General features: G+C 39.4%; 307 protein-coding genes and 1 pseudogene. 1 reads left to right on the top strand and 307 read right to left on the bottom strand.

Annotation, left to right across the window (positions count from 1 at the left end; all coding sequences use genetic code 11):
• Positions 1–19: 19 nt before the first annotated feature.
• The 231 genes and pseudogenes from ACYFX0_RS19595 to ACYFX0_RS18445 form a co-directional block, all read right to left on the bottom strand.
• Entirely contained in the window at positions 20–406 is a 387-nt protein-coding gene (locus ACYFX0_RS19595; protein WP_460271569.1) for a hypothetical protein, read from the bottom strand.
• Positions 403–591: a hypothetical protein gene (locus ACYFX0_RS19590; RefSeq protein WP_460271567.1), complete on the bottom strand. Its 189-nt coding sequence runs from the start codon at positions 589–591 to the stop codon at positions 403–405. The genes ACYFX0_RS19595 and ACYFX0_RS19590 overlap by 4 nt, the downstream gene beginning before the upstream one ends.
• Before the next feature lie 78 nt (positions 592–669).
• Entirely contained in the window at positions 670–1,269 is a 600-nt protein-coding gene (locus tag ACYFX0_RS19585; RefSeq protein ID WP_460271565.1) for a hypothetical protein, read from the bottom strand.
• A gap of 15 nt (positions 1,270–1,284) precedes the next feature.
• Complete coding sequence (locus ACYFX0_RS19580) at positions 1,285–1,989, bottom strand: hypothetical protein (RefSeq protein WP_460271563.1); 705 nt, start codon at positions 1,987–1,989, stop codon at positions 1,285–1,287.
• Between the two features lie 48 nt (positions 1,990–2,037).
• Positions 2,038–2,739 (bottom strand): hypothetical protein, encoded by a 702-nt coding sequence (locus ACYFX0_RS19575; RefSeq protein WP_460271562.1) that lies wholly within the window; start codon positions 2,737–2,739, stop codon positions 2,038–2,040.
• 58 nt (positions 2,740–2,797) lie between these two features.
• Entirely contained in the window at positions 2,798–3,478 is a 681-nt protein-coding gene (locus tag ACYFX0_RS19570; RefSeq protein WP_460271560.1) for a hypothetical protein, read from the bottom strand.
• A gap of 179 nt (positions 3,479–3,657) precedes the next feature.
• On the bottom strand, positions 3,658–3,897 hold the full coding sequence (locus ACYFX0_RS19565) for a hypothetical protein (protein ID WP_460271558.1): 240 nt from the start codon (positions 3,895–3,897) through the stop codon (positions 3,658–3,660).
• 60 nt (positions 3,898–3,957) lie between these two features.
• Positions 3,958–4,143 (bottom strand): hypothetical protein, encoded by a 186-nt coding sequence (locus ACYFX0_RS19560; RefSeq protein ID WP_460271556.1) that lies wholly within the window; start codon positions 4,141–4,143, stop codon positions 3,958–3,960.
• A 23-nt stretch (positions 4,144–4,166) separates the two neighbouring features.
• The gene (locus tag ACYFX0_RS19555; RefSeq protein WP_460271554.1) at positions 4,167–4,655 is read right to left on the bottom strand and encodes a hypothetical protein; all 489 of its coding nucleotides are present in this window, start codon (positions 4,653–4,655) and stop codon (positions 4,167–4,169) included.
• A gap of 67 nt (positions 4,656–4,722) precedes the next feature.
• Entirely contained in the window at positions 4,723–5,208 is a 486-nt protein-coding gene (locus tag ACYFX0_RS19550) for a hypothetical protein (RefSeq protein WP_460271552.1), read from the bottom strand.
• 129 nt (positions 5,209–5,337) lie between these two features.
• Positions 5,338–5,936, bottom strand: a pseudogene (gene fic, locus ACYFX0_RS19545) (protein adenylyltransferase Fic).
• Between the two features lie 87 nt (positions 5,937–6,023).
• Positions 6,024–6,767 (bottom strand): hypothetical protein, encoded by a 744-nt coding sequence (locus tag ACYFX0_RS19540; RefSeq protein ID WP_460271550.1) that lies wholly within the window; start codon positions 6,765–6,767, stop codon positions 6,024–6,026.
• Positions 6,768–6,785: 18 nt separating this feature from the next.
• A complete protein-coding gene (locus tag ACYFX0_RS19535) occupies positions 6,786–7,001 on the bottom strand; it encodes a hypothetical protein (RefSeq protein WP_460271548.1) in 216 nt (71 codons plus the stop codon).
• 250 nt (positions 7,002–7,251) lie between these two features.
• Entirely contained in the window at positions 7,252–7,740 is a 489-nt protein-coding gene (gene ssb / locus ACYFX0_RS19530; RefSeq protein ID WP_460271546.1) for a single-stranded DNA-binding protein, read from the bottom strand.
• A gap of 18 nt (positions 7,741–7,758) precedes the next feature.
• Positions 7,759–8,358 (bottom strand): hypothetical protein, encoded by a 600-nt coding sequence (locus tag ACYFX0_RS19525; RefSeq protein WP_460271544.1) that lies wholly within the window; start codon positions 8,356–8,358, stop codon positions 7,759–7,761.
• 28 nt (positions 8,359–8,386) lie between these two features.
• Entirely contained in the window at positions 8,387–8,908 is a 522-nt protein-coding gene (locus tag ACYFX0_RS19520; protein WP_460271542.1) for a hypothetical protein, read from the bottom strand.
• A 15-nt stretch (positions 8,909–8,923) separates the two neighbouring features.
• A complete protein-coding gene (locus ACYFX0_RS19515) occupies positions 8,924–9,076 on the bottom strand; it encodes a hypothetical protein (protein ID WP_460271540.1) in 153 nt (50 codons plus the stop codon).
• A 498-nt stretch (positions 9,077–9,574) separates the two neighbouring features.
• Positions 9,575–10,204, bottom strand: coding sequence for a hypothetical protein (locus ACYFX0_RS19510; protein ID WP_460271538.1), 630 nt, complete (start codon positions 10,202–10,204; stop codon positions 9,575–9,577).
• A 351-nt stretch (positions 10,205–10,555) separates the two neighbouring features.
• Complete coding sequence (locus tag ACYFX0_RS19505) at positions 10,556–14,032, bottom strand: DNA polymerase (protein ID WP_460271537.1); 3,477 nt, start codon at positions 14,030–14,032, stop codon at positions 10,556–10,558.
• A 112-nt stretch (positions 14,033–14,144) separates the two neighbouring features.
• Complete coding sequence (locus ACYFX0_RS19500) at positions 14,145–14,672, bottom strand: HD-GYP domain-containing protein (protein ID WP_460271535.1); 528 nt, start codon at positions 14,670–14,672, stop codon at positions 14,145–14,147.
• 78 nt (positions 14,673–14,750) lie between these two features.
• Entirely contained in the window at positions 14,751–15,350 is a 600-nt protein-coding gene (locus ACYFX0_RS19495) for a hypothetical protein (RefSeq protein WP_460271534.1), read from the bottom strand.
• A 102-nt stretch (positions 15,351–15,452) separates the two neighbouring features.
• Positions 15,453–15,935, bottom strand: a complete 483-nt coding sequence (locus tag ACYFX0_RS19490; RefSeq protein ID WP_460271532.1) for a hypothetical protein — start codon at positions 15,933–15,935, stop codon at positions 15,453–15,455.
• 120 nt (positions 15,936–16,055) lie between these two features.
• Complete coding sequence (locus tag ACYFX0_RS19485; protein WP_460271530.1) at positions 16,056–16,439, bottom strand: hypothetical protein; 384 nt, start codon at positions 16,437–16,439, stop codon at positions 16,056–16,058.
• A 224-nt stretch (positions 16,440–16,663) separates the two neighbouring features.
• Positions 16,664–16,900 (bottom strand): hypothetical protein, encoded by a 237-nt coding sequence (locus tag ACYFX0_RS19480; protein ID WP_460271529.1) that lies wholly within the window; start codon positions 16,898–16,900, stop codon positions 16,664–16,666.
• 38 nt (positions 16,901–16,938) lie between these two features.
• Entirely contained in the window at positions 16,939–17,124 is a 186-nt protein-coding gene (locus tag ACYFX0_RS19475) for a hypothetical protein (protein ID WP_221660455.1), read from the bottom strand.
• A gap of 225 nt (positions 17,125–17,349) precedes the next feature.
• Positions 17,350–17,511, bottom strand: coding sequence for a hypothetical protein (locus tag ACYFX0_RS19470; protein WP_221660453.1), 162 nt, complete (start codon positions 17,509–17,511; stop codon positions 17,350–17,352).
• A gap of 25 nt (positions 17,512–17,536) precedes the next feature.
• Positions 17,537–17,749, bottom strand: coding sequence for a hypothetical protein (locus ACYFX0_RS19465; RefSeq protein WP_460271526.1), 213 nt, complete (start codon positions 17,747–17,749; stop codon positions 17,537–17,539).
• 60 nt (positions 17,750–17,809) lie between these two features.
• Positions 17,810–18,415: a hypothetical protein gene (locus ACYFX0_RS19460; protein ID WP_460271525.1), complete on the bottom strand. Its 606-nt coding sequence runs from the start codon at positions 18,413–18,415 to the stop codon at positions 17,810–17,812.
• Between the two features lie 105 nt (positions 18,416–18,520).
• Complete coding sequence (locus ACYFX0_RS19455; RefSeq protein ID WP_460271523.1) at positions 18,521–18,835, bottom strand: hypothetical protein; 315 nt, start codon at positions 18,833–18,835, stop codon at positions 18,521–18,523.
• 19 nt (positions 18,836–18,854) lie between these two features.
• Entirely contained in the window at positions 18,855–19,013 is a 159-nt protein-coding gene (locus ACYFX0_RS19450) for a hypothetical protein (protein WP_460271522.1), read from the bottom strand.
• A gap of 96 nt (positions 19,014–19,109) precedes the next feature.
• Positions 19,110–19,688: an IDEAL domain-containing protein gene (locus ACYFX0_RS19445; protein ID WP_460271521.1), complete on the bottom strand. Its 579-nt coding sequence runs from the start codon at positions 19,686–19,688 to the stop codon at positions 19,110–19,112.
• Between the two features lie 292 nt (positions 19,689–19,980).
• Complete coding sequence (locus ACYFX0_RS19440) at positions 19,981–20,313, bottom strand: hypothetical protein (protein WP_460271519.1); 333 nt, start codon at positions 20,311–20,313, stop codon at positions 19,981–19,983.
• Between the two features lie 17 nt (positions 20,314–20,330).
• Positions 20,331–20,717 (bottom strand): HEPN domain-containing protein, encoded by a 387-nt coding sequence (locus tag ACYFX0_RS19435; RefSeq protein WP_221660447.1) that lies wholly within the window; start codon positions 20,715–20,717, stop codon positions 20,331–20,333.
• Entirely contained in the window at positions 20,704–21,036 is a 333-nt protein-coding gene (locus ACYFX0_RS19430; RefSeq protein WP_460271517.1) for a nucleotidyltransferase domain-containing protein, read from the bottom strand. Before ACYFX0_RS19430 ends, ACYFX0_RS19435 begins: the two co-directional genes overlap by 14 nt.
• Before the next feature lie 104 nt (positions 21,037–21,140).
• Positions 21,141–21,584, bottom strand: a complete 444-nt coding sequence (locus tag ACYFX0_RS19425) for a hypothetical protein (RefSeq protein ID WP_460271515.1) — start codon at positions 21,582–21,584, stop codon at positions 21,141–21,143.
• A gap of 105 nt (positions 21,585–21,689) precedes the next feature.
• On the bottom strand, positions 21,690–22,490 hold the full coding sequence (locus ACYFX0_RS19420; RefSeq protein WP_460271513.1) for a hypothetical protein: 801 nt from the start codon (positions 22,488–22,490) through the stop codon (positions 21,690–21,692).
• Between the two features lie 53 nt (positions 22,491–22,543).
• Positions 22,544–23,338, bottom strand: coding sequence for a YwqG family protein (locus tag ACYFX0_RS19415; protein WP_460271511.1), 795 nt, complete (start codon positions 23,336–23,338; stop codon positions 22,544–22,546).
• A 208-nt stretch (positions 23,339–23,546) separates the two neighbouring features.
• Positions 23,547–25,151 (bottom strand): S-layer homology domain-containing protein, encoded by a 1,605-nt coding sequence (locus ACYFX0_RS19410; protein ID WP_460271509.1) that lies wholly within the window; start codon positions 25,149–25,151, stop codon positions 23,547–23,549.
• Positions 25,152–25,368: 217 nt separating this feature from the next.
• The gene (locus tag ACYFX0_RS19405; RefSeq protein ID WP_460271508.1) at positions 25,369–26,091 is read right to left on the bottom strand and encodes a VWA domain-containing protein; all 723 of its coding nucleotides are present in this window, start codon (positions 26,089–26,091) and stop codon (positions 25,369–25,371) included.
• Positions 26,092–26,155: 64 nt separating this feature from the next.
• Positions 26,156–26,416, bottom strand: coding sequence for a hypothetical protein (locus ACYFX0_RS19400; protein WP_416493662.1), 261 nt, complete (start codon positions 26,414–26,416; stop codon positions 26,156–26,158).
• 15 nt (positions 26,417–26,431) lie between these two features.
• Positions 26,432–26,605, bottom strand: coding sequence for a hypothetical protein (locus ACYFX0_RS19395; RefSeq protein ID WP_460271506.1), 174 nt, complete (start codon positions 26,603–26,605; stop codon positions 26,432–26,434).
• Positions 26,606–26,756: 151 nt separating this feature from the next.
• Positions 26,757–27,077 carry a hypothetical protein gene (locus ACYFX0_RS19390; protein WP_460271505.1) on the bottom strand — a complete coding sequence of 107 codons (321 nt, stop codon included), beginning with the start codon at positions 27,075–27,077 and terminating at the stop codon, positions 26,757–26,759.
• Between the two features lie 24 nt (positions 27,078–27,101).
• Positions 27,102–27,329, bottom strand: a complete 228-nt coding sequence (locus tag ACYFX0_RS19385) for a hypothetical protein (protein ID WP_460271504.1) — start codon at positions 27,327–27,329, stop codon at positions 27,102–27,104.
• Between the two features lie 23 nt (positions 27,330–27,352).
• Complete coding sequence (locus ACYFX0_RS19380; RefSeq protein ID WP_260459665.1) at positions 27,353–27,523, bottom strand: acetyltransferase; 171 nt, start codon at positions 27,521–27,523, stop codon at positions 27,353–27,355.
• 35 nt (positions 27,524–27,558) lie between these two features.
• Positions 27,559–27,726: a hypothetical protein gene (locus ACYFX0_RS19375; protein ID WP_221660436.1), complete on the bottom strand. Its 168-nt coding sequence runs from the start codon at positions 27,724–27,726 to the stop codon at positions 27,559–27,561.
• A 238-nt stretch (positions 27,727–27,964) separates the two neighbouring features.
• Entirely contained in the window at positions 27,965–28,294 is a 330-nt protein-coding gene (locus ACYFX0_RS19370) for a hypothetical protein (protein WP_460271501.1), read from the bottom strand.
• Between the two features lie 38 nt (positions 28,295–28,332).
• Positions 28,333–28,926, bottom strand: coding sequence for a hypothetical protein (locus ACYFX0_RS19365; RefSeq protein WP_460271499.1), 594 nt, complete (start codon positions 28,924–28,926; stop codon positions 28,333–28,335).
• A 15-nt stretch (positions 28,927–28,941) separates the two neighbouring features.
• Positions 28,942–29,244, bottom strand: a complete 303-nt coding sequence (locus ACYFX0_RS19360; protein ID WP_460271497.1) for a hypothetical protein — start codon at positions 29,242–29,244, stop codon at positions 28,942–28,944.
• 11 nt (positions 29,245–29,255) lie between these two features.
• Positions 29,256–29,558 (bottom strand): hypothetical protein, encoded by a 303-nt coding sequence (locus ACYFX0_RS19355; RefSeq protein ID WP_460271496.1) that lies wholly within the window; start codon positions 29,556–29,558, stop codon positions 29,256–29,258.
• 11 nt (positions 29,559–29,569) lie between these two features.
• Positions 29,570–30,259 carry a glycosyltransferase family protein gene (locus tag ACYFX0_RS19350; protein WP_460271494.1) on the bottom strand — a complete coding sequence of 230 codons (690 nt, stop codon included), beginning with the start codon at positions 30,257–30,259 and terminating at the stop codon, positions 29,570–29,572.
• Between the two features lie 355 nt (positions 30,260–30,614).
• Positions 30,615–31,640 (bottom strand): hypothetical protein, encoded by a 1,026-nt coding sequence (locus ACYFX0_RS19345; RefSeq protein ID WP_460271492.1) that lies wholly within the window; start codon positions 31,638–31,640, stop codon positions 30,615–30,617.
• 102 nt (positions 31,641–31,742) lie between these two features.
• Positions 31,743–32,480, bottom strand: coding sequence for a hypothetical protein (locus ACYFX0_RS19340; RefSeq protein ID WP_460271490.1), 738 nt, complete (start codon positions 32,478–32,480; stop codon positions 31,743–31,745).
• Entirely contained in the window at positions 32,474–33,223 is a 750-nt protein-coding gene (locus tag ACYFX0_RS19335; RefSeq protein ID WP_460271488.1) for a hypothetical protein, read from the bottom strand. Before ACYFX0_RS19335 ends, ACYFX0_RS19340 begins: the two co-directional genes overlap by 7 nt.
• A gap of 13 nt (positions 33,224–33,236) precedes the next feature.
• Positions 33,237–33,524, bottom strand: a complete 288-nt coding sequence (locus ACYFX0_RS19330; protein ID WP_460271486.1) for a hypothetical protein — start codon at positions 33,522–33,524, stop codon at positions 33,237–33,239.
• A gap of 112 nt (positions 33,525–33,636) precedes the next feature.
• Positions 33,637–34,068: a hypothetical protein gene (locus tag ACYFX0_RS19325; protein ID WP_460271484.1), complete on the bottom strand. Its 432-nt coding sequence runs from the start codon at positions 34,066–34,068 to the stop codon at positions 33,637–33,639.
• A gap of 121 nt (positions 34,069–34,189) precedes the next feature.
• Complete coding sequence (locus tag ACYFX0_RS19320; protein ID WP_460271482.1) at positions 34,190–34,567, bottom strand: hypothetical protein; 378 nt, start codon at positions 34,565–34,567, stop codon at positions 34,190–34,192.
• Positions 34,568–34,578: 11 nt separating this feature from the next.
• Positions 34,579–35,055 carry a hypothetical protein gene (locus ACYFX0_RS19315; protein ID WP_460271480.1) on the bottom strand — a complete coding sequence of 159 codons (477 nt, stop codon included), beginning with the start codon at positions 35,053–35,055 and terminating at the stop codon, positions 34,579–34,581.
• Positions 35,056–35,071: 16 nt separating this feature from the next.
• The gene (locus ACYFX0_RS19310) at positions 35,072–35,374 is read right to left on the bottom strand and encodes a hypothetical protein (RefSeq protein WP_460271478.1); all 303 of its coding nucleotides are present in this window, start codon (positions 35,372–35,374) and stop codon (positions 35,072–35,074) included.
• Positions 35,375–35,390: 16 nt separating this feature from the next.
• Entirely contained in the window at positions 35,391–35,861 is a 471-nt protein-coding gene (locus tag ACYFX0_RS19305) for a hypothetical protein (protein ID WP_460271476.1), read from the bottom strand.
• Between the two features lie 19 nt (positions 35,862–35,880).
• Positions 35,881–36,636 (bottom strand): hypothetical protein, encoded by a 756-nt coding sequence (locus tag ACYFX0_RS19300; protein ID WP_460271474.1) that lies wholly within the window; start codon positions 36,634–36,636, stop codon positions 35,881–35,883.
• Positions 36,637–36,648: 12 nt separating this feature from the next.
• Positions 36,649–37,056 (bottom strand): hypothetical protein, encoded by a 408-nt coding sequence (locus tag ACYFX0_RS19295; protein WP_460271472.1) that lies wholly within the window; start codon positions 37,054–37,056, stop codon positions 36,649–36,651.
• A gap of 10 nt (positions 37,057–37,066) precedes the next feature.
• Complete coding sequence (locus ACYFX0_RS19290; protein ID WP_460271470.1) at positions 37,067–37,438, bottom strand: hypothetical protein; 372 nt, start codon at positions 37,436–37,438, stop codon at positions 37,067–37,069.
• A gap of 22 nt (positions 37,439–37,460) precedes the next feature.
• Entirely contained in the window at positions 37,461–37,856 is a 396-nt protein-coding gene (locus tag ACYFX0_RS19285; protein WP_460271468.1) for a hypothetical protein, read from the bottom strand.
• 36 nt (positions 37,857–37,892) lie between these two features.
• Positions 37,893–38,303 (bottom strand): YopX family protein, encoded by a 411-nt coding sequence (locus ACYFX0_RS19280; RefSeq protein WP_460271466.1) that lies wholly within the window; start codon positions 38,301–38,303, stop codon positions 37,893–37,895.
• A 254-nt stretch (positions 38,304–38,557) separates the two neighbouring features.
• A complete protein-coding gene (locus tag ACYFX0_RS19275; protein ID WP_460271464.1) occupies positions 38,558–39,196 on the bottom strand; it encodes a hypothetical protein in 639 nt (212 codons plus the stop codon).
• Between the two features lies 1 nt (position 39,197).
• Complete coding sequence (locus ACYFX0_RS19270; protein ID WP_460271462.1) at positions 39,198–40,328, bottom strand: hypothetical protein; 1,131 nt, start codon at positions 40,326–40,328, stop codon at positions 39,198–39,200.
• 148 nt (positions 40,329–40,476) lie between these two features.
• Positions 40,477–40,917, bottom strand: a complete 441-nt coding sequence (locus tag ACYFX0_RS19265) for a hypothetical protein (RefSeq protein ID WP_460271460.1) — start codon at positions 40,915–40,917, stop codon at positions 40,477–40,479.
• A 90-nt stretch (positions 40,918–41,007) separates the two neighbouring features.
• On the bottom strand, positions 41,008–41,697 hold the full coding sequence (locus ACYFX0_RS19260) for a hypothetical protein (protein ID WP_460271458.1): 690 nt from the start codon (positions 41,695–41,697) through the stop codon (positions 41,008–41,010).
• Positions 41,698–41,774: 77 nt separating this feature from the next.
• A complete protein-coding gene (locus ACYFX0_RS19255) occupies positions 41,775–42,899 on the bottom strand; it encodes a hypothetical protein (RefSeq protein ID WP_460271457.1) in 1,125 nt (374 codons plus the stop codon).
• A gap of 112 nt (positions 42,900–43,011) precedes the next feature.
• A complete protein-coding gene (locus tag ACYFX0_RS19250) occupies positions 43,012–43,857 on the bottom strand; it encodes a hypothetical protein (protein WP_460271455.1) in 846 nt (281 codons plus the stop codon).
• 18 nt (positions 43,858–43,875) lie between these two features.
• Positions 43,876–44,100: a hypothetical protein gene (locus tag ACYFX0_RS19245; protein WP_460271453.1), complete on the bottom strand. Its 225-nt coding sequence runs from the start codon at positions 44,098–44,100 to the stop codon at positions 43,876–43,878.
• A gap of 85 nt (positions 44,101–44,185) precedes the next feature.
• The gene (locus ACYFX0_RS19240; protein ID WP_460271451.1) at positions 44,186–45,214 is read right to left on the bottom strand and encodes a helix-turn-helix domain-containing protein; all 1,029 of its coding nucleotides are present in this window, start codon (positions 45,212–45,214) and stop codon (positions 44,186–44,188) included.
• Between the two features lie 98 nt (positions 45,215–45,312).
• Positions 45,313–45,879, bottom strand: a complete 567-nt coding sequence (locus ACYFX0_RS19235) for a hypothetical protein (RefSeq protein ID WP_460271449.1) — start codon at positions 45,877–45,879, stop codon at positions 45,313–45,315.
• Positions 45,880–45,897: 18 nt separating this feature from the next.
• Complete coding sequence (locus ACYFX0_RS19230; RefSeq protein ID WP_460271448.1) at positions 45,898–46,179, bottom strand: hypothetical protein; 282 nt, start codon at positions 46,177–46,179, stop codon at positions 45,898–45,900.
• A 100-nt stretch (positions 46,180–46,279) separates the two neighbouring features.
• Positions 46,280–46,936, bottom strand: a complete 657-nt coding sequence (locus ACYFX0_RS19225) for a hypothetical protein (RefSeq protein ID WP_460271446.1) — start codon at positions 46,934–46,936, stop codon at positions 46,280–46,282.
• Positions 46,937–47,021: 85 nt separating this feature from the next.
• Positions 47,022–48,044 carry an endonuclease gene (locus tag ACYFX0_RS19220; RefSeq protein ID WP_460271444.1) on the bottom strand — a complete coding sequence of 341 codons (1,023 nt, stop codon included), beginning with the start codon at positions 48,042–48,044 and terminating at the stop codon, positions 47,022–47,024.
• Between the two features lie 82 nt (positions 48,045–48,126).
• A complete protein-coding gene (locus ACYFX0_RS19215) occupies positions 48,127–48,621 on the bottom strand; it encodes a macro domain-containing protein (RefSeq protein ID WP_460271442.1) in 495 nt (164 codons plus the stop codon).
• 76 nt (positions 48,622–48,697) lie between these two features.
• Positions 48,698–49,000: a hypothetical protein gene (locus ACYFX0_RS19210; protein WP_460271440.1), complete on the bottom strand. Its 303-nt coding sequence runs from the start codon at positions 48,998–49,000 to the stop codon at positions 48,698–48,700.
• Between the two features lie 24 nt (positions 49,001–49,024).
• A complete protein-coding gene (locus tag ACYFX0_RS19205) occupies positions 49,025–49,564 on the bottom strand; it encodes a hypothetical protein (protein ID WP_460271438.1) in 540 nt (179 codons plus the stop codon).
• A complete protein-coding gene (locus ACYFX0_RS19200; RefSeq protein ID WP_460271436.1) occupies positions 49,561–50,043 on the bottom strand; it encodes a DUF4429 domain-containing protein in 483 nt (160 codons plus the stop codon). Before ACYFX0_RS19200 ends, ACYFX0_RS19205 begins: the two co-directional genes overlap by 4 nt.
• 25 nt (positions 50,044–50,068) lie before the next feature.
• Positions 50,069–50,665, bottom strand: coding sequence for a hypothetical protein (locus ACYFX0_RS19195; protein WP_460271434.1), 597 nt, complete (start codon positions 50,663–50,665; stop codon positions 50,069–50,071).
• Between the two features lie 360 nt (positions 50,666–51,025).
• The gene (locus ACYFX0_RS19190; protein WP_221660394.1) at positions 51,026–51,277 is read right to left on the bottom strand and encodes a hypothetical protein; all 252 of its coding nucleotides are present in this window, start codon (positions 51,275–51,277) and stop codon (positions 51,026–51,028) included.
• Between the two features lie 3 nt (positions 51,278–51,280).
• The gene (locus ACYFX0_RS19185; protein ID WP_460271432.1) at positions 51,281–52,129 is read right to left on the bottom strand and encodes a hypothetical protein; all 849 of its coding nucleotides are present in this window, start codon (positions 52,127–52,129) and stop codon (positions 51,281–51,283) included.
• Between the two features lie 19 nt (positions 52,130–52,148).
• Positions 52,149–53,159: a hypothetical protein gene (locus ACYFX0_RS19180; protein ID WP_460271430.1), complete on the bottom strand. Its 1,011-nt coding sequence runs from the start codon at positions 53,157–53,159 to the stop codon at positions 52,149–52,151.
• A 167-nt stretch (positions 53,160–53,326) separates the two neighbouring features.
• Positions 53,327–55,651: an HNH endonuclease gene (locus ACYFX0_RS19175; protein ID WP_460271428.1), complete on the bottom strand. Its 2,325-nt coding sequence runs from the start codon at positions 55,649–55,651 to the stop codon at positions 53,327–53,329.
• A 94-nt stretch (positions 55,652–55,745) separates the two neighbouring features.
• Entirely contained in the window at positions 55,746–56,675 is a 930-nt protein-coding gene (locus ACYFX0_RS19170) for a hypothetical protein (protein ID WP_460271426.1), read from the bottom strand.
• Entirely contained in the window at positions 56,665–57,276 is a 612-nt protein-coding gene (locus ACYFX0_RS19165) for a CHC2 zinc finger domain-containing protein (protein WP_460271424.1), read from the bottom strand. Before ACYFX0_RS19165 ends, ACYFX0_RS19170 begins: the two co-directional genes overlap by 11 nt.
• 60 nt (positions 57,277–57,336) lie before the next feature.
• The gene (locus ACYFX0_RS19160) at positions 57,337–57,666 is read right to left on the bottom strand and encodes a hypothetical protein (protein WP_221660388.1); all 330 of its coding nucleotides are present in this window, start codon (positions 57,664–57,666) and stop codon (positions 57,337–57,339) included.
• 85 nt (positions 57,667–57,751) lie between these two features.
• The gene (locus tag ACYFX0_RS19155; RefSeq protein WP_460271422.1) at positions 57,752–58,183 is read right to left on the bottom strand and encodes a hypothetical protein; all 432 of its coding nucleotides are present in this window, start codon (positions 58,181–58,183) and stop codon (positions 57,752–57,754) included.
• A gap of 29 nt (positions 58,184–58,212) precedes the next feature.
• Positions 58,213–58,455: a hypothetical protein gene (locus tag ACYFX0_RS19150; RefSeq protein WP_460271420.1), complete on the bottom strand. Its 243-nt coding sequence runs from the start codon at positions 58,453–58,455 to the stop codon at positions 58,213–58,215.
• Positions 58,456–58,490: 35 nt separating this feature from the next.
• Positions 58,491–59,978 (bottom strand): DnaB-like helicase C-terminal domain-containing protein, encoded by a 1,488-nt coding sequence (locus ACYFX0_RS19145; protein ID WP_460271418.1) that lies wholly within the window; start codon positions 59,976–59,978, stop codon positions 58,491–58,493.
• 13 nt (positions 59,979–59,991) lie between these two features.
• Positions 59,992–60,765, bottom strand: a complete 774-nt coding sequence (locus ACYFX0_RS19140) for a DnaJ-like cysteine-rich domain-containing protein (protein ID WP_221660384.1) — start codon at positions 60,763–60,765, stop codon at positions 59,992–59,994.
• Between the two features lie 100 nt (positions 60,766–60,865).
• On the bottom strand, positions 60,866–61,489 hold the full coding sequence (locus ACYFX0_RS19135) for a hypothetical protein (RefSeq protein WP_460271416.1): 624 nt from the start codon (positions 61,487–61,489) through the stop codon (positions 60,866–60,868).
• A 48-nt stretch (positions 61,490–61,537) separates the two neighbouring features.
• Positions 61,538–62,443 carry a hypothetical protein gene (locus tag ACYFX0_RS19130; RefSeq protein WP_460271414.1) on the bottom strand — a complete coding sequence of 302 codons (906 nt, stop codon included), beginning with the start codon at positions 62,441–62,443 and terminating at the stop codon, positions 61,538–61,540.
• A gap of 128 nt (positions 62,444–62,571) precedes the next feature.
• On the bottom strand, positions 62,572–62,772 hold the full coding sequence (locus tag ACYFX0_RS19125; RefSeq protein WP_460271412.1) for a hypothetical protein: 201 nt from the start codon (positions 62,770–62,772) through the stop codon (positions 62,572–62,574).
• A 45-nt stretch (positions 62,773–62,817) separates the two neighbouring features.
• Positions 62,818–63,009 carry a hypothetical protein gene (locus tag ACYFX0_RS19120; protein ID WP_460271410.1) on the bottom strand — a complete coding sequence of 64 codons (192 nt, stop codon included), beginning with the start codon at positions 63,007–63,009 and terminating at the stop codon, positions 62,818–62,820.
• 97 nt (positions 63,010–63,106) lie between these two features.
• Complete coding sequence (locus ACYFX0_RS19115) at positions 63,107–63,301, bottom strand: hypothetical protein (protein WP_460271408.1); 195 nt, start codon at positions 63,299–63,301, stop codon at positions 63,107–63,109.
• Between the two features lie 98 nt (positions 63,302–63,399).
• Positions 63,400–63,798 carry a SprT family zinc-dependent metalloprotease gene (locus tag ACYFX0_RS19110; RefSeq protein ID WP_460271406.1) on the bottom strand — a complete coding sequence of 133 codons (399 nt, stop codon included), beginning with the start codon at positions 63,796–63,798 and terminating at the stop codon, positions 63,400–63,402.
• A 26-nt stretch (positions 63,799–63,824) separates the two neighbouring features.
• Complete coding sequence (locus ACYFX0_RS19105) at positions 63,825–63,998, bottom strand: hypothetical protein (RefSeq protein WP_460271405.1); 174 nt, start codon at positions 63,996–63,998, stop codon at positions 63,825–63,827.
• Between the two features lie 25 nt (positions 63,999–64,023).
• Positions 64,024–64,371 carry a DUF1523 family protein gene (locus tag ACYFX0_RS19100; RefSeq protein WP_460271403.1) on the bottom strand — a complete coding sequence of 116 codons (348 nt, stop codon included), beginning with the start codon at positions 64,369–64,371 and terminating at the stop codon, positions 64,024–64,026.
• 21 nt (positions 64,372–64,392) lie between these two features.
• A complete protein-coding gene (locus ACYFX0_RS19095) occupies positions 64,393–64,587 on the bottom strand; it encodes a hypothetical protein (protein ID WP_460271401.1) in 195 nt (64 codons plus the stop codon).
• Between the two features lie 276 nt (positions 64,588–64,863).
• Positions 64,864–65,112: a hypothetical protein gene (locus ACYFX0_RS19090; protein ID WP_460271399.1), complete on the bottom strand. Its 249-nt coding sequence runs from the start codon at positions 65,110–65,112 to the stop codon at positions 64,864–64,866.
• A complete protein-coding gene (locus ACYFX0_RS19085) occupies positions 65,112–65,315 on the bottom strand; it encodes a hypothetical protein (protein ID WP_460271397.1) in 204 nt (67 codons plus the stop codon). Before ACYFX0_RS19085 ends, ACYFX0_RS19090 begins: the two co-directional genes overlap by 1 nt.
• 338 nt (positions 65,316–65,653) lie before the next feature.
• Positions 65,654–65,800 carry a hypothetical protein gene (locus ACYFX0_RS19080; RefSeq protein WP_460271395.1) on the bottom strand — a complete coding sequence of 49 codons (147 nt, stop codon included), beginning with the start codon at positions 65,798–65,800 and terminating at the stop codon, positions 65,654–65,656.
• A 10-nt stretch (positions 65,801–65,810) separates the two neighbouring features.
• The gene (locus ACYFX0_RS19075) at positions 65,811–66,398 is read right to left on the bottom strand and encodes a hypothetical protein (RefSeq protein WP_460271393.1); all 588 of its coding nucleotides are present in this window, start codon (positions 66,396–66,398) and stop codon (positions 65,811–65,813) included.
• Positions 66,388–66,597, bottom strand: a complete 210-nt coding sequence (locus ACYFX0_RS19070; RefSeq protein WP_460271391.1) for a hypothetical protein — start codon at positions 66,595–66,597, stop codon at positions 66,388–66,390. Before ACYFX0_RS19070 ends, ACYFX0_RS19075 begins: the two co-directional genes overlap by 11 nt.
• A gap of 52 nt (positions 66,598–66,649) precedes the next feature.
• On the bottom strand, positions 66,650–66,826 hold the full coding sequence (locus tag ACYFX0_RS19065; protein ID WP_221660369.1) for a hypothetical protein: 177 nt from the start codon (positions 66,824–66,826) through the stop codon (positions 66,650–66,652).
• A 35-nt stretch (positions 66,827–66,861) separates the two neighbouring features.
• A complete protein-coding gene (locus ACYFX0_RS19060) occupies positions 66,862–67,227 on the bottom strand; it encodes a hypothetical protein (RefSeq protein WP_460271389.1) in 366 nt (121 codons plus the stop codon).
• 26 nt (positions 67,228–67,253) lie between these two features.
• Positions 67,254–67,394, bottom strand: coding sequence for a hypothetical protein (locus tag ACYFX0_RS19055; RefSeq protein ID WP_221660367.1), 141 nt, complete (start codon positions 67,392–67,394; stop codon positions 67,254–67,256).
• 189 nt (positions 67,395–67,583) lie between these two features.
• Positions 67,584–67,883, bottom strand: coding sequence for a hypothetical protein (locus ACYFX0_RS19050; protein WP_460271386.1), 300 nt, complete (start codon positions 67,881–67,883; stop codon positions 67,584–67,586).
• Between the two features lie 46 nt (positions 67,884–67,929).
• Positions 67,930–68,112 (bottom strand): hypothetical protein, encoded by a 183-nt coding sequence (locus ACYFX0_RS19045; protein WP_460271384.1) that lies wholly within the window; start codon positions 68,110–68,112, stop codon positions 67,930–67,932.
• Between the two features lie 358 nt (positions 68,113–68,470).
• Entirely contained in the window at positions 68,471–68,782 is a 312-nt protein-coding gene (locus tag ACYFX0_RS19040; RefSeq protein ID WP_460271382.1) for a hypothetical protein, read from the bottom strand.
• A 101-nt stretch (positions 68,783–68,883) separates the two neighbouring features.
• The gene (locus ACYFX0_RS19035) at positions 68,884–69,198 is read right to left on the bottom strand and encodes a hypothetical protein (protein WP_460271380.1); all 315 of its coding nucleotides are present in this window, start codon (positions 69,196–69,198) and stop codon (positions 68,884–68,886) included.
• 12 nt (positions 69,199–69,210) lie between these two features.
• A complete protein-coding gene (locus ACYFX0_RS19030) occupies positions 69,211–69,624 on the bottom strand; it encodes a hypothetical protein (protein ID WP_460271379.1) in 414 nt (137 codons plus the stop codon).
• Between the two features lie 110 nt (positions 69,625–69,734).
• Entirely contained in the window at positions 69,735–70,568 is an 834-nt protein-coding gene (locus tag ACYFX0_RS19025; protein WP_460271377.1) for a hypothetical protein, read from the bottom strand.
• Positions 70,569–70,712: 144 nt separating this feature from the next.
• Positions 70,713–71,591, bottom strand: a complete 879-nt coding sequence (locus ACYFX0_RS19020; protein WP_460271376.1) for a P-loop NTPase family protein — start codon at positions 71,589–71,591, stop codon at positions 70,713–70,715.
• Between the two features lie 32 nt (positions 71,592–71,623).
• The gene (locus tag ACYFX0_RS19015; RefSeq protein ID WP_460271374.1) at positions 71,624–72,208 is read right to left on the bottom strand and encodes a P-loop NTPase family protein; all 585 of its coding nucleotides are present in this window, start codon (positions 72,206–72,208) and stop codon (positions 71,624–71,626) included.
• A 92-nt stretch (positions 72,209–72,300) separates the two neighbouring features.
• Positions 72,301–73,098 carry a hypothetical protein gene (locus ACYFX0_RS19010; RefSeq protein ID WP_460271372.1) on the bottom strand — a complete coding sequence of 266 codons (798 nt, stop codon included), beginning with the start codon at positions 73,096–73,098 and terminating at the stop codon, positions 72,301–72,303.
• Positions 73,099–73,210: 112 nt separating this feature from the next.
• A complete protein-coding gene (locus ACYFX0_RS19005) occupies positions 73,211–74,647 on the bottom strand; it encodes a hypothetical protein (protein ID WP_460271370.1) in 1,437 nt (478 codons plus the stop codon).
• Between the two features lie 91 nt (positions 74,648–74,738).
• Positions 74,739–75,290: an ATP-binding cassette domain-containing protein gene (locus tag ACYFX0_RS19000; RefSeq protein ID WP_460271368.1), complete on the bottom strand. Its 552-nt coding sequence runs from the start codon at positions 75,288–75,290 to the stop codon at positions 74,739–74,741.
• 96 nt (positions 75,291–75,386) lie between these two features.
• The gene (locus ACYFX0_RS18995) at positions 75,387–76,622 is read right to left on the bottom strand and encodes a P-loop NTPase family protein (RefSeq protein WP_460271366.1); all 1,236 of its coding nucleotides are present in this window, start codon (positions 76,620–76,622) and stop codon (positions 75,387–75,389) included.
• Between the two features lie 88 nt (positions 76,623–76,710).
• Complete coding sequence (locus ACYFX0_RS18990; RefSeq protein WP_460271364.1) at positions 76,711–77,922, bottom strand: hypothetical protein; 1,212 nt, start codon at positions 77,920–77,922, stop codon at positions 76,711–76,713.
• A gap of 22 nt (positions 77,923–77,944) precedes the next feature.
• Positions 77,945–78,520: a hypothetical protein gene (locus ACYFX0_RS18985; protein WP_460271362.1), complete on the bottom strand. Its 576-nt coding sequence runs from the start codon at positions 78,518–78,520 to the stop codon at positions 77,945–77,947.
• An 82-nt stretch (positions 78,521–78,602) separates the two neighbouring features.
• On the bottom strand, positions 78,603–79,178 hold the full coding sequence (locus ACYFX0_RS18980; protein WP_460271360.1) for a hypothetical protein: 576 nt from the start codon (positions 79,176–79,178) through the stop codon (positions 78,603–78,605).
• 112 nt (positions 79,179–79,290) lie between these two features.
• The gene (locus ACYFX0_RS18975; RefSeq protein ID WP_460271358.1) at positions 79,291–80,460 is read right to left on the bottom strand and encodes a hypothetical protein; all 1,170 of its coding nucleotides are present in this window, start codon (positions 80,458–80,460) and stop codon (positions 79,291–79,293) included.
• The gene (locus ACYFX0_RS18970) at positions 80,447–81,082 is read right to left on the bottom strand and encodes a hypothetical protein (protein WP_460271356.1); all 636 of its coding nucleotides are present in this window, start codon (positions 81,080–81,082) and stop codon (positions 80,447–80,449) included. The genes ACYFX0_RS18975 and ACYFX0_RS18970 overlap by 14 nt, the downstream gene beginning before the upstream one ends.
• 283 nt (positions 81,083–81,365) lie before the next feature.
• Positions 81,366–81,800: a hypothetical protein gene (locus tag ACYFX0_RS18965; RefSeq protein WP_460271354.1), complete on the bottom strand. Its 435-nt coding sequence runs from the start codon at positions 81,798–81,800 to the stop codon at positions 81,366–81,368.
• A 177-nt stretch (positions 81,801–81,977) separates the two neighbouring features.
• A complete protein-coding gene (locus ACYFX0_RS18960) occupies positions 81,978–82,346 on the bottom strand; it encodes a hypothetical protein (protein ID WP_460271352.1) in 369 nt (122 codons plus the stop codon).
• Positions 82,347–82,474: 128 nt separating this feature from the next.
• Positions 82,475–82,651: a hypothetical protein gene (locus ACYFX0_RS18955; RefSeq protein ID WP_460271350.1), complete on the bottom strand. Its 177-nt coding sequence runs from the start codon at positions 82,649–82,651 to the stop codon at positions 82,475–82,477.
• A 134-nt stretch (positions 82,652–82,785) separates the two neighbouring features.
• Positions 82,786–83,514, bottom strand: a complete 729-nt coding sequence (locus ACYFX0_RS18950) for a MerR family transcriptional regulator (protein ID WP_460271348.1) — start codon at positions 83,512–83,514, stop codon at positions 82,786–82,788.
• The gene (locus tag ACYFX0_RS18945; RefSeq protein WP_460271347.1) at positions 83,514–84,308 is read right to left on the bottom strand and encodes a MerR family transcriptional regulator; all 795 of its coding nucleotides are present in this window, start codon (positions 84,306–84,308) and stop codon (positions 83,514–83,516) included. The genes ACYFX0_RS18950 and ACYFX0_RS18945 overlap by 1 nt, the downstream gene beginning before the upstream one ends.
• Positions 84,301–84,852 (bottom strand): helix-turn-helix domain-containing protein, encoded by a 552-nt coding sequence (locus ACYFX0_RS18940; RefSeq protein ID WP_440028083.1) that lies wholly within the window; start codon positions 84,850–84,852, stop codon positions 84,301–84,303. Before ACYFX0_RS18940 ends, ACYFX0_RS18945 begins: the two co-directional genes overlap by 8 nt.
• A 6-nt stretch (positions 84,853–84,858) precedes the next feature.
• The gene (locus ACYFX0_RS18935; protein ID WP_460271345.1) at positions 84,859–86,115 is read right to left on the bottom strand and encodes a MerR family transcriptional regulator; all 1,257 of its coding nucleotides are present in this window, start codon (positions 86,113–86,115) and stop codon (positions 84,859–84,861) included.
• 191 nt (positions 86,116–86,306) lie between these two features.
• Positions 86,307–87,122 carry a hypothetical protein gene (locus ACYFX0_RS18930; RefSeq protein ID WP_460271343.1) on the bottom strand — a complete coding sequence of 272 codons (816 nt, stop codon included), beginning with the start codon at positions 87,120–87,122 and terminating at the stop codon, positions 86,307–86,309.
• 56 nt (positions 87,123–87,178) lie between these two features.
• The gene (locus tag ACYFX0_RS18925) at positions 87,179–87,703 is read right to left on the bottom strand and encodes a hypothetical protein (protein ID WP_460271342.1); all 525 of its coding nucleotides are present in this window, start codon (positions 87,701–87,703) and stop codon (positions 87,179–87,181) included.
• Between the two features lie 63 nt (positions 87,704–87,766).
• On the bottom strand, positions 87,767–89,491 hold the full coding sequence (locus ACYFX0_RS18920) for an SNF2-related protein (protein WP_221660337.1): 1,725 nt from the start codon (positions 89,489–89,491) through the stop codon (positions 87,767–87,769).
• Between the two features lie 882 nt (positions 89,492–90,373).
• Positions 90,374–94,273 (bottom strand): FtsK/SpoIIIE domain-containing protein, encoded by a 3,900-nt coding sequence (locus ACYFX0_RS18915; protein ID WP_460271340.1) that lies wholly within the window; start codon positions 94,271–94,273, stop codon positions 90,374–90,376.
• Positions 94,274–94,290: 17 nt separating this feature from the next.
• Positions 94,291–94,485: a hypothetical protein gene (locus ACYFX0_RS18910; protein ID WP_221660334.1), complete on the bottom strand. Its 195-nt coding sequence runs from the start codon at positions 94,483–94,485 to the stop codon at positions 94,291–94,293.
• Between the two features lie 113 nt (positions 94,486–94,598).
• On the bottom strand, positions 94,599–94,994 hold the full coding sequence (locus ACYFX0_RS18905) for a hypothetical protein (protein ID WP_460271338.1): 396 nt from the start codon (positions 94,992–94,994) through the stop codon (positions 94,599–94,601).
• Between the two features lie 19 nt (positions 94,995–95,013).
• Positions 95,014–96,222 carry an Alp7A family actin-like protein gene (locus ACYFX0_RS18900; RefSeq protein WP_460271336.1) on the bottom strand — a complete coding sequence of 403 codons (1,209 nt, stop codon included), beginning with the start codon at positions 96,220–96,222 and terminating at the stop codon, positions 95,014–95,016.
• 306 nt (positions 96,223–96,528) lie between these two features.
• Positions 96,529–98,796 (bottom strand): helicase HerA domain-containing protein, encoded by a 2,268-nt coding sequence (locus ACYFX0_RS18895; RefSeq protein WP_460271334.1) that lies wholly within the window; start codon positions 98,794–98,796, stop codon positions 96,529–96,531.
• 1,051 nt (positions 98,797–99,847) lie between these two features.
• A complete protein-coding gene (locus ACYFX0_RS18890) occupies positions 99,848–100,420 on the bottom strand; it encodes a hypothetical protein (protein WP_460271332.1) in 573 nt (190 codons plus the stop codon).
• A gap of 560 nt (positions 100,421–100,980) precedes the next feature.
• Positions 100,981–101,343: a hypothetical protein gene (locus tag ACYFX0_RS18885; RefSeq protein WP_460271331.1), complete on the bottom strand. Its 363-nt coding sequence runs from the start codon at positions 101,341–101,343 to the stop codon at positions 100,981–100,983.
• 301 nt (positions 101,344–101,644) lie between these two features.
• The gene (locus tag ACYFX0_RS18880) at positions 101,645–102,220 is read right to left on the bottom strand and encodes a hypothetical protein (RefSeq protein WP_460271330.1); all 576 of its coding nucleotides are present in this window, start codon (positions 102,218–102,220) and stop codon (positions 101,645–101,647) included.
• A gap of 18 nt (positions 102,221–102,238) precedes the next feature.
• Positions 102,239–102,814, bottom strand: a complete 576-nt coding sequence (locus ACYFX0_RS18875; protein ID WP_460271328.1) for a hypothetical protein — start codon at positions 102,812–102,814, stop codon at positions 102,239–102,241.
• Between the two features lie 104 nt (positions 102,815–102,918).
• Complete coding sequence (locus tag ACYFX0_RS18870; protein ID WP_460271326.1) at positions 102,919–103,398, bottom strand: hypothetical protein; 480 nt, start codon at positions 103,396–103,398, stop codon at positions 102,919–102,921.
• Between the two features lie 46 nt (positions 103,399–103,444).
• Positions 103,445–103,615, bottom strand: a complete 171-nt coding sequence (locus ACYFX0_RS18865; RefSeq protein ID WP_460271325.1) for a hypothetical protein — start codon at positions 103,613–103,615, stop codon at positions 103,445–103,447.
• A 12-nt stretch (positions 103,616–103,627) separates the two neighbouring features.
• Positions 103,628–103,864, bottom strand: coding sequence for a hypothetical protein (locus tag ACYFX0_RS18860; RefSeq protein WP_460271323.1), 237 nt, complete (start codon positions 103,862–103,864; stop codon positions 103,628–103,630).
• A gap of 112 nt (positions 103,865–103,976) precedes the next feature.
• Positions 103,977–105,581 (bottom strand): hypothetical protein, encoded by a 1,605-nt coding sequence (locus ACYFX0_RS18855; RefSeq protein WP_460271321.1) that lies wholly within the window; start codon positions 105,579–105,581, stop codon positions 103,977–103,979.
• 12 nt (positions 105,582–105,593) lie between these two features.
• Positions 105,594–107,414, bottom strand: coding sequence for a hypothetical protein (locus tag ACYFX0_RS18850; protein WP_460271320.1), 1,821 nt, complete (start codon positions 107,412–107,414; stop codon positions 105,594–105,596).
• Between the two features lie 40 nt (positions 107,415–107,454).
• Complete coding sequence (locus tag ACYFX0_RS18845) at positions 107,455–108,222, bottom strand: hypothetical protein (protein WP_460271319.1); 768 nt, start codon at positions 108,220–108,222, stop codon at positions 107,455–107,457.
• A gap of 54 nt (positions 108,223–108,276) precedes the next feature.
• Positions 108,277–108,654, bottom strand: a complete 378-nt coding sequence (locus ACYFX0_RS18840; protein ID WP_460271317.1) for a hypothetical protein — start codon at positions 108,652–108,654, stop codon at positions 108,277–108,279.
• Between the two features lie 43 nt (positions 108,655–108,697).
• A complete protein-coding gene (locus ACYFX0_RS18835; RefSeq protein ID WP_460271315.1) occupies positions 108,698–110,107 on the bottom strand; it encodes a hypothetical protein in 1,410 nt (469 codons plus the stop codon).
• Positions 110,108–110,203: 96 nt separating this feature from the next.
• Positions 110,204–116,422, bottom strand: coding sequence for a hypothetical protein (locus ACYFX0_RS18830; protein ID WP_460271314.1), 6,219 nt, complete (start codon positions 116,420–116,422; stop codon positions 110,204–110,206).
• 191 nt (positions 116,423–116,613) lie between these two features.
• Positions 116,614–117,717 (bottom strand): glucosaminidase domain-containing protein, encoded by a 1,104-nt coding sequence (locus tag ACYFX0_RS18825; RefSeq protein WP_460271313.1) that lies wholly within the window; start codon positions 117,715–117,717, stop codon positions 116,614–116,616.
• A gap of 115 nt (positions 117,718–117,832) precedes the next feature.
• Positions 117,833–118,633 carry a hypothetical protein gene (locus tag ACYFX0_RS18820; RefSeq protein WP_221660317.1) on the bottom strand — a complete coding sequence of 267 codons (801 nt, stop codon included), beginning with the start codon at positions 118,631–118,633 and terminating at the stop codon, positions 117,833–117,835.
• An 87-nt stretch (positions 118,634–118,720) separates the two neighbouring features.
• Complete coding sequence (locus ACYFX0_RS18815) at positions 118,721–119,815, bottom strand: NlpC/P60 family protein (RefSeq protein ID WP_440028037.1); 1,095 nt, start codon at positions 119,813–119,815, stop codon at positions 118,721–118,723.
• Positions 119,816–119,832: 17 nt separating this feature from the next.
• Entirely contained in the window at positions 119,833–120,444 is a 612-nt protein-coding gene (locus ACYFX0_RS18810) for a hypothetical protein (protein ID WP_460271311.1), read from the bottom strand.
• 395 nt (positions 120,445–120,839) lie between these two features.
• A complete protein-coding gene (locus ACYFX0_RS18805) occupies positions 120,840–121,214 on the bottom strand; it encodes a hypothetical protein (RefSeq protein WP_221660314.1) in 375 nt (124 codons plus the stop codon).
• A 15-nt stretch (positions 121,215–121,229) separates the two neighbouring features.
• Positions 121,230–122,189: a hypothetical protein gene (locus ACYFX0_RS18800; RefSeq protein WP_460271309.1), complete on the bottom strand. Its 960-nt coding sequence runs from the start codon at positions 122,187–122,189 to the stop codon at positions 121,230–121,232.
• 4 nt (positions 122,190–122,193) lie between these two features.
• Positions 122,194–123,327 carry a hypothetical protein gene (locus ACYFX0_RS18795; protein ID WP_460271308.1) on the bottom strand — a complete coding sequence of 378 codons (1,134 nt, stop codon included), beginning with the start codon at positions 123,325–123,327 and terminating at the stop codon, positions 122,194–122,196.
• A gap of 181 nt (positions 123,328–123,508) precedes the next feature.
• Entirely contained in the window at positions 123,509–124,093 is a 585-nt protein-coding gene (locus tag ACYFX0_RS18790) for an HU family DNA-binding protein (protein ID WP_221660311.1), read from the bottom strand.
• Positions 124,094–124,108: 15 nt separating this feature from the next.
• Positions 124,109–125,362 carry a DNA polymerase III subunit gene (locus ACYFX0_RS18785; protein WP_460271306.1) on the bottom strand — a complete coding sequence of 418 codons (1,254 nt, stop codon included), beginning with the start codon at positions 125,360–125,362 and terminating at the stop codon, positions 124,109–124,111.
• Positions 125,363–125,433: 71 nt separating this feature from the next.
• On the bottom strand, positions 125,434–126,351 hold the full coding sequence (locus ACYFX0_RS18780) for a hypothetical protein (protein ID WP_460271304.1): 918 nt from the start codon (positions 126,349–126,351) through the stop codon (positions 125,434–125,436).
• Positions 126,352–126,369: 18 nt separating this feature from the next.
• Entirely contained in the window at positions 126,370–127,113 is a 744-nt protein-coding gene (locus ACYFX0_RS18775) for a hypothetical protein (RefSeq protein WP_460271302.1), read from the bottom strand.
• A 14-nt stretch (positions 127,114–127,127) separates the two neighbouring features.
• Complete coding sequence (locus ACYFX0_RS18770; protein ID WP_460271301.1) at positions 127,128–128,096, bottom strand: hypothetical protein; 969 nt, start codon at positions 128,094–128,096, stop codon at positions 127,128–127,130.
• Positions 128,097–128,136: 40 nt separating this feature from the next.
• Positions 128,137–128,457 (bottom strand): hypothetical protein, encoded by a 321-nt coding sequence (locus ACYFX0_RS18765; RefSeq protein WP_460271299.1) that lies wholly within the window; start codon positions 128,455–128,457, stop codon positions 128,137–128,139.
• 18 nt (positions 128,458–128,475) lie between these two features.
• Complete coding sequence (locus ACYFX0_RS18760; RefSeq protein ID WP_460271298.1) at positions 128,476–128,883, bottom strand: hypothetical protein; 408 nt, start codon at positions 128,881–128,883, stop codon at positions 128,476–128,478.
• A gap of 181 nt (positions 128,884–129,064) precedes the next feature.
• Positions 129,065–129,928 carry an AIM24 family protein gene (locus ACYFX0_RS18755; RefSeq protein WP_440028021.1) on the bottom strand — a complete coding sequence of 288 codons (864 nt, stop codon included), beginning with the start codon at positions 129,926–129,928 and terminating at the stop codon, positions 129,065–129,067.
• Between the two features lie 17 nt (positions 129,929–129,945).
• A complete protein-coding gene (locus ACYFX0_RS18750) occupies positions 129,946–130,398 on the bottom strand; it encodes a hypothetical protein (protein WP_460271296.1) in 453 nt (150 codons plus the stop codon).
• Between the two features lie 119 nt (positions 130,399–130,517).
• The gene (locus tag ACYFX0_RS18745) at positions 130,518–131,471 is read right to left on the bottom strand and encodes a diadenylate cyclase (protein WP_460271295.1); all 954 of its coding nucleotides are present in this window, start codon (positions 131,469–131,471) and stop codon (positions 130,518–130,520) included.
• 18 nt (positions 131,472–131,489) lie between these two features.
• Positions 131,490–132,053: a hypothetical protein gene (locus ACYFX0_RS18740; protein WP_460271293.1), complete on the bottom strand. Its 564-nt coding sequence runs from the start codon at positions 132,051–132,053 to the stop codon at positions 131,490–131,492.
• Positions 132,054–132,259: 206 nt separating this feature from the next.
• Complete coding sequence (locus ACYFX0_RS18735) at positions 132,260–133,024, bottom strand: hypothetical protein (RefSeq protein ID WP_460271291.1); 765 nt, start codon at positions 133,022–133,024, stop codon at positions 132,260–132,262.
• 95 nt (positions 133,025–133,119) lie between these two features.
• The gene (locus ACYFX0_RS18730) at positions 133,120–133,494 is read right to left on the bottom strand and encodes a hypothetical protein (protein WP_460271289.1); all 375 of its coding nucleotides are present in this window, start codon (positions 133,492–133,494) and stop codon (positions 133,120–133,122) included.
• 132 nt (positions 133,495–133,626) lie between these two features.
• The gene (locus tag ACYFX0_RS18725; RefSeq protein WP_460271287.1) at positions 133,627–133,818 is read right to left on the bottom strand and encodes a hypothetical protein; all 192 of its coding nucleotides are present in this window, start codon (positions 133,816–133,818) and stop codon (positions 133,627–133,629) included.
• 12 nt (positions 133,819–133,830) lie between these two features.
• Complete coding sequence (locus ACYFX0_RS18720) at positions 133,831–133,962, bottom strand: hypothetical protein (protein ID WP_460271285.1); 132 nt, start codon at positions 133,960–133,962, stop codon at positions 133,831–133,833.
• 4 nt (positions 133,963–133,966) lie between these two features.
• The gene (locus tag ACYFX0_RS18715) at positions 133,967–134,116 is read right to left on the bottom strand and encodes a hypothetical protein (RefSeq protein WP_460271283.1); all 150 of its coding nucleotides are present in this window, start codon (positions 134,114–134,116) and stop codon (positions 133,967–133,969) included.
• A gap of 14 nt (positions 134,117–134,130) precedes the next feature.
• Complete coding sequence (locus tag ACYFX0_RS18710) at positions 134,131–134,979, bottom strand: hypothetical protein (RefSeq protein WP_460271281.1); 849 nt, start codon at positions 134,977–134,979, stop codon at positions 134,131–134,133.
• 23 nt (positions 134,980–135,002) lie between these two features.
• Positions 135,003–135,851, bottom strand: coding sequence for a hypothetical protein (locus ACYFX0_RS18705; protein WP_460271279.1), 849 nt, complete (start codon positions 135,849–135,851; stop codon positions 135,003–135,005).
• Between the two features lie 54 nt (positions 135,852–135,905).
• Entirely contained in the window at positions 135,906–136,370 is a 465-nt protein-coding gene (locus tag ACYFX0_RS18700; protein ID WP_460271277.1) for a hypothetical protein, read from the bottom strand.
• A gap of 78 nt (positions 136,371–136,448) precedes the next feature.
• On the bottom strand, positions 136,449–136,679 hold the full coding sequence (locus ACYFX0_RS18695; protein WP_460271275.1) for a hypothetical protein: 231 nt from the start codon (positions 136,677–136,679) through the stop codon (positions 136,449–136,451).
• Between the two features lie 123 nt (positions 136,680–136,802).
• Positions 136,803–137,069, bottom strand: coding sequence for a hypothetical protein (locus ACYFX0_RS18690; RefSeq protein WP_460271273.1), 267 nt, complete (start codon positions 137,067–137,069; stop codon positions 136,803–136,805).
• A 28-nt stretch (positions 137,070–137,097) separates the two neighbouring features.
• Complete coding sequence (locus ACYFX0_RS18685) at positions 137,098–137,754, bottom strand: restriction endonuclease (RefSeq protein WP_460271271.1); 657 nt, start codon at positions 137,752–137,754, stop codon at positions 137,098–137,100.
• A gap of 141 nt (positions 137,755–137,895) precedes the next feature.
• A complete protein-coding gene (locus ACYFX0_RS18680) occupies positions 137,896–139,068 on the bottom strand; it encodes a hypothetical protein (RefSeq protein ID WP_460271270.1) in 1,173 nt (390 codons plus the stop codon).
• Between the two features lie 103 nt (positions 139,069–139,171).
• Complete coding sequence (locus ACYFX0_RS18675) at positions 139,172–140,029, bottom strand: hypothetical protein (RefSeq protein ID WP_460271268.1); 858 nt, start codon at positions 140,027–140,029, stop codon at positions 139,172–139,174.
• Positions 140,030–140,136: 107 nt separating this feature from the next.
• On the bottom strand, positions 140,137–140,997 hold the full coding sequence (locus ACYFX0_RS18670; protein WP_460271267.1) for a hypothetical protein: 861 nt from the start codon (positions 140,995–140,997) through the stop codon (positions 140,137–140,139).
• Between the two features lie 124 nt (positions 140,998–141,121).
• Entirely contained in the window at positions 141,122–141,469 is a 348-nt protein-coding gene (locus ACYFX0_RS18665; RefSeq protein WP_460271265.1) for a hypothetical protein, read from the bottom strand.
• Between the two features lie 65 nt (positions 141,470–141,534).
• Positions 141,535–142,104, bottom strand: coding sequence for a dCTP deaminase/dUTPase family protein (locus ACYFX0_RS18660; RefSeq protein WP_460271264.1), 570 nt, complete (start codon positions 142,102–142,104; stop codon positions 141,535–141,537).
• On the bottom strand, positions 142,079–142,732 hold the full coding sequence (locus ACYFX0_RS18655; protein ID WP_460271262.1) for a hypothetical protein: 654 nt from the start codon (positions 142,730–142,732) through the stop codon (positions 142,079–142,081). Before ACYFX0_RS18655 ends, ACYFX0_RS18660 begins: the two co-directional genes overlap by 26 nt.
• 11 nt (positions 142,733–142,743) lie before the next feature.
• Positions 142,744–144,057, bottom strand: coding sequence for a GspE/PulE family protein (locus ACYFX0_RS18650; protein ID WP_221660284.1), 1,314 nt, complete (start codon positions 144,055–144,057; stop codon positions 142,744–142,746).
• Between the two features lie 91 nt (positions 144,058–144,148).
• Complete coding sequence (locus tag ACYFX0_RS18645) at positions 144,149–145,300, bottom strand: hypothetical protein (protein ID WP_460271260.1); 1,152 nt, start codon at positions 145,298–145,300, stop codon at positions 144,149–144,151.
• A 96-nt stretch (positions 145,301–145,396) separates the two neighbouring features.
• Positions 145,397–146,080: a hypothetical protein gene (locus ACYFX0_RS18640; protein ID WP_460271259.1), complete on the bottom strand. Its 684-nt coding sequence runs from the start codon at positions 146,078–146,080 to the stop codon at positions 145,397–145,399.
• A 16-nt stretch (positions 146,081–146,096) separates the two neighbouring features.
• Positions 146,097–146,771 (bottom strand): hypothetical protein, encoded by a 675-nt coding sequence (locus ACYFX0_RS18635; protein ID WP_460271258.1) that lies wholly within the window; start codon positions 146,769–146,771, stop codon positions 146,097–146,099.
• 12 nt (positions 146,772–146,783) lie between these two features.
• A complete protein-coding gene (locus tag ACYFX0_RS18630) occupies positions 146,784–148,976 on the bottom strand; it encodes a DNA gyrase/topoisomerase IV subunit A (RefSeq protein WP_460271257.1) in 2,193 nt (730 codons plus the stop codon).
• 114 nt (positions 148,977–149,090) lie between these two features.
• On the bottom strand, positions 149,091–149,717 hold the full coding sequence (locus tag ACYFX0_RS18625) for a hypothetical protein (RefSeq protein ID WP_260459664.1): 627 nt from the start codon (positions 149,715–149,717) through the stop codon (positions 149,091–149,093).
• A gap of 141 nt (positions 149,718–149,858) precedes the next feature.
• Complete coding sequence (locus ACYFX0_RS18620; RefSeq protein ID WP_460271256.1) at positions 149,859–150,128, bottom strand: hypothetical protein; 270 nt, start codon at positions 150,126–150,128, stop codon at positions 149,859–149,861.
• A 34-nt stretch (positions 150,129–150,162) separates the two neighbouring features.
• The gene (locus tag ACYFX0_RS18615) at positions 150,163–150,510 is read right to left on the bottom strand and encodes a hypothetical protein (RefSeq protein ID WP_460271255.1); all 348 of its coding nucleotides are present in this window, start codon (positions 150,508–150,510) and stop codon (positions 150,163–150,165) included.
• A gap of 27 nt (positions 150,511–150,537) precedes the next feature.
• On the bottom strand, positions 150,538–150,771 hold the full coding sequence (locus tag ACYFX0_RS18610; RefSeq protein ID WP_460271254.1) for a hypothetical protein: 234 nt from the start codon (positions 150,769–150,771) through the stop codon (positions 150,538–150,540).
• A 42-nt stretch (positions 150,772–150,813) separates the two neighbouring features.
• Complete coding sequence (locus ACYFX0_RS18605; protein WP_460271253.1) at positions 150,814–150,996, bottom strand: hypothetical protein; 183 nt, start codon at positions 150,994–150,996, stop codon at positions 150,814–150,816.
• Between the two features lie 128 nt (positions 150,997–151,124).
• Positions 151,125–151,304 carry a hypothetical protein gene (locus ACYFX0_RS18600; protein ID WP_460271252.1) on the bottom strand — a complete coding sequence of 60 codons (180 nt, stop codon included), beginning with the start codon at positions 151,302–151,304 and terminating at the stop codon, positions 151,125–151,127.
• 34 nt (positions 151,305–151,338) lie between these two features.
• Positions 151,339–151,749: a hypothetical protein gene (locus ACYFX0_RS18595; protein WP_460271251.1), complete on the bottom strand. Its 411-nt coding sequence runs from the start codon at positions 151,747–151,749 to the stop codon at positions 151,339–151,341.
• Positions 151,750–151,763: 14 nt separating this feature from the next.
• Positions 151,764–152,015: a hypothetical protein gene (locus ACYFX0_RS18590; RefSeq protein WP_460271250.1), complete on the bottom strand. Its 252-nt coding sequence runs from the start codon at positions 152,013–152,015 to the stop codon at positions 151,764–151,766.
• Positions 152,016–152,138: 123 nt separating this feature from the next.
• Positions 152,139–153,143 carry a DUF1002 domain-containing protein gene (locus tag ACYFX0_RS18585; RefSeq protein WP_460271249.1) on the bottom strand — a complete coding sequence of 335 codons (1,005 nt, stop codon included), beginning with the start codon at positions 153,141–153,143 and terminating at the stop codon, positions 152,139–152,141.
• 155 nt (positions 153,144–153,298) lie between these two features.
• A complete protein-coding gene (locus ACYFX0_RS18580) occupies positions 153,299–153,460 on the bottom strand; it encodes a hypothetical protein (RefSeq protein WP_460271248.1) in 162 nt (53 codons plus the stop codon).
• A gap of 14 nt (positions 153,461–153,474) precedes the next feature.
• On the bottom strand, positions 153,475–154,011 hold the full coding sequence (locus ACYFX0_RS18575; RefSeq protein WP_460271246.1) for a hypothetical protein: 537 nt from the start codon (positions 154,009–154,011) through the stop codon (positions 153,475–153,477).
• Positions 154,012–154,161: 150 nt separating this feature from the next.
• Positions 154,162–154,467 (bottom strand): hypothetical protein, encoded by a 306-nt coding sequence (locus tag ACYFX0_RS18570; protein WP_460271244.1) that lies wholly within the window; start codon positions 154,465–154,467, stop codon positions 154,162–154,164.
• A 22-nt stretch (positions 154,468–154,489) separates the two neighbouring features.
• A complete protein-coding gene (locus ACYFX0_RS18565) occupies positions 154,490–154,747 on the bottom strand; it encodes a hypothetical protein (protein WP_460271243.1) in 258 nt (85 codons plus the stop codon).
• Positions 154,748–154,763: 16 nt separating this feature from the next.
• Positions 154,764–155,150, bottom strand: coding sequence for a hypothetical protein (locus ACYFX0_RS18560; protein WP_460271242.1), 387 nt, complete (start codon positions 155,148–155,150; stop codon positions 154,764–154,766).
• Positions 155,151–155,165: 15 nt separating this feature from the next.
• On the bottom strand, positions 155,166–155,474 hold the full coding sequence (locus ACYFX0_RS18555; RefSeq protein WP_460271240.1) for a hypothetical protein: 309 nt from the start codon (positions 155,472–155,474) through the stop codon (positions 155,166–155,168).
• Between the two features lie 14 nt (positions 155,475–155,488).
• Positions 155,489–155,737, bottom strand: coding sequence for a hypothetical protein (locus ACYFX0_RS18550; RefSeq protein WP_460271239.1), 249 nt, complete (start codon positions 155,735–155,737; stop codon positions 155,489–155,491).
• Between the two features lie 114 nt (positions 155,738–155,851).
• Positions 155,852–156,478 carry a class A sortase gene (locus ACYFX0_RS18545; RefSeq protein WP_460271238.1) on the bottom strand — a complete coding sequence of 209 codons (627 nt, stop codon included), beginning with the start codon at positions 156,476–156,478 and terminating at the stop codon, positions 155,852–155,854.
• Positions 156,469–156,813 carry a hypothetical protein gene (locus ACYFX0_RS18540; RefSeq protein WP_460271237.1) on the bottom strand — a complete coding sequence of 115 codons (345 nt, stop codon included), beginning with the start codon at positions 156,811–156,813 and terminating at the stop codon, positions 156,469–156,471. The genes ACYFX0_RS18545 and ACYFX0_RS18540 overlap by 10 nt, the downstream gene beginning before the upstream one ends.
• Before the next feature lie 13 nt (positions 156,814–156,826).
• A complete protein-coding gene (locus ACYFX0_RS18535) occupies positions 156,827–157,015 on the bottom strand; it encodes a hypothetical protein (RefSeq protein ID WP_460271235.1) in 189 nt (62 codons plus the stop codon).
• A 22-nt stretch (positions 157,016–157,037) separates the two neighbouring features.
• The gene (locus tag ACYFX0_RS18530; protein ID WP_460271234.1) at positions 157,038–157,322 is read right to left on the bottom strand and encodes a hypothetical protein; all 285 of its coding nucleotides are present in this window, start codon (positions 157,320–157,322) and stop codon (positions 157,038–157,040) included.
• 77 nt (positions 157,323–157,399) lie between these two features.
• A complete protein-coding gene (locus tag ACYFX0_RS18525) occupies positions 157,400–157,678 on the bottom strand; it encodes a hypothetical protein (RefSeq protein ID WP_460271232.1) in 279 nt (92 codons plus the stop codon).
• A gap of 3 nt (positions 157,679–157,681) precedes the next feature.
• A complete protein-coding gene (locus ACYFX0_RS18520) occupies positions 157,682–158,323 on the bottom strand; it encodes a hypothetical protein (RefSeq protein ID WP_460271231.1) in 642 nt (213 codons plus the stop codon).
• A 95-nt stretch (positions 158,324–158,418) separates the two neighbouring features.
• Complete coding sequence (locus tag ACYFX0_RS18515) at positions 158,419–158,835, bottom strand: hypothetical protein (protein WP_221660260.1); 417 nt, start codon at positions 158,833–158,835, stop codon at positions 158,419–158,421.
• A gap of 112 nt (positions 158,836–158,947) precedes the next feature.
• A complete protein-coding gene (locus ACYFX0_RS18510; protein ID WP_460271229.1) occupies positions 158,948–159,412 on the bottom strand; it encodes a hypothetical protein in 465 nt (154 codons plus the stop codon).
• A 17-nt stretch (positions 159,413–159,429) separates the two neighbouring features.
• A complete protein-coding gene (locus tag ACYFX0_RS18505) occupies positions 159,430–159,756 on the bottom strand; it encodes a hypothetical protein (RefSeq protein ID WP_440027937.1) in 327 nt (108 codons plus the stop codon).
• A 15-nt stretch (positions 159,757–159,771) separates the two neighbouring features.
• On the bottom strand, positions 159,772–160,008 hold the full coding sequence (locus ACYFX0_RS18500) for a hypothetical protein (RefSeq protein ID WP_460271227.1): 237 nt from the start codon (positions 160,006–160,008) through the stop codon (positions 159,772–159,774).
• A 115-nt stretch (positions 160,009–160,123) separates the two neighbouring features.
• Positions 160,124–160,294: a hypothetical protein gene (locus ACYFX0_RS18495; RefSeq protein WP_460271226.1), complete on the bottom strand. Its 171-nt coding sequence runs from the start codon at positions 160,292–160,294 to the stop codon at positions 160,124–160,126.
• Between the two features lie 67 nt (positions 160,295–160,361).
• A complete protein-coding gene (locus ACYFX0_RS18490) occupies positions 160,362–160,568 on the bottom strand; it encodes a hypothetical protein (protein ID WP_460271224.1) in 207 nt (68 codons plus the stop codon).
• A 250-nt stretch (positions 160,569–160,818) separates the two neighbouring features.
• Complete coding sequence (locus ACYFX0_RS18485) at positions 160,819–161,499, bottom strand: hypothetical protein (RefSeq protein WP_460271223.1); 681 nt, start codon at positions 161,497–161,499, stop codon at positions 160,819–160,821.
• 45 nt (positions 161,500–161,544) lie between these two features.
• The gene (locus ACYFX0_RS18480) at positions 161,545–162,336 is read right to left on the bottom strand and encodes a hypothetical protein (protein WP_460271221.1); all 792 of its coding nucleotides are present in this window, start codon (positions 162,334–162,336) and stop codon (positions 161,545–161,547) included.
• A 58-nt stretch (positions 162,337–162,394) separates the two neighbouring features.
• The gene (locus tag ACYFX0_RS18475; protein ID WP_460271219.1) at positions 162,395–163,477 is read right to left on the bottom strand and encodes a ThiF family adenylyltransferase; all 1,083 of its coding nucleotides are present in this window, start codon (positions 163,475–163,477) and stop codon (positions 162,395–162,397) included.
• Positions 163,478–163,558: 81 nt separating this feature from the next.
• Positions 163,559–164,716 (bottom strand): hypothetical protein, encoded by a 1,158-nt coding sequence (locus ACYFX0_RS18470; RefSeq protein WP_460271217.1) that lies wholly within the window; start codon positions 164,714–164,716, stop codon positions 163,559–163,561.
• A gap of 4 nt (positions 164,717–164,720) precedes the next feature.
• Positions 164,721–165,425, bottom strand: a complete 705-nt coding sequence (locus ACYFX0_RS18465) for a hypothetical protein (protein ID WP_460271216.1) — start codon at positions 165,423–165,425, stop codon at positions 164,721–164,723.
• A gap of 12 nt (positions 165,426–165,437) precedes the next feature.
• Entirely contained in the window at positions 165,438–165,632 is a 195-nt protein-coding gene (locus ACYFX0_RS18460) for a hypothetical protein (RefSeq protein WP_221660249.1), read from the bottom strand.
• Between the two features lie 137 nt (positions 165,633–165,769).
• Positions 165,770–165,928, bottom strand: coding sequence for a hypothetical protein (locus ACYFX0_RS18455; RefSeq protein ID WP_193635737.1), 159 nt, complete (start codon positions 165,926–165,928; stop codon positions 165,770–165,772).
• A gap of 321 nt (positions 165,929–166,249) precedes the next feature.
• The gene (locus ACYFX0_RS18450) at positions 166,250–166,579 is read right to left on the bottom strand and encodes a type II toxin-antitoxin system PemK/MazF family toxin (RefSeq protein WP_460271213.1); all 330 of its coding nucleotides are present in this window, start codon (positions 166,577–166,579) and stop codon (positions 166,250–166,252) included.
• Entirely contained in the window at positions 166,579–166,911 is a 333-nt protein-coding gene (locus tag ACYFX0_RS18445) for an AbrB/MazE/SpoVT family DNA-binding domain-containing protein (RefSeq protein WP_460271212.1), read from the bottom strand. The genes ACYFX0_RS18450 and ACYFX0_RS18445 overlap by 1 nt, the downstream gene beginning before the upstream one ends.
• Before the next feature lie 408 nt (positions 166,912–167,319).
• On the opposite strand from ACYFX0_RS18445, the gene ACYFX0_RS18440 reads away from it, so the two are divergent.
• Complete coding sequence (locus tag ACYFX0_RS18440; protein WP_460271211.1) at positions 167,320–167,556, top strand: hypothetical protein; 237 nt, start codon at positions 167,320–167,322, stop codon at positions 167,554–167,556.
• Positions 167,557–167,584: 28 nt separating this feature from the next.
• Here the strand turns inward: ACYFX0_RS18440 and ACYFX0_RS18435 are convergent, their stop codons facing one another.
• The 76 genes from ACYFX0_RS18435 to ACYFX0_RS18060 form a co-directional block, all read right to left on the bottom strand.
• Positions 167,585–168,079, bottom strand: a complete 495-nt coding sequence (locus ACYFX0_RS18435) for a hypothetical protein (RefSeq protein WP_460271210.1) — start codon at positions 168,077–168,079, stop codon at positions 167,585–167,587.
• A gap of 25 nt (positions 168,080–168,104) precedes the next feature.
• On the bottom strand, positions 168,105–168,596 hold the full coding sequence (locus ACYFX0_RS18430; RefSeq protein WP_460271209.1) for a hypothetical protein: 492 nt from the start codon (positions 168,594–168,596) through the stop codon (positions 168,105–168,107).
• Positions 168,597–168,658: 62 nt separating this feature from the next.
• Complete coding sequence (locus tag ACYFX0_RS18425) at positions 168,659–169,174, bottom strand: hypothetical protein (RefSeq protein ID WP_460271207.1); 516 nt, start codon at positions 169,172–169,174, stop codon at positions 168,659–168,661.
• A gap of 97 nt (positions 169,175–169,271) precedes the next feature.
• The gene (locus tag ACYFX0_RS18420; protein WP_460271205.1) at positions 169,272–169,835 is read right to left on the bottom strand and encodes a hypothetical protein; all 564 of its coding nucleotides are present in this window, start codon (positions 169,833–169,835) and stop codon (positions 169,272–169,274) included.
• 125 nt (positions 169,836–169,960) lie between these two features.
• Positions 169,961–170,089, bottom strand: a complete 129-nt coding sequence (locus ACYFX0_RS18415; RefSeq protein ID WP_260459660.1) for a hypothetical protein — start codon at positions 170,087–170,089, stop codon at positions 169,961–169,963.
• 12 nt (positions 170,090–170,101) lie between these two features.
• The gene (locus ACYFX0_RS18410; RefSeq protein WP_221660243.1) at positions 170,102–170,974 is read right to left on the bottom strand and encodes a type II secretion system F family protein; all 873 of its coding nucleotides are present in this window, start codon (positions 170,972–170,974) and stop codon (positions 170,102–170,104) included.
• 11 nt (positions 170,975–170,985) lie between these two features.
• A complete protein-coding gene (locus tag ACYFX0_RS18405) occupies positions 170,986–172,287 on the bottom strand; it encodes a CpaF/VirB11 family protein (RefSeq protein WP_460271202.1) in 1,302 nt (433 codons plus the stop codon).
• 19 nt (positions 172,288–172,306) lie between these two features.
• Positions 172,307–173,047: a hypothetical protein gene (locus tag ACYFX0_RS18400; protein WP_221660241.1), complete on the bottom strand. Its 741-nt coding sequence runs from the start codon at positions 173,045–173,047 to the stop codon at positions 172,307–172,309.
• Positions 173,048–173,058: 11 nt separating this feature from the next.
• The gene (locus ACYFX0_RS18395; RefSeq protein WP_460271201.1) at positions 173,059–173,409 is read right to left on the bottom strand and encodes a hypothetical protein; all 351 of its coding nucleotides are present in this window, start codon (positions 173,407–173,409) and stop codon (positions 173,059–173,061) included.
• Complete coding sequence (locus ACYFX0_RS18390; protein ID WP_193635727.1) at positions 173,406–173,771, bottom strand: hypothetical protein; 366 nt, start codon at positions 173,769–173,771, stop codon at positions 173,406–173,408. Before ACYFX0_RS18390 ends, ACYFX0_RS18395 begins: the two co-directional genes overlap by 4 nt.
• A gap of 92 nt (positions 173,772–173,863) precedes the next feature.
• Positions 173,864–174,478 carry a thioredoxin family protein gene (locus ACYFX0_RS18385; protein ID WP_460271199.1) on the bottom strand — a complete coding sequence of 205 codons (615 nt, stop codon included), beginning with the start codon at positions 174,476–174,478 and terminating at the stop codon, positions 173,864–173,866.
• A gap of 150 nt (positions 174,479–174,628) precedes the next feature.
• The gene (locus ACYFX0_RS18380) at positions 174,629–174,901 is read right to left on the bottom strand and encodes an HU family DNA-binding protein (protein WP_193635725.1); all 273 of its coding nucleotides are present in this window, start codon (positions 174,899–174,901) and stop codon (positions 174,629–174,631) included.
• 73 nt (positions 174,902–174,974) lie between these two features.
• The gene (locus ACYFX0_RS18375) at positions 174,975–175,178 is read right to left on the bottom strand and encodes a hypothetical protein (protein ID WP_193635724.1); all 204 of its coding nucleotides are present in this window, start codon (positions 175,176–175,178) and stop codon (positions 174,975–174,977) included.
• A gap of 354 nt (positions 175,179–175,532) precedes the next feature.
• The gene (locus ACYFX0_RS18370; RefSeq protein WP_460271197.1) at positions 175,533–176,771 is read right to left on the bottom strand and encodes a hypothetical protein; all 1,239 of its coding nucleotides are present in this window, start codon (positions 176,769–176,771) and stop codon (positions 175,533–175,535) included.
• Between the two features lie 86 nt (positions 176,772–176,857).
• Positions 176,858–177,106: a hypothetical protein gene (locus tag ACYFX0_RS18365; protein ID WP_460271196.1), complete on the bottom strand. Its 249-nt coding sequence runs from the start codon at positions 177,104–177,106 to the stop codon at positions 176,858–176,860.
• Positions 177,107–177,523: 417 nt separating this feature from the next.
• The gene (locus ACYFX0_RS18360; protein ID WP_460271195.1) at positions 177,524–180,628 is read right to left on the bottom strand and encodes an LPD29 domain-containing protein; all 3,105 of its coding nucleotides are present in this window, start codon (positions 180,626–180,628) and stop codon (positions 177,524–177,526) included.
• A 205-nt stretch (positions 180,629–180,833) separates the two neighbouring features.
• Complete coding sequence (locus ACYFX0_RS18355; protein ID WP_460271193.1) at positions 180,834–181,250, bottom strand: hypothetical protein; 417 nt, start codon at positions 181,248–181,250, stop codon at positions 180,834–180,836.
• A gap of 45 nt (positions 181,251–181,295) precedes the next feature.
• On the bottom strand, positions 181,296–181,517 hold the full coding sequence (locus tag ACYFX0_RS18350; protein WP_460271191.1) for a DUF4314 domain-containing protein: 222 nt from the start codon (positions 181,515–181,517) through the stop codon (positions 181,296–181,298).
• A 244-nt stretch (positions 181,518–181,761) separates the two neighbouring features.
• On the bottom strand, positions 181,762–183,699 hold the full coding sequence (gene parE, locus ACYFX0_RS18345) for a DNA topoisomerase IV subunit B (RefSeq protein ID WP_460271908.1): 1,938 nt from the start codon (positions 183,697–183,699) through the stop codon (positions 181,762–181,764).
• A 107-nt stretch (positions 183,700–183,806) separates the two neighbouring features.
• On the bottom strand, positions 183,807–184,157 hold the full coding sequence (locus ACYFX0_RS18340) for a hypothetical protein (protein ID WP_460271189.1): 351 nt from the start codon (positions 184,155–184,157) through the stop codon (positions 183,807–183,809).
• Positions 184,158–184,512: 355 nt separating this feature from the next.
• Positions 184,513–184,956 carry a hypothetical protein gene (locus tag ACYFX0_RS18335; RefSeq protein ID WP_460271188.1) on the bottom strand — a complete coding sequence of 148 codons (444 nt, stop codon included), beginning with the start codon at positions 184,954–184,956 and terminating at the stop codon, positions 184,513–184,515.
• Positions 184,957–185,075: 119 nt separating this feature from the next.
• Complete coding sequence (locus tag ACYFX0_RS18330) at positions 185,076–185,534, bottom strand: hypothetical protein (protein ID WP_460271186.1); 459 nt, start codon at positions 185,532–185,534, stop codon at positions 185,076–185,078.
• Positions 185,535–185,546: 12 nt separating this feature from the next.
• Entirely contained in the window at positions 185,547–186,014 is a 468-nt protein-coding gene (locus ACYFX0_RS18325; protein WP_460271185.1) for a hypothetical protein, read from the bottom strand.
• 88 nt (positions 186,015–186,102) lie between these two features.
• Positions 186,103–186,531: a hypothetical protein gene (locus ACYFX0_RS18320; protein WP_460271183.1), complete on the bottom strand. Its 429-nt coding sequence runs from the start codon at positions 186,529–186,531 to the stop codon at positions 186,103–186,105.
• Between the two features lie 77 nt (positions 186,532–186,608).
• Complete coding sequence (locus ACYFX0_RS18315; protein ID WP_460271182.1) at positions 186,609–186,980, bottom strand: hypothetical protein; 372 nt, start codon at positions 186,978–186,980, stop codon at positions 186,609–186,611.
• 215 nt (positions 186,981–187,195) lie between these two features.
• Positions 187,196–187,678, bottom strand: a complete 483-nt coding sequence (locus tag ACYFX0_RS18310) for a hypothetical protein (RefSeq protein ID WP_460271180.1) — start codon at positions 187,676–187,678, stop codon at positions 187,196–187,198.
• Positions 187,679–187,787: 109 nt separating this feature from the next.
• Entirely contained in the window at positions 187,788–188,408 is a 621-nt protein-coding gene (locus ACYFX0_RS18305) for a hypothetical protein (RefSeq protein WP_460271179.1), read from the bottom strand.
• An 84-nt stretch (positions 188,409–188,492) separates the two neighbouring features.
• The gene (locus ACYFX0_RS18300) at positions 188,493–189,008 is read right to left on the bottom strand and encodes a hypothetical protein (RefSeq protein WP_460271177.1); all 516 of its coding nucleotides are present in this window, start codon (positions 189,006–189,008) and stop codon (positions 188,493–188,495) included.
• An 11-nt stretch (positions 189,009–189,019) separates the two neighbouring features.
• Positions 189,020–189,244, bottom strand: coding sequence for a hypothetical protein (locus tag ACYFX0_RS18295; RefSeq protein ID WP_460271175.1), 225 nt, complete (start codon positions 189,242–189,244; stop codon positions 189,020–189,022).
• 266 nt (positions 189,245–189,510) lie between these two features.
• Positions 189,511–189,942: a hypothetical protein gene (locus tag ACYFX0_RS18290; protein WP_460271173.1), complete on the bottom strand. Its 432-nt coding sequence runs from the start codon at positions 189,940–189,942 to the stop codon at positions 189,511–189,513.
• 280 nt (positions 189,943–190,222) lie between these two features.
• Positions 190,223–190,870: a hypothetical protein gene (locus ACYFX0_RS18285; protein ID WP_460271172.1), complete on the bottom strand. Its 648-nt coding sequence runs from the start codon at positions 190,868–190,870 to the stop codon at positions 190,223–190,225.
• Positions 190,871–190,990: 120 nt separating this feature from the next.
• The gene (locus ACYFX0_RS18280) at positions 190,991–191,575 is read right to left on the bottom strand and encodes a hypothetical protein (protein WP_460271170.1); all 585 of its coding nucleotides are present in this window, start codon (positions 191,573–191,575) and stop codon (positions 190,991–190,993) included.
• Between the two features lie 12 nt (positions 191,576–191,587).
• Entirely contained in the window at positions 191,588–192,745 is a 1,158-nt protein-coding gene (locus tag ACYFX0_RS18275; RefSeq protein WP_460271168.1) for a M23 family metallopeptidase, read from the bottom strand.
• A gap of 8 nt (positions 192,746–192,753) precedes the next feature.
• Complete coding sequence (locus tag ACYFX0_RS18270) at positions 192,754–193,173, bottom strand: hypothetical protein (RefSeq protein WP_460271166.1); 420 nt, start codon at positions 193,171–193,173, stop codon at positions 192,754–192,756.
• A gap of 12 nt (positions 193,174–193,185) precedes the next feature.
• Positions 193,186–193,746: a hypothetical protein gene (locus ACYFX0_RS18265; protein WP_460271164.1), complete on the bottom strand. Its 561-nt coding sequence runs from the start codon at positions 193,744–193,746 to the stop codon at positions 193,186–193,188.
• A 130-nt stretch (positions 193,747–193,876) separates the two neighbouring features.
• Positions 193,877–194,092 carry a hypothetical protein gene (locus ACYFX0_RS18260; RefSeq protein WP_221660185.1) on the bottom strand — a complete coding sequence of 72 codons (216 nt, stop codon included), beginning with the start codon at positions 194,090–194,092 and terminating at the stop codon, positions 193,877–193,879.
• Positions 194,093–194,108: 16 nt separating this feature from the next.
• Positions 194,109–194,456: a DUF2187 family protein gene (locus ACYFX0_RS18255; RefSeq protein ID WP_460271162.1), complete on the bottom strand. Its 348-nt coding sequence runs from the start codon at positions 194,454–194,456 to the stop codon at positions 194,109–194,111.
• A gap of 11 nt (positions 194,457–194,467) precedes the next feature.
• On the bottom strand, positions 194,468–195,250 hold the full coding sequence (locus ACYFX0_RS18250; RefSeq protein ID WP_460271160.1) for a hypothetical protein: 783 nt from the start codon (positions 195,248–195,250) through the stop codon (positions 194,468–194,470).
• 142 nt (positions 195,251–195,392) lie between these two features.
• Entirely contained in the window at positions 195,393–196,283 is an 891-nt protein-coding gene (locus ACYFX0_RS18245) for a hypothetical protein (RefSeq protein ID WP_460271158.1), read from the bottom strand.
• A gap of 115 nt (positions 196,284–196,398) precedes the next feature.
• Positions 196,399–196,800, bottom strand: coding sequence for a hypothetical protein (locus ACYFX0_RS18240; protein ID WP_460271156.1), 402 nt, complete (start codon positions 196,798–196,800; stop codon positions 196,399–196,401).
• A gap of 11 nt (positions 196,801–196,811) precedes the next feature.
• Positions 196,812–197,330: a hypothetical protein gene (locus ACYFX0_RS18235; protein ID WP_221660164.1), complete on the bottom strand. Its 519-nt coding sequence runs from the start codon at positions 197,328–197,330 to the stop codon at positions 196,812–196,814.
• Positions 197,331–197,354: 24 nt separating this feature from the next.
• Complete coding sequence (locus tag ACYFX0_RS18230; protein WP_460271154.1) at positions 197,355–198,827, bottom strand: DHH family phosphoesterase; 1,473 nt, start codon at positions 198,825–198,827, stop codon at positions 197,355–197,357.
• Positions 198,828–198,848: 21 nt separating this feature from the next.
• Positions 198,849–199,313, bottom strand: coding sequence for a hypothetical protein (locus ACYFX0_RS18225; protein ID WP_460271153.1), 465 nt, complete (start codon positions 199,311–199,313; stop codon positions 198,849–198,851).
• A complete protein-coding gene (locus ACYFX0_RS18220; protein WP_460271151.1) occupies positions 199,306–199,566 on the bottom strand; it encodes a hypothetical protein in 261 nt (86 codons plus the stop codon). Before ACYFX0_RS18220 ends, ACYFX0_RS18225 begins: the two co-directional genes overlap by 8 nt.
• A gap of 93 nt (positions 199,567–199,659) precedes the next feature.
• Complete coding sequence (locus ACYFX0_RS18215; protein ID WP_460271149.1) at positions 199,660–200,151, bottom strand: hypothetical protein; 492 nt, start codon at positions 200,149–200,151, stop codon at positions 199,660–199,662.
• Positions 200,152–200,632: 481 nt separating this feature from the next.
• Positions 200,633–202,528, bottom strand: coding sequence for an ATP-dependent helicase (locus ACYFX0_RS18210; protein WP_221660140.1), 1,896 nt, complete (start codon positions 202,526–202,528; stop codon positions 200,633–200,635).
• Positions 202,529–203,014: 486 nt separating this feature from the next.
• Positions 203,015–204,193, bottom strand: coding sequence for a hypothetical protein (locus ACYFX0_RS18205; RefSeq protein WP_460271147.1), 1,179 nt, complete (start codon positions 204,191–204,193; stop codon positions 203,015–203,017).
• A gap of 12 nt (positions 204,194–204,205) precedes the next feature.
• On the bottom strand, positions 204,206–204,682 hold the full coding sequence (locus ACYFX0_RS18200; protein ID WP_221660134.1) for a hypothetical protein: 477 nt from the start codon (positions 204,680–204,682) through the stop codon (positions 204,206–204,208).
• Positions 204,683–204,746: 64 nt separating this feature from the next.
• Positions 204,747–205,370, bottom strand: a complete 624-nt coding sequence (locus tag ACYFX0_RS18195; RefSeq protein ID WP_221660128.1) for a hypothetical protein — start codon at positions 205,368–205,370, stop codon at positions 204,747–204,749.
• A complete protein-coding gene (locus ACYFX0_RS18190; protein ID WP_440027866.1) occupies positions 205,360–206,109 on the bottom strand; it encodes a hypothetical protein in 750 nt (249 codons plus the stop codon). Before ACYFX0_RS18190 ends, ACYFX0_RS18195 begins: the two co-directional genes overlap by 11 nt.
• A gap of 257 nt (positions 206,110–206,366) precedes the next feature.
• Positions 206,367–207,023: a P-loop NTPase family protein gene (locus ACYFX0_RS18185; protein ID WP_221660117.1), complete on the bottom strand. Its 657-nt coding sequence runs from the start codon at positions 207,021–207,023 to the stop codon at positions 206,367–206,369.
• A gap of 13 nt (positions 207,024–207,036) precedes the next feature.
• Positions 207,037–208,143 (bottom strand): hypothetical protein, encoded by a 1,107-nt coding sequence (locus ACYFX0_RS18180; protein ID WP_460271144.1) that lies wholly within the window; start codon positions 208,141–208,143, stop codon positions 207,037–207,039.
• Positions 208,144–208,175: 32 nt separating this feature from the next.
• Complete coding sequence (locus ACYFX0_RS18175) at positions 208,176–208,565, bottom strand: hypothetical protein (RefSeq protein ID WP_460271142.1); 390 nt, start codon at positions 208,563–208,565, stop codon at positions 208,176–208,178.
• Between the two features lie 93 nt (positions 208,566–208,658).
• A complete protein-coding gene (locus ACYFX0_RS18170; RefSeq protein WP_460271141.1) occupies positions 208,659–209,381 on the bottom strand; it encodes a DNA-methyltransferase in 723 nt (240 codons plus the stop codon).
• Positions 209,374–209,985 (bottom strand): hypothetical protein, encoded by a 612-nt coding sequence (locus ACYFX0_RS18165; protein WP_460271139.1) that lies wholly within the window; start codon positions 209,983–209,985, stop codon positions 209,374–209,376. The genes ACYFX0_RS18170 and ACYFX0_RS18165 overlap by 8 nt, the downstream gene beginning before the upstream one ends.
• A 9-nt stretch (positions 209,986–209,994) precedes the next feature.
• Complete coding sequence (locus tag ACYFX0_RS18160) at positions 209,995–210,369, bottom strand: hypothetical protein (protein ID WP_221660099.1); 375 nt, start codon at positions 210,367–210,369, stop codon at positions 209,995–209,997.
• A gap of 97 nt (positions 210,370–210,466) precedes the next feature.
• Complete coding sequence (locus ACYFX0_RS18155) at positions 210,467–211,525, bottom strand: metallophosphoesterase (RefSeq protein ID WP_221660095.1); 1,059 nt, start codon at positions 211,523–211,525, stop codon at positions 210,467–210,469.
• A gap of 12 nt (positions 211,526–211,537) precedes the next feature.
• A complete protein-coding gene (locus tag ACYFX0_RS18150; RefSeq protein ID WP_460271137.1) occupies positions 211,538–212,815 on the bottom strand; it encodes an AAA family ATPase in 1,278 nt (425 codons plus the stop codon).
• A 257-nt stretch (positions 212,816–213,072) separates the two neighbouring features.
• A complete protein-coding gene (locus ACYFX0_RS18145) occupies positions 213,073–213,831 on the bottom strand; it encodes a hypothetical protein (RefSeq protein ID WP_460271135.1) in 759 nt (252 codons plus the stop codon).
• 1 nt (position 213,832) lies between these two features.
• Complete coding sequence (locus tag ACYFX0_RS18140; protein WP_460271133.1) at positions 213,833–214,501, bottom strand: hypothetical protein; 669 nt, start codon at positions 214,499–214,501, stop codon at positions 213,833–213,835.
• Positions 214,501–215,448 (bottom strand): hypothetical protein, encoded by a 948-nt coding sequence (locus tag ACYFX0_RS18135; RefSeq protein WP_460271132.1) that lies wholly within the window; start codon positions 215,446–215,448, stop codon positions 214,501–214,503. The genes ACYFX0_RS18140 and ACYFX0_RS18135 overlap by 1 nt, the downstream gene beginning before the upstream one ends.
• A gap of 161 nt (positions 215,449–215,609) precedes the next feature.
• A complete protein-coding gene (locus ACYFX0_RS18130) occupies positions 215,610–216,929 on the bottom strand; it encodes a hypothetical protein (protein ID WP_460271131.1) in 1,320 nt (439 codons plus the stop codon).
• A 298-nt stretch (positions 216,930–217,227) separates the two neighbouring features.
• Positions 217,228–218,664, bottom strand: a complete 1,437-nt coding sequence (locus ACYFX0_RS18125; RefSeq protein ID WP_460271129.1) for an HD domain-containing protein — start codon at positions 218,662–218,664, stop codon at positions 217,228–217,230.
• A 137-nt stretch (positions 218,665–218,801) separates the two neighbouring features.
• Positions 218,802–219,239, bottom strand: a complete 438-nt coding sequence (locus ACYFX0_RS18120) for a hypothetical protein (protein ID WP_460271127.1) — start codon at positions 219,237–219,239, stop codon at positions 218,802–218,804.
• Between the two features lie 131 nt (positions 219,240–219,370).
• Positions 219,371–220,090 (bottom strand): hypothetical protein, encoded by a 720-nt coding sequence (locus tag ACYFX0_RS18115; RefSeq protein ID WP_460271126.1) that lies wholly within the window; start codon positions 220,088–220,090, stop codon positions 219,371–219,373.
• A gap of 33 nt (positions 220,091–220,123) precedes the next feature.
• Positions 220,124–220,333, bottom strand: a complete 210-nt coding sequence (locus ACYFX0_RS18110; protein WP_460271124.1) for a hypothetical protein — start codon at positions 220,331–220,333, stop codon at positions 220,124–220,126.
• A 128-nt stretch (positions 220,334–220,461) separates the two neighbouring features.
• Complete coding sequence (locus ACYFX0_RS18105) at positions 220,462–220,659, bottom strand: hypothetical protein (protein WP_460271123.1); 198 nt, start codon at positions 220,657–220,659, stop codon at positions 220,462–220,464.
• Between the two features lie 4 nt (positions 220,660–220,663).
• Positions 220,664–221,485 carry a hypothetical protein gene (locus ACYFX0_RS18100; RefSeq protein WP_460271121.1) on the bottom strand — a complete coding sequence of 274 codons (822 nt, stop codon included), beginning with the start codon at positions 221,483–221,485 and terminating at the stop codon, positions 220,664–220,666.
• Between the two features lie 12 nt (positions 221,486–221,497).
• The gene (locus ACYFX0_RS18095) at positions 221,498–221,896 is read right to left on the bottom strand and encodes a type II toxin-antitoxin system death-on-curing family toxin (protein WP_460271119.1); all 399 of its coding nucleotides are present in this window, start codon (positions 221,894–221,896) and stop codon (positions 221,498–221,500) included.
• Positions 221,896–222,408, bottom strand: coding sequence for a hypothetical protein (locus ACYFX0_RS18090; protein ID WP_460271117.1), 513 nt, complete (start codon positions 222,406–222,408; stop codon positions 221,896–221,898). The genes ACYFX0_RS18095 and ACYFX0_RS18090 overlap by 1 nt, the downstream gene beginning before the upstream one ends.
• A gap of 24 nt (positions 222,409–222,432) precedes the next feature.
• Positions 222,433–222,711, bottom strand: a complete 279-nt coding sequence (locus ACYFX0_RS18085) for an AbrB/MazE/SpoVT family DNA-binding domain-containing protein (protein WP_221660031.1) — start codon at positions 222,709–222,711, stop codon at positions 222,433–222,435.
• A 132-nt stretch (positions 222,712–222,843) separates the two neighbouring features.
• Positions 222,844–223,746, bottom strand: coding sequence for a hypothetical protein (locus ACYFX0_RS18080; protein ID WP_460271115.1), 903 nt, complete (start codon positions 223,744–223,746; stop codon positions 222,844–222,846).
• Positions 223,747–224,922 (bottom strand): hypothetical protein, encoded by a 1,176-nt coding sequence (locus ACYFX0_RS18075; protein ID WP_460271113.1) that lies wholly within the window; start codon positions 224,920–224,922, stop codon positions 223,747–223,749. It lies immediately after the preceding gene.
• Positions 224,923–224,934: 12 nt separating this feature from the next.
• On the bottom strand, positions 224,935–225,555 hold the full coding sequence (locus ACYFX0_RS18070; protein ID WP_460271111.1) for a hypothetical protein: 621 nt from the start codon (positions 225,553–225,555) through the stop codon (positions 224,935–224,937).
• 474 nt (positions 225,556–226,029) lie between these two features.
• Positions 226,030–230,010, bottom strand: a complete 3,981-nt coding sequence (locus tag ACYFX0_RS18065) for a hypothetical protein (protein ID WP_460271110.1) — start codon at positions 230,008–230,010, stop codon at positions 226,030–226,032.
• A 152-nt stretch (positions 230,011–230,162) separates the two neighbouring features.
• Positions 230,163–230,686, bottom strand: a 524-nt coding sequence (locus tag ACYFX0_RS18060) for an LPXTG cell wall anchor domain-containing protein (protein ID WP_460271108.1), incomplete at its 5' end; no start/stop codon positions are given.

The raw sequence follows: 230,686 nt of genomic DNA, 5'->3' as shown, positions 1-230,686 counted from the left end.
TTACCTCACCCTATCACATCTACATAATATTTAACTGTATTCCAAAATGGAAAACTCCCCAAACAGCCACAACAAGCGCAGCGGTTACGAGAACCAACTTTCCTACCTCAACACCAAGATAAATCTGCCTTATCTCACTATCGATATTCCAAACAAAGGTTTTCTCGTCAGTATCCACAAGAAACCAATCAAACTCATCTTTGTATTTACGAAAGAAGGGCTGCAACCTCCTACACATCCCTTCTTTCGAATTCGTATACTGGTGTACTCCCGGTACATCAGTAATATGTGGATATGCCACACCTTTATTTGCAAGTACATCCATAACTAGACTTCTATCTTCCTTTGGTACTACAAAACTCTTTTTCTTAGCTAAGCTATCATGTATCTCCTCAACATCTATCACTTCACAGACACCAACTTCCACAGTACATCTTCATACTGTTCTGGCTTAAAATCATGTGACACCCCAAACTCATCTACTTGAAAATAGATTCCGTATCGATTGCAAAAGACCTCGACCTGCTCATTCCCGACACAAACTGCCTTATATCCCGGCTTTAAACAAGCAAAAATTTCATGTGTTTTCATACCTTATTCCCTCCCATCTCTAGTTATACAGTATTTCTTACCGTTTCAACCGCCTAGAAGCGTTCCAGACAGTGTTTTTTAATCTCTAATCCAGATATATAAAACTCCCTCTTGTCGGCTTATAACCGCCCTGTCGTGTATACTAGCAACCGCAAAAGAAATAGGTACACGTAACGCATCGATTAAGTCATCTTTTACTATCGTAACCTCGTTTTCATCTTCCTCATCTAAATAACTTCCGATAGCTACTGCACGTTTACCTGTCTTTTTAATTGCTTCACGCAAGTAGTACAACTCAGAATCTTTAACCTCGAAATCCTCGCCTTTTTCTAGCTTAGATAGCATATCAGCAATTTTCTGTACGATATACATACCACGTACCGCATCCACATCCCCTGCAGCATACTCCCTCATTTCGATACCCGACTCAGCTAATCGCATATCATCCATAGTACCCTCAGTTATGAATGACTTTGCATAAGAACCAGAAGCCCAACCACCCTCAGGTACTGGCAACTTCTCACCTTCTTTACCGGAATGGTAGTTACTTGCCGTTAACATATCTAGATTCCCGTTTTTTCGTTGTCCTTTTGTTACATTATCCAGATACCCTTTAAAAATTTGTTCACTTAACCCTGACGACTGTACGTCCTGTTTGTTTTTCTTATTGTTTGTCATCTTCCTTACCTCCTTTTATTTTTCTTCAATCGTAACTGTAATGTTTAGTACCTCTTTCTCTTCCTCAACACCTAAGCACTTCATAATAACCCCACAAGGGATACGGGCTTCTTTTAGCTCCGCCAGTACCTCATTAGTTGCAAACTCTTCGCTAACCAATACAAGCGCTCTCTCGCCTTTGTTACGTTCCGCAACCTCTTTCATTTGTGTAGCATCATCGAAATTCACCAATTCTAGATGTCTTACAAGGTCTTTCGCATCATAGAACCCGAATTTGTACCCTACACAGACCACTACATCAAATTCATCTAAAAAGTAATGCGGAATGAGAGTTGCTGCCCCGTCTGCAATTCGGAATGTATCTCCTTTTACTACCGCATACCGAATAACCCCTTTTACATCTTCGTAAAACTTATGTATTGCCGTCAAACTCAGAGAAGATAGCATTTCACCCTCCCCATCTAAAAACACATTCTTTGTAGGCTCAACATCTTTAACCTCGTATTTCACAAAGTTATCACTATACACTAACATCTTCGTAATATCTTGCAACTGCTCAACGCCTTCTCTGTCAAACGGACTCGGGAAGTTGCTAAAGTCCGTTGGAATCTTGAATGCCTTATTTGCTTCTACTAACACATCTAAGGCTTGTTGTAACTCTACCTCCTCTGCATAGGCTACCAACTCGTCATGATGTTCTGCATGTACATAATAATTCATATTCCTACCCCCTTATTAGAAAGACCTCTCTCGAAACGGTCTATTATTTTATATCCAGTCGTCATCAGTCCCCAAGAAACGAGGAACAACTACCTCACACGGGATTCCCGCAGCCTCTAAATCACCCAAGAACCCAGGTATAACTTTATCTTCACGGATACATACAATCGCATTATCCTTACCGACACATTCTACAAGTTTAGCAACTGGGAATGTATTATTTACATCCATAACCATACTACCCCTAGATAGCGCGACCATTGTAGAACCCTCAAATTCACAATCAATAAAGATATACATATTGAACTGTGTACCAAACGTTTTATACACAATACTCGCATCCATATCCGGTACACGGAATGCTTTCTTTGTCTCTAAAGACTCCCGAACCATAACCTCTAGACTATCAAAGTATTTACTAGTACCTATACGTATCAACTCTCCTAAATCAAACCCTACACTTGAATCCGCTCGATTTAATGGTGGAGTCTTATCCTCAACTGTATACAACACATATGAATCAATATACTCCATACGCTTAACAAGATTCATAACATCAAGCTCATCTACAGCATCGTCATCAGGATTCAAAGGGAAAAATTCGAAATCAGAGGCAAAGTTAGTGAAATCAGAAATAATCTGAAACCCTTTATCCTCTGCAACCATCTTATTCAACGCAGGTTGCAACCCTAAGTCCTCTTTACATGCCTCTAACTCATTTATATGGTTTTTATGTACGTAATACTTCATCTTCCTATCCCCTTGTTAAATAGCCCGCTTTCGCTCCGAACGGGCTATTATTTTATACTTACTCCTCTTCGTTATCCCAGAAACAAGGAACAACTACCGCACACGGGATTCCTACATCTTCTAATTCTTTTAAGAACCCCGGCATAACTTTATCTTCACGGATACATACAATTGCACTACCATTTCCGATACGTTCTTTAATTTCAGCAACTGGTAAAACGTCATTCACTTCAGTTACTCTACCTCCCATAGCCAGTACACCCATTGTATAATCATCGAACCCACACCCGATAAACACATACATATCAAGTTTTGTACCAATCGCCACATCTATCTCACTTGCATCCGCATCGACTACACGGAACGCTTTCTTTGTTTCTAGGGATTCTCGAATCGGTTTCTCTAACTCTTCATAGTATTTACGGTTTCCTGTAGTTACCGACTCTTCTAAATTGTAGCCACCTTCAACTCCTTCACGATGTAACGTAACTTTCCCATCCTCCATCGTATACAATTCATAAGTGTTGATACACTCCATACGTTTAACCAGATTCTCTGTATCCTCAACATCAAATACGTCTAAGGCATCCATATCTTCTTTAGAAAAGGCATCAAAATCAGTAACGACTCCAAACCCCTTACCTTCAACAACCATTTTATCTAACGCTGCTTGCAGTCCTGACTCACCCTTGCAAATCTCTAATTCATTTATATGATTTTTATGTACGTAGTAATTCATTTCCATTACCTCCAGTGTATACATTTATTATAAGTAGAATTTTATACCGTTTCTCGTACCCCGTTATCACAGGTATACGTAAATTATTTGTTGTTCTAACTATCTTTAGTATACCAATTTTTTATATTTTAGTCAATAGTTTAGCATAATAAAAAGGCATCCGCAACGAATGCCTTCACTTACACCATGAGTTTTTCATTGTAAGCATTAACCCTTTCCTCAGCCTCTTTCACGCTATCAAAAATTAAACCTTCTGCTACATCTACGTGTTGTACCGTCCCTATAAAGTAATCAACATCCAAACCTACCCACACTGGCTTAGCATCTTCCTTATGTGCTTTAGCTCTTACCTCATCACTACTATGATATAACATATCCTCTGCTAACCACATAATCGCTATGCGTTTTCTTTTACCCATATTAACCACTCCCGTTGCTCGTTTTGTTACCTCTTATTATACCAATTTTTTATATTTTGGTCAATAAGGTTTTAAAAACCTAAAGAATACTTCCTCTCCGTTATATACGAAGCCGATATCCCCATCTTCATCACTAAACATAGGTGCATCTACCTTTTTATTTCCGTCCACTAATTCAACTGTCTCTTTCGTAAGGTTTTGTCTACCTACTGTAATCTTCTTACCACTTTTGTCTACGTAATGCATTTCTACATCCCCTTTTTGCTTAGTTATTTTACATCTTTATGTGGTTCAATTTCCCCGTTTTCTATCATATTTCCGTATTTTGTTTTAATTGAAATTAGTTTATTATAAATCTCTTTTTTATCTTTCGGTATTCGGTGATACATCTTATACTTAACTTTACCGTCCACAGTCTCCTCTACGTTTAGAGCTACCTTACACCTATCGAACGCACCGCACACCCAGAACTTCACATCCGCAGTAATACACGTCACGTATACAGTAGCACTTCCCCTGACATCAATTACAACACCATCAGCATGAACCGTAACCCCTTTGATTGCTTTAAGGTATTCTTTACGAGACATTCCATAATATTTAGCTCGTTCTAGCTTACCTTTTATATCCTTCTTTTCTTGCTCCAATTTATCTTCTTTTCTCTGCAGCTCTTTTATTTTCTTTTTTACATCTTCACTCTCTGCACTAACCCTATCTAGCTCATTTTGCAACTTTTCGACTTCAGACAATGTTCCCACAGCAGTAACCTCCAATTTTGCTAGATTAAGACCCACCCGTAGGTAGGTCTCCTTTTTGTTTTGTGTCTTATTTCGGTTCAATTTCCCCGTTCTCCATCATCTTACCGTATTTATTTTTAACAGCTACCATTGCATCGTAAATAGCTTTTTTATTTTTAGGTACTTCTCCCGGTTGATATTTTTTGTAGTAATCCTGTTTACCCGGAACATTAGCACGGCTTACCCAAAGCTCGTTTTTAGCTTGCTCTCCGAACAAACCGTTAAGCTGTAAATCCATGCCACCATCGTTCCCAAACACATACACTCCGTTCCCATATAACCCACCAATTACTACTCGGAAATCGTCATCTTGGAACTCAGTACCATCAATAGCTTTAAAGTATTCAGCTCGTGTCAGACCCGCAAATGTTTTTCTTTGTAAATCAAGGTCGAACTCTCGGATTTCACTCTCTAACCTACGCTCTTGCATCTCTAATTCTGCTTTTTTCTTACGTAGATTATCTAAATCTTCCTTTGCTTTATCTAAACATCTTTGAATTGACTCTTTATTCATGTTATTTCCTCCTAGTAATTTGGTTTGTTTTAACTATCCCTACTATACCAGTTTATTATATTTTGGTCAATGTAAAATTGAAAATAATTTAAAAAGCAGGTGTCTGACTGAACACCTGCTTATATTTATCTATAACCCATATATACGATAATGTGCAAAACCTTCGTAGCAATAACTAGCATCTATACCGTTCATGAACACCTCACGACTATGTATTTTATCCGTTAACGCTCCTCCAATAAGGTTACGAATCTCTAAAGCATTTACTGGACTTCGTTCCATTGCTGAAAGGTATTCTTCTTTCTTAATTACACCCCAATCCACAACCCTTTTTAATTCTTTTTTCAAAATTAAATCTAACCAAATACGTGTACTCCGACCGTTACCGTCACGAAACGGATGGGCTATATTCATTTCTACATACTTTTCAACAATTTCATCTAAGTTAGCTTGCGTCATTTGATTAATACCACTAAGAGAATCCACTAAATACATAACAGGTGCAAACATAAAATTCCCTTTTGCTATATTTACCATACGTGTCTCCCCTGCAAAATCATAAATGTCCTTAAACAGATAGGTATGAATATCTACTAACCCTTTATACGTACCTCTAGGTTATCTATATCCCCAGAGTCATATAGTCTTTTTGCACTGGCTTTACTTACTCGCTCTTCTACCTTATCTAACTCAGATTGGGTTGTAATTCCTAGTTTATTATCTAACATTAACCTACCTCGCTTTCCTTGGTTTTAGTACCTCTATTGTAATCAATAAAAGGCACTCACGCCTATACGCAAGTACCTTTATCTTCTTTAACAATTCTCTAAGTCGTAGTAGAACCCATCTAAAATATCTCCTTCAATACTGATACTGATTCTTGCATTGCCACAGGAGCAACGATGTTCACCCATCACATATGTATTACACTCCGAACACCCATGTTTTAAATCAACTTCTTCCCAAGTTACGATTTCCTCTCGATACTTATCTCTCGCTACCTCATCCACTGCCTTTACAATATCTTTTGGTGATAGCCCTTCGATATCAATACCGTTCTCAGCAGCGTACTGAATAGATTTAACAAGCAGTTTATCGGCTTTACTTACCTCTTTAATCTTGCGATTGTACTGCCACGTTATACGGTCATATAACTGCACCAAGTTTGTAGGTGATTGGTTATTGTAAAGCTTAACACCATTTACCTCTTTTTCGCACATATGCGCATACGGCTTATCACAATTACAAGATGGGTATTTTTTATCCAGCTCATCTAATACGTTCTTCTTAAACCAAGGAACATACCCTGTAAACTTAGGCACTACACTCCTTCTGTTATACTTCTTCACTTGAATCCCTAACGACTGCATAGCTGTGACCGCTTTTTGCTGCTCTTCTTGTCGTTTTGTATACATTTCTTTGTTTAGTTCATCGTTGTACTTTTCAATTTCTTCCCAGTCAGCCACAATACCTACAACTTCATCTCTAGATAGTTTGATTAACTCTCCCCAATTTGAAAGTAGATGGGCATTCGGATACGCTTTATACTCTTTTTTCACCATTAACCTCTCCTTTGTTTACGCTACAATGAAACACTCATCGTATTCGTTAGACTTTTGAATCTTACAAACTCCACCCTCTAAAATCGTTCCTTCTAAAGAAGCATAAAAACTATCTAAATCACCGTAATTCTTTTTTATATAATCCACAGGCATCACCTGTACCAGACGTAACCCTACTATATTTGTATCTTTTTTCGTAATCACTACACAAGGCTTTACAACTTTTTTCATACGTGAACCACCTTTTGTTTTGTTGTTTTTGTTACTTTTAATATACCAGTTTATTATATTTCAGTCAATAGACATCCCGAAAGAAAAGCGGTAATCCCCGCTTCTCTTTATCTATGTTATAAAGGAGAGGTTATATGAAATTCATATAACGTTTAAGACAGCTACATGCGTACCCAGAAAGGTATGCAACGGCGTTGTTGTTTACATTACCTATTGCCTACTTTCACTAGCCTCATCTATTTCCCTTAACCTAGAATGGTAAATCATCGTCCGAAATATCAATTGGCTGTCCTGCGCTACTAAACGGGTCATCGTTTTTCCTAAACCCAGAGTTTCCACCAGTACCGAACTGACTTCCACCTTGATTGCCAAATTGACTTCCACCGTTACCCGCAGGTGGGTACGGCTGCGCTCCGCCGTTACGTGGCTCTAAAAACTGTACTGACTCACACTGAACCTCCGTAACATACACACGTTTACCATCTTGTCCATCATAGTTACGTGTCTGCAAGCGTCCGTCAACCCCTGCTAAACTACCTTTCTTTAGATAGTTTGCTACATTCTCAGCCTGCTTTCTCCATATCACACAATTAATGAAGTCTGCCTCACGTTCCCCCTGCTGATTCGCAAAAGGACGATTAACTGCAAGCGTAAATGTAGTAACCGCCACCCCGTTTGGTGTGTATCTCAAATCGGGGTCTTTTGTTAATCGCCCGACCAGTATGACCCTATTCATCATTGGTATCAAACCTCCATGTTATTGTTTATTCATTTCTTTCATCGTTTTCACAATCGCATCCATATGCGTATGATGTTCCTCTAACATATGTGTTACCTGTAATCTAGGTAATTTGTTTGCACTAAAATACAAAGTCTCTAACTCACTACAGTAGCTTGCCGCTCGAGTAATCTCAGCATCCAAATCTACATCTGTATCCTTATGCATTTTCGCTAACTCTACTAAACTACCTAACGTGTAATTCAATGTGGTTGAAAAGTTTTTAAGAAAATCCCTATCTTTTATTCGATGGATAGGGTAGATAACTTCTCTTTGGATTCTCCTCAAGTACTTTGTCTCTAAGTCAAAGTCAAAATTATAAAACTCATCGTAATCTGTATCCTTTGTAAGTTTAATTGAGAAGAACTTAAACGTTGTTTCTTTAACCACATGGGGAACAAACACCGCATCAAATGTGTGCCAAAAGTAAGTTTTAAATTCCCTACTGAGTATCTTTATAAACTCGCCACTGTTACCATCTTCTTTTCTAACATAAGTATACTTTGTTTCCTCATACGTATCAAAAAAGTCCCCTCGCTTACAACCCTCAAAATCCTTTATACATAATGATGTATACACAACAACACCTCACAGACCCCTACATTACCTATTCTTTATCCGCTGTAATATCTCGGAACGCTTTATTTGCTAAATCTGATTGACCAACCTTTTCTCCGTAATCCAGTAACCCTTTACGGATTTTAGTTAGTTTTTCTTTATCCCACGTAATTGCAATGCGATTGGTAGGTCGAGAGTCTACTGTAAATTGACCACGCTCCGCCCACTCTTTCTCCGTTAACTTCTCACCCTCATGATGTACCAAAACATCAAAATAGCAGCAAGCTACTAGACTATTCATCTTCTCAATATCCGTAATGAAATAAAAAATATGCGGTATACGCTCCACAACCATCTTTACCCACGCACGAATCTCAGGGATTTCATAAATATCATTCGGGTTATCGTCCCACCCGCTGAACGTTATCATTAGTTTTTGGAATCCGCTATCCTGCATCGTTTCCATATGTCTGATAGCACTCAGTAACCTAAGGATATCTAACTTCTTTACTTCTTTCTTTGCTACCGGAAATAAATACAAATCCCCCGGCATTTTTGGTATCCGACTCACAACTTATCCCTCCATTTACTGACTATATTCACCTTCTTTACCCTCCACAGGTCGTAACTCGTACCGAGTAGGCATCAGTTTATTCAGTATAGCAAACTCCTTATTTGCTTCCGCTTCATCCTCAAACGTCGTGATACATTTCCCGTCTGCAAATACGCCTTGCTTCAACTAAACCACCTGCTTTCTTAATTCAAAAAAAGACAGCGCCTATTTCGAATTACAGCTCAAAAGGTTTTCTACCTCTATCTTAACGCATAACCGAATTTGTGACTCTGCCTTTCTTATCATTGTTCATTATCTATTGTGTTGTTCCTATCACTGTGCTTTCTTCTTTGTCTCCTTGTATACCTTACGTTCCTTCTCTAACCTTTTCTTTTTGCTTATCTCTAACCGATGGGTAACCACTCCGCAAAGTACCAACGAAACCCCTAGCATTAAAACTCCAAACAATACTGGATTCCACATCCTATGCACCTGCTACCAGTCGATATATTACGTACCCTACCGCACCCCAGAACGAAGCCAAACTCACCCATAGCGCATGTAATGCACATCTCTCTTTTACCGTCAGTGAATCTCCATACATAACATCAGCCCCTTTTCTATCTTAGTTTTATAGCTTCATTTCCCCTAATTCTATGTTTCTTTTACTCTAAAACCCTTTACCTATTTTAAGCCCCGTTTTGCCCGGCTTTCCTCGTTTTGTTTTACAACTCTACCCATAACTACCTGCGCATCTTCTCCGCCCTTATAGACCAATTTCGAACGGCAACAACTAGAGCGATACCGAGCCATTTTCTGCACCGCACCTTTAGGTGGTGTTCTCTTCCAAATCTTTGCTAACTTCCCGCAGGTCTCACACTCACAGGAATACCACAACGACCCTTTAATTGAGTCTTTATATAATTCCCTACTCTCTTCTGTAACTTCACCGAAATTACTCGGAACTCCTAACCTTCTAATTTCAGACTCGAACATCTTTGTACCGTCCCTATAGGGCTTTCCAAGCACCAATAATGCATAATGTACACCTTCATGCCTTGCAACCCCTCGCAAATGCTCTTTACTTGCGTTTAACAAAACCTTTTTATTGAACTCAATTCTCGTTTTTCTTAAATCAGGTTTCCCTATACCTTTAAGAGAAGCTACCTGCACTAACCCATGTGCTTTACGCAGATAAGGATTCACAACCACCGGAGCTTGTAACCTTAGCCCATACTCACTACGCAACAATGTATCTATCGTCACTCTACAAAACTCTAAACTAGCTTTTATTTTATCTTCCTGTGTTGTCATACCTAATAACCTCCCATAGAAAAAAGGTCTAGAAACAACTAGACCTTTGTTTACCTCATATATTTAGTTACCGTATCAGTTTTGTTTCTACAACTCGTTACTGTCTTATTGGTAATTATCTCCCGTAGCCATTAACTGCTCCATCATTTCATCTTCATACCCATCAGACAATTGGATATTTTGACCCTCAAATTGTTCATATAAACCGTTCATTAAAACAACCCCCTGCATTTGTTTTCGTGTTTTCTATACTCGTAGCATACCACCTGCTGCGTGACTAAACTGCCTAACTCTTATCAAATCTAAAGTATAAAAAAGGCAGTACACCCGTATGAGTCTACTGCCTTCCTATTATCGAGTTGCCGCCGCTCTTTTACGTTGTTGCTGAGCAATTGCCTCTCTTGCAGATGTGATTTTTGAGATACTATTGTCCTCTTTTGCCTGCACCTCTTCTTCTGTAGCTACCAGTTTTGAACCGACCTCATCGATTCTATCACGGAAACCAAGATAGTTCCCATCCGTAAGATGTGCCAGTATCATATCTTTTAAGATTGGTAAGAAATTACCTACCCATAACTCACCGCTACGGAAATACTCTGTTCCATCATCGTATACAAGCGTAAAGTTTGTAAACTTTGTATTTTCCTTAAAGAGATGTTTATTTACCGCAGGGACAAGCATAGAATCCAATAACGAGAATAGCTCGTAATCGTTCTTCTCCATTCGAAGCGTGAACATATTGTTTTTCTTGCTATAACGAAGCATCTTCTTCATCTTATCTTCAACAGACACAAAGTCCTCTTCGACCTCTTCACCTTTTTTCTTTTTCTTATTAACTGTAGTAAACCCAACAGGTTTTACCTGTTTTTTGTTTGCAAACGCATGTCTTACATTACCTAGAACCGCATCAACGTCGCCTTCCGTTTCCATTAACCACTCAACAACGTTACCTGCGAACATACCGAAGTATTTCAACGCATTTTCTAAACCGCTGTCTTTAAGTGCTTGTTCTTTTGTCTCATGTCCTTTTTCATTTATACGTTTCATACAAGCTTTAAGCAGCTTTTTAGCTAAAATACTATTAAACTCTACTACATTTTTAAGGTCTGCATATACTGCATCTTTACCACGTTTTAGTACCTCTACAATCATTGCTTCGGCTGCATCTCCAAAGTGGTGACTGTACTTAATAATACGACCGTTTTTATGCGCCTCTTTTAAGTTTTTAACACCGTCTTTTTCAATTTCCTCAGCAATAACACGTACCGCAAATTCGTTAATTTGGTTTTCCCAGAACGTACGAGGGTCATCATACACAGGAAGCTCTTCCCCTGCTTTGAATTTCTCCATAGCCCACGCACATTTTTCATCCATAAGAATAACCGGAGCCTCAAGCTCGTCCACTTTACCATCTTTCCAACAGTAACCAACGTTTGCACCTACGTATAATGGCGGGATTCCTTTTGCAGAGAAGTCAATCTCCATAGCCTCACGCATAATTGCAGTTGCTAACCAAGGGTTAATCGATTTATGAACCTGTACGCACACCTCATCATGTACGTTCAATACCATACGTACTTTTTCCTCGTTGAAACCGTATTTCTTGAAGAACATGTAAATACGATACATTGCCATCTTCATGATATCAGCAGCTGTTCCCTGTACAGGCATGTTACCCGCTTTACGTCGACCAGAACCTCGTTTATATTCCGGAATTTTACCGAACGTTTGGAACTCAGGAATGTTACGACGACGTTTAAATAACGTCTCTGTATATCCTGTAACCTCGGCTCTATCTCGTACATCCTCGAAGTAGTCACGTAAGTTAGGTACACCGTCAAAGTAACGTTTACGAGCTTCACGAGCCATTTTTTGATGGTATGGTGTATCATCCCCGTACAGTTTTAGGGCTAAGTTTGCATCCTCTAACCCGTAAGACGTACCGAAGTTTAACACCTTACCTACTTTACGCTCTTTTGACGTTACATCTTCATACGCTTTGTTCATCATATTTGCATACGCCATGATATGATAATCGGCTTCTGGGTTAGACCGGAAGAAGTTTACAACCTTTGTCTCTCCACTTAACCCTGCCATCAATCGATACTCTACCTGCGAGAAGTCACAGATTAGGAAGTAGTATTCATCCGTTTCCGGAATCATATACTTACGTGTCTGCGGCTCTGTTTGCTGTACGTTTGGATTGGAACATGTTAAACGTCCCGTCTCCGCCCGTGTCGAGTTATAGTTAGGGAATAAGTACCCGTCAATAACCAGTTTTGGTAGCTTAGAATAGAAGTTTGAAATTAACGTCGATAGTTTTGAATACTCCTGCAGTAACGGAACAATCGGGTATTTTGCCGACCCATCATTGTTCTTATACTGCGCAATATCATCCATCGTATTCTTATCTGTAGAAATCCCGCCTTTTTTCGTTTTATAACGAGGTTTTACAGGTATCTTCATATCGTTAAACAACACATCTACTTTTTGCTGAGGTGACGAGATTTTAAACTTACGTCCTGCCACCTGATATATTTCTGTCTCTAGCTCCATGACTTTACGTTTTGTATCCTCATACAGCCCCTCAATACCCTCTTTGTCTACTTTAACCCCGTAATACTCTTGTTCCCCAAGAGCAGGAATTAACGCCACTTCCAAGCGATAAATGAAGTCTAAACTCTCATCCCAATCCTTATCCATAATTTGATGGATTAAACGAGGGAAATCTGCATCGGCGGGTCCGTATAATTCACTGAACTCGCGACTCGCATAACGGAAATCAAGCACATCATTTTGTTTTTCAACCGGATGTCTGAACTTGAATCTTGTTATATCATTTACACTTGCTCCAGATTGAATTGCATCGTAGATTAGTTTTAAATCGGTTTTTGTACGTTTCTCGTACATATCCTCTAATTCCACAACATCTACGTGTAATACCGCACGGGCGATATCCTTTAACTTACGTAATCTTGAAGCAGATGCAATCTCTTTAATAGCCTGACGAATTAACGTATCATATACGATATTTAATCTCCAACCAAACATCTTCATAACACGCCAGTCGAACTGACCATTATGCGTAACTAACTTTTTAGCTGTTTTGTAGTTTTTATCGCAATACGGTCTCAATAAATGCAGTAAACGTTTCTCACCCATTTTTACGTTCTCATACCGTTCATGGCGAAGAGGGAAATACACTCCCGTATTATCTTCGTAACTCATACAGATTCCCACTAACACGTCCCGCTTTGTTCTATTTGTAAGTAAGCCAGACGTCTCGGTATCGAACCCTACAATTTCATTAGTTGTTTTTAAACCTTCAATCCACTCCAAAATCTCATCATCTTCAATTAGGATGCGGTAATTTTTTCGTTCTGCCCAAGATAAATCATTTTCCTCCTGCAGCACTCGTAACGGGACATTGGTATATAAGTAGTCCTCAATCCCGCTCTTAATGGCGTTCTTCTGACTACTTGTGTCTACGTAATCCTCATATTCCATTCCCTTTACTTTGTTAGAATTACCTTTAGCCGTGTTGTCCCACTCAATATGAGGAATTTCATCCTCTTCTTTTACCCCAACACCTACAACTGGAAGGAATCTTTCGTAATCCCCTGCCACCTGTATTTTATCCATTTCCACATCTAACTCTTTAATGAAACTAGCTGACATGTAAATAGATGCAATTAATTCACCATCTTTATACCCCATTACATGTTCACGGGCAGACGTAGCAACATAACGGGCAACATACCCGTCACCTAAATCCACTGACCCAGATACTTTCTTTTTGGGCTTCTCACCTTTACGTAAAAAATGCATTCCTTTCCCGCCTTTCTCTTCCGAAACAATAATCTGCCTCTATCATATCACTATCTGGGAAGGAATATCAGGAACTCGTTATCAAAACAAAAAAGAGTCTTAAAAAGACTCTCTAATTATTTTCCCGTATAAATTCTTCAAATTTATCAAACAAGTCTGCATCGAAATTAACACCGACCATACCCCTCATAATATCTAACGCTACATTGAATGGGAAAGCTTTTCTATATACTCTGTCGCTCGTTAACGCATCATATACATCCACTAACGCAAACACCTTAGCTAAATAATTAATTTGATTCCCTTGAAGCCCTAATGGGTACCCCGAACCATCTACACGTTCATGGTGCTGCATAACAATATCTAAGGCATCCTTATCTTCACACCTTACTTTGTTCAACGTAACATGGCTCTTAATAATCTCAAACTCAGCCGCCATCAACTTCCCCGGCTTATTTAATACCTCTTTAGGTACATATTTCTTACCGTTATCGTGAAACATAGCTCCTATAATCAATGACCCTATATTCTTTTTAGGTAACCCTAAGAACTTACCAAAGTCCTTCGCCCCTTTTGCTGTCCGTATTGCATGCGACTCCATCCCTCCAGAACGAGCAACCACCACATCATACACTTTCACCTAAACTCCCCCATTCTGTAATAAAAAGACCCGATTCGAGCCTCCTTATTACATCTATTTCCCTTTATATTTACAATCTTATTTTCCAGAGCAAGTACCACAATAACGGCTAGAGAAAACCTCTTTCGCTACCTCATCCGCAGGTATTTTCTTTCTACAGTGGCTACATACAACCAACCCTCTGATATCGTCATTTAACGTAACCTCTAACCAATCAATAACAACCTGTAAACTTTCAGATTCACACACTTTAAACGAATCTATACTGATATAACCGTTACTTTCCCACACATATAGTTCGAACTTTCCGTAAGCCATCATCGTAAGCACCTTATATTGCTTATCCTTATATTGAACCAATATATTAGCGTCGTTAGCGTAGGTTAAACCAAACACATTCACCGTACTCTCTACCGTCGCATTAAATGTGTAGTCCAACTCTGTTAACGTCACCCCATCACGTGCCATTCTCTTCAGGTTATCAAAAGGTACAACTGCTTTCATTTTCATACCTAAGCATTCCACCGTATCTTGCACATGACTTACCATACCAACCACATCAGCTTTATCTAAATACTCTTTGTATTCAATTGGCGCTTCTTTCCCTTCGTTATCGTAAAACTTTCGTTTATTTCTAATTGTTCCACCAAACTCCGCTAATTTCGTTAAAAATCTCATGTACAACACCCTTTCGGCTTGTATTATCTACTTATACTATACCAAATTATTATATTTTAGTCAATAGTTTAGGTAAAAGAAAAAGGTAGGGAGTTCCCTACCTTAACTGTACTGCTTATCCTGCTCGTAACCTACTAATGTACTAGCCAAAGCATCTGAAACATCCCCCACATTAACCTCACTGTTTAAAATTTCTCTATATATCCACTTAGAACCGTCTAGCGTATATACACGAACCTCACAGTTTGTAGTATTTTTCATTACGCACATTCTGTACCGTTTGTTTTGAAAAACCAGATTGATTTCTGTATGATTCTCATATTCCAACCCTACTACTGTCTTCATGCTTTCTGTAGCTACTCTAAGCATTCTAGCTAAGTCAGAAATTGTTTTACCCTTGTTTCCTAACTCACCTAACTGTTCTAGCGTAACAATTACAGCCACTTTCATTGTATTTAAATCATTTAACTCATCATGTACTTCACGAATCATTTCCACTGCATCTTCTTTATATGTATCACCAGGATTTAAAATTCCCCATTTAACGTTTCTTGCAAATTCCACTAATTTCATAGCAATGTTCATATATAACCGCTCCCTTTTGTTTGTTTATCTTACTGTCTTAACTATACCATATTATTATATTTTAGTCAACAGTAGGACGTTAAAAAACTACTACCCGTTTCCAGACAGCAGCCCATTAACCTAATTACTATCGAAACCGTACTTATCTGCAGTCGCCTTGAATAACGGCATACCATAAGGAGCGTAGTTATCCTCGTCCCAGTCTTCCAACCCTTCTTCTAGAATCCAATTCCACATCATTACTACTTGGAACATAAGAGAAGACGAAATACCTCGTTGATTTCTTGCCTTTTCCAAACCGAACTCAACATCGGACTCCAAGGCTTCCAAGATGTTTTCACGATTAAATTCAACAGGTTTATAATTCTCTTTATACTCATCTTTCAACTCGAATCCTAACTTGCCCATTTCCTCCTCTGTAAGGAACCGAGTCAAACGAGAAATGTCTCTCCCATCAATCGTATTTTCTTTATACATTTCTACTACCTGTTCAACTGTTTTCATTGTTTATCCCCCTTTTGTTTACTAGTTAGTTTTGTTTCTTACCGCAATTGCAACAATAAATAGATTTATAGTCTTGGGCTAATTTATACCCTCGTTTACATTTAGCATGACAGCAAGAAGATAACGATAAGCCCTCATGATTCCCTTTCTTAATTGCCACGACGCACCACCTACCTTCCCATACGTAAACAATATTACACTAGCTATCTTGTCGGGTTTAACTCTCAAAATAAATCTGAGTCCCATCTCCCTTTTCGTTTTTCCTCTTCAACGCCTTCCCATATTTCTGCAAATGATTTCTTTATACTAGGTTCATCTTTAGTTTGTTTAACTAATTTCACTACACCATTATCTTTATCAGTTTGAGCAATATACCCTTTATCCTGTAAGACTTTAACTATATCCTGCATATCTTTACTTGCCTCAATACCTTGACCACACTCAATCATTATTGTGTTCACAAGTCTCCCCCCCCCCCCAATTCCTACAAAGTTTAACCTTACTTATATTTAACAAAAAACTTTACTTGTTTATCAGATTCACAGGTGGTGTACGCTTCCCCACACTCTTCAAGTACGTTTTTGATAATTTTAATTTCTTCACTATAACTCTTACTTATATTACACCAACCATGTCTTTTCATACCTAACAAAGAACCTATAACCATTGACGTCTTATCTCTCATTCTGTCTCCTCCTAGTTCGTTACCTTATTTGTATTCACTTTTCTCTAACGATTCCTCGTCGTATTTACCTGCACTATAATCCGAGCATTTGCTTGTAGCGTCTTCCTCATTGAGTATTGATTTAACCGATAAGTTGTACATGCAGCACCACCCATCATAGAACTTGCAGTCAAAACAAGTTTTAACCATCTTCTCACCTCACAATAAAATCGGTACATATATCCCTTAAACTGGCTTCACTGCAACCGTCACTGGGTCGCAATGAACAACCACATACGTCCCATCTAAATCCTCACGCTCCACCTTATCCCCAACTTTAAATCGCTCGTTGGGTATTGTGAAATTAAAGAAATCTGTCTCATCTTCATGCAATACAAACATTATCATTTCCTTTCACCCCTATACATTTAATTTAAAATACTTTGTCTTCTGGATAACTCTCGTTATAAACCATATGTAACCCTCGTCTGTATATACTCTGAAAATTACTAGCAGCATCCTCAGCAGGAATCAACATGTCTGTAAGCATCTGTGCAAACAGACATTTATCCTTCTCACCTAGTACAAGCGTAATTTCATTCGGTATATCAGATGGTTTGACTTTAAACCCTTTACCTGTAGCCACAACATACACCCCTTAACCTATCGTCTTTATTACCTACCGAGATGGTAGGAACGCCTACCATCAATCTAAAGCTCTATAAAAGTCTGCCTCTTGCTTGTATCCTTTTTCTTCCCAACACTCTTTACAGAACGAGCCTGCATAGATTTTACCTGCAACATCTTCTTTTTTGATTCCATCATGACATCCCGCACACTCAATAAATCCACCCATGTATTTCGTTAACTTATTAGCTATATGGAGGGTTACGTCGTATAAGTTATCTTTTACAGTTACATTCTCCCTATAGATAATCTCATCACCGTTCATGTTGTACACCAACACTTCAAAATAATTTCTCTTTTCAGACAAAATCATTGTAAACCTCTGACCTCGGAACTCCACTGTAATCTCTGCGTAATTATCGTAGTGTAACGCAAACACGTTTATTAGGTTCTCTTTTGCAATACTAAACACTCTATGTAAATCAGCGATTGTCTTTCCACTTAACCCGAAAGCACCGATTTTACCCAAATCTACTAATACTGCCATTCGCATCTCTAACCCGCTTAATTCATGTTGCACCTCTTGAATCGCAGTAATTGTATCTACATTATTTCTATCTTCAGAAGTTATTTTTTCTTCTTTAATTTTACGAGATATATCAGCTAGTTTTGTAATATAAGACATTTCACAGCACCCTTTCGGTTTGTTTTATCTGTCTTTACTATACCATTTTATTATATTTTAGTCAATAGTTTGAGTGTAAGAAAAAGGCGAATATACCTACCCGCCTTAACTCACACCTATTAACCCTTTTAAATCTGCAATAAACTCATTCAAATCATCCGATTCTATATCCATGCATCGGATTTTCTTAGTCCCCTCTTCGCAGACATCTACATGATACCCATGCGGAATCTTGCATATATCAACCACATAACAAATGCCTTTATATAGTACAACCCAAGACATAGTGAAGTGTTCCTCGAACCCACCGCTCACTAGTTCCTGTGTTTCTTTTGTTACAGCTAGAAGTTGCTGCAAAGTACGTCCTCTATCTGCAAGTACCTGCAACCTTTCCATCGTTAACCGGATATCTACTGTCATACGAACTCCCTTCCTTTGCTTAGTATTCTATATCTTCACTCATAGCACTGACTGGATTTCCATCCTTATCTGTCGCATACACGGTATCTAATACAATATCCTCCACCACATACCATTCTTTATCCGGCTTGAAGAATACTTTATCCCCCACACTCAACCCTTTAAATTCGTGACTCATACCACCATCTCCTTCTGTTTTATCTTCTCTTAATATACCATTTATTTATATTTTGGTCAATAGTTTTGAATTAGAAAAGGCAGGTCACACCCGCCCTTATTTCATCCCATGTTTCTTCTTATAAGCCACTACTAACCGATGGAATCGAGGTTCGTCACGGTCATCTAACGCTTTATCAATTTCTTTACGATACGTTACCTCATCTGCAACTGCTCGAGCAATGTCTCGAAACTCATGTATGGCTAGTTCATCACTTTTTGACCCTGTTCGAGCCTCTATATCAAACTCACTTACCTTTTCTGTAACCGATGTGAAGTTATCCTCCCCCACAATATCCTCCATCTGGATGTACATGTAGAAAGGAGAACCGCCACCTATTCGTAACCCTCGCAGCGCATCGTCTAAATTACGCGTATCATATGTCCCATCCACATCTAAAACACGCAACTCTGTAGCTCCCTCTATCTCCTCAAAGTAACGATTCATTTTAACGACCAACACTCTTCTTTTACCTGTAAGCGCCTTGTATTCCTCATCAGATAAAAACTGAATATTTTCGAGCGTATGGTTAAACTTTTTTGCATGTGCAAGAATACCGATTACATGCTTCGTTTTAAATTTACCTACAGCCAGTAACCACCCGACAAACTCCCTATTTTTATCAATTGTACGCATAACCCATCACCTCTACCCGAATTTGTTACTTCAATTAAACCATCTTTTTCCTCCTTTATATCTATGGTTCTTATCAAGGAAGTCAACTTTAAGTACACATTAAGTCTACGTTAAATCACAACATGTACTTCCCACTCTTCTTCCTTTATTTGCTGTCATTGTTCGTATATTTATAGTCAACACTAAGTCAACCCTAAGTACACATAAAGTCACAAAAATAAAAAGGATAGAGACACAATTCTCCATCCTTTACGCACTTATTTTCCACTTTCGAACTGGTGTTTACTTTCCTTTAAACCAGTTCATTTAAAACATCCTCTACTTCTTCAACCGTTTTTGGTGGCTCACTAAACACATGGTGGTTTCCACAAATTAAGATGCTGTCTACATTATCCAAATGTTCCACGTACACCTCATTCGCATTCATATACACATGGATGTATCTATCCTCTTGTCTTGCATCGAACTGCAATGCCGGAGCATCCATACCCAGTTTTGCATACACATCCTCATCGACGATATCCGGCTTCATTACACTTACATAAAAACCTAGTTTCTTAAAATACGCATCTATTTCTGTACTTAAAATATCCTCCGTAATACCTAACTTACTTTTATATGACATACCTGTCATCTCCTTTATTAGATTCTGATTTTTCTAGTTACAAATTTTTCGATTTTCTCAGCGCTCTTTAACGCACGTTCTGCATCCTCTTCGTTTACCTTATTCTCTGAAGGATAACGTACATCTACGCCGTAATCGTTTAACTCAACACAATCCTTAATTAACTTTCTATAGGATTTATCGTACTTGCTACATAACTTTAATAGATACACTAAGCTATGTGTTTTAACGATTTCACCGCCATGAGCTGCAATTACACCTTTTAGATATTTCTCAGCGCTTTGTTGACTATGATAGCAAACAATAGATACAGGAAGTTCTGGCATACCCATTAAAAACTTTGCACTTTTTAAATCCGTTGTAGCGTATTGAAACCACTCTACTGCGTTTTTATTGTTCACCATGTAAAACCACTCCTTCTTTATCTATTTTATATTCTAACGTAACAACATTGCTTGCTCTGTCTTTAAACTTACTAACTTGATACACCATTAAATCGATTGGTGTCTCCATAACCTCATACACACTTAAATGTATTTGTTTTCGAATCTCTCTTACATTATCAACGGTATCATTCACTAACACACATAAGTCAAAGTCACTATCTTCATTAGGTGACCCGTACGCATATGAGCCAAACAAGATAACCTTAACAACCTCTTGGTTTGTGTTAGTAATTTGTTCCACTAAAGTATGTAATTCTTTTTGCGCTTTTTCGTTCACCTTAACCACTCCTTGTAACTTTGCTTGTAACTTTGCTTATCTCTTGCTTGTAACTATAATATACCATTTTATTATATTTTAGTCAATATTTGTTGTTTGATAGGTTATAATTGAACCCCATCAGATACAAATCTATCTGTAAATCCATAGTACGCATCCTGATTTACAACCCCGTACGCTTTCTTTTGCTCCCGCAGATACCACATGTACTTCTCGGCGTTTACCTTCTGGATAATAAACGTATCTTCCCTTCTTACTTTACGCACACCAGTAAAATCACTATCCGACAATCCCTCCAATACGTGTGAATGCAGGTACTCTACCTGACGGCAACGGCTCAAAGGTTTTACATATAGTACATCTTCTTGAACCAACGTCACAAGATAACCCATACCTTTTACAGTTGCGTCCCCATCTATATCTTCACTTACACGAACTTTAACCACATCCTCAATTTCCGCAACCGAGAACGGTCGATTTGCCTCTTTATTGGCTTCTTTTACACATTGATAGTAATAGTTATCCTTCTTTTCTTCCCAACGTCCCACGACGTACCACCCCTTCTTTTCTTACCTTAAATATACCAGTTTATTATATTTTAATCAATATCTTCACATAAAAAAGCAGCAGCACAATGCCACTGCCACTGCCACTTACTCCCCAAGAGTCTCTTTATCCATATCGATTACCTTACCATTTACCGCATCTTTACCGTAAATACTCTCCATGACTTCTTTGTGTTTTTTCTCTTTTTCCTCTGCCTCTTTACGCTTTCGCTCCCTATCCTCAGGCGTTTCATTCGCCTTCTCTATAGCCTTTTTCTCTTCTACCTGCCTATAGTATTCCTGTATTTCGTCGTACTTCATAGGTCTGGCATACCTTCCATATGTACCCGGCAAATACGCATCTTTAAGGTCTAAGGTATCGCTTACTAACATTTCATACGGATAGACCCCATCACCCTTTAACGTTCCACGGATTTCATACGTAGAATTGATGTAATATAACCCATCCGGTCTCTTTGTTACCATTCCTTCTTTGTATGGTGCAGGATATACTTTCCCGCTTCCCCATTGCTCCAGTACCCAGTACATTTTTTCGTACACTTCTTTACCTGACAACTTAACCTCTTTTTGTACAGGCTTCTCTTTAGATGCCTGCGCCTCTTGTTTCCCTGCATCCGACTTCGCATATGCAGCAAACTGTTCACACTCTTCTTTACTATATACCTCTGCGCAATTCTCATCGATTTTAGGAACAGCCTCGTCAGTACTTGTTGTGTCTTTTTTATCTATTGCATTCTTATCTTCTTTTGTCTTTGTTTCAGCCGCTTTCTCGCCTTTATTAGACTCATTAACCTGCTTTGTATCTTTAGCTACCTCTTTGTTTTCAGAACAACCAGAAACCGCAAACAACAACCCCAGACTTAATCCAGTCACTAACCACTTACGCATTACGTATCCTCCCCCCGTTTTCCATATAAAATAAGGTGAGGAAATTCCTCACCTTAACAACAATCCCAATTATATAATACATCTGAAAAGTCTAAACGAGCCAACTTATCTTTGTTAATGAAGAAGTTCCCAACCCCTACATCCCCCCACATAAGTCCAATCGATTCATCCGAATCAATTTGTAGCAGTAACATATCGTACTTACTATCTTCATCTCGTGGGTCAAACTGTGTAAAGAACGGATAACCACCGATTCGATGCCCTGACTCACTTACATGACTATAATAGAACTCCTCCACATCTACCAGTTTATCACCGTCACGTACCTTCTTATCCTCAAAACCCTTTAGATATTCTGAACCAAAACGATAGTCGCTCGCTGTAACTGGTTGCACACCTTCGGTAAACGTTAGCTTAGCCTCCGGGATATCCATGTCCACTTCTGTAGGAACTTCCTCAAAGTCTGTAACTAATCGGCTTATATCTTTAACCACTTCTGCATGGTACACAACACGAAAATCTTTTTGGTCTGCTCTATTTTCTAATGACATCCCCAACAGATAATTTGTTACATCAATATAGAACTGTAAAATCCCTGTCTTCGGCATATTTTCTATATGTGGTACATCTTCAAAGTTGATTTGCGCCAATAACTTTAGAGGAACACCTTCGGAACTCTTCGGAACATCTACTCCAAGAGGTAAATAAGGATTCCCACCTATTTTACTCTCCCATAACTCTGTGCTTCCCACCTCACTTGCCATACGTACAGTAGGCTTTAGTGATTTTATAATATCATCTTCATACCCTTTTAATTGTTCTGGAACACGAAATGTATGTCTGCTCATATAAACCCCCGATTTATTTATTTTAGGGCGACCCCAGTTAATCTGACATCGCCCTAATACAACCCTATAAATCCTCTTCTATTTCATCCATAAGCTTCTCAACTTCATGTACATCAATGTTTAGCAGCTCCATTACCTCAGCTAATGGATACCAGTACTTTTCTCTACTCAATAGTACTACCTTCCTTCTGCTATGTGTTCCCACTTTTTATCGCTTTTTGTAATCGATATAACTCTTATCGTAGAAGACCCACTCGCCATTTCCGATACGTAACCAACCATCTTTTTCTTCATATACGTTTACTTTATCGCCTTTCGTTGCTTTCTTCACAACTGAGTATTGTGAACCTGCTCCACTACGGATATTAACCCCAATACCGTTGATTTGCACCGTTCCAATAGCCTGTTGAGGTTTACCACCCTCCATGACTTGAATCATGTTTACAAGGAATGATGCAGACTCTCCACGAGTAGTTGTTCCTTTCGGTACGAACTGGTTGTTCTCATTTCCTTTTGCAACCCCTAAGCTATACAGACGTTGCACATATTCTTTTGCATAGATTTGTTCTTGGTCTGCAAACGGAATTGCAACCTCTTTACCCTTAATTCCTTTGTACTGCAAGCCTCTATCTACCATAATTGCAGCTTCTTCACGTGTAATTTGTGCGTTAGGGTCAAAGTTACCATCCCCACGACCGTTAATAATTCCTGCAGTAGCTGCACGTTTAATTCCGCCCTGTAACGTAGGGTGCGCTACCCCGATATCGTTAAACGTTTTAGAACCCTCAGGTAAGTTAAGCGTATTCGATACTAACTGTGCAAATTCCGCTCTTGTTACCGCTCGATTTGGCGCAAACACGCCATTTCCTTCCCCTACCATAATTCCTCGTTTGTTTAACTCACGGATATGTGGCTCATACCAACCGCCAGTAATATCATCTTTTGGCGCTACCGTAGGTGGATTAACCGCAACATACTTTTGTACTCCCGCTAAGAATGGTTGCCACTGACCTGTACGAATCATAATCTCTGGGCAGTTTTTACCTTTCCATTTTTGATGTTTTACTACGTTATCGATTGTTACCCCAGTCTCGTTCATTAGATAGGCTACTAGTTTCTTAGCATTTTCTACCGCTTTATTGTAGTCCCCATCACGGTTAACAGCAATCTCGATAGCAATAGATTTTCTATTCCCATCCCCATTACCGTCACCTGCATGCCATGCGTTTTCATTGATTGGTAGATGTTGATAAATTTCTTTATCGTCTACCGTGAAATGCCAAGAAGCTACACGGTCTAACTGCCCAACAGCTTGATTGTATAGGTAATCTGCATGGTTCTTAGCATTTGCTCCAACTTCCGGATTCCCTGTTTCATGGATTGTAATATACTCCGGTTTCATAGCATATCCCGGTCTAATATTGTCATTACCTTTTGGTACAATCTTTTCCACTAACGGCACACCATTTACTTCCGTTCTCTTTGTAGGAGCAGCATACATGAGACTGCGTTTTGTTCTATTGCTTCCACTAGGAACTGTGAACGTACCCGTCTCTTCCTCTGCCGGCTCTATTTTATCTGTAACCTCATCTTGGCTAATTCCTCTACCGTCAATGTCTTTGAAATTCTCCTCAATACTCTTTAACGCCTGCTCATTCGTAACAGAACCTACATCTTCATTAGATTTACCTTGAACTTTTACTTGCTGGGATTCATCATTTACTTGTGTCTCTGCAAATGATGCGACTGGCGAAGATAATACTGCGATTCCTGCTGTTAATGCGACTACTTTTTTATAAAATCTAATGTTCATACTTAATTCGGTACACCTTACTAATTTACTTAGTTACTAGATATACCTCTTTCCCCCTTATCGTTTCAATTAATACTAGCTATTTAGCCTATATCTTTATTTTATTATAGCCTCACATACAAACATAATGCTCTATAAACTTATCATAATCTACCAAACTTCCCATTTAACACTAAAATCTAAAAAAGAGTGGAACTAGTTCCACCCCATTTGCTACCTATTTTACAATACCTTTACGTCTAACTTCTTTTAACCAAATCGGGTATTCATTTAAAATCGCATTATATAACCCAGAATTGGACAGATTCTTGATATCCTCCGCTCGGAAGAAGTTAGCATTATCAACAACACGACCCGTCATCGTATCTAACTCATCTAGGAATGGCATCTTTTTGTCACCAATCCCAACGAACTGCCAAAAGATAGGTTTATCAGATATCTCTTTTATGTACGCTTTTGTAGCAGATACATCAGAATTTTCCCCATCCGTAAAAAAGAAAACAAACGTCGGTAATTCTTTATCAAGCCCGTTATCTTCTTTTTTACCAAACAGGCGCTTAAAGAACCCACCTTTTTCTTCCCCTTCAACCTTGTCCACTATAGCTTTCATAGCAGGAGCATAGCTTGTTCCTCCATTAACCTTTACTTTCTTTAGGAACACGTTGTTTGTGAAATTCTCAATGTTCCCTTCATTTGCCTCACCGATATACGTCACATCGTTGTTGAATGCGTACACCTCAATAGATTTATTGGAATCCATGTTCATCCCGACACCTAAAACACGCTCAAATGTTTGTTGCACTGTACCATTATTGAAGTACTTTTTAATAGACCCCGAGATATCCATAACTCCTATTATATTTGCCTTTTCCCCAAATATATTTTTCTTCTCTAGTACTATTTTTGCCTCTTCTTTATATAGATTGACCATTGTACCCATCACCTTATCTCCCTTTATTTATCTTTTGTTACTGAATTTAACCTGAGTTGCTAAACCTATTATATCAACCTTCTTGGTCGTATTCGTCATCCCAGTTATCAACTCGACCTCTCGTGTAAGAATAGACACCGTTTTCTTTTAAACTCTCAAGATTAATCTCCACTGGAACATAATCATCATGACTTAAATGAGCGCTGATAAAGTCTTCCGCCATCCCCTTTGTAGGCAACAAACAGCTCGCAACTATCTCCATTGTGTCCTCTTCCGTTTGAAAATCATAAAAAATCTCATCTTGATATAAATACGCAAGCGCCCAAAACTTCATATCACACAATCCCTTTTAATTTTTTAGTACTTTAACCTTATCAATCCAGTTGCCAGAATCAAGGTGCTCAGCAAACTGCTCCGCTGCATCCTCTTCTGTCAAACACACACCTAAACGCCACAAGAATTCATCTCCGTCACCAGTGTTAGACATAACCCCGTACACAAAATCTGGAACAACCCCCACCATAATCACCCCCCTGACCGTCTTTTTAATTCACCATGTACATCATATTCGTATACTTTACTATTAATATAATAGGAATCTAAAAATAGATAAGGAACGTACAAATAAAGTAATAAGTTACGTTCCTTTGTTTTTCAAAATCGAGATTTTTCTTTTACTCAGGGATGATTTTAACCTCATGTGGCACACCTAATACTGTCGTTGCGTATACAGCTTCTTTATACGCCTCAAAGATATCTTCGCGCTCTGCTATCAATTCCCCATCTAAATAAATACCGAATTTCATGTTTACCCCACCTACCTCATCCAATATATCTTGCGCCATAGAAGCTCTACCTTCCCAATAACCTAAATCCCAACCCCCATGATATGTATGAGTCTTACCGGGAGTAGCTCCATGCGCCTTTTTAAGCTCCTTAGCTCTCTTTTCTGCATGTTTTAATTTACGTTTAGTTGTCCTTTTTAACCCTTCCATAACCAATAACCTACCCTCTATGGATTACATATCCTCATCTTCATTGAAACCTGATGGCGCTAAAATTTGAATCTCTAGTTTTTTATTATCATGCATGTACGCCTCGTACTCCACACTGTCCATATCTAACCCGTCAATTAATAAAAACCCTTCTTCATTTAGACAGACATTAACTGTAGCCTCAGCACCCCCACCTAAATTCAACTTAACACCTTCTGCTACTGTCTTTGCAACTCGTGAATGGTTATTCATCCTAACTCCTCCGTCCTTTTGTTTTATTTATAATCAAGAAACAGCTCGTAATCTTCCCACTCTTCTTCGCAGTTACATTCCACTACGTTCGTCTCCCCAACGGACTGACAATCGCACTGCGTAAGGTTCTGCACAAGCTCCTCTTCACCGCAGAAGTCCAATAACTGCTTTGCTGTATACTCACCATTAACCACTCTACCACTTGTAACGCTTTTTATTTTTACAGGTATCACGACTCAACCACCTCATATTCACCTTCATACAACTTTAATCCTCCACAAATATCGATAATGACACCATCCGCCTCAACCTGCGCCACAGATAGCGTAAGCCCTATTAACTTCGCAACCAATGTTGTATCGTATTTATCTTTATTTTCTTTAATTTTTACTTTCATTTCAGCAACCCACCTGCCTCTTCATCCTGTACGTACGGTTTATTTGAACAAGTCGATGAATCCTCGGACTACTTCATCCCACCACATAAACTTTAGTACAAGTATGCCTATAATCTCCATACCAAGCACCGTCAGCATTATCCAACGTATGTTATTACCTAACCAATCCTTAAGCCACTTCTTGACCCTTTTCAGAATTCAATCCTCCCTTAGTTGCTACCAAGGAGTAATCGAATATCTACTTTTTTCTTAACTCCTCTAACTTTTTATCTATCGCTTCGTAATATTCTTTGTACGTTTTAATCTCTTGGATAGATTGTACCCACTTATAATAGCTTTGTATGGCTTCACCCCCGCCAACCCCAAGGGACAATTTCCCGTTAACCATCCACTGGCTAGGGAACGCCATAAGTGTCTCAACCGCCTTTAGTTTACCTTTATACTCCTGCTCAAGCGACAACCACACCTTTAAATCATGTTCTGTAGTAAACGTCGCAATTACGTTATCTACCACAGACGAAACAACTTTCCACTCCGTCTCGTTATCCGTTTCTATTCGCCAACCCATAGCAATCAACCCCCACCGTCTCTATTATCTTTCTACAGCTATTTTACAACACCAGAGCGCTCTAAATCTTTGACCTGCGTATCATCGAATTGCTCGTAGTTTTGCAGTAACCACTTACGCTGTACATCTGTGATGTTTTCTACACGAATATCCACTATCGAACTATCAATCTCACGGCAGCTACTCATACGGATATACTCATCCTCATTTTCAGCAGAACTATCGAAGTTCCTAGCAAACTTGTAATGCTCCCCATGCTCACACGCATGAAATTGCCCGCTAGGGGCTAACCAACCATTTACACCCTTATGGTCGCCATCGAAAGGAAAACGAACGTCCTGTACCGTTTTAAGGACTGTCATAGAGTCCTTAAGTAACATACACCCGCCTTTATGATTAACTAGTACTGTTTCCCCACCTTTTAAATGGGTAACCATATTGCTGATATACCTCTCTGTCCAATTACTTACCCCGCCCAATGTAAGACCTTTACGACCGTTTATTATTTCATACCCAATAGACGTATGCCATCTATTACAAGCTTCAACTACAGCATTTTGGCTATACTCTGTAATTGCCCACACCCACTGTGTAGGTACTCCTTCTCCTGTCACTAACATGTACGTATTCATATAAACCACCTCGTTTTATTTGTTTGTAAAAAATATAGAAATATAACAGACCACAACAATCGCAAAATGTATTGTCCTCTCTACATAAAACACTTTCGTTGCTACCTTTGTCCTCTTTTGCTTAAGAAAGAATAGTGCAAGTAGACTAGGGAGAGACATCGCTAAAAACGTCCCCAGTACCACTGCAGCGTTAAGAATACCCTGCAGCCAACCCGCATCCACTCTTTCTATCACCATGACACCTAACGTAAACATGAAAATATAGTACGGTAACATAATAATGTTTAAGCCAATAACCGAAACAATCAGCTTTATCACTTTATACCTCCTTAAAATGGCAGGTTGTCATCACTCGCATCTGTTATTCTCCCATGATACTTTTTAGGTACATTCTCGTACATCCCATCTACAAACACTTTCCTCTGCACCCCTGCCGCTTTCTTAACACATTCACTTCCCAATACAACCTGACGTTTCCCGTCTGTAAGTAGAAATACGTTGCGAATCCCTTTCCCGCAGTAATCACAACATGTACCTGCAGCTAACCACCCCGGAACGTCTACAAACCCTGTAAGGCGCAGCAAACCCATATCTTCATCTGTAACTCCTAGCGAACAATGACCGCTCAACATATTCCTACCCCCTAGTCTTTATTTACTGTAATGAATGCTTTACGACTATCTACTAAACTACCTATATTATCAACTTCATACGCACTCGGTACGTTCTTTTGAATAAACTCCACTGCTGCCCGCTTAATCGCCTCTTCAGAAGAATCACGCCCAACAAGCACTGTCGTAACCAGTTCCACCCCTTTACCGAACCCAATACGTACCTCAGCTAGCGTATTCCGGCTATCAATAACCTCTTCTGCCGATTTTGATTCATCTACAGGTAATACGCTCAACACGTACTGCCAATCAAACATAAAATATTTACCCGTATCTTTTTTATGTGTAAACAACCCATAAGCTCTATACTCATCGATAATTACGGTTTCTGTCTCTAACCCTTCCCCGTAATCACACTCCACAATAACCTCTACTCCTGCTTTAAACTGTACGGGTTTGACCCACGCCCCGTCTTTCAATTCCCATAAATCTTTTAACGAAAAGTACACTGTAGTTACCTTTGTTTTGCTTATATTAGGTCTGTAGATTTCAATGACCTCTCCTGTATTGACCCACGTTTTTCTTCCTAGTTTAAACTCCCCGCACTTACCAATTGCCGCCGATAAATCGTCAGCAGATACCACCATTGAGCCACCTTTTCCGTCTTGAATATGTACCATTCTGTTATTTCTATCCACCGTACAAACCTGTAATTCTCCCATACCTACACCCGCTCCTTCACTTTGTTTTGTTATACATAATATACCAAATTATTATATTTTAGTCAATAGATAACGCAAAAAAGAAGGGCTACATTTCACCCTTCTATGTAAGTTGAGAAAGCACCGTAACCCTCTTTAGCTGTGTTCGGGTTACGCCCGTGTATACATCAACATTAAGCCCCCACTGCCGTAACCTCGTACCATTTTGAATCGTTATAGTAAAATGGTGTCCTTGTTCACCACTCGTATGAATTATTTTCTTTATCGTTAAACAGGTAACAAACCTCGCCGTTACCTGCATCAACTCCAGAATGTAAATACAACGTAAGTGTTTTTCTTTCCCCTTTAGTTCTCATTAGAGACACTTTTCATTTTTCAGCAACATCCAATCCTCTGGGTTTGCCGTTTTAATTTGGTAGCCATCTACACTCTCTAAACCAAGAACTACTGTACCCACATGCTTTGTTTTTAAAACTACGTAGTCTTTTCCCTCTAATGTTCGCTTCGTTGTAAGTATCTTGGTTATTTCCTGTTCCGTATTAACAATCTCAAATTTTCCGTTTTCCAGCTCTTTATATAGAACACCTCCCGGAACACTTTTCAAACTATTCGACCCTTTTAATTTACAACTTACTGTATGTATTTTACTGAATCCCAATCTACTTCCTTCACAAACTTCCCAAGACTTTACCATCGATGGTTTTATTTCTAACTCTAAAACTACATCGGGACTTTGTGTCTTAACGAGTATTACTCGTTCTTGCTCCCCAGAAGTATTTACCGAGAACCAATCCTCCAGTTCTAACTCTGTTTCTACTGCCTCGTTACCCGTAAAGCTAGTACCTCTAAGTATTTCGCAATTCTTTAACGTAGAGCCATCCTTTAACGTGATGTTAACCAACACCGCTTCTTTTTTATTCCCATCTTTCTTCATATCCCAAACTTGGTATTCCTCTTTAGGTTTGCATTGCATATTAACCACCATATCTAACGCATGGTACAAACTCACATCACTAGCATGTGTAACCTCTAAATCAACTGCATCATGTGAAACCATCTCCCAATGGTCATCCTTTGCATACGTATCTGCAAACCCTGAGCGATTAACACTATATGTCTTACAAGCATCCGCAACTGCTTTCGCACTCTCAAGGTATAACTCAATTTTTTCTTGGTGAACGCTCCACAGAGAAAAAAGCTCCTCTTTTCGTTCTTTATCCGTCTTTTGCTTTTCCAACACATTACGAACTTTTTCTAAATCTAATACAGGTAATGCGACCTCGCATGTACCTCCATCAAAACTCCAAACGACCATTCCACAATCAATTAACTCATCGGACTCAGACACACCTTGTCTCTTCACCACATCTACACGTAACATATACAAATCCCCTCGTTTCCTTTATTTGTTGGTTTAAATATACCAGAAAATTATAATTTAGTCAATAATGTGTACGTAAAAAAGGGTATATTTCACCCTTCCTTACAAAACAGACGTATTCACATACTCCCAACGGCGCTCCCATCTCTTTATACTGGACGGCTCTACCGTAACTTGTATCTTACTCTTTAACCCTTTTAAATGTACTGGATTTACTGCCTCCCCGTACGGGTATGTAGTTACCAGTTTATCAATAAGCGCCTCGTCATTTACATAACGCTTACCTTCAATCTCATCTTCTTTATATACAAGGCAGCTCTTAAGAATTGTCCCATCTACAAGCTCAACATCAATAACCAAGGCGGAAATTACCTCGTCATCTTCATCCTCACGTAACTGATACGGATATTCTACCCCCGGAAACGCCTGTAACTGTATCACTAAATGCATTGCATCGTTAATTGTTCCTTGGTTCTCATACATAGCTATGTACTTCTCTGCATCCTTACAGATAACGTCCAATGGTTCAAACCAACCCGGTATTGTTGTAAAATTCTCCTTTTCCGCAGCATACGCAGTACAAGCACTTGCAAAACCTTCAGCCTTTTCTAAAAATACCTTTACGTGTCTTTGGAAATTCTTCCACTCCCCAAACAAATAAAACTTAGTATCTAGCCCCGTCTTCTGCTTTAACAGTGCAGTCTTTACCTTATCGTTATCTACGAACGGAAACTCATAGACCGTTTGCACTCCTTTTTTAGTTCGGATAAGCTGCCCACACTCAAATCGTTCATCAGAGGTACTTATAAGCCGTTGTTTCTCCGTTTTTACAGTTAGCATAATCTACTCTCCGCTCCTTTTATTACTTCACCTTTAGCGTTTACCCAGTAGATTTTTACATCTTTTACCTCGTTCGGTGTAACTGTTATCTGTACTCTTGTAGTTAACCCCTGTAAATGGATTTCTCTTACGTTATTTCCCCAAGGGTACACCTTAAACATTTCTTTTACTTCATCGGTATTAGATGCACATTCTGTTCCTCTAACATCGGCACTAAATACCGAACATTTCTTAACTACCGTACCATCAAGCAGCTCAACATCTACTACAAGGTATCTTCCCTCAATGACTTGCGCCACCGGTTCATTAGTGAAGTTATACTCAGACTCAGGAAACGCCTGTAAATGCAACACTAACCCCAGTGATTTGCTTAATTCTCCCTGCTTGACTACGAGCGCTTTTGCATCCGTTACAATCGTATTAGTAAGGTCAAGTTTTCCATCTTCCCCTGTAAGGTCTTTAATTATAGAATTGTACGAACTTGAATGGGCTATAAAATTCTCCACCGTATCCAAAAACAACCCGACATGCCACTGATAATCAAGCCACTCACGTACTGACCCCTTCTTTTCACTGACACCCGTTGTTTGTTTTTTGAAAGCATCGTTTACTTCAGCCGTATTTACCATAGGAAACTCAAACTTCACAGACTCTAGACCTGTCTGCCATTCAATTCTTTTAATCACAAACATAGCATCAGAACCTGCTACCAACTTCTCTGTAGTCGTAACTATTTTTAACATACCAATACCACCCCTATTTCATTAACCTCGCAAGGTCTTCTTTTGTTACCTCTTTTGCCGTATAAATGTAATCCTTCGCAAACGCACGCTTATCGTTACAAATTACTCGAATGTAACCTTCCGTTCTTAGTACATCTTTTATGACCATTATCGGATTATCTCGAATCTCTTGCAGCTCAGCATCAGCAAAGTCCTCGAATGACCCTCGGAAAATAGCAAAATCAAACTCCTGAAATGGGTCTCTCATATGTATCCCCTGTCCTGTACCCTGACTCTTTAAAGCATACTTTTTACCTTCCACTGCAATTCCCCCTACCGAACTGTTTATTTTATAGTTTAACTATACCATTTATTTATATTTCAGTCAATATTATACCTTTCAAAAAGACAAGCGTACGCCTGCCTCTATTCGTTTACTCTACCTCTTCAAACTGTTTTATCGTTTTCAACTCTTTATCTTTATAGAAGTCCTCTTGTGCTAACCCGATATAATACGCTGCGCAATCTATCTCCTTTTTAGCCATCTTCATTAAGTCCGTACGTAAATCCCCTTTGGGATGTTTTTTAGCATATACAATTAAGTCATCACCTTTTTCTCGCAACAACTCCATCGCCTCTACAATATCCTCATTTGTTGGCTTATGTACAAGATTCTCTACACGTAAGTAAGGCGAGTTGAACATCGCTAACCACGTATACGTATTTAGTAACCTACGGAACGTACCCTCTTCCATATCATAGAATGGCAGCACGTTTTCCCTACCTTTATTTTTCTTATGCTCTACCAATCGTGCCTCGTCCTTGTATTTAATAAAACACTGATAAATTTCGTTTTTAAATCTCACACCCATCACCTTCCTGTAATTACTTCCCTACTGACAGAATACCACCATTACCTGCCTAATTACGTTCGTTTGTTATCGCTGCATCTTCTGAATACAAAAAAGACTTCCACGATTGGAAGCCCTACTCACTTTTTACCTTAACATATGGTTGTACTGCCTTTATTACTCTAGAACAGTAACCGGTAAAGAAACGCTTATTTCTCCAAGGGATACTATCAAAATTTACACCTTCCACAATACGATATAGACTACCTAACTCCCTTAATATGAAATCCTCATCCTGCCGCTGAATTGACCTCGGAAGGTTATGTATTGCGTACGTTATATCTTGGATAAGTCCCGCACTATACTTATCTTCAAAATCCTTATCCCCTTCATCCCAATACATATTATCCCTTTTAAAAACTAACACATTACTTGTAAGCGCCATTGTATGCGAAAGCACATCAATTCCCACATTCAGCAACTCTTTCTCATAGCTTACCTCGTCCTCAAACAAAATAACGCCTCCTAACTTAATAAGGAGTCTAACTCCCTAATCGTAAACGTGACTTCGATTTTACGTCCATCAACTTCGTTATACACTGTAAATCTGTCACCAGATTTAGTCCACCCTCCATTCGGAAGGTATCCAGACGTACTCTTACTTTTCACAACTTTCCTTAGGTGTAATGACGTAATCTCTACACTACTTTTCGCTATTTTATCTGTAATCTTAATATATGTAGTCCCAAACCAATTTTTAGCACGTAACTCTAACCGAGTTGTCACACCTAAGGGATGCCTACCTCTGCTTTTCTTATTATACTTAACCACAAATTGTACTCGTTTAAATTCATCTTCTGTAACGCTTGGATGTACCTTTATAAACTCTTCATAAGTCATATTCAGATACTCATTGTACATATCTCGAACCCAAGAACGATTCCCACCATGTATACGCAACACTACACCGTCCACAATAACCTTTACTGAAGCTGCTGCCACTTTAACCACCTAGCCTTTATATATTTTGAAGGATTGTTTTACTTACGAAATCCCACAACATAATCCCTAACATGCATACACCGCCAATCATGCTGCCGTTAACGATGTATTTCATGTCATTCTTTAATAACGACATGAGTCCTCCACTGCTTATAAATACTAAAGCTACACACATTGCAAGTACCACCTTAGACTGCATAACAACCATCACCGCATCGTCATTACGTAAGGCATCCCATGCACCTAAGTCAGTCAATCCAAGCAATACCGCATAACTTACACAAAATAAAACTACGAATACTCCTACATATTTAGCCATACGTCCTTGCTACCTCCTAACTCTTTTTAATCGGTGTTTTATCTGGCATATCATAATCGTCTTTTGGATTCTGTTGCAGGAAAATTCCCATCTTCCTTGCGTCTTGTAATAACTTGCTTTGATTATACTGACGTTTAAATATACCTACGTCACGCATGACGACCTCTTGTGGGTTAGTTGTAAGTGTAAGCTCGCTATACGCCCTTGTCGCCTTGTTATAGCGGTTTACACTAGCTGTATAATCCATAGCGGCATCGATAAACGCCTCGAGGTTCTCTTGGTACTCCTCCCATAACTCTAGTAACATATATTTCTTATGTATACTAGTTGTTTGGTTTACTAAAGACTCTCGTATTTTTGGAATATCAAGCAGGATAAACTCAACATCTTCCTTTTCCCCATTGCTCTTTTTGTATCTAAAAATCGCAGTCTTTACAATGATTTCCTCAAATAAATCAGCACTTTTTCTTACATATGTAATGTTCATAGCCTTACCTCCACTTACTTTACAACGTTTGTTGAATCGCTTTCTTATACTTTCTTACTGCCTTTACAAGTTCCACATACCTGCCACTCGTCAACCCTATTAAATCGAAGTCTTCCCTATCTAACGCATATTGAATTTTACCTTTTACTGTCTTCTTTAATTCGTCCATACGTCTGTCTAATGTATGTACATTAAATGTAAGTTCCTCAGGCTTTCTAGATAAGTAACCCATACCGGACTCTAACATTTCTAATGAACTTTCATCCAAGGCTTCACAACAAATCTTTAACCCTTTTATATCGTTCTCTAGCCACAGCTTTACACAATAAATAGCTGCATCCTTATGTCCATCCGGATAGTTTTCTCTGTGTTTCTCGATTTTTCGTATGTAATCCTTTTTGTACCTATAGAAAACTAATTCAATATCACGTACCAGAACCGGTTCTGGTACATAGCTTTTATATTTACTCCTCATCCAATCAAACGCCAAGGTGAACGTATCAATCCCACGAACATCTTCATTGTTTTTTAAAGCCCTACCCCAAAAGGAACTTAACGACCCTCGAATGCTCGCTACTGTCGTATCCCCAACACCTTCGAACAACTGAAATTTATCCTGATAGTCCACAAACTCTAAGGCATTAGCATATACGTACAAGTCCCGAATCTTTGTATATTCTTCTTTTATCATATCCTCGGTACTTTTAATATCTTCGTTTACTCCCGCAGCATATACCCGTCTTAAAAATTCCTCGGCATATTTCAACTTATCCATAATTTAATCCTCCTATCGCATGTATACTGGTAACTTTTTTCGATATAATACTGGAACTACACCATACCTCTTATCTATCTCATCATGCTTATCACACAACACGTCCAGACTTAATTCTCCTGCTTTATATACCTTCGCTACAGCATCGAAATCCTTCTGGTAACTCGGCATATGTTCCCACAACAAACCTCCTTCAACAACCAACTTGAACCCTGTACAATCCCGAACCGAGTGTACCCGAAATGGCTCACCAACCATACCCAATAACAGGTATACTGCATCCGCCATTCCCTGTACCGCAGATTCATATACATTTGTTTCCTTACCAAACGTATCAGTCAACTCTTGTTCTTTCCTTACACACTCTTTAATAGATTCCACTAACCTATTTACGGCTTTCTTTGTTTTAATCGTAAGCACAGTACCCCTCCTAGTCTGCAAGTCCGTATTTTTCTTCAAGCTCTGCCGTCTTTTCGTACAGTTCATCCCTATCAATCTCACACCTTGTGTACTTATCACGTACAAAATTACGGGCAACAATAAAATCTACAACATCCCAGATTCTTACCTCAGACTCAAATACATGGCGAAACACCCCAGAATCGTACGTACCTACCCCAGTGTCCTGCAGGTTTAGTATTCGAAATATTGCCTCCTGCATCTGGCTTAACGGATAACGAAACATATCATTCTTAATACCTGTTAGCTCCGTCATCTTCTTTTCCACATCAAGGTTGTGCTTCATAACCCTAATTAGCATATCAACCGTTTCTCTTTCTTCTTTTGTTACCAACTCGTCCATAATGACCCCCCATTTACAACCATCATTTATATATTTCATATTTTGCTTCTAATTTTAACCGTAGGCTATGAAAATCGTGATACGTAATTTGATTCTGCTCATACAACGCAGATATTTCATCAAACTCCTTACGAAACTCTACTAACGACCATATACCTAACTTCCCATCCAATACACGGTTATATAAAGAGTCTTCATACTCCAATGCACCTTCTTCTGGCTTACGTCTAAAACCTCCACCAAAGGGCAACTCTTTAAACTGCAACGTCTTATACAGAGCCTGACTCAACGTTCGAATTGGATGCTCAAACACTTTTGAATCGATACCTAACTCTCTAGATAACTCTTTTTCCTTCTCCACACAGTCTAATAACGTCCTCATCAACACATTTACTGTCTTTAATGTTAACACTTCCACAATTACCACTCCTATCTGTTAATAAAAAGGGAGCTATTACGCTCCCCACACCGCTTTATCTGCATCAGAATGGATATTACCAATACGTTCTAGGTCACCATCCATAAAACCTTCTAACGTCATTGTATCATAAGGCTTATCTCCGATGGCTTTTACGTTATCATAAACGGCTAGTTTAATACTACGAGATTCTCTGTCCCACTCAATAACCGCAGGAACTTTACTGAACTCTTTATACTCAACTTTAACCACATCACCTACGTAGAGTAATTCTCCTTTTTCTCCATCCATACCGATATACTGACCTACTGTATCCTTCTTCACTTGATGTTTATCAATAAACGTTGCTACCGTTTGCCCTACGTGTTTAAAATCAACTAAACCCTCAAACCATTTTCCATCTAAACTTAATCCTTTGAAACGAATATCATATACAGTACTAAACATAGTATAACGACCCCTTTCAATTCTTTCCTTTTGTTTTCTTTTGTTACTTATAATATACCAGTTTATTATATTTTAGTCAATAGTAAGTCGTTAAAGTAATCGGCTACACAACCTAGCTAACCCCGTTCTGTCTACTGTGTATATTCTATTCCCCTTCTGCATATACTAACCCTGTGGCGACCACACCTAACTTAGAAATACACCCAAGAGTCGCCAAATACCCGAAAAAGAGACTGCCGTCGGCAGTCTCTATACTATTTGACTACGATAACTGGGTGTCCCATTCTGTTTAACCCATGTATCTCACTTTTCATTTGTTCATAAGCATCTTCATTTCCCACCACATCTATTACGATTAGCATCGGATAGGTACGTGTCACCATACGCAATAACCCCTCAGCGTTTACCGGCATATTTACAAATATAACAGGAGCATTAACCCCATGAGGGAAGAACTCCGATTCCTTCCCTATAACCGTTGTCTGACTATCATCTAAACACTCATTGATAAAAATTCCTATATCTTCTTTTGAACCTGCATACTCATGTAACTGACGATTATCCATAACATCTAACAACTTATTGCGTTCCGTTGTCATAACGTACCCAGTTCGTATCATTTTCTGTATATCAAATGGCAACTCATGCTCTGTCTGGATAAAGCTAAGAATACCTGTCTCTACACCCGTGTAATCTTCGTAAGGAACGACATCAAAACCGCCTCCCCAGAAACCATTTGAACCCCTCACAGGCTCTCGACCTACATAAGACCTTAGTTCCCCATCACTATCTTTTGCTAGATACCGAGGTACGCCAAATAGCTTATCTTTTTTACTGGCTATTTTCTTAAGTAACTCTAACTGCTCTAACGTGAGTTTCGTTTTAGCCGCCATACTACTTTTCACACTCCTCGGCTTGAAATTGACCCTTCACAGCCTCTATACGTTTTGTATCCTTGTAACTACTTAACACCCCGCCCGAGCGCCACTCATACGTATTAACAGGGCTTTGGTCAATCATAGATTTAAAGTTATGTAACGTCCGACTAACCACCTTCGTCATTACAGTAGCAAACACTTCGTTTCCTGTCTCGAAATCTGGCATACAATCAGCTAAAAGTGAATGAATAATACGGACACCCGCAGCTTTCTGAATCATATAGTTTGCATTAAAGCCACCGTACATGTTAAATGCATCTTCCCACTTACCTGAGACAATCTCCCAACCACCGGAAACAATAGCAATCACAACCGCCTCAACCTCTTTGATTTGCTCTAATGTTTCCAGTTTACCTCTTTGCTTCACATACTTATCGATAATAGGTCTCATAGAGTTCCCGAACCCAGACTTCCTCATTACCTTGTTGTCTCCGCCCCTGTTTACATATAATGAGCCACGCCAAACTCTTAAATCTGACTTATCATTAATAAACGTTGCAACATTCTCTCCTATTTTTCTATACAATTTACTCTCATCGTTTAGGTAATCTAAAACCTCTGGAAACATTTTTTCTTTTACTTTTTTGGCTACGTCTACGCTAGTCCCGCCGTTTGCATGAATAAATGTGGTTAACTCATAACGCTTTTGTTCTAATTCATTATCAATCACTAACAACGTAAATGGTAGCTTCATACCGCTGATATTCTTCCTTACCTCATCAGCATTATCAATACCGCGTTTATGCGTTAACTGCATCGACCAATCTAACGCCCTCACAATATACTGCTCTGCTACAATACGAATTTTATCTGAAATATGTAACGTACCGTTCTCTACTCGCACATCTTCCTTATCAATTGCACCAATTACCTGTTCCGGATAGATAACTCTACCGTTCGTATCTAATACGGCATTTGCCATATCTCGATAGATTGTAGGTATTAATTCCCGCTGATAACCCATAGGATTCGTCTCAGGATGGTGTATATCTAACTTATAATTTTGAATTAAATCCCCTGCAGTAACTGAAAACATATACATTTGTAACCCTAGCTGACTCATTTGAATATACTCACGTACTTCCATTCCAATCCCTCTCCCTTTGTTTGCTTTTTATTGTCTATACTATACCATTCTATTATATTTTAGTCAATAGTTTGTTCCCTACCAATTTACCTTCCTTTACTTGTTGAAATTGTAACACAATCCCGTACACAAAAAAGAGCCACCTACATCAGACGACCCTTAGAACTGCCTTTACCTCTTTAAAATCTTTGATTAGCTGCCTATGTTCCTTTTCTCCTAGCGTAACCATACACGGCACTCTCTTCTGTATCCCGAATATGTTTGTTACAACATCTAGCTTTTCCCAACTATCTGCGTACACTTCAATACGGATATGATGAACACCCCACTGATTACAAAACTCTACTTTAATTGCCCGAATACTCTCTTCCTCTGACAACGCTAATAACCCGTATAGGTTGTTCTTTGCATGCTCCCCCTCATACAACCACTTGATATATCCACGCTTACTCCTTTCGTCGATAACATCCCCATAATTCTTGGGTAATCGTTCGTACGCTGTCCCATCTATTACAATGAACTTATTAGTAAGACCTCGCTCTTTTATCTTATTTAAACCCTCTTTTACCTTTCCCCGTATGTTGAACATAACCATCCCCCTCTTTTCAATTTATTTACATGTAGTATACGATTTCTACTTACATAAAAAGGGACTACCTTTATCAGATAGCCCCGAACCCTATTTCACTGGGAACTCCCCTCGAGCAACAAACTCTTTTACTTTCACATAACCCTCTGCAGAGTCTAGACCATCAAACTTTCCACCCTTTAACCAATCTTCCGCCGTTACTGTATTATTGTCGAACATGTTCACAACATCCCTACGAACGACAGCAGTTACTGTATTTATATAATCTCGAATATTATCTCTACCCTTTACTTTTTCCGCAATATCGATTCCCGCAGCAAAGTCCGCTATTGCCGTATGCAGTACATATGCGCCAAGCCGTCCCCAAAGCAAGTACCTTGGATTCTCACAAGCCTCTAACCATGTAAGCTCTGCCTTTACCCATGTAAATAACACCAGTTCTGCTAATTTATCCTGCACCTCACGCATACACGCCCCGTCGAGCATAGATACTCCTAATTCTTCCGAACGTACACGAAAATCAATATGGGACATAACTGCATCCACAAGCGGAATAAACGAATGTACCACAGAACGATACCCGTCTACCGTCCCTAAGTCACTGATGATAGATACCACCAAACTCTTTAACTTATCCGAGTAACCTGCCTTGTCGTGTATCCTTCCGTAAACTCCCTCGGCAGCCATATACAACCAGTTCGGAGACACTCCTTCTCGTATTTGACACCTATAGATTGCCCATCCGTTGTATAACCCCTCATCAATAAACTGTACGGACATTTCAACACCTTCCTTTATTTGTTGTTACTCGTCATTCTTAGTTTCATATAAAAAAGACTATCTCTACCGATAGTCTTTTATTCACTTGGGAACTCCCCATGTTTAATATAATGTTTAACCCTGTCTACATCGTTTAAGGTTAACGTACCGAATGCTGCAGACTTATGCCACTCCCAACCAAAATCAAGTTTATTTTCTTTTACTGCATCTCTGAAAGCATCATACGTATGATTGTTAACGTTTTCTAACTTCCTTTCAACCGTGTCAGCATCCATATCGAATCCGCATATGCAGTCTGCTAACCAGGAATGGATGACATACATACCCAAACTTTTATGCAGCACATAATCCTCATCTATTTCCTTATCATAATTAGATGCAGAACCCCACTCATAATTCACCATACTCCAAGCACTATCAACCATATATTTCACACTATTTATAGCGGCATACAAATCCTCACTCGTTACGTCATCACCCAACGCCTCTATTACTTTATCGGCTACCGGAAGTAATGACTCACGCATACTTCGAATATCTAACACATCGCCCTTAAGCCATGCCGTACTCCATACCGTAGAACTATCAGCACTTGTTAAATACAATGAAATTTGCGTCACAAACTCTTTTCGCACATCCTCTAACCTATAATCTGGAGGTAGCCCAACGCCCTGTAAGTCCCTGAGCATTTTCTTTGCCCTCAGAACTGACATTTCTTTATTTCTCTCGTTTATAGAAATATACGCCTGTAATTCAAAAATTCTATTTTGAATATCACCAACCGCTAGCACTATAACTGGAATATCTGCTTCCCTAAGCTCATTGGCTTTTTCCACATCATCTTCACTCCCAGACTCCCTATAGCTGTTTATTAAATACCGAAGTGCTGCCACATCTAAATGACCACCTACAACCCGCAAATCCGCTTCGAATGCTACAGAAGTATCTAAATCTCGAATTGTATCTTTGTTTGTAGCCAACATTATAGTTTTTAAAACAAGGAAAATGCTACCCATACTTTCAATCTCCTGCGCCCGCTCCCGTACACGTTTATCTGTAACCTTTGCAGCGTATCCAGTAGGGTTATCTATAGCGTTATACTCATTCCCTACACAGCTTTCCAACAATTCCTTTACCTTTACCTTAAACAAATACACCCATAAGCCTTTTTTGTATGTTTTTACAAAATCATAGGTAAACATAAAACCGTCCCCTCTCTTTACTCTTGTTGTGTTTAGTATACCAGTTTATTATATTTTAGTCAATAATAGGCAAAAACCCGCAGGGCGTTAAGCTCTACGGTTTACTTTTTTATTACACTAATCCATCTACGTAACTCATGGCTGCCACTTCTGACTCAAACACGAAATCATCATTGAAAGCCGTATACTCCCCTATAAAATCATCAAATTTAGCCAGTACCCAACCTTCACCCTCAGGGTTTCGAATTACCTTATACTCTGGCACTTCATCCCCTAAGTACATAACATAAATATGCCGACTCACATGCTCTACAGTATTTACTTCTTCCCAAGCTGCTACACCTTCGGTAGATTCAGTACCCACAGTAGTTTCCCCAGCTCTTTGTTTATGTAATATATCAGGAATTTCAAGCATATCTGCCATTTGCTGATACCCCTCCGAACCTTTAAGGTTGTGGAATGTTCCACCCACTAACCAATCTGTCTCGTTTACATGGCTTTTTTCTAACTTGTTTCTAAAGTCCTCAGCCACACCACCAAGAACCTGTGGAATCTCCATTTTATCATCCAAGAAATCTACACAATCCGTTAACATGATGTGGATTGCATGTACACCCTTTGTATTCAGCAGCGTGTACCCGTCCTTGTAGCGTTTGTAGCTATCAAAGGCAAATGACCACTTATACCATACAGCCTCCCAGACAGACGTTATAAGCCCTTTAAACGCTACCTCTAAACACATCAAATCGTACACATCTCTTGGAATATCGATGACATCCAATACTTTAGATACAACCGGATATAAAGAATCACCTAACTCCTCGACAGTTGCTATATGTTCCTCCACATTTCGGTTTTCACTACGTAACCCTCGCCACACCGTAATCCCTGCATCGGACATCATATAGTCCGCCACATTTGCCGAAATAGATTTTGCTAAGCTCACATTATTTAACACGTAAACCACTCCTTATAGTTATACTAAATACTTAGGGTCAATAAATTCCTCTTTGATATTTTTATTTAACCAATCCACTGCACCTTGTTTGGTAGAGTAGCAGACCAAACATAAATCATCCCCATCATACATAAAGTTCTCATCGACATACTCTTTTTTATTGTCGTTTACAATACGCAAGACAGTAACTTTACCATCCTCCTTTATATACGGACAGTACACCACATCATCTCTTTTATACACATCCTCACGCCCTTTTCTTAACTTTCTACATTTAGTATACCAAATGTTTATATTTTAGTCAACAATTGTATAAAAAAGAAAGAGACTACCAACCAGTCCCTTTCATGAAATCTTTTATTTTTTCTACCTCTGCGTTTCGACACACAAGGAACGCATTCCCTATACTGGAAGAAGTTAGAATCGCCTCTGGTGCTACCCTTACACATTGAACAACCAAATCCCGAACCGCCCCGACCATATTCGGTCTACACCCGACCCTTATATCGTTTTGCTTTACATATAAGGTTGCACTAACAACAAGATGACCCTTTAAAAAACTTTTATTGTACTTCTTATCTATATCCGGCATACGTATCTCGTTTTTAAGCCCCAACCCTAATTCCTTTAACCTATCGTATATCTTTTTAGAGAAAATCCGGTCTTTATAGCAATTATCCGTCACCGAGAACCAAATCGATTCGTTTGGCTTGTTTGTTAACTCCCCGAATATCTCTTGAATCACATTTACCTCCCGTGTGTTTGCAATTATCTGTAAAGAGTAGGAGTTTCGATGGTCTAACAACGTTCCCGAAGCAAAGATAAGCCCCAATACATATGCTTTTCTCTCCGAATCGATAACATCAAAGTAGTCTTCCTTCACCTCATACGTACGAAGCGACTCACTGTACGTTCTGATTGTTACCCCTTCTTCATTTAGGTAATTTAACACCGTTTGGGGGGAAGCCTTCGTCTCGTTGCTAATATCCCGTAAATCAAACCCACTCTCGTACATGCGTTTAAACGTAGGTAATAAATGTTCAAATACCCGTTTACCCTGTCTTTCCCTTTTAATCCCCTTTTCCCTAGCCAACACCCTTGAAACTGTAGAACAAGATACCTTGTATTTCTTTGCAATCGCGGTTTTGCTTACGCCGTCTGTATATAAACGGTGCCATTCATCTACTGTCTCCTTACTTGTACCCTTATCGCGCACCTCAACCTTATCTTTTAAACGCCTTCTAACCGTAGTAGCATCTACACCATATTTACGGGCAACCTCTTTAAAAGACAACCCGCTTTCATAAGCATCTTTCCACATACCTACCTGTTCTGGAGTAGCCCCTTTTGCCGCCATATGAACCCGCCCTTTACTAGTATCTTTCATTAAAGGATACCAGTTATTTATATTTTAGTCAATATTTTTACATAAAGAAAAGGGATGCAAGCGCACCCCTATTTTAACCAGTAACTTAGATTCCCTTTAACCTTCATTGGCTCCGTATCTCTTTCCGGAAACAAGCGTGTAGGATGAATTAACCCCGGCTTTACATTTTCCAGTAACCAAGCAACTGCCTCATCTTCCGTAGAGAAAATTAAGCTGTACCCGTTTCTATCTGTAATGAAGTTGTCCATATCATACTCGGACGTATCTTCATCTAGAATACGTACAACATCGACCTTACCCTCAGAAGTATATAGTCGGTATGTATCTAAATGACTACCCTCCACCTTCTCTCTCTGCAGTACTTCGTCCTTTAACCAATACGTTCTGTTGACCGCAGGTTTGGTTAACTTATCTAGGTAATCAGCATGGATTAATTCTGTCTTTACGTTCTTCCATAACCAAGCAACTGCCTCAGCCTCTGTAGCGAATTGCAAATAATTCCCGTCTACGTCCGTCATGAAGTAATCCTCTCTACGTACTCTCGGGTCTTCACTATTTAACTCAATAATACTCATTTTACCTGCCTTAACATAAGGTCTAAAGCATACTGACGTTGTTTTAACATCTGTTCTCATATGTATCTCCCCCAATTTTTACTTTAACCAATAATCCGGATTATGTTTTGGTGACGTAGACCCCACGTTCATCTCCAATTCACGTAGTGCCTCTTTATGGTCATCATGAATTAACTCCGGTTTTACAAACAACCTCATGAAGTTAAGCGCAGCCTCTTCCGTTTCGAATCTATACTGCGTTCCTTTAGGTGTAACCAAGAATTTATCTTGGTCATAGTTGATTTCATCACTGTCACCTAAGCAAATGACCATCAGTTTGTCATCTACCTCCATAAGTTTATAGTACACCCCATCATACATTTACCCAACCCACTTTCTTTCTGTTCTTTCCTTACTATACCATTTATTTATATTTTAGTCAATATGTTTTGCAAAAGAAAAAGGATGCAAACGCAACCCATCAACGAGAGAATCCCGAAGGTGAATACGATTCCCCAGAATTACCCGAAACTACACTTTCACTGTACACCGTGTACCCTGCTTTCTCTAAATAATCCGGGTGTATCGTCCGCATTCTTAATTTAGCAGCCATCCAATCAACTGCTTCTCCCTCACTATCGAAAACAAGTTCACTTCCATCAGCGTTATCCATGAATGCGTACGGATTGTATTCTGATATATCTCCACCCAGTATACGTACCACAGTCACTTTACCCTTCTGTATATACAGTCGATACGTTACCAGATTTACCACTTCAGCTGTTACCTCTCCAAGCTCCACTTCCTGTGTGTCCCGTAACACCTTAGATGAACCTATATGTAATACTTTTTCTTGTTTCAATACTTCGTCCTTTAACCAATACTCTCGGTTGCTAGAGGGTCTGATTAGTTTTGATACATATTCCCCATGAATTAATTCCGTTTTTATGTTATCGCATAACCAAATTACTGCATCCCCCTCTGTAGCAAACTGCACGTAATTTCCCTTTGCATCTACCATAAAATTCTCATTTATATATGCAGAAGTATCTGTACTGTTTACCTCGACAATACTCATGTTCCCTGCTTTCATATACGGTCTAAAACATACAGAACTTATAGCCTTCAATTTCACCATAACCACCTACCTCCATCTTCTTTGTCTTTGTTTTACTATACCATTTATTTATATTTTAGTCAATAAATCGTAAATAAGAAAGAGACTAGCAACCAGTCTCTTTCACAAACTTCATTATTTTTTCTACCTCATCGTTTCTATAGACAACAATCCTATCATCTGACCCCGTAAAGCTTTTAATGGCGTCCGAGTTTACCCCCACAATCTGTACAATCATGTCACGTAATTTACCTACATTATTCGGTCTTGCTGCTACAAAGAGATTATTTAACTTTTCATCTAGTGTTACACGCCCCACAAGGTAGCCACGCAAGAACTCAGAACGATATGCACCCGTAAGGTCTGGAAACGTCATTTCGCCCCTAAGACCCATTCCTAGACGTTTTAAAGACGTATATAATTTTTGCGAGAAAATACGGTCTTTATATTTATCCCCATCGTTCATAATATCCTCTAATTTTCTATCTGTTAACTCACGAAATACCTCACCTATAACATGTGCTTTCACATTCGCTCCTGATACCTGCAACGACTGAGAACTGTGATGCTCTAAAAGCGTTCCAGAAGAAAACACTAACCCTAACATATACGCTTTTCTACTCGAATCAATAGCATCAAAATAATCTTCTTTTACCTCATGGATACGAGAAGTTTCACTATACGTACGAGCCGTAACACCCTCATCGTTTAAGTAGTTCAACACTGTTTGTCTAGAAGCTCCTGTTGCTTTACTAATATCCGTAAGGTCAGCCCCGTCCTTATACATTTGAATAAACGTAGGGAGCAGATGTGCATATTTCTTTCTGCCTGCCTTTTTCTTTACCCCTTTCTCTTTTGAAAGGATATTCCAAACAGTAGTTTTTGTTACATTATACTTCTTTGCAATTGCAGCATTCGTCCAACCCTCTAGGTGTAGTTGATACCATTCATCCGCATACTTTTTGAACGGTGACTTCTCACGGAACTCTACAACTCCCTTAAGATGATACTTAACCGTAGTTTTATCAACATTATGTGTCTCGCCAATCTTACGTAATGAAGCCCCACTTTCATACTCTTTCTTCCATACCGCCACATCTTCTTTTGTTATATCTCTCGATTTTGCCATTTGAACCCGCCCTTTACTGTCTTGTTGGTTATACTATACCACTTAATTATATTTTAGTCAACTTTTGAAAGGTAAGAAAGGTTTATCTCATTAGATATCCCGAACCTAACATCACAATGTAGAAAATCAGATGTGATTTTCCTAACTTACTTTCGTACAACTGAAGTACCTCATCATCTTTAACCTTTCCCGTACCTGCCCCAAGTAACGGTATCGCCACCGTCTTAACCTCTTCCTCTTCGCAGAGCCTCACTATATTCTCCAAGCACTTCTCTACAACATCAAGAGTAGACGTTTGTCCGGGCTTTTCCATCGTCACCGCATGCAATAACCCCGAAGGAAATCCTAGCGAACCAGAAGACGTTAGAAACACATCCCCACAACCTACACTCCGTTTTCTTGCTTCTTTCTTTGCTTCCTTTTCGATACTAGGGTCTGCGTAATGTATCGTTTCTGCTACACCCCTCATAAGGATAACCCTCCCCAACAGTCCGCCCATCCACCCTTTACTGTTTGCAGCGTTCACAAGAAGTTCTGCTTCCACAGATATTACATTACCCTTTATATGTTGAAACATTCTTTTACATCCCCTATACCTTATACCTTTGATTCCCTAAACAAAAAGACTACCGATTTGGCAGCCTTATCCTCTTCTATTTCTTTAAAAAATAGTTTGGATTGTATTTAGGTAAAAGTTTGTAGCCATCATTTATCAATTCTGGTTTCACATTATCGAATATCCAAGCAACTGCTTCCGTCTTATCTGGAAACTGCAACGGCTTTTTATCCTCCCCAACCATGTAATGCTCTTCTCGTTCCTTATACGTCTCATTATCTTTCACTAGGTGTGCATGTAATTTTCCTCCCGCCATATACACCATCCAACAACTTTCATCTGGCTTAGCTTCTTCTATTTCAATTTCTTTCTTTTTACTTCTCCCAAATAACCCTAACAACCCGAAAACCTCCATCCGTATGTATTAATTCAACCAGTAGTCCAGATTATCACTGACCCTATCAGACGACCTTGTTGCCGCTCTTAAGTATTCGCTATGGGTTAACCCATGTTTTACGTTCTCGAGCATCCACTCAACCGCTGACGGTTCAGAATAGAAAATAAGACTACTTCCATCCCTATCGGTAATGAATTTATTCTTATCGTATTTCGATTCATCCCCATCTTCAATACGTACAACCCTCACCTTACCACCAGTCACGTATAGTCGATACATATCCAAGGCATATCCCTCTTTATCCTTTAACCAGTACTCTCGGTTCTGTTTAGGGTTGACTAGTTTATTTCGATATCTAGCAGCAAGTAAATCAGGTTTGATATTCTCCAATAACCACGCTACTGCCTCATCTTCGTCATCAAACTGCAGGATATGCCCACCCTCATCAGTCATGAAATAATCCTCTTCAAAGGACTGTACCGTCTTACTGTTTAAGCACAATACATCCATCTTCCCATTCACCATATACAATCTGAAAAACATAGATTCTGTATTATCCATCTTCATGTGTTAATCCTCCTGTATTCTAATAAAGTCTTTTTCTTTTCGGTGAACTCTTCCAAAGTTATACGTCCTGTAGATAGTAACCACTCCTGCCGCTCGATTTCAGCATCTACCTGAATTTTAGCAGCCTCTCGTTTGCGTTTATCTTCAAGCGCTCGTAAGTCATCTATATTCTTTTTAAGCTCCTGTATCATACCGTACTCAGTATCTGTAAATATAACTGCATGTTTATCGTTTAATGCGAGTAACAAGCTGCCTCCAACTGAAGAACATCTTCCCGGTAGAATAAAATGAATAAACCCGCTACTAAACCCCGGTTCTTTTATCTCCATTCCTAACAGTTCAAGCACATCGAAAGTGACATCCCCGTTAAACCAGTAATCGAGGGACGACATGAATCCAACTCTCCGAATCCGTAACGTAGTCCCATCAAGTTCAACCCTTGTTTTACGTGCTTCCTTAAATTCATAGACTTTAACCATGTACACCCCCTCCTCCTGTTTTTAACTACGCTTTCTTACGTCTATTGCTACCTAAGCTTAACACATTACCGCCAACCGCTTTCTTTGTTGGCATTCCGCTATCCGAAGTACTTCTTAGCCCTCTTGGAGCAGAAATTCCTCGTGCCTTTTTAGCCGTCTTTTTATCCATAGGATTCTCAGCAATTTTTGCTTGCTGAAAGAGACTGTTAAAGCTACCTGCAATCGTAACTCCTTTGCTCATACCATTTAAATACTTTTTAGCTAAATTCTTTGTTCCTTTTATCACTTCAAATCCAACTTGATACCCAACATCTACCATAGCATCAAGGTTTGGAATAATAACCTCGTAATACGGTTTACGTATATCTGAATAACTACGCTTACCTGCCCAGTCAAATATATACTGGTTTTGGTTCATAAATTTTACTTCATCCAAATCTTCATCTATAACTGCCTGAGATGCCCATTTCCACGCCTCTAAACTATATTCATAGTTAGACAAATTCGGGTCTTTTGGTACAGTTTTCTTATCCTGTATAATTGTATCAGCGCCCTCTTTCACCACAATTCCAAGCAACAATTGGTCACCAATATCTTTATAGTCAAAATAAACCTCATACATAACTATCTTCCTCTCTCAATCCTTTATGTTAGTTTCCCAGTATCTAAGCTCGCCACAACGTCTCACCTGCTGAATTACCCCAACAAATTGTATCACATCAGCGTCCTTTCATACTTACATAACGGAATCAAATCCCCGATAGTCATCACCCCTTTATGACCCCTATCAGCGCCTGACACGCATGCAAACGAAAAGGAATACCATTACACCTATTTACGTTATACAACGCCAAATGGGTACACCTATCACCAGTCCCTAATGTTTTCCCTACACACATAATACTGGATTACAAAACAAAAAACTGTACCCTTGTTATCAAAGTACAGTTTTAATCTTCTCCTTTTTCAGCTCAATTCTCTATCAGCCTATGAGTATCAACAGGTTTGTAAATACCCAAATACCACAAAATACCACAATAAGGCGTAACCCCATGAAGATGAAAATGCGGGAACCTGTATATAAGTAATCTTCAAACATACTAAATCTCGGCATTCGTTCCTCAAAGTTAAACCACCAGTTAGGTTTCATAAAAATAGATAAAACAAGTGCTATTCGAATTGCCACAGCAATCCAACCAAATATCCCTAACCCCTCGTAGAAACTTGTACCCATACGTTATTCACCCCTTAGAAACTCCGGTTTCCAACCATTTTTAACTGCTTCAAGCATCTCAAGAATCCCCTGTGCAAATCCGAACGTCCAAGGTTCATGAGCGTTTATATCCTTCTTCATTTTCTTATACACATACTCGGCAAGAGCCTGACCCATACCACACAACTCCGCAGTACTTCTTAACTGCTCCATAATAGCAGCGTTCCCCACATCTTTTGAAGATGACCTTACAGAACGATTCACCAAGAACATGTAATACACAAATTCATCATGCTTAAACGCAGCGTATTTTTGCTCCTCTGCATGTTCACGAAACCAGTCAACAACACCCTCAAAATAGTTATCCCAGTACTCGTAGTCTTGTGACGTGACATAGTCCTCGGGCGACATTTCCTTGTAGCTCGTAACCATATCCGCCAAGTGTCCTGTACAATTTCTTTCCGATTCATCCGCCGTCAACATAGGTAGAATCTTCACATCTTTCGGACTTAACTTACTGCGGTACGACTCTACCACGTTCGCTAGATTACTCATTACGTACGCACCTACGTTGTAGCTTGTTCCCTTCCCGTGGAAGTTCTGCTTAAACACACGACTATCTCTATCTGTAAAATAACTTAACCCAAAATCAAAGCAGTCTTGGTAGTCCCCACCCTGCACTGCATAATCTGAAAGAAGTTTCCCCAATTTCGCATTGACCTTCTCCCGATTGTTTAACATCCACTGCGCTGCTTTACTACTTCTTAATGTTTGTGCAAACGGATTATCTTGTATAAATCCATTTACAATAACAACTTCCCCGTTAGCTACTTTCCATTGGCAATCTGTTAAACTGTCCCTAGTTAACGCCATCCTTACTTCCCCTCCACATTTAATCTAACAAGTCATTAACCTCTAACCTCGTAAATATTTCCTTTATCTTTAGCATCAATTCATACAAGCTATCGACATCCTGCACAAATTCGCTTCCAGAGAAAACAACTTCCTCAATTTCAACGAATGTTCGATATGAAACCCCTTGTGCGTATCTGATATACCTCTCCTGCTGATTTAAATTTAAATCGAGAAGTGGTAAACCATCCGCCCAACCAACTGCATCTAATCGTTCCTGTAGTCTTCCTTTTTCTGTAGGTACTCGCAGCACCCCTTTACGATACGCTTGGTATACATAGCTCCGGTTAATTATATCTTCCCGTAATTTATTTATCAGCCATGCAACGGTGTACCCACGGTTCTGCGTATAGTAATGCGTCATCTGAATGGTTTTTCTCTTTACATTTCCTTCGCAAATCCTATCAAACCACTCATCTAACCTGTACAGCTCATCATCCGGGTATAAATCCTCTACATCCTTCGAGTTAAATACATGCCCCGATGTATAAAACATCTCTGCAGTGATTCGAACATCGTCCCAAGAATCTTCGTTTTGAATCATAAGGCGTATAAGACTTTTTTCCGTCTTCTGATTCTCAAAAACTGCTCCCCAACGCTTTAGTAAGTTACGTAACACTTCTCGCTTATCATCAAACGTTTTTACTTTAGTTAACGGCACAACCCGTAACCTTTTTACTTTCATTCGAATCAAATCTTTTGCAAGGTCACGACTCTTAAGTTCAATTACGTACACCCTTTTCGCAGGACTTACTCGCTGCATAACATCTATAAATCCCTTTACGTTCTTCTCAACACGTAACCAGATAATTTCCCTTCCGGCATGTAAAGAAGCGTATTGAAACTGTTTTACCTTAGATAACGTACTGCTTGTCACATCTATTCTTCTAATGGGGTACTTTAACCGTCTAGCTACATCCCGTATTCTCCACTCATGGTACGGATTATCAAGATGTATTAAGAGGATATCACCCATTTGTAGCTTAGCCATACAAAAACCCCCAACATTTCTCGGTTTCCTAATAAGTTTACTTTATAGTACCAAAAAACGTTGACGGTTTTATTTGTTTCCTTATCACTTACTGTCTACCACTGCTAAACTCTATACCCGATATCCCTACTGCATGTATTTCCTTTATTTATACATTTCCAATAGATTTACAACTTCCCATAAGACATAATTTCCTCGTGTTGCTCATCGTCCTCTTTCGTCCACTCAATAACCCCTAATTCATCTGTAATATCTCCACCTAAGCCCAAGTCAACTGTAGCTTCTTTGAACTTCTCATAAGGAGATGGTTCAAACATTGCCTCTCCTTTTAAATCGATTCCTGCTTTTAGTATTGCTTTACCGATAGACAGTGTGCCTTTATTTACTAAGTTCCATAAGTCCTCATGGTTCTTACGTATCACCTCAAACGCCATACCACGCATACGTTTCAACATATTTCCTAACACGACAATATGTTTTACATCGCTACGTTTATCATAAGTTTGCTGCGCCGGAATGAATTTCCCAACTTCATAGTCATGTACAAGCTTATGGCAGTTTGCACAAAGCAGAATTAAGTTGAACTTGCTGTCAGAACCTCCGTACTGCACTGCAATAATATGATGGACGTTAAACACACCCATGAAATCCTCTTCCCCTTTACCGTACCCACAGCACTGGCAATGTAAATCCCTAACCTCTACAGACTTACGAATCATTGGGTCAAGAATATGGCGGTTTCCTACCGTTTGTTGCTGCTTATCTACCTGCAACTCTGTTAACTCATCCTTGCTATCTTCACGTAACTTTTCATCGATATCGTCCTCGGACATTTCAGCCTGTTGCAGCTCTTTCTCCGCTTTCTCAATCTCTTTTTCAAGCTTTTTAAACCCTTGCTCGATTGACATCTTCCTCATATCTACCTGTCTGTAAATATCCGGGTAATCGTTCTTCATCTGGTCAATATATTGTGCCTTTAAATACTCCCCAGAACGCCAATTTAAAATACTCTCGACCATATCATTTGTGATATTTTCCTGTGTTCTCTTTAGGAAGTTTGCATGACTTAACTTTTCTGGGAATGTGTATTCCTTCATGTTATTTGTTAACGCTTCATAGAATTTAATTAGTTTTGGCGGCACTGTAGAATCCACTAACACTGGAACTTCTGTGTACCCTAGATTAATACAAGCCTCTAAACGTCTTCTACCACTCAATAACAAATAGCGGTTGTATAAAGGTCTCCCCAAAATATCGTTGTTATCTTCGTCCTTCCTAAACCCTACATGTCTATGAGGTACAACATGGATTGGTTCAAGCAGACCGAAACGATGAATATCTTCCTGTAAGGCAGCTAACTCTAAATCACCCTTCCTTACAATATCGTCCGCACTTCCAACACCTTTAATTTTATCGATTGGCACAACGTCAATCAGATATGTACCCTCATGGTTCCTCGCCTCGATGTGGTTACCTTCTTCATCCTCTAACACGTAATCCAAATTGACCTGCACGTCCGGATTGCCGAATAGTTTCTCTTTTTCCTCTTTCGCCCTCGCAATTGAAGCCTCTATCTCAGCCTTTCTGAGAGCATCCTTTTCGGCATCTTCGGGGGTTACTACACGTATGTCTTCTCTCACAGACCCTGTAGTTGTGTGATATTCTACTCCATCTTTAACCAGTTTTACCGGTTCTGATTTTTCTTCAATGCTGACTTCCTCTGCGAGTGTGCCTTCTACATCTTCCTTAACATCTGCAACTACACTCTCCACAGTCTCGGGTTCAGCCAATTCCTCGTCACTGAAATTCTCAACAACAGATGACTCTTCACTAAGTCCGTCATCTTCCTCTACCAAAGCATTAACCTCTTCTGCAACCTCGTTAAATGACTCAATGACCTTAGAATCCTCATCTCCTAATTGACTGACAAACTCATCGCTACCGAAATCAAAACCTTCCACTTCACTTACCGACTCATTAGAGTCCCCATCTTCCATCTGACCTACAAACTCATCGCTACCGAAATCAAAACCATCAGGTACATCGCTATCTCCATCATTTGTAGTATCAAACGGACTTAAATCAGCAATATTACCAAAATCCTCAACGTCGCCTTTGCTTTCCCTCTCTAAGACGATATCAACACCAGAAGATGAATCTACACCTATAAACGTTTCAACCCCATTTTCGCTATCCTCAGCACCCTCTGTCACAGCATCAAACACATCAGGTATCATTTCATTATCTTCTTTGTTTATATTTTCTCCTTCTTTGCTTTTCACAACATCATCTAAAGAGAACCCTTCATCATCCTCTGCAGCTGCGCCAAACACATCGAAATCATCTTTATCGTCTGCAAAGATATCATCCACCTCTTCATGGGTTGGTGCATCTTCATTAACAGAGTTTTCCTCCTGTTTACTCTTCTCTTCCTCTACCAAACTACCTAATTTATTTAAGGACTCTTGCAGCCCCTCGTATCGTTCACCCATACTTACACCTCTCTATTCTCCTATTAATTGAATTAAAGATTTTCCCCTTATAAAAATAAATAGGGCTGAATCTATTTCAGCCCCTCTGCTCTTTCTATAGTCTCTTTTTACGGCAGCTAATTACCGTAAATGATTCATCTTCCCGTACTAACTTACTTGGTTTGATTCCATTATCGAGCAGCATAACACCCCAGTACTTATACTTCTTAGGTATATGTGTGTATACAACAGAGTCCCTGTGAGATAGAAATTTTCTAAACGTATCATCTACACGCTTCCTTGAATCTAAAGGAATCTCGAACGCCCCACCTATCTCAAACGCATCTCTTACAGGCTTGCGCATCCCATCAATAACCTCATGAATGTTTTCTGGTGTTACCTCACCCTCTACAATATAATCCCAGATTGCTAAGTTTTTATTATACCTTGTTACATCGAAGAAATTACCCCGTTTTCTCTGCTTCATGAGAACCGCAATACCCATACCGATTGCATCCGATTCATCGTCTGTAAACATAGTCACTAACGGGAATACCATTCCTACAAACTTCTGTACTTGCACCTTATGGTCTTTTGTTTTCACGAACTTCTCAGGCTTCGCTAACTCCGATTTCCAACGCATATGGTCAAGACCTAATACTTCAATCTCTTTATCCGTATACGAAATATCCTGTATTTTATGTTTAATATACATTAGTGTTTCCGTTGTTATCATATTTGCTTTATCATATACTTCCTCGTGAAACACTGTACTTACTTGATACGTCTGAGCTAGCTCCCTAACCATATCCGCTAGAGCAAATCCGTACGTCCTTACTGATTCCTTTGCATCCTTCTCAACAACCCCAGACAGAATCAACCTCGAATCCCCATCAAACAATGCATACCCTGTACGTGTTGATTGGTCTAAAAACAGATAGCAAGGGTACGTAATTTTATTGGGGTCTGGCTTCACCCCAGTCTCTGCCGTTTGATTTTTCTTACGCTTGTGTACTAAGTCGTAATACTTCCGTCTATCTTTCACGATTCCTTCCCTCCAACAACTTACGGCGCTCCTCTGCTCGAATGACACTCAGCTCCCTAAGCAGCTCTACATGTGCATCCTTCGCCGTTGTATTTCCTAACCACATATTATCTATAACCTTAAACAGCTTCATTCGGATATCTACATCCTCAACAGCGTTTATTTGTTTTGTTAAATCATTAACCTTTACCCGATACATATCCTCCGTCATACCAGAACCTCTCTGACGTTTAGAAGGGTTTATATGATTCTTCCCATATCGGCTCATGTCTCTTTTATATAAGTTAGGAATTTTAACCCCATATTTTTTAGCTAAATCCCGTATAGCACGTACCTGCGTATACCTTTCATCTTCCTGCTTTATCCTAGCATAATGAATTTCAAGTACCGTACCTTTTACACCGCAACCGAAGCAGTTTCCTGTACCCAATTCATCATCATAGAAGAACGAAGGTGACGAATCATCATGTACCATACACCTTATTTTCCCTTTTTCACCTAAATCGTATCCCAGTTTGTTATCCATCAAGTACTTTGACATAGGTATTTTTTCTTTTAACTCTTCCCGGGCTTTCTGCAGCTGCTCTTCAATAATTTCCACACAATCACCCCCTTAACTCTATTGTACAAAATAAATAAGCAAGGCTCCGCACCCTGCTTATCATCTTCCTTCTGCTCGCATCTTTCTATTCATTTCGTAAATGATTTGCTTTAACCAAGAATGCGGAAGCCATGCATTAGTGAACCCATATGTTAACGACTGTTTAATCTGCACCCCACTATCAGATAACATAAACCAACCCCCAGAAGAATGACTCTCCTTAAAAGGCAACTTACTCCCAAGCTCTCGCTTGTTCTTCGCCTCTATAATATCCTGCACCCCACTGGACAGTAAATAAAATGTATCGTCTGCTTGCACCTCCACCGCATCATCCAATAGATAAAAACCAAAGTTATCATTCTTACTATCTTCAAACGGTATGTAATCCATGTAACCCTACACTCCTTGTCCTATATTTACCCAAACCAATTAACCTAGCTGCAAGTACACCCTATACTTACATGACCATCTTCATTTAATCCTTAATCTTATTGGTATTCTCAATTTCTTGTATTTTACCTTCACCATCATACTTAAACTTAACTTTATAAATACCAGCACTTGATGTGACCTTTTTATAGCCATCTGCATCTTCTACAATCATCTTATCTTTGTTGACATGCAGCTCACGTTCTAACAATACATACATTTTATTTTCTTCCTGCTTTAGCTCATCCATTTTGGCTGCTACCTTCAGCTTTAAGTCTTTATCTGCATTGTCTAAACTGTAGTACGAATAAAGACTTCCTGGTACAGTAATCGCCAATAACACTACCGTCCCGATAATTGATGCCTTAATCTTATCACTATCTAGACCACCTGATGCCGATACACCCCATACTCCTATTATCGAAACTAACCCCATAGCTGCTACACCTAGAGCCATAAATAATGGGAGATTTCCCATAGTTCCTCACCCCTACTTACTTCGACTTTTTACTTACCCCCGTTACTTGCATCTTGACTCTTATTTAGCTCACGTAAAGCAGCTGCTTTATCTAACAACCATGAGACAAATTCATCATCCGTATTAAACTCAACAAAAGTCCCATCAATTATATTATGAGCTTCCTTTACACACTCTTCTCCGTTTCGTGTGTAAGTGACAAATACCCACCCACTGATAATTAACTCTTGTGTCGCAATTGCCACTTGAATACATTTCCCGACATTCCCCAATCCTAACACCCCATTCAACTTAATAGACCCAAGTCCTAGTAGTCATCATCGTCTGTCTCATCAACTTCTTTATCGCAGAAGTAACATTTACCTAAAGACACCTCTGCCATTACGCTCGGGTCTGCATCCCCTAAACGCATCTTACTTTGGAAAATTCTCATTTCAAAGTCATTCTTCATATCTGTATCTTGATAAAGTGTATATACGTGGTCAGATGCACGGTTAATATATTGTGACTCTGTACCACCAATTTTAGAAATTTGTACTCCATCTCCACCTTTAGCTAACTCCGCCTCAGCCTCCGGCTTCAATGCATTCGGTATAATAGCAAGGAATCCAACACCCTTAAAGCTCTTAACCTCGGATTTTATCATATTTACTGCATTTGTTAATTCATTATATCTGTTATTGCTGTCAGACGTATCTAATAGTCCGAAGTAGTCAATAACCAGAATATCGAAATGGAAACCTTCATCCCATACTCGGCTGATATAATCACGTAACTCAGAAGCACGTAATGAACGCCCTTCGATACGTAGTCTTCCTAAGTTTTCGCTCTCTGTCATATCTGTTTCTGCTTCGACCTTAATTGGCTCTCTTTCGAAACTATATGTACCACGAATTAAATCTTTATCCGAAAGGTCTGGGTAATCTCCCCCAGTCTCTAGGATATGTCTAGCTAAGAACATTGGATATATACGAGTAGACTTCTGCTCAAACGATAGATACAACACGTTACTTCCCATAGCCATCCCGTTATACGAGATGTTAACAGCAAAACGAGTTTTACCTACCCCTGTACCCGCCTGTATCGTAATAATTTCCCCTTTATAATAGGCTCTTGCCTCCGAATCAATCGCATCAATTCCAGAGTTTGCAACAGGTACTGAGTTTAACTCCTGCTCCTGCATCTTCCTTTGAATATCTGCTACAGAATCCTTAGACGTATCAATAGACTCACTCAGTAAGGACTCATCTCCATCCACTAACCCACGGATTCTATCGAATGCTTTACGTGCATACACCTGTGCATCGATTGCCCCTTTATAGAAGGTTTTCCCAATCTTCAATCCTTCATTAATAATTTGCATTTGCTTAGCTGCTACATCACGCATGGCTTCCTCTGCCCACGCATCGATGTACAGGTTCATGTTACCTTCCAACTCGTCTTCCATAATCGGCTGCTCAACTAATGCCTCATACTCTGCAAGCAAGTAATCCAGTAATTTTTCCTGTAGTTCTCTATCCGTTAACCCATCTTCTTTGAATAAACTTACACTAGGGCTGTTTACAATAACCGATAAATTGCTCAGTACGATTTGGTGGAACTGGTCATACCCCAACCGCACTTTCATCTGATTGGCTTTCTCCAAAATAGTGTACATTACCCAATATTCGTTTTTAAAGATATTTACGGGAATGCGAGAAAGTAATATACTCGTATTCTTTTTATATGGGATATCTTCATCTTCCCTCGGCAGCATGTATTTAAAAATCTCTGCCTCTGTTATTACAAATGACATACCTTAGTCCCCCCTACCCTCTCGTTTGTGCTAAATGATTTCTAATGTTCATCGCCGTTGCTCCATATATTCCTTGTTGCTCTAACCGACCGAGGTCTCCCTCTTTCGTAGCTTTAACCCCTATAGCATCTGCTAAGAATGCATCGTAACGAGCTAGGTATGCTCCGTCTGTTCTCGAGATAACAAACATAGGCGTTCCCATACGTTCACAGATATCTACCGCTTCTTTTAGCACCACAATATCCGCTCTAGATGGTGAACCTCCTAGCGTTAAAAACGCCACATCTCCCGTTAACTCTTTCTTTAGTTCCCCAAACTGTCTTTTCTCAAGCAGCTCATATAAGTCTTTACTGTCTAACAACTTTGTAGGCTTTAACCCCGCACGTAACAGGTTTTTAATTGCCGTATACGCAAACCATTTCTTACCCATCATATCCGGCGCAGACACCATATAAGACTTCCTTGGAATCCCACCCATGAGTAAGGTTGCTAGCATGATATCTATAAACTCAAAATACGTCTCCACTGTTACATCCCGTAAACTTGGAGGTATAACCATACCCTTTTCTAACTTCTTACGATTATAATTATCAAAACGAAAATACTCGTTCGGTATATATTCTTCAAATAGTTTCTCTAAACTTTTTCTATCCTCAACGATAATGTCATCCTCTGTAGCGATTGTTTTCTTCCCTTTACAAACAGGACATTTTACCTTTTCCATCTTTGACCCTGTTTTAAGAAACAACCTACCACTACCGCTACATCGTTCACATTTCTCACGCACAATCATCACCTCAAACTTACAAATTAAATCTATACCTAGTATAAATGAAAAAGTGACTTGATAATCACATAATGTTATCAAGTCACTCTGTCTATCATGTTCATTGTTTTTTCAGCTTACCTACTTGGCTTTTCGCTAACTGCTCACCGCTTTTATTATCTAATATAGTAAGGCTAATATAAGCAGCACCCGTCTTTTGTAATCCTACATAATCCGCAATGTCATTAGCTCCACTTCCGGCGTTCTGTGCCAATTGCTTCTGTTCATCCTCCTCAAGGTCTAACCACCCTGCCTTATCGACAAGTACTAACACCTTAACCAAGTCACCCTCTTTATCCTTCTTACCAAACTCAGCACGGTAACCCATTACAACGCCGTTACCAACAGTCCCTGCAGGTTCTTTAACATTTAGACCACTTGTAAGTCTATCAATTAACATGTAAGCCTCAGACACCTCAGAGCCTGTTGTTTTTATTTCCTGCTTCACACCGTTTTTAGACGCATCTCCGACCTTCTGTCCGAAGATTAAATCGTTCAACGAACCGATAACCAGAATAGAAATTGCTACGATTGCCAACCACAGCAAAGAGTTTGCCCTCTTAACTGCCTTCTCAGCGTCCCTATTTACCCTCTTTTTTCTAGGCTCCTGCTTCTTTTTTCTTACAGGACTCGGTCTTTTTTGCCCTTTTGTTTGGCTTTTCTCATCTTTATTAAACAACCCCATATACTTTCCTCCTACACAAATAAAGACCCCCTCACGGGAGCCTCTACTTTAAAATCTTCGTAAACGTGATAATACGCTCTGCCACTTACTTGCTCGTATATAAGCGTTTCTATCCATCGCTAACACGCTATTTCTATGATTCCCAGTCGAACTAAATAGCGCAAACGTATCGGGAGCAGTCATCCCTTTCCCTGTATACGTTTCTTCAATGTATTTAGCCATTAATACGAGTGTAATCAGCCCCACATCACGTAACGCTCCACCTACATTAATAAACTCATATCCATCATCTTTCGGCTTTCTAGCCCCCACATAAGGTAAACCACCCTCGGCATCGTAAAGATTTGCTCGGTACTTATTTTCCACTGACCCTTTAACCTGCCCGTAGATATGTAATAACTCATCTTGAATCCCTAGTAACGTTTCTGTAGCAATTTGACTCATATCTTCCGCCTCAACTACACCGGAGGCTTCTAACTCACGGTTTAGCCTTGTCATCACGTACCCTCTAAATAAATCTAGAACCACAACACCTGTCACGTTTAATGCAATGTTATCGGCTTTCCATACGATATCATGCGTCCCATCTTCATTTACCTGTACTTTGCAGTCCACTACCGCTACATGACCGCGATTTTGTTGTGCTAACAAGGGGTTGCATGACGTTTGCTGCGGAGGTCTTGTAAACGTAGAAGCAGGTGCATCAAAATCCTCATTCACACTCTCCATATCTTCATCTACCTCAACGTCCCCAAAATCGAAAATTTCATCCGAATCTCCCGCGTTTTCAGCTGCTTCCTCTTCGTTACCCGTACCCGCATCAAGCGGGATGATATCAGAAAACAAAGCCTCTACTGCCGCTCTATCATGAAATTCTACATTACTATCCGTCCCAAAAAATTTGCTTAATCCATCTTGATTTCTATTGTTATCTTCATTGTTTGATTGACTCATTGTTCCACATCCCTGCCTTATTTGTTACCATCAGTATACACGACTTTAACCGCTTGTTGTTTCGCTTTATTATCAACAAAAAGACGATAAGCAGATGCTACCGTCTCTGTTTTTATTTATACAGACATTTAACCCTTTGGAGTCCCAAAGAACTTCTCTTCACACGAATCACAGAAGACAGGCTCTATAGGCATTCCAAAACAACCACACTCATACCCGTTACAGCACATTTTCGGTTCGTAATCCTTTTCTACTTTTGTAAAAGACCCACAACCATCGCAAAGCCAAGGCTTCATTTTTATCTTTGTTTTTCTCCACCGTTGTTTCATAATTGAACCCCTCCATATTTTCATATAGCAGAAAGAAGCAGTTCCTTATACATACTGCTTCTTGTTTACCTTATTTTTATATAAGCTAGCAGCCGTTACCTCTTCATCCCCACACTTGGTACATACACCTGCCTGCGCCTTTCTCCCACGATATACGAGTACCCTTACATTGTATCTACTTCCACAATACTTACACCTTTCACCATCGTGTGCATCTTGCCAAAGAAACCCGTTCATTACATCGACCTCCGATTTAAGTTGTATTTAGTATACCAAATTATTATATTTTAGTCAATGTTTTTCGATAAATAAAGGAGCTAATCGCCCCCGTTTATTACTTTCTTAACCCAAAGTAGCTGTTTATAAATTCAGCAACTTCCGAAGCAGTCCCTTTCTCCATCTTCGTTTCTTCTTCCCCGTAATTGAACCCAACAATCGTAAACACACCATCACCAATTCGTTTAACTTTAAATATATCTGAAACAGTCTCCGATGTTTTAATACCTTCTATTTTTTCAGTTGTAATCATAATGTGTTCCTCCTAAATGTTATGGTTGTTCTAACTGACTTAAATATACCATTTTATTATATTTTAGTCAACAGTTTGAATAAAAAAGAAGAGAGTCTTTAGACTCCCCTCCTCACATGCCCTCTTTTTATAATCTCTTCGCTTGTATGTAAATGTGAACATGCATCTATGCGTTTTAACTCAGATTCAAAATATTTCGCACCGTCCGTATATGGTTTGCCTCTACTTAGACATGAATGATGACATAACTCATGTTTTAACGAATCCACTACACCTGCATCAGTATAATTTTCAACTAAAAACTTACTAAGTTCTATATTCTTACCCGCTATACCTACCACATTGTTTCTGGTATCAAATACATACTGTTTGTTGTATCTTGCTGACCATTTTCTCATTCTAGGATTAATTACAACAGGGATATCTAGGTCTAAACCCCAGTACTTTTGGTATAGTTCCTGTGCTAACCTGTTTAGATACTCGACTGTCCTTTCCAAAACCATCCCACCTCTAACCGGGTAATTTATCTAATTGCAATCCACGTATTTGAAGAGTTTTTAGCTGTTTCCGTGTATTTATACCCTATGGCATCCAAGGCAGCTGTGACCGCACTTACATCACCGTTAAATACAATTGTTTCACCCGTATCTTTAATCTCCTGTAGCGCTCGAATTGTTCCTTTTAATTTTTCGTTCACCTAAAACTCCCCCCTACTTCGTTTACTATAACCCTTTAACCGTAGCTACATTAGGGAACAATGACAATACTGGAATCCTATAACCTCTCAGTTTAAATTCGTAGTCTTTCCCTTTATGTACCGCAGCCTGCACGTCTGCCGAATCGAACTTAAACATAAGTACACTATCGCTATTCTGAACCACCTGTTCCACACCATTATCCTTCTTTACAACAATGAAGAAGTCGTCTTTCTCTTGCTCCTTATCCAATTTCGTATACTTATCGACCACCCGACCCTTTACTGTCGTCACATGGGTATAGTTAATAACCTCACCGACAAGCAGTAAAGGGATAAGTACCACAATCAACCTAAACACCCAATTACGGCGCATAAACACCCTCCTATCGCCATTTTATAGAACATCACGTAAACCAAGAACATACTCTAATGTCTTAACCCTCTCATCCCAAATTCGATAGTTATCCTCGTACCCCCTACGCTGACCATCAAACTCTTCCACTACTAAATTAGAAAACCTAACTTTCCAAAAGTCTCTCTTCGCTTTGCAACTTGCTAATTCTTCATTTATCTTTTCTTCCGTTCTCACAAGCAACACCTCATCTACTGGTTTTGTACATTCTCAATTCTGAAAACACAATACAAGGAGGGAATACACCCTCCCATCCATTACTTCACCCCTAACCAGATACCTGCAGCACTAAATAAACTAAGAAACGTACCCAAAATCTTCAACAACTTATTGTCTTCTAATAAACAACCTAACCCAAGCAATAAACTAAGCATCTATATGCACCTCCTTATTTTATATATCTCCGTGCGACCAACTACCGACAGTCAATCACTCAAATAACTCAGTCTATTCTTACTCTACGAGAAGCGATTCTAAGTCCGGAGCATATATGTAGTCTTGAAACGGTACAACTGTAGGCTCTGTAATAGGTACGTCTCTTGTTAACGTTTCAGAAATGACCGTATCGCTTCTGAACACTGACCTGTTCTGGTGTAATTTGACTTGATATGTGATTTTATCTATTACCCCGGTCTTTGCATCAAAAGAGATACCCACGACCTTATGCTCTTCTCCAAATATTTTAATTTTAGGCTGCTTCATTATTTACACCCCTCCGACTTTTCTTCTTGCTCCTTATCGTTTAGTAGCGCTGATTCTTCGCACTCCCAACATCGAAACAAACACTCTACATTGGAATGAATCATGACCGACAACCCTTCTTTTAGGTTATGTCGTTTATTAATCTCTTTATCTAAATTTACAGTGTTCCCACAAGAATTGCAGATTACCGTAAAGCCTTTCATAGTAGCACCCCTATTTATTAGTTTTATAGTATCAAATTTTATTTAAATTTATACCAGTTTATTATATTTTAGTCAACATTTACACGTAACTAAAAACTATTTCACTTTAAAAAACGCATACACCACAGTAAGTATTAAAGATACAAATGCAACCCCAAACAAACCTAAGATATTTGAAACGATTTCAGGCAATGTATTCATTACTACCCCTCCTAAGGTTATTTTCAAATTCGTTTGCTTAACTTTCTACCTTTAGTATACCAGTTTATTATATTTTAGTCAATAGTATGCGAAAAAGAGAGTGTTCGCACACCCTCTACTGTCACTCATCTGCAAACTTACGTATCTAAGTATCCCATTTCTCTTTCATGTTCCCGTTCCTCGATTCGGTCAAGTTCGTTTTGGTAACCGACCATCCTTGTTTCCCAATATGTAAGTAATCGTCTATTGTAGTCGGTATCAAATTTCTTACATACATCTTTCATTTCTTTAACCTTATCCTTGCAGGTTTTCACCATTCTCATTAGATGCTCTTTTGAGTTTGCCGTTTTCAACACCTTCTTTTTTATACATCGCTATAACATTCTCTATCTTACGTACCATATCCTCTTCAGAGTCATACTCAACAAAGCTTTCTGTTAGTACTCCTATAGAGCCTGACACTTTACTGCCTTTTTTATACACACATACAATAGGAACTCCAAACATATCTGCCCAACACAACTCTATACCCAGACCAGTCGCTGCATATGAAACCTCAGCAATAAATACATCACAGGTCTTTAAAAACTCCCTAGAGTCAAATGGTTTATCCGATTCCTCATGCGGCAACACCACATTATTCTCCGTATACATACTGCTACCCTTTACTGGCTTATACAATTCATCTACGTAATTAAAACTGTTCGCATGTCCCACATATACATTTAATTTATTGCCTACTCTCGGCATTACATCTGCAACGTAATGACCACAGTGGGAACACTCAGATAACCGTTCCCCAACATCATTCATATACACTGTTAGATGATTTAACTTGCAGGTTGGACACTTTGCACCATCTTCAACTATCCTATTTATCAACAGTCTCACCCGAATCTACAAATTTTATAGTCAATGTTCCTTTTTCAATAACAATTGTTTCACCCGTTGTATCGTTACTGGCGTAGGTGAATTCCCCGTCATGATAGATTGACATATCTTGTTTTGAAGCATCCACGACAAGCTTTAAAATGCGTTCACTGCTCATAACACAATCAACGCCACTAACCTCTAATGACATAAGACTCGCCTCCTTATACTCTACCTAATACCTACTTTGTTTGATTCCCACATTATTTCTTAGTTCTTTTATCAACAACCTTCACAGCTCTAACTGACACATCTGTAATAGAGTACACAAGGAATGTATCCCCAAGGTACTCAATTACATCCCCGATTTCCCGGACATCTGTATCTTCTATTCTGTGGATTGTTAGTATATCTTCCCTGAGTATGTTAATACAACTCATCTACAAACCCCCCTTCCCCTATTTCATTTGTTTATTTACCTTTCTTCCATCAACGACAAATCGTAATTAGACTCAATAAACCTCACACATAACTTTCTATTTGCATCGTTCCCTAAGTAGTTGTAAATCACTAACATTTCAGCCTTTGTGAAGCTTGTCCCTAACATATGATTGAATCTTTTTAGAACTTCTCTAGATTTATATTCGCTTAAGCTTTTACTAATCGGTCTCGATAACCACGCGAACATCTTGCAGATGAAATCCAAACGATTTTCTACATCTTCTAATCTGAAATACAGATTATTTCTAGGGTCGAATATTAATTCGTTGCTACTATTTACATAAGCCTTCGGGAAAACTTCCTTTGTCTTTTCTACTAAAATTTGTACCTCAGTATTCACCTTTTATCCCTCATTTCACACCAATATTAACCCACTTTGATGAGTGATTTTATAATGGCACAATTAAACAACTCAAAACATTTAAGTGTTGCACCTGCTTTAGTTTCATCGTAAACAATCCCTGTATGCTCTATATTGTTCCTATCAATAAAAACCACATCCCACATTTGCTACACCCCTATTTTTTCTTTTTTGTTTTCTTACTCTTGAAAATGTATTCTTTCCCTTTCTGTCTTTGCTCTTTATTTTTCATTTTTTGTTTGATATTTGCATAGTTGTTAGGATTTTTAAGATTCATAACAAACGCTCCTTTTCTACTAAATTAAAATTGTAAAGTAAACTACTAAGATACTTCCTTAGTAGTTTAAATAGATAAGTTCCCCGTTATAGCTACTTTTTTGCACCTTAGCCCCTAAAAATACATCACCCTCACTAATGCTGTTTGTATCGCAGTAGATATTAACGACAGGGTGATTTATAAACTCATTTAACTTATCTGCTGCTTCTTCCATATCCCCATCTACAGTCACTAAGCAGCCGTCCGTACATGAAGTTATATTGATAGTTTCAAAATTTCTATACCCTTCTTGTTTAGGCGGTAACGAAATCTGTCTAAACCCGTTTTGGTAGATGAAAAACAATGGCTTCTTACTCATAGATTATCCCCCTTTGTTTCGTTTTTCGTAGTGTCTTACACACTATTTAGTCCTTATTATCTTTCTTGATAAAATTAACTTCCACTTCTGTAGAGCCTTCAATTTTCAAGGACTCGAATATACGGTCAATAGGTGTCACATCAATAAAATCCTGCATCTCATTTACTGTTTCAAACCATTCGTATTTTGCATGACCGTTCTGTACATAGGTTAGTAAATAATTTCTCATATCCACTACATCCTTTCTTTTATCTATCTTTAGTATACCACTTTATTATATTTTAGTCAATATTGTGCAAAAAAGAGAGGAGCATAGACTCCCCGCTGTCTCTTATTTAACCACCTTTAACCGCACCGCTACATCCTGCTTAAAATCACTCACTTTTATATCAAGTATACGAAAAGTCACCATCTTGATAAATCTGTATTCCTCCACATTTTTCAACCTCAGCGGGAAATTTTTGAATTATTTGCCTCAGTGCATTGCCTTTATCTTTTGCAACTACGTTAGTATTGAGTAATTCAACGTTTTCATCGTACGCACTTATCAGGATTACTACATACATATATTTCACAATGAATCTTCCTTACCTTTTATATTTTGTTTGCCAATAACCCTCTCTATTATGGGGACTCCAGTAGTCTTTAGCCATAGCATGTTTATCTCTATCCTTATATTCATTTAAGAAGTCTAAAGCCTTACCTACAGCTTCTTGGAAATTCTCGGTTTGATATTCGATATCACATACACCTAAGAATCCTCTCTCATATACCTGTAAACAGTAAAATCCGATATACCTCTGTATATAAGCCACTGCTCTTCCCTCAGTTTTCTGATAGTAATTCCATTTTTGTGAAAAATGCCATCCTTCTACCTTCTCAACGCCCCATAACATCATTTAGGTCAACCCTTTCATATCTCTTATCGCTTACTTACTATCAATATACCAATTTATTATATTTTATTCAATAATTTATCTTTTTATACAATAAAAAGGGCTTACTTAATAAGCCCCTTCACCTTTGTATATTCTTCTGTGTACGTACCAAATAAGGATTTTCTAGCTACTTTTCTCGTTACTCCTATATCCTCATTATGTAGCTGCAACTCGTCATCCGTAAAGTTTACTCCGCACTCTTTAACCTTATGTTTGTTCAGATATTTAATCATTCTATCGTAATCTGTATTCGTTAGTTCTTTCTTACTTCCAAACTTGGTTCTCAACACAAACACTGCAAACCACATAACCAATACCACACCCGACGTAATAACGAAACAAGCCGCCAGGTACGTACACATCTGTTCTATACTCATACATACACTCCTCTATCTCTTCAACACTTTACTTACCTCAACCGGTTCATGCAGCTCCACATCTTTATACTCCGACTTTACTTCCTTTGTTTTAAACCGCACTGTATACTCAGAATCATCAAATTTTACCACAGCTTTTAAATCCCCATCAACCCAAGGATAGTCCGTATTATCGTACAAATACACCCCAACCGCTTCCGCTGTCGCCAGTCTAAAGTATTTTTTATCTTTATTAAACTCTTTTGCAACCAGTTCCTCAGCTATCTTTACGTTTTCCCTAGCCTGCCCGACCTTTACCTCTTCTTTTTTATCGCTTTCAATCATTATATTATATAAAAACACAGATAAAACACCTATAACCAGTAACAATACTACCGTCACTGTAGCCCCAATCACCTTTGATTTCGTCTTTTTACTCATTTCCATAACCATACCCTCTTCTTTCTTATTTGACTTTATCTGACTATACTGCATTATTATATTTTAGTCGTTAATTTAACCGAGAAAAGGTGGGTAAACCCACCAATCCCTAAACCCTACTCCATATGGTCACTCAAATACACAAGCTGTTGCGTTGGCATCTTCTTACGCATATCTGCAAAATCGATAAACCACAGCATCATATCTGAAATGTACTTATGTTGATACGCCTTCTTCACTTCCTGCCTTGCTTCAGACATACCCATTTTCGTTAAATCATAAATCATCTTCATTTTACCTGCCCCATCACCCGAACGACCAATCCAAGCGCCTCCACAAGTGATTCCGAGGTATTTACCAGAACGTAACTGGAATCTGTAAACATAGTACCCATTAACCTTCTCTACATCCCACGCACGTTTTTTGTACCCATCTAATACCCGAGAGTTAAACAAGATTCTATCTTCAATAACCTCGAATTTTTCCTCATCATAAAGTAGTTTACTAACCATATGTTCTTTAACCGAGTAGTCGATGACATCTACTGCTTTTCCTTCACCAAACACAACATGATACCCTCCTACCCGTACATCACAACCGCATTTATGCATTTCACGTAGGAAACCATACACTCTATCAGACACTTCTTCCTGTCTCCAATACGCAGGTGGATGTATCGGAATCGTTACTTTAATTACCTTATGGTTAGATAATGCCACACTAAATACGTTTATGACAAGCTCTACTTTATAACCACCTATTTGCGGGCTGTAATAGCTACCCAGTACCGTCCAACCCGAAATATAGACCATTTGTACATCCTTTACCAGTAACCCGTCACGATGACTTGTCTCACGCTTAAACTCATTCGACTCTACAATGCTTTTTAACACACCTACCGAAGTATAGTCATGAACGTTCTCTTCTTGTAACATAACAGGCATACCCATAACACCTAGCCTCCTTTTAAATCATCGCCTTTCTTTTTACCCATGTACACCTAGCTTTTCTGTCTTCTTTTCGCAGTAATCTGTATATTTTTAATATAACAAATAAGGACTCTGACAACTCCAGAGTCCTTATCAAATCAACGATTATTTGAGTTTTGACGTTTTAAAATCTAGTCCGCCCTTCCCATCATCCACAACCTCAGTTTCCGTAAGTTCTCGGTTCTCACCATAAGGGGAATCTTTAGCATCCTCTAAACCCTGTACAAACATGTCTAACATTACACCTTTACCCGAACCTACAGCGTTAGGTTGCGTATGATGTACCTTCCCACTTCCCGGCTCACCACTTACAATAAGATTTTGATTACCTTTAATTGCCGCTTCCATAATATTGTTGAATACACCTTCACGACTTTCACCTACAGGGCGGTTCAAATAGCTTTCTTTATCGTACACTTGCTTTAATATGATATCTTCTTTAACCCCTTTATCGACCTCGTAGATACCTACAATACGTGTATCCGTTCCGATTTTGCCCATCTCTACGACAACATCTGCCGCATCCACGACCGCTTGATTTCCTTTTTCAATAGATACACCAAAGTCATCCGCTACAATCGTTGCCATTGTACGTAAGCAAACTTCTGCATTACTCGCCGTTATTGTCGCTAACCCGTAATTACCTACTAACCACAGATGAACTGCCTCAGATAGCCCGTCAGAGCGTAAACCATCATGCCCTACAATGTCCGGGTTATATTTAGCAGCTACTTTACTTGTCTCACCCGAAGAACCGTACCTCTTCTCGTTCCAAATCATTAAATAATCCGAATTGCTCCCCTCAAATTCTTCAGGCATAGGCGCAATTACGATTACATTTTTACTATCCCCAATAGCCTTAAGCAGCTCTTTAAATAATGTAGTCTTATACGTACCTGTTTCTCCAGTGATAATAACCGTTTTCCCTGCTTGTACATACCCGTTTAATCTTGCCAACGCCTCTGGCTGTAATTCTTTAAACATACAAACCGACCCCATTTCTATTAGATTTGTTATTACGCCCAGTTGTTGTATACACGCTTTAATGCAACTTCATGTTTTACCGTTTTATCAACTAAAAACACCTCAGACACCATTCGGCTTCGATAATCCATCATAACCACCACATCAATTGTATTTGCCACTTTCTCGATTGCATCAGGAGCGGTATCCAACGTAGCATCCATATAGTTATGAACTAAGTAACTCTTTACCATATCTGTACTAGCCGCAATCATTGTACCTAGTCCTTTTCCTTCTGAAGCCCAAATGTTAAGTACAGGCGCTACATCGCCACCTCGCACCTCATCAAATACTAAACGTGTTGGGTCATACTCCTCTACAGTGTCGATAAGCGCCTCGGTATCTTCGAACTCATTTCTATCCCAAACCACAACATTCTCACGCTCAATATCCTGTAAATCCGGTTTATACCCAATGACAGCAGCTCTGTCTTCTTTACCGATAAAACAAGATAACTCCTTAAGGAACGTTGTTTTACCGGAAGCGATATTCCCCGCAATTAAAACCGTTTTCCCGTCACGAATGTAACCCTCTAGCATATTTATAACCTCTAACCCTCGGTGCTTGTTTGCTTCCATGTTATCTTCCTTCTCTCTTTTATATTTGTATATCCTTATTTTCTACTTTAACAAAAAAGGACTGTAAACAATCTATAGTCCTTATCAACTACCTACTTCACCACACCAGATACATCGTATTTGAATAACTCTATTAATTTTTTGTACTCTTCTTTTACGACATCTTCACTTTGATTCGATTTAGAAATTACCTCATCTAGCTGCTCGGTAAGTACGTTTACAATATCCGCTCTTTTTATATACTCATTTGACTTTCTTTCGTAGTCGTCTCCGATACAGTATCGGATATTCTTATCTAAATCCGTAGGTACAAGTTTATTCCTCTCCTTGTCCCAGTTATCCATTTCATACATCTTTACCTCTGTATTTCTCCCAACAAACAGCACAACATCAAGCGCTTTAGAAATAACTTCGTCTACTACATCACCTACGTTTTTACCTGCATTTTCATAATCATCAGGAAGTACATACCGACCTACGATATCCTGTATCGCCAGTCTTTCCCTATGAAATCCTATATCTATCCCTGTAATAAGTCCCGGGTTTCCTTTTGCTAAGTAATCAAGTACTTCCTTAGTACCGCTGGATGAATAGTTATCTAAAATAAGAAACTCATTGGAATCCGGAGTTACGTTACCCTCTATATTCCCTAAGAACGCCTTACAACCATCGGTAAAATGACCGAAATACTCAACACCATCAGCATCATGCAAATCTGTATGCTGTTCAGTAAACCCGATTAACTTTACATCCTTATCTTTACGTAAAGAATGTGCAACCTCTCCCGTCAGTTCCTCACGTAACTCATGCCCCTGAGCAAGAATCAATAACCGTTTACCATCTTCTATTAATCTTCCTATTAAATCGAGTACTTCTTTGTTTTCATTCACCCGTAATCATCCTTCCTTTTATTCGTCTAATTCTTATGTTACTTTCTATAACACTTACTCTTTCAATCTAACAAAAAAGGACTGTAAATTGTTTACAGTCCTTATCAGCCTCTTATTTTACTCGATATTCGTCCGATTCAAACAGCTCCATTAACCGTTTATACTCATTAGCTAGCGCATCCGTTACGAACGCCAACTGCGGTCTTCCTTCCAGTTCACTCTGTTTTGTCTTAACCTTAAGTGCCTCCAGTTCCATCGATAAGCGCTCCATAACCTTTTCTTTATCTAGGCTGTGTTTTACCTCTGGTTCTTCGATGTTTTTATTTTCCTCCCACTTCAAGTATTCTGCATACTCTGAGTTAGGATGATAATAGATAACCTCTCGCTTCGCCCCATCACCTATTGGCACTGCATTAGGTTTTGATATTTCCTCAATTTCACCCGAACCATTTACCATTACAACGATATCGATTGTGTCGCAAACCTCTTTTCGAGTTGCCTTATAATCCTCAGCATCTAACCCTTTTACTTTCATGTAGTTGCGTATAAATGACTCTAACGCATCAGCGCATACACCGTCTAGAAAGTGAAGTAATCCTAACCCTTGATACCCATTTCCCCAGACATTCATCGCAAATACCATACCAATATCACTCATACCCTCAACAGCTACAGCAGACCCTTCACTGATAGGCGCAAGAAGACCAGAATCAACATCCTTTAGGTATCTCCCCATAGCATCTGCATCTTTATATAAATATGTTGGTTTATTATCCGTTAAGATACACACGACCTCTTTAAACAAACCCGAGGTATCTTCACCTTCACAACCTACAATAAGGATTGTATCTCCCTTTTTAGCCGCTTTCTCAATAACTTTAAACGCTTTGTCGTATTCACTTACCTCCGGTCGATGTGAACTCAATAAAGTCCTTTTCACTGGCTCCTCATCTGAGATATCAAACTTCGAAATCTCACGAATGACCATGTCATCATCTAAAGAAACAAATAAATCAACACCGTTGCAGATTTGTCTAACCACATCTTTGTATTCTTGGTTTTCCTTGCTGACAAATCCACCTATGTAGTAAGTTGCAAGTAACTCAATCGCTTTATCTACACTTTTACTTGTAACTGTTGCCAACCCCTGAAGACCTTCTGACCAAGCACTTACGTTGTACCTAACCGCAGCACCTTCCATAGCATCCCAAACTAATACCATGTTTCTTTCTTCACCATAATGAGGTTTTAACTCGATTCTCACATCAGCCATCACCTTCGGTAAATCAGTTCCTTCCCAATCAATTACCTTTTTATCAGGCACATCTGCACGGAACTCCCTCTCAGAAGCTACTACAGTGACCTTCTTTTCGTTCGGTATAGCGTGAATCAACTCTCTTAACATAACTGTTTTATCAACATGAGTCTCGCTAACAATAACCACTGTCTTCCCTTTGCTTACTGCTTCTTTTATAGACTCAATCGCTGCAGCATTGCCACCGAACGTAGCTAACGTCTCCACTATTTTATCTTTATTTAAATCAAACATACAATCCATCTCCTTGCTGTTACCTCTTTATACGTTTACTTTACCAAAAACCACCACGAAGTAAATCCACATTCTTATCGTAATCTACATTTTACAACTGCGTAGGATTTACAATTTTATAGATTCCTTTTGTATTAGAGTCCATAAGCACCATCAGGTCAATCACCTTACACATCTGCCCCTGTATGCTTTCATAATGATTATAAACATCAGTCCCTAGCACGTCCGCATGGGCATCTACCATCTTCTTTATTGCCGACTCTATAGTTCCATCTTCCACTGTTAACACACCGATTCCCGGTACTTCAAACTCCCACGACTGGACTGCGAAATACACCCCTCGTGTGTTCATATCATCAAAAACAAACTGCGTAGTTCCCCGTGGTCTGTCTAATATTTCTTTCATTGCTTCCCCATAAGCTGCCCCATCCTCGCTGCTTCTAAAACTTACTCCAACATTACCCGTTACCCCTTGCCAATCCTTCTCTTTCCCTACAAGAATGGTTTGTTTATCTACCGGAATTTCCTCCAACAAACCCTTTACTAACACTGTTTTTCCACTTCCTTTAGACCCTATAACTAGAACCGATTTCCCCTCTTTAACCGCACCCTGTACTTGCTGTAAATCCTCTTTATGCTCCATACGTTTCCCTTCCTTCTGACCTTTTCCTTTTACTATACCAAGATGTATCCCGCCGATGCGAATCCACATAAATAAAAAGGGACTTACTCAGCCCCTTTACTCTTGTGCCACATATAACTGGTCTACCTTTAACGCCCCGTCTTTCTTATTTGTAAGCAATACTTCCGAAACCTCTATAATCTTATCCCCATCCATAACCACAATGAGGTCTACCGCATACGTTAGCAGGTTATTTGATTGGCTTCCTTCTTCCGTATGCCCCGTTAATTCCTCTATTCGTTGAATAGCCTCTTGTCCGGACATAGACCCCGAAAGCAGCGCAACCCCCTTGTATATACCTAAGCCAATCGACCAAGCTAGAATAGCCGCACTCGTTGTTCGTTCATCCAACTCTCCAAACACCGTACGTTGTTTTGGCATACAGGAATCCGTCACTTTGTCTCGTATCTCTAACCTGTTCCCCTTTATTGTGTATTCATCAAAATTAGGTGTATACACTGCCTCACTAAGTGACGAAAGTACATCGCCGTTATCCCAGATTGTTACCCTTTCACTTGCAGGTATATAGGTAAATAGCTTGTTCATGAACCCGAACTTTGCCGAGCCTTCTCCTACAATAACCACGCTCTTTCTTGCTTGTACAAAACTCTTTATTAAACTCAAAGCATCTGGGTCTTGCACTGGATGCGGAACTACATCCACCACATCTGGTAGTCCAGGAATGTCTTTTGCTGCCCAGTTACCGCCAAGCATCCTTACATGAAATACTCCAACAATCGACCCCTTATCTACCATTACTGCAATATCAATCGTATCCATAAACAAATTGCTGTAAGACATGTCATGGCGTTCCCCAGAACATGACCACCACATATTACTTAGTGCTGCGTTTACATTTTGAGAATTAATTGTACCCAAGAATCCCACAGCCTTACCGATAATCAGCTGCTGTTCTTCTAATTCCTCTTTCATTTCCTTCAGCGAGTCAGGTGTTACATCCTCTACAAGCGTGAAGCCCTTATCCGTACGCTCACGCTGCCTTAGTAACCTTTTAAGTAAATGTACCTTTCCACTACGTTCTTCGCCTACAATGACCACAGACTTACCTCTACGTACATTATCCTCTAACCATGCGATAGTTCGTTTATCCTCTTCGGTTTCAAAGAACATCCAATCCTCTGCTTCACGAATCCCATCTTCTACAATTTGAATTTCATCTTTAATCTGCTCCGAAACCTCAGCAATTACCTCACGTAGCGCCGCAACAGGCATACCACCACCCGCTACAACTACAATTCCCTTTTTATCCCCTTCTCGTACAATCTCTGACATCTTCCTTGCCCCTCTCTTTTTCCGCTTCTTTATGTACTGTTACTATATCAAAAAAGGACTGAGAAAAGTCCCCAGTCCTTATCAACTCTTATTTTACTAATTTAGTACCGTCACGTTTAGCCATATCATACACAGTCACATCACGCTTATTAACTACTAGCACTTTATCGAATGCTTTATCTAAAATATTGCAGACAACTACGTCCTCAGATAAAGGAGGTGTACACTCTCCAATACCGCTAATATATTGACTTGCCACAAAAGACAGAAGATTGTCCTCAGCACAGTGAGACAGGTCATCCCCAATTACACCCATATTACCTTTAGCTAAATAATCCAGTGTTTCATGAACACATCTATCTCTATACCCATCATGTATAACGAAACCCTTACCTTCTGAGTCATTATTTAACTTTCCAAGGAACTCCTTCCAATCATTGCCCCAATAACTATGTACATTTATATTTCTATTGATTTCAAACTCTTTAAACGAAGGTTCGTACCCCACAATATCTACTTTACCGTTCCGGCTAAGTCCATACACCAGCCCTTTTAGTATATCCTGACGTTCAGGAACATTGTATACCGATAACAAAACTCGATTTCCACTATATACAAGCTCTTTTAATGTAGCTATTGCCTTATCTACTATAGTATCTAACCCCGAACTTACTTTAGTATTCTCATTATCTAGAACTATAAGTATATCTTCCCCTCTATCATTCTTCCTCACACCAAACAACCCAATTATACTGTTATCCTCCATAAACGCAACTATATCAATTGGATTTTTCTTACCTACAATTGATTCTTTTTGGCTATATGTCTCCCAATACTGCGTAAATTGTGCAAGTCCAAAATTTGCATTACTTCCGTGTAGTGTAGCTAGAATACTTATATCTTCGTATACCTCTAACCCCCTATTTTGTATCTCCTTACTTACCTCTTCCACACAGTTTGCTTTAACCTCATCGATAACAGCCAACCCTGTCTCTGTAGCTGCCTTTTGACGAATTAAACGCTTCAGTAACGTAGTTTTCCCGCTTTGTGTATCCCCTACAATTAAGACTGACCTACCTAAATACACAAGCCTTTCTAAACCTAAGCGCAGCTCCTCATCTTTATACTCTTCATCAGTTACGTAATCACTTGTACCTAACCCAGAGAACTCAATCCCTGTAAGTTGCTGAGCTACCTCACCTACATCTGGTAACCCAGATAAGTACTCTGTAAACACATCTTTTGCGGATAACTCACCCGCCGAGATAACTATCTTCTTTACTTTTGTTTTCTCCCCCATCTTCCTTTACCTCCTTTTTGTTTTATATTTCTACTAACAATAATCCGCCATTTTCTTTATTTTCTTCCTCTTTATATATCCCTTTAATTTCACTACCGTTTACATAGACTACGGCATCGAAATTCACTTTCTCCTTACCGCAAGCATTCCAATACTCCGAAAATGTATCAAACCCTTTGTTTACATCGATACTAGTAACCGTTGCAAATGCTGCTGTGTTCGTACCAACTTCCCACCCCTTATCTTCTACCACATCGATGGCTTCTTTTACATACTCTTTCGTCACACTATCAATTACGATAAGACCCCCGACAGCTTCCGCTCTATTCCGAACCAGTCGAGATAGTAATGTCGTCTTTCCACTATTCGCCCCGCCTATAATTAGTACACTACCCCCTCTACGTGCTATAGCATCCAATGACTTGCGTTGCTCTTCATCTTTATATACTCTCGTATCTTTTGGAGCAGAATCCCCATCCAGTACCTGTTTATTATCCGAAAACCCCTGTAACCCCGCAGCTACCTCTTTAAATATACGGTTAGATGGTGTTTCCCCTGTTACAACAACCCACTTATCTTCATTTACCATATTATTCATTTTCCTACCCCCAAAATATGTTTTGAACTTCTATACCTACTATAACAAAAAGGAGTTGCAAAACAACTACAACTCTTATCATTTATTTTACCAATGTAAGACCTTCACGCTTACTCATATCGTACACTGTCACTTCACCCTCGTAGATGACAACGACTTTATCAATAGCCTTTGCAACTACCTGCCCCACAGCCTTTTCGATGTTTGCACCCACTTTATCAATACCGTAGTTATCTAAGTATTTACCCGCAATTGTAGGCAGTAAAATATCCTTTGTACCAACAGAAATCCCATCTGCAATAAACCCTGCCTCTCCCTCAGCTAAATAATCAAGTGTTGCATGCAGTCCACCTTCGTTGTAACCATCATGAACAAGATACTCAACTACATCAGGCTTACTATTGATTTCATCGATAATCCCGTACCACTCATCACTGTAGTGACTGTATACATTAACCTTGCTGTTTTCTTTTAATTCATTGTATTTATCCCCGAACCCAATCAATTCAATTTGCTTTGTTTGACTTAACCAATTCACTAGCTCTTTTACAATTTCATATCGTTCCTCACGACTATATATTGCCAACGCCAGTCGGTTTCCATCAGCAATGAACCCTTTTAACATATCTACGACTTCTTTTGTTGTCTTTACTGTCATGATTAAAACCCCCTGTTGTTTATTTAGTTATTTTCTACTTTTACTATACCATTTTATTATATTTTAGTCAATAGTTAAAGCGGTAAAAGAGCTGTGAAACCCTCACAGCCCTCTAAGCTTTGTACATATCATCCATTATAACTTTTCCATCCGACGACATATAAGGTGTCCACACCTCTACGACCTTTTTACCTTTAAGTACAACGACTGCACCGATACGACCTATAACCCCATTGGCTTTAACGTCCCGCAATGACTCATCCCCACCGGATAACATATCCACTAAACTCGCCATAGCTTCCTTAGCGGTTGTAGCAGCATTCGTTGCGAAGCCCTTCTCACCTCGACTCCAAGACTCCACCATAGGGTTTGCCATTCTTTCATCTACCTCTAGGAACGACATTCTAGATTCAGCCATATTTAAAGCTGCCATCAGCCACATAGTATCCTGTGGACTATCTGGTATAGTGTAAGGCTTTACTTCTCCCAGTTCCCATGATTTAATCCTTGTTAAGTTACTTTCATCCCCTAACAGAGTCATGAACTCACTGCCCTTAACTTCAAGCAACTCTCGCATAAGACCGAACCTGCCGTTTTTATCCCCACCTACAATGTAAATCCCATTACCATCGCTAATTTCATCCCATATCACTTCCATTGCCTTATGGTCTTGCTTCACCTTATCGTACTCAAGCTCATCCGCACCGTCCACAGGTACTAACACTCTAAGCGCCGAACCTTCTTCCTTTCGATTCTCAAACATGTTTGTAATGACACCCTCATCAACTTTAACCACGATATCAATATTTTCAAGCAACCCAAATGCGCTCTCGCTCTCATTTAGAATATCAGTAAACACCGTATCTGCATGAAATCCCTCATAGGTTGCCAATACTTCCATATCTTCATTTAATCGGATATAGTTTTGAGCTAACAATCCGTCTGCTTCCCACAATGTATCGTTGTTAATTCCGTCCATGACCAGTAACCCTTTATCGGATTTTGCTTTGCATCGGATTAGATATGTAAGTAATTCTGATTTTCCGCTTCCTTTATCCCCAACAATCAAAATGGATTTACCAGAACGAGCAAGCTCTGCTAACTCTGTTCTCACTTTCTTATCCTTACGCTCAATAGCCGGATTTGTTTCTCCTAAGAAATAGTAACCGCCTACACGTTCTAAGGCTTTTGTGACATTCTTTATTCCTCTTATTAACTGTGAAGCTACCTCAGCCCCACTCATTTTACCAACCACAACGACTGGCTTTTTAATCTCTGACATCTTCCTCATCCCCCTGCTTCCAGTCATCTACCGTATATGACCCATTTTCGTGAACGACTTTATATAATTCTGTAGGTTCATCTTCTTCTGCATCTTCATATACAACGACATCTAACACGTCCATAAGTTCTGTCCAACCTACATACTTGCAATCCCTATGTAAATTACGTAACCCCTGCGCCCCTGTGAACGCACTGACGGTGACAAATACCGATACATCTTTACCTAATTCTATCCCTTTGCTACCAAGCATCTCTTTGGCTTGTCTTAGCCTTTTCTCCGTCGCTTCAACAATAACCAAAAGACCTTTATTGACTGTCGCCCGTCTACGTAGGATTGTTTTTAATATACATCTACTATCCTCTCGAGTATAGCCAACAACTAAAAAAGAATCTCCACTATCGACACCAATACAAAGGGCTCCTAACACCCCATCAAGCTCTTTAGGGTCTCTACCTACCACGTCATACACATCTTCATGTTTATCTTTATAATCATCCGTATGGATAAAGTTAATACCACTTACCAACTCTGTTACAGACTTCCCTGCTCCTTTTAGCACATCAGCAAGCACATCTTCCCCTACTACATCTCCCACTACAATTAATGTCTGTCCAATCATTCTACACTCACCCTTTCTTTACCTCATAATAACACATACAGGTAGGTACGCATCCGAATCGATACACCAGTAGTTATTGATATGGGAAATACAGTTGTTCTATGTCTGAACCTGACTCACAACTCAATCCATACCCACCTGTACGTGTACACTACTGCAATTACCCTTACATATTGCCTACACTCATTACCACTCACCTATGCAATAGTGTACTGTACACCACTTATACTAACAAATAAGGTCTGCCATATGTTAGCAGACCTTATCAAACCTTTATTACGTTTTAATCGCAAGCCCCACCGCCGGAATCTCCGCTGTCAGAGCCGCCAGTATCATGCCCACCCCCGGGGCTTCCGCCGTGACCTCCAGAGCTTTCAGAACCACCCCAACTTCGACCACAACGTCCAGAATCATCGTCATCATACGTGTACACAGGCGTTGGACTGTAACCTACATCGGAATCATTAGAAGAACTGCGTTTTCTGTTTGTACGTGACGCTGCTTTATTTCTGTTAGGACTACGTTTTCTGTTTAGATACGTCTTTTCATTACCGTTAGCCCATACCGCCGCCCTCTTTACTTCTCCTTCACCCTCTTTACTCAGGTCTAAACCCTTTTTACCTCCATCTTCATTAACCTTGCTGTTTGTTACCTCTGAACCTAGAAATATGATTCTACAAACAAGTATCAAAGCTACTGAAATGACGGCAAACGCCACTATCCATAAAAATGCGCCCATAGTTTTTCCCCTCTCTTACTCCTATTTATATCGTAATTTACGTATATAAAAATTGTAACAAAAAAGGACTTCACACGGTTGGAAGTCCTTATCGCATACCTGCAATCTATCTTCTTTTTAGTTCCCTTAATTCAACTTTTATACCCTTTTATTCAGCTAAAAGAATGTTTTCTTTCCTTCCCTTATTTCCTTAATTTCTTTACGATAATATTCCTGTTCCGACTGTGTATTTAAATAAGGAATTACTTCCTCGTAAACCTTTGCAACGTTATCCATTCTTCCCTTTTTAACTTCATCTGTTAGTTCTTTATTGTATTCATCGACCGAAAGTCTGCCGTCATGAATAAGATTCTCAACCGCAACCCACACTCTAAACGAAGCCCGGCTATACGCCCCTGTCTTTGAATTACATTCCAACACTGCAACCTTTTTAGGGTCTGTATGTGGCAATGTAATCCCTTTACAATCTCCATTTATATAACTCAAACCGATTAAGTTTGGTCTCACTGACACTTCGTTTACCATCTTAATTCCCTCTTTCTATCCTTTTGTTTCTTATAATATACCAATTTATTATATTTTAGTCAATAAATTAATTGTAAACAAAAAAGAGGGCTTATGTAAACCCTCTTACTTCACCTTTGCATCTTCAATTAATCAACCAATCTTGTACTACCTACCATTTCCCAAGCATCGTTTTCCATTTTGTATACAGCAATTTTGTTTTCGTCTTCAATATAACTAGCTTTAAACCCTACTCCGTATAATTCATTTAATCCGAAAGTTGATTTACTAAGTTTAACTCTTACATCCTCATCTTCCAACATCATTACATAACCTCTTAACATTAATTCTACTTTATTCATTATAACCATTCCTTTCGTTTACCGTTTGTTTTGTTACATTTAATATACCATTTATTTATATTTTGGTCAATAGTTAAATACGTAAAAGGAGCATACTCCTATGCTCCCAGAACCTTTTTCACTGCATCAAACAACAACACACCGCTTTTGTTTAACTCTTTAATCTGTTTAGCTATATCAATATCCTTATCCGTATAAACCCGAGTCCCTTTCTTTGTTTTTGATACCCTATACCCTTGCTCATCTAGTAAGTTCATATACTTCCTAAATGTATGCCCGAGGATTCCGGACTTAATCGAAGCTTCCTGTAAATAATATGTGTTTGGTTCATTATCGGAATCCGTACCAGTCAGTAAAACTGCCTTATCCTCACCAATTTTCCTACACATCTTACGCACCAATTCTATATCTTCCTCAGAATATAACCTCATACCCGCTACGATTCTATGTAATTGATGACCCTCAACCTCCAAATACGTCACACAATCTCGGAACACACGACTATCTACACCAATCTTTTCTGCAGCATCCTTTAATCGGAATAGTTTTTTATTTGGGTCTGTAAGTATGGAAATGATTTCAGTATCTTCATCTTCTATCCCCATAATATTCTTTGCAGTTGTATATAATGGAATACCTAACTCAGCATACTCAACCATCTTCCTTACTGCTTCAATATCCTTACTTGTGTAAATTCTATGCCCGTTCCCTAACCTTTGTACAACATACCCATGCTTCTCCAGTAACCGAATGTAATCACGAAACTGTACATCCTCTATCTTTACCATACGACACGCATCCTTTAGTTTAAATAACACCTCCCCCATTATGAACACCTCTTGTTATCACTCAATATTATATTTACAGCCGCACCTGCACGTACTCCAGATTCTATTAATCCCCTCAATTTCCGAACTGCCGCTATTGTTTCAGCCGTATACAGTCGAATACCTTGCTCATTTCTAGCAACCGTATACCCTCCTCTTTCAAGGGCAATCATATAGCGAAGTATATCGTCTTTATCGTATCCGAGCATATCCGCTACTACACGCAGTCGATACGTTTTTTCACCTGTATTCTTTACAACCCTAACCTCGTTAAGCTCCGCCACTACCTTTTCTGCAGCATCAACTAACCTCATACCCTCATCGTTATATGTCATCATCTTCTGGATAATATTAATATCTTTTTCAGAGTATACTCTGTTTCTTCCGTTCACCAATGTAAACTTATACCCCTTTTTCTCTAGTGTTTTAGTATGATTTGCAACCGTATGTACACTAGTTCCCAATCTTTCCGCCACCGTTAACCTACTGTATCTGCTATAATCCATATCTACCAATACTGTCTCACCTTTTGACTCCTTAAGGATTCTCTGAGCAGCCACCAGTAAATTTTCCCCTCGTCTTTCGCACTCCCTTAATTTTAAAATAGACTGTACCTCTTCATCAGAATAGATTCGAAGCCCTCTGTCATCCCGATTGATTTCACGACCTAAACTCTCAAACACTTTCGCATACCTTAAAGCAACTTGTCCGTCTACATTCATGAGATTTTTTAGCTGCGCCAAACGACTCCAACCGTCATCGACCTTACAACCAAATTTTAATGAATTAGCCATTTAAATCCTCCTCTTTATGTTTAGTTACAATTAATTTAGCCGCTTGCTTAACCTCTAACCCGCCGAGATGCTCTCCCTGCATTTTCGTAAGTAAGTTAACCAACTCATCTGTATACATCCGTCTTCCGTTCCTATCCCTCTGCACAACATACCCTTCTTCTTCAAGATAATTAGCATACCGAACCACATTAGGAAACGGTATCCCTAACCTATCCGCAATATCCTTTATCTTATGTGTAGTTTGAAAAGCGAGTTTAATATCCAGTAACTCATCTTCACTTAACATATCTGGGTCAATAATATATTTTGCTATCACATCTAACCGCACCCGTGTATATGAGTACTTCCGAATTTCAGATATGAACGCTATGTCTTTTTCTGTATATAACCTACGCCCAAGACTGTTTGTACGTATCACATACCCCACGGACTCCAATAGTCGTGCGTAGCGATTCGTCTCACTAAACCTATCAAACCCTAAAAGGTCTGCTGCTTCTCTTGACGTATATGTTTTATCTGACTCGTAACCAAGTGCTGCAACCATACCACTTTACTCCTTCTCAATTTTATCCATCATCACCTGTTTAGCTGCTTTCTTAACCTGTACACCATCTATATGTAACTTCTGCATATCTACTAATAACTGGACTAACTCATCATCATATACTCGACGACCTTTACTATCTTTTTGTACGTTATACCCCTCATCCTCCAGATAATTTACATAACGTACAATGTTAGGGCGTTTTACTCCCATCAAATCAACAACATCCAATAGTTTATATACAGACTTCTCTATTCTGTTTGCATCCAGTTTTTCAGTTTCTGTTAAAGATTGTGGATTTATCAACATCTTTGCAATCGTAATCAATGGAACATTACGTCCTACCTTTGTAGATAACTCGGCGAGTAAATCCACATCCTTTTCCGTGTAAAATCTATACCCTCGTATGTTTTTGCAAAAAATATATCCTTCCTCTTCTAAAGCTGATGCGTACTTATTAATTAAGTATCTATCACCAAACCCCAATATAGCCGTAGCCTCATTAGATGTAAGTAAACCCTTAGATACTTCACAAACCTTCTTCTCTTTTTCTATTTCTTTTTCAATCTCAGCAATATCATCGTCGTTTAACGCAACTTTCCCCTTACTAACTACCGTATATCGTTTTCCTTCCTCTTCTAACTTACGGATACACGCCTTTACTAAAACTTTACTTGCTCCCAACTTTTCGGACGCTACAATTTCTGTGTACATTTTGGTCATATCCCCATATGGACACTCTTTCATTAACCAGTTTGCAATATCTGTGAAAGCCCATCCGTTTCTGTTCATTGCAAACCCTTTTCTAAGTACATCAAAATCTTTCTCCGTGTAAATTCGGTAACGTTTATTGTTTCTTTTAAATTCATACCCTTCACTCTGTAAACACCTAGAGAACAAAGTTAACTCACTAGCATCTACACCTAACAATTTCGAAGCAGCGTCCAAAACATACATACCTTTCAATTCCTCTGAAAGCCTATCTATCAACTCTGAACCTACTGTACCCTTATCCATGATTGTATTAACTGCAACCTCTAAATCCATTCCATGTTCGTCTAACACAATCAATCCATGTAAGCAACGAACCAAGTCCTCAGAGTAAAATCGGAACTGTGTACCCGAAGCGCTTACTGGATATCCCTTTTCTTTCAACATGCGAATATAGCGATTTAAAATATAAATTTTTACCCCCAATCGCTCACATACCTCCTTCGCGGTATACCCAATCCCGCCACTACGTAACCCATCTACACAATTCATTTTAGCTCCTCCTGACATATCTTTTCGTTGTCTTAAATATACCAGATTATTATATTTTAGTCAATAGAAAAGGGAATCCCTAAAGACCCCCGGCAAATATAACCCCTATCTCTTCAAAATACGTACCTCTCTCAGAGTAATCGAACCGCAAAGATACGGATATACCTACATTACTTATCTTCTCAGATACGTCAACCTACATACTTTTTCGTGATACCCTCTACACATCTTCGTAATGGAACTCCAGAATCTTCCCCACGTTCAAGAACCTCCCGAAACACCGATACATCTTGTTCGGAAAAGACCCGATGTGTCCTTAGTCTCCTAATCGGGTAACCACTCTCCTCCAATAACCGGATACAGTGACTCATTTTACTTCTGCTTACCACCACATCTAACATTTCTACAACATCCTTTACTTTATATGGATGCGTCTTTGTATACCCTATGTATTCTATATCTTTATGTAAAACTTTTTTAGCAGCGTTCTGTAATGAGTACCTGCTATCTTTCAAACTCCTCATCTTTAGTACAAGGTCTATATCTTCATTATAGTAACGCCTTACCCCTACCTTATTGGTTTCATAAACCCTACCCTCTTTAACTAACAGGCTGATATATTTCAAAAATATTGTTGCACCAAACCCTACTATATCTGCTGCCTCATGTAACTCATAGGATTCCCCATCTTGTTTCCTCAGGGAAAGTTTCACACGTCTGTCTTCAGCACGTATATCCGCTTGCATCTGTAAATCCTCACGAAGTCTCTCGTCATGAGGATTCATGACAAACTGAGCAGCTTCCACTAACGTGAAACTTCCATCCTCAAACAATCGTCTTGTTTCCATAACCAACTCTTTATCCTCATCTGAAAAAATACGATTTCCCGCAGCGTTTACCCTCTTCTTTTTTCCTTCCTTCTCAAGAAGCTTAATGATATAGATGAATGAGCTGTAATCTAAATTAAGCTCACGTACCATATCCACTCCCCTGTAAATCTTACCCATAACAACCTACACCTCTCTTTTTGATAGAAAGAAAGGAAGCTCGAAAGCTCCCTCCTTTATGAAAAGTCATTAATTTTACCCACCAGATGCTCACGTACACGAGCTAAGTAACTTTCGATAAACCCATCAACTGCTTGTCCATATGCAGTCATGTCCCAATCCTTAAAGTCTTCCCATGTAACTGCAAGACCTTTTACCTGCTCTCGAGACACTTTAGCATCCTCACCATTTACCGCCAGACCTTTAACCTCGATAAGATATTCATTTACAAACTGTAACCAAACATCATCTTTCACAAAACTACCAACTGCACCTGTAGAAAGCTTTTGCTCACCATGTTTATTTAACGCCCCAAAAGCAGGAATACGCGCAATCTCAACTGCTGTATCCGTGTTAGCATGCTCTCCACTCTCAAGCAGCTGTAATGACACTTCACTTTCTGCATCTAACACTAATGCTATGTCCTTATCTACGTTATCCATTCCTGTCTCTACCATATCCTCCGCCCAGTCCTCAGCGAATGTTGCTGCGCCCACACTGTTCTTTACACCATTTAAAATTTGTACCCAATTCGTATTCATATGTTTCTCCCCTTTTTTGATTAAATTCGTTTCTGTGTATTTTTACACTTTCAGTATGTTTTGCTAATCCATACCAAGTAGCTGTCTAACCTCACGTTCAATATCCTCAAACGTTCTGTTATTGGCTTCCATCCACTCGAACTTCTCAGCAATCCCATCCATTAATTCCTCTTTGTACATGTTCCGTAGTTGCTTTACTAACGCACCATATACATCCTCTTTCTGACCTGTAAACTCATTCCCATGATGTTCACGGAAATGTGCAAGACGTACAATATTGACCATCTCAGGCGAATCCATATAACAGAAGAAATCATAAAATTTCTTCTTCTCATAGTTGTTCCTATCAATACGACCTTTAATTTGATTCGTACGTTGTGGCATCGTTGGTATATCATAGAAAAGTATTCTATCGGAAGTCGGTATGTTAACTGCCTTCTCGACATTGAATACTAACATATCTAACTGTCCACTATTGAATAACCTAAGCGTCTCTGTCTTATCCTCAACAGAAATATCACCATTCAGTATTCCTACTTTGTAACCTAACGCCTCTAACTCTTCCTTCATTGTTTTTTGAGACTCTTTATTGTAGACATACACAAGTGGTCTATCATCCTCCACCGTCTGTGCAAACTCAATAACTGCCTTCAATTTAGGAGAAGTCTTCTGCGAAAATTCCGCATCCGGGTCAGAAGTCTTCGGACTGTTAATAAGAGACACATTTGCTGACTCACTTATCTGCTTTTTCTGTTTTGCCGTAAGTTCTACTCCGTGCAAGACGTAGTTATGCTCCGGTAAGTCTTTCGAATAATCTCGTTTAGAACGTGCTATGTAGTAATACTTTAACCTATCCCTTAATTCAGCCTGATTCTTATAGTCCACAATCTCGCCGACTTTACGTTTGACCACATGCTGCTGAAACGGGTCAAATTTAGATAGGTCTCGCATGTAAACCTCTCGACCCCCACGAACTACATACCTTGTCTCAAGAAAATCCTTATTCGGTATCAACTTTGGTTTTAGTACATTGAACTGGTAGTAGAAATCGAAAATGTTCTTTTCGAAACTTGAACCGTTTAAAAAGATAACTCTTTCAATTCCACCCTCGAATTTGTTTACAATGTTATTTACTGTTTTATATAACATAGACTTTGGGTTTAGTAGTTTTGAAGTCTCATCGAATATAGCAAACTCATACTCATTCGCATGCTCCAAGTAGTACTCTAAAAATCCATTCGTCTTTAACCCGTCCCAGTTTGTAATTACTCCATCCTGCTCATCCATATCATGTTTTCGCAGCGCACGTGCAATCCCCGTACTAGATTTTGTAAGTGGTACGATTCTAATACCGTAACTATTCCACTCATTCGCAAAACCCATAACGTGACTCGAATCCGTCACAACTAGAACCTTCTTAGGCTTCAACCCTTTTCTTTTCTGCATATATTTGTAGTACGCATAACTCGCTGCCGACATAACTGTTTTACCTAAACCCGGTTTATCTCCAATAAAAAACCTCGGGTTCACATAACTCATTAACACTGGAGATACCTGCGCCTCACGCAAGTAAATCTCTACACAATCCCGATTGAACTCCCGTGCCGACCTCACTAAAATATCCGCCGTCTTTTCAATCTTCTTAAACGGCACGACCTTCAGAAAATCGAGCATCTCTGTTTGTTTTTTAGAAAGCCCTCCACTCATGTAGAAATCGGGACTCTCCTCAAACAGCATTTCTTCAAAGTCATTCTCTTGGAATTGTGCCACCCTGCTCTGAAATAACAAATGGTCACGCCTCCTCACATATGCATAATATATACCTTTATTGTAACAGGTATAAACTTTTCATATGTGAATCCCTTATCATTTTTCACAAATACTTACCCTTTTATTTTCAAGCCTGTCTCCCCTGTCCATCCCGCTATTTCGCACCTTCCTTTTTATCAATTCCTTACATTTCATTTTCGTCACTCACAGTATCATCGCTTTCTTAAAAATACTTTCCCTTATTTCATACCTCTGTTTTGTACCCATCTTCCTTTATCTATCTTCATACTCCTACCTTGTATACCTCATCTTTATTTATTACACACCAGACACTCCACAACCTTTATAGAAGCCACCCAAACTATTTTACATAGAAAATACCGTCCCCAGACAACCCTCCTACATAAAGCACAAACACACCCTCTCACAGATACCTACAAAGTTCCACACCATGCGCAACACTTATTACATCTACTTTCGAACACGACCCATTACCTATTGCTACGTACAAAACCACAACCTTACACCCAAAGGTTTACCACCAAACCGATGCCGTATGTGACACAATCATTTTCTTCGTATTTTGTATATTGTACTTTCCAGTCTCGGGACAATCTATCAGAGTTACCTCAAGTAACTGGCGTAAATGTACCTTATATTTCTTATATTTTGTATTTTGCACTATCTACCTTTTTAAGATTTAACACCGTAAATACAACCTACAAGTCACCTTATATTCCTATTTCTTATATTTTGTATTTCTTACTTTCTAGTAAACCAAAAATCTTTCATGTAACATATGTAGGATTCTAAGGTTTTATTTATTCTATATTTCTATATTTTGTATTTACCGCTTTCCTATAAACACAAAAAAGGAAGGGTCTCCCCCTCCTTTTGGTTTTACTTCTCCGCTACATACACATCGCCGTCATCAAAAATTAAGGTCATGTTTAGCGCCTTATCTATTTTCTTTTTCGGATACACAGCGTGTAAATCATCTTTGGCTATGCAATAAGAGAACATATCGATTTTTGTACCATTATTAAAAATATACTGTTCTACCGTTTCTTGCGGTTCTTCATTTCTAGTGATTGTCGGAGAATCATAGGCAACTTTTACCGCACCGACTGGAGCAGGTTCTTTCTTTGGAGCAGAAACCTCTATCACTTTTGGTTTTACCCCCGAGTCTACCTCTAGTTTTGGCTCTGGACTTACTACAGGTTTTTGCGTTTGCTTCGGTTCTAATTTAACCTCAAACTCAGGAACAGGACTTTGAACAACAACCTCTTTATGTGGTTTATTTTGTTCTTTTCCCGTTTTTTGCTCCTGCACCTTTCCGCCAACCCCTAAGATATCACTTAAGTTTACAGTAGGTTGTTTAAGATGGTTTGGGTTACTTGCCCCCAATCCTTTATCCTCCTGCAGCTCTTTTTCCCTACGACCAATCTCGTCGATATCCTCTAACGGATTTAACACATCTTCCAAATTGCTCCGGTCTGCATCTTCTTCTACCGAAAAACCTAAAACTTCACTCGACGAGTGAAATTTATCTACTATATCTACTTTTTCTGCGGGGAGGTTGATTTTACCCCCTTTTTCGGCACTTTCAGACCTATATACCAGTTCTTCACCTACTGTTTCAGTATCAGTTTCACTGTGTCTTTCACTCAATTCTGCATCTACTAAAGAGAAATCATCAGCTACTGCCTCTATCACTGTATCGTCTAATGTGAAACCCTCATCCTCACTATCGTCCCCAAACACATCTATCGGTTCTGGTATTTCAGATAATTTGCTTTCAGTCGTTTCAGAATCAAGACCGTTATCCGTATCAGAATGTACCAATATATCCATAAAACTTGGAAAATCCTCTACGCTATCCTTAGCCTCAAATCCACTAACCTGCTCAGGTGGATTATGGGAAGAATGACCTACCTCATCCTCTTCATAATTTTGACCCCCAAAAGCAGATAATAAATCCTGCTCCTCGTTACCTGCAGTTACGCCCTCAACCTCTTCGGTTATATCTTCAAATGACGGAAATTTGAAATTATCAATATCCAAATCATCCTCATTATCAACCAAACCATTACCTAAACCATTCGGCTCATTATTAAGGCTCGATGTACCGTGTTCGCTATCTTCTTCAGTGAAATATTGTGTTTCTTTAAAATTTGTTTCTTCGTCTTTCTGAACATCATTTGTATTTTCTAGTATTTCATCAAAGGACGGGAAACCGTCAAGAGAACCCCCAAACGATGCGTCACTATCTATAACCCCGATACCTCTTTCATCTGACTCATCTTCCACACTATCAAAGGACTGAATATCCTCAGCTTTGTTGAAAATTGATATTTCGTCTTTCTCTAATGAAACCTTACTTTCATAACCAGTAGGGGCGTTATCGTATAACGGAACATCTATAGCATCCTTACCTAAATTCACACCCATTCCGACTGGCGCTAGCTTAGAAGCAGCATCCTCATCCTCAAGGTCTAAAGCATACCCTCTACTTACCGTCATAGCGTTTAAAATCTTACCCTCACGTAACTCCTGTAGTGATTTCGCTACATATTCGTTACGATTAAAGGCTTTAGGGAAATTCATCCCTTCCGGCGGAACTGTAAGGTCACTATTACCTGCAGCCCTTCTTAACCAATCAAGTGCTACAACACGAATAAGTGCTAGCATTTGCTCGTTGTTTGTTCCCCCTAGAGTAAGAGTCTTTAACATAAAGAACCCGGAATAATCAAAGGTAGAAGCTAACCCCATACCCATCATATTCGGTTTTTTGATTTTCTTAATTTCCTCTCCAAACATTGTCGTGAAGTCGGACATTGCATCCATACGCATACCAAACTTAAACGAACTGTTAGCCATTACCGTTTTAGGTACTGATTTATCAATTGAACGTTGCCCGATAGTAAGAATCCTTACCCCTGCAGAACGCCCTTTTGCCGTAATCGTACCCATAATGTTACGTACAGACATGTACATTTCTTTATCGTCATCACGCTCTTCGTACTCAAGCATGGTAGCCGTAATCTCATCCATAATAACAATCAGTAGCGGGAACTTCTTCATAGTCTCATAATCGCCCTTTTTACGTAGCGCTTTACGCAACCCTTTTAAATCCTCTGCTCCATACTGCGTCATAAGCTCTTGTCGTCGTTTACGTTCCTCTTCTACCTCAAGCAGTATCTCTAAGAACGTACTTATATCGTAGTGATACCCCAATACGTGTGGCATCCTAGCAAACGACTCCCAAAACGGCGCACGTTTCGCATCCATAACGATGAACTGCACACTATCGTAAGAATTTGCTAATACAAAATTCCACATAAGAGAGAATGTCAGCCACGACTTACCAGAGCCAGAACCCCCAACTATCGTACCGGAGGTATTGTTTTCAAAGTCAATCACATAAGGCGACTCGTTATCCTGCAACCCTAATAGGATAGGAAGTCCTTTATTCTCATCAGCAAACTGCTCAAGCGCTGTACCACTTTGACTCGCATCACCTTGGAAACGAAGAATGTCACCTAGAGATACAAGCGTTCTACTATCAAATCTGATAAATTTGAATACAAATCTACCTTGATAGAAGCTAACTAGTACCGATACTTCCTTATCGTCCGTAGATGCTTTTAGCATATCTTCAAACGCATCGATTTTACGCTGAATCATGTCTGCTTTAAAGTAAGAAGGAAGTACAACCTCAACCTTATACAGCAGTGGACTATGTTTAATATCTAGAACCGTAAGTTTATTCTCATCTTTCTCGAACTTACTATCTACAGCCACTAACCCTTTAAAGATTGCATAAGCGATATTGTTGTACTCAACCCCGCGCTCTTTCGGTCTTTTGTATTTACCGAAGTTTCTATCGTTCGTAATAATATACGGAGCGAATGAGCGCAGTAACGCTATACGTTCATTGATAACTCGACCCCTATGTTTATTACCCTCAGCGAATACATCCAGTAAGCTATCGTAGAACTCTTGGTCACTTTGAATACTGATAGGAGAAGCCCCAATCGAGTATTTACCCTCGTTTAGGTCATCCTCTTCTTCCTCTTCATATTCATCAGCCAAAACAGCACCAAACTCATCATCTAAGGCAACTCCCTCACCGCTGAAGTTTAATGCCTCAAAATCAAACTCACCGCTATCTTCTTCACCATCTTCCTCTAAATTGCTTTCCTCACTTTCAGCGTTTTCTCCATCTTTCGCAAAGATTCCCTTGTTATAGAGCGCCTTTAATGCGTAAGAGGTTGCTAGAAATGAAATAACAGCTACAAAGAGCTGTACAGAAGGTGTAAACGGTGAATTTAACCCAAGAAGCATAACAAACACCGCAACAGCAGCAGAACCTACATTGATTTTATTCAATGCTGTAAGGATATGCTCCCACTCTTCTTTCTTCGGACAATCCTTTATGATGTCTGTAAATACGTAGTTAACCAGGTAGATAGGTGACATTAACCACGTTTTGACGAAATTCTCTTTCCTCCAATCGTTTGCCGTAGCTACTCCACTCTTATCTCCCGGTTCTGACCCAGACCAACCACCGCCTAAGCCGTCACCACCAACACCCCAACCATCATCCTCATCACCCCCGAAGCTGAACCCTTCTCCACCGATGACATCTTCCATCATGAATCCCGGCTCATCCTCATCGCCTTCTGAATACTGTGAGTTCTGATTATATTCCGTTTTTGTCTCTAGTTTTTTCTTTAAAAACTGATTGTACTTCCCTTGTTCCACCTCGTAGAGATGCCGGTCGGAAAAATTAATCACTCACAACACCTCCTTTTTTACTTCCCATATGTCCCTGCCAACCCGATTAAGCTTGGTAGATTAATTAAAATAAAAATTGCCAATAACACTACCATTGCATAGGATGTGACCTCAACAGGGATTACTTTTGTACCGTCAGACCTACGCCTACCAAGCGCATACGCCAGTACAAGCATGTAGAAAAACATAACTAAGTCAAACAGTAACCGCATGTAACTACCCTCCTAACTGCTTAAATCCCTTACATTTGCTTTTGTCACTTTCACTTAAGTCCCTACAATCTACATAAAAAAGAGCCACCTGCATAAGCAAATGGCTCTTTTTCCTAGAAGTCGGGTCCGCCTCCAAAATCATCCCCGTCAATACCCACACTCTCAACTTCCTCAGAGATATGAATATCACCTTCAGGTACTGCCTCAGGCAATCTTTCTTCTTCTGGCTCGACTTTTACTTCCTCTTTTTTCGTAAATGTAACTGTTGGGGCAGACACCTCGATGTTTCCCCCAAGAATTGCATCTAGCTTTTCATTAATTCCATTCAATAGCGATAGGTTGCCCATTTGCTCAATGATTCTATTGAACATAGCTTCCTTTTCCATCAAGCCTACTATGTATGCAGTAGCCTCTTTTCTCTCGCTTTTTTCTTCCAATTTATCGTACACCCACTCGGGCATATTTTTACCCGTTAACGTAAATCGTTTCATACGCTCTTTACCACTCATAGGAGCATCTCCCTATCTATTACGCTTTTTCAGTAGCACTTAATAGTTCAAGCGCCGCAATATTGATTGTACGAGAAACTGGCGTAAATACCTCGTTATCTCCAATAACCAATAGGTCGCGTAAGAAGTAATGGTTTTTAGCGGCGATTTCTGCGCTTGTCCCGGCTTCTAAAGCCTCTTTGATATATACCTCTAGGATAGGAGCTTCTCCGCCGAAATAAACGAATTTGAGCGTTGTAGAAGCCATCTTAGCGAAAGTATTAAGTACACGTCTAACTAAAATCTTAGCATAGTTACGTAACATAGACGTAATTTGCTCCGTCAAGTCCACACGTACGCCCGTATTTGGGTTTTCTAGCACATATTTTTGTTTTGTATGGTTATCAACTACAAAACGCTCTAATGTACGTAAATCGCTGAAATAACCCATTAATTTATCGTTGCGCAGCTTATCTAACTCACCTAAAAACGGCTTAACTGAGATAACCTGATACGAATCACGAGAGATAGGTGCTGCTAAGTTTTTAGCTAGTAATACAGCATCTGTAGAACCGCCACCAATATCTACTAGAACCGTCTCATAATCCTTGAAATTAGCCGCTTCTGGGCGTGGTACGATAGACGTTTTACCCTCATCATCGTTAACCATTTTGTATTTTAATGCTAGGCGGGCAACCTCACCCTCGATGCGGCAATCTGACTTGTTTACCACAATTGTAAGCTCTGTTTCCATACCTTTTGTAATAAGCTTCACTTTATGTTCACCAGAGAATCTAGCAGCCATCTTCTCTAACGCAATACTGAACTTCGTTTCACGAGTCAATAACCAGATTGGAAGCATCATTTTCATCTTATCAATCTCTACTGTATCAACGTCTTTCGGCTCTTCTGCCTTCACTCTGTAGTTATACGCAACTGCAGCTAAAAACATCGCATAAGGTACTGGAGTTGTGATTTTATCATGCATTTCTCCTACGTGCTGATTCGAATATTCGCTACCCTCAGCCAACTTACCTACCATGAAATAGCGTTCTTCTCCGTCAATATCTGTACAAACCAGAAGACGTTCTAATAAATCAGCTGCATCGTTTACATCACTAATGAAGTATCCTTCTGCTTCCTCTTTTTCAATCTCTACTACGTTAGTTGGAATCTCGAAGTAGTAACCATTTAACAAGAAATTTCCTGTAGAGTTACCAAAATCTCCGTTCATTCTATTAATTTTCATACGAATCCCTCGCCTCTATTACCTTATTTAATTTTCGAGTAGTCGACATTGAGTCTACATTAAATCGACACTAAGTCACACCACTATGAAGTATACCATATCTACCCCCGGATAGGAAGTAATATGTACTTTTCATAGTCAACATTAAGTCTACATTAAATCGACACTAAGTCACACATACCCACAAAATAAATTTGTACCTTTAGCTTAACATAAACCCTAACTCATCAGTTCCTACTGCTTATCAAAACAATAAAAAAGAGAAGGTTTTTCTCCTTCTCTCTTCCTTTTTATCTATCTTACGTACTATTTATGTACCTTTGTACGCTCCCATTTCTTAAATACCTGACTGCCTTTAACCCTATCTTCGAAACTTACATTCATTTTATCCCACTCACCATCTTGAATGAACGCAGAAGTTACCTTATTCTGCACATCAGCACCGTTCGTAAACTCGCTTGTTCGTAAGTTTGGATTGTATGTGTTGTTTACTGTCTTATATAGAGGTAAATCTTCCAACTGTGGATGTGACATCATTTTCACAATAGCTGCCTGCCCTCTGTATTTTACATAGAAGCAATGTTTAAGTGTCGCATCCTCACTGTTATTCTCTTTTACATCTGCTAACTCATTTAAGTACCCTAAGGAGTCATGAAGTGAGAAGTATTCTGCTAACGCCTCCATATCACTTCTATATAGCGCCCCAATAATAATCATTGTAATGTTAGACATAATTGTTCCGATATTTTTATCTAAAGGTGTTGCCCCAGACTCCGCACTGATTAACATCGAAGAAGGTGCGTTTGTAATGAAGTAGTTGATTAAACCTAACTTACGTCCTGCAGATGCAAAGTTGGCTACAATATCCCCAGAGTATCTCTGTTTTAGGTAACGTTGCATCTCCTCAATAAACGTAACTGTTTTAATCCCCTGTACTCTGTTTTGCGCTGCTTTCATTAATGTTAAATGACTTGCGAACATCTGACGTAACGCCAATGCTTTCCCGTCTACTGACGACTCATCCGTTGCTCCCATTGCAAAGTTAAATACAATATGCCGACTCTCCATAATCTCCGGAATATCAATCGGTTTTGAGAACCAGTGTTTACGAGAACCTCCTTCTTCAAAATACGGACGTAAGATTGCTCTGAAATTCTTTAACCTTTCTGCCGTATGTACCTCGATATACTTCTTAGCATGTTTACCTGTTGTCATTTCTACAATCTTAGAGTAGATATGGAAGTACGTTAACCCCTTAGAGTTTTTCCAAGAGTCTCTTTCTTCTGTAACCTCTGCATCCGCATACACCTCACCTAACGCATCACTGAAAATAGCAAGCTGCTCTGGCTCCATTCCGTAGTTTTCATCTACCAGTAAATTGAATACTCGCTCTGTCGACTCAATTGCATTGATTTTCAATTCGGCATCCAGTTCCTCGTCGCCCGTAAGGTCTCCAATAACCATTGTATTTACATATCGCCCCTCAGCTGAACCCATCCCGATTATCTTCGCATCACCGATGTAAGCTAAACCTTTATACTCAGTCCCCTCATAATCAAATACAACTGTTGAAAACAATGGGTCTATCATATAAAACGTATCTAACATCTTCGAATAGTTAGATTTACCCTCACCAGTACCTGCTGTTAGTAAAACGTTCTTCGCATCTGTCCCGCCGTACATATCAAATGCCACAACATCCCGGGACTGTATATCAATTCCGTGATACACACCAATATCGTCCCCGACCTTACCATGTGTAGTGACTGTAAGAGATGTAATTGTATCGTCCGCATACACATCGCCCTCGTTCATCTGGCGTAGTAATGACTTCGCAGGTCTTCCCGCAGGTGAATATGCTTTTTGATATTCGTTTGTCTGAATGAATACCTCTTTATGTTGAATTCGATATCGATATGTGAACGCTCGGAATGTTCTCTCAGCTACCTCTAAAATTTCATCATTATCTGCTACTAATTCAAAGATAATTTTTGTTTTGAAAAACGCAGCGTTCTGCTCATCTTTTGCCTCTTTCAAATATAGGAATGATTTAACCTTACGTACAACCGCAGCACCATATTTATCTGTATTTAACTCATCTTTTAATGTTCTATTCTTTGCCTCTTTTGAAACTCTTGCATGCTGCCTAACAAAGTTGTTCCAACGTGCCTGCGTTCTCTTGTTACTAAAATCAAGTGGGTAAAAGACCCCGTCAATTAACAAGGTAACCGAAACGTTGAAATCCGTCCCATTGGTTGTATTGTGGTTATATACTTCCTTCGCAACCGCTTCACGTAAGTCGGTTACAAACCCCCGGCTTATCTCATCAGGGAGGTCACGAACAAAGAACATCTTCTTTACTCCGTTCCTTGTGAAGATTCGGTTTGTAGAGTAGTAAAACTCCCCATCACTCAATACTCGGGGCGGTACATCCATCCCGCCGTGCGTAATCTTATCCACCAATAACCTCATATATAAATCCATCGCCCCTAAGAGTTTCGCACCTCTTTTGACGATATCAGAAGCCTCCAACTCCTCAGAAGCCTTTAATCGTTTCTTAAATAACCCTTTCATCTGCTACACCTTCCTACTTCGTATTACCTGTTTTTCTTGTTTTCCCTTATATTTATCTATCTGAACGAAAAAAGGATGCTGACATAAGCCATCACCCTTTACGTTGGAGCAACACATGAGTTTTGCATTACCGCCATACAGTTCTATTCTTATTTAAACTTTCACTATCCTTATATGTTTCCAAAAGAAAAAGCACCTCGGAGAAGATGCCTTTCTTTTTCATTGTGCTGAATGAAGTTACACAACGAAGGAGGTGTGACCCTCGACCAGTTTGTAGTTGTATTAATAACCATTGTACGTTCAATTATAGTTGGTAAATATCCCACACTCGGTTACTTTCACATTGTAGGGTTCGCATTTCATTTAATTTGGTTAGTGGTTAGCTACTTTGTTATTTATGCGCATTGCTGAGATGCGAACCCCACAAATCAAATATACAACTTACCTTCATTATATAATCCTTTATGTATATTTCCTGCCATGTTGTTATCAAAAAAAGAGGTCACCTAAATTTAGGTGACCAAATACATACATCTTATGTCGTAGGAAATACAAGAACCTAATACCGACCATGTTCTATGACAAACACAATCTATATTAGATTATAAAGACAACATGAAGGTTTCCGCCTTCACAATATAACTATACCACTATATTTAAATAAAGTCTGTTTAATTGTTATCAAAAAACAAAAGCTCTCCATTTCCGTGGAGAGCTTTCCAAAAGTCCTACAACAAAGACTTTTATATTAATATATTTTGAAGAATTAAGGAGTTTTTTTGGGAATTTGCAGTCCCTACAGGTATTTTACCAGTTCCTTACATTAAGTACAACTAAAAACAAAAAAGAAGTTCCCTACGGCTATAGAGAACTTCCTTCCTTCTTCGGTGGGGCGACGTATCCCACATCTCTGGTAACTTACTTTCGTAAGCGTGTAGAGAACCTTTTCTACCTCGAAGAATTTTGATGTTATTTACTATGAGAAATGAAGCGAATCCACCTTCGCTATTTCATTCAGTGTACCACAGTGAACCTTAGAAATCAAAGCATTCTACGCCTTGCAATCCTCAGGAAAATCTTCTTCTAAGTGGTCAAACTTAAACCTACATTGGAACTCATCCGCGGTTAGTACTTCTTGCTCTTTTCCCTCTGTCTTTACACGTACTGCGACTACCTTCCCATCTTCACCTACATCATACATATCTAACTTATACATTGTAAGAGCCTGCAGAAATCTCTCCCTCACATCTAATTCTTTTGTAGCATCCGGAATCAAATGAATGTACTCGTTCATGCTATGTTTTACGACGGTATCGAAATCTTGACCCTTTAACCAGTAGTTAAATTTATTTAAAAATGACTGAACTGCCTCGAACTTTCCTTGCAGGTAATTCACATCATTTTCATCTTCCTTAGCCTCTTTTGCATCATCCCACGCATCAAATGCGTCACGACACTCTACAATAATTTGCGGTAGCACATCGTACGTTTCTGTCACCGCGTCCGCTTCTGTTTGAATCATACGCAGCCCCTCACGATACCCATTCTCGTAGAAACTGTTATCTGTTTTGATTTTACCCTCAGCGTATTGAATAGCTGCTTTTATTGCTTCACTTGCATCCATACTTACCTCTCCTTTAACCCAAACTGGGTCTTATTATACCCTTAACCACACAAAAGAGGTACTACAACGAGTACCTCTTCCAAAAGGGGAATTAGGGAATATCATTCAAACTGTCAAGTTGGTATGTCTTGATTATTTGAATCATAAAGAAATTAAGACCGACAAGTACTTTTACAAAAGTGAAAGTATCGCCTGTAAGTGCTTTTTGTTTGCCTTACAACTATAACTATACAGTATCTAGCCTCTTCCCACTGCCCCATCGTTATCAAAACAAAGAAAAAGTTACTCAGAATATATCCAAGTAACTTTATTCATCTCGCTTGCACACCTCAATCGGAACTTACAAACGAAACGACTCTAGGTAGTAGAGTTTAGGTATAAATCATGTCCTTATCTATAATACAGTATAATTAAATATTCAACAATACATAAGAAAAAGACACCCCTCTTACAAAGTGTCTTTTCTCGCATAATCCAAAAGGTGATAACTCATAAGAAATTAGGATGGCAAATCCATAAGTTCTACAGTCTTATAGTTTAATTTCCAACTTTTTCTTATTTCAATTATTTGCAGCACAATCCGTGTCATTCGGCTTTACCCACATCATCCCTTTGTACCTTCTCACTAGACCAAAACCTAAAATTCCAACAATCAAAGTAACGAATCCCCAAGCAATAACCGTCACTGTCGGACTTCCAAAATTTGTACGCAACACCACCTCAAGAATGTCATTAGGAATTGCTACATAAATAAGCCCCGAAATAAGCAGTAACACTGCCTTTGTCACCAACATAAACGTTGATTCTGTTACCCCATAAATATAAATACAAATAAGTACCATCGATGCCACTGCAACTGCTGAAACTGACAACATTTTTGTAACTCCAATAACCGCATTTACTACGTCTATACCGTATAGCATGTGCTTACCTCCCAATCCACCTGTATTTAATTACTATATATTTCCTATAGTTACTATCTTAGTACACCACTATTTCGTTTACTCAAACCTTAGTATTTTTATAAATTGCAAACCTTACTATCATAAATAAAATAATTGCCACCTTTTAAGCCACTATCCGAAGCGCTGTTGCTATCTAATCCGCCTCAAGATAAATTACTATCACCTAACATTACTGCAGCCCTATATACAGCCCCTGTACCCCATAAAAAATAAGGACACGAATTTACGCATCCTTATACACCATCTTCTTTGTACTCTATTAATGTACTCGTAATCGATTCCAATCTTCGTAGTACTTATTGTATTTACTTACCTCAGATGTAGGTGTGCGTAATGTCTGCAATGTATCACTAACCTCATTTGACGGGATAACCCAAATATACTTCTGCCCGGCATCCATCCCGACAACTATTAAATATTCGCAAGTTTTACGATATATTTTGCGAATTCTACCGTTCCTGAGAAGCAACTTATTTTGTTTTTGCGGGTATTTACCCGTTCTATTACTCTCAGATAGGGCAAATCTGAACGCTCCATGCAGGTCAATTTTACTTGCACTGAGTACCTGTATCCTTGTTTTCCCATCTAACAGAATATCGAACTCACAAGAACTGTCTTCTCTTCTCACATTTGTTGCGACAAATCCTCTATCACTTAATTCGGACATCACGTAATCTACCGCAGCATCATGAGTAGTCACCCTCGGTTCAATGTTAAACTTCTTCATTTTTCGAAATACCTGATTTCTCTTTAACCCCAGTGATGACTCAATTTCACTAGCAGCCATACCTTTACGTATATACATATCGACCAATGTCTCCTCTGTTAATTCCATAGACACCCACCTCTATATTTATCCTTTTATATTTGACCATTCTTTATAATACTTACTGTATCTACTCTTACTGCTTATAGGTAACTTAATAGACTGCTGTGTATCTCGCAAATCACTGGAGGGCATAACCCACACATGAAACTCATCTTCCTTGACACCTACAAACACAATACTATCGCATGTTTTACTGTATAGTTTCCGAATCCTACCGTTTGGTAGCAACATCCGTACCCCATCTTCTAAAATCGTTTTATCCTTACCACTTACTGTAAACATATATCGAAATCCTGTGTCGTACCAATTCGCCCCCATCACTTGTACTCTGATTTTATCATCTATTAGTAAATCGTAATGATTGGATTTATTGGTATCCTTAACATTATTAACAGAATGTCCCATCTTTACTAACTCTTTGGTTACGTACTCAACTGCAATATCATGTATTGTAGTTCTGGTAGGAATCCCATACATCTCCCTTACCCTTGCTACCCATGTTCTATCCTTTTTACAAATAACCGCAATCTCTATGTCTGACATCTTCTTTACTTCATACATATACCTTAGTTCTTCAGAAGTTACGAACAAATCAGTCACCTCACAATCACCTCGTAATTACGTTATAGTCTTAGTCTACCAACACATGTAGCTGAAATGTCCCTCATTCTTATCAAATAAAAAGGTAGTGGTTACAGTAACCACTACCTTACCTTCCTACGTTCAATTAAATCCCAATCCTCATAGTTCTCTTTATACTTCCCTTTTATACTCTTCACGAATCGAATCAACTTAACTGTATCTGAGAAAACATGCGAACCCACTAACCATGTCTGACATTCCCCTTTGCATTCTCCTACAAACACCATAATGTCACAAGTTAACCTATACAGCTTTCGAATATCCCCGTTTTCAAAATGTAATTTATACTTTTCCTCCAACCCTGCGAACTTCCCACGTCTGCTTGCTTTGATAGAAAAAGCATATGAACCTCCCAGAGAAGAAGCCCCAAATACCTGTAACCTGATTTCTCCATCTACTAAAATATCAAAAAGAGGTACATTACTCGTATCCCACATATTCTCAACCCGATACCCTCTCTTTTTCAGCTCGCTAACCACGTAATCTAACGCATCACGGTGATGGAAATTATACGCTACAAACCCCGCATCCTTCACTACCAAACTATATACCTCCTAAAAAAGAGCAACGTTTCCGCTGCCCTCATTTTTACTCGTGACCAAATTCTCCTCCACACTCATGGTGTTCTTTCATATCTTCTAGGCTTTCACATAGACCTTCTGTACCGTCACCATATACGTGAAACACCTCTTCATTATTGTTAAAACGATTCACTGCCTCTTCAAAACTAATTAGTGTCAGTCCCTCGTATTTACTCATACCAATTTCCACCTATTCTGGTTTATATTTTCCTATTCTTTCAGCCCTGTTAAACGCTTCTTCCATACCCATAGACCTTGGATAGTCCTGCTGTAACTTACTTTCGTTTGGATAATAACAGCTAAATTCGTCTTTATCCCAAGGAGATGCCTCACCGTTTAAGAACTCGATACTCCCGATGTACCAACCCGCTGCAGTCTGCATTCGTATATGACCCATCACATACCCTTCGCTTTGTTGTCTTCCCATATTTGCAACAACCTCCTGTGCTTTTCTATACTATAAGTATACCATTTTATTATATTTTAGTCAATTAAAGCTTCCGATTTATAAAGAAAAAGAAGGGTGAAATTAACCCTTCTTACCTTCCCGCATAACCCAATCTATTTATCCAATCTTCTACTTTTATTCTCAATGTTCCATGACGATTTTCTTGTACGCTAGAACTCACAATTCGACTATCCCACTTAATATCGAAAATAGAATCATCATCTAACGATAACGGTATACCCTTTAACCCAAATTCACGGACGTATCGAGAACGCTGAACCATTGTTATGTATGTCTCTCTGGCGTTTGATTTCACGTAGTAGTTATCGTTCTGCGTATAGTCCACAACAACCAGTAAATCTACATTACGTGAGAATCTCTCGTAACCAGTAAACATAGAGCGACTCGGGAATAGACGAAATACCCTATCCTCAGGCTTCACATCACCTATCTGACCTACAATTGGTACTCCTTTGAAATACTTGTTGTCTAGCCCCTCATCTACCTTCAATATCATAAGGTGACTTAATCCGTGTACTCGTTCCGATAACATATCAAACAGCATCTTAATTGCCAATCTGTGGTACGGCAGCTCGTTAAATACTTTAATGTACACCACATCTGTGCGTTCAAGCGTACAGTTATCTAACAACATGGAGACTCCCACCTCACTTAGTACGTCACTACCCTTACGTAACTCAGCAATTTCACTGTTTTTCTTGCTAATCTCTATAGACTTGCTAGATAACTCTATTTGTACATCCGTAAGTTTTTCCTCTAAGTCTCGTATACTTTCCCTCGCTGCATCTAACTCTTTTACATTCATTGCGTATACTTCCTCGTCTACTCGACTACGTATAATCTGCAACTTTTCTTCCTCTAATTTTGCAAGGTCTCGTTTGAATCCTTCAAGTTTCTTCTCTAACCTCTTACGTTCTTCATCCCTACCCGCATAGTACCGTTCCTGACCTTTTAGCTTAAATTCTAGCTCTTGTTTTTCACGCAATATAGCATCTTTTTCTCGCACATAATGGTTGGTCTTCTCTACCTCAATATCTAGGTCTAACTCCAACTTTTTCACTTTCTCCGTTAATGCTACACACTCCTCTTTATACTTCTCGAGGTCAGGCATCAACTCATTCTCAATTTGACCCTTCATATCCATAAGAAGCTGCAGCTTCTCTTTATCCTTAGCCACTACCTCCGCTTTTTCTTCCTCTAATTTAGCTATTTTTCCTTTTGCGGCGTTTAAGTCAACCTCTAACCCCAGGATAAGGTCTTTTGTTGTATCCGTTGTATCTAGGTTACGAATCTGACCTTCTCGTCTGTCATCTTGTGCAAACTTTAACATCGCTCGGATTGTACCAAACCTTTTGGCATCCTCAAACACCTTATCGATACCTACCTCAACGACTCTGATTCCTTTTAACGTCTTTAAGGCTCTTACTAACGTTGAAAAGTTAGCCACAATATCAGGTGGCATAGAATCGGTAAGGATAACCGAAGCATAGGCATTACCGCCACTCCGTACGTCATCTAACTTCATTACGAAGTCATCCGGCGTACGAATCAGCATAACAGGACGGTTTAACCCGTCCTCGATTTCCTGCTTGATTACTAGTTTATCTGTGAATAACCATATTGGTTCATTATCCGGAAAATAACCTTTGTTTACTTGTTTCTCAGCTACCTCCAACGGAAACCCCTCCTACACTATTGCTTTTGTAAAGATACTTTTAAAGACACGTAAGGAGATATCGTCCTTCCAAATATATCGCACACCTGTAAAGAACTGCTCTTCCCAGTTTTCGTAGTACGGAATCTCTCCGGCTACCATCATTTTATCGTACGGACTCCCTGCACTCTCAAGCATCTTCTTCACTTGTTTGTGCGTTAACTCGTACCCTTCTTCATCTCTACGTCCACGCTTATATTTGTTCAAGATAACCGACGATTTACTAATTAACTCCCCTAACATCAACTTATCTTTGCTATAAAATTTAGCCAATGTAATTGCAAAAAAGTCCTCAATTGCAAGCATCGTATTTTCTACTACAAATACGTTCTTATCTACAACCCCTAGATACCTCGAGTAGTACCCTAAATTTCGTAACGGGATATCAATTAATACCACATCATAGACTTCTTTCGCATCCGCTAGGAATGTACCTAACTCCGCTCCAATTGTATCCGCCCATGCCTCATCCACTACGTCGTCACGAGATACACTCAGTACATCTACTCGAGATGTTACAGAAACCGCAGCGTTTTCAATCTCACCGCCCTGCGCCACCTTTAGTAACGAACTACTGATTCCCTTATGTTCACGTACCGCCCTCTCGTAGTTTTTAAAATATAAGGTTTGCGTACGTTTGTTAATATCTAAATCAACCACTAACACTTTACGACCTACCATAGCGTACATATCTGCCACATTTGCCACTAACCCCGAACACCCAGAGTTGTTAGCCCCAATGAACGAAATAATCCCCTCATCCGAAGCTAATTTATCCTCAGAGATATACGAATCACTTTTTACTGCCGTTTGAAATAGTTCTCGCAACCTCTGGGCGCTAGGAACGCCCACACGGACGTCTTTGTTTGAAATGTGGATTGATTTACCTACCTCGCCTTTCTGACCCTCAGTCGGAGTTTGTGGACGGTATGTGGGAACGTTTGGCTCTTGCACCTGCGCCTCAGTCTTACCTAAGTCGATAGGTTGCGTTCCTTTTTCCTTTTCTAAGAACTCTTTATCCTCTTTTGATAGACCTAATCGGTTTAACGTCGGGTTTTTTCTACCCTTCGCTGCCTCAATCTGCTTCTTTTCCTTCTCGTTTAATCGCTCTAACTCTTTGCGTTGACGTTCTTTTACCTTTTCCCTCTCAGCAGCCATTCTCTTTTCCACTTCTACTTGGCGCTGATTTTTATCGCTATCAATATAATCGTTATCCGACAATTCACTAACCGGTGTATCTACCCCGTACTGCAGGACTTCTTTACTTACACTTCTAGCATCTTCAATAAACTCTTCACTTTCTTTTTCTAACCGCTCCTCACGACTAACTTTCTTAGCCTCACGGTTATATAACCCCTTACCGTCATGCGCACCCTGTAAGGTATCCACAATCATCTTAGATTTGACATCCCTCTTCGTGACAAAGATTTCAACGTCATCGTAATACGTACCGCTTACGCCGTTTACCGAACCCTCAAGCATTCGATATAGATTACTATTCTTTGTAATTAAATACAGCTTTGTACCATGAATAGACTGTGATTGAAACACATCCTGTAGCGCCACAAAGTCCTCAGCCATAACCTGTGCATCTTCACCGTTACGGAAACCAGAATCAAGCACTAACACAGCAGTATAATTACTAATAGACATCCCGCCGCCACGCAATAAACTATCTTTCAAATCAACTGTCGTTCTCCAAGTCTTAGGAAACTCCAACATCGTGTTTGCTTTTGTTAACGCATTTGCATACGCATCCGAATTTTTACCTGCCACTAACCCGTAAATAGACACGGTCTCACCCCTCATTTCTTTTTCTTACACATCTTCCTAATTACCTAAAGAATAAGTTTCGTTTTTTCTTAGGCTCTATCTCTTGTTTCACAACCTCTTCAATCTCTTCTGGCTCTAGCAACACTGCCTCTGGGTGCTTCTTCACACCTGCATCAAAGTCCCTAGCCGCCATATCTAAGTTTCTGTCTAAGCGTTCCTGCGTAAACTTCAACAGCTCCGCATCAATTACTCGTTCCTCTGCATCTAACCTGCGTTGTTGCGAGTTAATTTCCTCCTTGCGTCCCATTAACGTATAGAATCGTCTTGTATCTAGAATGGTCTGCGCTGCTTTACGTTGTTCCTCCCTACGAATATCTAACTCTTTCGCTCCTTTTTGCAGTACCGCATATGGGAAGGACAATAATTTATGAAGTTTATCAATATCATATTCATGTACTAAATCAATCTTTGTCCCATCGTATTTTGCATCCGGCATCTCCATGAAATGTTGGTCTAATCGTTTGTATAAATCTACTCGCTTTGTACAGAAGAAGAGATATGTCCCGAAAAACTTCTTAGCGTTAAACATATTCTGAACGAATACAATATGAGAGAACTCATCCTCCGTATCTGGGTTAGTCATCCCCCAATCAAGTACCAAAATCCCCTCGATATCACCAAGCGCTTCACGGTCTCCTTTAGCCACATCGTTCTTTAGCTCTCTTAAGTCCCCCCAAGCCTTTGTAAATTCAATGTCTGGGTACGCAGACACCATCTGACTTGCTAACGCCTCACTCTGTAATCCTGCTACAATACCGAAATTCTTCATCATCTTCACTCCTATGTTCGTCTTTTTGCTTCGTATCTACCGATGTATGTATTTTTAAGACACCTGTGCTGCATCAGCCTGCATTAAATATGCCAACCCATCCACAGTCACCTTATTTGTCGCTTCTACAACCACATTCGAACCAAAACTATCAGAACTTGGTGTAAGCTCTGGGAATCGACTCACCACATGCACTGGCTTATTCATATGTTCATTAGCCAATTTCCGTACCACATCCCAGTTCTTAAGAGTCGATAATGACGTATCCAATACAATGAAACCCTTTACCCCAGTAAATGCATCCTTACCTCTTGTTTCTAGTGTAAATAAAACATCATCTACATACTCCACTCCAGTTATCATCTCTCCCGAAACCTTGCTCACCTCATTTGCAATAGATTTCGCTAACCTTCCACCTAATAAAACCCACATATTCCATCCTCCTAAAATGAAAGCAAGCCCGAAGGCTTGCCCATTATTTATTGAATGACTCCAAATCTTCATCGTCATCATCGTAATCGCCAAAAACATCCGGATTATCGATTTTATTCGGTTCTGTATCTTTAACCACTACTACTTCCATGCCTTGTTTATGTTGATGCCAATTTTTATCAGGTACATCTTCTTTTTTGAGAGCCTCACGCTCTTCTTTTATTCTTTGGCGTTTCTCTAGTTCATCTGCCCGTGCCTGTTCACGCTTTTTCTTATCCAAGTCAGGCTCATAGTTGTCAGGACTGTATTTATACTCAATCTCAGCAACCAATTTATCGTACTCATCCGTTGTAATTTCGTTAGACATTCGAATTTTCTTCGCAGTCTCAAGTTCGTTCTTATACTGCTTAAGACGTACATTTTCAATAGCTTTCTCTTTTCTTTCTTCGGCTTGGCTAATCTCCTCAAGAGATTTACCGCCAGTTGAAAGCTCTAACTCATCAAGAAGTTCAATCGGTATTGCTTGACCATCCTCACCAATAAGACGTTTAAGCTTCGCAAACTTGTTAAACGGCTGCATGTCAACCGACTTACGAATGTAACTACTGTTAAAGGAATTTAGCATATAAATTGTCTCGTAGAACTTATCTACTTCTTCCTTGCTGCAGATTTTTACATCTCCCAAGTACCCGTTTGACTTTAACGTTAAAGTTAGGATATCGTTTAGCATCTTCTTAAATCGTTTCATAGTTACGAATCTAGTATTTGTGACCACAATATAGTCTACATACCGCTGCTCCGCATCCATCGTGTACATGGAGTTGATATTTAACTGAAGTTTAGCCAACATTCTCATTGCTTCTCGTGGCTCATCATTTAAAATATCTGCATAACGTGTGAGTGTCTTAGACATTTCAGGCTTTCTTTGTACCTCGTACCACTGAAAGTCCATACCCCTTGTATACAATTCCCGTAAAAATTCATTCTTTGTTTTACGGTACTGCTCGTAATGACCTTCTGGTACTCCAACATTTGAGCGTCTATCAAAGTAAACCACTAACCCTCGTTTTAGCTTTGCGCCCTCACGTTGGTAGTAAATCAACCCGTCATCACGCTCGCCGCTACCTACTTTATCAGTTCCCCAGAAATGACTGACACCACTTATTACGTTGTCATCCTTTTCCTGTACCATCTTCCTTAGCCGTACTTCCTCAAACACCCAATACCTAATGAAGAATGAAAAGATAAACAAGTAAATCCCTGTCATAACCACAATAGGAATTATCCCTGCCCCTAGCTTCATAAATATAGACAGAAGTCCGACATAAGGTAGGATAGCGAAGAACACACCCACCATCTTCTTATTAGAAGCGAAGTAGCTATTCCTCTCCGTGTCTACGTTATCGATACTTAACGGTACAAACATCTTCTCTTTGTCATCAAAAAATCCCAATGTATCAACTCCTAACCGATGTACCTATCTTGTTTATCTACTATCGCCTAAACATAAAAAATAAGGAAGTTCGCTTTCGAACTTCCTTACTTAATTTCAGCTTATGTTGCCATATCTCCTTAAGATATTCTCAATACCTTTTTGGCTAACACCGTTTCCTCTAGATAAGATTGTAAGTACTCCATCTTGGTTCGCTTTGATATCTTTAATTTGTCCGAGGATGCTTTCTAACTCCCCTAAGCGACTGATATCAACCTTTGTTAACATATCCGCATCTACCTGCTTATCTGTAACAAGATGTTCTTTAACCCCTCTAAACTTAGTTAACGCATCTCTATCGTTAGAACTTACTGAGCTTCCTAACTTATCAGAAGCAAATCCTTCTAGGTGACCCGTAGTCTCCATTACACTCTGCATAGCTTCAAATATTTCTTTTGCTTTGCGATTGTACGTATCATCACTAACCGTGTTGTTTTCTCTTGCCTCGTTTAGTTGTACATACTCATCTTCTAATGAAGTGAAATCACCTTGTAAACCTACTTTTGTAGCATAAGTTGTAAGACTCGCCACACCTTTTGCATAATCCGCAACCCCAGACTCATCAGTAAGGATGCGCTCATTTGCTCGTTGTGTAAGCTCTGCCTTCGCTCTAGCAAACTCCCCAATATCTTGCCCATCTAAATTGATAAGAGACAGTAACCCCTCCAGTACCTCTTTATTTTCAGCAGCACTGTTACCTGCTCCCGTAAATACTTTATCGAAATGTGTATTGGCTTCTACACCTAAGCGCTCAAACATAGCGTCAGAACCCTCAGATTGCGTTGAGAAGTGTCCTGTGTTAAATCCGTGGTTGTCGCCATCTACGACATAAGCACTTAATTTCTGTGCCATATCTACGTTATTCTCACGAATCTCATTGAAACCAGATAACGCCGTATCTCTAATCTCCTCTATCGCTTTTCGGTGGTATTTATTTCGGTTATCGTAAAGGATTCTTCCGTTTTGACGTTTCATCCCTTGAACAAGTAAATTATCTATTTCGTTAAGTAAATCTTGTGAGCCTTCACCCACCTCTAAACCAGTAGATAGTTTACTAGTTTTACGCTCCTCTACACCATTCTCCTCACGGATTCTAGCATCTTCTTTAAATAGCTTCTTCATTGCTTTTTTACCGTTACGCTTACCGATGTACTCTAATTCAGCCGTACCCGGTAAATAATTACCTTGTGCATCACGTTGCGGTACTTTTAACACTTTGAAGTTATCTTGGAAGTATTGAGAGTTTACAAGATTTGAGAATGACTCATTAGATAACCCATCCTGACCTAAATCTACTTTGTATCCATCTATTTTACGACCGTTGTCATCTGTATACGTACTGTAATTCAATGACGTTAATCCGTAAACATCTTTTGGTTTTGGTAGATTTTCAAGCTCATCTACTGTGCTATCCAGTAACCCTTTAAATAGTTCTTTACGTACGCCTGCTTTTTGTAAATTTAGACCCGTTGTATCAAATGAAACCGTAGACATATCTTGTACTGCCTTAACTCCTTGGGATTGTAGATAATCCACCATCTTCTGTGCCTGTTCTACCGTATCGAGCGCTACTGTTGTATAGCTTGCACCACCAGAAGCAACAACTCCTGCCTCTTTCTGTTTACCTCCAGACACATCTGACTCGTTTTCATCGATATTATAGTAATCTTGCATAACAGCCGTAAACGCTCCGCCATCAGCCCCGGTCATATATTTAAGTAGTCTTCCTGCCTTGCTATCGTTAAACCCAGTTTTCAAGCTTGAACCTGCATCCTGCAGCTTTTTGACAATTGTATCTCTTGCCCCAACGATATTCATTTTAGACAACGACTTACCAAATAATGCACCCGCTGTACGTCTTCCTAAACGCTTACCTAAGCCAAGACTTTTACCTCCTAGCTTACTTAAACCTGCACCTGCAAGTTTACCCGCAGCTCCTTCACGCCCAAGCGTACGCTTAATTGCACTACCTAAACCTCCTGCAGCTCTCATTGCGCCATGAGAAACACCTCTTGTAGCTCCACCGAAACGACCACGTAAGTTACCTGCCATTTTATTAATACCATTTGAGAATATTTCTCCACCTAAATTTCCTTTATCTTTAATAACCGCTTTAAACAGCTTCATAAAGACAAACTTCATAACAATGAAGATATAAACCGAAATAATTAACGAATGGATAAGTGTGTATGGATACGTTAACCCTTCAGCCTTAGCTGTTGAGTAGTTCATGAAGTACGTCATCGCATACCATAAACTCAATAACCCTAGTTTCGCTAACCCGAATGTTCCGATTATGACGAGCGCCCCAAGCCATGATTTATTATCACGATTGAATCGAATCACATAGTTTTTCACAAATGCGATAACCATAACTAGCATCATACCGAAGTAGAACACTACAAGGTACGTCATACCGAACACAAGCAATGCGAATAACGCCACTAAGAATACAAATAACACTAACGGATTCTCACGTAATGATAGATACTGTGCTACATTATCAATGTCTTGATTCTCTAAGTCGAAGAAATACATCGGTACAAACGCCATACGTACATAACTATCAAACGAAATTGTTTGTCCCTCGTAGTTACGTGGGAAGCCATGTAAGTCTAGAACGCCGTTGACTTTAAAGAACTCAGACAGTGTTATCATACGGATTTCCGCATCTTTGAACGACCCCGCAGGGTTATTCATGTTATCTCGAACGATAGAGTACGTAGTCATGTAATCGTTAAGTAACTCACGGTTTACATTGTAAATATCCCTATCGAGCGTTGTTGTCTGCATATCACGATAAGGTGCTAATTCATTAACCAATGACCCGATACCTAACATATCCTCTTCGGATTTGTTAATTCCGTTTTCATTCATTAACTTCTCAGCTTTTGGAGAGAATGGATTCCCTTCCATACCATACGCTGCATGTCTGCTCGCCTTTGTCATAGACAGGTCACGAAGTAACGCTTCACGTTCTTCTTCAGTAATTGGACTTCCCTGCACAGGGTCTCTAAGAGCGCTTGCCACCTTATATAGACCGTTTAAGCTATCAAGCACCCCTTTATCCTTCGTATTATTTACGATACGTAAATACAGCTCAGAAGCGGTAATATCGATACCTTTTGCATTCTTAATTCCGTTTGTCTCAGCCTGTTTTCCAAATTTAGAGCTTGTATCAATGTGATACTCCGTATAGCCACCTACACCGTTGTACTCACCTTTTTTATTCTTGTTCGTTTCAACCCAGTTAAATAATTTATCTTCGGTTTTCTTGTTATAACGAGCCTCAGCCCAATCAAACAAGTCGAAAATACTAATACCTACTTTAACCAAGTCTTTCTTATTCCAAGTACCCCCATCATTTACAACCTGCTTGCTAAGTTTATCCTTAAACGTTAACTCTTCATCCTTCACTGTATCAATATCGAAACCGTGACGATGCTTTGTTGTGTAGAAATATACGATGTAATCTTGGCTTCTATCCCGCAATTGGTCAGTACCACCAAATAATTTCACATACATTTCATCACGTTTACGCTCTTTTGTCTCCATTGCAAGCCATGTATCTAATAGAGAAGTTTGACGTAGCTGCTTCCCAATAACTACATTTGCAGGTTCGTTAATCGCATATTTGATTAACGGACTATACACCATTGCAGGTATTAAAATAATGAGAGTCACCAACACAAACTGCTTCGCAAAATCTTTAGCCGTCATCGTTCTTCTAAACACTTTGAACGCCATAAATATCATGTAAACGGACATAAATCCGATAAGCAGCAGCGAAATTGAACCCATTATATCTCCCCACATCGCCGTATCTGCGATTGTAGACGTATGGAAAATAGCATTAATGGAATACCCGATGAATGATGAGTTATACAAACTAACAACCCAACTTGCTAGCGTTAATCGGATTAACTCATAGAAACCGATATCTAGTAACATTCCGATACGTTGGATAAGAGATGCCGCATCCCACTTGTTTTTATCAGCCGTACCATCAGAAGAAGTACCAGAAGTATTGAATCCGCCCGTACCTAAGTCCATGTAAAGCTCCTTAGATTTCTCAGCATCTTCCATAAACTTTCCGTTCCAACTCTTTACTGCATCCGATGTATCAGCAGTGATAATCATCGCTAACGCACGAATCGTATCTTGGTTGTTATCAAGTGTTTTACCCTGCATAAACTCGTTCATTTTTTCAAAACTGATTTGACCGCCATCCGGTAATGCGCTTTGTACCGCTTTTACCTTATCACGTAAAGAAGCATCTACTTTATCTACGTTTGCTTTCTTCTCTAATGAAGAGAATCCACCTGCTTCACCTAAGTAATCTTTCAGCGCATCTTTGATTTTCGATGCCCCTTTGTTGTTATAAATCGGTGAAGAAACGTATGAAGACGACTTATCTCCCAGTTTTCCAAGGAACAAGTAGTTTTGCCAATACGGAATCAACACAGCCCCTGTATTACCTACAATAACGTTACCGTAGTTATCAATACCAACTGTATCGTCAGACTCCGTTTTCAGGTTCTTGATTTCTCCAGGGTTAGCTGTAATTGCTTTCATTAACCCCTCGCCGTACCAGTTACCTTTTTCCGGCTTTGCCACCTCGAACGTAGGCTTTTCGGCATTAGATACCATATCAATAACGTTCCACGTCAGATTGAACTCAGATGAGCCTTTAGCCCCGATATATTCACCCGGAGAACTATCCGAGAACCGACCCGCTTTACCTGCTTGCACACTTACTGCCTTATTTTTATATTTCTCAGTATTATAAATAAAGACTGGTGAAATTTTCTTATTTGCATACAAGTCATAAAGCCTTACCGCACGTGGACTGCCCGATTTCGTTTGCAATGACGTACCAGATAGTTTACTCCCATCGAATTTCTCGATTGCCTTTAAGTAACCGCCACTCGCATCATACCAAGCCTCTCCGTTTGATTCTGTGATATCGGTTTTTTGATAACCTACAACAAGTGGCATCCAACCCATAACACTGTAATCTCCCGTTTGCTCCTTAAACTTGTCCCCATCTTTCGCTTTTTCTGCAAGCACTTTAAGGTACTTATCTAAGTCACTCTTATTGAGCCTGTCATAAGCTTCTTGGGAAGCCTCGGTAAACTTTTTACCTAAGTCCGCTCGGTAATTCGCTCCTTGCGTTGTACCATGTGTAGGCTCGGAAATAAATCGAACGTAGCTATCAATCTCGCTTTTCGTTTTCTCTTTGGACATATCACCGACTTCTACCGTGTATAAATACCTCTTATCACGAGGGTTATACCAACCTTGACCCCCTAAGCCTTTATAGCCTTTCTTTACAGACTTATCGGTGTTCTTTTCACGGAAAGCCTCAATATACCCTTTACCACCTACAACCTTCTCAAGCGTTAACCCCGCACCGTTCGGTTTTACGATGTCCTCTTTTTTGGTTATGTTCTTAAGGTCTTCCACTAATTTCGGTTTAATAACCTCTTTTAGCTTCTTCTCGTACTTACCTTCCGCATGGTTGCTACCTCGAGAACCCATATCGTACCACTTAACCTTCATACCACGTTGGTCAGAAGTCCAACCCCAACCATCTATTTCAGATGCTTGTGTCATGTAAGACTCGCTAGCCCCTAAGTAGTAGTTAATAACAGATGCATAACGCTCTGCCATCTTATCCGCAAGTGGTTCTGCTAACTTTTCCAACTCTTTCGATTTGTCGTTACCCGTATCTTGATTCTTATCGTGTTCTTCAAAAGAACCATCCCTTACACCGCCACTTGTAACCTCGTCATATAAATTCTTACCTCCGAATTTACTGACTGCTAAATCACTATTACCCTGCGGTAGTGCAAACGTTTCTGACCAAGACCCGGACACAGAACTCTTATCCCCACGGAAAAGTCCGCTATACTTAGAACCATCACCGTACTGGCTACTTAAAATGTTATACGTTACCGCATACTGCATCCCAAGTTTATAACCCGTGGCTTTCTTGAAAGGCTCAACATACGATTGATTGGCTGTGTCGAAAACGTTATTATTACCTTTACCTTCTGGCGTTTTCGTACCATCTTTGTCGTCATCCTTTTTTACCTCATTACCTACGTTTTGTTGCTTACCTGCATCCCCGTTTTTATCCGGCTCTGCGTAGACATGCGCTCCATACGTAGGTAGTAACGACCCGAGCAGTACCGTAGTTGCTAACACTTTAACCACGCAAGACTTCAATGTACTAGACGGCTTTACCTGTTTCCGCTTGCTTTCTATATTCAATTGTCAATACCCACCTTCCATGCTTGTTCTTGATGAGTCTGTATCTTGCTCCCTGCAAGATTGGTTTAACCACCTCCTATGTATTCTCACTTTCAAGTAGTTATAGTCTCTTTCAGTACACTTTCTATCATCTAACCAAGCATATCAAAAAGCACTCCCGAAAGAGTGCTTGTGCTTATCATCTTCATTTGTTATCCAGATATGATATTAACTACCTTTAACACGCCACTGTAAATCCCGTGCATTGCCTGTACATACATACTGGTAAGGAAGAACGCAGCGACCCCGATACCTAAGGATGCCCTAGCTGTCAGCTTCATTATAGTTCTCTTTCCATAATCGGCATCTGTAATTCCTGTCATCTTTTCAAATACTCGACCGCTTGCGTACCCATTAACCGCCACTACATACATAGCAACCGAAGCAGCAATATAGGTTAGTAAACAAGCGGATAAAACAACTCCACTCCTCACGAGCCACTTATTTGCAGTTTTAGAACCTTCACTAAAAGCGTTAGCCATTGCTCCATCAAACTCATCAGAGCTACCAGTCACCCCCTTACTTGAACCTAAGCCCACTTTCGGCTCCATCCAGAACTTAATTTCTTTTACTGTTCCGTCAGGCTGCTTTATTTGCGCCCCATCTTTTGTAGGTGTGACTCCTCCGCCACCTGTACCTACTGCTAATTCTCCACTATAATCCTGACCTAACTGCGTCATAATACCCTTCATTGTTGCAATATACTCCGCATGATTGTTTCCGTCACTCTCAGGAGCATATACCGTAAGCATTTTCTTAATTGTCTCTAAAGGGTCTCCCGCTTTATGTGTATCCGTTGCAGGGGCAGTCCCTTTTGGATACCTCGCAATATACTCCGCATACATACGGAAACCTTCGTCCGCATTGTTATTCTTCGCATACGCACCACTTGAACAATGTGTAGAACCTGCTGTACCTTGTCCTTTAATGTTCCCGAAATTGTACGCATCCTTAGGCATACAGCTCTTATATTTCCAACCACTCTCCATAACGAGCTGCGCTATCATGAAAGAAGCATTTATTCCTGTCTCGGTACTGGCTTTCATGACAGAATCCCCAATCACTAACCAGTCGCTCCCTCTACTCCTAGCGACCTCATTTATCTTCTCGGCTGTTACACCCGGCGAGTTTTTGGTCATAAGGTTAAAACTCCCCCAATCCTCCGCCATTGCAGGTGATGGAACTAGTAAACTAGGTATACAGATAAGTAGGAATAGTAGACAAGCCATCCCCAGTTTTAACGCCTTGTTCCGCAACTCAATCCCCTCCTTTTCACTCTTTTATCTATCGTGTTACGTTCTTTCTACTTCCCCTTAAAATCCAATAAAAAAGAGGACTCCGATGGAATCCTCTTTTACTCTTTTTAACAGATTAACCTGCGCAAGAGATTGTTTTACCGTATGTGCTTTGAACGTCATTTACTAGGAATGATTTGTTACAAGCCCCATCTCCGTTTTGGCGAAGATGTTGTTTGAAGTAATCAGCACCTAATTTCATTTCGTCAGAAGCTTTACGTTTATTTAACTCAGCTGCTAATAAATCAGCTTTAACCATTGATTGAGTGTACATTGATTTTGCTTGGTTGAAAGCAGGGTCATCTGAAATAGCTCCGTCTTTAGCTTTATCGTATAAAACGTTAGCGTAGTGACGAACTGAGGATAACTCATCATCGTACTGGTTACGTAAGCTTGTTGTACGGCGAGCTGAGATGTTTTCTTTAAATGCATCAGCATCTAAAGTCGCCAATCCGCCCGAAATATCCAAGCCTAATAGTTTGTTCATTAAGATTCCAATACCGCTTAGAGCCATTGCGATTAATCGGAATAACCAACCAGTCATCAAGAATGTGATAAGTACGATTACTAAGATAATTTCTACTAAATTACCTTTAGCATATGCTCCAACTGAAGAGTAACTGTCACCCTTACCTGTACCGAATTTGCCCATTTTAGATTCAATAGCCGTTCCTCGTGTTACTAAGCAGATGATATCTACTGCAATACGAGATAACCAAATAGCCATTGCTAAAGCACCGATTGTCATGATTAAGAATAACGCAATTTTGAATGCCCAACCAGATGCTGAAAGCGCCTGCGATACATCACCAGTTGTTGACTGCATGTTAAAAAAATTGACGATATCCGATAATCCTTGTTGTCCACCAGTTTCCATTCGGTATCCCTCCTATTCGATTGTAAGTACATAAACATGGTTCATGCCTATGTATATAAAACCATTTCCAACCATGTTGCATTTCAGTTAACTCATAATAGTCAGGATACCTTTGTAAATCCCACTCATTACGACTACATACGATTTTGAGACAAAGAATCCAAGGATAGCAATACTAACTACCCATCTTCCACACAAGTCAAGCGACGTACGTCTATCGTGAATGGCATCCATACCACTAAACTTCTCAAACATATTCAACCCTTTTGCTCCATTTCGCGGCAATAATGCAAAATACCAAACAATAACCGAGGACGTATATACAATAAGAACCGCTGAAAGTAACATAGCTAGAATAAACAAACCATGCTGTGCTTTCTTAAACCAATCGTTTACCGCCATGTATACATCTTGGCTTAACACTCTATCTCCTGCATCTGCACCCTTTACATTTCCTTTTTGTTCTACTTGTATAAAAGGATTAAATGGCTCTTTATAACTTCCGCCAGTTGCAGCTGTTGTACCTTCACCCTCTTTTTTCTCAGTAGTTGTTCCGCCTGTAGTTCCTGTAACCGAACCGTTTTTAAGCGGCTCAGCTTTCCCCGGCTTAACACCCTCTGAGCTTTTATCGATACGGATAACAACACCATCGATTTTATACCCTTTTGTATCTGAAATCTGTACTCCACCTTTTTTATCGGGAGAACCATACCCCTGACAGCCAATAAACGCATCTCCACCTAACCAAATAACGATATGCGTCCCTCCGTTTAGATAGACAAGGTCGCCACGCTTAAAATCTTCTTTCTTTAAACCTGTCAGTTTGTACTTACTGAAGTACTGTTTATATGAAGTAGTTGTTCCTACCTCACCTAGCATCATTCCTGCTCCTTTGTTATACGCCCAATGGACGAAACTGGAGCAGTCCAATTTTGGTGGGTTGTCATTGTACTGTTTGGTGTCAGCTCCACCATGACCTCCGCCCCACCAGTAGTCTGTAACCCCTACCAACTCTTTACCTTTTGCAATTGCCTGTTCAATCTCTAAAGATGCTGTATTAGGCGCAGGGTCATCTAACTTGTTCTGCCGAATTGCATGTACATCTTTAGGGTTGAAACTAAACATGGCAGCCGCCATACCTAACGCACACACCCCATGTACAATTTTATGGTACATCTTCATCACTAAACCCTCCCCTCTTATTTAACGTAATTTCTCGGCAACTCTTCTAACGGATTTCCTTGTTTATACACTGTAACTACTGAGTTATTTCGTACAAATATCGCCTCAGGAAAATCATGCGTTGTCCAAACCGATTTATCTTCTAGCAACCTAGCAAGAACTGTTAACCCTGCAATTCCTGAGCTCTCATCATTCATGTAGTACGGAATAACCTTGTAACCTTTATCTGCTTTGATGTATTCCCCGACTTTATCCTTAATGATATCCGCACTCTTCTTCGTCTTATCGTAGAATACATAAATACCATCCTCTAGCGACTCATCATCAGCAGATATTTTTGTTTCATAATCTTTTAGAAACGTAGACATATCTTCTTTATCTGGACTCTTACTCTCGTAGTTTTCCGCCTCTAATTCAGCATCTACCCTATCCTGCTCGTTATTGCTACTCATTGCTTCTTTAACCGCAGATAAGTCAGCCGTCGTTGTGGACTCCCTTCCGCCGGAACTTTCACCCGCTTTTGCTCCGTTCACTCCTGCCATTACTGCTATTGAAACAAAACCAATAAGTATCGCACCAAGTGAACCCAAGACAATCTTCCAAAATAAACTCAACTCTCGAAACCACAAAAATATCATCCTCCTCTATCGCACTACTATACCTAGCTCAATTCCCAAGTCTATCTACTTTCAAAGAAAAAAGAGCCAAAATGTTATCAACATCTGGCTCTTTACCCTTACTGCTATCTATGTATAAGTCAACTTTAAGTCTACGTTAAGTCTACTTAAAGTCACACGAATTTTTATCGCTCTTATACTTCCTATTCTCTTTTCTTCATGTATTTTTATAAGTCAACTTTAGGTCTACATTAAGTCGACACTAAGTCTCAAAACATAGGAAATGACTGTGGGGGACTCCACAGCCATTCGAGGTATTCTTGTGCTTGTTATAATTAAGTTATCGGTACTTACCGATAGGGGTTTACTCTATGTAGGTATTATCTAACCCTATCCACTTTCTACTCCTACAAACCGTATATCTCATCTTCCTCATCGCTAAACTCTTTTACAGAATCCTCAAAATCTATAAGTTTAAACGAGAACTCTCCTCCCACCGTTTTCTCCATATGATAGTAAGGTTTAAATTGTTGGTCATCCATAACCGCAATAAAGTATTTTGCATGCTCAGGTTTTAGAGGTTCATACGTTACCTCTTTACATTTCCCTTCACCTAAATGCTTATCTAACATCTCCTGCAAACCTGCTGTAAACGAACTGTACTCTGAGTAAAACTCATTCTCTACTACACTATTCTTTGCAACGCTTCTCTCTACGCTTGCCTCTTTATTTTTCTTACGTTGGAAATCCATTAACCTTTTAAAGTCAGCAATAACACCCATTCTTTACCCTCCTTGCTATTTATTTGCTACATTTGACGTATCTACCACATCAAATATTTGAAACCCTGTAACGGCGTATAACGCAATGATGAAAGCAGGTAAACACAAACACGTAATTACAAGTCGATTAAAATCTTCCCACTTACTACCTGTTCGAAACTCAGTAGGAATTAGCAACTTCCCGATAATTGGTATCTTCTTTAATTTTAAAATAACCTTAGCCGGAGCAAGCGGAATAAAGAATATACTAATACCTGCCTTTGTCGTCATATCTGCGAACAAATGACTGTAAACCCCCGCCAACGCAAAGACCGTATACACCTTAAACGCTGAAATCAACATCATTGCACTTTTAAGCGCACTCGATACCGATACTTGCATAAATACCGCATCCAAGACGTCAATAACTCCACTCATCATCATTAATACCGTCAGCACTGAGCCAATCCCTGCACCGATTTTAAACCGATTTTTATCTAAAATTGTCCACCATCTCTGGTTATGTCCCAGATTTGCTACCCACTTAAATAAATCTACTAAATCTAAACTTACAAACCACACGAAACATAGTGTAGCTAACACCGTAACCCCTAACCAGAAATTTGAAGCCGTCACAAGGTTGTTTAGCCATCGATTACTTGCCGTTGTTAATAGGAAGTACACACTACCAAACAGCATTGTCTGGGAAAATACGTCATGACTAAATTTCCCCCTATGTTTTACCCCGAAAAATCTAAATATCTTCTTTATAATTGGATGCTTTTGTGCAGGAATAGAACCCGGTGAATCAATATCAGGGAATTCTGCGCCGAATATTGCCCCTCTCATAGCCATATAGCTACAAATAAGTACCATCGCTACATCACTTGCTCTCATAGCCCCTGTGAGGACAGGAACGACCCCTAAACCGACACCAATGGGAAATGTCATTAACCCGAAAAAGATGCCGTATCTCTTGTGCGTTGGGTATAACATACTATCAACCCCTAACCGAGTAGTTCATGTAAGGGTCATCCTTAAAGTCCGCTACATTTCTAACTAAATCGTATTCTTTATCTTCAATCTTCATTTTTGCTTTATCTACCTCATTGTCTTGCAAAGCAGCTTCATCTTTGTATACCGCTTCATTATCAATCTCGTAAACGACAGTCACTAAACCACCCTTAAGTAGCGTTTTTCCTTTTGCTTCTGTTTTAGAATCAGAGTCCAATAGAAACGGTACTGCCTTCAAATCCATATCTACCTCACGACCCATATTTTTTACTATCGTACCTGCAGGTTTTGCTTGCTTCCCATTAATTGTGACAGAAAGCCCACTTAACTCATTGATAACCTCTTCTGTACTCTTATCCTCATCAGCAAATGCAAAGAAACTTACAAGAGATTTACCTTTATATTTCTCACGGATATCTTCATTGTTTTTATCCCCGTCCATACCGCTAAATCCAGAAGGTTGTACTGCAGGATAGCCAATACTCCATCCTTTTACCTTATCGTACCCTTTTGTATCTACAAAATAATCCGTTGCTGTTACGCCCATTTGTGTACCCTTACTCTCTAGCTTTCCAAACGGCTCATTAAATACGACACGCTTAGGCATCCCCACAAGACCGTTTTTATCGTACATAGCACGGATATTTCGAGTTACCTGCTCTTTATCATCCTCTGACATCCCTGTACTCACCAGGAATCCCCCAACGTAACAGTCTGCAACCTTCTCACCATATTCCTCTTTAATCGCATTGTAACGACCCATAGGGAGTAAATCCCCATTACGTTTCTCTAGTTTACTCACAAAAGACTGCACTTCTTCTTTTGTAGGGAGTTCAAACCCTACCTCTTTTGATACCTCGTTACGCAGCTCTTTTGTTACATCTTCATACTCCGTAGTTGCCGTACCCTCAGCTCTATCTAACGGCGTATTCCATGTGTAGTACCCCACCGTACCGCCAACCAACACAATCATTAACCCGGAAGCGATTCCGACCTTATTCCACACGCTGCGATACTCATCGTACTTGATAGCTTTACTTACTTTATCCCAAGCCCGTCTGCCCGCTGTAAACCTAGGCTTTTTTCCATCTTCTTGTTTCTTTTTCTTATCTTTTGCCACGAATAACCCTCCTTTGTTGATAATAAAAAGGGATGCACCCGCATCCCCTTATACCAATTACCTACACCGCAACTTAGCTATATACCAAGTTAGCTATAAGTCCAATCCCCACTACTACAACAAATACGATAAAGCCAATTAACCAAAACTTATTTAACCCACTCACACAATACACTCCCTTCTATATCTCGACAGTCTCAAATCGGAACTCTCTTTCTTTCATAACCATGTACGGCACGTTTGCTTTTTCATCTAGTTGAATATCAAAACGTAAGTCCTTTTTCTCTACCTGCTCCAGTATCAATTCACCAGAGTCCTTTAATACGAGAAAATCAGCCATATCTGGTTTATCCAATACAGGAGATACTCGTGTATCACAATACACTTTGTTTTCTCCCTCACGTGGAATCACATACCCGATACCTTTTACATTCACTTGATATCCCTGACCTACTAAATCATGCATGCGTCTGTAATACACTTTTACGACTTCGATTACTTCCGCCTCTTGTAACCCGCCTAATTGATGCATTACTTCATTTACCTGCTCCTGTATTCCAAACACCCTATTTTTATAGATAGAGCCTCGTTTATACGTAAACGAGATAGTAAACAAACCCTCACAATGGATTGTATCCCCTCGAGATATACTCTCTTTCAGTACCTTACTTAATTCCTTGATGATTCTGTGGGATTTATGATAACTAACCCCACATCTATCTGCTACATACTGAATTAAGTCCGTGTACTTCACCCGTTTTGCCAAACCCACATACACCTCCTAGCGTCTTACCTGTTTTGCTCCTTGGAACGCACTTTCAATATCCGCATCTGTAGCCTCAGCAGGTTTTCGGTTAGTATTGCCTGCCTTTACCTGCTTTGTTACTTCTTTATATCGGCTGCTTGCCTTTTCTGGTGTGATATTAACCGCTCGTTCCTCTACCTTTAACGCCGCCATTACCTCTACAGCCAAGGAGTACAACAGGAATCCTGCACTTCGTTTAATTCCACTGTACTCTTTCAATACTTTCAATAGTTTTATAATATCACTATCCGTTAACCCCTTAATCAAGTCACGCATCTTTTTCACTTGCATTTCATCATATCTATCTAAACGGATACTTGCTCTTATATTCATCAGCTGTACAACATAGTCTCCTAGCCCATCTACAAATGCGACAACCCCTATATTCTTCTCTTCCATTGTCGCTGTAAGCGTTGTGACCTCATGCAGTTTTCCTGTTTTGCATATACGAATGAAGTCTTCGAATACTTTCTCAGAGATTAACTCAAGTTCTGCTTGTACTGTATTTCGTTTTAAGTTCCCCGTACTCGCTGCAATAACCTCAGCACGGTTTAGCGTATCACGTGGCGTTCTACCAGACTTATCAGCCAGTAACTTTAACCCTTCCATCGTGTAATCTACGCCCTCTAATTGACAGATTGTAACCAACCTCTGCGCTATTTCAGAAGCAGTAGGTTTTTGTACGTTAAAGCTAATTAAACGGCTTCTGAAGGCATCTAACAGGTCTTGCGGGTCAGTTGTACATAAAATTACATATAAACCCTCAATCGGCTCCTCCGTAATCTTAAGGAAGCTACTTTGCGCCTCTTTCGTTGCCCTTTGCACCTCATCCAGAATAAACACACGCTTTGTATCACCTAACGTACGCTTCTGCATACGACTTACAATGTTCGTTGCATCTTCACGTTTATTCATCTTCGTTATATCGTATTCATATACTGAGATTCCACGAGGTGATTTACCCGTCTGGATATAATCCTCGTCCATTCTCGTACACGTATCACAACCGCCACATGCCTTACCGTTTACAGGTCTCTCGCACATTAACGCTTTAGCCAATAACCTAGCCATTGTTGTTTTACCAGTACCCGGGTCTCCTTTAAATAACATCATCTGCGGTAACTTACCTACCTCAAGCAGCTTTGCTATTTTCCCCTTCATTGTACTGTTACCTATATATTCTTCCATTAATTTCGGTCTAAATTTACGTGTCCACGATAGTTCTGACATTCTAAAAAACCTCCTTATATCAAGCCTTCACAGAAAAAAGGGATGCTATGCACCCCTTACCGTTACGACTATTACTTTGCCCCAATTACATCTGACAAGTTAACCGTCCCGCCCGTTTCAGTGCCTTTGGTACTATTATAGTAACTTGGCTCCTTTTCTGGGGCAGGTTTGTTATCAACAACCTCTTCTACTGTCTCTTTTACCTCTTCAACTTCTTTTTCCTTCGGCTTTTCCTCGACTTTAGGTTTTTCTACCTCTTGCTTCGGCTCATCCTTTGGTTTTGGTATATACGTATACTTACTACGCTCATCGATTAAACCCTCGTTTACAATCTTCGTTACCATACCCTCTAACCCGGCATTATGGATAGGGTTTAGACGCTCTGTAATCCACGGTTTTTCCTGTGTTGTATACGTATCTGATAATCGGTTTACAATTGCAGCGATAAACTCTGGAGATGGGTTTTTAATCTCCTCGATAACCGCATTGCGTACGAATGCATTTTCCCAATCTCCGTCGTCAAGCTGGCGATTTACTACATTCTCTGTAAGCATACGGTTTCCTTTTTTCTGGTACTCCGACATCAATCGGTCACGCACCACATACTTCGCAATTTGCTTGTACTCCGTAGCTGCATTTGGTGACGTCATATCAAGCTGAGAAACTCGTTCCCAGTCATTTAACACCTTGAAGTATAACGTCATTGTTTTTGAAACCTCATCAAGATGTAAAAACATCCTGCGGTCAGGCTCAGCAGGGAAATCATCTGTTAACGAAATGACTAATGATAAGTCATTCGCTACTTTTACAACCACATACCCCTCACTTAACTGAATATCCGCACTCTCGAAGTCGTAAGGGTTATGCCCTGCAGATGCTGTATAAGGAACTACTACGTACGTCATTAAATTTGGAATACCCGAATGTCCTCGTTCGGCTAACTGATTTATTACTTTTACAATCCTATCTACCTTCCAAAAGTCATTCATACTCTTATCCTCCTTTTATTATTTTGCAAATGGGTTCGATATGAACGCACTCTTCTGCAACGTTTGTTTTAACATACTTACGCTTCGTGAATGGTCTTGTTGTCTACTCTTACCGCCTTTTTTACGGTTGTTGTTCTTTAATCGTTTTTGATAGTCATCTTCAATTAAGCGCCATAATGGATGTGTACACTCATCTTTTGTAACCGCTAGCTCAAGAGGTTTTGCATAGCGCCCGTTCTCGTCGTATTTATAAACATTAACCAGTCTATCGTCTTGCGTAAACGCCTCTAGTCGAGCCGGAAACGGCATCAAGTAAGTGATAGTATCCTCAACTAACACCTCTCCTGTCTCTTTATCCTTCTTCTCACGACTTCTTGTTACGATATAGGCGTTACGTACCCCGTAACGAGCAACTAAGTTTACTGCTTCTTCTTTTGTCATAAGGAATCTTCGACCCAAAATAGGTGTTTTCTCGATTTTAGGCACTGGGTTTCCATCATCATCTTCACCCATTATTTCCTTCTCGTCATACATGAAGTTCCCGTCATCGTCTCTTGCTACCTCAGCAATCTTATACCCACAAGAAGGTGCGATATTTGTACCCGCATTTTTACGTATAAAAATCTGACTTAACGTGACCGTACCTTCGACGTAATACATACCGTCAACAGAGTCTAACCCCGGTTTCTTATCGACCTTCTCTACAATCTCAAATCCTAAATCGTCCTCTTTATTTAGGACTACTGCCTTGTTTTCCTCCACACTAACGCACCTCTTTATTCAAAAATTTTCCGTAAGCTCTTCATGCCGTACTTATCCATGAATGCCACCATCAACTGACGATTGATTTCATCGTTCGCTCTTGCATCTGCCGTTACCTCAAGCGGTAAAATCAGCTCTAACGCATGTAATGCCTGACCTTTTTTATCATCTGACAACGTCTCAGCGTTTGCAATAATTTCTTTTTCGTTACCTCGAACCTCTCCGGCAACCAATCCTTCTTCTCTAAAGAATTTATCAAATGCTGCTTGCCCAAATCTGAAAATACCGATGATATTATCTGATTTATCGCCCACCATACATTTCTTCAATAGAATACTATTGTATGGACACCCTAATTCTTTTTCATAATTTTCTAATGTAATATCGCCACTTTTGTTTAATACGTTTAACCAAACAACATTATCCTTCACGAGACAAGATAAATCCTTATCGTTTGTAACAACTGCAACATTATCATATAAACTTGCGTTTTGCTCAACAGCCGCATGCACCATATGGTCAGCCTCTAACCCGTCAGCTGCTAAGACTTTATACCCTGCTTCTTTTAGTAGTTTATAAGCTGTGTTTACTTGGTCAAAATATTCATCGCCCATTTGAACACGATTCGCTTTATAGTTTGCATCGATTTTCTTTAACAAGTTATTAGGCGTATCAAAACAGAAAATGTAATCCGCCTCAATCTTTTTGTACTTGCTAAACAAACGTAGTAATCCGTATAAAGATGACGTATTCATCTCAACTCCATTTACCTCGTAACTCATTGGTTCACGTCTAAATTTCCCATAACTTCCGTCAAACGGTTGCTCCATAGAAATGAAGTTAGAACGCATCACCGCAGATACATCAACTACAATTAAGTTCTCTTGACCCTGCCACTTCGCTATATCTACTTTAAATACTTCCTTCTTAGCTTTCTTCTTTACTACTGCTTTCTTTGTTACATCCGATACTTTAACCACCATTTGATATACTCCTCCTACTTTAACCCTGTGTATGATTTTTTTATATAAACCGAACGAATAACGCTATCTGATTGTCAGCAAGGACTGTTGTTACAATATAAATCTTTTTATTGTTAAAAATTGTATAAATGCGTTGAAAATCTACTCCGAATATTCCTGAGTCTTCTTTACTCATTCCATCCGTCAGTAGCTCAAATACTTCACCCAGTTCGGCTCTTGTAACAGGCTCACTGCACTTTCTGCGCCCCACTACATCCGTATTTTCTTCCTCATATCGCACAACATCTTTACCTTCTGTTATTTCCAAATACAATAACGTATCCGAATCTAAGACCTCTTTTATCTCATCTACTACCCGCACACAAACCCCTCCATACTCTTAATATATCTTCCAGTACCCAGAGCGATTTCGTGCAGCGTTACGTGCTTCTTTCATCTCGCGTATCATGTTGTTCTGTAGGTCTTTTACGACTGAATTGCTACATATAACCCCATCAACTGGCTTAACTACCATATCACCGACGTACGTCAGTAAGTTCATTACCTCCAGACGATATGTACCAATCCCTAACCTATCCACACCTAACACTAGCCTAGCTGCTATGTCTGTGAGCGTCCCAACATCCCGTCTAGATAAGTCGAATGTTTTAATACTTACAGAACCTGCATACCGAATCATTCCAATATGCAGCAGCACCTGTCTGCTTAGTTTACGACCAAACCCATCTAACTCTGTGTCTGTTAGTTGGCTTACGTCCAAGCTTTCATGAACGTCTGCGTAATCCATCGCACACCGCCCTTCCTGTAACGTTTCCTTTATCATACACGAAGTAATCTCGGTTATTTCGGGTTGCCTTATCAAATAGTCGGTTGGCTATCACATAAATTTTACTATCGTATAGTTAACTTTCAGAAATAATACGCTTTCCCTTACATAGAAAAAGAGCCGAACCCTAAGGCTCAACTCTTTACCTGTTACCCAATAACCGAGATAGAAACCCACCTCTCTGGTGTTTACCACTGTTTGGGGTATCCTGCAGCCCCTCATCTTTTCCAAGAGACAATGTTTTGTAATACCCGATGGTCGGCGCTGTCACTACATACCCACTACCTGAGTACTCCTCAACTAACCCCTCTCCGTTCACCATACTCCCAAATAACGTACTAGATGTTCGAACTGTCCGTTTTAAGTCTCCTACCCAATACAAGACATAATCCCCATCAACCCGAAACGGTCTGTTTGGATGCACCTCATGTTTTTCTAACTCATTGGGATGTACTGGAAGCTCTAACGCTATAATTCCCTTACCCCTTACGTCTGTCTGAAACATAGATTTATTTGCAAACATCATATAGCTTAAGTTTAAATTTTTTGTTGTTTTAAACTGGAACTGCCCTGCACTTGCTAAATACAGCCCTTTTTCTAATACAACCTTACTCTCCGTAGCTACCCGGAGCAGCTTAATAAAACGGAAACTACTCTCTAACGTCACCCGACCGTGACCCTCGACCGAAGGACGGAAGAACGACTCATCGTTTGCTCTACGTACAACCCCACGGAATATCTCCATTGGATTTACTTTTACTCGATTGAACCGAATGTTCCCAGTAGATGATTGAAACATCCCGCCGTCAAATACTAACTCTCCACCTCTTAACTCAACCTCTAACCGTCTTAGCTTCATTCCTAATTTTTGTGCATGATAAATCCCTGTAGCATACTGAATATCTCCAATGTAACTACTGTCAAACTCACGTACCTGCAAGGTAGAATCGTTTAACGCCACCTTATCCAAAATACCTTTTTCATCGTTAAATGAAGGTAAGCTCATCTATATCCCCCTCTTACTTATACCCTATATTCAAGCATTCGTTCTTTTACATCTGCTAACCCATGTACTCTGTTTGCATTTACAAGAGACACCGTATACCAATCCTTACCCTCATGCATAAACAATCGATAGGCTTGTCCTCCTCCGTATACAACTAAACCGCTTACTCTATCCTGACTACATATCAACTTCACTGCCTTTTCTTTACATGGCAATGGAACTAAATACCCATCCCAAATCATGAACACGTCTCGAACCTCTGGAATTCGCTTAGCTAACGCCTCACGTAACCCAATAAACGTGTCCCTTACAACCTCACAACTCTCTTCGTTGTCTCCTACAAAATCACGAAACCCATGCCGGATTCCTTCGTTTAGAATTGCATCTATTTGAACTCCCGTAATAATTCGTGAAATATCTCCCACCAGTAACTGAATCATTTCCTGTATTGTTTTGTTCTCTAGGCTCATGTGCCTTATCCCTCTTTCTATATATGACTACCCTGCTACTCATCTTTACCGTTATCCAACAAATGAATTGTTTCAGTCTACTTAAAACTAAGAAAAAAGACGATACTCACGTATCGTCTCTATCCGAAAAACCCTTTAGGTTCTGGTTCTTTCACCTGTTCTGGCTCCTCTTTTTTCTTACCTTTTTCTTTTTTCTCAAGTCGCTCCCGTTTCTTTTGCTTCCGAAGTTCTAACCGTTCCTCTTTTGTTAATTTCTTTTTCTTACTCTCTTTTGGCTTCGGATTGTTTAACTCATCTAAGGTTCGCTCATCCTTTTTACCTATAAGGAACATCGTTAACCTCTCTCGAATCGCTTCTTCACTTACACCAGATTCTATATTCATATCCTTTAATTCGAAACCTAAATCAATGTTTACGTCCTTATCAATATGACCCATCAAACTGATTTTACCTGTAGAACCATTTACACAAATAGCAGCAGCCTCGAATGTTTCCACAGCACCTAAGCAAGCATACTCCCGAATACCTGCCCCAGCTCTACTTAACTGACTACTTGTAACGAGCGGCAGCCTACCGTTTACACTAATAATTCGGCTATTTCGAATAACCATAGCCCCAAGGTTCGTCTCATCGTTTTGCCATATCATTTCAATCACGTCTTTATCGACATGAATGCTATCTAAACTCTTACCCGTCTCAATAACCTCTTCTAAATCATAGTCTCTTTCAATAACGATAGTTGCCCCGCACTTTTTACGTGATAACTGCGAAACCGCTGCAACTAACTCACTAACCCCATCCTCATCTAAGTACGGTCGATACTCTACTTTCTTACCTAAATTCCCCCAACGCATAATAAAGATAATAACGAGCATTAAACAAACCAACTCTGTCTGCATCTTCATACCTAAACCACTGATATATACCGATGCAACCCCAAAGATAAGGAAAAAGCTAATGGTGAGTTTTTTCCAATCCTTTACCCCATCTAAGTAATAGATATGATATAAAACCCCACCAACTAAAATAATAAACAGAACAACACCAAATAACCCAAACAAACTAATTCCCATCTTGCCACCTACTTACTCCTATTTAATTACGATATACAATCCATCTTCATATTTATCCGTGTTGTTATACACCACAACCTTCTCACCTTCTATTTTTGTTTGTAAAATCGGTGAGAACGACTTAATAATCTCGATATCGCCATGAGGTAATTTACTATATTTGGTCTGTAGTAGCGACTTTACGTCCGTATACTTCACAAAATCCTTATGCCCACTAACCAAGGCTGTTTTATTCTGCTTCTTGTCTTTCTTATCGCCCTTTTTACCCTCTTCAATATCCTGTTTGTCTACCGACATCCCGTCTTTTTCAACTAACTCATCGCCCTTTACCCACGTTTTATCTCCTGTATCTTTTGACTTTTCCACGGCAAAATATTTATCCGCATTATCACCTACGTCGTTTACTTTATCTACCGCTTTCTCTCCTACCCCTTTTAGGCTATTTCCGACCTTCTCAGCCGTACCCTTAGGGTCTTCTATCGTCTTATCGTAGAAGCCGATTGGGAGGTAATTTCGCACGTTAACCGTAGTGAACGTATCGAGCATGAATATGGAGAAGAATAGCGCCCCCACAAAGACCATGACACCAAATACTCCACGTCCTATCCTCTTGGCTAGTAGCAGGAGAATAATAATCACTAACCCCCACGTAATGTAACTAAACAAGCTATACACATCCTATCTATTTAGACTTTCTTTCTATCGTTCTTATACACTTTCACTTACCTAAACTCGTAAGCCTTATTTCCCCTATCTAACCCATAGAAAAAAGCGAGGTCGCCCCCGCTTTATAAATTAACCCCTACCACGAAATATACGAATTCGTCGTCGTATTTTACATCAAATGCAATGTGTGGCTTAGTTGTAATCCCTTTAAATACCTCAGGGTTTGCAACACTACCCCTATATTCCAGTATCTTCATCATGTTTGGACACGTATCCGAAACATGGTACTCAAAGTCTTTCATTTCCCACTGGAAGACATTCTCCGTATGTTTTCGTTCCGCCGTTAACTCGCACAATACATCATACTCATCGCTCTCCGCTATTTTAGAAGTTACCCCAAGGAACGCTACTTCCTTAAGTGGTGTTGCTTCAATCCAATCCCTCATTTGCTCCAATGCGACCTCACATACTGTAAGAAGCTGCGCCACTGTATGCCCGACAAGCACTCTCTTAGCTTTCACAGCAATCACTAAACTGTTTTCGCTACTATACGCTGTTAACTTCACATCTTCATACCCAACCTTCTCCTTCAAACGCTCCTCAACTGATTCACCTAAACGGAGCATCAAATCGAACTGCTCGCAACTCTCATCATCTAACACAAATATCCCATTCTCTTGTTCAACCCACTGGAATATACCCTCGGTCTGTTCTTTTGTTGCTCTTAAAATCCCTACTACATACCCATCATCATCCATATGGAACTCCATAGGTTTTACAAAACGACCTTCTGCATCAACTTCAAATACCTTTTCAACCGGGCTAGATAACACCCAATGTCGCATAACCTCATGTACTACCCACTGTAAACTATCTCTATCTCCCACACCCATCACGTCCTTTATTTTTATTATTACCCTCACTATACCTTGTCTTCTTTTTCTTTTTTGCTAGTTACTTATCAAAACAAAAAAGCAGCCACTCAATCATCGAGTGCTGCCTTATCTCCCTCTACGTACAACTTATTTTTATATACAGCAGCCTTAACTGAGTCGGCAACCTGCAACTTATCATAGCGCTCTTTATCTACCAAAACCTTCTTCTTTAATCCATCTTTTTGAACCAATAAGAAAAATTTATCGTCCTCAAAACTAAGAAAAGAAGTCCCGCCACCCTTTACAATTTCTTTATCTTCTACAGATGCCTCTACTTTTTTACCCTCACTAAAAGCCGTTCTCTGGTCTTCGTTTTCCTGCATAACAGATGTCACTGCAGGATACGCAGCCCACACAGCCGCTACAAAGAGCAAACCCACAAATATTACTGCAAATACATTTGCATCTAGTCTTTTATCCAAATTAAACTCCGCCCATCCTCATTTTATACATTAACCTACTTTTTTATTTTATATTCGAACATATAAATATAATCAAGCATATTTATCAAAACAAAAAGACCTCCCGTTTTAGAAGGTCTTTTACTGTTTTACTTATTCGAAATTACCCATTTCTAGCAATTCATAATACTCCTTTTCCGTAATATCCCCGTTGTTATACGAGTCGATTATCCCATCATGAATAACTCCATCGTTTTCTATAATTTGCCCTAAATCATTACTCTGACGAAACTCCTCAGAGTAATGCTCAACAATTTTCCCTTTTAATTCTTCATACTTAGCCATTAATTACCTCTCCTATTCCTCAATCTCTTTAATTGTCGCCTCAACATCTCTCAACTGCGCTTCACTGCACGTATCTAACCTTTGTATCGTATAGGTATCCCCATACTCTCCGCTATCACAATCCCTCGGATAGTACCAGTACACTCCCTCACGTATCCGCTTTAACCTTAGGTTTGTCATTCGAATCTAAACGAGCAACTGAAACCTCATTAATGGTATCCCTCTTTGTAGGATGTATAACCACATCGGTTAGAACAAACACACCATCTTCATCAAAAGCTACCCAACCTTTTTTCACACATCCTCACTCCCTTATCTATCCGTATCTTTAACCGTCACACGCACCTTTATTACCCCGTCATAACCCCCAAACTGCACCCACAAATGCTTTTGATGTACTGCGAAGAAGTTTCGAGAAGCCATCTCTGCATATCTCAAAATTTCTCTTGTTGGCGGGCATCTGAAATCAACCTGCTCTGTGATTTTATCAAAGTCTAGTCTGTCAGAGTCCCCATGACTATCCAAATCAATATCCCCAAACGGATTAAACAGTAAAAACCCATTATTCCTCATTAACTCATCTGTAGATTTCACAGGAGTCCAGTCAAACAGACCTTTTGTCTCTTCCTTTGTCGCTTCAATTTCAAATACAACTTCATCTATTAAACTCATTTCATCCACTAACCGTCTTGGCATCATAGAAAACTCTATACCTGCTAGCGGTGTGCATGCTATTAATTTACGAAACTCATGTAACGCCAACTCCTCAAGCGCCATACGTTCTACTACTGGCATACCCTTATACCCTGTATACTCTCGCTTCTCGCCAGAGAACCAAAGCTCACAACCCTCTACCCATTTTCTCGCACCACAATCAAACACATAATCCGGATAATGTAATCTAACCATATTTATAATAGTAAGCTGACCGTACGCCAACTCTAGATTTGTAGGGTTTCCGTCCAGATACGACACTGAAACCGTCTGTTTATGCGGGTTTTCTTTATCAAATGCATCCACCTTAACCTCATCATCCACTCTTTTGCGTAGCCCTTTTCTCCCGTCAATCCAATCATTCATTTTATCTATCAGAAACTGTGTTAAATCTACAATCTTTTTAACATCTTGCTCGTTTTTACTTACATATGTACTGAATCTCATAAACCATCATCCTCCAATTATAATTAACTTAGACTTAAAAGCTCTAATTTAGGCTCTATTATTCCACGTACCTCATTAAAAAGTTTTATAATTTCTTTATCGAACCTACATAATTCAATGTAAATATTTTCGGAGTTGTAGACTTTACTACCTACTAAATCACTGGAAGGGAATACACAATCCCCATCGTATTCATACTCCACTCTTACGTTATCCATGTTCCAAACTGTACACTTTCCTGTAGGCGTAGACATATCCCCGTTTTCATGTAAGTCTATATCTAACCTAAGATATCCATCATTCTTATCGTAATTAGGAATCGTATCTTTATCAGTTTCAATTTTCGCACCATAACCTACTTGATACTCCGACAAATCTATAAATCCCCTATGTTTTATAGCATTTGCTAACTGTCTTATAGTGAACGGTTTATCGACATTCTCTAAATAATTAGCACTGAAATTCTCTAGGTTCTCTAAAAACCGAAGCATATTAGCATCTTCTAATTTTTTAATTCCGGCACTTAATCGCTTCCAAGAACACCTACCCTCCACTTTATCTAACCAACCATCCTCACCTCTCTGAATATCTCCTTTAGGGTTAAAATTCTCCCACATACGATAGTACACCCAAGGTATTTGTAAAAGTAGGTCAAAACAGTTGTTAAAATCTAAAACAGCATACCTCATATGCATACGAGGTCGAGTTCCTTTACCTCCTTTCATTTCTTCCTTAAATTTATTTTTCGAATATTGTGCGTAACCATAAGTCATTAAAAAACCTCTAAGCTTACTGACAGCCAGTCTAGAATCGACCCCTCTGAACTCCATATAAAGCATAGGGTCGGAAAGTCCCCCAATAACTCCTTTCAAGCCAATTCCCCCTCACTAGTAACTTTAGTAAATAGATAGGTGTAGCTAACACCTCTAACGAAGTGTAGCAGCTACCGTCATTTCAATTTCATTATGTATTGCATGTACCGCGAACTCGAAATAGTACTTTTCTCCGCTAGGTAACTCAAAACTACCCCAATCTGTAGGATATTCTGACACCTCACGAAACGCAGCGCAATACCTAGCATCTACAATCGATTTTACCGCACTACCATAATAAAATTTCATAACCTCTTCATTGCTACACTCCTGTTTACCTAACGTCAGCGCAGCAAACTTCCCATCTGCGTAGTTCACAACATTATCTACTGTTAACCACGTAAATACTCCCTCTACTTCTTCGCTAGGAATTACAACCCTAACCGCTACATGTGTATCTAGTTTTTCAATTGTTTTAGGTGAAACTACACCTTCTGCTTTTCTTAACGGTGTATTCTGTACCCACTCCAAAATTTTATTTTCAGCTAGTACTTCCAATGTATCGATTACCTGTGTCATTTTAATTCCCCCTACAGTTCGTTTCTCTTACTTCTTAATAATATACCATTTTATTATATTTTAGTCAATATTTCCTTGTTAAAAAGACACCCTTACGGATGCCTTATATCTTCCATATTTCTTTACTCGTAAGAACTCCTTAACGGCTTCTTTTCGTAATGTTGCATAGCAACCTTCACCACTCTCATATTCTTCCTCGTTTCTATAACAACACCAACCACCTGTTACCTTTACAACTTCTGCAATAGGTTCTCCGTACTGTAAGACCTTGTACCCAGAACCCCACTTCACGTATTTAATTCCTAACACTTACATACACCTCCTACAGAAAAGAGTTTATTCCCTGTATTTGTTGTTTTAACTATACCATTATTTTATATTATAGTCAATAGTTGTGTAAAATAAAAGACACCCGCACAGATGCCTCCCTACTTAACGATTCCGCTTATCGTCCATAAACCCTCCGAATAACCAGAACACGCCTTTTATTATGAACATACCAATAATAACTATAGCCCCGAAAAAGTTTATATACGGCGTTAATACGAATATCCACTCTCGCCTCTTCATTCCTTTATCGTAACCCTCTTTACTCAGTACCTCGTCTTTGTTGTTTACACCCAAATACACAATATACGCTGGTACAATATATCCCCAGAAAAATGTTGACGACATTAAACCATATAACGCCCCTATCACACAATCCCCTCCTCTACAACTACTATACCTAATCTTCCCAACGTACTTCTACCTCTTCAGTGTTCTTACATTTCGGATAGTTACTGCAGCCATAAAACTTACGCCCATGATACCCATTCCTTACAACCATCTTCCCAGTCTTACATACAGGACATCCATGCTCAACCACATTGTACGTAATATCAATGTCGCCTCTATCTAACTCACCAGTACCTTTAACCCAACGAAGCAGTTCGGTACGGTCTACAAGCCTTACACCGCAAGCTTTTGCTAACTCCTTTGCTTGCCATGTATACGTACGGTTCGTAACAACCCACGCCTCGTCTGCACCATAATAGACCATCCCCGCATACACCTCTTGCACAGCGTTAATTCCTACTTTATGCCCATCGCCGTGTCGTTTCGCTTGGACTGCTACCTTCTTCTTTTTACCTTTTATGATAATATCGACCCCGAAATCTCCTTTTTTCTGCGTAGAAATGGACTCGTATTTCATCTTCCTAAACAACAATTTTAGATACTCCTCAAACTCATACCCGCTGAGCTTATCTACCGCATGAATCCCGTCTTTCCCTACGTTCCTCTCAACCAAACCTCTACCGAATCTCTGCAGAAGTGTTCGAAGTCCAAAAAGAGCAGCCAGAATCACAATGGCATACGAAGTATACTCTGGAATGTTACCCATCTGTATGTATCCTCCTTAGATGTACATAAATAAAACCCATATAGGCGTTACATTAACCTACACGGGTTCATTTCTTTATTGTTATATCGTCAGTATACTGAAAAGCTACTGTCTTTTGTTCACACTTCTTATCAAATTTAATTACTTAGATAAAGCTACTGAAACCTCAAGTACTCCATTTACACCACGCAACTCTAAATCCCAGTTATACACTCCATACCGTTTAACCATATCCTTTTTAATACTTTCCCCAAGACCAACAGCACTATGAAACTCCTGAGAAATTTTCGGGTCAATAATTGACTCTACACCCTTACCATACACATAACTTACCGCACCCTTACCCGTTTTCCCGCCTAAATTCTTCACATCATAATACTCATGAATGTTATCGCCGTTTATCCATTTAAACTGATTATCTTTAGATGCTTTACTTTGTCTACTTACCCTAACTCCAGTACCTGTAACCTCTGTTTTAACCTCACTCAAATCTATTTTGGATAACCTCGTATAGTCTATCCAACCCTCTAACAGTTGCTTTACTATCTTTTCCTCATCTTCCTTACTCAATGTTCCACGGCGCATTCTTTCTTTTTCGGATTCTAGTTTTCGTTCCGCCTCACGCTGCTTTCTTTCCTCTTCGTACCGCTCCATACGCCTTTGTTCCAACCCATCTGGGTTGTACCTTATCATTTTCTTTTCTTCATCCTTACCTTTCTTCTCGGGTAATTTCCCAGTGATTCTCAATTGCGTACTCTTTTTTATCCAATCTGTAAGACCCAACACATCAATAATTTTCTTAACCTTATCCGGAAAATCAGTATACGGTGTCAGTTTTGCATCCTCTACATCTTCCTTACGTCGGGATACTTGGTATTTATCTAGTACTTTTTCACCATTTTTGGTCTCTGTTAAAATCTCCACAGCCCTTACCGAATACCCTGCCTTATATAGATACACCATCAGGTACTCCCGAGCCTCTTTCTTCTTCGATTCAGACCACCCTGTATTTCCTTTAACCTCTTTGTTACTACCTCCTTTTACTGCAGCTCCCTTACCTTTACGCACCTCGGAAACCTTCTGCACTCTCGCAGTAATTCCTACCTCCTGTGCAGCTTTCTGAACCGCATCCGGGAACTTTTCATAAGGAACAGGGACAACCTTTTGACCTCGAGGTCTCGCAGCCACTCCCTCTTTTTTAAGAACTTTTGAAATATGTCCAGATACTGAGTCAAATATAGCCGCAATATCGCCTTGCGAATACCCTGCTTTATATAAATATGCTATTAGTTTGTAGTCATGTTTTCGTGTCAAAATACTCACCTCAAAATTTTATCTTTACTACCTATACCAACTATCTAACTGTCTCTTTTCTCCATAAGAAAAAGGCACAGTCTACCTGCACCCTATCTAGAATCTATTTATCTTTTTCATTAACGATTACATCGACGTACAAGTTCCCATCCACACCCTCAGCTATGAAATCAAACGAGTATGTAGGGTTTTTCTTACTGACCGCATCGTTTAACTTCTTACCGTAATTCAGAATCCCTCGCATTGTCTTACAAAACTTAGGGTCTACCGCCTCATCCCCATCATATAGCGTCAGCATTGCAGTTTCCGCATCAAACTCCGCACCCACATCTGCCTGTCTGTATAACTCATCGTAGTTATGATAATTGAAGATATTTCGTTCATCAATCCACAAGAATCTTTTTCTTGTTTCATCCCAACCCGCACCTGTAGAAGCCTTTACTCCCCCAGTTCCGGCAGCCCCTACCTGTATTGGGTTTAACTTGATATACTTCAAATCAGTGTTTTCAATCCAGTTATCTAATAACTTTTTAGCGATTTCACTTACATCCGCTTTACCTTTTTTAACTCCTTTACCCTCTTTATTTACATCTTTTTGTTTTTTATCTTCCTTTTTCTTTTCAGTCCCTTTAACCTTCATGCCATCTTTAGGACTGGCTTTTGGTTGTTGCTTAGGTACACCCACCGTCGGTTTCTTACCCGGTTGTTTACATGCATCAGATACCTTTTTAACTTTTGTTGCTAGCCCTGCCTCCTCAATTGCTTTTCTAACCGGAGCAGGGAACTTCTCACAAGGCACAGGGACAACTTTCTGACCCCTTGGTCGGCTTGGTACTCCCTCTTTCTTAAGTACTTTTGAAATATGCCCAGATACCGAACCGAATACGTCAGCAATAGCTCCCTGCGAGTACCCTGCTTTATATAAAAACCCTATCAACTTGTAATCATGCTTACGTGTCAAACCCATCACCTCTATATTTTCTTAATACTTCATATACTGACTATCTAACTGTTTATATTCTCCATAAGAAAAAGGTGTGAGATACCCCACACCCGTTTTCTTATTATTTATTTCTTAACGCTTACGCTCACACTTGCATATAAACGGTCTTTTGTACCGTCTACACTATATCTTACATCTAGTTTTGGGTACTTCTTCATTAAGTCCTTTGCACGTTTCTCACCGTACTTCTCGACCTTATCTAAGTTTTTGCAGTACATAGAATCAATAACCGAGTATGCATCATAGATAGCATCCATCGCCTGTACTTCCATCGGGAACTCATCATTATCCCTATCAATACAGCTAATATCATGATAATCCCCTACATTTCTTTCTGTAATCCACAAGAACACGTCCTTAGTCTCACGATACCCCGCTTCAACTGTTACAGAACTAGATACTGCACCATACTCTCCAGATAGGCTACTCTTTTGTGTAAACTGAACCCCCTTAAGCGGTGTATTTTTAACCCAATCCTCTAACAACTGTATTGACATGCTTTTCACATCTTCATTTGTTAAATCAGCAACTTTCTTTTTCGGTTCCGCTTTCTTTTCTGCCACTTCTTTAGGTTTTGTCGCCTCTTTTTTAGGCTCAGCAACCTTTGCTGCAGCTTTTACCGTCTCTACTTTCTTAGTAGCAGCTTGGTTTTGTCTGCCTTTTTCCTTTTGCTTATGTGCCTCAGACACTTCATGCGCTCGTTTACGTGTCTCATCGTCCCCTAACGCTGTCTTCCAAGATGCCGGGAACTTTGCATACGTAGGTGGCTTTACCTTAACCCCTCTAGGTCGTATTTGCACCCCCTCCGCCTTTAACACCTTTGAGATATGCCCCGATACCGACTGAAATATATATGCAATATCCCCCTGTGAGTATCCAGCATTATATAGACCCGCTATGAGTTTGTAGTTTAATTTACGTGCCATGTAACATCCTCCTATCTTCATTACCTTATCGTATAACCACTATCCCAGAAACCTGTCTCTCTATACACAAAAAAGAAGTATAGGAAATCCTATACTCTTCTTACGCTAAATATACCCGAATATCCTATTGTGCCTTTTTACGTTTTCCTACCCCTCTATCCCTACTTTTATTCTCAATCACTTTTCCCTCTTGAAACCCAAGATATAGATTTTTATAAATGCCTGATATTTTAGCCATTCTAAGACTTGCCCCGCCGCCTACCTCATCGATTGCAGTTTGAAGCTCCAAACTAAACCTCTCGTACGAAACTGGTACTTTAACCGTATTTACAGGGCGTAACTCTATCTCCTCTTTTTTAAGGATTCTCGCAACATAACTCGCAGTAGAATCAAAAACCGTAGCCACATCTTTTACTGTATACCCTAATTTGTATAACTCCACCACTGCGTTGTAATTAAATCTCCTAGACATGTAAAAACCTCCTATCACTCCTATCTCTCTTTACTGACATCAAAAAAGAGGGGCTATCCCCCTCTTTAGAACTTTCCACTCGACCCATGTCCGCCAACACGTTTCTTATCTCCACCAGTATATGTATTCTCGTCCGCATCTAATTTCTTAGAGAAGATAGCCTGCGCAATGCGTTCACCCTGTTGGATAAAGTAATCTTCCGTACCGTTGTTGTATAGTGTGATTGCAATATTACCACCTGTTTTTTCGTTATAGTAATAATCCATATCGATTATACCTGTCGTATTTGCAAGCATTAACCTATGCTTTGTACCATGCCCGCTACGAGGATATATCGAAAGTACCTCATCCTCTAACATATACGCTTTAATATCTGTAACAAATTTGTACTGCTCCCCAACATTAAGCACTACATCTTCCTTTGAGAAGAAATCAAAAGCAGCCGCTTTCTCAGAACCTTTATACGGTAACTTCGTATACACCTCTTTATGCTGCATATAACCCTCATCTACAACCTCAAACCCACGAACTTTTCCATTCGGAACCTCTAACATCTTCAATAATTCCGCAGCCTCTAAGACCTTTTCTACTACACCTGCATCTAATGACTTAAGCCCCTCTAAGTTGATTCCCATTTTTACCTATCTCCTCTACATAACTTTTATAAATATTAGTGTGTTTACGTACAATGAAGTACGGGATAAAGTTCAATGCCACCATAAATACTACTTTTAACCATTCCCAACACAGGAACAAGTAAATTGGCGCTCGTCTTGGCAAGGCGTTTTCAGTAAAATGAACCGCTCCTACACCATCTAACGCCATATAGAAGTAAATACCTGCAATTACCCATATAGAAACTTTAAACAGTACAGAGAGCCGTTTCTGCTTATCTACACGCACATCTTTCTCCGCATGTACCTGTACAGGTACAAAATCGTCCAACTTCCTCACTTCTACCTCAGCATCACGCATAACAATTAACGTACTGAAAGCAATAAATACGGTAATAAACGCTCCGATTGCCACAAGGAACATAGAAGCCTCCAAAAAGAACTGAAGCGTTGTATACATAACCAACACAATTGCTAGTAACGTATTGACCGTAGCAGCCCCATACAGCCTCTGCATATGACCCTGTATCTTCTTACCTCTCCTTAACCAAGTATCATTCATTAACCCAGACATGTACATCGCATACACCAAATACATAAGAAACCATGCTCCGAAGTACCCATGCCACACAAAAAATTCTGACAGCATCCGTTTTCCTCCTAATCAATTAAGTGATACGCCGTGTCCATATCGATATTCCCTTTCTCTAAATGCTGAAACACATCCCACTCGAGCGGGTAATACTTAGACCCTTCCGTCTCCAATAGATAGTCTTGCAGTTTATAAATGTCCCCCTGAGCTTCATCGACACCTTTGTTATAGGTTCTATTTGCTCCAAGCATCTCAACAAGCAAAACCTGACCATCTGTTCCTTGGTGATTACAATACTTACATCCGTCTGGATTCTTTTTATACACCACAACAAGTTGTTTCGTTGTTCGAAGTTTAGAATCTATCCAACCTTTATCTTTAGCCGTAAGTACATATTCTTCTCTACAATGTTCACATAGCTTGTCTTGTAGCGTTTGATATAAGACCAACTTTAGCGCTGTACCTAAATCTAATGGGCTTGCCCCAAGTTGCTTTAACGCATTTCGTACCTCAAGCGTATTGTTGGCATGTAACGTTGTTAACATTAAATGCCCGGTAGTTGCTGCACGTACCGCTGCTGCCGCTGTCCCCTCATCATTAACCTCTCCAAGCAGGATAACATCGGGGTCGGAACGTAAGACAGATTTTAAGGCACTCCCAAACGTAACCCCACGCAAATCGTCTGTACTTATCTGCGTTACACCATCTACCCGGTACTCTACAGGATTTTCAATTGCGAATACCTTCTTCGTTCTTCTATACAACTCCATAATGGTATGGATTGCCGTATATAAGGTAGTTGTTTTACCCGAACCCGTACCCCCAGAAAGGATAATCATCCCCTCTTTTAAGTTAAGGACACGCTTCATCTCCAGTGCTACGTCATCTGGAAGCCCTAACTTATCTAAGCTTCCAGTTAGTGTGTTAGCATACAAAATACGCAACACAGCCGATTGTCCATTTATCGCAGGTACAAACGACGCACGGATATCGTAATCATTTGGTCCAAATCTATGCGTCATTCGACCGCTTATCTCTAATTCATGTATATTTTCAAGTGATACCTCAGCACGGTTACGTAAGACTGTAATTAACCCATCTACTGCGTATTTATGTATCTTACGTACCGGAATTATCTCCCTACCTACACGAAACTCCACCACACCGTAACCAGACCACTGATTGATATGAACGTCCTTCGCCCTATTCTCAATTGCATCGTTTAAAATTACATCAGCAAGCTTATTTAATCGCTCATCTGACCGAATTGTCGTAGGCGTGAAATACGTATCCGTGTTTTGTCTCTTTCGATACTCCTCACCAAACCCTACGTCCATATCGCCCTTCTCATCGAACGCTAAATTATTTTGTGTTTCTAACATCATGTAACCTCCAAAAATCAAAATGAAAAGCAGACACTTTCTTTATGTCTGCTTTTCACCTTTTCCCTTTTTCGTTACTTTCCCTTAACCTTTACAGGTTTGCGATTGCATCATCCACATCAAAGTCATCGATATCGTCATCATCGTTTTCTTTGTTTTCCTCAGCACCATCAGCACCATCATCGCCATCTTCGTCATCAAACTCAGATAATGCATCGTCATCCTCTGTAGATGCTGCCACTTCCTGCTCTGCTTCGTTTTCCTCAGCAAAATCCTCTACATCGAAGGCATCGTCGTCAATCTCATCATCTTCTTTTTTCTCTTCAGCAGCTTCCTCGTTAGAAGACTCATCTGCAGATTCATCATCGTTCTCATCGAACTCTGCAAAATCATCCCCGTCTTCTGCGTTATCCTCTTCTTTTGGCTCTTCTTTAGCTTTAGGCTCAGCCTTAGGTGCTTCCTTCTCTTTTGGCTCTTCCTTCGCTTTTGGTTCTTCTTTTACCACAGGCTCTTCTTTAGCCTTTGGCTCAGCTTTTACCTTTGACTCTTCTTTTTTCTTATCTGCCTTTGGTGTTTCTTTGGCTTTAGGCTCTTCTTTTACCTCAGGCTCTTCAACAGCATCCTCTAGGTCAGAGAAATCATCCTCTGATTCCCCTTGTTCTGTTTGCTCTACCTCTTCTGACCCATCATCTAAGTCATCCTGAGAGTCTGAATCATCAGACTCATCACCCAGTACATGCTCAAGAATCGCTTTTTGTAGCGCATCCTGTACTTTACTGTAAGGAACTGCCTCATCCGCAGAAAGTACAGCAGTTAACTTAGCGAACTCAAGTGTAGTTTCAGCCTCACCATCCGTCAGGTCATCTTCGCTGCCACTAAATACAAGCTCAACCTCACCAAGCTTACCTACCGCTTTTTCGTTTTTAATTCCGCCCTCTAACACGTTTTCATGGAACTGAAGTAACGTCCCTTCGCTCATAACCGCTTTCACTTCATCCCAGTTGAATGCGCTCATTAAAAACTCAACTAGTAGGTATTTATTTTTATCGCTTGCCACTGCGTCCGGAATGAATTTGTCCCCTTTATTTTCAACCTGCTTTGTAATTAAACGGTCATACCCTAAGTTTCCAAACGTGTGATTCGTATGCCAGTTTGCTAACGCCTTATTCGATAACGTTGCAATCGTTTCAATACGCTTTCCTTTACGTAAACCTAAAATACTAAAATACTTTTCTTTCGCCATTATGTAACCCCCATCGATTGATTTAATTTGTTTTGTGCTTTCCTTTAACTACCTATAGCTTAACAAAAAAGAGCCATACAAAATGGCTCCTCCTTATCAAGCAGTTACTTTATTTTCAGTAGATTCGTCTAAAGAATCTGTTGTTTCTACCTTACTATTTAACTCGAATCTAGCCCCCGCTAAAATCTCATCTACTAACTCCACTAACGATTGTCGGAGTTGTTTATCCTCACGTAGTGCTTTTTTAAACTTAGGAGTAACCATCAGCGATTTCATGTTCTTTTTCGCCTTACTTGGCTTTAACTCTTTAAGTGTTTTTAACGCCACGAACCCTAATTGGAAGTCTTCCTCTACTAAACGGAATCCTCCTTTTTCTAACCACTCCTCACTAGGGTTTTTCGGCTTTGCAGTCACCCTAACCAAGTACAGATTATTCTCGACATCTCCTTTAGGGAAATCATCTGTATCTACCTCTACAACGTGAATAAAGTTACCATCCTTTAGACCGTCACAAGCCAGTACAGACACCTCACGGTCATCAATAATACGTTTAACCGTATGAGAAGCAAATGTTGTATTCTTATTTTTTAACCCTTTCTTTGTGAAATAAAAATTAGGCGCTAAGAATACCGTATCTTCATTTGCACGATTATTATCTACTACTATAGTAGGCATTACTTGAAACGTATCACCCACCTTAACCGCTACCGCATCCATTGTAAACCCTTTCTCTACCGAACCATTTAACCCATAACCTACTCCATACGTCTGTTTAGTCACACCTATCCACCCTTTCTTATCCGTGTGCTACCTCTAGTTCTGCTGTAAGCCCTGTAAGTAACTCAGATACTAACCCTTTTAGCTCGTTCTGAATTACTTCACTTTCCTTTAACTTGCTTGCAAAAGCAGAGAACATTTCTCTTTGTTTATCATTGAAGCCTGTTTCCTTCCCCTGTAACTCACGTAAAGAGCGGAAATAGATAACATCCGCCTCTATATACGCACCATCTTCATGCAAGTCCCAGTAGTCTTCTTTATCATCTTCCGTAGGTCTACGAAACTCATCTTTCTTATCACGTTTTACTAATTTCGTAGCAATACGGGCGTAGTAAATATTATCCTCATACGTTTCTCCGTCTAAGAACAATTCATCCTCGACCTCGTTTATTCGAAGCAAACAACCGTCCTGTAGCGCATCCGAACCAAGCATCGTAACAGGTATCTCGTCAAACCCACGGTTGATTTGATACCCTAAACTCGCTCCGTTATCCTTATCTTTTTTAGTCTCATCGAAAAACGTATCGATATTCATTCTTGAAATATCATGGAAACTGTAATCCTCTGGCAACTCCTCCGTAGGTCGGAGGAAAAAACCCTCTCCCCTACGGTACACCATTACGTCGATTAAACAGTTTAGCCCTGTTTTACCTCGCTGCAGCTGCGCCCCTACCATAAATTTATCTACTCGCATTACAACTCACCTCTATTTATCTTTAGGTACTGCGTACCCTTTTTTACCACGTTCACGGCGTCGATAACCATCCGGCATTTCTTCCTCAGTCATAGTACATACAATCTCATCTACTTCTGTATCCCCTGCATCTAAATGAATACCTCGTACACCCCCTGTTTTAATACCATGCACCGGAATTTCATCTACTGCAAAATACATAGACTTACCTTTCTTATCTTTGAAGCCAATAAATCCGTCATCTTCTAACAACCACACGTTTGTTACTTCTTCATCTTCTTTAATTTTAACCGCTGTATATAAGCTAAAGTAGCGCTTTGCCACCTCATGCTCTGCTACCTTTGTACGTTTCACTAACCCATTTGTTTTGGCTGTTACTACGTATTTTTCCATATCATCGACATCTATGATGAGCGCACCTATCATATACTCCCCATCGGCTAAATCTACCCCATAGTTTGCAAGATGTTTACCTGTCTCTTTCCACTTACATTCCTCAATTTCATGGATAGGTACATACATATAATTACCTTTATTCGTAAAGACCATGAACACACCTTTTGTTGTTCCCTGACCACTAAAGACTTCCTCATCGCCCTCTACAATTCCACTAATCTCTGTTGAGTTGAAGCTTCGTAGAGAAGAACGTTTGATATAACCACCTTTAGAAATGCTAACCACTACATCTTCCTCTTTGATGATATCCGTTTTTGCTACATCCCAACTCTCTTCGCCCATAATCACCTCTGAGCGACGTTCCGTAGCAAATTCATTCTTCACCTTTTCATAAAGTCTAATGATATGTTCGTTTAACTTCTTATCGTTTGTAAGCAGAATATTTAATGCTTTAAGTGTTTTTAACAGGTCTGCCTCTTCTTTTTCGTACTTAGCTTTATCTGTACGAGACAATCTGTGTAACTGCATAATTACAATTTCCTCTGCTTGTTCAGAAGAAAACCCAAATTTCTCGATAATTGCAGCCTTTGCACCTGCTTTTCCATCAGACTCTCGAATAACCGGAATAACCTCATCTAATATATCCGCTAACTTTAAGAACCCTTCTACAATATGAAGACGTTTATCACATTTATCTTTATCATGCGCAAGTTCCTTACGTCTTGTTTCGGTACGAAAATCGTTAAATACAACGAGTATCTCCTTTAACCCTAATTGAACTGGCTTCCCGTCTCGAATCGCTACCATATTCATGCTGTAGTTCTTTTGCATAGGTGTCTTAGAGAAAATATAACCCAGAATAACCTGCAAATCCGCATCCTTACTGCATTCTACAACTACTCGATTAACAGGCTCACCATTTTCAAGACCGGACTCATCGCGAGCATCAAGCATACCTACCACTTCTTTACCTTGCGCAATATCTTTTAACTTATCAACCATAGCTCCCTTTTTCATCTCATAAGGGATATCATCAAACACGATGTATTGACGTTTCTTATCCGACTCTATATGATACTTTGCACGGAATTTAACGTCTCCTTTACCTGTCTCATACATCTTCTTTAACCCAGAAGCTCCCACAATAACCCCACCTGTAGGGAAGTCTGGAGCAGGTACAAAATCCATTAAATCTTCAACCGTTGCACTTGGGTTTCTTCTTAAATGAATACAAGCGTCCATCAACTCTCCCAAGTTATGAGGTGCGATGTTTGTCGCATACGCCGTACTAATCCCAGTTGAGCCGTTTACTAGTAGGTTAGGGAAATGCACAGGGAATACGACAGGCTCTTTATCCGTATCGTCAAAGTTATCAACAAACTCAACTAACCCGTTCTTCTCAAGCCCCTTTGTCATTCCATCCGTTACGATTTGACTCAATCGTGCCTCCGTATAACGCATTGCTGCGGGACTATCGCCATCAAGCGAACCATTATTACCATGCATATCTATAAGGGGCATACGTAATGACCAATGCTGTGACATACGTACCATTGCCTCATACACCGAACTATCTCCATGTGGATGATAATTTCCGATTACCTCTCCTACCGTCTTTGCAGACTTTCTATATTTACTATCATATGTATTCTTACTTACACTCATAGCGTACAGGATACGTCTCTGTACAGGTTTCAACCCATCCCGGACATCAGGAAGCGCTCTACTCGTTATTGCATACTTAGCGTACGTACTAAACCTTTCCTCCGCTACATCGCTTATTTCTACGCTCTCAATTGTTTCAGCCATACTACTCAATTCCCTTCTACATCAATCTATCTGAATTATACCAACATTACTGCATATCTAAGTCGAAGGTGTTATCAAACAAAAAAGCGCCCCATTACAAGGCACTTTTATACTTTATTTAACTTTTACATTGTATCTTTTGCGTTGTTCAGACGACATAAACTGGGCAACAAACTGTAAATCATACCAGCGTAAAGCAGCCATCTGCTCTTGGTCTTTTTCTTTACGTAAGCTTACCTTAACCACGCTCTTAAACGCTCGTTTCCCCATATCACTAAGTGTAGGATAAAAATTCCGAAGGTGCTTTAACTGGTTAGGTGAAAGCTTCCCATCCTTTTTAATTTTATCTGCTACACTTTTATAAAATGTATTATTTGAACTTTGCAATCTTTCATCTAACGCATCTGCCAAAATTCTCTTGAAATACTCCGTTTTATCTTTTGTTAACCTCGCTGCCGTAACAAGATTTCCTTCTGTATCATAGAAATCATCTTTGAAATCATCCGTAAATTTCTTAATACATTCCGACCCAACAACCATTACATTGCTATTTAGCTTGTTTACAATCGTATATTCATACCTAATTTCCTCATGACCACACAACTCACAAGATGCGTCACAATACTCGTTATCCTCTAAACCCCGATACACCCACTCCAGACGGGCTTTGTTGAAGTCCTCTTGCTCTTTACTTAGTCTGAATAAATTTATAGTTGCCTGCTTTAACCACTCTGTATTCATTACGTCCCCTCACCCATCTCAGTGTATTTTTGTTCTTCCTTACTTCTTACCTATAATATACCAGTTGTTTATATTTTAGTCAATATTAAAATGTTATAAACGAAAAGACACCAAACGACTGGTGTCTCTACTTATTCCCTATTACTCAATCTTACCCCCACGGCTTTTGCGCTTACCACCAGTACGTTTCTTCCTAAACTCTTTAACGTACCAACCATTAAACTCCCGTAATCTCGCAAACGCCACTTTAAACCGTTTATCGGCATCCTGATAATCCTGTGTCTCCCTCACATGGTCGGGAACCAATCCCATAGTATTCCTTCCAAACATCTGCAAAGCTTTTGAAGCTTCATCACACTCATCGTTTAATTCTTTCTTACGTATTTCAGCCTCTTCACGTGTCATATTCATTTTAATCCCTCCAGGTACTGGTCATCTCGGTAGATTACATACTTAATACCGAGATTTTTATTTGCTCTGTATACTTCTGTGCAGCTTTTACACCAGCAACTAACCTATCTCCTTTTTGCTCCAATACATCTTTTGCCTTTGCAATCGCCTCCTTTTGCGTATTCCCAAATGCTAACGAAAACCCATTTTCATGACATACTAGATATTTTCCCGACCCCTGGGGGTTTAAAACTAAAAACCATTTACATCCATTTTGGATGAACGTCTTTTTTATTTCTGCACGTAAACCAAAGCAACCAATAATAGTAACTACTTTTTCTCCAATATACGTATATAAACCGTCCGTTCTTCTCGCCAACATTAGATATTTTTTCTTTTTCATCTTCAGAACCCCCGTTACCTGTATGTTTTATTTTTCTGCTTTACCACAGTAACCACATCGGTCTCTCGTCCATAACCCGAAATGCATAATAAACGGGGTACCATCCTTTCTCTCAATAATTGAACCTTCATTTCCTTTCCCGCAATGCTCACAGTAGTTATCTTTTTTCTTTTCTTCGTATGTTTGTTGCTGTTTAATTAACTCCTCAGTAGCTTCCACACCGTACTTATCTAAACTTTCCTTTTCCCATGTATAACTCATCTTGTCTCCCCCATTTAATGAATTGTTTTATATATTTAACTCTTATTTCTTCCTCGGTGTGTTTACAAAAATAATATCTGCCGCTATTTTAGTAGCTTTTCGTTTCCACCTTTTAGCCATATCCTTAACCGCTTGACTATTGGCAATTTGCTCCTCTGTTAAACCTGCCTTTTTATAAAAGTCCGCAGCCCTCACTACTGCTTGTGTATATCTCATTTTTGTCATCTCGTCCGCTCCCTCATTTAAGTCATTTGTTAACCCTTTTCTTACTACTAATATACCAGTTTATTATATTTTAGTCAATAGTTAGTTAATATAAAAAAGTACTGAAAATATCAGTACTTTAACCTTTATTATTTAACCCTGCTATACTCTTTTCGTTCCCTTAAAACCAATTCTTTCCCTATAATTTCATCGTAACACCGGAACTTTATATGTGTATCATCTACACCCTCTAACATCCCTTTCAGCCCTTGAAACGTTCCACGGATTATATCAACCTCGCTACCTACCACATACATCTTCGTTTCCACCCTTACACACCCCATTCTTATTTTGATAGAAGACTTAATTTACACAATAACGGATATCATCAAACACCTTTTCATATTCGTTATGTTCTGTTACTTCATCTATAACTAGAAACTCCAGTACAAAATCCCTAACGTTTTCAATTGTCCAACCTAACCCGTCCTCGACGATAACAGAACCATTCCCACTCCAAGCAGCGTTGTAATATAAACCATCTGAACCTTTTACAAAATTCTTTGTTATATCTTCATTCGTATAAATTGTTTTAAGTAAATTATTCGTACCGTTCTCGTAAATACCTACTTCTAAGTTCTTCCCAGACCACTTAACCGACACATAATAGCTATCTATATCCAAATTTAACTCGTTTGCGCAATACACCGGAAACCAGTCCCAAATTGTTTTAAACACCGTATAAACCCCACCTACTGACATTCTGTAACCCATTATAACCCCTCCTATTATTCCTGCACCTGTTTATAATGCTTACCATATACCTCTTTGTCCACCTGTTCATACCAACTATAAAACGCCTTACTTACCGCCCCTCTTTTTGTACGTTTCCACCCTAAAGGTACTTTATCGTAAATAACACCATTGAACGTAGCGAACAACACCACTAACTCATTACGTTTCTTACTATAGTAAACTTCATTTCCTTCGCTGTCTTTAGCTACTACTCTACCGCCATCATATATCATTTCAATGTTCATAAATTTAGCCCCCATTGATAGAATTTATATGTTTCATTACGTAAAGTATACCAGTTTATTATATTTTAGTCAATATTTTAATAAAAAGAAGGCATTGGAGATTTCCAATGCCTTCTTTTACCCTTACTTAGTTAAGTTTGAAAAGAAATTACCAATAGCATGCGCCACATCCACAAAGAATGTTTTAATAGCCTCTAACACACCTTGACCCTCTTCGCTCTCCATATACCCTTTAATTTTACCGAATGTCTCTTTTGCCCCCTTAACCACACTATCCTTGTACTGACCTAACTGATTTACAAACTCTTCACTATTTGCGATATTACTATCTTTAAAGTTGAACATGAAATTAACAATCGTATCTTTTTGTGTACCTGTAATTGTATCCTCTAGTTTTAGTTCTTTGATTTTTTCATCTACAATCTTTTCAACCTGCTCTTTTGTTAACTGCTCTTTCTGCTTCTCATCTAACTTAGCAATCTGTTGTTTCATATCAGCTACGGCAACGTTTAACTGTTCATCTGTGAACCCTTTTTTCTCTTTATTTTGCTCGTTGATTTGTCCTAGCATCTTCACTTCATCTTGTGCAAGTTTCATATCTTTCTGGTTAAGCTCCACACCTTCTTCTTTAAAGGCATAGTATACGCCCGCTAGAGCGCCCTCGCCCGTTGCTGTGACAGAAGAAGCCACCTCAATATTTACATCCGTTAAGCCCGCTGTAAGCGCCGCATTTCGGTACTGGTCTTGTGTAATACGTGTAATGTTTTTAGGTGTTTTGATATCAACTTTAACCCCGTCACCCTTATCTGTCTTTTGAACAACTACACTAGAATAAATATTTGACGAAGGGTCACCTTCACCAAGCAGCTCAATCATTTTCTTTCCGTCCATTGTTAACGTTTTGAAATTATCTTTAACCTCTAAATCCTTCTTTACCTGTGATAATTTTGCATCATCTAAAGACTTGCCTTTAACAAATACCGGCTCAGACCAAGTCTCATGTACTACATTATCCTTTTTAATTGCATCGTTTTTACTAGCTCCCGTTTCTGCCTTTGCAAAACTACCTCCAAACGGTGATACCAATAATGCTAACGCCACACCTGCTGCTAATTTCTTTTTAAACATGTTTCATTCTCCTCTTCGTTTGGTTTTATATCTTCTTTTATATTTCAAGTATCTTATACTAATCCCTTGAATGGCTCATTTCCGTACTTATAATATACCATTTTATTATATTTTAGTCAATATTTTTATACCTATAAAGGACTGAAGGTTCAGCCCTAGTCTTCATATCGCATTAAAATCAATTCATCGTTTAACATTTCATGTGTCACACTACCTACACCATCTAAAACAAGATTCCCTTCCTTATTTCGATAAATAGTAATATTAACCTCTTTACCGCTAATATTTACAGGAACATCCTTAGCAACAATAACCACAGTAAACCCTCCCTTTATTTCTCTTCGACAGGAAACATATTTTTTGCGTTTGGTACTTCATATCGAATAACGACCTTTCCATCGCACATACCGCCATTCATAGCCCCTAAAAGCCCCTCCAGTCTAGGTTGACCCTGTAACTCCTGTCTCACGCTTTTAGAAGTAATAACCCCAATCTTTTTATACGTACCTAACAAATCCTCTACAGAATCAAAGGTTTCGATTTTATCGCCAACTACTTTATATACAAACCTTTCTTTATCTAATTTATCTGCCCAACCAAAGAAGTCAAATTCATATCTTCCAACGAAGATATCAACCTTTTGTCGGTTATATGCGTTCTCAAGAAATTTAATATCGTGCAATTCCGTATACATGCAGCTAAATTCCATTTTATCATCTTTATACACATTTATTACTTGAGTCCCACTAAACATGAAATAATCACAAGCAAGTAACTGCCCCTTAATTTCCTCCGGCATCTCGCCCCAATTTCCTAACATATTTGGTAACTCACTTACTGGTATACTTAAATTGATAACTGTAAACATAACCGATTCCCTCTTTCTTCTTTCGTTTTTTGATTTCCTTTTGTTTTATTTCCTTGTCTATAATATACCAGATTATTATATTTTGGTCAATAGTTAGTTGTTAAAAAGAAAAAGCACCGGAAACCCGATGCTTTAACTGCATACATCCATCTACCATACATTAACCTCGGAAGGTTTTAAACTCTCCCACGCCTCATTTAACGCCTCTCGAAGTGCGTCCTCCCCACACTCTTCAATAAGCATACGCAGCTTCATATTCTGCTTTCCTTCTTTATCTAACGAGCGATATGTATAGTTATCAAATAATTTACCATTACCAATATACGTAAAATTTCGTTTTCTTTTTGCTTTCACACCTACATCAGAAATGTAGAGTTTGTTATCCATAATCGTCACTCGAATATCTAATGTTGTACCGTCTTCTTTTTTCTTTGTAATATGTATATCCGGATTCACTATAATCTCCCCCAATGTTTATTTAATAAATAACCTCTTGTACCCGAACCGTATCCGTAATACGTAACGTACGATACCACTCTCTAAAATCGTCCACTGTAAAGAACGTCTTTTTAAATGAGAAATCCGCCTCACCATAATCATCATACGCCATTACTTGCAATTCCGTATCCCCATCTGAATTAGCTAAAAATGCACGTACTGTTAGTTCTCCGCCCGTTGTAAGCACCCGCGATGTATGTTTAAACTCTTTAACCGCATTCCCGTTACACGTAACCATATATGACCCCTCCTAGTTAATATACCTCTGTAACTTTATGACCTGTCCGGTATTCATATCGCCCCTTCGCCATTCCCCAATCAATACTGCTACCATCTATAGACCCATTAAAGAAATCCCTCATATCCCCATATAACTTACACACCACTTCATACCGCTCTTTTAAGTCTGTAAGCTTATGCCTGTTATCGAAATCCCCGGAAATATAACCTGAGCTTGGATGCTCAAAACTGCCTAAGAATTTTTGACTCCAGTAACTGAAATTAAAACCTTTACTCGCCGAGTATTCATGGAAGAATAACCGAGAATTAGTTACCTCCCTATACACATACTCCATGAATTTTAAGTTGTGATACATATCTATTACACTTTCTCCGATTGTTTTCTTTGTCACTCTTGCCACGATTAGTTCCCCTCTCTATCTATCTGTCCCTGTTAGATGTAGCTGAATGTAAGTAGGTACAAACAATATCCGATTTCTTGTGTTATCTATGTCTCTTCGAAGTGCTTTCAACTCATCAATTTCCTTTTGCACCTTATATACATCATCCAATATGGCTTCCTTTAGCGAAAACTCTCCTTTTGTTAGCTTAATAATTTCCTTTTGGAGTTCATAATCCTCTTCAGTACTCTCTTTAATCTGCAGTATCTTAAACTCTTTCGCTTCAATAAGACAATCCAACCCTTTACATATAGTAAATCTCTTTTCCGTTGTTAATTCATTCACTGTAATCATCCTCCTTATTTATCTTTAACCTCAACATACGTTCCAATATAAACCTTGTTACCTTTTCCAAACGATACAAAGACCTTTCCATCTTCAAGCTGCATCTTTTTAGCCATCGTACTCATTCTCATACCGTTTTGAACTGTGAAAAAATAAATTCTCCCGTTACTTGCACTTTTAAACCGTAATGTATCGTACTTGTTATCGTTATAAACACCTATATGTTTAAATTCTTTTACATCTAATGTGATTTGCGCAGCCATTGTATCTCCCGCTTTCTTAGTAACTATTTGTTACTTATACTATACCACTTTATTATATTTTGGTCAATAGATGAAACTGAAAAAGAGCGTGGATTTACGCTCCTATTCATCCAATTATTTAACTAGTTCACCCTGTACCAATAACCTGCCATCACCCTCTGATAAGCATGTAATTAGTGTAGTAAGTGTATGACCTTCCACATCATCAATCACATATACATCCTTAGCAGATATCTCACGCTTTTCCACCACTTTGTATGTATACACACCCGTATCATCACTAATTACAATCTCATCGCCTTTATTAACCCTATCCAAAGGACTGAATAACAGCTTAGGGTCTTTCATATGATGGCTTGCTAACGCATAATTACCTTTACCTAGCTCCTGCCCATCCTTCATAGTCCCTGCGCCTTTATACATCCCCTCATCACTAACCCCTTTAATGACAGGTAAGTCTAGGTTTACACTTTTTACTTGAATACGACCAACAACTGCATCATCTGAAGACTCTACCTTCACAATGTTTGTTACACTCACAGGCTTCACATCTTCGAAGTTATACTCAACCTCTTTTTCTTTGTTTTTCTTTATTTCTTCATGTGTTGTTTCTTGTACCAACTCTTTTGTATTCTTTTCTACTAAGTAATCTTTAGCATAGTCTTTAGCAGCGTACCCGACACCACCTACAACCAATAGACCCGCTAATCCATAGCGTAAAAATCCCAAACCTACTCCCATTTCAAACCATCCTCCTTTTCTGCGTACAAAATATATACCGCACCCATCAACATAATTACACTCATCCAAAAAATATAGCCGTACTCACCATAAACAAGATATTTAGCGATTAGCAAAGCGCCTAATATAATCCCTAACATCAATAAGACAAAAGATATCTTTATAAGAACCATATGTTTATATAGCACCAATGCTATGCCTGACGTAATAAATCCGGCGGCAGCATAACCTACAACATCCCACCAAGCATCATCTTTAACTGATAAGATGATGCCCGCTACATTAACCGCTACCATTAATGAGAAGCTCACAATTCCTATTCTTCGTAAACCCATAAAAACACCCTCTTTAGTAATCTATCTCTATTACAACATGTTCCTCAGCATCAAAACCAAGAATTTTTAGTTTTATAATTACATCCCCAACCTCATAATCTTCTACAGTGTTTTTAATATCTTCCACCGCTCTTCTTACCGTATCCTCACTTGCAGTTGTTCTAATAGCTTCTGTACCTAGCTTATACGTTTTGAAATCCATATACAAACCCTCCATAATTGTTTTAGTTTTGTTTCTCCAGTAAGTAGTAATAGTAATAGTAATAGTAATCAATCTCCGTTTTTGTTACCTGCAGGAACGAACCCTCATCAGCAAACTTAAAATACCAACGACCCATATCCCAATATACCTGCACATCTTCACGACCTACCAGACTTTTTACATAGTCTTTACGCTTCCACCAAACACCATCGTATTTTACAACTTTATTCAGCGTGTTTTTAGCCCTAGCGTGGCTTTTAGGGTCTTCCTGTAGAAAACCCCCAATGCTCGCCCTACGCTCTTCCACGGCAAGTTTCTCCACCTCACGCTGCCGAATAATCTCCATAGCATTCTCAGACTCTTTTAATGTACCCTGCGTATCTATTAACCTTTCAATGATTCTTCTGTATATAACGGAGCAGATATCACTCCGCTATTTTCCAGAATTTCCCATACATTTGAAACTCTTCTACATAACTTGCTATATGGCATTTCTGCACCTCTCTGCAATATCCCTACTAAACGTAATAATAATAATAATAATAATAATAATAATAATACATCTAAAAAGATACCGAAAATCCCTCGTAGCCATACAATTTCATTAAATCTTGTTTCATCTGCTCCTTTACTTCGTTTTTTAAAGGGGCTTGGTAGCCCCACGTCTTAATCTAAAAGCCCATCTATAAATTGTTGTTCTTCTTCTGTTTTAACTGGATACTTTGCAGATACCTTGAAAAGTCCGTTTTCATCGATTACTAGGGCTACTTTTCTCAACCCCTTTACAAAGTAGAAAATCGGCTTTTTCTTCCACTGTGTAACTTTACCGCTTTCTATAAGCTCTTCTGTACGGCTATCCAGTTTGCTTGTGTTTTCTTCCGATTTCTTTGCTATCTGCTCCAATACCACAAGCTGTTTTTTATACTTTAGGATTGTCGCCCTTGTCACTGGTACTTGCTCGTTATTGTCTGATTTTCTAATCATTTCTTTTATTAGTGGTATATTTTCAACGCTCATATCAAGACCGCCGTACTTGTTTAATCCTTTGCTTGCATTGGACAATCTATTTTCTTCTTTCCATTCCAAGGCTTCAACACGTTCTTCTTGTGCTTTGACTTCACCTAATAACCTAAAAATCTTATTTTCTATTTGTTTCGCCCTTTTGAAGAAACTACCTGCATTACGCTTGTCGTTCATTGGCTGCCCATTTGTTTGAGCATAATGGGTGCGGTCGCTTTCGATTGCTGAATTAAGTTCATTTCTTAATCTTTCAAGTTTTTGTTTTGCTAATTCTAATCTAGTTGCCATCTTTATCCCTCCAACGGTTTCTTATCTGTTATTAATATACCACGTTATTATATTTTAGTCAATAGTTAGCCACTAAAATCCGAAGTACAGCACCTTTAACCTAACACCTCTATTTTCGTACAGGTCTGCATGTCATCTGTAACCGTACCGACGTTAAATACATTACCTATATAATAGTCAACTGCATCATTATACGTACCTTTAAACGTTGTTGTAATTACCTCTCCACCATCGTATATACAACGTAATTGAATTTTACCCCACTCTTTTGCAAAGAAACGAAGTGTTAATTCACGGTAATCGATTTCTTCAAAACCACCCCAGACATACTCAGCTACAAAACCCTCTGTTATAGGCGCTAACTCCTCTTTAATTTTATCTTCAATCGTTTCACTAACCAAACAATGAAGTTCTTCAAATGACATACCTTGATTTTCTTCCACAACCGCTTGAATTGTATCCTCATATCTTTTGTTTGCTAATGTTGTTTCTCTATTTACAAAATGAATCATTTTTAGTTCCCCCTGATTTGGTTTTATTTGTTGTTTGTTTCTGTACTTATAATATACCAGTTTATTATATTTTAGTCAACAGTTTCGGATAAACAAAAAGGAGTAGATTTCTCTACTCCATACAATCTAAAATATCCTCTAACGTCATATTGCTTTTAGGTTTAAATACATTTACATAAGTCATATCCTGACCTGCATTTTGCAAATCAATTAACTCATCCACCACATCCAATTTGTTATCACATTCAATATGGTGCATAGAACCCTCACCCGTAATAACTGTTATTGTCCACTGCTCAAATGGTTTACCGAACCCATCGAGCCTTGTTATTGCGCTATGCTTTTTACACAAATCCGATAACTTATTTCCTTTTGCCACCGTATGTGCAAGCTGCACAACATGTGAGTGTTTGCGAACCCCTTCTGGGTCAATAACATTAACCTCTTCGACAGCTTTTCCATGTTCTTTTCTAAATAGGTATTCCACAAGACCCCTTGAAATACCATCAATATCTACTAACCATTTGTATGAATATCCTGCAGTCAATTCAAGAATTAAACCTTTACTGTAGTTCATTTTATACCCTCCCCAATTTATGCTGCTTCCACTGCTCCGCAAAACTCTAATGTTTCCTCAAACATCTCCAATGCTTCTAACATATCGTACTTATGTATGTTGTATTTCCCTGTATACCGATTACAATCCAGTTCCTTCTTTGCCTCTTCTACATTTTCGAAACACATATAGATACTATAACAATAGCTTGCTTCCTCATCTATTCGTATACGTACATCACCTAAATCTGTAGCTACCTTATGCGTAAAGCTACTATTCTCTAAAGCTGTCCAACCATATCTGTTTAAAATTCTCTTTGCTTGTTTTACAAACTCCGCCATCTGCTTTTTTGTTACTTTTTTCATAAGAAACCCTCCTATTTATTTAACGATACCTACCAACCTGTCAGCACGTAACTTTCGCTCTGAGGTAGTAGTCTGACCTTCCCGGTTTTTATATTCAATTCCCACTTTAATCGTCTTTCCTGTTTTGCTAGGTGTAATAGAAGTAACCGTTTCATGAAACCCAAAATTCCAGACCGTCACAGAACCTACCACTAAATCTTTTGCTTTAACCGCAGGTGTTTCTCCGATTCCCTGTAATTTAATACTTATCATACGAATCTCCCCTTTACTTAGGTAGCCACAACAACTAACATCTGGTAACCTTTCATCTGTCTACACTATACCAGTTTATTATATTTCGGTCAATAGTTTGGGTTAAAAATAGACCTTACTTCTTTTCTTTACTTAAGTACTCATCTACTACAGCGAAAGCAATCATGTCTTTATCTGTAACGATTAGTTTCTCTTTAAAATTAATAGCTACTATAACGGAATCGCCGAACTCCACGTCCCAAACCTTATCTCCTACAGAAAACCCTTTATACGTAGCTTTTTCCACAATAACCCCTCCTAGTTATAGTAAGGATTAGGTAGTCCCCAACCCCTACTGCTCTACCCGTAACTGTCTATGCAACCTCTGCCTCTTTTAACAACTCAAGTGTTATTTCAATACCTGCTACACTCTTTGAACTCCATTTCCAGTCTGTAATCCCTGACTGTAAATCATCCTCTTTAATATAATAGTACCCATTGCCGTAGAACCTCTTTTGTCTTTCTAATCTATAACCTAGCTTCTTAAATTCCTCTTTATAGTAGTTTAAGTCCTTCGTCATTAGAACATCCACCTCTCTATTTCTTACTTCAACTGCTATAAATATACCAATTTTTTATATTTTAGTCAATATTATGCAAAGAAAAAAGACGGTGGGTATCCGTCTCTCTTCTGGAACGCTAAAAGCAGAGGTATACACCCTCCGTTTTCCTTGCGTATTTAACAAAAAGCTAGGTTATTGGCTATCTTCTAGCTAGGTGTAGGTTATGGTTACCTCACAATACTATCATCCAATATACCTAAAATCAATCTTATGCATCTTCTTTCAGAAGACCTTTTTTCTTTTTGTATGTCTTTCTGCGGTTAGCACGTTTGTAGCAACGGAATAATTCCTCAGCCGTTAACCCTAATTCTTCACGGATAACATGACCTTCGATTCCTTCCATGTACATCTCTACTGCTTTTACCTCTTTTTCATTTTCTTCACGGTCTGGATTCCAGTAACGAGTATCAACCTCATCGAATGCATACTCAAACTTTGTACCACCTAAGCTTCGGTATGTCTCATATAGCACTGGTAATGTATTCATTCGTGCCGGAGTATGTGTACAATCTAGTGCCGGACTTAAATCCCCTAGTTTATCACTTCTGTACACCCCTGCATACCAGTGAGCAACATCAGCTAAGCGCTCACGACTCTCTTTATGCTGTGCAAGTGCCTCTTCACGTGTCAAACCGTTTTTAGCGTACTCCCCACCTAAAATAACTGCAATTCGCTGCTTTGATAAACCTGCTACCTCTGCAAGTTCAAACTGTCCATACCCATTTAAGTAATAACGTAGGTACTCGTCACGTAAAACGTCCCCATCAATCACTTTTTCTAACATATGATAGTCCTCTAACGATAGTCGTTTCTTAAACTCCTTATTTACCTCTGGGATATTGTATCCCTCTTTTAAAAACTTCACTAAATTCTTTGTTACTGTACTCACTGTACGTTCCCCTCTTTCTCTTTGTTAGTTTTATTATAATTTTATTTAAAATTTAATCTGTTTAGTATGGATAAATCCTGCAAGTTCACAAATATCATCTTCAAATATGCTTGTCATAAGTATAATCAAATACGAGCTTCTCTTTAAAACTGAGTAAGGTGTAAGCTCACCTACTGCGCTGTGTACCTTAGCCAATTCCCCATCTAACCATGTAGCTAAATGTCTTTTTTCGGCTGCTGTCCAATCCAACGTAGCTACCCTGCTCTGACAACTTCGAATGTATTTCACATAATCCTGCGCTCGTAACTCTTTGTTACTTAAGTCTAAATTGAACGGTGCGTTTAGAAATACAGCCATTAACCCGCTCGCCATGTACTCTGGCTTCTCGTAGTCAGGTAAACTGTTACCTCTGCCCCAACATATCTTACCATCCCCAGAATACACGTTAGGAATCAGCAGCTCTTTATCATTTAATGCTGAGCGTAATTTTACCGAAGCCCCATGTACCTTTAACGTCGATGTATCGTATTTGAACCACATCTGAACACCAACACGACTAATGATTTTTAATTTCTTATGCCGCTTTATATATGCTTGGTACACATTCCTGTAAGCCTGTCTTACACTTGTACTATATTCTGCATCAATCTCTGTAATAGCTATACTTACATTTATTTCAGAATGGATATTTGGAACATTTGCGATAACAAAACCGTTACCATCGGCGAAACTAAGGGAAGAAATATTCCCCTTAATTTTAAGCGACTCCCCGCCATCATCCTCTTCCATATCCTCACTCGGAACATCTAATGTAAGGTAATCCATTGGAACTTTCAACAGCGAATCGTCCACCTTGATTACTACTTTTTTCTTCACCCTAGCTCCTCCTCTCTACTCAATCATCTAAGAACTCACTTAACCAAGACTCGTAGCCCTCTTCTTTTTTCACGCTTGCTACTTCAGGCTCAGCTACATCGTCTATATCGATTCCGAAATCATCGTCATCAAAAATACTTAGAATATCGACCAGGTCTTTGCTTTCTTTCTTCTTAGGCACTGCCACTCTTTTCGCTTTCGTTGCTTTCTTAAATTTATCAGCCATACTCCGGTTTGCCGGGATAACAGGAATACGAGAATCTCCAAATATGTTCGTATCTTCCTCGTTAACAAACCTACATATATCTTCTAACCTTTCTACAAGTTGCTCCGATGTACTCCCTGTACCTACTGAAAACTTATTACTTCGACTATTAAAACGAATCTCAGCAACCTTAACCTTCTGCGTAACCTGCTGCACTGCTTTTACTACCGTTGCCGCCGACATCATATTTGTTCCGATATTTTGAGGATGACTCACTGTAACCTCGTCGCAACTTAATTCATGGTCGCCACGGGTTAATTTTGTTCTCCAATTTTCTATCCCTACGAATATGCTATCTAACGCATGACCTCCGCAAGCACCTGCATGAAATGTAACCCTATTCCCCTGCAACTTTAACGGGTTTTCGTTCCCGCTATACAACGAACAAGGAATTACCTGCCCATGCCACTCTTCATTACCTGCATCGATAAAATGAACGTCACAACCGTATTTATCGAATATCTGAAATTGAGCTAGCAGCAACCTCAATCTCGCATAGTTATTATCTACACAACTGACAAGGACGACCTCATCTACCTCCGAGAATGTATCTACTACACCTAAAACCGCACTCACATCGTTTACAAATCCGGTACTGTAGTAAATTCCTAAGTCGGGATAAGCTACTCCGTAACGCTTCGCCAGAACCTCCGCCTTATTTCCATTCAAATCTTTTCGTAAAAATCCCTGTCTAAGAAGATTCTTCTCCTCAACTACATCCCCATCTATAAGCACGATGCAGTTATCGTTTGTATCCGTATGGTATAAATTTGTCAGGTTAGGCATCACATAACTCCCTGTTCCGCCCGCTCCAACGACTACCGTTACTCGATTCACTTGTTTCCCCTCCTTAACTGTCTTTATCATACCACATTTATATAATTTAGTCAATAGTTGTCGTATCAAAATGAAAGAGGTCTAGAACAACCAGACCCCCTCTTCTTTCACATACTGTAGCAACGTTAACCCGACTTTAATCTCGTCCTCCATTTTAACCATAACCGCCGCCTTATTTTTACCTAACTCCTGATTGGTTTTTGTCGCATTTACACATAACTGTTTTAACGCAATAACTAACGCAGCGTTCTCATCTTTTCTCGTCTCTAACGACATAACTGGGTCTTCTAAAATTGGAATCACTTTCGCCATATAACGAAGCGCATCTATACGTTTTCGTTTCCCCGTCATATTGCTATGGTCACGCATAAAGTCTGGAAACACCGTTTCATGTACCACACCTACGCAACGCTCCCACTTCTCTCGGAAAGCTATCAACACATCTTTAGGAATTGCATCCACACTTACCTCGTAGTCATCAAATACTGTAAGAACCGGTATCTCAAAGAACTCCCTTGTAAGACCTTGCTCCCCCTGCAGCATATCCCCATGTAACGCATGGTAGTCTACCGTCATCCCTTCACTTACTAATGCGTTTATGTAGTTGAATACATAGATAGAAAGCATTTGGTTTCTTACAAACGTATCAGAGCCTGAACCTACCTCACAATCTTGGTTTACCGGATATCTTTCCCCACGTACTTTTCCTTCGCCACTCAATAACCTTGCATGCATGTGACTCACGTCTCCGTTTGTGTACGCACGGATATTGCATAACGTATGTACATTTTTACTTACTCTCCTTACATGAGATAGCGCATCAAACACCTGCAACATATCCGCACTTCCACGCTTCGTAAAATCAATTAGGAATAGATTTGTACCTAAATCATTCCCACGACTCATTTCTTGAAGCAGTCCACTGCTACCTTCTAACATATCCACCGAAAATACTCCGTTATACCTGCTTTGTAGTACATCGATGTACCGTTTTCCTCTATCAGAAGGGATGTATAACCCTGTTTGGATATCTTCGTCACGGACTGTAACCCCAATCCCTTCACCATCAACTAGAACGACCGTAGCCCCTCCAGAAGCGTTTTCTAAACGGAACATAAGGTTGTAAAGGAAATGGCTTGTAAGACCCCCTAAGCCCTGTATAACCACTATATGATGCCCAGTTACACCCTCTTCAGAGGACTTTATTTGTCTTGCTCGTAATTCTTGCATAGTAACCATGTCTCTACACCCCCGTCCAGTTTATTGCGTTCCTATCTCGAGATGAACGCTCAAACTCTGTAATGAATCTTTCGTTTTGTAAATCTTCTGCTTGTACGTAACGTAAAATAGGCTCAGCTCCCGCCATCCAACACTCTCTACGCCTATCAATTGTGTTTCCTTGTACCATACGTTTTTTAAAATCACGAGCTAACTTTTCTTTTAAATATGGCACATCTTGAAACTGCGCAGAACCATTTAATACATTACCACTTAGCAGCTTTTGTACATTAACCACTTGTATAAGTTCGTTTTTGTATGTTCCATGTAAACTGCCCGTAACTAACCACTCCACAACATACTCCGAACCATAATCCGCTCGGTAATACCTACTAGAAGACATCCCGCTTTGAAAGAACGGGAAATTTTTATTCCCAATCTTTTGTTTTACACGCAATTTCCCTCTAGATACCAAAACCTCAAACGTACCTGCAGGTAGGATATAGTGAACGGAATCCCCTCGCTTCTTCATGAACGTATCCATAACGCTCCAACTACCTACCTGTTCAATCTCACCCGCTTCTTGCTGCAGTAACGTATTGAACTGACGATACGTAATTTTGTATACTAAATCACCAAGACTTATACCACTTACCTTCTTTTTTGTATGTACATATACTCCGTCTTCTTTTAACTCATAATAGGTAACATCCGTTTGAAACGAATCCATCATTACACCCCCTTAAAATAAATCTCGATTTGTACCCCCACGTAAACTCTTTACTTTCTCTTCTAGAAAATGAATCCCATCTGTTGCTTTATCTTTTAACTTCATAACCTCACTTTCCGTTAGGTTACTATTTGGTACTTTTTTAATAAACCTTGCCTTTTCTAACATATGTTCTCGCAGTTGTGTCTCAACATCCTGACTTGCCATACCTTTAACACCGCCCCATACGCTTTATTCTGACTTCAGTATACCACATTCTTATATTTTACTAATGTACATGCTTATCAAGGCAAATAAAAAACCCCTATGGATTTACCATAAGGGTTCGTTACTTAACTATATTGTTACTTAGATGTTGACCAAGCAGATGTCATTTTAGACGCCATTTGTGCGAAGAAACCATCAACCATTGGTTGGAATGTTGCATATAATACTGCAGAAATAATCGCGAATACAATTACCCCTAGAACTACCATTAATAAATTACTTGAACCTTCCTGCATATCGAGATACCTCTTTCTGTTATTAGATTTATTTTATGTTGAATTACCAACATGTTTATCAACTTTACGTTATATATAGGCTATTATCCGATACGGGTACGTATCCTGCATCTTCCCATGTATCCTCTGTATATTTAGTTATCATATATCTTCCCATGTATCCTCTCTATATTTGGCTATCAAGTATCTTCCCCTGTATCAATGACACGTTCGCACACCTCCATACAAAACAAAAAGTCGACCTACAACCCTGCACCTTTGTACAGAATCATGGTCGACTTTACATATAAAAACCCTCCACATCACATGGAGGGCGCTCTCTTATAAAAATGTGTGAATCTTAGCAAGACATTCCTCTACGACTTCCTCAGGCGCATTATCTCTCTTATAGAGTTTTCTTGCTTTCCAGTCGATATTTTTTACTTGGTCTGTTAAGACAACCCCGCCAATATTTAACCCCTCTGGAAGCAATACCTCATATCCCCAATTACGAACCGTGTTTGTGATTGGACATACTGTTGCAAACCCTGATACCTCGTTAAACTCTTTAGGTGATAATACAATCGCAGGTCGATGTCCCGCTTGTTCATGCCCCGCTTGTGGATTGAAATTCAAAAACACAAGGTCTCCTCTACTTGGTGCTTCCTCCATCAGATAAGCTCATTCCCCTCTATACCCAAATCAATTTCGCCATGTTGATTCTCGGGCTTACATTTTGATAATAATTCCGCTAACGTATACTGTTTTCGTTGCTTTCTAGGAACTAATCGAATCTCATTACTTCCTTCCACAACCTTCAAATCAAATTCAGAACCTACATCAGCGCCGACCTTTCGGGCAATATCTTTGGGAATAATAACTCCCATACTATTACCCCAGTTTCTCATTTTTGTTGGTGCGGACACAACATCCACCTCTTCCTTCGCCTTTTCCTTGAACCGGTCATGTCTTTCTGAGTTGTCAAACCCCTCATTTGAGTTCATTTTACCATCTTCCTCCCTCAATGTCTATACATTGTTTAAACGTAAATTAAACATTGTCTAAACATAGTATGCACGTAGGTCAGAAAGATATACCATGAACTGCTATATTATCTTTTATAGGTAAAGAAAAAGAGCACCACAGCGCCCTTTATTTCCTAACTGTCCTCGCCCTGCATACTATTTAACCCGTTAACCGCTTGTTTAGGCTTGTTTAGGCTTGTTTAGGCTTGTTTAGGCTTGTTTAGGCTTGTTTAGGCTTGTTTAGGCTTGTTTAGGCTTGTTTAGGCTTGTTTAGGCTTGTTTAGGCTTGTTTAGGCTTGTTTAGGCGTATTTCACATACTTATACCTAAGTATAACTCCCTTACTTTTCAACCATAATAAGGAAAACGAAGTAAGGGCGTGGAACACATGAAGATTGATAAAGAATGGATACCTTTCTTACCACATATTAAAGACCGTTTAACCGCTATAGAGCAGCACAAGGCGTGGATGAAAGCCAACCCAGAGAATAAAGAAGGACTCAAACATCGCAAAAAGCTCATAGCAGCCGAAAAAGAAGGAATCGAGATGGGCATTTTTATGCGTAGACTCAATGAAGCTATAGATGAAACCAACAAGGAATGGAACGAGAAGTACGGGAACTAAAAAAGACCACTGTTTAGGTGGTCTCTGTTTACTCTGCACGTACTAATTCATTTTTACGTAGATTTTGATAAGCTTCATAACCCTCTTCTGTATCTAGATACGCCTTTTGAAACACTGTCGCCCCTATTTCTAATCGTAGTAGCCTATCACGACTTACATGGAACTCATGCCCGTACCAACTCCTAACGACTACCCCAGACTCGGTATACTCATCGTATAGGTCTACTATCTTGAAAGGAAGTACAATCTCCCACACATCTCCAAACTCATCTTGTGCTTTTTCTGCGTATTCTTCATCTAACACCAATGAGAAATCATACCAATGTTCGTTTTCATAGAACTTACAATCCACGTTAACCCTACCATCTGGCGATTCTCCCAACTGAGTTACATGCATATTTAACTTAATTCCACCATTTAATCCTACCATCGCATCTAGAGGAATGTTTTCAACGTAAATACCCTCTACCACACTACCTACGACTGGATACATCCCACCTAAAATCTGAACCCCTCTCTGCATACTAGCATCCTCCCTCGCATCTTCCTTATTTTTTGCTACATCTATCGAAGTCCCAACGACCTCTATCCGTTGTTAAATAATCTCTTTGATATATCACACACGTACCTGTATGGTTACTTACCGCCATCTTTAACAACCTATCTCTATGTACCCAAAACCTTTGACTGTTCACATCTACAAGAAACTTACTTCCATCTTCATTACACTCAACCAAATCCACTTTCATCATATGTGGCATCTTCTTATCCATGTATTCCTGCACCATGTCCTCCGCCACCATATCTAGGTACACACTTCTCTTATACACCGTACCATCTTCGCCGAACTCACATGAAAGTTCCATATACCCAGACCCTGCTCGTCTGAATGACACAGGAGTTAACTCAACAAGAATATCTACCTTACTCCCTACCAAATCATGTGAGGGAATGTTATCTATATAAAGATTCGTAACCACTTGACCTTTCTTCTTCGTTATCTTATGCCCACGAACCGTTGCCTTACCCAATCGCACCACAACCCCTTTCCTTCTAAACCCCAGTATACAAAAGAATGTGATGTCTTATACCAAACCTGTTATCAATCTAAAAAAGACCGCTCAACATCTACCTTAGGGGCATACCTATCATATTTTCTTTGATAGTCTCTTTTACCATCCTCCGTAGACAAATAAGCTTCCTGATAGAATCTATAACCATTAATAACTATCACGACAGCCTTATCTCTACCTGCCCAAAATCCTTTCCCGCCAATACTAAGTCGTAATGTACCATCCTCATGATTTACAGCCCTTACCTCGCATTTCATCTTCATCCTTTTACATGTTCCTACAGGGTAGAACCCTTCACCAGACCACAACACGTACAATGTTACCTCTTGGTCTTCATAATCAACTAATGCATACGTAACAGCAAATAACTTACCAGATATTTGACTCACTGAAACCGCTCTAACGTTTACATAGATATCTACGTCAGCCCCTATTAAATACTTTTCGGGAATATTATCAGCATAAAAGTTCGTAACAAGCATCCTTCTCGTTTCTAATTTACACCCTAACCATTCCCCTAACATATGTTTAAACCTTGTCACCATAACGAAACACCCGCCTTGTTTAGTTTTTAGTACATAAACCCTACCATAGCTTTCTTGTTTATAAAATAAAAGGAGTACCTTACGTACCCCTTGTTAATTAGTTTATAAATTCTCTCCCGTTCCAATCCCATTTAGACTTTGGATACTCAATACCTACCCTGCGCTCAGTTTGTGTACTAATTACATTAAAGCTCTCAGCACCCTTCTCTGTTTCTACAAACGCACGACTGTACACGAAGCCATTAGACCCTAGAATAACTAGACGGTCACGATTCACCCAAAAAGCCTTATCTTTTCCGCCAAGGTACATTTCAACTAATACTTTGTGTTCATCCTCATTAGAAACATCGATATCAAGAATTCGAACCCTATCCATAACTTTTTCTTTTTTACCTACTTTATCTTTATAATTACCGATTTCGGCTGTATACCCTTTAATTGTGTGTTCAAAATCGTTACCGCTTTCAGTGAATTTGTACGTTACGGCAACCTGTTTTCCATGACCTTTTGCACTTACCACTTCGGCATCAAGCTCAATAAACCCAGTATAACAATCTTTTATATACGTAGTTGGTAGCTCTTCTATAAATAACCCTACAACCGCATTATCTTTTCTTTCTACTTCACGACCCACAATAACTACCTTTTCTGTACCTAACATATAAAAACAGCTCCTTTGTTTTCTTGATTTATTTTGCTTGTTTGCTTCCTTGGTTACACTATACCATTTTATTATATTATAGTCAACAATTTAAGAAATAAAAAGAGTGCTGTTACGCACCCTCATTATCTATGCAATGTTCCCATAAAGCCATCTAAGGCAACCGTAATACCGGGTCCAAAAGCCGCTAAGTAAATAACAAGCGCAATTACCCCGATAATCGCCACTAACATAAATGCTGAACCTTCTTGCATACCTTACTCCCCCTATGCTCGTACAGAAATATCTAACGTACGCTTCTGAATTTTGAAGGAAAGTAATAAGAAACCACCGTAGCAAATACCCATAATCCCTAACGCTGCAGGTGTTACCTCAGTAAACGCAGCGTATAAATCGCCCGCCGTAACTTTCATCGTTAACGGGATAAGTGCAGCGATAATTAACGCCACATACTCTTGTAAACGTTGGAACTTGTTTTTACGGTACAATTCATCACGTTTTACTAGCTCCGTTGACATGTTCTTTAACGGACGTTTGAATAGGCGCTTCGCATCCCCACCATCTTGATATGCGATTAACATATTACGATGGAAGATATCTAAAGCCGTAAACTCGTACTTATCGAAGTGTGAGAAGTCTAATTTACCTGTATTTCTCAGTACCTCATACGTATGTTTAATATCCACACCTACACGACCGTTATAGCTTTCAGATACTTTTTTAAGCGTCTGTGCTACTGTTTTACCTGTTTGCATATGGAATGAAATATCTAAACAGTAACTTTCTAACTGTGCCAAGTCTCTCTGTACTACATTTAGTTTTCCCGGAAGGAATGAATAGTAGTACGCCGACATAACACCTGCAATAACCCCCATTATAATAGCAGGGATAATTGTATCAGTTGTTAGATACAGATAACCTGCACCTAACACCATACATACAACGGCTGTAAAGAAATGTTGAGGCTTTGTAAACGACCGAATGAACTCTTTACGGTTTGCTTTATCTAGCTCTTTCTTACTTAACTCAACCCTCTGTTTACCTTTTTCAGCCTCAAGCTTTTGAATTTCTTCTAATGTTTTTACCTTGTTTACGCCTACTTTATTAATAGGGCTTTGTTTTACTTTGCGGATACCCACATTAACTCCTCCTAGCTTGCGATAAATACATCAGGTATTTCGTGGTACATACGTGCTTTACGTAATTTCCCTTTTAACTCTTCGCTCAATTTCCCGTGTACCACTCTATCGATGTATTCGCCAGTTGCTTCATCATAATCCGTAACCCTTGCAAATAGCGGTTCAGATACAACACCTCTACCCGGCTCATACCCTGTATATTCCACAACCTCACGAATACGACGCTCAATACTTCCATCAGGTAAATACACTGCCTCCATATGAATACCAAGACCTAAGGTAGATGCGATATCCTGCATTAACACCTCTTGGTTTAAGTTTGGATATCTTCGTGCAATCATCTGAATCATACGTGAAGGGATTTGAGCAGCCCCAATCGCATGGACTGTAGAACAGAAGTAATGACCTGTTAACCCAGCATCAAGTAAATCAAACGCCTCATCTCCACGAATCTCAGAGATTAAGAACCAGTCCGGGTTGTTACGTAAACCAGACTTGATTAACTTAGAGAAGTCAACAGACTTACCTACATCTTTAAGCTTAATTTGCCAAGAGTTAATATCCTTTTGAGGATAAATAACCTTTAAATGACTATCCATTGTATCCTCAGCAAGCGTTATCTTCATATGGTCAGGTATAGAGCCTACAATTGTCTTTTGTAGCTCTGTTTTACCGGAACCCGTTTGACCACTAATCATAACGTTAATTCCCATCTTCATTAACAGGTCAAGCAGCTTTGCAACTTTGTCATCACAAACAGAATCTAAAGATGACGTAGCCAACCTTGGGTGGGAGATACGAAGCGCCATTGTTTCCCCATAAGGAGATACATCATGCTCCATAAAGTTAACACGAATTGTACCTACCTCGGAATCGAAAATAGGGTCTAATCCGTTCCACTCTTTATTCTTCCTTACTGCTATACGTAACCCAAGCTCTTTTACATCCTCAGCCGTTACCTTTGCATTTTTATATACATACCGACCTTTTACGTTATCTTGTATACGTAAATCCGTACCATTAAATGATACATCGGTTACGGTCTTTTTAAGCTGTAACCCACCTTCCCCATCCGATTCAAATAAAATATCCCGCAGAAATGAAGTCTTTACAACCTCATCCATAACTGTAGCGTCTACTTCATTTTTTGAATCAACATTGTTTGTTACCTTTTTATCGATGCTACTATCTTGCCCCTCTAGCTCGATATCTCCTGCACCCACATCCTCAAAAGCTTGCCCCTCTGTATCATACAAAGGGGTGATTTGAGAGTCCGGACTTTTCTTTTTACCAAATAGACTACCTAATGCCATTCTATTACGACCTCTCTTTTTAGAAATTTAAACCATCCATAGCTTTGGACATTACCTGTACGATAACCACACCTACCCAGATAAAGATAAATGCTGTCGTCAATACAAGTGAAGGTATCGCCATACCACGTAGTTTAGTAGACTTACGAACAACCAACTCATCGAGTTTGTTATCATTCAATCTATCAATCTTATCTTCTAATTCTGAAAGCGCTCCTTCATCTGTACCATGTACATACATTTCATAAACAAGCATCATAACCTGACTTGCTTCTCGTGTACCGATGAAATCTGCAAACCCTCGGAACGCCATATACGCTGACTCAGGGTCTGAATTTACAGTTACCGTATCTACTAACTTAACAAGCTGAGCCTTTAGCGGTTCTTTTACATAATCACTTGTTAGACGTAGCGTTTGAATTACGTTACCTCCAGATTGTGAACCTAGCAAACTAATGAACGTTGTAAGGAACTCTGGGAACATAAACGCTAGCTTGTCTTTACGTTGATTATGTAACTTCATCATGTTCCAATACGGGATTTTCCAACCCATGTATCCAAACGCAGGTGCTGCTAAAGTAAGTAGCACTGTTTCGGCTGCCATACCTTTAAACCAAAATAGCCCAACGACTCCGGCTAACCACAGAAGTATCATTGCAATTACATGCTGTATTCGCTGACGACGAAATAAACCTATATTAATACCGAGCATTTCATAATATTTCTCCCGGTTTTCCTCCAGTAATAACTCACGTAACATGTGTTATCCTCCTACTTTCTTTTCGTGATAAATACTTGGTCTTGTCTTTCTAAATTCATAGTGCTTTTAAAGCCTGACTGGAACTTTAACTTACCTGTATAGTTGATTGATAAAGTTTTACCAGTGTTTTGTCCCGTATCACCACTAATTGAGTAAGATATCCCAGACTGTTTTAGCTGATTTCCATAGGCTTTTGCCTCAGCACCAAGACCACCATTTTCACGAACAATATTCGTCATTTCCGTTGTTCGTTGCGTGAATTGTTGACTACCCATAACTCCTATCCAAGCTTGGATACAAAACACTACAATGAACGCAGCGAATATCAGCATACCGAACATCGTCTCAACAAAACGACTCATGCCTTAACCTCCTTCAGAATCAGCTTCTTCTCTGTTTCCGATTGGACTTTTCCCTTTTTATCAAGGAGTTTGACACGATACTGCACACCTGTCATAGCATCTTTGTTGTTCGTAACATTATTGTTTTTGTCAAAGAACACATACGAAATCTCGATATCACGGTCTGTATTAGTCTGTGATTTTAAGACGTTCGCTGTAACAGTAGCAATCGTATCTTCCATATCCAATCGGTAATGTTCTGGGTCGTTCCTCATTGCCCCTAAAGTAGCAGTTTCTAACGCACCTGTTACCCTCTCCGCTGACATCGTATTGTTGGTATGGTTAACCATTAATGGCGTCATACAGATAAGCAGTAATATCAAGGAAACCCCGGCAATTATATACTTGCCCACTACCATCACCTCTTTATGAATTTACAATCTCTATCTACTTAGTTTGTTTCACACCTTCTCTTTTATCTTACTTTCTCTAACCAACCTTTTAATGCAGCTCCCGTTGTATCCATATATGCTTCACCCGGAGCAAGCTCTTCTACTTTTCCATCCTTAACCTTTAGAAGTGTTGGTACGCCTTCTACTTTCAAGGTTTCAAGAATTTGCTTAAAGCTATCCATATCTTCCTTCTTCGCATCGTCCGTATTGTAATAAGCTATCTTCATCCCCATATCCTTTAGGACTTTATCCTGTATTGGTCGGTAATCTCTACAGTTTGGACACGTTGGTCGACCTAGATATACAATTTTAGATTCACCACTACTTAGAACACTTTTAAAATCGGATGTAGTTAATTTATCTAACTGTGAGTTATCTTCTTTATATTCAGAAGCATTGTCTAAACCAGACTTATACTTACTTTCATGTGAGAAGCTAGACACCTCTTTCGCTTGTACAGAACCTTTATACATTAACCAACCACTACCTACTCCCGTAATAAGTAAAACAGCCGCTAACGTCGCAACCGTACCCTTTCTCTTCGGTTTTAACTTTCCTTTCGGTTTCATAGGTTTAGCGGATTTACTATGAGGTAGATTTTTTGTTTTTTCTTCTTTTTTGGTTTCCTTACTTTCCATGAGATTTTAATCCCCTTCCTGTTACGAGATACAGTAATAGTTTAATGTCACCTCACTCGTCACTTTCCCGTATCCCGAAACACAAAAAAGGTAGTGGACACAATATCCACTACCTTCTAACCAAACTATTTATTTGCAGCTTTTAATTTCTTATTTAACCGCTTCTTTTAACTCTTTACCCGGCTTGAACGCAGGTACTTTTGAAGCAGCGATATCCATTTCTTCACCCGTTTGTGGGTTACGTCCTTTACGTGCTGCACGTTCACGTACTTCAAACGTACCGAAACCTAATAACTGTACTTTTTCGCCCGCTACTAACGTATCTTTAACGCCAGTTAAAATTGAAGCAACTGCCTTTTCTGCTTGAGCTTTCGTTAATTCTGCATCTTCCATTACCTTTTTCACTAATTCTGTTTTATTCATTTTAGTTCCTCCTGTAGCTATATCTAGCTTGTTTATTTTATGTAAACTCTGGTTGTTTCATAGAGAAAAGGGACTATAGATTCCCTTTATCTCCATTATTAAACTCAAAGCTTAAAATCCCATCCACAGCTATAGGTGTAGCTCCTTCTACAGAACCCATGCAATCAGCTGCTCGTAATTCATTAATTGCTTCCGAAGCCGTCATCTCTCTACCTAAGTCCACAGGCTCACCATTTAGGTTTACCATAGTTACCATAGTTTTATCAAGACTAGCCATACCCATTACCTCCATCTATTTATATTTCAAAAGCCTTTGCGCCTTAGCGATACCTTTATACTAACACCTTTTATCTGTTTCAACATGCAGGTTGTTATCAGACTTTCAATTCCGTATTTCTACTTTTCTATAAAAATATCGTACCTACTTTATAGCAAACCTTTATTGCCTAGTCAACATTAAATCTACCTTAAGTCAACACAAAGTCACGTAAGTAGAATCAAATTTTAAAATCAAGTCAACATTAAGTCCACATACCTTCTTATTTTTAAGGGATAACCCTTATAATCTATACAGTACGTGACTTTAGTCTACTTAAAGTCTACATTAAGTCCACATGTTTACTATTTACCATTAACGCAGTTTTACATCATCATGACAAGTATACCCGCCAGACTTTTCTTCATCTTCCTCTTTTGGAGGACAAACAGCAAGGGTAGCATCCCCACCTAGTTCTCTTCCTTTTTTGAACATCAAATCAGAATCATATTCATCCATAGCCTTACGGACTTCAGCAAGTAACTCAGAACCCGTTAACCCTATATTGATTACCTTATCCGATATCTCTTTACGATAATTCGAACGCTCCTGTCGCTCTTCTAAAGTAAGAGAATCTAAGAATTCATCAGAACCCTCAACCGCTTCCTCGTCGTCAGGCATACAATCTTCCTCTTCAAATAGAGTTACTGCACCCTCATGGAAGCTGTGAGCCTCATCTTCACTATCGTAGATAGGTGAATCGTCTCTACCAGATAAATTCATATTTAACCAACTCTCTGGGTACGTATGGTTGTTTATATATATCCACTCTGCAATACCATCACTTTTATTCGTTGTAGACTCCCCACCATGTACAACTTCGTTACCATCTTCATCTACATATACAGTGTCAACTCGGCTCTCCACTACCGTACGCTTAAATCGTTTTACACGCTTTGGAATTTCAAACACATCTGTAGGCTCGATTAAAGCGTGTACCCCATTTAAACAGAAGCGTAGTAGGAAATCGTCCTGCGTAATAATTCGTCCAAACACACCATAACAACGTGGTTGCATCTCATTCGCATTATCAACCCCACTAAAGAATGCCTCCATTTGGTGGTGGCTATGAGTCTCCACAATACATTGATAGTTCTTTTCGAACCAATCCATTAACTTATCCTCTTTAAACGTACTTCTAATCCCTGTGTTGTACTGCTTCGGACAATATACAACTAATTTCCCATCAACAATTAACCCATCTTTATGTTCGTTATATAAATCTTCCGGAATCTCTTTATCATATAAATTCCAGTAGAACAGTACTGAAGCCTCTGTTCGGAATTTCGTAAAGATATCCTTGTAAAAGTCCAATGTCATTAACCAGTATTTTGCAGGTACTTTAGGTACTAACATCTGAACGCCTTCTTTACCTTTACCCGCATTCAGTTTAGCTGTTGCTGGGAAACTCATCTCCTTTTGTGTAAGGACTGTAACCCCGTTACTGTATGAGCGGTACACCCCATCATCCATTACCTCTATTTCTGTTCTACTTCGTTTGTAATCCGCAGCCTTACCTACCTGTCTTTTAATAAACGCATCAGTCCAAGACATCCAATCTCTCCCTTGCCCTTTTATTTGTTATTATCAATACCAAGAAATTATATTACAGTCAATAAGAATGTTTTAAAACAGGCTCCTCAACCGAAGAACCCTTTTTTACCTGTATTCTGCTGCGCTTTACTCATATATGGCTTGATATAAGGATGTTTACCATCCCCACCATCTAATACCACCATATCCATTGTTGCGTATTTACGCCGCTTCAATAACACACTCAACATGTAATCGTACGACCACTCAGAAGGCAATAACCTCTCATCTGTATCGTAAAACTCACCTGTCGATTTAAAGTAATGTATGGTTACCTTTTTTACAGGCTCATTCATACCACTATCACCTCATGTATTATGTAACCATTATATAGTATGTAAGGTATGCCAGTATCAAGTGCCTATGCCGTGGCTCTAGTTTTAGTGTTTTGTATTTTTAGCGTTACACACCTTACACCTTATATAATGTTCCCCACCATTCAGTAGGTTATATCTGCCCTAGAGGTATTTCATTCAAATTTAAGGATGCTTAAGCCCGTTGTTTCTACTTAAGTCTACCGATACCAATATATTCATTCAACGAGGGAAGTTGTGACGATAAATGTACCCTCTAGAGCAGGTATAACATACTGACTTTTTTATTTTGCCGTTGTTTCCTTGGCTACGTTTAATTTAACACAATCCCTAGTTTTTGACTCGCACCCTGTTATCAAAAATAAAAAGCAGGAGGAAATTTCCTCCTGCTCTCAGACACTAGTTAATTTGTTTACGTAGGTCAAAGGTAGTAAATAATACGTCACGAACAAATGCGAAACGTTTTTGCAATGCCGGATTACTATTGTAGTTAATCGGACCCAATGCTGCAGACATCTCAGAAGACGTTGACGTATGTCTTACACGTTTGTATAACGTTTTTTGTTCTTTGCCCGCAACCATTACTAGCTGAGCAGGGTTAGCGAAGATTTTAGCCCCACTGAATGCGAATTCTGCAATAGCCATCCCATCTTTCTCAGCTACCCTAGCCTGCACTCCCGCCTCTCTGAACATATCAGGATGTAACTCAATGAATTGTTTTAAACGATTCATACGTTTTACGTCCGCATCAGTAGCAGAAGCATTACGTCGCAACTGACGTCTTTCCCCTTGAATTAACTCCCCGGCTCTTTCAAGCATTGCTCCGGCTCTTAAATCAATTTCAGAAGGGTTTGCATGCCCTAAACGGAACGTATCCGACTTATCAGCGTAAACTTTACCAGATGTAGCATTAACCAAGAAGTGAGGATGTACAAACAGCTTCTCTTTACCTACAGACATCATCATGAATCCGCTATCTTTATCCTCTTGCTCAATTTTAGCTACATACCCTTTTTCTTGAATCTTACCTAGTTTATTAATACCATTTGGCAATGTACGTAATACTGTACGGACTTTTTCGAAACCATCACCGTAATCCTTACCTTTAATGGAGTTTAAGTACTCAATGGCGAATTTCGCAGCTAACTTACTCTTATCTTCCTTAACCTCTGTAGCAGCTGCCTCTGCTTCACCCTCTGTAATTCCGTTGATAATCATGTACGCTTTTTTCTCAAACTCTTGACGTTCTTTTAACTTGCTACCCATATTCTTTGCATTACGGTGATTTGCATAGAATTGATGCGCACTTCGTCCATTAAATATCATATCGAACCAAGCATCATCCGCAATATCAAACTCTAACCATGCACTTACGTTTACCTCAGAATCAAAACGTTGGATACTAGAAGGTTTGAACGTACGGAACTCCCCTTTAGCAATATCCATTACTTTAATATAATCCCCGGCAATTTGTGCCTCGATTTTATCTTTTTCTTCCCAAGCATCTACCTCAGGAGTTGGCTTATAGCTTTTCGGATTCTTAACCGCCAGTAACTTCTCAATTAATTCCTTATTTCGTGTTGTATGCATGATACGAATCGAACCGTCACGCTTACGGAACACGACACGTACAACTTTCTCACGTAACACTCGAATCATGTCTCGAGACTTGATATCACGAGGGTCTGGATGATTCAGCATTTCATCAAACTTCTCAAAGTTGTCCTTAACCAGAAGGTTTAACAAATCAATGATAGCCTTTTCAAACTCTCTGTAATCATCAACGTTTACTTCCTTAAGCCCTTCTACAACAGGCATTTGAATTAACTTCATAAGCTCTCCACGGCTTACAACGTAACCTTCAAACGTTTTTTGATTTACTACATGGTCGATATTTGTACGAATCATATTGATATCCGCACGAGTTACCTTAACTACATCAGCCTCAGCAATTTCTTTATCCGTAAATACTTGGTTAGGGTCTTCTTTTTTCGTTTCTAACTCTTTAAGGTATTCGCTGAACTTAGTTTTTACAAACTCCTCTACCGTCTTTTGCAACTTAACATGGTTTGATTTCTGTACCTCTAACACGCCACGTAGTGTTTGCTCAGACGTACCAAGACTGCTATAGAACGCTTTTACATCGATTCCTTTTTTCTCATGTGCTTTCTGTAGCTTAAGTACTTCACGTTTAACAACTTCTTTTACTGTTTTCTTAGCTTCTTCATCTAACATTGCGATTGCTGTAACTACTGCGTTTCTTGCAGTCGTCATATTCGCCTCGCCCGTCTTTTGATATTCCTTAGAAAACTCTTCTTTATACTTTTTATTTTCAAATGCAGCGTTCTTAATTACACTATCTACAAATGGATATCGGATAAGACCCGGCAATGTTGTAGGATTTGGTACTGCTAATCCGTATGCTGCTCTTACTGCATCTTCATATTCGTTTTTATAATCTTTTACTTTAACCTTTTTACCACCAGAGCCACGGACACCGTATAACGCTCCCGCTAACTGCGCTCTGTACCCAAGTTCGTGTAGCATACCATTAACCATTTTGACGCCGTTATCGTCGATAATTCCTTGCTCCGCCAGTTTCGTGCGAATCTCTTCGCTTCCGCCTGCAGAACGCATTACCATCTTACCTTTAATAACAGAGGTTTCTACTTTAATTCCCGTTGTTTTGAATCCTTTATCAGCCTCTTCACCTAACCAAGAACTGAATGCGTTCACATCGAAGAAATTGTGTAGAACATTTCCATCCTTCTTCACGATAATTGCATCCGGTAAGTAATGGATTCCGTTAGGCGTGAAATCTACGCCACTCCAGTTACCTTTAAACCCTCCAATTCGAGGTACATCAGATTTATCCCCATATTCTACGCTAAGTCCAAGCGCACGTAAAATATCCATTGTCTTTAACCCGATTTTTAAACGGTTAACTACTGCTTTTTTAGATGTTCCAAACCCTGCCACAAGCATGAAGTCATCGCCGTTAAGGGAAGCACGAATCTCTACCTCCTCATTGAACTTTGTTCTCCAAGATTTACTTGCGTAAACCGTAAGTTCATCCAGTGTCATATCTCCGATTAAGTCACCGTCTAGATTTGAAACCGTTACTTTTTCTGGTTCTGGTGCTTTTGCTAACTCAGCATTTAAATCCTCTTGCGTAACTCCAGGCTCATCATCCACCTCTACGTGGCTTATAGAGATAAACCCCGCTCCTACATATAAAAGACCGTCTTCTTCGTCCGTGTATCCGTGATAGTTTGTAGAATCATCCGTGCTATTGAACGATGCACTCTTAAATTTATCCGCCAGTAGTTCCACTGCTTTTCTATCCGGTTTACCTGCCCATCTAATCGTTAAATGGTCTGTTCCTTGTCTCTTACGTACCGAAAAGTGTCGTGCCGGAAATCCCGGAAACTCTTTTTTCAACGCTTTTCTTATTTTTTTAGCCGTCTCTGTCGCTGTTTCACGTATTGCAGCTACCTTTGCCATGTAAATCCCCCCAAATAGTGTCTTGTTAGAATAACCTGCCTATACTGTATTCTCTTCCTGTTGTCTATTTACACTATCGGTTGACTGTCTATTTCTACCTGCTGTAATATGTATATCTAACAGTTTGGATATACAAGAAAAAGCACACTTTCAGATGACTATACAAACCACCCACGTGTGCTTTCACTCTATATTTATTTCTAAACTAATCCCGTAATCCTTGTAACCTAAAGATTGCTCTCACAATTTCTTTTCTTTTATCTTCTATGTCTATTTTATTTACTTGTATTAGCCCATATAATAATGTTCCTATTACAATTCCATATTCTTTTTGGCTGATTGTATCTACCATGCCCTGTATATTATCGAATTTTTCTTCTCTATCAGATTCGCAAAACGCATCTCGTAGCCTAATATCATGTACATTATCTATTACGTATTCGACTGCTTCTCTATCTGTATATGTAGGTATAATTCCGTTCCCTTTAGTTGTCTGTTGCTTGTAATTCACGTCTTCTGCCATAACCATCTTTACATTCTGTAAAAAAGCAGTGCGGAATCCCTTATCGCCAACAGGTTCTGTAAGTTTTCGAAACCCTTCACTAAATCCCAATATATCCATCGCACAATCCACCTTTTTCAGTAATATGTCTCCCTCACACTTACCCTAATTCTCTATAACGATTACCTTATCTACTCCGTACGCAACCCCAAGCGTACTGCCGTTATCCCAATTTACATGTATCGTCCCTATATCATCTACATACCTTACTGTACCTTTAGTCCCAATCGGTATAGTCTCGCCCTCCATTTTAGTAAGCGCTACCCTTATACCTTCTATAAACTCTTCCTTTAGCCTCTTCAACTCATCTCTTTCTATAACATCCATACAAAATCCCCCTAGTTATCCTCTATTTTATAGACCAATCTATCACCACAATCCTCTTACCATCTATTTATACGTTTCATAGCTCTACAAAAATCCTAGCATTACCGACTATAAAAACCCCTCAAATATGTACTATACCACATATATCTTCGTTATAGGTTACCGAATCATTACTTATTCCGTTGTTTCCCAAATGTATGTCAAAAAAAGACGAGTATACACCCGTCTTTCCCTCTGTCCTCTATTATTCAACGACATTAAAATCAACGTTTTCTTCAATCCAGTCACGTCGAATCCCAACATTACTGCCCATTAATGTGTTGATTGTTTTGTCCGCTCTCACAGCGTCTTTGACTTTAACCTGCAATAAAGTTCTGTTCTCAGGGTTCATTGTAGTTTCCCATAGTTGCGACGCATTCATCTCACCTAACCCTTTATAACGCTGAATTTCGTACCCTTTTTTGTACTTTTTCACAATGCGTTTCAGCTGCACATCATCCCAACAATACTCAATGTTTTTACCTTTTTTATCTGATACTTTGTAAAGCGGTGGCATTGCAATGTATACTTTACCTTCACTTATCAACTTCGGCATGTAGCGGTGGAAAAACGTTAACAGCAGCACTTGGATATGCGCCCCATCCGTATCCGCATCGGTCATGATAATTACTTTATCGTAGTTAATATCTTCAATTGCAAACTCTTTGCCAATACCTCCACCAATTGCATACACAATAGACTGGATTTCGTTATTGCTCATGATTTTGCTCATAGAAGCCGTTTCAACGTTAAGCGACTTACCACGTAAGGACAGAATCCCCTGTGTTTTACGGTCACGTCCCTGCTTTGCAGAACCACCCGCTGAGTCACCCTCTACCAAATACAGTTCATTTAGTAGCGGATTACGTCCAGAAGGTAGTGTTAACTTATCAGACTTAACACCCTTACTTCCGTTTTTATCCCCGTTACGAGCCTTATCCCTAGCTTTCTTTGCATCCTCACGCACCTTCTGCGCTCTGATAGCCTTTGTAATTAAATACTCTGCTACCTGCGGGTTTTCATGTAAATACTGCGTTACTCGCTCATAGAAGTAACCATCTACATACCCACGTACCTCTGACGTACCTAACTTTCCTTTTGTTTGTCCTTCAAACTGCAGAATATCCTCAGGTACACGCACACTTACAATACCTACGACACCCTCACGAATATCTCCACCCTCAAGGTTTTTATCTTTAGCCTTAAGGTAGTTGTTTGCTTTTGCGTAGTCATTAACCGCCCTTGTTAACGCCGTCTTGAACCCCGTTTCATGTGTACCCCCATCTTTTGTACGCACGTTGTTTACGAAAGATAGAATGTTCTCAGAGTACCCATCGTTCCACTGCAAGGCAATGTCCATTTCAACTCCGCCTTTTTCACCTGTGTAGAACTGTACAGGACTCATTGCCTCTTTTCCTTGGTTAAGGTAGTTTACGAAATCCCCTAACCCTCCATCGTACTTAAAGACCTCTTCTTTTACTTCCTCACCACGTTCATCACGTAGAACAATCTCCATCCCTTTCATAAGGAACGCCGTCTCACGTAATCGCTCAGCAAGGACATCGAATTTATATTTTGTTGTTGAGAAGATATCCTTATTTGGTAAGAACGTTACTTCTGTTCCTTGGTCGTCGGTATCTCCTACAACCGTAAGCGGTGTTTTTACTTTTCCACCGTCTTCAAACTCAATAATATGTTCTTTACCATCACGGTAAATACGTACTGTCATAAACACAGACAACGCATTTACTACCGAAGAACCTACACCATGTAGACCCCCAGAAGATTTATAACCACCCTGACCGAATTTACCTCCGGCATGCAGCACTGTAAATATAACCTCAGGCGTTGACTTATTCATCGCTTTGTTCCAACCTACAGGTACTCCACGACCGTAGTCACGTACACGAATAGCGTTTCCTTGCATGATAGTTACAACAATTCTTCTACCGTACCCTGCTAACGCCTCATCTATCGAGTTATCAACAATCTCAAACGTACAATGATGTAAACCTGCACTAGACGTATTACCAATATACATCCCCGGTCGTTTTCGTACCGCATCTAACCCTTCTAGTACCGAAATGGAATCATCGTCATATGTATTTGTTACTTGGTTTTGTTCATTTGTTTGCTCTACCATTGTAGTCATAAAAACCACCTTTCTCTGCCCAACCTATCACGGACTTTGTTTACTCCCCTATCTTACCTACTTATTTATCTCTTTACTCTGCGTTTGTTATCAACAGATTAATGGATTTTCCTTAAATCAAACCCAAGCACCACTAACTTCCTAAGTTCATCATGAATCCTTTTACCCTCAGCGCTCCCACGGAATGTATAAGAAACAAACCCCTTCTCAATTCCCGTAAGTATGCTACCGAAGAACTTCTTTTTATATATTGTCTCGACAGTACCACCTTTAATACTCCCGATATCAATTTGATTTGGATGTACAAAATACACATAGTCGTTCGTTCGCAACTCAAAGTACCCTTTATCCCTAACCATTCGGAATACAACACCGAGCTGCAGCAAACGTCTTTCCTCTTTAATTGCTAGCTTATGTAAGTTATGTAATCTTTCTATCTCTACACTCACCTAAAAACCCTCCTCGCATTAGTCATGGTTGTCTATTCGTATCTCTACTGTCTTCACAAAGACTACAACATATCGGAGGAAACCCTTGTTTCACCCCTCACCTCACCTATATCACATCAAGAAAAAAAGGACTCATAAACATGAGTCCTTTGGCATACACGCCTAGATAAAAGGTAATTGTGAGATAAAGAATAGTCCCAATATAACGGGGTTTGTTAGGGTCTAGATTGTGAGGGATACGAACATATGTACCCTACAACTATAATACATCTAACCCCTCCAAAAGTCAACAAGATTACCACAATATTCCCTATACTATACTGAATATGTCGATATACAGAACTGTCTATATCCCTCAGTTTTTACGAACAATTAATCCGTCCACCTCTACCGGGTCTTTTGTAACCGTAACCTTTGTGTACCCTTCTAGCATATCTAACGTAAGTTGCTCACGTAACCAACCTTTTGCCTCTTCGTACAGGTTATCCGTTACTCTCTTCGTTGTTCCTAGCAGTAACTCGGACTTATCTTGAAACCTCGTAATTCGGAACAATAACGCACTATCCGTATTACTTGTTTCATTTTGGTTCAGTAACCAGTCATCGCCTTCCCAATCGTAATCCTTGTAAACTGCCATGATATCCGCATCTGGTACATCAGGAATCGTGATAAACATATCCTTCCACGTAAACGTCCCCTCGTGGTCTACAACCCCTTTATTTGCTAAGCATCGTTGAATAAGCTGTGTGAAACCTGCTTCAGAAATCATTGTCACCTTCTGGTTACCTAAGAAACTCATCTCCATCATCCCTTCTTTTTGTATTTATACTACTTACTTTTTAGTATATCGAAAAAGAGCAGATATCTAACCCCTGCTCTTCTGAAATAAACCAATTTCTATTCTTTTATCCTTACACCCTAGTTACCTCTTGGACTTATATACAAGGTAGGGTTTATTTTCATATCTTTTACCCCAACAGACTCCCCGCCGCTAACCTTTGATATCTCTAACCTATTCGCGTTTTTATTTGTGAACACAACCGCCATTTCCTGCGCAAGCTCCTTTTCCTTGCCGTCTTCCCCTCGATACGTAACTTTATAGTACTGTACGAGCGTATTGTCCTCTACTATTACTTTATACGTATCTATACCCTTAACTGAGGACATCGAAATAGCCTCTTTACGTGTTATAGGCTCATACGAAACTACCTCATAGGTATCTACTGGAAATGCTTTCATCTTCACATTGTTCCGTACCCAATCTACTCTCCTACTGTCCGTATATACGGAAAATGCTAACGCCAACATTGCCGTAACACCAACTATCATAGTCACAATCTGTACCTTATCCATAACTGTCCATTTATTACCTTCCATCAAAGACCACTCCTAACTCTTTTCTACGTATAAAACTGGATTTACATAGTTCCCTATACTATCTAGCTTATCCGTAACTTTAACCGCTTGTAACTTGGGTCTTCTTCCGTCCTCTACATACTTTACTTTTACAGGCTGCTCAATTGTATACCTTAAATTCTCCTCATCTACATATGTAACCTTAGCGATGTATACGTCTGTTAGATTATCATAGTTACCTGTAACAAACTTAACCTTATCATACCCTTTGTACATATTATCACGAATGATTGTCGTACTTTTTATTAGTTTATAATCCTCAACTTCAAACGACACCTTCGGGTACAGATTTAACTTCTTTTCTACCAACCTGACTTCTTTACTTTCCTCTACTAATGTATAAACTCCAAAAGAAAACAAAAGAATCATACCGATAAAACTACCCCAGAATATTAGATAATTCTTGTATTTCGTCTTACTTTTCTTTACCCCATCTTCCATATATACCCTCCTTGCTTATTTACTAGTTTACCGTGTCTAACCAAATAAAAAAGGTAGACTCATATCATCTACCTTTTTTAATAATTCTCTATGCCTTGTTTGCATATTTCTCAAGAGAGTTAGCAAGTACTATGGTTATAACCGCCGATGCTGAACCTCCTATAAGCGTAAATGGAATATCCCATAGATGTAACCCTTCCGGTAACCCTCCGTTTACAAACGCATTCAGACCTAACATATAGGTAGTGTATATACTCCCCGCCAAAATCGTATGTAAAATCCCCTTAACTGTAAACCCTGACCAAATAAAAGGTGTGAGTATAAAAATTCCCATACCTACCCACACCCTGTAATTCGCATAATCATAATTCCCCCAAACAGAAACAGTACCAAAAACGAACATAGATAACAGCAAACACGACATTACAAGCATGTTCGCGTATGTCACTCTCTCGTCAACCGAAAGACTATGATAATTTTTCACTACATATACCGTACGTTTAATCTTATCTTTCATATTTACCCCTCCTGCAATTTATACTTTTATATTAACATAAGCTAATAAATCAAAAAGGTAGACTTATATCATCTACCTTACTCACTACTTTTCTTATTTGGTAAGTACAACGTAGGGTTTATCTCTAACCCTTTGTAAGCTCCTTTAGTACTAACCCTCTTCACATGTAATTCGGGGCTTGTGACCCCCACAGCGTACTTTATAAACACTGCCTGCTCCATGCCGTACAATCTACCATCTGTACCAACATAACTAACCTGAGCAGCGTGCAGCCCTTCCTTATCTTTCGTAAATATATCAAATCCTTTACCTTCTTTAGACTTACTTACATCCTCAGTCATCTTCACTATCTTATAATCCTTTACTTCATACACGTACTCAGGATAGGCATCGGCATTCTTCGTTATAACCTCTTTTTGTTTCTCACCCTCAGACACTGCATTCGCCACATTCACACACCACCCTACCAAAGCCACTCCACAAGCAATAACTATGCTCGCTATAATCACCGATATTACAATCGCAAAGGCAAGGCTAAACCAATCTCTCTTCGTAGTGACCTCTTTCTTCTTTATCTCCACACACTTCACCTCTTACCTTTATTATCCTTCCCTTATTTTAAACTCTTTTGGACAGCAAAAAAGGTAGATGATTATCATCCACCTTACGCATTCGGTAAATATAGGACAGGATTAATCTCCCTGCTCATTCTCCAAAATTCCCTTGTATCGATTAACTTTGTTGTTTTTAGTACTGGTTTATTTATATCGTTTGTATACCTTACTGTAACTGGCTGATTGATTTCATGTAAGTTCCCCTGCTCATCCGTATACTGCACTCTCACTTTATATACACTTGCAGGATTGTCCTGCCCCTTAGCGTCCTTAGGTACAACAAACAAGTATTTAACTCCACCCTCACCATCTTCACTAAAAAACATAGGGTATCCGGCTTTTTTAAATTCATCATAACTCTTTACGCTGTAGGTTATTGTCGGATATGTATTCATTCTCTCCGTTATCCACTGCGCATCCTCGTTCATTTTAACCCTACTCTCATATAACCAATAACCGAACGCTGTAATGCTTAGAATCGCAACAATTAACCCAATTCCAAACCATATGTTCATTTTTCTATCGTAACCCATAGATTCCATCCTCTCGCTACCATATACCCTGTCTAGTTAGTTTCGACTACCTCCGAATAACAGAAAAGGTGAACGAATCTAATCGTCCACCCCATTTCACACCTGTTGTTTATTCATCTGCAATAACCATATTTCGTTTAAGTCCTATACCTTTTAACCAGTCTACCGTTACTATTAACTCTGGGTTTATTTCCTCACGCACTCCTATATTTTGTAAGTCTTTTCTTACCACTTTTACCTCCAACACTGGTTCATTTAAATCAATTGACCCCTTAACAATCACTGGCTGAACGGTAGCTTTTTCTTCTCCGTTCTCATCTATATACCCAACCATAACTCCGTAAAAATCGAGTCCTCCATGCAAATCATCATCTTCATATACATAGTCGAAATCACGGTAGTCCATAGTATTCTCAAATGTAGCCTGATGACCTACATACCTAAACGCATACACCTTGTACCTCTTCGTCTCAAAGTCCGAGACATGTGGCAACAATTTACGTCTTATTCGCTTATCTTTACGCACAAGTGACCTTGTCATGTAGGCAATACTCCCTCTATCTATCCAAAATATAACACCAATAGCAGCGAGACATACAGTCGTAAGTAATGCCAACGACTTAACGCCCCCATCTTTATCTAGAAGAGTAATATAGCCCAATACATTTATAGCAACAATAACCACTAACCCAAACCAAGTAGTAATATTGTATTTAGACGAATCTGACATAACCCATTCTCCCCTTCCTATATCTCTTATCCTTTTATTATACACTTGTCTCGACATAAAAAAGGTAGGCGATTATCGCCTACCTTACTGTTTATTCGGTATGTACAATGTCGGGTTTACTTCTATATCTAGTGACTCCACCTGTGTATCTTTTCCCAATACTTTAACCCGTAATTCTGGTTTGGTTACCTCATCTGAGTACACGACATACACCTTTTGGTCTGCTGTATGTAACTGCCCGCCCGCATCCACATACTGTACGTTCGTCTCATACACATCTTCATTACCTATCCCTTCCAATGTATCCCAAGACCCCACAAATGGGAATCTAACTGACCCATCCAGATTCGTATCTACTAGGGACATTCCAACATGCTCCAAATCACTATACTTCTTAACTTCGTAGGATTTAGTATCTGCTTTATGTACCTCAGAAGCTGCCCACCTACTTGTAGCCTCTTTCTTTTCCATACTTTCGTTTACCTCTTTACCTACTAATACACAAACATATATAATACCCCCAAAAACCGCACATATGATAGCACTAACCACCAAACACTCTACATAACCTTTCCAGTTTTCTTTTATTCGTTTAGTCACATAAACTCACCTCACTTACCCTTTATCATCTTCTTATTACGGAAATACTCAGTTAACGTGTGCGTAATGGAAAGAGTGACTACAATTGGCATCATACCTATTAACCCAACTATAAGAACCCTCATTAATGTACTCGCACCCGAGATTCCCATCGTAGCCATCACATATGAACCTAACAAAGCCCCAATCATTACTAACATTACTGTAACCAACCGTTCTACCCATTTCTTACACATAAATAAACCTCCTCCCTAACTCAGCCAACCTCTAAGTGTTTGCACCCAGACAGGAAACAGAACGAGCAAGTGCTTTTTGGTAAACCAAAACACTCCCGCAAACAATAATGTGATAAATACACTCCTTGCAATTGCCTTATCCCTAGCCATTACATTAATTACGCATACAATAATTGCCCCTATAAACAGGCAAATCATCATGTTGTTAAAATCCAATAGATACACCTCATTCAAATATCATTACATACATCTATACAGATTATTACCTAACATGCTCGGACTTGTCTAGAGATTAATAGCAACCCTACCAAGATGCTCTCACCTGTCACCTGTACACTATCCATTTCTTCAATAAGCTCCAATGTTAAACGTTCATGCACCTGTTTTAGAAGCCCATTATACAAATTCTCAGCCTTTCTAACCGTAGACCCTACCGTAAGCTCCTTCTTACCATTAACCTTTGTAATTCGGAACAGCAGCGCCTTGTCCTGCTCCCCAGTTTCGATATAGTTCGTTACTCTGTCAGCTGTACCCCAATCCTTCGTGTTAAACACAGCCACTACGCCATCCTTAGTAGACGACACTTCAATACCTTCTACTGTTCTAAATTCCCCAAGCATTGGCTCCCAGTTTGGCGTTAAACAGTCTCTCAAAATAACCCCCATTGATAGTTGGTTTACATATTTTACATTCTCCATGATTTATTCCCCCATTAACCCGACTTACTGCCGTTTCTTTTATCGATTTCTTGTTTTATCTATTTCAGAGTTTACCTTACTTTTCACATAAAAAATGGCAGATTGTTATCAACTCATAGAAAAAAGACCCCCAATACGGATGTACTGAGAGTCTTTTACTGCCCCATCTGCCGGCAAGCTTAAGATGGTTCATAGAAAATAACTATCCTTCCCTTAAGGAAAGAAGGTGAACTTAATGGATACCTTTATACTACTCTTATTTCAGCCACAATTCAAGCTGTTACACTGCAATCCTACCGTTAGACCACCCATCAGTACCGTTTAACAACCAATTGACTCTAGCTTTTGTAAACCCTGCTTTAGCTAAAACCCTTCTACACTCCGTTACATCAGGAAATACATCCTCATTCTCACTCACAATATCACTTAACTGTACACCCCTGCGAAGTAAGTACATAATCCACGTAGCTTTACTCGCCACATCTTCCCCGTTTTTATATAAACGCTTTACCATTCCGCGAATTCGATTTACATGACGGTTTGGGTACATAACCCCTAGTGCAATACAAACCTGTCGGCATGTGTAACCCTTCTTTAAAAGTCTGTCCGCTATATCTAAATTTACCCCAATCACGTCCGTCGCTAAACTTGTTTCCGCTTTTAACTTTTCTTTTGGGTAATTCATTAATCGATTCGCCGCATACTCCATTCTAGCCGCTATATAGTTCTTATCCTTACGAATCTTTTCTACATCCTGCATACCGATACCATATCTTTTCTTAAACACCGTCCAAGGAATACCCTCAGCATAACAAGAAGACCCAAACTCATCTAAATTTGCATCAAAAAATTCAATCTCCCCGTACGTATATGAATCTAGTTTATGTAAAGGTTGCAGCAGCATCTCTGCAAACAGTTTTCTCTCCAATTTTACTCCTTCATGACACATGACCTCTCGTCACCCCTCAGTTATTTTTATTACCTTAAGTATACCGAAACATCCTCATTTACTTTGCCCCATCCTTATCACGCAAAAAAGAACCGAGAGTTAAAACCCCTCGATTCCTTCCGACACCCTAAAGTCAAAGTTCTCCACTAACCACTTGGTATCCTTAACTACCATATTCATCTTCATTACATGTGATTCTTTTTGTATTGTCCCGTCTATATCAATAACAAACGTATACTTGATAATTACATCTGCTTTATCATCAGCCGTCTTTGTGTAATATACATCTTGAATTTCAGCACTTGTTTTTCTATGCTTTCCTTCCTCGTCGTGACCATGTGTATCCTCACCAGACCCCGTGAGCTTTTGCTCAGCAGCTCCTGTAACCATCCCACGTAGTTTGTTTACCTTATCTTTGCTATCACCCTTACTGTCGCTTTGTGCGAGTAAGCTCACAAACAACTTAGCAGCATCCTGCCCCTTGTCTTTTGTATTCTCCTTTAACGCACTTACTTTACGCTCTAGCTCGGCATTGTTTTTAGTTAATGAATCTATCTTCTTCGTTAACTCCATTTTTTCTCTATCCGCATATGTTGCATCGCTATGTTTACTTACAAACGTCCCGATATTGGTTAGCACTAACCCTGCAATAAGCCCGATTAGTATCATATCTTTCTTTGTCACAAAACCCTCTCCTTACTTCGGTAAATATTTAGTTGGGTCAACTTGTCCGAACTTAAATGCTGTCTTCACTTCAAAATGTAAATGGGGTCCCGTCACCTGCCCAGTAGCCCCGCAAATACCAAGTTGCGTACCTGCCTCGACTTGTTGTCCCTCTTGCACATTTAACGATGTCATATGACCATAAAGCGTCCATAACCCGCCCTCATGCTCAATAACTACCACGTTACCGTAACCTCCAAATCCAGAACCTGATGCACCAAATTTAGCCCAACCAATTTTACCTTTTTTAGCTGCTAGGATTGGTGTTTCCCCTTTTTTACATGCAAAGTCTGTACCCTTATGGAAGCTTGCCCCCATCAAGTTACGGGGTCCGTATGGACTTGTAACCTTCGGCGTACCCGAAAGTGGGTTAGAGAATCCCTCAGAGCTTGCAGAACCCGGATTTTCTACCTTTGGTTGTTCACCAGAACCACCGCCCGTTGGCTCGCCACCCCCATCGGCAACCTGCTCCGTCTTTGCTCCACCTTCCTCAGAAGCAATAATGGCTACGACCCCACCTAATACAATAATTGCAATCCCTAATGTAAGGAGCATCGCCAGAATAAACCCACCTAAACCTAAATTACCTGCTACAAAAAACCAAAATTTTCTTTTCTGACTCTTCTTTTTCTTTATTTGAAGTTTACGTTTCTTCTTTTCTTCCTCTCGAGCCAACTCTTCGACTTCCTCTTGGTCACTTCCCTCGGCATAAAACCCGGCATCACCCACTTCACGGGTTTCACCATTCCCATAACCTGTACCTATGTCGCCGCTAGCCCGCTCCTTCGCTCCCAAACCATCATTGAAATCCGCTACATCTTCATTATCTGGATTCGTCCCATTATTGAGTCTCTCGAGTGGGTTTCCTTTATGGACATCCAAGTCGCTTCGAAAACGTGAGGTACTACTACCTTTATCACTAACCCCATATCCTGGTACTTGTTTTCCATACTTCTCAGCCTTATCTCTCTGGTGGATGTCAGCTATTGGTCTACGCTTACCCCGTCTTTTGGTAATTACGTCCTGTACCTCTTTTTGACGTTCCTCGACCTTTCTCAAAACCCTTTCCTGTTGTCTATCATCCTCTAATTTCTTCTCTCTAGCCGACATTTGGCTCCTTGCATTTGCCACAATACCACCTATCTTTCTACCATTGTCCGATAAAAGTTCACATTCCCACGTGCATCCTCTGACTCTATAAGTCTTGCTTGAATAACCATCTTCACATCTTTCCACGTTTTATACGTAGATAAATCCAGTATCCTATCCGGTCTCACACCGTAGTTCATAGAAAACAACCTCTTATCGTTATCGCTGCAGCCATTACACAGCAACACACGAACCCTACTTCCACTCTGAAATAGGAATTCTAAAATAATAGAGTTATAACTTCCCTCTAGTACCCTAACTAACTTAATTCTGTAGAATACGTCCACATGTGTTTTACTCTTAACTCCACTCATTAACCCAGACTTTAAGATTGCTAACCTTGCTTTTAAATGTAATTTATCCGCAAACGTAAACCCCCTCTGTCCTGTCATCTCACGACTCAGTTTCATTTAGCATTCCTCCTACTTTTTTGCATGTTCGCGTATTTTCTGCAGCTGCTCGTTGCTGTACAACACTTTACCCGTATACTCGAACGGAGCTTTACAACAACCTGTAACCATCCTCGGTATTTGCGAAGGGTCTTTTGTAGGTGGGAGTTTCTTCTCCTTTAACGCCCAAATCTTTTCACACTCGCTACAAACATACGTATGCAGCTCCAACCCAGACTCAGATAAGCCCCCATACACAGGCAACCCATGTTTCTTAAGCTCTTCACTGAACTCCACAGATTCCTCACGACCATCCCGTCCTTGATACCACAATGCAATCCGAACTGCCTCTCGCAGAGCTGCATATAACATATCTTCTTTCTTACCTTCCATTAACATGCGATAATCTAAATCAACCTCGATTTTCCCTTGCCCTAAAAATGAAGTCTTCGCATACCGTTTCTCCCTATATAATTTCTTGTTCGCAAACACCTCTCCCCGAAATGTAAGTCTGTAATGTCTCTCTAAGAACCTCTCAATTTGTACTCGGCAATATGTAATATTCTTTTCTACACGTTCCCGTTTTGTTACCATGTCTATCCCTCGCTTGTTGTAAGTATCTACCTTATATAGCTACAATCCGAGTACGTTGTCTTTCCCTTATTTAGTCAAATAAAAAAGAGAGGACTCTGCCTCTCTTTGTCTTTACTACCTATTATCTTTATTACTTTTTATCGTCCACTCGTTTACAAGATACTTGATATTTAACCCCGTCCACTACAAACTCTACTGTCCCCTGACAGTTAAGGACTACGCAACGCTTAAACTCTTCCGTCACATCTTCCTCTCCGATGAACTGCCCAGTAGGGTTTATTTTACCTACATACACCTTTCCAAATCTATGTAATGCATTCAATCGTAATTTTTCTGTACTTAACACAAATGAAACCCCCGACCTATATAATCTTATTTACGTTAACCACACGGTAGTTTTTATGGTTTACTACCGTCATTTCAACTCGATTGTCCGGCTCAATTTCCATATCGATAAAACGAACCAAGACCGAATTTACATACTCCTTCACAACAACCCCACTGGCGTAACCATCGTTATAGATAAACTCGATAACGTCACCTGTAGTTGCCTGCTTATTCTCACGAATTTCATTATCTTCCTCATACTCCTCAATTCCACGAGAAACTTCATACAGCTGCACCTTAAGTTCTCTTGCAATAGCCTCCTGCTTCTTCATATCAACTCGGTACATATGAACCGCTTTTTTCTTCTCCTTTGTTGTTAACATCGAACTCCCCCTTATTTATTTTTATCCTTTATATACTCTATCTTTATATCTCTCACAACGTCCCTTAACCCTAGAATGACTACGACTGTTACAAGTATTAGATAAATTCCCGCCAGTACCATAAACATGTTCATATCTAACTTATGTATTAATCCTGTGTACCCAATAATAAATGCGTACATCCCTGTAACTATTGGAAACTCCAACCCTGTTTTAAGTCGTATATAGAGCAGGTTGTTAATCCCGATTAAGGCTGTATTCTTTTTCTCTCTGATTTCCTCTGAGGACATCGTCTGCACCGGATTCGACCGTTTCATGTTATCATTCACATAAAACGTTATAGATGCGTTACCGACCATCCGCAATAAATATATCCCGCAGAACCCTAAGAAAATAAACAGAAAAGCTCCTGCTATCGTCTTATCGGAAATAACGAAAGTCCTTGCAAACATCATACCTTTATGTGATTCTATATACTCTTTTACCTCTTCTATCTTCATATCTTTTCCGTCAAGCCACTTGGAATCAAACGCCCAATACCGATTAGACCCTAACATCTTGGTTTTGTACGCCAGTCCGTTATCCGTAGCCATCAAAACATCTGACCTACCCTCATGCAATGCATCACTATATGTTCTGTACTGCTTATCAGCCCATGCAGCTGCACCTACCTTATCGAGTTGTTTATGAACCTCTTTTGTTGTCTGGTATGTAAGTCCACAACTTATCAGAAGGGATAGAAGTACTCCCACAATCAGAGTCTTCCCAATCCTGCTCATTAATTCCTTAACCATTCAAACACCCCTCTATACGAAAGTATACATTAGTTTTTAAATCAACTTCCCAAGATTGTTATCAAAAAATCTTCATAACAAAAAAGGAAGGCATATATACATACCTCCCTTTCTAACTTCCTACTCTTTCGATACGACCTAATCAGTTGTTTGCCCACTCAGGAAACACTAACTTCACCACGTCATCAACACCGTCTGTATATAGCATTTCAGACTTTCTCCCTAACTTCGTATCTCGTAACCATTTCAAACTACAAACCTCTAGAAATTGCTCTTTTGTATACTTATTTTCGTCTAACACTAGCCAACGTAGGTACTTTACAGCGTTTTCTTCTGTCCAATAACCAGTAGGTACTCGTCTGAACTCCCAAGGCTTAAACCTGCCCGGATATACACCATTAATCATTGCGTGGAAACTCCTCTTCCATATTCGGTCGAATGGTGTACCTAACTTGTTATCCCTTACCCAGTCAATATCCAGCTCTGGTATATCCGAATCCTGCAGCTCGCACCTCTCCAGAGTCCATTTTACTGCCTCAATTGCTGTATCTTCTGTCCAGTATCCTGCAGGTACTTTACCAAACTCCCAAGGCTTAAATTCTCCCGGATATACATCGTTAAGCATAGAACGAACACTACGATTCCATATCTTCCCGAACGGTGTGCTTAGCTTATTATCCTTTACCCAATCATCATCTATCTTAAGTACTTGTTCCCTTGTCATTTTACGTTTTTCTCTTACTGTCCACTGCACAGCAAGAATAGCCATTTCCTTTGTCCAAATCCCGCTAGGTGCTATCCTATACTCCCAAGGCATAAACCTGTTCGGATATACATCGTTAAGCATTCCGTACACATCATCATCCCACAGGTAATGTAGTGGTGTTTCAAACCCATTTACGTATAACCAATACCTATCTACATTAAGCAAAAATTCTTCATCTGTCAGTCTATGCTTTTCTTCAACAGTCCACCTAAGCTTATCTATAGCCCCTTGTCTTGTCCAACTTCCTATTTTATCTAATGTAGGCATCAGAACAACCTCCTAATTTATCTAACCCAATTATATATCCCTATAAATCCTTTGTCTGTGCGCCTCTTATCACATAAAGAAAATAAAAAAGAAGCGCCCTTTCGGAACGCTCCCATCACTTATTACCTTTACTAATTAACCAGTTTCCAAGCCGTTCTCGTAGCGTTACTGAGTCTTTTACCCCTAACTCCTCGACCTCTTGCTTTGGCTTCATCACCTTAAGTATGTGTTTAATGCTTTGGTATGTAACAGGCACATGCAGTATAAACCCCAATACTGGGATAAACGACATTGCAGCAGCTGCTATCCCTAACACATGTATAGACCCTTTCTCGACCTCTACAACGCCCGATTTCGCATACATTAACATAAAGACATGTGCAACCCCTACAGCCATTACAGCCCACGTCGCTTGGGCGTTAATCAACGAGTCTAGCATAAGAGGTATAGCGAAAAAGAACTCAAAGCAAGCAAGGATTCCAAGCCCTACAAGGTAGCATGTATCGTCTAATCTCATATTAGACCTCCTTATCCAAACTCACGATAAAGTTTATCCATATCTTCACTCTCTAGAATTCTCCAAAACTCAGCCGTTTCTTCCTCATCTAGCAACCTCTCGCGCAAGTCCATATACAAGTACACAACTCGTTCTGCTATTTTGCTATACTCTGTTGCCCCTGTATCTAAATACGCTAAACATGCATACACTGCACGATGTCCGATTTCGGCTAAATCAATTGAGTTCCCCATGAAGTATAGCTTTTCTGGGTCAAACTCTCCTTCTTTATAGAATCGGAGAATGTAAGACTCATTCCCTATTTCATACTGCGGATATAGTATTTGAATATCACGAATCAGCATGTCGCTAACCCTTCTATACAATCTTTGTGCATCGTCAGGACTTGAATCCTCCCACATAATATCCTCAGCTACCTTTTCAGGATTCTTACAGTCCGTGCAATGCACTGTACCATCGACTTCTACAATAAATACACCCTTGTATGCTTTCCCACAACGCCTGCAGGTAGCAAATTCCACCATCTGCATCCTTAAAACCTCCTAGCTTTTTACCTACGCCCTAATTAGCTGATACCCGTTTTTCGCCAATGCAGGTGTAACTAAAATTGTATCTTCTTCTTTACCAGTAAAGTCTACTACCACTGTCCCATCTGGGAATAAGATATCTTTACGTTTATCACTTACGATTTCAACACGTAGCGCATCTCTAACCGTCTCTTTTAGTTCAATAACAACCTCAGGCACTCCCGCCCCGCTCATTTCGTTAAAGTCAGCCAGTGTTAACCAAGTTTGTCGCTTTAACCCACTAATAGCAGCACGGAAATCCGCTTTTTTCTTTTTCCTTACCTCTAGTTTAAACTGCTTCTTAAATTTTTTGAGCGTATTTGTATCAACCTTGACTCCACATGCATGAGGATGTCCCTCAGCTGTAAAGCCCCACTCCCGAAGAGTTGTATAATCAAAATTGATTCCTCGGAAAGAACCAACCCACATCCCCGTTTCCGGCTCCTCATACAATACCATCGCCGACTTATCGTACTGACTTAAAAATCCGTTTGCCATTAACCCTCCGATTGGTCGCAGCTCAGGTTTCTTCTTTCTAAGATGTAAGACAAAATCATCTTCCTCAAACAACTTACCGGAAGAAAGCAACTCAGATATCATAGCCTGCTGCCTTGTTCTCACTCTCTGTCTATCACGTTCGACCGTATTCATCTTAGCCCTTACATTCATACTATTGACCATTTTCATTGCCCTGCTGCCCTCACCAATACGGATTAAAGCATTTAGGTACGGAATTAACCCGTAGCCGTAGAACGAACGGAACGACCCGTAAAAACGGAACTGGTTGAACATATAGTTTGCTCTGTATTCCGCATAAGCTCTTCGCACATAATAGCGGTTCTCAGCATCCCTCATATCACATATATCTGAAAGAACTGTAACCCCTACATACTTTTCATACATCTCAGTCATAACCTTAAATTTCTTACCTAGCTGCTCGATGAATCGATACACAACACCACACCCAGATAAATGAGGTAAATGCTCATGGTCAATAGGATTCACTACCCATGCACCATCTGTAACCAGAGGTGTTTTTCTATCGTATGGATGGTGGTCAAGTACAACTACTTTCACACCTAACTTCTTAACCAAGAAATTAATCTCACGTGTATCCCCAGAACCTGCATCCACTACAAACAACCACTCGAGTTTCTGCTCTTTAACCCAACGTAATGCTTCCTTCTGTAACCCATGCTTTTTCTCACTGTTCATGAACCTTACAGGCTTCTTACCGAATCTAATTAAGAAGTCCTCAAGTATATGCCCACTGAACAACCCATCTACGTCACAGTCATAAAGGATACCAATCCGTTCCACGCTATCGTTCAGAATAACCTCAAAGGCTACCTTGGTTACAACGCTCCTCATCTCTTTCCAATTTAACGTTTCCTCTTTATGCTCCCTTAAATCTTCCTTCGTCATCCCCCGCTTTTTTAGTACGACATCTAGTGCCTTCACTCCTCATCCCTCAATTCTTACTTATTTCACAAGTTTCCAACCCTCACATTGGAACTCAATAACCTTCTCGCCGACTGGCTTACTGATAAGCTTTAACCCCGACACATCGCTATTAATTGCACTGTCATGTATGGCTGTGTACCCGTTATACCTAAACTGAATTTGTGTAAGTAAGTTTGCATACAGCACAAAATCATAGAGTACAACACACAGTACGATAAATACCGCAACCGATAGGACTTTATGCATGATTCCCAATCTTATAGCATTCATTTCTTTGCGTTTACTGACCCTAACCGTAAACAAAATAGGCAGCATAATGACAGCCACACTGGTTACAACTGTGAAAGTTAAGATTCTGCTTCCAACTGCAAGCATGTAAATCCCTACAACCGCAACCATACACACAAGCACCTTGTTAACTGCAGGAAACCCAACTACTCTTTTATTTCGAATCGGCTCCCTATCGCTAAACAAACTACTCATGGTTTACTTCCTTAAATGTATCTAGTGGATACACATCATCCTCAATAACAATGTAAGGTACTTTATCTACCTTTTGATTATATGTTCCCTCCGGAACTCGCTCCGTTAGCATGGAAATTTTACGAAACTCCTTCTTATAGTACACAAGTACTGCCCGCTCCTTACCTAGTATGGCACGTATATGAATGTCGTCACCATGATACGACTGCCTCGCATATAAAATGGGTAGTGATTCTAACTCTTCTCTTTTCATCTTATTACCTCCTGTCCTATCTCATTTTATTGTATATCAAAAAAAGGGAAGGTTCTCCCTTCCCTTTATCACTATGTAACTTTTCTTTTATTTTTATAACGCTTCTGCAGCTAATACGTCGATATCGCCCGGAAACATTGTTTCATACAGGTCTGCATCCACATTTTTATAGTCAATGTTGTCCTCTTTTAAACGAGGTGCTAGTTCTAAACTATCAATTTCTAACTGTACACACACTTGGATTAGGTTTTTACCTTCCGTCAGTAATTTTACTGCCTGCTTGTACATTTCATCTGTAAGGCATTGCCAAATTAAGCCAGAATCATCATCGTCTTCACACATATTTTGCTCGATATCGTACATTGCTTCTTTACGTTTTTTTACAATCTTATTGATTGCATCAAATGTGTCTTGCTTAAATTCTGCTAAGCGTTCCCCTTTATATTCACGGTTTCCACATTCATGAGCGGAGTATAAACCAGTAGGCATTAATAGTTCTTTACATACCTCAGCCACACTAACCCCGTTTGCTAAACGATACTTACGCATTTCTGTCTCTGTTCCAACTTTTAATTCTTTTGCCATCTTAATAACCCTCCATTTTGTTTTGGTATTCTCTACGATTTGTTTGTTTTGTTTGTTTGTTTGTTTTTTGTTTGTGACTAAAATATACCACTTTTTTATATTTTAGTCAACAGGTATTATCCTTTTTCTTTTTGTATAGGATATTTACTTTTTTCATAAGCCCTAGAGTCTGTAAGGCTCTTTCACCTGACTACTTTTAGCCTACTCATCAAAATATGAAAAGTCAACATTATTCTTTTACATTTTGAAATATTCACTTTCAGTTTATATTCACTTTCAGTTACTTTTCACTTTCAGTAAATTTACCTGCTAATTCGACTGTACCATATTATTTACCCTCATACTCGTTACTTATTATCAAGCAAGTAAACTTATCGAATGCTACTGCTCTTACTGACTACCTTCAGTTATCAGATGACTGAACATATCCATAACCATCATCTTTCGACAAAAAAAGAAAGGACAACTACTGTCGCCCTTTCTACCCTCTGTTTGCTTTCTTTACTATCTTCGGTAAATCTACATCTACCTCTTGTAAGAACATGGTTGGATTTTTCTCGTTGTAAGCATACACCAACTTTTTCTTAGCTCGTGTACTCCCTACATAGAATAAACGTCTTTCCTCTTCCAACTCTTCATTATTCTCTTCATCCCCCAAGCAAGGGAATAAATCGTTATCCAGACCTACCATATACACAATATCGTACTCTAACCCTTTTACACTATGTAATGTGCTTATTTGTAAGCTACCCGAACCGATATTTGCTGCTAACAGCGTTTCTTTTCTCTTTTCGTTTTGCTTAAACTCTAATACAGATACCCCTTTAGCAATACGGTATACATACGATACAACACCTTTCACCTTATCCATCGAGTAGAACCCTTTATCCGATAATCTTGTGTAGTAAGGTGTTAGAAGCTTCCAAGCATACCCGATACAGTTACCCATATTGTTACTACCCTTAATCTTCTTAGCTAACTCGATAGAATTTGCAGGTGTATGATAGAAGTCATATACCACAACATTTTCATACCAACTTTGTCTAATATCGTTTTTGTACTCATCATATAGTCGCTTATGGATATGTGGGAACACTTTATTACAATGCTCTGCAAACAACTCCCCATCATCCTTCTTAATCATATCTACAATCCCAGTTAACACCTTGTAGATTTTATTGTTCCGCAACGACCATTTTGTTGAAATAATATCAACAGGTATTTTTGCCTCAGCTAACGCATCCGCTATAATTACACGTTGACTGTTCTGACGTACCAGAATAGCAACGTCAGCCCCATCACCCTGATATACATCTTCTCCTAAATCTTCACGTAAAATATCTACAATTTTTGCGTAGTTATTACCCATCGGAATCCCTAACACTTCTCCGCCTTCATTGAAAGCCTCCATACTCTTTCTAACCCTACTCATATTCCTCGAGATAGATGGAATAACCGGATGTAAGATATTTTGACTACAACGGTAATTAACCGACAGGAACAAGCGCTTCGCCCCTACATAACGGTACAGGAAGTCCATAATGTACTTAGGGTCTGCTCCACGGAATGAATAAATGGACTGGTCATCGTCCCCAATCGCCACAAACCCTGACGTATTTTCACCCATCAGCAGCTCCATAATCTCCGTTTGGATTGGTGAGATATCTTGATACTCATCCACATAAATATCCTTGAAAATCGTTCTAAAGTTTCGAACCGTTGTATCAGCCTTACGCTCAACTAATGCCTCTCTAAGTACTACCTGCATGTCATCAAAATCAATGACTCCTTCTGCTTTCTTCATTTCTTTATACTTTTCCATAACCTCAATGTAGTTATCTATACTGAAAGAGATTTTATCGCTCATTGGTAGATTCGTAACCCCATCAGGACTAATACCTTTATTGATAATTTGAGAACGGTAGCTCATCATTTCATCGTAAATATCGTCCTTCTCTCTCGTGCCATCAGAACGAATCAACTTCATTAACCCGTATTTAAACTTCCCTTCGGAAGCTACACTTATATTTTTATACCCCGGCACAGATGCCAGTAACATTAAAAAGAACGCATGGAACGTTTTAAACGTAGGCGCTCCTCTACCTTTCATACCCATTTTACGTCTAGAGCGTTTATATCTCATTTCCATTTCGTCTTTTGCTTTTCTACTAAATGTAATTGCTAACATATTTGTAGGCGCTACCTTATCCGCTATTTCACGCTTCAACATTCTCGCCACCAGTATCGTTGTCTTACCCGAACCCGCACAACTTAAAACATTCAAGGGAGAACCTTCGTGCATAATAACCGCTTCCTGTTCTTCACTAAAAGGAATACCGAGTGCATCACCTATCCTTGTCACCACTTCGTTTGCCATATATAATCCCTTCCTTTTTCCTGTTTATCTTACCTTAGTGTACCAAAAAAGACTGCCTAAAAAAGCAGCCTTCTTATCAAGGGTCTATATACATGTTCATTAACCTGTTCTAATAAGAAAAGTCGCCCAAAGGACGACTTCCCAACACGATACTATATAGTTATAAAACACAACACATGACAGATGTCCATCTCATATGATAGACCAACTTATTATAATCTATGTCTACTGTCCTAGCAACATATTACATACGGAAGGGGGCAATAAGGGAGTTATGCCCCCTTATTGCATCTGTAGCTCAAGTACAGTACTCGAACTACAATCTGCTGCTTTAGAGTTTATGAGAGTCACAGCAGATATACGGTAATTGAATCTTTGTATAACTCCCCAACGTATAGGTAGGAACATATACAACGATGCAGGTCAGCATTCAGACCTACAGTGTCCTATTATATCGTATTTTCCTTATATTAACAATAAGTAATCTTATTCTTTTTTATCATAGTTAACTTCTAATTCTGTTCCTTGCTTCCCGGGGCTTTTCTTACCTTTTCCGTCTTTAGCAGCATCCTTACTTTCTATTTTTCCATCCTGCATATCTTCAGATACTTTATTGATGTTTTCCTTAATCGCATCTGTATACAGATTTGGATTGAATTTGATAAGTTTTGCTTGCGCCTCTTCCTTACCATCTACAACCTCTTTTGTCTCCGCAAAGAGAAGAAACTGCGGTCTCTCAATCGCTAAGGACTTCTTCAACACATCCACACTATCGTAGTAGTCCGCTAACCCGCCTAGCTTTGTTTGTCTCTCGCTGAATGCTTTAAACTCTTTAAGAATAGCACCAACACCGTCCTTAAATACGTTTTGCCCTAAGTCCCACTGTAAGTAAAGTTGCGCCCCGCCAGTTAAACTACCTGTAATTGCACTGTACTGGTTTAATTTTAAATAGAACGCAAACTCTTCATCAGATAGCGGTTTTACGCTTACATCCCTATTTAAAGGCTCAAATCCAGTAATAATTAACTCGTAGTTCTTGTAATCCGGTTCATCTTTTTGAGAAACCGTCTCTTCCCATACACTGTTTAACTTATCTACTTGACGCTCCACCTGTATCTTACCGGACTTTATCTCATTACCTAATGCATCTTTTTTAGGCTTCTCGTCCTTTTCTTCTTTCTCTTTTTCTTCCTTATCCTTAAGCATATAATACACCTTTGCTCTCGGCGCTAACTCTTTGTCGGAAAGAATTTTTCTATCGTAAATATCTAGCTCTAACCCTGTAAGGTATTTGCCGTCTACATTGTGTTTTTGCTTTAGTGAAATGATGTAGTCATTAATGTAATTCTGCAACGCATCTTCACCTAGAAACGGCTGTTTAAGATATAATGACGTTTTAAATACAAGGTTATCAGGTGTAAGTCCTTGATTTACAGTTTTTATCTCGCTAAATACTTCACGCAAACTGTTCGAACGCTCCTCTAGTTGCTTCATTTCAGCCCTTGTATTCTCTTTAGCAAGTGCTGTTTTACTATCCTTATCTGACTTACCTCCAAATAACATAAACCCAGCGACCACAACAGCAAATACAATAACCGCTATTCCACCGATTTCCTTTACATGGTCTTGAATATACCATTTAATATCTTCTAATTTATCACGCAACCCAAACACCTCCTAAACCGTTTGGTTTAACTGGTTACGCATATTACGCTCCATTTCTCTGTAACGCTGACGGAAAAATGACTCTGAATAACCGCTTTGTTCCTTCGCCTCATCGAATCCTAGCAGCTGCACAGCAATCCAAACTTTTCGATGTAGAATAGCATCACGCATTCTTTGTCTGTTTAGTCTGTTTTCTTCTTTAACTTTAGGTAGGTTACCTTTTGTCACAGAATGTACCATTAACCTTACAGCAACTCGTGTTACTCCCTTTAGTTCTGCAATCTCTGGATATGTAAGACCCGCACGATATACCTTAATTAGCTCGTTTCCTGATAGAATTGAACCTAACGTTTCCCCAGTCTCTCTTACAAGCTGTATTGCCTCCATTGCTTCTTTACCAATAGCTAACCAACTTTCAATTAACTTAACATCTGTACCTTTATCTAATTCGTCTTGTATGAATGATAATACGTAATTCTCTTTTAACATGAAAAAACCCTCCAATCTGTTCTCTACCAAATTGGAGGGTTTCCGTTTTTTATTCACTTTCCCATTACTGAACGAATCCCTTTACCTTCTTACAAAGGATTCCAGAGAAGATATCAAGCATCGTACGTTCTTTAGAGTTACAGGCAAACCGTAAGCCTGTTTCATCATCCGCAATATCTATTTTATTCATAGATTCGGTTAACCAAATATCTTCCCCAGATAACACCGCTTTTTCTAACTCGATAGGCTCTAAGAACCTTGTCTGCAAGCGCTGATATACGAGTTTGTTATCTTGGAAGTATAGCGGCTTTACTACACTAAGCGTACCATCCGAGCCGTCCTTAATTCGTGAATCTAGAATCATTAACGGATAGTCCGCATCTGCTACTCGTTCCTCAAACCACTCGACAAACGCCTCAACTCCAAGCGTAGCTTTTAAGAAGAACGCAGTTGCTACATACGCTTCAACTTCTCCCTCTTTTGTACCCAACCCTTCGAGTTTTACGTGGTGTACTGCTGCAAGTTTTGCTAAGTCTTCGACGAAATTCTCGTTTACAGATACCCCGGAAAAATCTACCCGAATATCTGTATCTCCGTTTGCAATTGCCATTTTTATCTTATCTTCAATCCAAGCTATTGTTTTTGCACCGGCTTTGTCCTTCTTTTCTTCCAACACATTAATCAACATCGCTCAACCACCATACCTCTCTGAGTTGTTGCCTTTGTCCCCTCTGTTTTTCTGTCAGTAATTTTTCATCTGTATTTAGTAGGTACATATAGTACCCGATTAACCTTTCATCGATATCTTTCATAAGATTATCAAAGTAAGATTTTGATAGTATCTGGAATTTCTTCGCAATCACAGCGAACATTTCCTCGTCATTGAATGACTGTATATAATCACCATCTAATGTTGCATACTTTTTAAAATCTAAATTCATCTGGTCAGTCAGTAACCCTGCAGATGTATACCGCACATTATTTGCTGTCGAAACATAGGCTACATCGCCACGTTTACCATTTTCTAATATCTTCTTGTGCAATACGTTAATTAGTCCCTTACCATCCTCATCTGTAAGTTCCCCGTCCAGAATGGCTTGATAAGGGTCGCACCCTAACTCACTGAATACACGCTTTGCTTCTTTGTATATGATATTTCGTAAATAGCTTTCAGCTATGTTTGGGTATGACTCAAGAATTTCCTTATACGACTTTCTTAAAACCATAACCTCATATGCTTCGTTACCTAAATAGTTGGTATCCACTAATAATTGGTAGTACTTATTTAACACTTCTCTATGTACTTCACTGTCAGTAATTTTTCGTATTTTTACGTTAAGTACCCCAATATTTCGCATCCGACTTCCTAACTGAATAAAATCCTTAATACTTTGTCCGGTTCGTACTCGGATGGATGTCTTATCCAAGAATGCTACCTCCCATGCTCAAACTCTCGAAAATTATCTCAATCATATAATCACACCTGTCATCCATGTCTATATGATTATACACATCCCCATGCAGGAAATACAATCGTATCTGACAAATTCATGCAGAATTTTACAATCCCGTACTTTCGTATACGCTAATATTAGAATATCATAGGGCAATATACCTTTTTTACCAGATACTCCCTATGATACTTTACTATATTTTACAATTAATTTTTAATGGTAATTTCATCCTACGAAGCGACTTCTAAGCCTCTTTCGTAATCTCGAAGTACAAGAGGAATAACTGTAACCCCTTCGACTGTTTTTAGCTCACTCTTATGCTCAACCATAATGATTTGGAAGTCCTCATTCTTAGCAAGCGCCACGATTACGTCGCCGAACATTCGAATTGTTTCCTCATCCTGCAACCCAGACAACTTCTCATCAAGTACAATAACCCGACTAGCGCCCGAAAACTTGATTACGATAACCGTCATCAGGAAGCCTACAATCTGTGAAAGTGCCGTACCTGTTTGGTGCTTAAGTGAGCGCTCCTGCCCGGAATCGATATCCCGCAGAATAACCACCATTTCCTTACCCGAACGCTTACTGATTGTTTCTTCAATACGTGCTTCATATCTTTGCTCTAAAGGTACATTCGCTAACGCATAGTTTAGTACATCTGTAAGCGCCTGTTTTGCACCCTCGTTACGCTCATCCGCTATATTTTTGAACATTAACGACGTCTTATTGCATAAGTCTACTTTATCCTGCTTCTCTTTTATGTTGTTTTTAAATCGAGCAACGTAACCACCAACGGTACGTTGCTCATGCTCAGACATACGTAAATCCTCACGCATAGTCTCCAATTTCTTAAAGATTCGACCGACCCTGTCCCTCGTTTTCACCTTGTCTACCTCCTTACTCTTCTAAGTTACGGATAGATAGTAAGCAGTCGCCTTTACTGTGACGGAAATACGCTAACTCGCTATCTAACGACAATTGCAGCTCTACTTCATCTGCTACCGTTCCACTAAGACCACCAAACACTGTAAGGATATCATCACCGTTAACCGCTATTTCAAAATCGGCTACATCTTCTGGAACAGAAAACTCACCATCAGATGCGTTATCGCCGTTTTCATTACTCTCACTATCAGACTTGATTTTTCCAACACCGTTATCTACCGTAATCAGGATATCTTCATCATCTTCAGTAAAGATAATTGCCAGTTTTACATAACTAACTAACTCCGTTTTACTTAATGGTAACTTTACATCTTCGCTAAATTCATTGAAGCTATCGTTTACCCTACGAATGACTCTGTTTACATCATCTACTTGGTAGAAATCCTCACCTACTACAAAGTACACCGTATTATCCTCTAGCAGCATGTAGAAGTATTCCTCATCCGAACTATCTAACATTGAAATTAATGTATCAGAAGCATCGCTGCTGATTCCGTAATTGACTGGAATAGAATAATCCATACGTACTGCAAAGCGTGTACCTCTTACAAACGACTTGTTGTCCGTAAAGTAAATATCCTGTAAATCATCAGCAGCGTTTTTATCACGCAAACTATGCAGGTATGAAAGGACATCTAAGAACTCTGCACGTACAACCTGCTCCCCATCTTCTTTAACACGGTCGATTGTTTCTTTTGCTTCGTTTACTTTATCCAATACCGAATCGCCCTCGTAACCCTTGAAGTTAAGCACAATACGTCCACTTGTTACCTGCGCCTTGTCAGCAAGCATTTGGAAATCAAGCTCATCACCTAGTTCTGACAAAGGTGCAAGCAGTTTGCCATATTCAAGACATAGTTCCTGCTCCGCATCCTCTAACCCGTCAGCAAGCTTTTGTACTAACGTGTGGTTTTCTCCTACAGAAGCAAAGTATAAACCGCCATCTTTGTTTACTACACGTAAGTAATTGTCATCCAACAACTCAATACGTTTATTTGTGATAATTTTACCTGCTGTTTTTAACCCGTTCGCTAAACTTTCTTTTAATAGTTGAACCATACATGCACTACCTTTCTGTATTTACCGTTATATTATTCAAAGTCTGGAAAGTCATCATCATCTTCATCATTATTGACGACCTTACCATCGTTACCTACCATATCACCGAAGTCCATCACATCATCGTCATCACCCGCATTAGATGATTCCTCAGTAGTGACATCCTCAACAGGTACTTCCATATCAAGCGCCGTTTCCATATGCTCTACAATCTCAAGCACACGCTCGTTCTTTTCCTCAATGATTAAATCCAGTTCCTCTTTGGTTTCAAACGTAATTCCACGCTTTGCTAACGCCTCTATCTTTGTCTTAACTTCTTCCTTCTTTACCCCTAAACGGGCTTCCACTTTATTTGCCTGTTTTTCCGTATTTGAAAATTTCTTTTTCGCCGTTTCGTAGCGAGCGATTAAACTTTGTGACATAACACAAACTCCCCCTTAACTTGTTATCTACCGTTAGTTTACCACCCTTTCCCAAATAAAAAAGGTTGGTTCTTATCAACCAACCTAAACGGGCTATACCCATAAACTTCTTGCTTTTCTTCGGTGTTTTTGATGCCTTTTTGTACTTTTTTCATGATACGTATTATCCATCTCAATCCCGATGAAATTACGTCTTAGTTCATCAGCAGATACTGCTGTTACCCCAGACCCTGAGAACGTATCTAGAATTAATTCCCCTTTATTACTATGTACACGCATTATCTCTAACCAAATACTGAACGGTTTCTGCGTTGTATGGAATCGTCGCCCTTGGTCTTCATGAGGAGAAGCCTCGTAACGCCCATCCTCAGCCTTACGTCCATCACGTACATTAAACGTAAATGTATCTGTTGCTGTAATCCACAGCGCCTCTTCTAAGGCGTTTAACGGCAACCTATTCGGCATCTGCGGTACAGGGTTAGTTTTATACCAATACTGTAATCCACGTACGATATAGCCCATTTCCTCGGCTATTCTTGCCATAAGCTCCATATTTAAATAAGAATTGAAAATAAGTGCCTGTCCTGTCTCTGGGTTGATTTTAGGAAGTACCTTTCTCATCCAAGCCTCTGTATCAAAGCCATAATCCCAATCACCAAAATCCATGCCCGTTCTTCCATGACCATACGCCATTTTCGTTCCTTTAACCGACACGTTGTAAGGCGGGTCAGTGAACAATAAATCGATAGAACCATCGTCAATTTCATCTAATAATTTAAACGTATCACCTTTATGGATTTTATTTACCTCAAGCATGAATTAAACCCCCTGTCTCCTTATCACGAACGCCAGATACGTATACACGACCTGTACTCTCGATTGCTTCTTTCATAACACTTCCTTCAAAGTCGTTAACCACTAGAACCGTACCGCCCTCGTCCGTAAAGCGCAGCACCATCTCTTTTGCTACCTTTAATGCATCCTCTGTATCTGACTCCGCTGTGCGAAACTCCCCATCGAAATATTTTTCATTTCCTAGTAGATTAAACGCCCAACCACGGTCACGTACTCCCCAGATAAACCATTCTTTCATTTCACGGTATTTATTCATAATTGGCTCAGTCGTCTCATCTTGTTCTTTTAACCAAACCAACGCTCTTTTTGTGTTCTTTTTATCTAACGCATCCTCGCCTAGACTAGACATAGAGAATACATCAACCCCAATAAGTAGATTCCCACACTTTGGTTTCTTTTTAGCACACTCAAGCGCTGCTTTAATATCCTTTTGTACTTTTTTAATATACTTGTCACGCTTATCTTTAGGTAGCCCTGCAATTCGCTTACCTCTACTTAGCGCCCTCCATGTGTCTACGATAACCAAGTCCGCTGTTTCTACTTCGATTTTTTGCTTCTCTCCCATAAGCTCCTCCTACCTTCTCTCCTTGTTGTTTTTATCTCTAACCATTAACCTGCGGTAAAACTCTACCGTGTTTAACGATATATTCAGCTCTCTCGAAATTATATAATCTCTATCCCCGGCTGCAATTAGTGCTTTTATCTCTTGGATTTTTTCTTTTGTAAGTGTACGTTCGTTTTCCCCTTTCTTCTTTCGCTCTTGTTTACCAAAAATGTCCCCAAGATACGACTTCCGAATGTGCTCTATCTCCGTACACTTATCACAACCCTCACACTCCACATAAGAAACATTATCCTCGTTCTCATGCTCATCCATTAAGTATTCTATACGAGCCAATGCGTCACGCTTGTTTTCAAACGTGACGAGGTATCTTACTTCCTTGCTCATACGTACCATTCTTCTAGCATAGCTATCTGTTTTTGCTTCCTACCTGTATGTTTACAATCCCATAGTTTTTTATATCCCACAGCAACTACACCCCTTACTACACTGCTTTATCATGTATTAGATTTAGTACTTCTACCCCGAACTCTTTCACATCATCGTCCACATCTTCTAATGCACGAATAACATCCCTCGGGTCTTCATGTTTACGCTCCACTGTCTCCATACGTAAACTGAAATCTTTATAATCGCTTGCACTTTTCTTCGCTGCCAATGCCTTTTCGAACGAGAAATACTCCTCAGCAGGAATTACATCGATTTCTACTAAACCGAACTCCTCAAGGTTATTTGTATCGATAAGACCGCAGTAACCATAATCACGCAAGTTTTCCTCTTTGAATGACGTACGACCCATAGCCCCTGTCTGCCATAGGACACTAACAGAGCCATCTTCCATCTCGATATAGATAGGGTCTACATTTTCATGAATATGACCAAGGATACCGATATTGACACCTTTTAACACCTTTGTCGCATCGTAAACCCCTTCTTTGCCTTTTGATTTTAACATCCATAAAGGTGACTCAGGCATTAATACGTTATCATGCAGTACCGCCATAACAAACCAAGATTTATCCTCACGGATTTTCTTAGGTAATTCACGGTCAGCATGCCCATAGTTACGGATATCAATGTAGAATTTTTGACCGTTCTCTTTAAACGCTATACCTTTAGGATTGATAATTAACCCCTCGGATAGCAGCTCATCAAAGAACGTATATTGTTTCTCGTCATTTTTTAACGTAATTTCATTATCGTGATTCCCACGACAAGCGACAACCGGATATATTTTCCCGCTCTCTAGTTTTTTCTTTGTTTTATCATCCAACCCGATAAAATTAAACTTTTTACCTTTCATACGCTTCTGCATAATTATACCCAGTAACCTAAACAGCTTACGCCACTCTGCTACCTCCTGCATATCCTGCGGTGTCTTATGCTGTAAGTCGCCCTCAAAGATGACCAACCCTATTTCTTCATCCTCTAAGATAAACTTGATAAGGTTTTTTAGCATCAGCTTGTTATTATCTTTCATTCTTACCGTGTTACGCATCTCTGTAGCGTTTAGATGTAAATCTCCTACATTTAATACCTTCACTGCTAACCCTCCTTAACTATGTACATGCGTAGCACTGACATCGCCACCACACAACGGACATACTCCAATTTCTTTCTCAAAGTCCTTAAGCTCCTTAGCGCTTAACTCTAATTGTCTATCGCTCTTTTCTTTTTCTGCCGTAAGTTCTTCTACTTCTTCATACAACCCACGAAGTTCTTTTAATTCCTCAATGAGTAGTAAATCATCACGGATATCTCCAAAGTCTTTCACTTTGTTCATACGCACCTGCAGTTCAGATAACTCTTCTTCCATCTGCTCCATTTCAAGAATCGCCTCTAACAGCTCCGTCACTTCTTGAATGACCACCAGACACTCATCCGCTTCTTCTGTATTGTTTGCCTGCAGCTTCGTTTGTAGTACCTTAAGCGTACCCTCTAATTCTGCGACCTCTACCATACTATCTCGCGCACTCGTAAGCTCTTTAATGGTATGAATGCCCTCTTCTGCTTCTTCCATATTAAGCTGTGCTAACCGTTTTTGAAGTTCTAACAGTTCTTTCTCTTTCTCAGCAAGCTCCACCATATCCTCAGCAACGTCCTCTAACGCCTCAAGGATTCCATACTCCGCCTTTAGTACGTTTTCATATCTACTTACCTCTTTTAACACCTGAGATTTATGGGCTACCTCACTTGTAATATCCGCCAATCTCTCTTCTTCTTGCTCAACCTGTGTTGTAAGCAGCTTGATATCCTTAGACTCCGCACTCTTTACCTTCTCGACATGCTTTAACCCTAATAGGAAGTCTTCCGTCCCTAACGCCTTTTGCAGAATGAAGTTATTATCCCCCGGTGTTGTCTCAACAAAAGGAATTACACTATTCTTCATACGTAGGTTTAGTATCTCGTCCGTTTTTTCTTTCTCGTGATATAAATTGAAGTAGTTTTCCAACTCCGGTGGTACTTTACCGCCTGTCTTATCTGCTCTACCAGACTCTCCATTAGTTAAATCCCATTCATAATAATCGACCGCCCCACGAGATAACGTAACCGTTGAGCCATCCCAACCTGTATAGTCGATAACAAAAAACTCGCTTCCATCACGCAAATAAAATTTATAACTATTGTTAGGTAAGTTTTTCGTAATGGCATAAATCGCCATTGTTAACGCACTCTTACCGATATTGTTCTTCCCATCTAACTTAAATACCCCGTTTTTATCGATGTTTATTGTCATATCCTTGATAGACTGTAGGTTTCGAACACGTAGGCTTCTAATTCTAAACTCGCACTTCACTTCCTCACGCCCCTTATTTTTTCTTACCCCTATCATATCAAACTTCCAATAGAAAAAAGCCCTGATTCTTATCAAGGCTTGGATTTAAAACATAAAAAAGGAGCAGCCATAAAGACTGCTCCCAACAAGTGGTTTATTTCTAAATTTAACAAACAATTAAACAAATATCGTAGAAGGCTTTACACCAAACAAAATGTAAGTCTTCTAAGTCACGTCCGGTGACTTGTATATACATAATACCATGCATCTTCTCTATTATCTAGCGTTTGTGTATCAAATGTATCACATTTTTATCACTTTTTCTCGCTTTTTTCTACCTTTACTCCTTTTGCTTCTTGCAGTTTCTGTATATGTGGAACGATGTTCTTAAGTAAGTCTTTGTCCTTGATAACTGCATCAAGTTCTTTCTTCCCTTTATTCACCTCATTATAAATCATAACCATCGGTTTATCTGCCTCCACGTAATCAAGCGCAACTACGTTCGTCTTCATTCCCTCAGCATTAACCCTGTAAATCGGTATTTCTTTCTCATTTTTACGTACCCAATCATCAAACGGTTTATCGTACTTTTCATTACCTGTATACACATACACCGCATACTCTTTATCTACTTGCTTATCGATATATTCGTCAGAGAAGATATTGTTTACATCATAAACTTGGTTCTTTTCTTTACCTACCATTTTATTTTCATGTTCTACCTGCTTTACAGACGTAAGCATCGACCCCAAATTTTCCTCCGGCGTACTATTAAACGTTCTCCAGATGTTCGAAAACCCGCCGTTCCCTAAGCTTCCAAGGAAAATAAGACCACCTAACGCACCTATCCCAAGTATCCACTTCCATTTACCCGGTCTCCCTGAGCCACCAGAACCTCCACCAAAGCCGCCAAAACGTCTACCAGAACCTCCACCGTTTGTACCATTATTTTGCTCATTTGCATTTTCACTTCTCGTACGTCCATTTGAGTCAATCTCTAACCTGTCCCGCTCTGATACCCTGTCGTTGTTATATCCCCCAGAACTCCCCGAGTTGTTAAAATCGAAACTCACGTTACCATCTTCCTTTCTGGGCTTCTAAATACCCCGATAAATCATCAATATCACGAAGTGGCTTAGACGAACTTTCCCCTGCATCCAAATCAGCAAGGGTACGAACCCCATCCAGTTTAGGAGGTACACTCAAATCCTCCTTTTCACTATTATCTTCGTCAAGCAACGAGTCACCTGTAAGTACATCACCCTTTAACCTCTTACCCGTAATCCTCTCAAAAATATCTCCACCTCTATCGCTTCGAAACGTGTACACTTTTTCACTAGGTGTAACTTCACGATATAATAGCCCCTTAACCAAATCCATTTTTTGAAGCATTTCATTACAATCGACACCTTTATCTTTCAACATCTTATCCATATTGTGAATGGCACGAGCGATACGTCTTTTCTGTCTAATCGTAATTCGTTCATCTGCAGACCGTAACTTCTCATCCGTATCCAACTTACGTATCTCCATAATATGGTCAATGTCGATAAGCTCCTTGTTAGCCTCATTTAACCTCTGTTGGTTATTTGCGAGGATATGACCCATCCCCGCAAACGCCATTCGTGCCATTTCAGTATACACATAAAACATCTCATCCTTCGGAACACTCTTCTTATCCAAATCAACAAGCGCAAGTACATCCACTAGCTTTGTTAACGCTGTTCCTTCTGCTTTACACATTACGACCACCACCCTGTAGTCACTGTTTGTAAATCAACGACCCCAAAGAGTCCAGGTAATATGAATTTATTTACAAGCAATCCGGCAACCGTCCCAATTACGAAAGCGAGTACAATTTTTGCAACACCTCCGTTACCTTTTTCGCCTTTCTCCTTAACTGGCTTTTTCTTTTTCTGACCTTTTCCTTCTTCTTTTGTATCATCCAACCCTAGTTCTTCGCTATCATCAACTGGCTTCTCAACAGCTCCATCCTCTGTTGTAATATCTTTAGGAACAACATAAGGTTTAATAATTGGTGGGTAGTTAATTAAAGGCTTTAACTCGCTATCGTCAAGCATAAGTTCAGCCATTTCGCCAACAGAACGAGCGTCACGCAGCTGCTTAAATCCCATTAACACATTGCCCATCATTTTATTTTCAATATCATCAAGAGTTAACTTATCAAACTGCTCAGGCATTAACCCGCTATCGTTTACTAAGAAGTACGCAATTAGTTTTTTAACGTTGTATAACCAATCATCTGTAATTTCTGCAAGCGCTGTATCTTTGCGCAGAAAAGCTTTTACCTTCTTTTTCTTCTTATCGTATACAAAGTTTAAAGGGTTCAACAACACATCGTACACCTTGCCGTCAGAGACAAGAAACAGTGTAGAAATTAACCCTTTGATTAACGTTTCTTTCGCCTTCGAATCTTCCTCCGGTGTTCTATCCTCTATACGATATGCCTCAAGTGGTCTCTCGTTTACACTGCACTTACTGTACAACTCTCTTTCGTTTAGGTTTGTCTCGTTGTTACGCTCGAAAATCGTTGTGAAGTGTGCTAACCCCTCGAACACATCTTCTTTATTTTTGATACTTACTAAATCCTCACGGGAAACAAACGTCCGAATCGTTACGTCATCCACTATATCGACCGCTACTCCCCCTGCAGTACATCTTTTTAACAAATCAACCCACTCCTCTACTGTTCTTATCTGACCGCCTATACATGGCGTTATTTGTTTACTCCAATCTCACTTAACATCTACTTTCCCTTTTCTATGTAGTATCTACCTTATTCTGGACAATAAAAAAGAGAGGGCATATGCCCTCTCTTTAGCGGTATTCCTTATTCGTCATCGCCCATGAACTCATCGAAGTTATCGTCGTCTTCTACCTCGCCGTTATCTTCAGGCTCTTCTTTTTTCGTTTCTACTTTTTTAGCTTCAGCTTTCTTCTCCGTTTTAACAGTTTTTGATTTAGCTGCAGCCGCCTCTTGTGCTTCATCTTCTTCACGTAACGCATTTGCTTCTGCTTCTGCGTCCTCCTCAGTTCCTGCGCCTGCACCAGATAAGACTGTAGCGAATACTTTTTCGTTAAATTCAGTATCCTCTTCCTCTTTTCCGTACTGTTCACGCATAACGAAGAAGTACTCTCCACCATCAGCCATAAGTGCAACAGCTTCCTGTGGTGTATGTGGACGTAGCGTTGGATTAATTGCTTTATAAGACTTCTCAGCCTCAGCCACTAATTTAACACCGATTTCAGTAATTGCATCCACAAATTCTTTTGTTACAACTGTGTTTTTCGCAGGTACTGCTACTGGAGACATATCTTTAGCTGACTCCATTTTAGTAGGTTTGTTAGGGAACTTAACCGCAAAGTCCACAAACCCGATTAATACTTCCTCTTCATGCTCTGTACCTTCGTTTTCGATGTAACCATATGCGTTTACTTCATCATCTAAGATACCTTGCTCAAACGCATTATCCGCTGCCGTTTTGAACTTATCTAAACGGTTTTGAGACATAGGCATTAAGATTTTCTTGTATTTTGGCATACCATTTTCATCACGAACTACTCGTTTTACTGGCTTGTTGTTTTTACCAACTGCATCTTCTAACTCAAGCTCTAACGCTAGAAGTGTAATATCTAAGCGAGTTACGTTATACTCGTTACCATCTTCATCAGATTTTTTGTAGTATGAATTCTCAACTTTACGTTGTTTATCCATTTCTTCATAGAATTTCTTTTGTTCTTCTTTTGTTAAGTCCTTGAAACCTTCTTCACCATAACGCTCTTCCATTTCAACATATGTACGGCGTACCTCGTATTGTGATAACTCACAGAACGGACACATCTCCTTACGCTCCGCTGATTTTACTGCTTCGCTACGGTCTGTTTGGCTGTAAGGATGCATACAACGTACTTGGTATGATTGGTATGTTCCTCCACGACTATTAACAAAGTTTAAAAAGCTTTGTTTAATTGGATGGAACGGCTCAGCTAGTACCACTAACCCCATATTCCCTTCCGAATCCGGTAATACTGGGAAAATAATACGTTTTGTTTCACCAATCTCGAATGAAAGGCGCTGCACCATATTACCTAACCCGTTACCTCCCGCACGTCTTCCTGTTCTTGCCCCACTAAATGATAATCTGCCCATTTTGATTTCCTCCTCTTTTGTTTTCGGTTTTACCTAGACGAGCATGTATGCCCGCCTTACGGACACCTTTGTTTTTTGAAATCTGGACATTTCAAAATGTGTTTTTAACACTCTTTCAATTTAACATGTTTGCTTGTACAAAACCGCTTAACCATTATCAAAACAAGAAATTATTTTTAACTTGCTTTGTTTGTTTCTTACCCGGCTTGTTAGCATACCCTTATACTATCACAACCCCGTCCGCCCGTCTGCCCCTTCCTTATCAAGATAAAGAAAAAGGAGAGTAATATTTCTCTCCTTACTTCACTAACGCTTTTAAGTAATTGTACGCAATAAGTACTCGGTTTCTACCTGCCGCTGTACGTAAGTAATCACTATCTAAGTCGCCCAAACGAACCCTATCTAACCCATCGGCATCCTTGAAAATCTCGAATAATCTCCACGCTCGAGCCAGTTTGTCAGCGACCCAACCCGTTTTATTTAGGTTTTCTTTTGCCTCAGTATCCGAAATACAATGATTCTCTATAATGAAGTAAAGGATATCATCAGCGTCCTCATCTAAATCTAAGATATCGTATTCTCTTTTGGTATTAACTGCATTAATTCCGAAAACCATAATCTCATATTCACCAATACAGTCCACACTTCTTATTCCATGTGTTTTATCTTCATAATCATTTACACGACCTATGTCATGGAGACATGCAGATAGACTCAGGATAGCCCTATCCTCATCGCTTAAGCCTAGCTCCCTAGACATAGACAGGCAATGAAGCAGAACACGACTACAATGCTTATTCCCATGAATACCGTCAAAGTTATCAAAGTACTTTTCTTGGATAAACGTCCCACGATATAGACCGTACTCCGTCATATACCCTTCCTTTTCCATACCTTCTATGTCTTTTGTAATCGTTATTGGATTTAAACTTTGCGCCTGTCTGATTGATTTAGGTCGTATTAGTACTTCCTCTTCCCCACGACCCGTATAGTACGCTAAAATATCATCCTTATGTACCTTACCTACGTAGACTTCCCCGTCAAATCCATGACGTTTAGCAAAAAATTCAGCAACCTCTTTACTTGCCGTCCAACTAATTGCATCCTCATGGTTTGTAGATTTATCACTCTGCCCGCGGTACACTGTTACATAATTCACACCACTCGCTATCTTTTCCAACGAATCAAGGAGTTCCTTCCTCTGCTCGCTCGTCTGACAACGGAATACATCTAACACCATATCCTTTGATAACACCGTATGACCGTAGTCGTAATGCGTGTAGTTCGATATGAAGAATTCGAATCTATCCTTTTCTTCTACTTCCCAATACAACCTATTCATTAACATAAATATTGCGTTCTTATGTGCATAATGCAGAACCCCAAAGAAATCCTTAGCGTCATATTTTTTACGGATTCTTTTCTCAACATCCCGAATGTATTCTCCTAAACTCATATCCATCCCCGGGAATGAATAATCCTCCAACATGTAAAACAACTCTACACAGACAGGGTAGTCGTAATATACGAATACCGACATCACCTTATTCGTAATGTAGAAATTACGAATCGGTAACCCTGTAGCAGCTAGCTTACTCTCCATTTCCTCATAAGTCCCAATACCTTTGTACCCTAATTCATTTATAAAATAATCCACATTCTCTTTTGTAATTGGATATAAATCACTTTCAGATATTTGAGCATTTGCTAACGCTACTGCTTCATCTAACCCCATATACGTAACCTACCTTCCTTAATATCACCTTTGTTACTCATAGTTTAACAGATAGTATCCTCATATACTTTATCTTATATATCGTCATTAAAAAAGAAAGGGTGGCATGTACACCGCCCTTTCTTTATACACAACCCTCAGTGTAATGTAGCCGTTTTATTCTTTACCTTATTCATTACCCTGTCAATTCTACTATCTGCTTCTTTTTTATCATCATCCGTACCGTATACGCCAATAAGTAAGAGTGTTAACCCAATACGTACCATACCAACAGCAGGAGAAGGACAGGGGAAACTCCAAAATTGGCTAGCATTTTCAACTCCCGCATACACAGACCATCCTTTTTTACCTAACTCCACTGTAATAACATGAGTCTTATCGAACTCATATAATCGGAATTGATACGTAGTTATTCCATCTACTGTACCCTTTCTTACCATATCACAAGTATCTAGCGTTTTGTGATGCTTTTGCAGCTCTTGAATCATATCTAAAGTGAGCAAGCAATCGTTACTTTCCTCTAAGCCCCTAACCGATTTTCTATCCCCTATCCAAATTTCATTGTATTTACGCATACCTATCCCCTCCAAAAAATTGCTACGTCTTTACACCTACCCCTAATCTACCTTATTACGTAACATTCAACTCCAATCTACGTATCAAGCACAAATAAAAAAGACGGCAATATACCGTCCTCGTTTCATCTTCATTTACCAGTATGTAATCCAATCAAAATTAACTTACCTTTCAAGTCGACCGAATGTAAACAATCCTCAGGGTCTAGCCTTTCTAATTTTACACATGTCTCTTGTGTACATGTTTTCTTAACCTGATTTTCATACTCCGATAACCTTTTAGGTACTTTAGTGACCTCCATACACTTACATTTCAAGTATTTGTACCACTCAAACACCTTTCCATCTAGCACAGCATTGGCATTATATACATCAACGACACTTTGGTCTCTTAACGCCTTTTTCTTGTACACGTTACTTTGTGAGCCTTGCAAGATTCCTCCTTCAAGCCCCCATATAACACCCCAATGTACATTTTTCATATCGGCTTTCTTATGTGGCACATACGGGTACGCTGTTTTTGCATAGTACGGAATCATTGCGTAATACCCATTATTTAACCCATCTTCAACTACCGTTTCTAGCTCTTCGGATGAGTTGAATGTCTTCACTTTATAATCCAATGACAGCAGATAATCATTAACCCATAGAAGAAATTCTTCCACTTTATCAATATCGAATAACTCCCCTACATGTGTAAGCTCTCTCGCATGTGCTAAATCGATTAAGAAGTCACCCAGTTTTTCCTCATCATATCTACCGTCTGTTAACGCCTGTATTGTCATAGCTACCGCATACAGCCCACAGGAAGCCCCTTTTGATTTAATATTATCCACTTCTTTTAACATCATTTGTCCTTCACCATCCTCTCACACCCTCAACACCTAGAGGATGTCCCTATCGAGCAACAACTTATAACCTAGCACTAGTACGATTAGCAGTATACTAACGGTTGCTTTAAATATCGTAGTGTATGGAAGACCTATATGGGTTATAGAACCGACAACCCAACAAATACCTGTGACTGCCCCCGCTACCCCACTGGCAGCCAACCCAACCACAATACAAACAAGTACAGAAAACCCTAAACGCACCAAGAGGTCTCCTGCTAGCTCCTTTGCTTTTTTCATACATCACACCTACCTATCCCTATCATTTCTTTATATCTCTTCTTTTTATTTTTCAGTTAAACGGCAAAATAAAAAGACCGCTAGTAGCAGTCTTACTTGTCCTTATTTCGTATACCTCTCCATAATTCAAACAAACCTTTACGCTCTACTGCTAATCCTACAACTACACCCATGCACAGACTTTTAGCGAAGTTAAGCTCTAAGTTGAAAGTAATATCAAACAAAAAACTTACACTCATATAAATACAGGTATTCACAACCCACTTCAATAAAAACATGTATATAGACATGTACCTATCGCCCTTTACTTTTTTCTTTTTTGCAAATGGGACACTTGCCCCAACCTCTACGAACTGTTGGAGGTACAATAGAGTATTCACTTCCACAAGATAAATGCTTTAGTTTTACACCTGTTTTTCTATCAATATACTTACCAATGACCTCATAATCGATACCTAATTTATCGTTAACCTCTTTTACAAAGTCCTCTTGCGTTCTTCTTCGTTTCGTTCTAATCTTCATAGCACAATGAGGACACCTAGCATTCCGGTATAAAAAAGAAGCAGGTAATACTTTATACTCGTTACCACAAACATTATGCCTCATATCTACTATAGTCCGAGAATTTACATAACCTCCCAGTACAGTATACTCGTCACCGACCTTATCAAAGACTTCCTTTTCAAATACCTCAGCAGGTTTTCTTCTCGTTGCACGATACTCACTAGACTGTAAGCATTGTCTGCACAAACTCAATTCTCTCAAGAAATTTTGAGGGTAAAAATCATACTCCCTCCCGCATCGTACATGCTCCACTCGAATTAAATCTTTCTGGCTTGTATACTTACTCTTAACCTTGTAGTCATCCCCATATATACTTCGAACCTCGTCTAAGAACTCTTCATGCGTCTTTCTCCTGTTTTCTTTTGCACAATGAGGACACCTAGACCCCTTCAAAAAGTTATTCGGATAGACCTTGTATTCAGTTCCGCAAACGTTATGTTTCATCTCTAGCCTTGTATTTGCGTTTATGTACACACCTATAACAGTGTAGTCATTTCCCACTACCCCTTTAACCTCTTCTACAAACTCTTCCTGTGTTCTCCTTCTTGCCACTGTTACACCACCTCAACTACCTAAAGGAAATGAATGTGTAATGATAGTATTTAAGACATCTAACTCACTATATTCATGGTTTACAACACCTAATGTAAAGGCAACTGCTTCCTCAGTAGAAATCACTAATTTGTACCCGTTGTAACGTAGGAATACAGCTAAACACATAAACGCTGTCCTTTTGTTCGCATTGTAAAATACATGGTTCTGCGCAATAGATTCAAACAACGCTGCAGCCTTTTCATACACGCCCGGATACGCATCCTCGCCAATCGCTGACTGCTTCGGTCTGTTTACTGCAGAATCGAGCAACCCCGGGTCTTTGACCCCTAAGAGTTCCCCCGGAGAGTACTTTTTAATTGCTGCTACGTTAATCGCAATAACTTCTTTATCTGTTAAATACCTCATCATTACTCAGCCCCAACCTTACAGTCTTGTAGTTTCTCCGCATTTACAGAAGTAACCTTGTACCCGTTTGCTATCTCTAACTCCTTAACCGAGAAGTTCACTATACCCTCCCTTTTATCGTTAAACGCATCACAGTCCTCCTCAGAATCGAACACGTAATCCTCTACCCTTTCACCATTCTCCCATTTTGACCAATATGACCGGTATTTTACCTCTTGAGACGAACCACAATCCTCAAGGATAAAGCCTCCCTTATAGAAGTACCATCCCATCATTAACTTCACTGCCTCAATTCGAGCATCCTCTAAGTCCGCAGCAACAATGACTTTCTCATCGCACACATTTTCCTCATACCACTGACCATTTGAGAGTGTTACATGAAATAACTTTAAATTGACACCGTTCTTAATTTCCTCACAGCGCTCGCAATTATCTTCATCTCTTTTGATGACTACTGCCTTCGGTGCTTGCTCGTCCATATACTCTTTCCCATGTTTTTTACATAACGTTTTCATTTCTCTTCCCCCATTGATTTTCTCTTATTTATCAACTAACTCTTTCATAACCTCATCGTATTCATTAAAGCAAGCTTCAACTGTATCTAAAAAGTCATCGCTTATCCCATCAGGTAAAGCCTTTGTTACTTTCTTCTTAACCTTTAGGACATCCCCATCGACCTCAAGCGTCACCTCATCTCCTTTAGTTAGGTTTAGTGCTTTAAGCATATCAGTAGGAATAGTGACTCCCAAGCTATTCCCTTGCTTTGTAACCACCCTATCCTCTTTTAGCATCACTAAATCATTTACTTTTTCCGGCATAGTTATAGACTCCTTGTATTTAAAATTTTAGACTATATAATCATTTACTTAATTAGTGTACTTACGTAAGTACGTACTTACAGTATACATCAACTCCTAAATTTAAACAATAGACGTAAAAAAGAGACTGCATTACTGCACAGTCTCCATCTCTTTCTTATACATATCATTGTACCCAAACATTAAATTAACTAGCACATCTGTGTACTCCATAGGATAATCCTGCAGCATACTTGTAAGTGCGCAGCTTTTATCTCCCGTATCCCCTGTACCGCCATGTACATAATACACTTTACCTTCTGGGCTATGTAAACCATCCTCTTTAGCCACTAACGTAACCCCGTTAGTTGTTGGGAACGCTACCTTTAACGTATAACTCATCTCGTCCCAATGTGTACGTACACCATCTGGAAATGTATACGCCGAGAAATACCCCTTAAACTGCTTATCCCCGGTATATACCCCATCTAGGAAGCTATCCTTACCGCTATCTTTCAATATACCCTCTTGTTTTAACTGCTCAATAACAGCTAGTTTTTCCGGGTCTACTTCTACCAATTTATCTACTTCATTTACATGCTTTTTGTTCTCTTGTTGGTTGTACTGGTCAGCATTTGGGTCAGCTACATGATAATCATATGCATTATAAGGGTCTACGTTCTCTTGATATTCATTACGCTTTAATTTCTTTTTTGTCTGTTCCGGAGCAGACTCTCTTTTTCTTTCCTCTTCATAAGGAGTTCCAGAGTCGTAACCTCCTCCCTGTCTTCTCTCCATCATCTTTCTACGGTTCCGCTCTTTACGTAGATTGTTTGCCCCACGTACACCAGAACCGACTAACCTAACCCCTCCAGACACTGCACGTACTCCAACCGCAGCCACCTTAGTTGTCAGCTTAACTGCAGCTATACCTGCTACAATCCCCAAATTTAACAACCTATATTTTGTCTCTATCTTCTTTTCTCCAAGGTGAACCCCTGCATCAAAACCTGCTCTTACACCCCTTGCACAAAGACCTACAAGTCCTTTAAGCATTTAGTCCACCCTCTTCCTTAAATCAAAGCAATTCAAAATCTTAAACCACGCATCCGACTCCCCGTACAGCGCTGTAAGCATCTTCAAAGCGCTCATAAGGTTTGTTTCCCCGTCCCTGCGGTTATAGATTTTCGCCCCTACCTCTCCAGAACTAATACCATTAGTCCCTAAGTATAAAGGTAGGTTCGTCTTTGCTCCTTTTAACGGTTTAACCTGTATTTGCACCAACTCTTTATGATATCCTCTAACCGCCCCGATTACATCTTTCACCTCAGCAGAATGAATAACCGTCTTAATCCTCTCCATCATTTTAGCGGTCTCTTTTGCATTATCAGATAGTAACCAACGTAACCCCGAGTGTATACCGTTATATCGCGTCATCGAAATCCAAACCCCATCAAACTCAAATGGTTTTTTCTGCGATTCCGTGAACTGCATTACCCTGTCTTTTACAGACCTATCAAGCTTTTTCATTAGGTTCTTATCGTAATAGTCATAATCAATAGGGAGAGCAAACTTCACCGTCACCACCTTATCTTTATCCGCCGCTTTTACAGACGTAACTATATTCATAAGGTATTTACCGCTATGTGTTAGCGTCACATCTTGCACTTGCACAAGAAATTTACCTTTTGCCCCATCCAACTTCATTATCAATCCCATATAGAACCTGCTAAGAGCCAAATATGACTGCTTCTTAAACTCTGACAGAACCTCGTCTTCACTCTTAGGCGGTTGATAATCTACACTTACAATCCGAAAATCCCCCTCGTTCTTTTCCAACACCTTAATCCTATCCTGTAGTACCTTATTCCAAAGTCCCTGCAACTCCTGTCCCATAATTTCAGAACTCGCAGATTTCCTTAATATATCGTTTATATGACCATGAAGGGTATCCCCATCATCGACCACTAACCCGAAAGGAATATTCCCTAACTTCTCGTTTTCTTTACCCTCTCCGTCTACTTTACGAACCTCACATATACATGTACCGTAAACACGCCCAGACACCTTTAATTTAGGCGTTTTAACTCCAACCATATAAATACCTTTGTTTTGGAATATAGCCCCTCCTCCGCTTTTTAAAAGCCATTTCGGAAACGCATCTACAAGTAACCTTTCGAACCCATAATAAACCTCGGCTATCCCTGCCTTTTCTTTCGTGTTTGTTGCCATATCCTCACCTCTTTACTTAGCCCCAGAAGGTTTTTCCTCTTCCTGCGCTGCTCTTTTACTCTTCTCTACTTCTTCTTTTGCGTCCTGCTTTTCTTTATCTACTTTTTGCTTTTCAATCTTCTTCGTTTGCTCCGCCACTTTCTTCTTCAAATCATCCTCTAATTTCTTTGTCTCTTCCTTATCATCTTCATACTGCTTAGATAAAACTGCTTGTCTCTGTTCCTTTAGTTTCTCAAATGTCTGTTTTTTCTTCTCAGCAAATCCATCATCTTGCTGATTTAACTCTGCGATTTGTTCTTTTGTCATAGCACTAACCTTAGGAATGGCATCCCCATCACGTACCGCAGACTCTATAAAAATCCCCTGCTCCTTCTCCACACCGACCGCAGCGAACCGTTTTTCTTTCGTATCCAACCCTACATTTTGCAACATCATATCCTTTGCTAACTCCTCTACCGTCTTTTCCTTCTCTACAACAACACGAGTCGAATCGTAATCGTAGTCATATACTACTTTAAAATCCTTCTTTTGTGCCTTAACCGCCTTTTCCTCGTCAGAATCACAAGCCGCTAAGCTTAACGACACTACACTCAAGACACCCAATATTGTCAGCTTCTTCATATAAGGTTTCATATTTTACCAATCCTTTCTGGACTCTTTATGTTCTTTTACCTCGTATCAGATGTAATACACCTTTCTATACGACAAAAAAGCGCTAGCAGTCTAGGTCTATCGCAAACCTGATTACATAACGCTTTTGTCATGAACACTTTAATCGATTTTATGAAACAATGTAGATTGAGTAGGTCTACATTGCCTCCTTATTCCTCTGTTACTACACCCCGTCTATCACCACTCACCTATTATACTGCCCCCAGAAAACAGGTAGAGTGTATGCAAAAATAGGAAGCCCTCACAACCGACCTTTGCATCAATATCCATAGGTATAATAACCTTACCTATATAATACTAGACATTGTCATCTGTTACTGCAGTATCCTTATCAAAACACTGGCATATCTTATCTTTTTTATTTCCATATAGTATTTATCTATCTTTACCTCAATTATTCAAAATAAAAAGAGGGGGTATTATAACCCCCTCATCCTATTTTAGATATTCTTTTACAGATTCCCATAACCCTTTACTGTTTGCCTCACGGAAAGTATTTACTTTTACTGTGTCGCTATTTTTAATTCTACCAATAGCCCCTTTAAGTTCATCATCTTCAATTCTAACCGTGTGGTCGTATTTAACTCCCTTACTGATTGCCTCAGTTTGTTCATTAACGTAAACAGCATCTTGTCCATCCTTCGCTTTATCTAAGCCAGAACCTACTAAGTACTGCTTGAACGTGAATGGGTATGTTACCTGTATAATTACATCATTTAAACCAACAGAACCGATTAGTAATTCATTTTGCCATTTACTCTTAACTTTCATATTCATTGAAGGTAAATCATCTTTACCTTTTACAGAAGTATCAACATCAAGAGGTAAATAGTATTTTGAACTACGTTTATCCGATTCTAAGACTAAATCTGAAGTAGTAGCCTCTACTTTATTGAACTTTCGGTACTCTTCTCTAGCCTGTTTATTTACAGCATCGATAGAAGCACCTTTCGGTGAAGCAACTTGGAATCCAGAGTTTTTCATAACCCTGTAATCGTCCATAGTCTTAATATCAAACTGACCTCCACCTTTACCTTCAATAACAACCGGAAGTTTGTAAAACCCTAAGGCATGATGTTTATCAAACTCAACATCGTCCTTGTCCTTGTTTACCACTAAAGACTCTTTTAGGTTTTTATCTACATCCTGCACATAATAACCAGAGTATCCGTTATTAGGTCGTCCATCACTATCAGACCAAGCAACAGCTGAACGTTTACCATCTTCGCTCATATATTTTAAATCTCTGTCATAGCTGATTTGACTTCCTAAACCGCCATTATTAGCAATACCCATAGTGTTGATAGAGTTCTCATACTTAAGAGTTCCTCCCACGTTAATTGCCTCTTGTGTTTGTAACTCTTTAGCAGGGTTAGCTGCATCGTATAACGTCTTATCTGCAATGAATTTCTCCGTTGCAAGTGTTTTATCTTCCTTATCCGTTTTGTAATCGTTTGGACTTGTACGATACACTTTAGACTGTCTACCTACTGGGTACTCTAATTTTTGGTCTCCTTTACGGAATACGTGTTCAGTCCCATAAACATGGTCTAATTCAATCTCAGCCTGATACGCTACTTTATGTGTATCAATCCATGTTCCTGCAGGTGGCGTATACTTATCCGTACCGTCACCCCATAATGGGATACGTTCCGAGAAATTCCAACCTTCGCAAGCCCACTGTCTTGGAGATAATGGGTTACCTTTTTCATCCTTCATCTCATCCCAACCGCTACATACATAATGGTCGTAATAAGAATTTGTCGCCTCAAACTGATAACCATAGTAAAGATTACGTCCTGTGTAATCTTTATTAGATGCATCTTTAAACGCATCAGGGTCGTTTTTAAGTACCTGCATATCTTTACTAATTCCGCTTATGTTCGGGAAATCGGCATACGCAGCTCCCCCATTTTTAAGGCTGTTTTCATTTAGTGTAGACATAAACACTTTGTTTTTAGGTGTCTTTTCTTCACCAATTAAATGGTATTTCATACCGTCATCGGCTACTTCATTTGCCTTAGCCACGTAATCGAAATCAGGTATATAATCCTTATTCTTATCATTATTTTTTGTATTTGCTGTTTCGATAACCTTTTTAACGTTACGTACCGCAAATGCTTTTGTTGAAAGTTTAGGGTCTAACTTATTATGCAACGCTAATTTACTCTTCGATTTATCGTCATCTTTATATAAGTTCCAAGTGAAGTCAGCGTTATCTGTCATTAACTCCCCATCTACATGCCCATTTGTTGAAGGGTCTGGTTTAGAAGGTTTGTAGTAAAACTTGATTGTTGTCTCATCATCCGCATGTTGCCCCGGATGTGTGTACCAACTCTTAACCGGTTCCTCAGCATAAGGATTTACACTGATATATGGATTACCATTCTCATCTTTAAATGCCCCAGTAGGTTTAGGTACATAGACCACTCGACCATGAGGGATTACTTTCGAACGTCTCTTTTCGAGAATTTTCCCAGTCGTTTTATCGATATACTCAATGTTAACTAATAGGTCATAGTATCGAACCTTTGTGGAATCGCCCGTACTATCTCCGCCGGATTTAATGATGGTTTTATCGTTTTTATCTACATCAGTAGGTTGCCCTTTAGCTCTAGCATTCACATCATTGTGCATGTTAAATTTCAATTCTCTAACCATATCGTCATCGGCTTTTTGAGAAGGGTTCTGCTCCTGACTTCTAAATACAAAATCCTCACCATTTACGTTCTTAGTGTATATCTTCTTGTTAAATAATCTGTACGTATCTGCGTAGAACTCAGACTCCGTCTTACCACCTTGCTTATTAAATGGTACTGAACGTGTAACTTGCTCCCCACGAGAGAATTTCTCTGTGAAACTATCAAGTACTTGTCGATTACCATCATTAACATAGACCGTTTTAAGCTGAACATCTTTATCCGGAACTACGTTTTTATCTGGCTTGAACGTTAACATGGCTGTTTTCCCGTTAACATGGAAATACTGACTTTGACCCCAAGCATCTTGGGTCTCACCCGCTCTTGCACCGTATTTGTACCAAATAACTGTACGGGATTGGTCAGAGTCCAAAATAGGGTAATCTACTCCCATTTTAAAGTAACGACAATTACTCCCTAGACTACATAACCCATTACCTGCAGGGGAATCACGTCTGATATGGTCGGCTGTGTTAGGGGTTGCAGTATTTGTACCACGACCACTAGCGAAATCGAGCATCCCAGTAGCGCCCTCTCTGCTTGTATACTTACCTAAATCGAGAATGTTTATAGGTGTAGTTATCCAAGTCCAAACGTACTGGTAACCACTTCTTCCATGATTCCCGTTAACACCATGAACAATTTTCATGTTCCAAGAGCTAGCATCGTCACCCATTTTTGCGTTTCCGAATAAATCATCCAAAGGAATATACGCTTTAAATCCGACACCTTTATATGTCATCGTACAATCATCATCAGACCATTTATCGAACTCATTGTCATAGCATTGTCGAGGTTGTTTTGGTGTACCAAACGCCCAAGTAAAATCACGTGTAGCGTCCGAATCAGCCATTACATCCGTTGCGTAGGTTTTACTTTCACCAGTTTTAGTGTTTTCCATAATAATATACGTTCTGTTATTATCTGGATATTCGTTATTGTAACCTTTTTGAACAGCGAACCCTTCAAATGTTAAATACCTTTGAGTCGGCTCATAATCAAATTGGTTATGCTCGATGTTTATCCCCGGACGGTTGTTTTTCTTCTCAGCATAAATGTTATAAGAAATGTTGTGTCCGCCCTCAGGGTTAAACTGGCTAGCGTCCCCTTTAATTAAATTCCATTGGTTAGGGACATCATATGGTGAGAATCCCGGCATTCCCGCACTTCTCATAACCGGCGCAGGAGCTAAGAATCTAGGACTAATTAAAAAAGAAGACCTAAGCGCACCGGGAATATCTAACTCCTCTTTAGCTTTTTTATCTTCTTCAACCTTTGCAACTTTATCTTTCTCCGCTTTTTCCTCAGCTTCTTTTTTAGCTTTTTCTACTGCTTCCTTTTCAGCCTTATCCTGAGCTTCTTTTTCAGCTTTTGCTTTATTTTCGGCAGCTTCTTTCGCCTTAGCATCCGCTTCTTGTTTAGCTTTAGCATCTGCTTCTTGTTTAGCCTTCTCTTCAGCTTTTGCCTTAACATCCGCCTCTTGTTTAGCCTTCTCTTCAGCTTTTGCCTTAGCTTCCGCCTCTTGTTTAGCTTTATCGGCAACTTCCTGCTCATTTAATCCAGAAGATGCAGGAGACTCACTCACCTCATTAACCTTAGGTACATTTTGTTCCTTGATGGTTTCAGCAGAAGCGAGCGGTTGTAGAAAGCTAGACCCCAAAATCAAACCAACTGACAACGCTGCTATGTTAGGTCGTAGCTTATCTTTAAACGCCATATATTTTCCCTCCTTATTCAGTTTTTAAAGAACAGTAACACTTTGAACCTAGTTGTATTTCTTATTATCCCCTCCGCCCGCCTTTCCGTTATTACAGACAAATAAAAAAGGTACTCCTGAGAATGGAGTACCTTCATTAGTTTGATAACTTATTATTTTGTTGTTTTCTTAAACTTACGTCCGAATGCAAGAGCTGCACCCGCGATAGCCATTAACCCACCAAGTAATGCGCTGTTATTTTCTGCTTCACCTGTTTTTGGTAATTCTTTGTAAGTTTCTTTATTTCCAGAAGCTACATTTTTAACTTCTTTTTTATCATCTACTTTTGTTTCTACTACTTTAGACGGTTGTTTATCTTCCAACGTAGTTCCTGTTGTTCCACCTTTAGCGCCGTTGTCTGTGCCTTCTGTTACCTTGCTTCCAGTGTCTTTAGAACCATTGTCCTCTTTAGAACCATTGTCCTCTTTAGATCCGTTATCCTCTTTAGAACCATTGTCCTCTTTAGAACCATTGTCCTCTTTAGAACCATTGTCCTCTTTAGAACCATTGTCCTCTTTAGAACCATTGTCCTCTTTAGAACCGTTATCCTCTTTAGAACCATTGTCCTCTTTAGAACCGTTATCCTCTTTAGAACCATTGTCCTCTTTAGAACCGTTGTCCTCTTTACCACCGTTGT

It is taken from the genome of Bacillus sp. NEAU-Y102 (assembly GCF_054788175.1).
Note: the sequence above shows the minus strand (reverse complement) of the source record. Positions and strands in the feature narration are given on the sequence as shown.

Coding starts and splice junctions, on each gene's coding strand:
- ACYFX0_RS18500 (WP_460271227.1), bottom strand. CDS start 160,008: ATGATAAGTATTAAATTACAGGGAATCGGAGAAACACCTGCGGTTAAA.
- ACYFX0_RS18995 (WP_460271366.1), bottom strand. CDS start 76,622: ATGTCAGAGATTGTACGAGAAGGGGATAAAAAGGGAATTGTAGTTGTA.
- ACYFX0_RS19410 (WP_460271509.1), bottom strand. CDS start 25,151: ATGAACATTAGATTTTATAAAAAAGTAGTCGCATTAACAGCAGGAATC.
- ACYFX0_RS18220 (WP_460271151.1), bottom strand. CDS start 199,566: ATGAAAAGAGAAGAGTTAGAATCACTACCCATTTTATATGCGAGGCAG.
- ACYFX0_RS19050 (WP_460271386.1), bottom strand. CDS start 67,883: ATGAGTAAGAAGCCATTGTTTTTCATCTACCAAAACGGGTTTAGACAG.
- ACYFX0_RS18645 (WP_460271260.1), bottom strand. CDS start 145,300: ATGGCGAAAGAAAAGTATTTTAGTATTTTAGGTTTACGTAAAGGAAAG.
- ACYFX0_RS18085 (WP_221660031.1), bottom strand. CDS start 222,711: ATGCCGGAAAAAGTAAATGATTTAGTGATGCTAAAAGAGGATAGGGTG.
- ACYFX0_RS18290 (WP_460271173.1), bottom strand. CDS start 189,942: ATGGAGAATGTAAAATATGTAAACCAACTATCAATGGGGGTTATTTTG.
- ACYFX0_RS19000 (WP_460271368.1), bottom strand. CDS start 75,290: ATGGAGCATAAAGAGGATTTACAGCAAGTACAGGGTGCGGTTAAAGAG.
- ACYFX0_RS18780 (WP_460271304.1), bottom strand. CDS start 126,351: ATGAATGACTTTTGGAAGGTAGATAGGATTGTAAAAGTAATAAATCAG.
- ACYFX0_RS18865 (WP_460271325.1), bottom strand. CDS start 103,615: ATGAGTAAATACGAGGGACTGACACTAATTAGTTTTGAAGAGGCAGTG.
- ACYFX0_RS18150 (WP_460271137.1), bottom strand. CDS start 212,815: ATGATAGGGGTAAGAAAAAATAAGGGGCGTGAGGAAGTGAAGTGCGAG.
- ACYFX0_RS18750 (WP_460271296.1), bottom strand. CDS start 130,398: ATGAGCCTAGAGAACAAAACAATACAGGAAATGATTCAGTTACTGGTG.
- ACYFX0_RS18970 (WP_460271356.1), bottom strand. CDS start 81,082: ATGATTGGACAGACATTAATTGTAGTGGGAGATGTAGTAGGGGAAGAT.
- ACYFX0_RS18140 (WP_460271133.1), bottom strand. CDS start 214,501: ATGTGTAAAGCAGAAGGAACAGCGTTAACAAAGCTAGTGGATGTACTT.
- ACYFX0_RS19455 (WP_460271523.1), bottom strand. CDS start 18,835: ATGACAGTAGATATCCGGTTAACGATGGAAAGGTTGCAGGTACTTGCA.
- ACYFX0_RS19035 (WP_460271380.1), bottom strand. CDS start 69,198: ATGAGTATAGAACAGATGTGTACGTACCTGGCGGCTTGTTTCGTTATT.
- ACYFX0_RS18745 (WP_460271295.1), bottom strand. CDS start 131,471: ATGGGAATTAGTTTGTTTGGGTTATTTGGTGTTGTTCTGTTTATTATT.
- ACYFX0_RS19275 (WP_460271464.1), bottom strand. CDS start 39,196: ATGGCGGCTAAAACGAAACTCACGTTAGAGCAGTTAGAGTTACTTAAG.
- ACYFX0_RS19225 (WP_460271446.1), bottom strand. CDS start 46,936: ATGGTGAAATTGAAGGCTATAAGTTCTGTATGTTTTAGACCGTATATG.
- ACYFX0_RS18975 (WP_460271358.1), bottom strand. CDS start 80,460: ATGTCAGAGATTAAAAAGCCAGTCGTTGTGGTTGGTAAAATGAGTGGG.
- ACYFX0_RS18120 (WP_460271127.1), bottom strand. CDS start 219,239: ATGCGTAAATACAATGAAATTTGGATAGGGGATAGAAAATCGGTTAGG.
- ACYFX0_RS18070 (WP_460271111.1), bottom strand. CDS start 225,555: ATGAAACCTTATATGAAGAAGCTGACAATATTGGGTGTCTTGAGTGTA.
- ACYFX0_RS19550 (WP_460271552.1), bottom strand. CDS start 5,208: ATGAATAAAGAGTCAATTCAAAGATGTTTAGATAAAGCAAAGGAAGAT.
- ACYFX0_RS19185 (WP_460271432.1), bottom strand. CDS start 52,129: ATGGCGTTAACTAGGGACAGTTTAACAGATTGCCAATGGAAAGTAGCT.
- ACYFX0_RS19400 (WP_416493662.1), bottom strand. CDS start 26,416: ATGAAGTTTTGGGCGCTTGCGTATTTATATCAAGATGAGATTTTTTAT.
- ACYFX0_RS18450 (WP_460271213.1), bottom strand. CDS start 166,579: ATGGAGGAAGCACCAAGTAGAGGAGACCTTGTGTTTTTGAATTTCAAT.
- ACYFX0_RS18405 (WP_460271202.1), bottom strand. CDS start 172,287: ATGGCATTAGGTAGTCTATTTGGTAAAAAGAAAAGTCCGGACTCTCAA.
- ACYFX0_RS18760 (WP_460271298.1), bottom strand. CDS start 128,883: ATGGATTACGCAGACGTTCATGAAAGCTTGGACGTAAGCCAACTAACA.
- ACYFX0_RS18250 (WP_460271160.1), bottom strand. CDS start 195,250: ATGGTTAAGGAATTAATGAGCAGGATTGGGAAGACTCTGATTGTGGGA.
- ACYFX0_RS19145 (WP_460271418.1), bottom strand. CDS start 59,978: ATGTCATTTGTAATAACAGAGGCAGAGATTTTTAAATACATGCTGCCG.
- ACYFX0_RS18615 (WP_460271255.1), bottom strand. CDS start 150,510: ATGAAAAAGAAAAAATATCTAATGTTGGCGAGAAGAACGGACGGTTTA.
- ACYFX0_RS18350 (WP_460271191.1), bottom strand. CDS start 181,517: ATGGATGTTATAGAAAGAGATGAGTTGAAGAGGCTAAAGGAAGAGTTT.
- ACYFX0_RS19120 (WP_460271410.1), bottom strand. CDS start 63,009: ATGAACGGGTTTCTTTGGCAAGATGCACACGATGGTGAAAGGTGTAAG.
- ACYFX0_RS19345 (WP_460271492.1), bottom strand. CDS start 31,640: ATGTTACGTGTAGATGTGGTGAAGAGACAAGGTGTGTCTGAGTCCGAT.
- ACYFX0_RS18925 (WP_460271342.1), bottom strand. CDS start 87,703: ATGAATACGAATTGGGTACAAATTTTAAATGGTGTAAAGAACAGTGTG.
- ACYFX0_RS18095 (WP_460271119.1), bottom strand. CDS start 221,896: ATGATGAGGTATTTAACAGATAAAGAAGTTATTGCGATTAACGTAGCA.
- ACYFX0_RS19055 (WP_221660367.1), bottom strand. CDS start 67,394: ATGTGGGATGTGGTTTTTATTGATAGGAACAATATAGAGCATACAGGG.
- ACYFX0_RS19570 (WP_460271560.1), bottom strand. CDS start 3,478: ATGAATTACTACGTACATAAAAATCATATAAATGAATTAGAGATTTGC.
- ACYFX0_RS18440 (WP_460271211.1), top strand. CDS start 167,320: ATGAAGATTGATAAAGAATGGATACCTTTCTTACCACATATTAAAGAC.
- ACYFX0_RS19135 (WP_460271416.1), bottom strand. CDS start 61,489: ATGGGGTTGTTTAATAAAGATGAGAAAAGCCAAACAAAAGGGCAAAAA.
- ACYFX0_RS18435 (WP_460271210.1), bottom strand. CDS start 168,079: ATGCAGAGAGGGGTTCAGATTTTAGGTGGGATGTATCCAGTCGTAGGT.
- ACYFX0_RS19405 (WP_460271508.1), bottom strand. CDS start 26,091: ATGGGTACAATGGTCAATCTATATAAAGAAGAGGCAAAAATAGTACTA.
- ACYFX0_RS18955 (WP_460271350.1), bottom strand. CDS start 82,651: ATGATGTTGGAAGATGAGGATGTAAGAGTTAAACTTAGTAAATCAACT.
- ACYFX0_RS18090 (WP_460271117.1), bottom strand. CDS start 222,408: ATGAAAACGTTATGTAAAAAACATGGGAAAGAGTATATGGACGAGCAA.
- ACYFX0_RS19310 (WP_460271478.1), bottom strand. CDS start 35,374: ATGGCTAAATATGTAGGAGTATTCGTAGTTTTATTTTGTGTAAGTTAT.
- ACYFX0_RS19510 (WP_460271538.1), bottom strand. CDS start 10,204: ATGACAACACAGGAAGATAAAATAAAAGCTAGTTTAGAGTTTTGTAGA.
- ACYFX0_RS19350 (WP_460271494.1), bottom strand. CDS start 30,259: ATGGGAGAATTACAGGTTTGTACGGTGGATAGAAATAACAGAATGGTA.
- ACYFX0_RS18650 (WP_221660284.1), bottom strand. CDS start 144,057: ATGTTAGAAACACAAAATAATTTAGCGTTCGATGAGAAGGGCGATATG.
- ACYFX0_RS18550 (WP_460271239.1), bottom strand. CDS start 155,737: ATGGCTGCGCAAATCACATTAGATGTAAAAGAATTTAAACATATAGGT.
- ACYFX0_RS19215 (WP_460271442.1), bottom strand. CDS start 48,621: ATGTTTCAACATATAAAGGGTAATGTAATATCTGTGGAAGCAGAACTT.
- ACYFX0_RS18380 (WP_193635725.1), bottom strand. CDS start 174,901: ATGAATAAAACAGAATTAGTGAAAAAGGTAATGGAAGATGCAGAATTA.
- ACYFX0_RS18585 (WP_460271249.1), bottom strand. CDS start 153,143: ATGTTTAAAAAGAAATTAGCAGCAGGTGTGGCGTTAGCATTATTGGTA.
- ACYFX0_RS19440 (WP_460271519.1), bottom strand. CDS start 20,313: ATGTCATATAAAAGTAAGTTAGGTATTACGGAGGATATTTTAAGTACA.
- ACYFX0_RS18170 (WP_460271141.1), bottom strand. CDS start 209,381: ATGCTTGAGGTAAATAAAATCCATAAAGGTGATACGTTTAAATTATTA.
- ACYFX0_RS18160 (WP_221660099.1), bottom strand. CDS start 210,369: ATGAGCAAGGAAGTAAGATACCTCGTCACGTTTGAAAACAAGCGTGAC.
- ACYFX0_RS18225 (WP_460271153.1), bottom strand. CDS start 199,313: ATGAGTAGTTTGTTTAGCGATAGGGAGCCGATTCGAAATAAAAGAGTA.
- ACYFX0_RS18265 (WP_460271164.1), bottom strand. CDS start 193,746: ATGGTAACAAAACGGGAACGTGTAGAAAAGAATATTACATATTGCCGA.
- ACYFX0_RS18235 (WP_221660164.1), bottom strand. CDS start 197,330: ATGCAGATGGTGGAATTTGCTACCTGCAGGCGTTGTGGGAAAGCATAC.
- ssb (WP_460271546.1), bottom strand. CDS start 7,740: ATGATGAATAGGGTCATACTGGTCGGGCGATTAACAAAAGACCCCGAT.
- ACYFX0_RS19395 (WP_460271506.1), bottom strand. CDS start 26,605: ATGGTGGGGGTTGTTCCAGATTTTGTGTACGGGGTTATGTCTAACACT.
- ACYFX0_RS18515 (WP_221660260.1), bottom strand. CDS start 158,835: ATGATTCATTTTGTAAATAGAGAAACAACATTAGCAAACAAAAGATAT.
- ACYFX0_RS18820 (WP_221660317.1), bottom strand. CDS start 118,633: ATGGAAACTGGTGGACAACAAGGATTATCGGATATCGTCAATTTTTTT.
- ACYFX0_RS18900 (WP_460271336.1), bottom strand. CDS start 96,222: ATGAAAATTAATAGAATGAACGGAGATTTTGGTAACTCTACAGGAAAT.
- ACYFX0_RS18370 (WP_460271197.1), bottom strand. CDS start 176,771: ATGTCTTGGACTGATGCGTTTATTAAAAGACAGGTAGGTAAGGCTGCG.
- ACYFX0_RS19460 (WP_460271525.1), bottom strand. CDS start 18,415: ATGTCTTATATTACAAAACTAGCTGATATATCTCGTAAAATTAAAGAA.
- ACYFX0_RS19085 (WP_460271397.1), bottom strand. CDS start 65,315: ATGAAAGGCTTTACGGTAATCTGCAATTCTTGTGGGAACACTGTAAAT.
- ACYFX0_RS19195 (WP_460271434.1), bottom strand. CDS start 50,665: ATGTATGAGGTTTATTTTGACTATAAAGATATTGGTGACCAATTGTTG.
- ACYFX0_RS18270 (WP_460271166.1), bottom strand. CDS start 193,173: ATGAAACTGAGTCGTGAGATGACAGGACAGAGGGGGTTTACGTTTGCG.
- ACYFX0_RS18510 (WP_460271229.1), bottom strand. CDS start 159,412: ATGAACTACAGTAAAGGTTTAATTCTTGAATTGACTGCAGGATATTCA.
- ACYFX0_RS19290 (WP_460271470.1), bottom strand. CDS start 37,438: ATGGACGAGTTGGTAACAAAAGAAGAAAGAGAAACGGTTGATATGCTA.
- ACYFX0_RS18460 (WP_221660249.1), bottom strand. CDS start 165,632: ATGGCAAGTCAGGATGTTGAGACACAACTGCGAGAACATATGTTAGAA.
- ACYFX0_RS18505 (WP_440027937.1), bottom strand. CDS start 159,756: ATGAAAAAAGTAACAAAAAAGCAGATGGCGGAGTTTGTAAAACAAGCA.
- ACYFX0_RS18905 (WP_460271338.1), bottom strand. CDS start 94,994: ATGAGTGGTAAAGAGCGTATGAAACGATTTACGTTAACGGGTAAAAAT.
- ACYFX0_RS18945 (WP_460271347.1), bottom strand. CDS start 84,308: ATGGCTAATTCATTAAAATTTGGTTGTAAGGTCGATGACGGTTGGAGT.
- ACYFX0_RS18445 (WP_460271212.1), bottom strand. CDS start 166,911: ATGAACTCAAATGAGGGGTTTGACAACTCAGAAAGACATGACCGGTTC.
- ACYFX0_RS18575 (WP_460271246.1), bottom strand. CDS start 154,011: ATGTTTACAGTTATCAATTTAAGTATACCAGTAAGTGAGTTACCAAAT.
- ACYFX0_RS19445 (WP_460271521.1), bottom strand. CDS start 19,688: ATGCGTACAATTGATAAAAATAGGGAGTTTGTCGGGTGGTTACTGGCT.
- ACYFX0_RS19025 (WP_460271377.1), bottom strand. CDS start 70,568: ATGGGTATGCCTGTTATGTTACAAGAAGAGAACGTTCATGACTATACT.
- ACYFX0_RS18365 (WP_460271196.1), bottom strand. CDS start 177,106: ATGAATGAGCCTGTAAAAAAGGTAACCATACATTACTTTAAATCGACA.
- ACYFX0_RS18165 (WP_460271139.1), bottom strand. CDS start 209,985: ATGGGAGAGAAGCAAAAAATCGAAGTAGAAACAGCGGACTTGGTTATC.
- ACYFX0_RS18770 (WP_460271301.1), bottom strand. CDS start 128,096: ATGGTGGTTAAAGTATCGGATGTAACAAAGAAAGCAGTAGTAAAGAAG.
- ACYFX0_RS18930 (WP_460271343.1), bottom strand. CDS start 87,122: ATGGGTAAGATTTACAGGGGAGTGGATATGGTACGTGAGCTTAATTTA.
- ACYFX0_RS18635 (WP_460271258.1), bottom strand. CDS start 146,771: ATGCGAGTAGATAAATTTATGGTAGGGGCGCAGCTGCAGCGAGGTAAA.
- ACYFX0_RS19495 (WP_460271534.1), bottom strand. CDS start 15,350: ATGAGATTTTTAACGAAATTAGCGGAGTTTGGTGGAACAATTAGAAAT.
- ACYFX0_RS18065 (WP_460271110.1), bottom strand. CDS start 230,010: ATGGCGTTTAAAGATAAGCTACGACCTAACATAGCAGCGTTGTCAGTT.
- ACYFX0_RS19335 (WP_460271488.1), bottom strand. CDS start 33,223: ATGTTAAAAATAGTTACGACTACAGAGAAGTTGGTAGCAGGTTCTGAT.
- ACYFX0_RS18240 (WP_460271156.1), bottom strand. CDS start 196,800: ATGAGATTAGACGATACATGCTACCTTGTAGGGCTTGGAATCCTTGCT.
- ACYFX0_RS18470 (WP_460271217.1), bottom strand. CDS start 164,716: ATGGTTACTATGCAAGAATTACGAGCAAGACAAATAAAGTCCTCTGAA.
- ACYFX0_RS18420 (WP_460271205.1), bottom strand. CDS start 169,835: ATGTTAGGTACAGAAAAGGTAGTTATTGTGGGTCGTGAAGTAGAAAGA.
- ACYFX0_RS18400 (WP_221660241.1), bottom strand. CDS start 173,047: ATGTTACGTGAGTTATTACTGGAGGAAAACCGGGAGAAATATTATGAA.
- ACYFX0_RS18815 (WP_440028037.1), bottom strand. CDS start 119,815: ATGAAGATGTACCATAAAATTGTACATGGGGTGTGTGCGTTAGGTATG.
- ACYFX0_RS19265 (WP_460271460.1), bottom strand. CDS start 40,917: ATGTTCAACATACGGGGAAAGGTAAAAGAGGGTTTAAATAAGATAAAA.
- ACYFX0_RS18755 (WP_440028021.1), bottom strand. CDS start 129,928: ATGAGCTTACCTTCATTTAACGATGAAAAAGGTATTTTGGATAAGGTG.
- ACYFX0_RS18800 (WP_460271309.1), bottom strand. CDS start 122,189: ATGTTATACCCAACGCACAAGAGATACGGCATCTTTTTCGGGTTAATG.
- ACYFX0_RS19415 (WP_460271511.1), bottom strand. CDS start 23,338: ATGAGCAGACATACATTTCGTGTTCCAGAACAATTAAAAGGGTATGAA.
- ACYFX0_RS19490 (WP_460271532.1), bottom strand. CDS start 15,935: ATGAACATTGCTATGAAATTAGTGGAATTTGCAAGAAACGTTAAATGG.
- ACYFX0_RS18255 (WP_460271162.1), bottom strand. CDS start 194,456: ATGTTAACAACAAAGGAGAAGAAAAAAGCGGTTCATATGTACCGAGTT.
- ACYFX0_RS18320 (WP_460271183.1), bottom strand. CDS start 186,531: ATGAAAGATAAGATTAAACGTACGGTATATGTAGTGAAAAATTATCAT.
- ACYFX0_RS18520 (WP_460271231.1), bottom strand. CDS start 158,323: ATGGCAACTAGATTAGAATTAGCAAAACAAAAACTTGAAAGATTAAGA.
- ACYFX0_RS19565 (WP_460271558.1), bottom strand. CDS start 3,897: ATGGGTAAAAGAAAACGCATAGCGATTATGTGGTTAGCAGAGGATATG.
- ACYFX0_RS18175 (WP_460271142.1), bottom strand. CDS start 208,565: ATGTCACAAAGTTTAATCGCTCGCTACGAAACGGCGAAAAAGAAATTT.
- ACYFX0_RS18075 (WP_460271113.1), bottom strand. CDS start 224,922: ATGGCAACAAACACGAAAGAAAAGGCAGGGATAGCCGAGGTTTATTAT.
- ACYFX0_RS18895 (WP_460271334.1), bottom strand. CDS start 98,796: ATGAAAGGGTTATTTAAGAAACGATTAAAGGCTTCTGAGGAGTTGGAG.
- ACYFX0_RS18305 (WP_460271179.1), bottom strand. CDS start 188,408: ATGTCAGATTCGTCTAAATACAATATTACTACTTGGTTTGGGTTAGTG.
- ACYFX0_RS19435 (WP_221660447.1), bottom strand. CDS start 20,717: ATGGTGAACAATAAAAACGCAGTAGAGTGGTTTCAATACGCTACAACG.
- ACYFX0_RS18935 (WP_460271345.1), bottom strand. CDS start 86,115: ATGAATTGTGTAGATGGGTTACGTAGTGGCGGGATTGGGTATACCGCG.
- ACYFX0_RS19175 (WP_460271428.1), bottom strand. CDS start 55,651: ATGGGTGAACGATACGAGGGGCTGCAAGAGTCCTTAAATAAATTAGGT.
- ACYFX0_RS18700 (WP_460271277.1), bottom strand. CDS start 136,370: ATGACACAGGTAATCGATACATTGGAAGTACTAGCTGAAAATAAAATT.
- ACYFX0_RS19385 (WP_460271504.1), bottom strand. CDS start 27,329: ATGAATAACCATTCACGAGTTGCAAAGACAGTAGCAGAAGGTGTTAAG.
- ACYFX0_RS18425 (WP_460271207.1), bottom strand. CDS start 169,174: ATGGTGACAAGGTTTAAACATATGTTAGGGGAATGGTTAGGGTGTAAA.
- ACYFX0_RS19365 (WP_460271499.1), bottom strand. CDS start 28,926: ATGAATACGTACATGTTAGTGACAGGAGAAGGAGTACCTACACAGTGG.
- ACYFX0_RS18245 (WP_460271158.1), bottom strand. CDS start 196,283: ATGCCTACATTAGATAAAATAGGAAGTTGGACAAGACAAGGGGCTATA.
- ACYFX0_RS19270 (WP_460271462.1), bottom strand. CDS start 40,328: ATGGAAGTACGTGAGTATATTCAAATGAGTCAGCTAGGGTTACAAATG.
- ACYFX0_RS19305 (WP_460271476.1), bottom strand. CDS start 35,861: ATGAACATTACATATGTAAGAAAAAGTGCTGATTTATTTGAGGAAATC.
- ACYFX0_RS18215 (WP_460271149.1), bottom strand. CDS start 200,151: ATGGCAAAAGAATTAAAAGTTGGAACAGAGACAGAAATGCGTAAGTAT.
- ACYFX0_RS19260 (WP_460271458.1), bottom strand. CDS start 41,697: ATGTCCGTACAGTTTATTGATGAGGGGTTATACAACGGATGGGCAATC.
- ACYFX0_RS18740 (WP_460271293.1), bottom strand. CDS start 132,053: ATGGTCTTTGTGGGGGCGCTATTCTTCTCCATATTCATGCTCGATACG.
- ACYFX0_RS19160 (WP_221660388.1), bottom strand. CDS start 57,666: ATGGATTACATACCGTTTGAAGATAGTAAGAATGATAACTTTGGTTTT.
- ACYFX0_RS18960 (WP_460271352.1), bottom strand. CDS start 82,346: ATGGTAAACGAAGTGTCAGTGAGACCAAACTTAATCGGTTTGAGTTAT.
- ACYFX0_RS19420 (WP_460271513.1), bottom strand. CDS start 22,490: ATGCGTAAGTGGTTAGTGACTGGATTAAGTCTGGGGTTGTTGTTTGCG.
- ACYFX0_RS18310 (WP_460271180.1), bottom strand. CDS start 187,678: ATGGGTTACGATAGAAAAATGAACATATGGTTTGGAATTGGGTTAATT.
- ACYFX0_RS18910 (WP_221660334.1), bottom strand. CDS start 94,485: ATGCGGTTACTGTTTGACTTAGTTATGTTTTTCTACATGCTTGTACTG.
- ACYFX0_RS19535 (WP_460271548.1), bottom strand. CDS start 7,001: ATGAAAAAAGTTGTAAAGCCTTGTGTAGTGATTACGAAAAAAGATACA.
- ACYFX0_RS18805 (WP_221660314.1), bottom strand. CDS start 121,214: ATGGGTGTTATTGCTGACTTTAAAAGGTTAATGGATTTCCAACGTAAG.
- ACYFX0_RS18375 (WP_193635724.1), bottom strand. CDS start 175,178: ATGGCTAGTCTTGATAAAACTATGGTAACTATGGTAAACCTAAATGGT.
- ACYFX0_RS19370 (WP_460271501.1), bottom strand. CDS start 28,294: ATGGGTTGGCGAATAGAAACGGATAACGAGACGGAGTGGAAAGTTGTT.
- ACYFX0_RS18985 (WP_460271362.1), bottom strand. CDS start 78,520: ATGAATAATATGGTAAATGAAGATAAGTGGGTTGTTGTAACAGGGGAA.
- ACYFX0_RS18395 (WP_460271201.1), bottom strand. CDS start 173,409: ATGAGTCGTTTTGTTGAGACGATGTTCGGTATGCTGATATTCGCTGCG.
- parE (WP_460271908.1), bottom strand. CDS start 183,699: ATGGTAGAGCAAACAAATGAACAAAACCAAGTAACAAATACATATGAC.
- ACYFX0_RS19580 (WP_460271563.1), bottom strand. CDS start 1,989: ATGAATTATTATGTACATGCAGAACATCATGACGAGTTGGTAGCCTAT.
- ACYFX0_RS18605 (WP_460271253.1), bottom strand. CDS start 150,996: ATGACAAAAATGAGATATACACAAGCAGTAGTGAGGGCTGCGGACTTT.
- ACYFX0_RS19090 (WP_460271399.1), bottom strand. CDS start 65,112: ATGAAGCAGCCTAAAATTAAAATATTTGGAGAAGAGCATAAGGTCGTG.
- ACYFX0_RS18200 (WP_221660134.1), bottom strand. CDS start 204,682: ATGTTAAAAGAGAATTACGTATTATCATTCATACAAGACGAATTAGAT.
- ACYFX0_RS18840 (WP_460271317.1), bottom strand. CDS start 108,654: ATGTGGGTTTTATTAGGTGGAAGGTTAGCGAAATCTATTGCAAATGAG.
- ACYFX0_RS18660 (WP_460271264.1), bottom strand. CDS start 142,104: ATGGGAATCAACTTAGAGGGGCTTAAGTCATTAGATGCAGGTGTAGTA.
- ACYFX0_RS19040 (WP_460271382.1), bottom strand. CDS start 68,782: ATGATGTTATGGGGCGTTGAGAAGGTAGAAGGATGGCATTTTTCACAA.
- ACYFX0_RS18490 (WP_460271224.1), bottom strand. CDS start 160,568: ATGACGAAGGACTTAAACTACTATAAAGAGGAATTTAAGAAGCTAGGT.
- ACYFX0_RS18725 (WP_460271287.1), bottom strand. CDS start 133,818: ATGGCTAAGTATGAAGAATTAAAAGGGAAAATTGTTGAGCATTACTCT.
- ACYFX0_RS19235 (WP_460271449.1), bottom strand. CDS start 45,879: ATGAGAACAGATGTTAAAACAACGTCAGTATGCTTTAGACCTTATGTT.
- ACYFX0_RS19340 (WP_460271490.1), bottom strand. CDS start 32,480: ATGCTAACTGTAAAAACGGAGAAACAACGGCTTATAAGTACCTCTGAT.
- ACYFX0_RS19560 (WP_460271556.1), bottom strand. CDS start 4,143: ATGCATTACGTAGACAAAAGTGGTAAGAAGATTACAGTAGGTAGACAA.
- ACYFX0_RS18880 (WP_460271330.1), bottom strand. CDS start 102,220: ATGGAATTAACAGAGGAGACATTGGTCGATATGTATATACGTAAAGGT.
- ACYFX0_RS19070 (WP_460271391.1), bottom strand. CDS start 66,597: ATGTCATTAGAGGTTAGTGGCGTTGATTGTGTTATGAGCAGTGAACGC.
- ACYFX0_RS18455 (WP_193635737.1), bottom strand. CDS start 165,928: ATGCAGGAAGGTTCAAGTAATTTATTAATGGTAGTTCTAGGGGTAATT.
- ACYFX0_RS19220 (WP_460271444.1), bottom strand. CDS start 48,044: ATGGCAAAATCGAGAGATATAACAAAAGAAGATGTGGCGGTATGGAAG.
- ACYFX0_RS19200 (WP_460271436.1), bottom strand. CDS start 50,043: ATGGTTAAAGTCTATGAATTTAAGGAAGCACGTAAAACAAGGGTTGAA.
- ACYFX0_RS18590 (WP_460271250.1), bottom strand. CDS start 152,015: ATGAACATTGAAATGATATATGATGGCGGTAGAGTAGTAGCTAAAGAC.
- ACYFX0_RS18885 (WP_460271331.1), bottom strand. CDS start 101,343: ATGCTATACGGTATAGACGTAGTAAATGCGGTTATTGGAGTTACAAAA.
- ACYFX0_RS19020 (WP_460271376.1), bottom strand. CDS start 71,591: ATGTTTAAAGAATTACAGCCAGAGGCGTTGGCAAGATTAAACGGGTAT.
- ACYFX0_RS19030 (WP_460271379.1), bottom strand. CDS start 69,624: ATGGAAATGAGTAAAAAGACGAAATCAAAGGTGATTGGGGCTACAGTG.
- ACYFX0_RS19255 (WP_460271457.1), bottom strand. CDS start 42,899: ATGTTTACCTATGATTTTGTAAAAACATACAAAAAAGGCTTATGGGTG.
- ACYFX0_RS19065 (WP_221660369.1), bottom strand. CDS start 66,826: ATGAGTTGTATTAACATACTCAGGGAAGATATACTAACAATCCACAGA.
- ACYFX0_RS19585 (WP_460271565.1), bottom strand. CDS start 1,269: ATGACAAACAATAAGAAAAACAAACAGGACGTACAGTCGTCAGGGTTA.
- ACYFX0_RS19230 (WP_460271448.1), bottom strand. CDS start 46,179: ATGTATGATGGGGTGTACTATAAACTTATGGAGGTAGATGACAAACTG.
- ACYFX0_RS18950 (WP_460271348.1), bottom strand. CDS start 83,514: ATGGGGGAGGTGTTATTTAAACTAAAGGATGCGTGTCGTATGGTAAAG.
- ACYFX0_RS18665 (WP_460271265.1), bottom strand. CDS start 141,469: ATGTCTAGGAGATTTAATTACAACGCAGTGGTGGAGTTATACAAATTA.
- ACYFX0_RS19045 (WP_460271384.1), bottom strand. CDS start 68,112: ATGAGAAATTATTTACTAACCTATGTACAGAACGGTCATGCAAAATAC.
- ACYFX0_RS18180 (WP_460271144.1), bottom strand. CDS start 208,143: ATGGTTCAACTATTAAAAGAAAGTTTAGCGAACGGGTTAAAAACAGCA.
- ACYFX0_RS18845 (WP_460271319.1), bottom strand. CDS start 108,222: ATGAAGAATTTCGGTATTGTAGCAGGATTACAGAGTGAGGCGTTAGCA.
- ACYFX0_RS18685 (WP_460271271.1), bottom strand. CDS start 137,754: ATGGGTAACATTCCAGAGTATACTTCGTATGCCATTGTGATTCTGGCT.
- ACYFX0_RS18295 (WP_460271175.1), bottom strand. CDS start 189,244: ATGTGTAAGAAATGGGTAGAACGGTTGGTTACAGTAATGTTAGTAATG.
- ACYFX0_RS18890 (WP_460271332.1), bottom strand. CDS start 100,420: ATGGATGCAAGTGAAGCAATAAAAGCAGCTATTCAATACGCTGAGGGT.
- ACYFX0_RS18210 (WP_221660140.1), bottom strand. CDS start 202,528: ATGGCAAACGAAGTGGTGACAAGGATAGGTGATGCACTCGGTATTCCT.
- ACYFX0_RS18670 (WP_460271267.1), bottom strand. CDS start 140,997: ATGGCACGTAAATTAAACTACAAACTCATAGCGGGTCTATATAATGCT.
- ACYFX0_RS19155 (WP_460271422.1), bottom strand. CDS start 58,183: ATGGGAAATCTCCCATTATTTATGGCTCTAGGTGTAGCAGCTATGGGG.
- ACYFX0_RS18990 (WP_460271364.1), bottom strand. CDS start 77,922: ATGGGGGAGAAAACAAAAGTAAAGAAGATAGTTATCTCGGCGGGTGAG.
- ACYFX0_RS18545 (WP_460271238.1), bottom strand. CDS start 156,478: ATGGGAGTAGGTTTGGGATTTTTACGCTATGGATTAGCGGGTCTATTG.
- ACYFX0_RS18860 (WP_460271323.1), bottom strand. CDS start 103,864: ATGGGAAGACAACAAAGCGAAGGGTATGTGATGGGTCATATACGAATG.
- ACYFX0_RS18465 (WP_460271216.1), bottom strand. CDS start 165,425: ATGGATTCGTTTCAAACGGATGTTACCTATTATGAGTTAAAAGAAGAC.
- ACYFX0_RS19375 (WP_221660436.1), bottom strand. CDS start 27,726: ATGAAAGTAAAAATTAAAGAAAATAAAGATAAATACGATACAACATTG.
- ACYFX0_RS18595 (WP_460271251.1), bottom strand. CDS start 151,749: ATGGGTTACAGAATGTCAGTAGGTGGGGTTTATACGGTGTTTAAAACA.
- ACYFX0_RS19130 (WP_460271414.1), bottom strand. CDS start 62,443: ATGAGTCAATCAAACAATGAAGATAACAATAGAAATCAAGATGGATTA.
- ACYFX0_RS19190 (WP_221660394.1), bottom strand. CDS start 51,277: ATGGGTACAAGTTTCTACGAGGGGTTAGGGATATTTGGTTGGATTGCT.
- ACYFX0_RS19485 (WP_460271530.1), bottom strand. CDS start 16,439: ATGAAAACAGTTGAACAGGTAGTAGAAATGTATAAAGAAAATACGATT.
- ACYFX0_RS19505 (WP_460271537.1), bottom strand. CDS start 14,032: ATGCATTTTTTACGTAAAGGTGAGAAGCCCAAAAAGAAAGTATCTGGG.
- ACYFX0_RS18335 (WP_460271188.1), bottom strand. CDS start 184,956: ATGAGTTTCTTAGGTAACCAGAAGGTGACAATGATTTCTGAAGCAGGT.
- ACYFX0_RS18415 (WP_260459660.1), bottom strand. CDS start 170,089: ATGCAAGAAGGTTCAGCATTTATGTTAGTGGCGATTATCGGGGTAATT.
- ACYFX0_RS19205 (WP_460271438.1), bottom strand. CDS start 49,564: ATGAAGATGGATAATACAGAATCTATGTTTTTCAGATTGTATATGGTG.
- ACYFX0_RS18125 (WP_460271129.1), bottom strand. CDS start 218,664: ATGGGGTTAGATGAAGCAGTAGCGTTAGCAAATGCTCAAATATCTGAA.
- ACYFX0_RS18195 (WP_221660128.1), bottom strand. CDS start 205,370: ATGTTGATTAATGTGTTGGAAGAAAAGAAGGACAAAGCCGGTGCAAAA.
- ACYFX0_RS19015 (WP_460271374.1), bottom strand. CDS start 72,208: ATGGAAGCAAACAAGCACCGAGGGTTAGAGGTTATAAATATGCTAGAG.
- ACYFX0_RS19475 (WP_221660455.1), bottom strand. CDS start 17,124: ATGAGAGATAAGACGTCAATGGTTATAGGTTCTTTGTTAGGTATGAAA.
- ACYFX0_RS18710 (WP_460271281.1), bottom strand. CDS start 134,979: ATGAGATTCAGTACATATGTAAGTAAAAACGAGCAAGATGTTAAAAAG.
- ACYFX0_RS19125 (WP_460271412.1), bottom strand. CDS start 62,772: ATGAAACAACGGTGGAGAAAAACAAAGATAAAAATGAAGCCTTGGCTT.
- ACYFX0_RS18610 (WP_460271254.1), bottom strand. CDS start 150,771: ATGAGTTATACATGGGAAAAGGAAAGTTTAGATAAGTACGGTGTGGAA.
- ACYFX0_RS18385 (WP_460271199.1), bottom strand. CDS start 174,478: ATGGAAAGTAAGGAAACCAAAAAAGAAGAAAAAACAAAAAATCTACCT.
- ACYFX0_RS18785 (WP_460271306.1), bottom strand. CDS start 125,362: ATGTCAGAACTATCGTGGACACGTAAATTTAGACCGAAATTAATGGAA.
- ACYFX0_RS19590 (WP_460271567.1), bottom strand. CDS start 591: ATGAAAACACATGAAATTTTTGCTTGTTTAAAGCCGGGATATAAGGCA.
- ACYFX0_RS18940 (WP_440028083.1), bottom strand. CDS start 84,852: ATGGTTGCAGCACTTGGTTACGAGTCAGATAAAACATATACGTCAAGA.
- ACYFX0_RS18325 (WP_460271185.1), bottom strand. CDS start 186,014: ATGGAAGATGGGGTAAAGAAAAGTAAGACGAAATACAAGAATTATCTA.
- ACYFX0_RS18130 (WP_460271131.1), bottom strand. CDS start 216,929: ATGGGCAGATTATCATTTAGTGGGGCAAGAACAGGAAGACGTGCGGGA.
- ACYFX0_RS19575 (WP_460271562.1), bottom strand. CDS start 2,739: ATGAAGTATTACGTACATAAAAACCATATAAATGAGTTAGAGGCATGT.
- ACYFX0_RS18630 (WP_460271257.1), bottom strand. CDS start 148,976: ATGGCTGAAACAATTGAGAGCGTAGAAATAAGCGATGTAGCGGAGGAA.
- ACYFX0_RS19300 (WP_460271474.1), bottom strand. CDS start 36,636: ATGGATAAGTTGAAATATGCCGAGGAATTTTTAAGACGGGTATATGCT.
- ACYFX0_RS19100 (WP_460271403.1), bottom strand. CDS start 64,371: ATGCGCCGTAATTGGGTGTTTAGGTTGATTGTGGTACTTATCCCTTTA.
- ACYFX0_RS19450 (WP_460271522.1), bottom strand. CDS start 19,013: ATGAGTCACGAATTTAAAGGGTTGAGTGTGGGGGATAAAGTATTCTTC.
- ACYFX0_RS19240 (WP_460271451.1), bottom strand. CDS start 45,214: ATGGCGGCAAAAGGGGCTACTCCAGAACAGGTAGGTATGTGGAAAGAT.
- ACYFX0_RS19355 (WP_460271496.1), bottom strand. CDS start 29,558: ATGTTGAGCGGTCATTGTTCGCTAGGAGTTACAGATGAAGATATGGGT.
- ACYFX0_RS18535 (WP_460271235.1), bottom strand. CDS start 157,015: ATGGATTTCAAAACGTATAAGCTAGGTACAGAAGCTATTAGAACAACT.
- ACYFX0_RS18625 (WP_260459664.1), bottom strand. CDS start 149,717: ATGAATACAGAGTGGTTAAAGCAGGCAACTATAAATTTATTCAGACTA.
- ACYFX0_RS18080 (WP_460271115.1), bottom strand. CDS start 223,746: ATGCTTAAAGGACTTGTAGGTCTTTGTGCAAGGGGTGTAAGAGCAGGT.
- ACYFX0_RS19005 (WP_460271370.1), bottom strand. CDS start 74,647: ATGTTTGATTTAAATAAAGATAAAATAGTGGAGACGTTAGCTACGTTC.
- ACYFX0_RS19390 (WP_460271505.1), bottom strand. CDS start 27,077: ATGGAAGGGTTAAAAAGGACAACTAAACGTAAATTAAAACATGCAGAA.
- ACYFX0_RS19180 (WP_460271430.1), bottom strand. CDS start 53,159: ATGGCTAAGCTACAAATGGGTGATATCCTCTTAATACATCTTGATAAT.
- ACYFX0_RS18540 (WP_460271237.1), bottom strand. CDS start 156,813: ATGGGTTTACGAAGAATAGGAATTGTGAGCTTCTCATTAATGGTAGCG.
- ACYFX0_RS18980 (WP_460271360.1), bottom strand. CDS start 79,178: ATGACAGTAAAGACAACAAAAGAAGTCGTAGATATGTTAAAAGGGTTC.
- ACYFX0_RS18360 (WP_460271195.1), bottom strand. CDS start 180,628: ATGGCAAAGGTAGCTGCAATACGTGAAACAGCGACAGAGACGGCTAAA.
- ACYFX0_RS19080 (WP_460271395.1), bottom strand. CDS start 65,800: ATGAAAGATGTATGTAAGAAATTTGATACCGACTACAATAGACGATTA.
- ACYFX0_RS18565 (WP_460271243.1), bottom strand. CDS start 154,747: ATGGTTACGTGTAACGGGAATGCGGTTAAAGAGTTTAAACATACATCG.
- ACYFX0_RS18355 (WP_460271193.1), bottom strand. CDS start 181,250: ATGGATATATTGGGATTTAGTGAAGGGTTTCGAAAACTTACAGAACCT.
- ACYFX0_RS18105 (WP_460271123.1), bottom strand. CDS start 220,659: ATGTCTATATACATGTTTTTATTGAAGTGGGTTGTGAATACCTGTATT.
- ACYFX0_RS18115 (WP_460271126.1), bottom strand. CDS start 220,090: ATGATGTTAAAAGAAGTGGATAATATTAAATCAAAAGGGGCTTCCTGT.
- ACYFX0_RS19115 (WP_460271408.1), bottom strand. CDS start 63,301: ATGATTACAACTGAAAAAATAGAAGGTATTAAAACATCGGAGACTGTT.
- ACYFX0_RS19280 (WP_460271466.1), bottom strand. CDS start 38,303: ATGTTTAGTACTGTATATGATATTCGTTTCAAAGGATTAAGTTTAGAT.
- ACYFX0_RS19470 (WP_221660453.1), bottom strand. CDS start 17,511: ATGATAATGTTTGTATTGCATGAAGATGAGACAGATTTCTTTAATTTC.
- ACYFX0_RS18330 (WP_460271186.1), bottom strand. CDS start 185,534: ATGGAAGGTAATAAATGGACAGTTATGGATAAGGTACAGATTGTGACT.
- ACYFX0_RS18655 (WP_460271262.1), bottom strand. CDS start 142,732: ATGCTGTCAGAATTTTTTGTGTGGCATGGGTACTTCGGAGCATGGTTT.
- ACYFX0_RS18620 (WP_460271256.1), bottom strand. CDS start 150,128: ATGAATATGACACGTGAAGAGGCTGAAATACGTAAGAAAGAATTAAAC.